The 230,686-nt window shown below is 38.5% G+C and carries 213 protein-coding genes, 1 tRNA gene, 1 other RNA gene, 6 pseudogenes and 1 riboswitch (2 of these 222 cut by a window edge); of the genes and pseudogenes, 173 read left to right on the top strand and 48 right to left on the bottom strand.

Annotated elements, in window-relative coordinates:
* From QFZ28_RS05925 to QFZ28_RS05940, 4 genes are all read right to left on the bottom strand, one after another.
* Nucleotides 1-383, bottom strand: the 5' end (the start) of a protein-coding gene (locus tag QFZ28_RS05925) for an aminotransferase (RefSeq protein ID WP_307196959.1). The gene continues 826 nt to the left of window position 1, outside the view; only the first 383 of its 1,209 coding nucleotides appear in the window; its start codon is at nt 381-383; its stop codon lies off the left edge, out of view.
* A complete protein-coding gene (locus QFZ28_RS05930; protein ID WP_307193791.1) occupies nt 383-886 on the bottom strand; it encodes an Lrp/AsnC family transcriptional regulator in 504 nt (167 codons plus the stop codon). Before QFZ28_RS05930 ends, QFZ28_RS05925 begins: the two co-directional genes overlap by 1 nt.
* A 142-nt stretch (nt 887-1,028) precedes the next feature.
* On the bottom strand, nt 1,029-1,556 hold the full coding sequence (locus QFZ28_RS05935; RefSeq protein WP_307193792.1) for an NUDIX hydrolase: 528 nt from the start codon (nt 1,554-1,556) through the stop codon (nt 1,029-1,031).
* A gap of 85 nt (nt 1,557-1,641) precedes the next feature.
* Complete coding sequence (locus QFZ28_RS05940) at nt 1,642-2,064, bottom strand: VanZ family protein (RefSeq protein ID WP_307193793.1); 423 nt, start codon at nt 2,062-2,064, stop codon at nt 1,642-1,644.
* 122 nt (nt 2,065-2,186) lie between these two features.
* Between QFZ28_RS05940 and QFZ28_RS05945 the strand changes: the two genes are divergently transcribed.
* The 3 genes from QFZ28_RS05945 to QFZ28_RS05955 all read left to right on the top strand — a co-directional run bounded on the left by QFZ28_RS05945 (nt 2,187) and on the right by QFZ28_RS05955 (nt 3,951).
* The gene (locus QFZ28_RS05945) at nt 2,187-2,576 is read left to right on the top strand and encodes a VOC family protein (protein ID WP_307193794.1); all 390 of its coding nucleotides are present in this window, start codon (nt 2,187-2,189) and stop codon (nt 2,574-2,576) included.
* Between the two features lie 41 nt (nt 2,577-2,617).
* Nucleotides 2,618-3,514 carry a GNAT family N-acetyltransferase gene (locus tag QFZ28_RS05950; RefSeq protein WP_307193795.1) on the top strand — a complete coding sequence of 299 codons (897 nt, stop codon included), beginning with the start codon at nt 2,618-2,620 and terminating at the stop codon, nt 3,512-3,514.
* Between the two features lie 143 nt (nt 3,515-3,657).
* Nucleotides 3,658-3,951 (top strand): hypothetical protein, encoded by a 294-nt coding sequence (locus tag QFZ28_RS05955; protein WP_179595127.1) that lies wholly within the window; start codon nt 3,658-3,660, stop codon nt 3,949-3,951.
* A 79-nt stretch (nt 3,952-4,030) separates the two neighbouring features.
* Here QFZ28_RS05955 and QFZ28_RS05960 read toward each other — a convergent pair whose 3' ends face one another.
* A complete protein-coding gene (locus QFZ28_RS05960; protein WP_307193796.1) occupies nt 4,031-4,711 on the bottom strand; it encodes a TetR/AcrR family transcriptional regulator in 681 nt (226 codons plus the stop codon).
* A gap of 179 nt (nt 4,712-4,890) precedes the next feature.
* On the opposite strand from QFZ28_RS05960, the gene QFZ28_RS05965 reads away from it, so the two are divergent.
* The 5 genes and pseudogenes from QFZ28_RS05965 to QFZ28_RS05985 all read left to right on the top strand — a co-directional run.
* A complete protein-coding gene (locus QFZ28_RS05965) occupies nt 4,891-6,429 on the top strand; it encodes a BCCT family transporter (RefSeq protein WP_307193797.1) in 1,539 nt (512 codons plus the stop codon).
* Nucleotides 6,430-6,474: 45 nt separating this feature from the next.
* Nucleotides 6,475-8,523 (top strand): CocE/NonD family hydrolase, encoded by a 2,049-nt coding sequence (locus tag QFZ28_RS05970; RefSeq protein ID WP_307193798.1) that lies wholly within the window; start codon nt 6,475-6,477, stop codon nt 8,521-8,523.
* Nucleotides 8,524-8,624: 101 nt separating this feature from the next.
* Nucleotides 8,625-9,758 (top strand): M24 family metallopeptidase, encoded by a 1,134-nt coding sequence (locus QFZ28_RS05975; protein WP_307193799.1) that lies wholly within the window; start codon nt 8,625-8,627, stop codon nt 9,756-9,758.
* Nucleotides 9,759-9,788: 30 nt separating this feature from the next.
* Nucleotides 9,789-10,058: pseudogene (locus tag QFZ28_RS05980) on the top strand (DUF5698 domain-containing protein); the annotation flags it as partial.
* A 2-nt stretch (nt 10,059-10,060) separates the two neighbouring features.
* Nucleotides 10,061-10,491 (top strand): annotated as a pseudogene (locus QFZ28_RS05985) (proline dehydrogenase family protein); the annotation flags it as partial.
* Nucleotides 10,492-10,674: 183 nt separating this feature from the next.
* Here the strand turns inward: QFZ28_RS05985 and QFZ28_RS05990 are convergent.
* Nucleotides 10,675-10,881: a hypothetical protein gene (locus QFZ28_RS05990; protein WP_307193800.1), complete on the bottom strand. Its 207-nt coding sequence runs from the start codon at nt 10,879-10,881 to the stop codon at nt 10,675-10,677.
* Between the two features lie 206 nt (nt 10,882-11,087).
* On the opposite strand from QFZ28_RS05990, the gene QFZ28_RS29700 reads away from it, so the two are divergent.
* The 20 genes from QFZ28_RS29700 (at nt 11,088) to QFZ28_RS06085 (ending at nt 31,671) form a co-directional block, all read left to right on the top strand.
* On the top strand, nt 11,088-11,384 hold the full coding sequence (locus QFZ28_RS29700) for a DUF5658 family protein (protein ID WP_373428119.1): 297 nt from the start codon (nt 11,088-11,090) through the stop codon (nt 11,382-11,384).
* A gap of 438 nt (nt 11,385-11,822) precedes the next feature.
* On the top strand, nt 11,823-12,344 hold the full coding sequence (locus tag QFZ28_RS05995) for a DUF6241 domain-containing protein (RefSeq protein WP_307193801.1): 522 nt from the start codon (nt 11,823-11,825) through the stop codon (nt 12,342-12,344).
* Between the two features lie 135 nt (nt 12,345-12,479).
* Complete coding sequence (locus tag QFZ28_RS06000; protein ID WP_307193802.1) at nt 12,480-12,950, top strand: hypothetical protein; 471 nt, start codon at nt 12,480-12,482, stop codon at nt 12,948-12,950.
* A gap of 135 nt (nt 12,951-13,085) precedes the next feature.
* Nucleotides 13,086-14,060 carry a ring-cleaving dioxygenase gene (locus QFZ28_RS06005; protein WP_307193803.1) on the top strand — a complete coding sequence of 325 codons (975 nt, stop codon included), beginning with the start codon at nt 13,086-13,088 and terminating at the stop codon, nt 14,058-14,060.
* 534 nt (nt 14,061-14,594) lie between these two features.
* Complete coding sequence (locus QFZ28_RS06010) at nt 14,595-14,813, top strand: hypothetical protein (RefSeq protein ID WP_307193804.1); 219 nt, start codon at nt 14,595-14,597, stop codon at nt 14,811-14,813.
* A gap of 401 nt (nt 14,814-15,214) precedes the next feature.
* Nucleotides 15,215-16,210 (top strand): Gfo/Idh/MocA family protein, encoded by a 996-nt coding sequence (locus QFZ28_RS06015; protein WP_307193805.1) that lies wholly within the window; start codon nt 15,215-15,217, stop codon nt 16,208-16,210.
* A 12-nt stretch (nt 16,211-16,222) separates the two neighbouring features.
* The gene (locus tag QFZ28_RS06020; RefSeq protein WP_307193806.1) at nt 16,223-17,239 is read left to right on the top strand and encodes a Gfo/Idh/MocA family oxidoreductase; all 1,017 of its coding nucleotides are present in this window, start codon (nt 16,223-16,225) and stop codon (nt 17,237-17,239) included.
* Nucleotides 17,240-17,415: 176 nt separating this feature from the next.
* A complete protein-coding gene (locus QFZ28_RS06025; protein ID WP_307193807.1) occupies nt 17,416-18,456 on the top strand; it encodes a sugar ABC transporter ATP-binding protein in 1,041 nt (346 codons plus the stop codon).
* Nucleotides 18,416-18,925: an ATP-binding cassette domain-containing protein gene (locus QFZ28_RS06030; protein ID WP_307193808.1), complete on the top strand. Its 510-nt coding sequence runs from the start codon at nt 18,416-18,418 to the stop codon at nt 18,923-18,925. The genes QFZ28_RS06025 and QFZ28_RS06030 overlap by 41 nt, the downstream gene beginning before the upstream one ends.
* Nucleotides 18,926-18,929: 4 nt before the next feature.
* On the top strand, nt 18,930-19,925 hold the full coding sequence (locus tag QFZ28_RS06035) for an ABC transporter permease (RefSeq protein ID WP_307193809.1): 996 nt from the start codon (nt 18,930-18,932) through the stop codon (nt 19,923-19,925).
* Nucleotides 19,926-20,027: 102 nt separating this feature from the next.
* Entirely contained in the window at nt 20,028-20,987 is a 960-nt protein-coding gene (locus tag QFZ28_RS06040) for a sugar ABC transporter substrate-binding protein (RefSeq protein WP_307193810.1), read from the top strand.
* A gap of 70 nt (nt 20,988-21,057) precedes the next feature.
* Nucleotides 21,058-22,077 (top strand): LacI family DNA-binding transcriptional regulator, encoded by a 1,020-nt coding sequence (locus tag QFZ28_RS06045; RefSeq protein ID WP_307193811.1) that lies wholly within the window; start codon nt 21,058-21,060, stop codon nt 22,075-22,077.
* A gap of 183 nt (nt 22,078-22,260) precedes the next feature.
* The gene (gene iolG / locus QFZ28_RS06050) at nt 22,261-23,280 is read left to right on the top strand and encodes an inositol 2-dehydrogenase (protein ID WP_307193812.1); all 1,020 of its coding nucleotides are present in this window, start codon (nt 22,261-22,263) and stop codon (nt 23,278-23,280) included.
* 36 nt (nt 23,281-23,316) lie between these two features.
* On the top strand, nt 23,317-24,327 hold the full coding sequence (iolC, locus tag QFZ28_RS06055; RefSeq protein ID WP_307193813.1) for a 5-dehydro-2-deoxygluconokinase: 1,011 nt from the start codon (nt 23,317-23,319) through the stop codon (nt 24,325-24,327).
* Between the two features lie 18 nt (nt 24,328-24,345).
* Nucleotides 24,346-25,812, top strand: a complete 1,467-nt coding sequence (locus QFZ28_RS06060; protein WP_307193814.1) for a CoA-acylating methylmalonate-semialdehyde dehydrogenase — start codon at nt 24,346-24,348, stop codon at nt 25,810-25,812.
* A 77-nt stretch (nt 25,813-25,889) separates the two neighbouring features.
* Nucleotides 25,890-27,809 (top strand): 3D-(3,5/4)-trihydroxycyclohexane-1,2-dione acylhydrolase (decyclizing), encoded by a 1,920-nt coding sequence (gene iolD / locus QFZ28_RS06065; protein ID WP_307193815.1) that lies wholly within the window; start codon nt 25,890-25,892, stop codon nt 27,807-27,809.
* Between the two features lie 14 nt (nt 27,810-27,823).
* Nucleotides 27,824-28,720 (top strand): myo-inosose-2 dehydratase, encoded by an 897-nt coding sequence (iolE, locus tag QFZ28_RS06070; RefSeq protein ID WP_307193816.1) that lies wholly within the window; start codon nt 27,824-27,826, stop codon nt 28,718-28,720.
* Between the two features lie 12 nt (nt 28,721-28,732).
* Nucleotides 28,733-29,569: a class II fructose-bisphosphate aldolase gene (locus tag QFZ28_RS06075; protein WP_307193817.1), complete on the top strand. Its 837-nt coding sequence runs from the start codon at nt 28,733-28,735 to the stop codon at nt 29,567-29,569.
* Between the two features lie 14 nt (nt 29,570-29,583).
* On the top strand, nt 29,584-30,372 hold the full coding sequence (locus tag QFZ28_RS06080; RefSeq protein ID WP_307193818.1) for a 5-deoxy-glucuronate isomerase: 789 nt from the start codon (nt 29,584-29,586) through the stop codon (nt 30,370-30,372).
* Nucleotides 30,373-30,456: 84 nt separating this feature from the next.
* Nucleotides 30,457-31,671, top strand: coding sequence for an MFS transporter (locus QFZ28_RS06085; RefSeq protein ID WP_307193819.1), 1,215 nt, complete (start codon nt 30,457-30,459; stop codon nt 31,669-31,671).
* A 67-nt stretch (nt 31,672-31,738) separates the two neighbouring features.
* On the opposite strand, the gene QFZ28_RS06090 is transcribed toward QFZ28_RS06085, so the two are convergent.
* The 3 genes from QFZ28_RS06090 to QFZ28_RS06100 form a co-directional block, all read right to left on the bottom strand.
* Entirely contained in the window at nt 31,739-33,772 is a 2,034-nt protein-coding gene (locus QFZ28_RS06090; protein WP_307193820.1) for a molybdopterin oxidoreductase family protein, read from the bottom strand.
* A 237-nt stretch (nt 33,773-34,009) separates the two neighbouring features.
* The gene (locus QFZ28_RS06095) at nt 34,010-34,276 is read right to left on the bottom strand and encodes a hypothetical protein (RefSeq protein WP_307193821.1); all 267 of its coding nucleotides are present in this window, start codon (nt 34,274-34,276) and stop codon (nt 34,010-34,012) included.
* 30 nt (nt 34,277-34,306) lie between these two features.
* Nucleotides 34,307-34,723: a DUF6376 family protein gene (locus QFZ28_RS06100; protein WP_307193822.1), complete on the bottom strand. Its 417-nt coding sequence runs from the start codon at nt 34,721-34,723 to the stop codon at nt 34,307-34,309.
* A 378-nt stretch (nt 34,724-35,101) separates the two neighbouring features.
* Here QFZ28_RS06100 and QFZ28_RS06105 point away from each other — a divergent pair, with 378 nt between their 5' ends.
* The gene (locus QFZ28_RS06105) at nt 35,102-35,716 is read left to right on the top strand and encodes a transposase (RefSeq protein ID WP_307193823.1); all 615 of its coding nucleotides are present in this window, start codon (nt 35,102-35,104) and stop codon (nt 35,714-35,716) included.
* On the top strand, nt 35,701-37,182 hold the full coding sequence (locus QFZ28_RS06110; RefSeq protein WP_307193824.1) for a YifB family Mg chelatase-like AAA ATPase: 1,482 nt from the start codon (nt 35,701-35,703) through the stop codon (nt 37,180-37,182). Before QFZ28_RS06105 ends, QFZ28_RS06110 begins: the two co-directional genes overlap by 16 nt.
* Nucleotides 37,183-37,310: 128 nt before the next feature.
* Here the strand turns inward: QFZ28_RS06110 and QFZ28_RS06115 are convergent, their stop codons facing one another.
* From QFZ28_RS06115 to QFZ28_RS06140, 6 genes are all read right to left on the bottom strand, one after another.
* Complete coding sequence (locus QFZ28_RS06115; RefSeq protein WP_307193825.1) at nt 37,311-38,912, bottom strand: aminotransferase class V-fold PLP-dependent enzyme; 1,602 nt, start codon at nt 38,910-38,912, stop codon at nt 37,311-37,313.
* Nucleotides 38,905-39,471, bottom strand: coding sequence for a glycerol-3-phosphate acyltransferase (locus tag QFZ28_RS06120; RefSeq protein WP_307193826.1), 567 nt, complete (start codon nt 39,469-39,471; stop codon nt 38,905-38,907). The genes QFZ28_RS06115 and QFZ28_RS06120 overlap by 8 nt, the downstream gene beginning before the upstream one ends.
* Nucleotides 39,472-39,623: 152 nt before the next feature.
* A complete protein-coding gene (locus QFZ28_RS06125; protein WP_307193827.1) occupies nt 39,624-39,845 on the bottom strand; it encodes a hypothetical protein in 222 nt (73 codons plus the stop codon).
* Nucleotides 39,846-40,013: 168 nt separating this feature from the next.
* The gene (locus QFZ28_RS06130; RefSeq protein WP_307193828.1) at nt 40,014-41,390 is read right to left on the bottom strand and encodes a S1C family serine protease; all 1,377 of its coding nucleotides are present in this window, start codon (nt 41,388-41,390) and stop codon (nt 40,014-40,016) included.
* 209 nt (nt 41,391-41,599) lie between these two features.
* The gene (gene zupT / locus QFZ28_RS06135; protein WP_307193829.1) at nt 41,600-42,412 is read right to left on the bottom strand and encodes a zinc transporter ZupT; all 813 of its coding nucleotides are present in this window, start codon (nt 42,410-42,412) and stop codon (nt 41,600-41,602) included.
* 214 nt (nt 42,413-42,626) lie between these two features.
* Entirely contained in the window at nt 42,627-43,064 is a 438-nt protein-coding gene (locus QFZ28_RS06140; RefSeq protein WP_307193830.1) for a hypothetical protein, read from the bottom strand.
* 369 nt (nt 43,065-43,433) lie between these two features.
* On the opposite strand from QFZ28_RS06140, the gene QFZ28_RS06145 reads away from it, so the two are divergent.
* The 3 genes from QFZ28_RS06145 to QFZ28_RS06155 all read left to right on the top strand — a co-directional run bounded on the left by QFZ28_RS06145 (nt 43,434) and on the right by QFZ28_RS06155 (nt 46,495).
* Complete coding sequence (locus QFZ28_RS06145) at nt 43,434-44,090, top strand: 5-bromo-4-chloroindolyl phosphate hydrolysis family protein (protein WP_307193831.1); 657 nt, start codon at nt 43,434-43,436, stop codon at nt 44,088-44,090.
* Nucleotides 44,087-45,271, top strand: a complete 1,185-nt coding sequence (locus QFZ28_RS06150) for a toxic anion resistance protein (RefSeq protein WP_307193832.1) — start codon at nt 44,087-44,089, stop codon at nt 45,269-45,271. The genes QFZ28_RS06145 and QFZ28_RS06150 overlap by 4 nt, the downstream gene beginning before the upstream one ends.
* 269 nt (nt 45,272-45,540) lie before the next feature.
* Nucleotides 45,541-45,627: riboswitch (cyclic di-GMP riboswitch) on the top strand.
* Nucleotides 45,628-46,363: 736 nt separating this feature from the next.
* Nucleotides 46,364-46,495, top strand: coding sequence for a hypothetical protein (locus QFZ28_RS06155; protein WP_307193833.1), 132 nt, complete (start codon nt 46,364-46,366; stop codon nt 46,493-46,495).
* Between the two features lie 138 nt (nt 46,496-46,633).
* Here QFZ28_RS06155 and QFZ28_RS06160 read toward each other — a convergent pair whose 3' ends face one another.
* Nucleotides 46,634-48,367: a hypothetical protein gene (locus tag QFZ28_RS06160; protein WP_307193834.1), complete on the bottom strand. Its 1,734-nt coding sequence runs from the start codon at nt 48,365-48,367 to the stop codon at nt 46,634-46,636.
* Nucleotides 48,368-48,446: 79 nt separating this feature from the next.
* Nucleotides 48,447-48,749 (bottom strand): DUF4359 domain-containing protein, encoded by a 303-nt coding sequence (locus QFZ28_RS06165; RefSeq protein ID WP_307193835.1) that lies wholly within the window; start codon nt 48,747-48,749, stop codon nt 48,447-48,449.
* A gap of 288 nt (nt 48,750-49,037) precedes the next feature.
* On the opposite strand from QFZ28_RS06165, the gene QFZ28_RS06170 reads away from it, so the two are divergent.
* The 3 genes from QFZ28_RS06170 to QFZ28_RS06180 all read left to right on the top strand — a co-directional run bounded on the left by QFZ28_RS06170 (nt 49,038) and on the right by QFZ28_RS06180 (nt 51,806).
* Nucleotides 49,038-49,931: a CPBP family intramembrane glutamic endopeptidase gene (locus QFZ28_RS06170; RefSeq protein WP_307193836.1), complete on the top strand. Its 894-nt coding sequence runs from the start codon at nt 49,038-49,040 to the stop codon at nt 49,929-49,931.
* A 194-nt stretch (nt 49,932-50,125) separates the two neighbouring features.
* On the top strand, nt 50,126-51,280 hold the full coding sequence (gene wecB, locus QFZ28_RS06175) for a non-hydrolyzing UDP-N-acetylglucosamine 2-epimerase (RefSeq protein WP_307193837.1): 1,155 nt from the start codon (nt 50,126-50,128) through the stop codon (nt 51,278-51,280).
* A 148-nt stretch (nt 51,281-51,428) separates the two neighbouring features.
* Complete coding sequence (locus QFZ28_RS06180) at nt 51,429-51,806, top strand: GtrA family protein (protein ID WP_307193838.1); 378 nt, start codon at nt 51,429-51,431, stop codon at nt 51,804-51,806.
* Nucleotides 51,807-51,865: 59 nt separating this feature from the next.
* Here QFZ28_RS06180 and tagU read toward each other — a convergent pair whose 3' ends face one another.
* The gene (gene tagU, locus QFZ28_RS06185) at nt 51,866-52,792 is read right to left on the bottom strand and encodes a polyisoprenyl-teichoic acid--peptidoglycan teichoic acid transferase TagU (protein WP_307196960.1); all 927 of its coding nucleotides are present in this window, start codon (nt 52,790-52,792) and stop codon (nt 51,866-51,868) included.
* Nucleotides 52,793-53,044: 252 nt separating this feature from the next.
* Here tagU and galU point away from each other — a divergent pair, with 252 nt between their 5' ends.
* The 8 genes and pseudogenes from galU (at nt 53,045) to QFZ28_RS06230 (ending at nt 62,018) form a co-directional block, all read left to right on the top strand.
* Nucleotides 53,045-53,917, top strand: a complete 873-nt coding sequence (gene galU, locus QFZ28_RS06190; protein WP_307193839.1) for a UTP--glucose-1-phosphate uridylyltransferase GalU — start codon at nt 53,045-53,047, stop codon at nt 53,915-53,917.
* 449 nt (nt 53,918-54,366) lie between these two features.
* A pseudogene (locus QFZ28_RS06200) lies at nt 54,367-55,085 on the top strand (LCP family protein).
* Nucleotides 55,086-55,373: 288 nt separating this feature from the next.
* Nucleotides 55,374-57,032: a peptide ABC transporter substrate-binding protein gene (locus QFZ28_RS06205; protein ID WP_307193841.1), complete on the top strand. Its 1,659-nt coding sequence runs from the start codon at nt 55,374-55,376 to the stop codon at nt 57,030-57,032.
* 313 nt (nt 57,033-57,345) lie between these two features.
* Nucleotides 57,346-58,608, top strand: a complete 1,263-nt coding sequence (locus tag QFZ28_RS06210) for a hypothetical protein (protein ID WP_307193842.1) — start codon at nt 57,346-57,348, stop codon at nt 58,606-58,608.
* A gap of 228 nt (nt 58,609-58,836) precedes the next feature.
* Nucleotides 58,837-59,457: a glycosyltransferase family 2 protein gene (locus QFZ28_RS06215; protein WP_307193843.1), complete on the top strand. Its 621-nt coding sequence runs from the start codon at nt 58,837-58,839 to the stop codon at nt 59,455-59,457.
* Nucleotides 59,458-59,737: 280 nt separating this feature from the next.
* Entirely contained in the window at nt 59,738-60,394 is a 657-nt protein-coding gene (locus tag QFZ28_RS06220; protein ID WP_307193844.1) for an HAD family hydrolase, read from the top strand.
* Between the two features lie 504 nt (nt 60,395-60,898).
* Nucleotides 60,899-61,225: a hypothetical protein gene (locus QFZ28_RS06225; RefSeq protein ID WP_307193845.1), complete on the top strand. Its 327-nt coding sequence runs from the start codon at nt 60,899-60,901 to the stop codon at nt 61,223-61,225.
* Between the two features lie 46 nt (nt 61,226-61,271).
* Nucleotides 61,272-62,018: a DUF4422 domain-containing protein gene (locus QFZ28_RS06230; RefSeq protein WP_307193846.1), complete on the top strand. Its 747-nt coding sequence runs from the start codon at nt 61,272-61,274 to the stop codon at nt 62,016-62,018.
* A 123-nt stretch (nt 62,019-62,141) separates the two neighbouring features.
* On the opposite strand, the gene QFZ28_RS06235 is transcribed toward QFZ28_RS06230, so the two are convergent.
* The 3 genes from QFZ28_RS06235 to QFZ28_RS06245 form a co-directional block, all read right to left on the bottom strand.
* A complete protein-coding gene (locus QFZ28_RS06235; protein ID WP_307196962.1) occupies nt 62,142-65,273 on the bottom strand; it encodes an Ig-like domain-containing protein in 3,132 nt (1,043 codons plus the stop codon).
* 166 nt (nt 65,274-65,439) lie between these two features.
* On the bottom strand, nt 65,440-66,543 hold the full coding sequence (gene glf, locus QFZ28_RS06240) for a UDP-galactopyranose mutase (RefSeq protein ID WP_307193847.1): 1,104 nt from the start codon (nt 66,541-66,543) through the stop codon (nt 65,440-65,442).
* Between the two features lie 9 nt (nt 66,544-66,552).
* Nucleotides 66,553-67,986 (bottom strand): flippase, encoded by a 1,434-nt coding sequence (locus QFZ28_RS06245; protein ID WP_307193848.1) that lies wholly within the window; start codon nt 67,984-67,986, stop codon nt 66,553-66,555.
* Between the two features lie 370 nt (nt 67,987-68,356).
* Here QFZ28_RS06245 and QFZ28_RS06250 point away from each other — a divergent pair, with 370 nt between their 5' ends.
* The 9 genes from QFZ28_RS06250 (at nt 68,357) to QFZ28_RS06290 (ending at nt 77,172) form a co-directional block, all read left to right on the top strand.
* Complete coding sequence (locus QFZ28_RS06250) at nt 68,357-69,172, top strand: glycosyltransferase (RefSeq protein WP_307193849.1); 816 nt, start codon at nt 68,357-68,359, stop codon at nt 69,170-69,172.
* Between the two features lie 50 nt (nt 69,173-69,222).
* Nucleotides 69,223-70,194 carry a glycosyltransferase family 2 protein gene (locus tag QFZ28_RS06255; RefSeq protein ID WP_307193850.1) on the top strand — a complete coding sequence of 324 codons (972 nt, stop codon included), beginning with the start codon at nt 69,223-69,225 and terminating at the stop codon, nt 70,192-70,194.
* A gap of 38 nt (nt 70,195-70,232) precedes the next feature.
* Nucleotides 70,233-71,072, top strand: a complete 840-nt coding sequence (locus QFZ28_RS06260) for a glycosyltransferase (RefSeq protein WP_307193851.1) — start codon at nt 70,233-70,235, stop codon at nt 71,070-71,072.
* A 119-nt stretch (nt 71,073-71,191) separates the two neighbouring features.
* Nucleotides 71,192-72,067: a glucose-1-phosphate thymidylyltransferase RfbA gene (gene rfbA, locus QFZ28_RS06265; RefSeq protein ID WP_307193852.1), complete on the top strand. Its 876-nt coding sequence runs from the start codon at nt 71,192-71,194 to the stop codon at nt 72,065-72,067.
* A gap of 10 nt (nt 72,068-72,077) precedes the next feature.
* The gene (gene rfbC, locus QFZ28_RS06270) at nt 72,078-72,638 is read left to right on the top strand and encodes a dTDP-4-dehydrorhamnose 3,5-epimerase (protein WP_307193853.1); all 561 of its coding nucleotides are present in this window, start codon (nt 72,078-72,080) and stop codon (nt 72,636-72,638) included.
* Nucleotides 72,639-72,649: 11 nt separating this feature from the next.
* The gene (rfbB, locus tag QFZ28_RS06275) at nt 72,650-73,672 is read left to right on the top strand and encodes a dTDP-glucose 4,6-dehydratase (RefSeq protein WP_307193854.1); all 1,023 of its coding nucleotides are present in this window, start codon (nt 72,650-72,652) and stop codon (nt 73,670-73,672) included.
* Nucleotides 73,672-74,517 carry a dTDP-4-dehydrorhamnose reductase gene (gene rfbD, locus QFZ28_RS06280; RefSeq protein ID WP_307193855.1) on the top strand — a complete coding sequence of 282 codons (846 nt, stop codon included), beginning with the start codon at nt 73,672-73,674 and terminating at the stop codon, nt 74,515-74,517. The genes rfbB and rfbD overlap by 1 nt, the downstream gene beginning before the upstream one ends.
* A gap of 371 nt (nt 74,518-74,888) precedes the next feature.
* Nucleotides 74,889-75,962 (top strand): glycosyltransferase family 4 protein, encoded by a 1,074-nt coding sequence (locus QFZ28_RS06285; protein WP_307193856.1) that lies wholly within the window; start codon nt 74,889-74,891, stop codon nt 75,960-75,962.
* A gap of 145 nt (nt 75,963-76,107) precedes the next feature.
* Nucleotides 76,108-77,172, top strand: coding sequence for a glycosyltransferase family 4 protein (locus QFZ28_RS06290; protein ID WP_307193857.1), 1,065 nt, complete (start codon nt 76,108-76,110; stop codon nt 77,170-77,172).
* A gap of 221 nt (nt 77,173-77,393) precedes the next feature.
* Here QFZ28_RS06290 and QFZ28_RS06295 read toward each other — a convergent pair whose 3' ends face one another.
* A complete protein-coding gene (locus QFZ28_RS06295) occupies nt 77,394-78,029 on the bottom strand; it encodes a YigZ family protein (RefSeq protein ID WP_307193858.1) in 636 nt (211 codons plus the stop codon).
* A gap of 260 nt (nt 78,030-78,289) precedes the next feature.
* Here QFZ28_RS06295 and QFZ28_RS06300 point away from each other — a divergent pair, with 260 nt between their 5' ends.
* The 5 genes from QFZ28_RS06300 (at nt 78,290) to QFZ28_RS06320 (ending at nt 83,456) form a co-directional block, all read left to right on the top strand.
* Complete coding sequence (locus QFZ28_RS06300) at nt 78,290-79,435, top strand: sensor histidine kinase (RefSeq protein ID WP_307193859.1); 1,146 nt, start codon at nt 78,290-78,292, stop codon at nt 79,433-79,435.
* 44 nt (nt 79,436-79,479) lie between these two features.
* Nucleotides 79,480-80,160, top strand: a complete 681-nt coding sequence (locus QFZ28_RS06305; RefSeq protein ID WP_307196963.1) for a response regulator — start codon at nt 79,480-79,482, stop codon at nt 80,158-80,160.
* Between the two features lie 103 nt (nt 80,161-80,263).
* Nucleotides 80,264-81,103 (top strand): DegV family protein, encoded by an 840-nt coding sequence (locus QFZ28_RS06310; protein ID WP_307193860.1) that lies wholly within the window; start codon nt 80,264-80,266, stop codon nt 81,101-81,103.
* Nucleotides 81,104-81,255: 152 nt separating this feature from the next.
* The gene (locus tag QFZ28_RS06315; RefSeq protein WP_307193861.1) at nt 81,256-82,743 is read left to right on the top strand and encodes a DEAD/DEAH box helicase; all 1,488 of its coding nucleotides are present in this window, start codon (nt 81,256-81,258) and stop codon (nt 82,741-82,743) included.
* The gene (locus QFZ28_RS06320) at nt 82,740-83,456 is read left to right on the top strand and encodes a ComF family protein (protein ID WP_307193862.1); all 717 of its coding nucleotides are present in this window, start codon (nt 82,740-82,742) and stop codon (nt 83,454-83,456) included. The genes QFZ28_RS06315 and QFZ28_RS06320 overlap by 4 nt, the downstream gene beginning before the upstream one ends.
* A 6-nt stretch (nt 83,457-83,462) precedes the next feature.
* Here the strand turns inward: QFZ28_RS06320 and QFZ28_RS06325 are convergent, their stop codons facing one another.
* Nucleotides 83,463-83,963, bottom strand: coding sequence for a spore coat protein (locus QFZ28_RS06325; RefSeq protein WP_307193863.1), 501 nt, complete (start codon nt 83,961-83,963; stop codon nt 83,463-83,465).
* A 252-nt stretch (nt 83,964-84,215) separates the two neighbouring features.
* Between QFZ28_RS06325 and hpf the strand changes: the two genes are divergently transcribed.
* From hpf to QFZ28_RS06340, 3 genes are all read left to right on the top strand, one after another.
* Nucleotides 84,216-84,764: a ribosome hibernation-promoting factor, HPF/YfiA family gene (hpf, locus tag QFZ28_RS06330; protein WP_307193864.1), complete on the top strand. Its 549-nt coding sequence runs from the start codon at nt 84,216-84,218 to the stop codon at nt 84,762-84,764.
* 254 nt (nt 84,765-85,018) lie between these two features.
* Nucleotides 85,019-85,411, top strand: a complete 393-nt coding sequence (locus QFZ28_RS06335) for a cytochrome-c oxidase (RefSeq protein WP_307193865.1) — start codon at nt 85,019-85,021, stop codon at nt 85,409-85,411.
* 172 nt (nt 85,412-85,583) lie between these two features.
* Complete coding sequence (locus QFZ28_RS06340) at nt 85,584-87,539, top strand: SEC-C metal-binding domain-containing protein (protein WP_307193866.1); 1,956 nt, start codon at nt 85,584-85,586, stop codon at nt 87,537-87,539.
* A gap of 346 nt (nt 87,540-87,885) precedes the next feature.
* On the opposite strand, the gene secA is transcribed toward QFZ28_RS06340, so the two are convergent.
* Nucleotides 87,886-90,399, bottom strand: a complete 2,514-nt coding sequence (gene secA, locus QFZ28_RS06345) for a preprotein translocase subunit SecA (RefSeq protein ID WP_307193867.1) — start codon at nt 90,397-90,399, stop codon at nt 87,886-87,888.
* 520 nt (nt 90,400-90,919) lie between these two features.
* Here secA and QFZ28_RS06350 point away from each other — a divergent pair.
* The 7 genes from QFZ28_RS06350 to prfB all read left to right on the top strand — a co-directional run bounded on the left by QFZ28_RS06350 (nt 90,920) and on the right by prfB (nt 100,972).
* Nucleotides 90,920-92,302, top strand: a complete 1,383-nt coding sequence (locus QFZ28_RS06350; RefSeq protein ID WP_307193868.1) for a cytochrome c3 family protein — start codon at nt 90,920-90,922, stop codon at nt 92,300-92,302.
* 30 nt (nt 92,303-92,332) lie between these two features.
* Nucleotides 92,333-93,517 (top strand): cytochrome c3 family protein, encoded by a 1,185-nt coding sequence (locus tag QFZ28_RS06355; protein ID WP_307193869.1) that lies wholly within the window; start codon nt 92,333-92,335, stop codon nt 93,515-93,517.
* Nucleotides 93,518-93,538: 21 nt separating this feature from the next.
* A complete protein-coding gene (locus QFZ28_RS06360) occupies nt 93,539-94,243 on the top strand; it encodes a tetratricopeptide repeat protein (RefSeq protein WP_307193870.1) in 705 nt (234 codons plus the stop codon).
* Nucleotides 94,244-94,245: 2 nt separating this feature from the next.
* A complete protein-coding gene (locus QFZ28_RS06365) occupies nt 94,246-95,214 on the top strand; it encodes a 6-bladed beta-propeller (RefSeq protein WP_307193871.1) in 969 nt (322 codons plus the stop codon).
* 11 nt (nt 95,215-95,225) lie between these two features.
* Complete coding sequence (locus tag QFZ28_RS06370) at nt 95,226-97,094, top strand: cytochrome c3 family protein (RefSeq protein ID WP_307193872.1); 1,869 nt, start codon at nt 95,226-95,228, stop codon at nt 97,092-97,094.
* A gap of 368 nt (nt 97,095-97,462) precedes the next feature.
* Entirely contained in the window at nt 97,463-99,514 is a 2,052-nt protein-coding gene (locus QFZ28_RS06375; protein WP_307193873.1) for an Ig-like domain-containing protein, read from the top strand.
* A 356-nt stretch (nt 99,515-99,870) separates the two neighbouring features.
* Nucleotides 99,871-100,972, top strand: a protein-coding gene (prfB, locus tag QFZ28_RS06380) for a peptide chain release factor 2 (RefSeq protein ID WP_307193874.1) whose coding sequence is annotated in 2 segments (ribosomal slippage) — nt 99,871-99,942 and nt 99,944-100,972 — 1,101 coding nt in all. Because the reading frame shifts where the segments join, the coding sequence is not laid out codon by codon here.
* Between the two features lie 127 nt (nt 100,973-101,099).
* Here the strand turns inward: prfB and QFZ28_RS06385 are convergent.
* Nucleotides 101,100-101,453 carry a hypothetical protein gene (locus QFZ28_RS06385; RefSeq protein WP_307193875.1) on the bottom strand — a complete coding sequence of 118 codons (354 nt, stop codon included), beginning with the start codon at nt 101,451-101,453 and terminating at the stop codon, nt 101,100-101,102.
* A 218-nt stretch (nt 101,454-101,671) separates the two neighbouring features.
* On the opposite strand from QFZ28_RS06385, the gene QFZ28_RS06390 reads away from it, so the two are divergent.
* From QFZ28_RS06390 to QFZ28_RS06465, 16 genes are all read left to right on the top strand, one after another.
* Nucleotides 101,672-102,535, top strand: a complete 864-nt coding sequence (locus QFZ28_RS06390) for a YitT family protein (protein WP_307193876.1) — start codon at nt 101,672-101,674, stop codon at nt 102,533-102,535.
* A 49-nt stretch (nt 102,536-102,584) separates the two neighbouring features.
* Nucleotides 102,585-102,908 (top strand): cytochrome c551, encoded by a 324-nt coding sequence (gene cccB, locus QFZ28_RS06395; protein ID WP_307193877.1) that lies wholly within the window; start codon nt 102,585-102,587, stop codon nt 102,906-102,908.
* A 293-nt stretch (nt 102,909-103,201) separates the two neighbouring features.
* On the top strand, nt 103,202-103,888 hold the full coding sequence (gene ftsE, locus QFZ28_RS06400) for a cell division ATP-binding protein FtsE (protein WP_307193878.1): 687 nt from the start codon (nt 103,202-103,204) through the stop codon (nt 103,886-103,888).
* Complete coding sequence (ftsX, locus tag QFZ28_RS06405; RefSeq protein ID WP_307193879.1) at nt 103,878-104,771, top strand: permease-like cell division protein FtsX; 894 nt, start codon at nt 103,878-103,880, stop codon at nt 104,769-104,771. The genes ftsE and ftsX overlap by 11 nt, the downstream gene beginning before the upstream one ends.
* Nucleotides 104,772-104,861: 90 nt before the next feature.
* Nucleotides 104,862-106,157 (top strand): murein hydrolase activator EnvC family protein, encoded by a 1,296-nt coding sequence (locus QFZ28_RS06410; RefSeq protein WP_307193880.1) that lies wholly within the window; start codon nt 104,862-104,864, stop codon nt 106,155-106,157.
* A 170-nt stretch (nt 106,158-106,327) separates the two neighbouring features.
* Nucleotides 106,328-107,788 (top strand): S41 family peptidase, encoded by a 1,461-nt coding sequence (locus QFZ28_RS06415; protein ID WP_307193881.1) that lies wholly within the window; start codon nt 106,328-106,330, stop codon nt 107,786-107,788.
* 277 nt (nt 107,789-108,065) lie between these two features.
* On the top strand, nt 108,066-109,259 hold the full coding sequence (locus tag QFZ28_RS06420; RefSeq protein WP_307193882.1) for a PDZ domain-containing protein: 1,194 nt from the start codon (nt 108,066-108,068) through the stop codon (nt 109,257-109,259).
* 141 nt (nt 109,260-109,400) lie between these two features.
* Entirely contained in the window at nt 109,401-109,982 is a 582-nt protein-coding gene (locus QFZ28_RS06425) for a putative ABC transporter permease (RefSeq protein WP_307193883.1), read from the top strand.
* 409 nt (nt 109,983-110,391) lie between these two features.
* Entirely contained in the window at nt 110,392-110,760 is a 369-nt protein-coding gene (locus tag QFZ28_RS06430) for an ArsR/SmtB family transcription factor (RefSeq protein WP_307193884.1), read from the top strand.
* 71 nt (nt 110,761-110,831) lie between these two features.
* The gene (locus tag QFZ28_RS06435) at nt 110,832-111,755 is read left to right on the top strand and encodes a cation diffusion facilitator family transporter (protein WP_307193885.1); all 924 of its coding nucleotides are present in this window, start codon (nt 110,832-110,834) and stop codon (nt 111,753-111,755) included.
* An 83-nt stretch (nt 111,756-111,838) separates the two neighbouring features.
* Nucleotides 111,839-112,072, top strand: a complete 234-nt coding sequence (locus tag QFZ28_RS06440; protein WP_307193886.1) for a DUF2198 family protein — start codon at nt 111,839-111,841, stop codon at nt 112,070-112,072.
* Nucleotides 112,073-112,363: 291 nt separating this feature from the next.
* On the top strand, nt 112,364-114,343 hold the full coding sequence (gene uvrB, locus QFZ28_RS06445; RefSeq protein WP_307193887.1) for an excinuclease ABC subunit UvrB: 1,980 nt from the start codon (nt 112,364-112,366) through the stop codon (nt 114,341-114,343).
* Nucleotides 114,344-114,350: 7 nt separating this feature from the next.
* Nucleotides 114,351-117,227 carry an excinuclease ABC subunit UvrA gene (uvrA, locus tag QFZ28_RS06450; protein ID WP_307193888.1) on the top strand — a complete coding sequence of 959 codons (2,877 nt, stop codon included), beginning with the start codon at nt 114,351-114,353 and terminating at the stop codon, nt 117,225-117,227.
* Nucleotides 117,228-117,599: 372 nt separating this feature from the next.
* Nucleotides 117,600-117,917 (top strand): DUF4870 domain-containing protein, encoded by a 318-nt coding sequence (locus tag QFZ28_RS06455; RefSeq protein WP_307193889.1) that lies wholly within the window; start codon nt 117,600-117,602, stop codon nt 117,915-117,917.
* A gap of 36 nt (nt 117,918-117,953) precedes the next feature.
* Nucleotides 117,954-119,069 (top strand): DUF4097 family beta strand repeat-containing protein, encoded by a 1,116-nt coding sequence (locus QFZ28_RS06460; protein WP_307193890.1) that lies wholly within the window; start codon nt 117,954-117,956, stop codon nt 119,067-119,069.
* A gap of 15 nt (nt 119,070-119,084) precedes the next feature.
* The gene (locus QFZ28_RS06465; RefSeq protein ID WP_307193891.1) at nt 119,085-119,444 is read left to right on the top strand and encodes a phage holin family protein; all 360 of its coding nucleotides are present in this window, start codon (nt 119,085-119,087) and stop codon (nt 119,442-119,444) included.
* Nucleotides 119,445-119,529: 85 nt separating this feature from the next.
* On the opposite strand, the gene QFZ28_RS06470 is transcribed toward QFZ28_RS06465, so the two are convergent.
* From QFZ28_RS06470 to nagA, 3 genes are read right to left on the bottom strand one after another with little or no spacing between them, the layout of a single operon-like run.
* Nucleotides 119,530-120,252 (bottom strand): GntR family transcriptional regulator, encoded by a 723-nt coding sequence (locus QFZ28_RS06470; protein ID WP_307193892.1) that lies wholly within the window; start codon nt 120,250-120,252, stop codon nt 119,530-119,532.
* Nucleotides 120,253-120,276: 24 nt separating this feature from the next.
* On the bottom strand, nt 120,277-121,002 hold the full coding sequence (gene nagB, locus QFZ28_RS06475; protein ID WP_307193893.1) for a glucosamine-6-phosphate deaminase: 726 nt from the start codon (nt 121,000-121,002) through the stop codon (nt 120,277-120,279).
* 4 nt (nt 121,003-121,006) lie between these two features.
* Nucleotides 121,007-122,188: an N-acetylglucosamine-6-phosphate deacetylase gene (nagA, locus tag QFZ28_RS06480; protein ID WP_307193894.1), complete on the bottom strand. Its 1,182-nt coding sequence runs from the start codon at nt 122,186-122,188 to the stop codon at nt 121,007-121,009.
* 264 nt (nt 122,189-122,452) lie between these two features.
* On the opposite strand from nagA, the gene hprK reads away from it, so the two are divergent.
* From hprK to QFZ28_RS06580, 20 genes and pseudogenes are all read left to right on the top strand, one after another.
* Complete coding sequence (gene hprK, locus QFZ28_RS06485) at nt 122,453-123,385, top strand: HPr(Ser) kinase/phosphatase (RefSeq protein ID WP_307193895.1); 933 nt, start codon at nt 122,453-122,455, stop codon at nt 123,383-123,385.
* A gap of 20 nt (nt 123,386-123,405) precedes the next feature.
* Nucleotides 123,406-124,236: a prolipoprotein diacylglyceryl transferase gene (lgt, locus tag QFZ28_RS06490; RefSeq protein ID WP_307193896.1), complete on the top strand. Its 831-nt coding sequence runs from the start codon at nt 123,406-123,408 to the stop codon at nt 124,234-124,236.
* A gap of 18 nt (nt 124,237-124,254) precedes the next feature.
* The gene (locus QFZ28_RS06495; protein ID WP_307193897.1) at nt 124,255-125,208 is read left to right on the top strand and encodes a nucleoside recognition domain-containing protein; all 954 of its coding nucleotides are present in this window, start codon (nt 124,255-124,257) and stop codon (nt 125,206-125,208) included.
* Nucleotides 125,198-125,845 (top strand): pyrophosphatase PpaX, encoded by a 648-nt coding sequence (gene ppaX / locus QFZ28_RS06500; protein WP_307193898.1) that lies wholly within the window; start codon nt 125,198-125,200, stop codon nt 125,843-125,845. Before QFZ28_RS06495 ends, ppaX begins: the two co-directional genes overlap by 11 nt.
* A 2-nt stretch (nt 125,846-125,847) precedes the next feature.
* Complete coding sequence (locus QFZ28_RS06505; protein WP_307193899.1) at nt 125,848-126,381, top strand: acyltransferase; 534 nt, start codon at nt 125,848-125,850, stop codon at nt 126,379-126,381.
* Nucleotides 126,382-126,637: 256 nt separating this feature from the next.
* Nucleotides 126,638-127,801 (top strand): ATP phosphoribosyltransferase regulatory subunit, encoded by a 1,164-nt coding sequence (locus QFZ28_RS06510; protein WP_307193900.1) that lies wholly within the window; start codon nt 126,638-126,640, stop codon nt 127,799-127,801.
* A 1-nt stretch (nt 127,802) separates the two neighbouring features.
* Nucleotides 127,803-128,441, top strand: coding sequence for an ATP phosphoribosyltransferase (gene hisG, locus QFZ28_RS06515; protein WP_307193901.1), 639 nt, complete (start codon nt 127,803-127,805; stop codon nt 128,439-128,441).
* A 1-nt stretch (nt 128,442) separates the two neighbouring features.
* Entirely contained in the window at nt 128,443-129,714 is a 1,272-nt protein-coding gene (gene hisD / locus QFZ28_RS06520; protein ID WP_307193902.1) for a histidinol dehydrogenase, read from the top strand.
* 22 nt (nt 129,715-129,736) lie between these two features.
* On the top strand, nt 129,737-130,324 hold the full coding sequence (hisB, locus tag QFZ28_RS06525; protein WP_307193903.1) for an imidazoleglycerol-phosphate dehydratase HisB: 588 nt from the start codon (nt 129,737-129,739) through the stop codon (nt 130,322-130,324).
* A pseudogene (gene hisH, locus QFZ28_RS06530) lies at nt 130,325-130,952 on the top strand (imidazole glycerol phosphate synthase subunit HisH).
* The gene (gene hisA / locus QFZ28_RS06535) at nt 130,949-131,671 is read left to right on the top strand and encodes a 1-(5-phosphoribosyl)-5-[(5-phosphoribosylamino)methylideneamino]imidazole-4-carboxamide isomerase (RefSeq protein ID WP_307193904.1); all 723 of its coding nucleotides are present in this window, start codon (nt 130,949-130,951) and stop codon (nt 131,669-131,671) included. The pseudogene hisH and the gene hisA overlap by 4 nt, the downstream one beginning before the upstream one ends.
* On the top strand, nt 131,668-132,429 hold the full coding sequence (hisF, locus tag QFZ28_RS06540) for an imidazole glycerol phosphate synthase subunit HisF (RefSeq protein ID WP_307193905.1): 762 nt from the start codon (nt 131,668-131,670) through the stop codon (nt 132,427-132,429). The genes hisA and hisF overlap by 4 nt, the downstream gene beginning before the upstream one ends.
* Nucleotides 132,426-133,043 (top strand): bifunctional phosphoribosyl-AMP cyclohydrolase/phosphoribosyl-ATP diphosphatase HisIE, encoded by a 618-nt coding sequence (hisIE, locus tag QFZ28_RS06545; RefSeq protein WP_307193906.1) that lies wholly within the window; start codon nt 132,426-132,428, stop codon nt 133,041-133,043. Before hisF ends, hisIE begins: the two co-directional genes overlap by 4 nt.
* A 168-nt stretch (nt 133,044-133,211) precedes the next feature.
* The gene (locus tag QFZ28_RS06550) at nt 133,212-134,705 is read left to right on the top strand and encodes a tetratricopeptide repeat protein (protein ID WP_307193907.1); all 1,494 of its coding nucleotides are present in this window, start codon (nt 133,212-133,214) and stop codon (nt 134,703-134,705) included.
* A 127-nt stretch (nt 134,706-134,832) separates the two neighbouring features.
* Nucleotides 134,833-135,783 carry a thioredoxin-disulfide reductase gene (trxB, locus tag QFZ28_RS06555; protein WP_307193908.1) on the top strand — a complete coding sequence of 317 codons (951 nt, stop codon included), beginning with the start codon at nt 134,833-134,835 and terminating at the stop codon, nt 135,781-135,783.
* A gap of 331 nt (nt 135,784-136,114) precedes the next feature.
* Complete coding sequence (locus tag QFZ28_RS06560; RefSeq protein ID WP_307193909.1) at nt 136,115-136,573, top strand: NUDIX hydrolase; 459 nt, start codon at nt 136,115-136,117, stop codon at nt 136,571-136,573.
* An 18-nt stretch (nt 136,574-136,591) separates the two neighbouring features.
* Complete coding sequence (gene rapZ, locus QFZ28_RS06565) at nt 136,592-137,485, top strand: RNase adapter RapZ (RefSeq protein WP_307193910.1); 894 nt, start codon at nt 136,592-136,594, stop codon at nt 137,483-137,485.
* Complete coding sequence (locus tag QFZ28_RS06570; RefSeq protein ID WP_307193911.1) at nt 137,482-138,465, top strand: gluconeogenesis factor YvcK family protein; 984 nt, start codon at nt 137,482-137,484, stop codon at nt 138,463-138,465. The genes rapZ and QFZ28_RS06570 overlap by 4 nt, the downstream gene beginning before the upstream one ends.
* A gap of 40 nt (nt 138,466-138,505) precedes the next feature.
* On the top strand, nt 138,506-139,456 hold the full coding sequence (whiA, locus tag QFZ28_RS06575; RefSeq protein ID WP_307193912.1) for a DNA-binding protein WhiA: 951 nt from the start codon (nt 138,506-138,508) through the stop codon (nt 139,454-139,456).
* 25 nt (nt 139,457-139,481) lie between these two features.
* The gene (locus tag QFZ28_RS06580; protein ID WP_307193913.1) at nt 139,482-139,739 is read left to right on the top strand and encodes an HPr family phosphocarrier protein; all 258 of its coding nucleotides are present in this window, start codon (nt 139,482-139,484) and stop codon (nt 139,737-139,739) included.
* Nucleotides 139,740-139,785: 46 nt separating this feature from the next.
* On the opposite strand, the gene clpP is transcribed toward QFZ28_RS06580, so the two are convergent.
* Entirely contained in the window at nt 139,786-140,391 is a 606-nt protein-coding gene (clpP, locus tag QFZ28_RS06585; RefSeq protein WP_307193914.1) for an ATP-dependent Clp endopeptidase proteolytic subunit ClpP, read from the bottom strand.
* Between the two features lie 197 nt (nt 140,392-140,588).
* Between clpP and QFZ28_RS06590 the strand changes: the two genes are divergently transcribed.
* The 15 genes and pseudogenes from QFZ28_RS06590 (at nt 140,589) to ssrA (ending at nt 155,535) form a co-directional block, all read left to right on the top strand.
* Nucleotides 140,589-140,660, top strand: a tRNA-Arg gene (locus QFZ28_RS06590).
* 135 nt (nt 140,661-140,795) lie between these two features.
* Entirely contained in the window at nt 140,796-141,194 is a 399-nt protein-coding gene (locus QFZ28_RS06595; protein WP_307193915.1) for a DUF3231 family protein, read from the top strand.
* A gap of 146 nt (nt 141,195-141,340) precedes the next feature.
* On the top strand, nt 141,341-142,666 hold the full coding sequence (gene rpoN / locus QFZ28_RS06600; protein ID WP_307193916.1) for an RNA polymerase factor sigma-54: 1,326 nt from the start codon (nt 141,341-141,343) through the stop codon (nt 142,664-142,666).
* 12 nt (nt 142,667-142,678) lie between these two features.
* Nucleotides 142,679-142,936, top strand: a complete 258-nt coding sequence (locus tag QFZ28_RS06605; RefSeq protein ID WP_307193917.1) for a glutaredoxin family protein — start codon at nt 142,679-142,681, stop codon at nt 142,934-142,936.
* A 133-nt stretch (nt 142,937-143,069) separates the two neighbouring features.
* Nucleotides 143,070-144,093 (top strand): annotated as a pseudogene (locus QFZ28_RS06610) (sugar-binding transcriptional regulator).
* A 49-nt stretch (nt 144,094-144,142) separates the two neighbouring features.
* On the top strand, nt 144,143-145,150 hold the full coding sequence (gene gap / locus QFZ28_RS06615; protein WP_307193918.1) for a type I glyceraldehyde-3-phosphate dehydrogenase: 1,008 nt from the start codon (nt 144,143-144,145) through the stop codon (nt 145,148-145,150).
* A gap of 139 nt (nt 145,151-145,289) precedes the next feature.
* Nucleotides 145,290-146,474 carry a phosphoglycerate kinase gene (locus QFZ28_RS06620; protein WP_307193919.1) on the top strand — a complete coding sequence of 395 codons (1,185 nt, stop codon included), beginning with the start codon at nt 145,290-145,292 and terminating at the stop codon, nt 146,472-146,474.
* A 33-nt stretch (nt 146,475-146,507) separates the two neighbouring features.
* A complete protein-coding gene (gene tpiA, locus QFZ28_RS06625) occupies nt 146,508-147,269 on the top strand; it encodes a triose-phosphate isomerase (RefSeq protein ID WP_307193920.1) in 762 nt (253 codons plus the stop codon).
* Complete coding sequence (gpmI, locus tag QFZ28_RS06630) at nt 147,262-148,794, top strand: 2,3-bisphosphoglycerate-independent phosphoglycerate mutase (RefSeq protein ID WP_307193921.1); 1,533 nt, start codon at nt 147,262-147,264, stop codon at nt 148,792-148,794. Before tpiA ends, gpmI begins: the two co-directional genes overlap by 8 nt.
* A gap of 29 nt (nt 148,795-148,823) precedes the next feature.
* Nucleotides 148,824-150,122 (top strand): phosphopyruvate hydratase, encoded by a 1,299-nt coding sequence (gene eno, locus QFZ28_RS06635; RefSeq protein WP_307193922.1) that lies wholly within the window; start codon nt 148,824-148,826, stop codon nt 150,120-150,122.
* A 339-nt stretch (nt 150,123-150,461) separates the two neighbouring features.
* Complete coding sequence (secG, locus tag QFZ28_RS06640; protein ID WP_179595247.1) at nt 150,462-150,695, top strand: preprotein translocase subunit SecG; 234 nt, start codon at nt 150,462-150,464, stop codon at nt 150,693-150,695.
* A gap of 141 nt (nt 150,696-150,836) precedes the next feature.
* Nucleotides 150,837-151,583, top strand: coding sequence for an alpha/beta hydrolase (locus tag QFZ28_RS06645; RefSeq protein WP_307193923.1), 747 nt, complete (start codon nt 150,837-150,839; stop codon nt 151,581-151,583).
* 20 nt (nt 151,584-151,603) lie between these two features.
* Nucleotides 151,604-153,961, top strand: coding sequence for a ribonuclease R (gene rnr, locus QFZ28_RS06650; protein ID WP_307193924.1), 2,358 nt, complete (start codon nt 151,604-151,606; stop codon nt 153,959-153,961).
* Between the two features lie 599 nt (nt 153,962-154,560).
* A complete protein-coding gene (gene smpB, locus QFZ28_RS06655; RefSeq protein WP_283862093.1) occupies nt 154,561-155,028 on the top strand; it encodes an SsrA-binding protein SmpB in 468 nt (155 codons plus the stop codon).
* Between the two features lie 147 nt (nt 155,029-155,175).
* Nucleotides 155,176-155,535, top strand: a transfer-messenger RNA (tmRNA) gene (gene ssrA / locus QFZ28_RS06660).
* 91 nt (nt 155,536-155,626) lie between these two features.
* Here ssrA and QFZ28_RS06665 read toward each other — a convergent pair.
* Nucleotides 155,627-156,301, bottom strand: coding sequence for a spore coat protein (locus tag QFZ28_RS06665; RefSeq protein ID WP_307196964.1), 675 nt, complete (start codon nt 156,299-156,301; stop codon nt 155,627-155,629).
* Nucleotides 156,302-156,467: 166 nt separating this feature from the next.
* Between QFZ28_RS06665 and QFZ28_RS06670 the strand changes: the two genes are divergently transcribed.
* From QFZ28_RS06670 to QFZ28_RS06680, 3 genes are read left to right on the top strand one after another with little or no spacing between them, the layout of a single operon-like run.
* Nucleotides 156,468-157,037 carry an IMEF encapsulin system ferritin-like cargo protein gene (locus tag QFZ28_RS06670; protein WP_307193925.1) on the top strand — a complete coding sequence of 190 codons (570 nt, stop codon included), beginning with the start codon at nt 156,468-156,470 and terminating at the stop codon, nt 157,035-157,037.
* Nucleotides 157,038-157,057: 20 nt separating this feature from the next.
* Nucleotides 157,058-157,906 (top strand): family 1 encapsulin nanocompartment shell protein, encoded by an 849-nt coding sequence (locus QFZ28_RS06675; RefSeq protein WP_307193926.1) that lies wholly within the window; start codon nt 157,058-157,060, stop codon nt 157,904-157,906.
* Nucleotides 157,906-158,253: a 2Fe-2S iron-sulfur cluster-binding protein gene (locus tag QFZ28_RS06680; RefSeq protein ID WP_307193927.1), complete on the top strand. Its 348-nt coding sequence runs from the start codon at nt 157,906-157,908 to the stop codon at nt 158,251-158,253. Before QFZ28_RS06675 ends, QFZ28_RS06680 begins: the two co-directional genes overlap by 1 nt.
* A 71-nt stretch (nt 158,254-158,324) precedes the next feature.
* Here the strand turns inward: QFZ28_RS06680 and QFZ28_RS06685 are convergent, their stop codons facing one another.
* The 3 genes from QFZ28_RS06685 to QFZ28_RS06695 all read right to left on the bottom strand — a co-directional run bounded on the left by QFZ28_RS06685 (nt 158,325) and on the right by QFZ28_RS06695 (nt 159,846).
* Nucleotides 158,325-158,789 (bottom strand): hypothetical protein, encoded by a 465-nt coding sequence (locus tag QFZ28_RS06685; protein WP_307193928.1) that lies wholly within the window; start codon nt 158,787-158,789, stop codon nt 158,325-158,327.
* A gap of 145 nt (nt 158,790-158,934) precedes the next feature.
* Entirely contained in the window at nt 158,935-159,567 is a 633-nt protein-coding gene (locus QFZ28_RS06690) for a DUF2085 domain-containing protein (protein WP_307193929.1), read from the bottom strand.
* 60 nt (nt 159,568-159,627) lie between these two features.
* Complete coding sequence (locus tag QFZ28_RS06695; RefSeq protein WP_307193930.1) at nt 159,628-159,846, bottom strand: hypothetical protein; 219 nt, start codon at nt 159,844-159,846, stop codon at nt 159,628-159,630.
* A 239-nt stretch (nt 159,847-160,085) separates the two neighbouring features.
* On the opposite strand from QFZ28_RS06695, the gene QFZ28_RS06700 reads away from it, so the two are divergent.
* From QFZ28_RS06700 to QFZ28_RS06710, 3 genes are all read left to right on the top strand, one after another.
* Nucleotides 160,086-161,093 (top strand): AI-2E family transporter, encoded by a 1,008-nt coding sequence (locus tag QFZ28_RS06700; RefSeq protein ID WP_373428120.1) that lies wholly within the window; start codon nt 160,086-160,088, stop codon nt 161,091-161,093.
* An 11-nt stretch (nt 161,094-161,104) separates the two neighbouring features.
* Complete coding sequence (locus QFZ28_RS06705; RefSeq protein WP_307193932.1) at nt 161,105-161,338, top strand: hypothetical protein; 234 nt, start codon at nt 161,105-161,107, stop codon at nt 161,336-161,338.
* A gap of 135 nt (nt 161,339-161,473) precedes the next feature.
* Nucleotides 161,474-162,445, top strand: coding sequence for a cation diffusion facilitator family transporter (locus tag QFZ28_RS06710; RefSeq protein WP_307196965.1), 972 nt, complete (start codon nt 161,474-161,476; stop codon nt 162,443-162,445).
* A 30-nt stretch (nt 162,446-162,475) separates the two neighbouring features.
* Here the strand turns inward: QFZ28_RS06710 and QFZ28_RS06715 are convergent, their stop codons facing one another.
* Nucleotides 162,476-162,988: an acyl-CoA thioesterase gene (locus QFZ28_RS06715; RefSeq protein ID WP_307193933.1), complete on the bottom strand. Its 513-nt coding sequence runs from the start codon at nt 162,986-162,988 to the stop codon at nt 162,476-162,478.
* 151 nt (nt 162,989-163,139) lie between these two features.
* On the opposite strand from QFZ28_RS06715, the gene nadE reads away from it, so the two are divergent.
* From nadE to QFZ28_RS06850, 27 genes and pseudogenes are all read left to right on the top strand, one after another.
* Entirely contained in the window at nt 163,140-163,961 is an 822-nt protein-coding gene (gene nadE / locus QFZ28_RS06720) for an ammonia-dependent NAD(+) synthetase (RefSeq protein WP_307193934.1), read from the top strand.
* Nucleotides 163,962-164,178: 217 nt separating this feature from the next.
* Nucleotides 164,179-165,609 (top strand): amino acid permease, encoded by a 1,431-nt coding sequence (locus QFZ28_RS06725; protein WP_307193935.1) that lies wholly within the window; start codon nt 164,179-164,181, stop codon nt 165,607-165,609.
* 118 nt (nt 165,610-165,727) lie between these two features.
* Nucleotides 165,728-166,561 (top strand): amino acid ABC transporter substrate-binding protein, encoded by an 834-nt coding sequence (locus tag QFZ28_RS06730; RefSeq protein ID WP_307193936.1) that lies wholly within the window; start codon nt 165,728-165,730, stop codon nt 166,559-166,561.
* Nucleotides 166,548-167,243 (top strand): amino acid ABC transporter permease, encoded by a 696-nt coding sequence (locus QFZ28_RS06735; protein ID WP_307196966.1) that lies wholly within the window; start codon nt 166,548-166,550, stop codon nt 167,241-167,243. The genes QFZ28_RS06730 and QFZ28_RS06735 overlap by 14 nt, the downstream gene beginning before the upstream one ends.
* Nucleotides 167,244-167,263: 20 nt before the next feature.
* Nucleotides 167,264-167,998, top strand: coding sequence for an amino acid ABC transporter ATP-binding protein (locus QFZ28_RS06740; RefSeq protein WP_307193937.1), 735 nt, complete (start codon nt 167,264-167,266; stop codon nt 167,996-167,998).
* 1,002 nt (nt 167,999-169,000) lie between these two features.
* The gene (locus QFZ28_RS06745) at nt 169,001-169,762 is read left to right on the top strand and encodes a DeoR/GlpR family DNA-binding transcription regulator (protein ID WP_307193938.1); all 762 of its coding nucleotides are present in this window, start codon (nt 169,001-169,003) and stop codon (nt 169,760-169,762) included.
* A 330-nt stretch (nt 169,763-170,092) separates the two neighbouring features.
* The gene (locus QFZ28_RS06750; RefSeq protein WP_307193939.1) at nt 170,093-171,061 is read left to right on the top strand and encodes an ABC transporter substrate-binding protein; all 969 of its coding nucleotides are present in this window, start codon (nt 170,093-170,095) and stop codon (nt 171,059-171,061) included.
* A 100-nt stretch (nt 171,062-171,161) separates the two neighbouring features.
* On the top strand, nt 171,162-172,721 hold the full coding sequence (locus tag QFZ28_RS06755) for a sugar ABC transporter ATP-binding protein (RefSeq protein WP_307193940.1): 1,560 nt from the start codon (nt 171,162-171,164) through the stop codon (nt 172,719-172,721).
* Between the two features lie 11 nt (nt 172,722-172,732).
* Nucleotides 172,733-173,698, top strand: a complete 966-nt coding sequence (locus QFZ28_RS06760) for an ABC transporter permease (protein ID WP_373428121.1) — start codon at nt 172,733-172,735, stop codon at nt 173,696-173,698.
* A gap of 214 nt (nt 173,699-173,912) precedes the next feature.
* Entirely contained in the window at nt 173,913-174,725 is an 813-nt protein-coding gene (locus QFZ28_RS06765; protein WP_307193942.1) for a Cof-type HAD-IIB family hydrolase, read from the top strand.
* Between the two features lie 132 nt (nt 174,726-174,857).
* A complete protein-coding gene (locus QFZ28_RS06770; protein ID WP_307193943.1) occupies nt 174,858-175,832 on the top strand; it encodes a LacI family DNA-binding transcriptional regulator in 975 nt (324 codons plus the stop codon).
* Between the two features lie 183 nt (nt 175,833-176,015).
* Nucleotides 176,016-176,972 carry an ABC transporter permease gene (locus tag QFZ28_RS06775; protein WP_373428046.1) on the top strand — a complete coding sequence of 319 codons (957 nt, stop codon included), beginning with the start codon at nt 176,016-176,018 and terminating at the stop codon, nt 176,970-176,972.
* A 15-nt stretch (nt 176,973-176,987) separates the two neighbouring features.
* A complete protein-coding gene (locus QFZ28_RS06780; protein WP_179596606.1) occupies nt 176,988-177,902 on the top strand; it encodes a carbohydrate ABC transporter permease in 915 nt (304 codons plus the stop codon).
* Between the two features lie 32 nt (nt 177,903-177,934).
* Nucleotides 177,935-179,572, top strand: a complete 1,638-nt coding sequence (locus QFZ28_RS06785; protein WP_307193944.1) for an ABC transporter substrate-binding protein — start codon at nt 177,935-177,937, stop codon at nt 179,570-179,572.
* 68 nt (nt 179,573-179,640) lie between these two features.
* Nucleotides 179,641-180,627: a PfkB family carbohydrate kinase gene (locus QFZ28_RS06790; RefSeq protein ID WP_307193945.1), complete on the top strand. Its 987-nt coding sequence runs from the start codon at nt 179,641-179,643 to the stop codon at nt 180,625-180,627.
* Nucleotides 180,628-180,648: 21 nt separating this feature from the next.
* Complete coding sequence (locus QFZ28_RS06795; RefSeq protein ID WP_307193946.1) at nt 180,649-182,136, top strand: glycoside hydrolase family 32 protein; 1,488 nt, start codon at nt 180,649-180,651, stop codon at nt 182,134-182,136.
* Between the two features lie 30 nt (nt 182,137-182,166).
* Nucleotides 182,167-182,784 carry a YesL family protein gene (locus tag QFZ28_RS06800; RefSeq protein ID WP_307193947.1) on the top strand — a complete coding sequence of 206 codons (618 nt, stop codon included), beginning with the start codon at nt 182,167-182,169 and terminating at the stop codon, nt 182,782-182,784.
* 60 nt (nt 182,785-182,844) lie between these two features.
* Nucleotides 182,845-188,250: a GH32 C-terminal domain-containing protein gene (locus QFZ28_RS06805; RefSeq protein ID WP_307193948.1), complete on the top strand. Its 5,406-nt coding sequence runs from the start codon at nt 182,845-182,847 to the stop codon at nt 188,248-188,250.
* 251 nt (nt 188,251-188,501) lie between these two features.
* Nucleotides 188,502-189,845: a NosD domain-containing protein gene (locus QFZ28_RS06810; RefSeq protein ID WP_307193949.1), complete on the top strand. Its 1,344-nt coding sequence runs from the start codon at nt 188,502-188,504 to the stop codon at nt 189,843-189,845.
* A 696-nt stretch (nt 189,846-190,541) separates the two neighbouring features.
* A complete protein-coding gene (locus tag QFZ28_RS06815; protein ID WP_307193950.1) occupies nt 190,542-191,885 on the top strand; it encodes an ABC transporter substrate-binding protein in 1,344 nt (447 codons plus the stop codon).
* 100 nt (nt 191,886-191,985) lie between these two features.
* Nucleotides 191,986-192,879 carry a carbohydrate ABC transporter permease gene (locus QFZ28_RS06820; protein ID WP_307193951.1) on the top strand — a complete coding sequence of 298 codons (894 nt, stop codon included), beginning with the start codon at nt 191,986-191,988 and terminating at the stop codon, nt 192,877-192,879.
* A 20-nt stretch (nt 192,880-192,899) separates the two neighbouring features.
* On the top strand, nt 192,900-193,787 hold the full coding sequence (locus QFZ28_RS06825; protein WP_307193952.1) for a carbohydrate ABC transporter permease: 888 nt from the start codon (nt 192,900-192,902) through the stop codon (nt 193,785-193,787).
* Between the two features lie 199 nt (nt 193,788-193,986).
* Nucleotides 193,987-195,735: a cache domain-containing sensor histidine kinase gene (locus tag QFZ28_RS06830; RefSeq protein WP_307193953.1), complete on the top strand. Its 1,749-nt coding sequence runs from the start codon at nt 193,987-193,989 to the stop codon at nt 195,733-195,735.
* Between the two features lie 13 nt (nt 195,736-195,748).
* Nucleotides 195,749-197,293: a response regulator gene (locus tag QFZ28_RS06835; protein WP_307193954.1), complete on the top strand. Its 1,545-nt coding sequence runs from the start codon at nt 195,749-195,751 to the stop codon at nt 197,291-197,293.
* Between the two features lie 28 nt (nt 197,294-197,321).
* Nucleotides 197,322-197,447, top strand: a pseudogene (locus QFZ28_RS06840) (hypothetical protein); the annotation flags it as partial.
* Nucleotides 197,448-197,792: 345 nt separating this feature from the next.
* Entirely contained in the window at nt 197,793-198,503 is a 711-nt protein-coding gene (locus QFZ28_RS06845) for a response regulator transcription factor (RefSeq protein WP_307193955.1), read from the top strand.
* A complete protein-coding gene (locus tag QFZ28_RS06850; RefSeq protein WP_307193956.1) occupies nt 198,481-199,857 on the top strand; it encodes a HAMP domain-containing sensor histidine kinase in 1,377 nt (458 codons plus the stop codon). The genes QFZ28_RS06845 and QFZ28_RS06850 overlap by 23 nt, the downstream gene beginning before the upstream one ends.
* Nucleotides 199,858-199,900: 43 nt before the next feature.
* On the opposite strand, the gene QFZ28_RS06855 is transcribed toward QFZ28_RS06850, so the two are convergent.
* From QFZ28_RS06855 to QFZ28_RS06875, 5 genes are read right to left on the bottom strand one after another with little or no spacing between them, the layout of a single operon-like run.
* Nucleotides 199,901-200,674 (bottom strand): ABC transporter ATP-binding protein, encoded by a 774-nt coding sequence (locus QFZ28_RS06855; protein WP_307193957.1) that lies wholly within the window; start codon nt 200,672-200,674, stop codon nt 199,901-199,903.
* Nucleotides 200,671-201,369: an ABC transporter permease gene (locus QFZ28_RS06860; RefSeq protein WP_307193958.1), complete on the bottom strand. Its 699-nt coding sequence runs from the start codon at nt 201,367-201,369 to the stop codon at nt 200,671-200,673. The genes QFZ28_RS06855 and QFZ28_RS06860 overlap by 4 nt, the downstream gene beginning before the upstream one ends.
* 25 nt (nt 201,370-201,394) lie before the next feature.
* Nucleotides 201,395-201,904: a substrate-binding domain-containing protein gene (locus QFZ28_RS06865; RefSeq protein WP_307193959.1), complete on the bottom strand. Its 510-nt coding sequence runs from the start codon at nt 201,902-201,904 to the stop codon at nt 201,395-201,397.
* A 22-nt stretch (nt 201,905-201,926) separates the two neighbouring features.
* On the bottom strand, nt 201,927-202,250 hold the full coding sequence (locus QFZ28_RS06870; protein WP_307193960.1) for a substrate-binding domain-containing protein: 324 nt from the start codon (nt 202,248-202,250) through the stop codon (nt 201,927-201,929).
* Nucleotides 202,244-203,182 (bottom strand): helix-turn-helix transcriptional regulator, encoded by a 939-nt coding sequence (locus QFZ28_RS06875; RefSeq protein WP_307193961.1) that lies wholly within the window; start codon nt 203,180-203,182, stop codon nt 202,244-202,246. The genes QFZ28_RS06870 and QFZ28_RS06875 overlap by 7 nt, the downstream gene beginning before the upstream one ends.
* A 240-nt stretch (nt 203,183-203,422) precedes the next feature.
* Between QFZ28_RS06875 and QFZ28_RS06880 the strand changes: the two genes are divergently transcribed.
* Both QFZ28_RS06880 and QFZ28_RS06885 read left to right on the top strand, forming a co-directional pair.
* The gene (locus tag QFZ28_RS06880) at nt 203,423-204,085 is read left to right on the top strand and encodes an FMN-dependent NADH-azoreductase (protein WP_307193962.1); all 663 of its coding nucleotides are present in this window, start codon (nt 203,423-203,425) and stop codon (nt 204,083-204,085) included.
* Nucleotides 204,086-204,240: 155 nt separating this feature from the next.
* Nucleotides 204,241-205,032 carry a hypothetical protein gene (locus QFZ28_RS06885; RefSeq protein ID WP_307193963.1) on the top strand — a complete coding sequence of 264 codons (792 nt, stop codon included), beginning with the start codon at nt 204,241-204,243 and terminating at the stop codon, nt 205,030-205,032.
* Nucleotides 205,033-205,109: 77 nt separating this feature from the next.
* Here the strand turns inward: QFZ28_RS06885 and QFZ28_RS06890 are convergent, their stop codons facing one another.
* The 5 genes from QFZ28_RS06890 to QFZ28_RS06910 are packed head-to-tail and all read right to left on the bottom strand — an operon-like array spanning nt 205,110 to nt 209,452.
* Complete coding sequence (locus QFZ28_RS06890) at nt 205,110-205,643, bottom strand: 1,2-dihydroxy-3-keto-5-methylthiopentene dioxygenase (protein ID WP_307193964.1); 534 nt, start codon at nt 205,641-205,643, stop codon at nt 205,110-205,112.
* 23 nt (nt 205,644-205,666) lie between these two features.
* Entirely contained in the window at nt 205,667-206,320 is a 654-nt protein-coding gene (locus QFZ28_RS06895; RefSeq protein ID WP_307193965.1) for a methylthioribulose 1-phosphate dehydratase, read from the bottom strand.
* Nucleotides 206,321-206,344: 24 nt separating this feature from the next.
* A complete protein-coding gene (locus tag QFZ28_RS06900) occupies nt 206,345-206,992 on the bottom strand; it encodes a 2-hydroxy-3-keto-5-methylthiopentenyl-1-phosphate phosphatase (protein WP_307196968.1) in 648 nt (215 codons plus the stop codon).
* Between the two features lie 20 nt (nt 206,993-207,012).
* Complete coding sequence (locus QFZ28_RS06905; protein ID WP_373428047.1) at nt 207,013-208,233, bottom strand: 2,3-diketo-5-methylthiopentyl-1-phosphate enolase; 1,221 nt, start codon at nt 208,231-208,233, stop codon at nt 207,013-207,015.
* A gap of 34 nt (nt 208,234-208,267) precedes the next feature.
* Nucleotides 208,268-209,452, bottom strand: a complete 1,185-nt coding sequence (locus QFZ28_RS06910) for a pyridoxal phosphate-dependent aminotransferase (protein WP_307193966.1) — start codon at nt 209,450-209,452, stop codon at nt 208,268-208,270.
* A 219-nt stretch (nt 209,453-209,671) separates the two neighbouring features.
* On the opposite strand from QFZ28_RS06910, the gene metK reads away from it, so the two are divergent.
* Nucleotides 209,672-210,874, top strand: coding sequence for a methionine adenosyltransferase (metK, locus tag QFZ28_RS06915; RefSeq protein ID WP_307193967.1), 1,203 nt, complete (start codon nt 209,672-209,674; stop codon nt 210,872-210,874).
* A gap of 214 nt (nt 210,875-211,088) precedes the next feature.
* On the opposite strand, the gene QFZ28_RS06920 is transcribed toward metK, so the two are convergent.
* Complete coding sequence (locus tag QFZ28_RS06920; RefSeq protein WP_307193968.1) at nt 211,089-211,604, bottom strand: adenine phosphoribosyltransferase; 516 nt, start codon at nt 211,602-211,604, stop codon at nt 211,089-211,091.
* A 149-nt stretch (nt 211,605-211,753) separates the two neighbouring features.
* The gene (locus QFZ28_RS06925) at nt 211,754-212,536 is read right to left on the bottom strand and encodes an undecaprenyl-diphosphate phosphatase (RefSeq protein WP_307193969.1); all 783 of its coding nucleotides are present in this window, start codon (nt 212,534-212,536) and stop codon (nt 211,754-211,756) included.
* A 357-nt stretch (nt 212,537-212,893) separates the two neighbouring features.
* Between QFZ28_RS06925 and QFZ28_RS06930 the strand changes: the two genes are divergently transcribed.
* Both QFZ28_RS06930 and QFZ28_RS06935 read left to right on the top strand, forming a co-directional pair.
* A complete protein-coding gene (locus tag QFZ28_RS06930; RefSeq protein WP_307193970.1) occupies nt 212,894-213,667 on the top strand; it encodes a DUF4931 domain-containing protein in 774 nt (257 codons plus the stop codon).
* A 129-nt stretch (nt 213,668-213,796) separates the two neighbouring features.
* Nucleotides 213,797-214,966: an FtsW/RodA/SpoVE family cell cycle protein gene (locus QFZ28_RS06935; protein ID WP_307193971.1), complete on the top strand. Its 1,170-nt coding sequence runs from the start codon at nt 213,797-213,799 to the stop codon at nt 214,964-214,966.
* A gap of 68 nt (nt 214,967-215,034) precedes the next feature.
* Here the strand turns inward: QFZ28_RS06935 and QFZ28_RS06940 are convergent, their stop codons facing one another.
* Nucleotides 215,035-216,024 (bottom strand): ABC transporter substrate-binding protein, encoded by a 990-nt coding sequence (locus QFZ28_RS06940; RefSeq protein WP_307193972.1) that lies wholly within the window; start codon nt 216,022-216,024, stop codon nt 215,035-215,037.
* A 258-nt stretch (nt 216,025-216,282) separates the two neighbouring features.
* Here QFZ28_RS06940 and QFZ28_RS06945 point away from each other — a divergent pair, with 258 nt between their 5' ends.
* From QFZ28_RS06945 to glnA, 6 genes are all read left to right on the top strand, one after another.
* Nucleotides 216,283-217,287 carry a FecCD family ABC transporter permease gene (locus tag QFZ28_RS06945; protein ID WP_307193973.1) on the top strand — a complete coding sequence of 335 codons (1,005 nt, stop codon included), beginning with the start codon at nt 216,283-216,285 and terminating at the stop codon, nt 217,285-217,287.
* Nucleotides 217,284-218,339, top strand: coding sequence for a FecCD family ABC transporter permease (locus QFZ28_RS06950; RefSeq protein ID WP_307193974.1), 1,056 nt, complete (start codon nt 217,284-217,286; stop codon nt 218,337-218,339). Before QFZ28_RS06945 ends, QFZ28_RS06950 begins: the two co-directional genes overlap by 4 nt.
* A gap of 231 nt (nt 218,340-218,570) precedes the next feature.
* Complete coding sequence (locus QFZ28_RS06955; protein ID WP_307193975.1) at nt 218,571-219,389, top strand: ABC transporter ATP-binding protein; 819 nt, start codon at nt 218,571-218,573, stop codon at nt 219,387-219,389.
* Nucleotides 219,382-220,161 carry an IucA/IucC family C-terminal-domain containing protein gene (locus tag QFZ28_RS06960; RefSeq protein ID WP_307193976.1) on the top strand — a complete coding sequence of 260 codons (780 nt, stop codon included), beginning with the start codon at nt 219,382-219,384 and terminating at the stop codon, nt 220,159-220,161. Before QFZ28_RS06955 ends, QFZ28_RS06960 begins: the two co-directional genes overlap by 8 nt.
* Nucleotides 220,121-220,375, top strand: a complete 255-nt coding sequence (locus QFZ28_RS06965; RefSeq protein WP_307193977.1) for a DUF2573 family protein — start codon at nt 220,121-220,123, stop codon at nt 220,373-220,375. Before QFZ28_RS06960 ends, QFZ28_RS06965 begins: the two co-directional genes overlap by 41 nt.
* Nucleotides 220,376-220,573: 198 nt before the next feature.
* Nucleotides 220,574-221,938: a type I glutamate--ammonia ligase gene (glnA, locus tag QFZ28_RS06970; RefSeq protein ID WP_307193978.1), complete on the top strand. Its 1,365-nt coding sequence runs from the start codon at nt 220,574-220,576 to the stop codon at nt 221,936-221,938.
* Between the two features lie 44 nt (nt 221,939-221,982).
* On the opposite strand, the gene QFZ28_RS06975 is transcribed toward glnA, so the two are convergent.
* Complete coding sequence (locus QFZ28_RS06975) at nt 221,983-222,114, bottom strand: YuzL family protein (RefSeq protein WP_307193979.1); 132 nt, start codon at nt 222,112-222,114, stop codon at nt 221,983-221,985.
* Nucleotides 222,115-222,332: 218 nt separating this feature from the next.
* Between QFZ28_RS06975 and QFZ28_RS06980 the strand changes: the two genes are divergently transcribed.
* The 10 genes from QFZ28_RS06980 to QFZ28_RS07025 all read left to right on the top strand — a co-directional run.
* Nucleotides 222,333-224,720: a 3-hydroxyacyl-CoA dehydrogenase/enoyl-CoA hydratase family protein gene (locus QFZ28_RS06980; protein ID WP_307193980.1), complete on the top strand. Its 2,388-nt coding sequence runs from the start codon at nt 222,333-222,335 to the stop codon at nt 224,718-224,720.
* Nucleotides 224,721-224,756: 36 nt separating this feature from the next.
* Nucleotides 224,757-225,932 (top strand): acetyl-CoA C-acetyltransferase, encoded by a 1,176-nt coding sequence (locus QFZ28_RS06985; protein ID WP_307193981.1) that lies wholly within the window; start codon nt 224,757-224,759, stop codon nt 225,930-225,932.
* 23 nt (nt 225,933-225,955) lie between these two features.
* Nucleotides 225,956-227,740 (top strand): acyl-CoA dehydrogenase family protein, encoded by a 1,785-nt coding sequence (locus QFZ28_RS06990; RefSeq protein ID WP_307193982.1) that lies wholly within the window; start codon nt 225,956-225,958, stop codon nt 227,738-227,740.
* A 178-nt stretch (nt 227,741-227,918) separates the two neighbouring features.
* Complete coding sequence (locus QFZ28_RS06995; RefSeq protein WP_307196970.1) at nt 227,919-228,275, top strand: arsenate reductase family protein; 357 nt, start codon at nt 227,919-227,921, stop codon at nt 228,273-228,275.
* Between the two features lie 78 nt (nt 228,276-228,353).
* Nucleotides 228,354-228,737 carry a glycine cleavage system protein GcvH gene (gene gcvH / locus QFZ28_RS07000; RefSeq protein ID WP_307193983.1) on the top strand — a complete coding sequence of 128 codons (384 nt, stop codon included), beginning with the start codon at nt 228,354-228,356 and terminating at the stop codon, nt 228,735-228,737.
* Between the two features lie 114 nt (nt 228,738-228,851).
* Entirely contained in the window at nt 228,852-229,091 is a 240-nt protein-coding gene (locus tag QFZ28_RS07005) for a YusG family protein (protein WP_307193984.1), read from the top strand.
* A gap of 131 nt (nt 229,092-229,222) precedes the next feature.
* Nucleotides 229,223-229,579, top strand: a complete 357-nt coding sequence (locus QFZ28_RS07010; protein ID WP_307193985.1) for a toprim domain-containing protein — start codon at nt 229,223-229,225, stop codon at nt 229,577-229,579.
* Nucleotides 229,580-229,582: 3 nt separating this feature from the next.
* Entirely contained in the window at nt 229,583-229,891 is a 309-nt protein-coding gene (locus QFZ28_RS07015; protein ID WP_307193986.1) for a thioredoxin family protein, read from the top strand.
* 128 nt (nt 229,892-230,019) lie between these two features.
* A complete protein-coding gene (locus QFZ28_RS07020) occupies nt 230,020-230,379 on the top strand; it encodes a hypothetical protein (RefSeq protein WP_307193987.1) in 360 nt (119 codons plus the stop codon).
* An 18-nt stretch (nt 230,380-230,397) separates the two neighbouring features.
* Nucleotides 230,398-230,686 carry the 5' portion of an O-acetylhomoserine aminocarboxypropyltransferase/cysteine synthase family protein gene (locus tag QFZ28_RS07025; protein WP_307193988.1) on the top strand. 1,028 nt of this gene lie beyond the right edge of the window, so the window shows 289 of its 1,317 coding nt (coding positions 1-289); its start codon is at nt 230,398-230,400; its stop codon lies off the right edge, out of view.

The raw sequence follows: 230,686 nt of genomic DNA on the forward strand, positions 1-230,686 counted from the left end.
GAAACGAAAGCCGGTTCAATAATCAGTACCTCGTCACCAGAATTTAGGATGGCGCGGAAGGTCAGGTCAATGGCTTGACTGGCACCGGCCGTTACAATCACCTGGTCGACAGGATTATACTCTACCCCAAACCGCTTGTTTAAGTAGGCTGTGATTTCCTGTCTTAATTCAAGTAAGCCTGGATTCGCAGTGTAAGAAGTATAGCCCTCTTCTAAAGATAAAATGGCTGCTTCCCGAATGCTCCACGGCGTGACAAAATCTGGCTCCCCAACACCTAGGGATATGACACCCTTAATAGAGGCAGCAAGATCAAAAAACTTCCTGATTCCAGATGGTTTTAATTCTTTTACCATTTCAGATAAATAGTGTTGATGTTGTTTCATCATGGTGAAACCACCATCCGACGATCTTTTTCATTGTCTTCGCCAAAAATGACGCCATCATGCTTGTATTTTTTTAACATGAAATGAGTGGTTGTAGAAATCACATTATCGATCGTCGACAGCTTTTCCGAAACAAATCTAGCGATCTCACTCATTGTTTTTCCTTCAATTGTAATCGATAAATCATAGGCACCAGACATAAGGTAAAGAGAAGTAACCTCAGGAAAACGGTAAATCCGTTCCGCTACATCATCAAAGCCAACTCCGCGTTTCGGGGTCACCTTTACATCAATCATCGCGACGATGTTCTCCTTGCCCACCACCTTGCTCCAATCAATCAAAGCAGGATAGCTGACAATGATCTTCTCATCCTCCAACTTCTTAATAATACCCGTAACATCCTCCACACTCGAATTCACCATCAACGCAATATCTTCAACAGGAATCCTATGATTCTCCTCCAGAACCGAAAGAACCTCCAACTCCTCACCAGACAACCTCATACTTAATCCCCCTCATAACGTTCAAATTTAATATTACTATAATACATCATAGTTAGAATAAATAAAATATTTTCTATGGTGCCTGTCACCGCCCGTGGACACTGTCCACCTCAGGCGGACAGTATGAGTCAGGTATTTTCATTTAATCATTCTTTATGAGGTAACGAAGGATAGCTGCGAGTCCGGCTCCGTGTTTGAATTCCCCGCTATTTATTAGCTGTTTTAACTCATTCATTTCAATTGTATGTAAGTCTATTTGTTCGGTCGCTTCTAGCTGCTGTTCTTTTTTAGTCAGGCTGGTTGCAGCAAAAAGGAAAATTTGTTCACTCGTAGATCCCGGGGAGGGGTAGACACTGCCTAAATCTATCCAGCTACTTGCCTGACAGCCTGTTTCTTCCTCAAGTTCTCTTTTTGCTGCCCAAAGAGGGTCTTTGTCTTCAGGGTCTATCGCTCCTGCAGGTAACTCCCATTCCCATTCCTTAACTGCATGACGATATTGCCGAATACAAATGACCTTTCCGTCCTCCGTTATCGGCAGTATACAAACACCCTTTGAAAAATTCACATAAGAGAAATGCATCTCTGTTTGGTTTGGAAGGGTTACATCTTCCTGAATAATCTCAAATCGGTCTACTTGGTCTTTTTGAACTTTGTTGATTTTCCACTCCACAAAACCACACCTCATTTTATTATGTCTAATCTACTTATTTTTGCCTATATAGGGAGGGGAATCAAGAAAAAAGGAAGTGGATTCCTTAATTTTTCAAATTGATTTGTTGGGAACGATTAATCTTAAAGAAACCCGCGATTCCTAATGCCATCAAGATACCTATTAAATCAAATCCAAAATCAAAAGCCCTTCCACCCCGGTTGAAATATAATTGGAGAATCTCGGTTAGAGCCGCAAAGGAAGCCGCCATCGCCAGGATCATCAGATGAGATTTAAACTTCATTAACAACAGAATAGTAAGAACTTGAAAAACGAGTATATGTCCAACCTTTTGCAAAAGGAATTCCTTGCTAAGCTCATAGGGGAGTGGTGACAGGAAATCAGAAAATGTTGGCTGACTCTCCAAACGAAACCTCAGCACACCCAATTGGATTAAATCATGAAAACTGGAGGTACAAGTAAAAATCAAAATGGCTACACACCAAACAAAAATAAACAAACTTCGCATATTTGCGTCCCCCTTTTTTCAACCACAGTTTGAACGATTGAAAGAGGTTTCATACATAAATGAATGTATAAATGGTACAATTTGTATAAATGGTGACAGGCACCATAATAAGGAGGATTTTTATGGCTATTAAGAAGTTGGAGCATGTTGGTGTGATGGTGAGTGATTTGGAGGTTTCGATTGATTTTTATGAGAAGGTGTTAGGGTTGGATTTGCTGGATAGGTTTGCAGCGAATGAATCGACTGGGTTGGCTTTTTTAGGAGATCGTGCTAGTGGACAGGTTATTGTTGAACTTATTTGTGGGAAGGTCAATACTTTTCCTGATGAAGGGAAGGTTCATCATATTGCCTTTACGGTGGACCATATTGAGGAAGAAATTGAACGTCTTAGAAGTTTGAAGGTACATTTTACAAATGATGCATTTTCTACTTTGGCAAATGGAAGCAAATATATTTTCTTTAAGGGTCCAGATGGGGAGACTCTGGAGTTATTTCAGCCTGCATCCGAATAGAATAGAATAGAATAGAATGAGTGAATAGGAGGGGGCCAAAGGTGAGAGTAGAAGGCTTAGAAAAAGAGAAAGTCCTCGACTTTGTTGCTTATTGTAAGAAGCATAGAAATGAAATTGATGACTCCTATTTGTATGATTCAGATTTATTGGAGTTTGAGATAAGGGATGAAAATCCTACATATCTTGCAATAAATCAGCAGGATGAAATAATCGGAGTGGCTTCGCTGGTCATGGATGATTATCATAATCGTGGAAAAAGGGCTCGGTTTCGGATTTTTCATTGTAAAACACAAGATATTCAATGCTATCAACAGCTGCTTGAGGCAGTTTTAAAACATACTGCTGGCCTAGATAAAGTTTTTCTGTTTATCCCTGTAGTTAACAGTAAATTAATTGAGATGGTCGAGGGATTAAAGTTTTCTGTGGAAAGATATGCTTTCCTGCTTGTAAGAGAGGATCTAGACGTACCAGAAATCCATTTTCCAGAGGGTTACGAGCTCAGAACTTTCCGTCCACGGCAGGATGAAAATAATTGGTTAACGGTACGAAATATTGCTTTTTCAACACTTAAAGGCAGTGAAACACCTCTTACGACTGAGGGTGTAAAAAAGCTGCTAACCTATGATGATTACCTTGAAGGAGGTATGATGGTTCTTTTCTATCAGGAAAAACCAGTTGGTGTGATTAGAGGAGCGCATGATGAATATGACGGGGCACCTATTATGAACATAGGTCCTGTCGCTATTTTGCCTGAGTATCAAGGCCGCGGATTAGGAAGAAGCCTGCTGAGAGCTTCTTTAAGGTTTGCCAAGGAAAAAGGATATAAACGCACTATCCTTAGTGTAAACGGAGAGAATGATCGGGCACAGGCGCTATATATTCAGGAAGGCTTTAAACAGGTAGAGGCGGTTGTCTGTTATCAATACTTTTTACGATAGGTGACGAAGGTGTTTTCTCATTTGCCAAAGGGAAAATGCCTTTTTTCTATTAAAACGGATTTATTCTTAAAAATATTTATTTATTTTGTACGTTCCACATCCCCAGAAATTCCATATGCTTTAGTAATAAGGGGTGAAATGTAATGAAAAAAGACCAATTTGACGCTGAAACACTTAAGCACATAAGGAGCAGACTGGATACAGTTTATGCCATTGCAAAGAAAAATTACAATGACAACCCTGAATTGATGGACACAATCGAGAGTTTGGCTCAAATCGCCATTATGTTTACGAATATTAAACTACAAGAGGTTAACGATCACGAAGAAACTGCCAGCCCTCAGGGGTACATCCTTTCAAAACTGTCACACTCGTACTCGAGAATGACAGAGTATGAAAAACAAAAGATAAAAGACTTTCCAAAATGGAAACTGTAAAAAGTAAAGAGAGAAGTGCTAAGCACTTCTCTTTTTACTTGAAATAAAATAAATTAGGCCTGTCACCTGACCCATGAGGTCAACCCAAAAACGGTTTTTGAAAGTCAAATAGGTGTTGATTCCGGACGATTTCATTTATATAATTCATGGTTATTTTTTCGGCTGCTTCGATGTCAAGGTGTGTCCGGTTGTTTAGGATATTTGACAGCATTCCTTGCCAGATTAGTATAGTTAGTTCATTGATGGCATTGATATTTTCTTCTTTTATATTGCCTTCGCTTGCTGCTGCCTGTAATAAGGTCAGGCCTCGTTTGTTCATATTTCGCTCAAAGAGAATCGGTTTTAATCCTTCTGGGATGTTAATTAAATCGTTTGGATAAAGCTTATAGTATTCTGTTAATAAATCTTCGGGGTGTTCACCTAAATCCATAATAAAAATTGCATGGAAGATTTGCGGTGATTTAAAGGAATGCTTACAAAAACATTCCCAGGCCAATAGATATTTATCGATTGGACTTTTCCCCTTCTCCATATAGACAGCGACTTCATCTGTATATGTTTTCAAAAACTTCATCGAAGCAAAAAAGATTAAATGGGAAAGTTCGGTGAAATAGTTATAAATCGTGGCGCTATTATAGCCTGCCCGGTCCGCTACTTTCCTAATTGTAATCTTATCAATGCCTTCTTCCTCGATAATTTCAGCGGTTGCATCAACAAAATATTTCCACATCCGGCTCATCTGAATTTCTTTTTTTTTCATACTAATCTCCTCTTCGAAAACTTTTATTATATATTGAATTTTTAAAAAATTCACATTGTCAGAAAATAACTTGCATGGTAAGATAATCATAGTTATAAAATAATCATGATTAGTAAATCAATCATATCATGAAAAGGGGAAAGTTGGAAAATATTTTTATTAAAAAGGGGTTGAGGTAGTTGGATAAGGTAAAAATTGATCCGGTCGTTTTTTGGTCATCTTTGATTGTGATTGTTGTTGCCACTTTGTTGTTGGTTGTTAACCGCGAAACGGCAGAACCAGTGTTAAGCAGCTTAATGTCAGATATCACCTTTAAATTGGATTGGGCTTTTCAATTATTAACCGTAGGTTTATTCATTGTCCTGATTTGGCTGATTTTTGGCCGCTATGGAAAAATTAAACTGGGTGAAGGGAAGCCTGAATTTTCTTCCTTTAGTTGGGGAGCTATGCTGTTTTGTGCTGGGATGGGAACCAGTATCATGTTCTGGTCTATTATGGAACCAATCTACTATTATATCGGACCGCCATTTGGGATTGAAGCGAATTCCAATGAAGCTGCAGAATGGGCAGTTACATATGGTTTGTTCCATTGGGGGATTTCGGCATGGTCGCTATACGCCTTGCCTACTGTTACGATTGCCTATTCCTTTTTTGTAAAAAAGCAACATTCGTTAAAAATCAGTACGGCCTGCCGCGGAGCACTTGGTAAATATGCGGATGGCTGGGTTGGGAAAATCATTGATATCCTGGTGATTTGGAGCCTGGTCGGCGGTCTTGGTACTTCTTTAGGGTTAGGTGTTCCGATGATTTCTGCCGTGATTGGTGAAATTTTTGGAATGGAACAATCGCTAGGTTTAAGTATCATCATCATCTTAATCTGGACAGTGATTTACTGTTCCAGTGCCTATTTGGGACTTTATAAAGGTATTAGAAAATTGAGCGATATCAACGTTTACCTTGCATTAGCACTTGCATTATTCGTTCTGATTGCTGGTCCAACACTCTTCATTTTATCCTATTTTACAAACAGTTTAGGCTTAATGCTTCAAAATATTGTCCAAATGAGCTTCTATACGGATCCGATTAATAAAGGCGGCTTCCCGCAAGCATGGACCGTGTTCTATTGGGCTTGGTTTGCAGCGACAGCTCCATTTATGGGCTTATTCGTTGCCCGAATCTCAAAAGGCAGGACGATTCGAGAATTAATCAGCTCCGTTCTTTTATGGGGTTCATTAGGAAGCTGGCTCTATTTTGCTGTCTTTGGCGGTTATTCTATGCATCTGCAATTAAATGACATTCTCCCAATTACACAAATACTAGACGCCGAGGGTGGACCGGCTGTTGTAGTTGAAGTTTTGAAAACGCTGCCAATTAGTACGGTTGTATTGATATTCTTCGTCATCTTAGGATTTATTTTTCTGGCAACATCCTTGGATTCTGCGACTTACATTCTATCAGCCATTGCGACGAAGGAGTTAAAGGATGGGCAAGAGCCTGCCCGCTGGCACAGACTGTTATGGGGAGCAATTTTAGCTGTAATGGCGATTGCCTTACTCATGATTGGCGGTTTAAATGTCATTCAAACCTCATCGGTTATCGTGTCAGTACCTGTAATTATCATTTATATCTTATTAACAGTGTCACTGTTGAGATGGTTGAAGCAAGATCACAAGCAGGTCTCAGCAACGGATAAGGACTTAGAAGAAAAGGCTGGGTGATAGTGGCTATTTTAGAAGGTGTGACAATAGTTTGGAGGTAATAACATGGTTTTTAATGTACGTGATTCATTCCTGAAGATTAAGACTGAATTTCCACGGAAGGTTCGTGAAATTGAGCATGTTTGGATTCCGATGTCAGATGGGTCTAGGCTTGCAGCGCGAATTTGGCTTCCGGAGGATGCAGAGCAGAATCCAGTGCCCGCAATTCTAGAATATCTTCCTTACCGTAAAAATGACTTTACTGCCTTAAGAGACTCAATCCGTCATCCGTATTTTGCAGGTCATGGATATGCCAGTATTCGTGTGGATATCCGTGGTTCTGGTGATTCAGATGGTATTCTGTACGATGAGTATTTGCCACAGGAGCAGGATGATGCGTTAGACGTGTTAACTTGGATTGAGTCACAGCCGTGGTCCACAGGTACTGTTGGAATGATTGGCAAGTCTTGGGGCGGCTTTAATGGACTGCAGGTGGCTGCCCGCCGTCACCCTGCCTTAAAAGCAATCATCACGCTTTGTTCTACGGATGACCGCTACGCAGATGATGTCCATTACATGGGCGGCTGTCTTCTAGCCTCTGATATGCAGTGGTGGGCATCCACTATGCTTGTCTATAATGGCCGGCCGGCTGACCCGATTGTTGTTGGTGAGCAGTGGCGCTCGACTTGGCTGGAACGGCTTGAGAAAACACCGCCATTTGTGGAGGAATGGGTGAAGCACCAGCGTCGCGATGACTATTGGAAACACGGTTCGGTATGTGAAAACTACTCTGATATCACTATTCCTGTTTTTGCAGTCGGCGGCTGGGCTGATGGCTATACCAATGCGATTCTCAGGCTGCTTGAGGGGCTGCCAGGGCCGCGCAAAGGCTTAATTGGACCATGGGCACACGAGTATCCAGAGGTCGCAGTGCCAGGACCGGCAATTGGCTTCCTTCAGGAATGCCTGCGATGGTGGGATCAGTGGCTAAAAGGGATAGATACTGGAATTATGGAGGAACCGATGCTCCGGGCTTGGATGCAGGATTATGTCCCGCCAAAGGTCGATTACCCAGAACGCCCAGGTCGCTGGGTGGCAGAAAATGAATGGCCGTCACCGAATATTGCTCCGGCAGAATTTTGGTTAAAAGGCCAGCAATTACATGAAACTCCTGCAGGTGAAGAGGAGACAATAGTACCAAGCGTACAGACGCACGGACTTTATGCGGGTGTTTGGTGTCCCTTTGGGCAGCCTGGTGATTTAGCCTCCGATCAGCGCTTGGAAAATGGGCTGTCTGTATGCTTTACATCGGAACCGCTTGAATCACCAATGGAGATTCTCGGCTTTCCGGAGGTAACGGTTGAACTGGCGTCTGACAAGCCGAACGCGCTGCTTGCGGTACGTCTATGCGATGTTGCTCCAGACGGGGCAGCAACCTTGGTAAGCTGGGGGCTGCTCAATCTCACTCATCGTGACAGCCATGAGCACCCAACACCTTTGATACCAGGAAAACGTTACAGTGTTAATGTTCGTCTCAATGCAATTGGTCATGTACTTCCAGCTGGACACCGCTGGCAGATTGCATTGTCGCCAAACTACTGGCCGCATGCGTGGCCATCGCCTGAACCTGTCACGTTAAAGGTATTCAGCAATGAGAAAACCCGCCTCATTCTGCCTGTTCGACCACCGCAGGAAAGGGATTATGAACTTCCGGCATTCGGGGTACCTGAGACTGCTGCGGTTTGTGAACGGGAGATTTTACGCGAGGAAAGCCGTACCCGCAAGGTTCACCACGACCTTATAAAAGGTGTATGGGTGCTTGAAGACTTTTCTGATGAAGGTGCACGTCGTCTCTTGGCCAATGGGGTCGAGTATGGAAGCACCAATCGAAATACGTATTCGATTTCTGAGGGTGATCCTTTATCCGCAGAGGTATGCTGTGAGTGGACGTTGGATGTAGGACGCGGCGACTGGCAGACCCGTCTCGAAAGTGTAAGTACGATGAAGGCGGATAAAGAGAGATTTTTTATAACAAATGAATTTACAGCGTTTGAGGGTCAGAAACAGGTTTTCACGAAAAAGTGGAATTCTGAGATCCCGCGAGACTTTGTTTAATAGAGTAATTGAATGATAGGTTTTAAGATGTCCTCTGTAAAACTCTAGGGTTTTTTTCAGGGGGCTTTTCTCTGCTTTTAAAAAAAAAGGAGGCTTTTCTGTTGAATATTAAAAAACGACTTGAGACATTTCGAGGCTTTATGTCTGAAAATCAAATTGAGTTAAGCTTGATTTGGGAGCCGGACAATCAATATTATCTAAGTGGTTTTCGGGCGATTACTTACTCTCGCCCAATTGTTACACTTATCAGCCACGAGCAAACGGAACTTATTGTTCCTGGACTAGAAGAGGTTCATGCTGCTGAAAAAGCCAATGTAGATAAACTATATGTCTATTATGAGCAAATAGATATGAGACATCGTGAGGTTTCGTATCTTGACCATTTATCAAAAATACTAAAAAAATACCCTTCTGGCACGAGGATTGGGGTTGAAATAGGAGTCCTGCCTTCAAGTGTGTATCTGTACTTGGAGGAATTTGGATTCAAGTTAGAGGATATCGGTCAAAAGGTTGTCAATATGCGGGCGATCAAAGATGAATTTGAAATCGAAAGGCTCAAAGTTGCCGGTAAGCTTTCCGATTATGCCATTGAAGAATCCCTAAAACATGCAAGAGCTGGAATCAGCGAGTTAGAATTTGATTCTTACGGCGATCGTTTATTACTAGAGATTGCATCAAAGGACTATGCAGAGGAGTTAATTGGCTATGAAAACTGGACGTGTTCAGGGATAAGAAGGAGTGAAATGCCGCATTTGTATTCAAGTACGAGAAAATTTGAGGATGGGGATGTGGTCATTCATAGCCGCCAAGTATGGTTCAATGGCTACCGCGCTGAAAATGAACGGACATTTTTTATCGGCCAGCCTTCTGAAAAACAAAAGGATCTTTTAAAGTTAGCCATTGAAGCTCAGAGGGTTGCTATGGACTTGATTCGGCCAGGTATTACAGCAAGGGAAGTGGACTTAGCTTCCTATGAGGTTTTTAAAAAGGCTGGTTACGGTGAATATGTAAACCATCGGGTCGGGCATGGGCTGGGATTATCTGAGCACGAAGAACCGTACTTGCGATTTGATAATGAGTTGGTTTTACAGGAAGGGATGGTCTATACGATTGAACCTGGGGTTTATGTTCCGGGGGTTGGGGGATACCGGCATTCCGATACGGTGATTTTAACCAAAAATGGAAGCTATTCTATTACCCAATACCCTAGAGATATTGACTCTCTCATGTTTTAAACAAGATTGCCATTTTGTGGAGACGAAGTTATGCCATCGATTATTCTCGTTATTATTGGGATGAATATTATCTATGTTTCATTATTTACCTTACGCGTCATTCTGGTCATTAAAGGCTTCAAGGTGCTTGCATCTATCCCATCAATGGGGGAAGTATTTGTTTATTTGATGGGTTTGACAATTGTTCTTGATAATCTTGATAAACCGCTTAATATTGCTGCTTATTGTGTTGGCTGGGGGATCGGGGTTTATATAGGAAGTAAAATTGAATCTTATCTAGCACTTAGGTACACGGTTTTGGGCGAAAGGAATATGTTAATGTTGGCACCGTTATCCAAGCCTATTTATACCGATCTGAGAAAGATATAAAAGACTTGTCAGGAATTTCGCTTCGACTTGTTAAAGGGGCTTATAAGGAGCCTGCGGATGTCGCGTTTCAAGAGAAACATCAAGTAGATGCTAACTATCTGAAGATTATTAAAGCACATTTGCTAAGCGAAAGTTATACGGCGATTGCCAGTCATGACCATACGATCATGGAAAAGTAAAGGAATTTGAATTTCAATTACTGTACGGATTCCGTACCGAACTTCAACTAAGCCTTGTAAAAGAGGGATACAACGTACGCATATATGTGCCATTTGGTAATGACTGGTTCGGTTATTTCATGCGCCGCCTCGCTGAAAGGCCGCAAAATATTGGTTATGCTATTAAAGGTTTTTTCTATAAATAAATGGTTAAGATACAAGCAAGTTAATGAATAGGAAAGGGGCCAACATCTAAATCCGGGTGTTGGCCTTATTGTGCCTGGCATGGTTCATTAATTAGATGTACAAGTCCGCTATCAGAGGACTATACTCCGCACGGTACGTAAGGAGGTTTGAGATGACGGGAGTTAGTCCCCCCTCCTACTCGATTAATATATTGTATGGGCGTTCTTTGTTAACGCACCTAATTCATACAGAATTGCTGCAACACTATTTTCACACCAGAGCTCCTTGACTTTACCTTCTTGAAAAAGAAATATCATGATACCTGTTTCCTTCACCCGCTGATTTTCTGAAGGGATATTGAACCAGCCTCCCTTATATAGATCTATCGTCATTTTAACACGATTAGGCATCAGGTGCTTTCTTTCGATTTTTCTTTTTCAAACTCGACCTATAATGTCAATTTCAAAATATCAAGAGAGTGTTGACTATGGTTGTTACGTTGATATTAAGGAGATTATAGGGGAAATTGTCTAACGATTATTTTTCTATTAAGAAGGATATCCTGCTATCAAAAAGGAAATTCGTTATTAGCAACAGTTCAGGAGGTATGGGTATCATGGTCTTGCTTTTTCATTATTTATCTCTCTTAAACATATTTGACGCTTTCGTTACTTATTTTGGATTGAAAAACTCATTGATACAGGAAATGAACCCGCTCATGAATAAAATCTATGAAGCGGATCCGGCTTTGTTTCTGATTACCAAGATGGCATTTTCGATGTGCCTTTATTTGTTTATTCTTTTTAAAAAAGTACCAACATCCTCCCTTACAAAGGGACTCACGGTCTTTGCCTCAAGCTTTTATACCCTGATATTCTTCCTCCATTGTTACTGGCTCGTTGTCCTCATTTAAAGGTGCCTAACCATTTTTATTATGGAAGGCACCTTATTAGTTAGGCTTAGGAGTTCAGATTACGTCCCATGGCTAAATTTAATTTATCGCGCGCTCCTTTCCGCCAATTTATTCCCGGGTACCTCTACCTTATAGGGAAACGTAATGCGCATCGAATAGCGTTGATTTACGAAACTACGTGGAAATTGTCAGAACAATCACGTTTTCTGCGATTAATTGAATTTAGTTAGCTGAAATTGTATTTTCGCTAATTATCAGTCAATTTGCGATTGTTTTTTTAAAAATAAATACCCCAAGGTTTGAAAGGGACACATTCATTCGTGATATCCATGGTAAACAATAATGTACAAGTATCTGGGATAATTTTGTATAATTAATAGAAATTGGGCTTTTGCCAAAAATGAGTTTTAATAGATTAGAGTTATGGGGGAGAGCACAATGAAGAAATTAAAGGTATGGGGTCTTATCATTGGGATTCTAGCTTGTATCGTGGGAGTTTATTTTTATTTGAGCGAAGATAGTGGGTTGAAATTGAATCTAAAGAAAAATGATCCGGTTGCTGCCAAAGAGGCACAAACAAAAATCGATAAGAGCTTTGAGGCCCCAATTTCAAGCAAGGTAATGGAAGAATATGAAACGATGAGTGATGGGAAACTTATCCAGGAAGTGCACAATATGACCCATCAGAAGGTGGAGGCCGACAAAAAATGGGGATCCTCCGAAATCACCGCCGATAAAGTCCAGAAATTATATGATGTTATAAAAAACAAAAACTTCAAAAACGGCAGCACGAAATCAATGCTCCTAGAAATCCTAGAACCGTGGCTCGGAAAAGACTTCACCAACGCCGTAAGCGCCCACAATCGTATATGGTCCTACCAAAACGGAAACATCGGCAAAGCCACCCGGCTTCTTACTCCTCAGGAAGAACTAGAATACATCGAGGAAGAATTTCGTTAAGTGCCCATGGTGACAGGCACCACTCGTGGACACTTTCCACCTGAGGCGGACACTTTGAAAGTCGAACTTCATTAATATTTGGACGTGGATGGACATAGTCTTTAGTATGGGGAGTCTGTACTAAAGGAGAGGTCCATGTCTAGAAAATCCACTTCGATTAAAGGAATTATATTGGGAATAATGCTGCTGGTCTGTATTGTTACTGTTTTTATGTTAATCAGGGGTGCTTGGTTTTCACCCGATAAAGAGGCAGTGGCTGTAGTGGAAGAGTTTTATTTGTATGAACAGCAGGGGGAATTTGCTTCGTCCTGGGATCTTTTTCATTCCACCATGAAAGAAAAATTCGGTAAAGGGCATTATATTCAAGACCGAGCCCACGTGTTCATGAACCACTTTGGCGTTGAAACATTTGACTTTACAATGAGTGAACCTGAAAAAATGGACCAATGGAAAATGTCCAAAACAGGACCAGCTATGAAAAATGTCTACAAAATCATCGTCATCCAAACCTACAAAGGAATATATGGAAACTTTGACCTAGAGCAAGAGGTATTTGCTGTTCAAGAAAAAGACGAGTGGAAAATCGTTTGGGATTATAACCAATAATCAGGGTACCTGGTACTCCTCCGTGGATAGTAATATTTGTATGACTGATATTTGACGGAGGGGGTTTTTTTGTTTATAATTATCTCGAATTCAAGATAATTAAACATTAATGAAATTCACTTAGGAGGCCTTTAGATGAAGCTGTTAGGTTTACATCATGTTTCAATCTTAACGGGTAAGGCAGAGAGGAACTTTCAATTTTATACAAAGATTTTAGGTTTTAGGCTGGTAAAGAAAACAGTCAATCAAGATAATACGGAATCTTACCATTTATTTTATGGTGACGCGAAGGGAAGTCCGGGGACAGAAATTACCTTCTTTGACATCCCTGGATTAGGGCATACGTATCCCGGCATTGGTAGTATTTCTTCCACATCACTGCGTGTGAAGGACACGAATGCACTCCACTATTGGGAGGAACGTTTTAAGGAGTTTCGGATTCAACATGGGCAGATTGAGAAGAGAAACAATCGTAATACTCTTGCGTTTCAGGATTTTGAGGGAACTAGTTTAGTGTTAGTGGCAGATAACGGTGAAGAAGGAGTTACTGCTGGTGTTCCTTGGGACAAGACCGATGTACCAGTGGAGCATGCCATTATTGGTTTGGGTCCAGTAACCTTAACCGTAGGTGTGCCTGACAAAACGGTTCAAGTTTTAACAGATGTTATGGGCTTTACACAGTCTGGCACATATCCATCGCTCGCAGGGGATTTCCCGGATATTATGGTTTTTTCAACAGGGGAAGGCGGGTCTGGAGCAGAGGTACATATCGAGACTAGACCTGACTTACCAAGGATGCGCCCTGGCCGGGGAAGTGTCCATCATGTTGCCTTTCGCGTTCCGAATGAGGAAGAATACGACTATTGGGCACAGAGAATCGCCGAATCAGGACTGATGAATTCTGGTAAAGTTGAACGGTATTACTTCAAAGCACTTTATTTCCGAGAACCGAATCATATTCTATTCGAATTATCAACCGACACCCCTGGTTTCGACGTAGATGAACCCATTGAAACATTAGGGGAAAAGCTTGCACTTCCGCCGTTTTTGGAACCCCGCCGCACGGAGATTGAAGCGAAGCTAAGACCGTTAGATTTAGATGATAAGTGATCCAAGACAGGGACCATCAACATATGGAACTTGTCTTTTTTTACTTGGCACAAACTTTCTTCTATTTTAATCTATAGAAAAATCCACCTTTTAATCCTCAAAGCAATACAAAGATTTTCAATTGATAAAATAAAAATCAATTAAAGTGAGCGATTGATGTGACTGTGGAAGTGAGTGATTTTTATGAAAGGCCATTTTTCTCCTCGTAAACGGCATTGTTGTTATTGATAAAAATGTTCAAGCGGACCAAGTTCAAGAGATGCAATTAAATTTGATAATAAACGGGATGGTGTATAATCCTGCACATCTCTCTGGTATTACGGGTAAAATGCTTGCAAAGGGGTCAGATCAGTTGAAACCTATCCTGGTGCCTTGCCTAGGTTAGAAAATGGTAAATTAACACTGACGAATTCCTTCCTGCAATCGATTGATGAGTCATTATATTTAGTGAGGAATGGAGTGCTTACTTTTGCGGAGGATCTTAATCTTTAAAAGTTTATGAGAATAAAAGTCAACTGGAAGTAAATGGTATAATTGCAATTTGATCAGCTCACTCTTGATGGAGATGTAAGCGAAGAGGTAATCCGACCGAAGGTAACAACATTGGATATCTTGGGTGAGGTGAAGGTACGTGAAAAGAAAATAAAAGGTGTTCTTCAAAATGTCACACGGGTAAGTACTGGCTCAATTAAAGTAGAAGGGAAAAAGGAAGCTGATACATCTCTTCATAACGTTGGGGAACTCTCTCATTAGAAAAGGAGGTTGGCAAGATGATTGTTAAAAGCTGTCTTTTTCAACGAGAAGAACTAATTGAAAGATTAAATTTTCCCCTGTATTTTAACGACTTTGTTCCAGAAAGGGATCTTTGAATAAACAAAGGAACTCCAACAATTATGGAGTTCCTTTGTTTATTTTTAAAAAGATATAAAAGGAAAGCGCATTCCCAAAACTTTATTCCTCATAATCTTTTTTATCTTAGATCAACCTTAAATGAATCCAATAAATGAAATAGTTAAAAATAATTTATTGAATTTGCTGAAAATTTAGTTGATAAACAAAAACAAGTGGGATAAAATATTAGGGAAAGCGCTTACCTTAAACCCGAGTATATAATAGCTTAGTATTATTAAAAATTAAAAGGGATGGTAGTTACTATGACGAAGATAAGATGGGGGATTCTAAGTGCAGCAAATATTGCATATGACGAATTAGTCCCGGCACTGCGCCGTTCAGCGCGGGCAGAGGTTGCAGCAGTTGCATCTAAAAGCACGGGTAAAGCAGAGCGATTTAATCCACCTGTTATTTACGATAACTATGAAGAGCTTTTGGACGATTCTTCCATTAATGCGGTTTATATTCCGCTTCCTAATTCTCTTCATGCGACATGGGCAGTAGAGGCAATGAAAAAAGGGAAGCATGTTTTACTTGAGAAACCGGCAACGCTAACAGAAGCCGAAATGAACTTTATTAAGGAAACTGCTGAAAACAACAATGTAGTTTTTATGGAAGCATTTATGTACCAATTTCACCGTCAGCATAAACGAGCAAAAGAACTTCTTCAATCTGGTGTGATTGGCGAATACCGTCATGTAAAAGCTCATTTTTCCTGGATGCTGGATGATGGGGGTGATATTCGATTAAATCGTGAGCTTGGCGGAGGTGCCATGCGTGATGTCGGATGTTATGGTTTACATGCAGTTACACAAATTGTTGGTTTTAAACCCATTCAAATCTCGATGACAGGAAGTATTCACCCAGAATATGGTGTGGATACAACTTCAACCTGTGTATTAATGGATAATAAAAATCGGATTGCCGAAGTATCAGCTTCAATAGAGCTTCCATTTATTAATCGCTATGAAATTATTGGGGAGAAGGGTTCTATAACTGTCGATTCTTCTTTCCGACCGGACGTATCTGATGATAAATTCGGAAAAATAACCGTGAAAGATAGCAATAGCAATGTTATCTGCTTTGAAAGAATTAAAGACGATCAATACTTAAATCAGGTTGAACATTTTCATGATTGTATTTTAACAGGAGGTTTGCCTAGCTATAATGCCGGCCACTCTCTTGAGATGGCTCGATATTTAGAAAAGGCATATCAATCACTTCAAAATCAATCTTTTTTAACAGATGTTAATAAATAGGAGGAAAGCAAAATGACAAATAAAATTCGCACAGCCGTATTTGGTCTTGGACGACTAGGGTATTGGCATGCAGTAAACGTATCAAGAATCCGTAATGCTGAGCTAGCTGCTGTATGTGACATGAATCTTGAATCGGCACAAAGAGTGGCAAAAGAATTAGAAGTCTCATTTTATACTGCAAATCCAGATGAAATTTTTCAGGACGATAGTATTCAAGCAGTGATTATTGCCTCCCCAACAAGCACGCATTTTGATTTATTGAAAAAGGCAGCAGAATCGAGAAAAGCGATATTTGTTGAAAAACCGTTAACACTTAATCTCGATGAAGCACTTGAAATTCAAGCTATTATAGAAAAAAACAAGAATATTTGCCAAGTTGGTTTTATGAGACGTTTTGATCCAGCTTACGATGCTGCCCAAAAGAGAATAGCTGCAGGTGATATTGGTAAACCGATTTACTTCCGTGGTATTTCTCGTGACCCACAATCCCCGCACGAAGCATTTATTGCACATAGTGGCGGTATTTTTGTTGATGTTTCCATCCATGACTTTGATATCGCGCGCTATTTGATGAATTCTGAGATAACATCTGTAAATGCGAATGGAAGTGTATTGAAATATCCATTTGTGAAAAAGTATAGCGATGTTGATCAATCACTTACTTATTTTGAATTTGCTTCAGGTGCAGCAGGAGATGCAGAGGCAAGCCGCAATGCTTATTACGGGTACGATATTCGTGCTGAGGTAATTGGAACGGAAGGATCCATTTTTATCGGAAATCTTCGTCATCATGATATCCATATATTGACTAAAGCGGGTGTAACACATGATATTCTTCCGGATTTTCCAGAACGTTTTGTTGATGCCTACAATTTGGAGCTGGTTGACTTCTATCGGGTTGTGAATGAGAATAGCACACCTCGTGTAACAGTAAATGACGGTGTAAAAGCGCTCGAGATTTCGTTAGCCGCTAGGGAATCATACCAAACGGGGCGAAAGGTAGAGCTTTCAAAGTTAGCCTTAAGGTAACAAGGGAATGGTTATTTTTATAATGCAGTTAACTTGCGCTACGGAAATTAAAATTTTCAATATTTTTAATTTTAAATAAAAAAACATTGCTAACGTATTAATTAGTAGATTATAATTATAGTAAGTTGGGAAAGCGCTTTCCCTAACATGAGAACATTACGGAAAGGGGACTGTAAGTGGTTACTTCTGTAGAAAGCCTCCTTGAGATGAAAAATATTAAGAAAAGCTTTAATCAAAATCATGTATTGAAGGGAATTGACTTTGAAGTAAAGCCTGGAGAAGTCCATGTTTTACTAGGTGAAAACGGAGCAGGTAAGTCTACTCTGATAAAAATTTTAACTGGCGCCTATTATAAGGATTTTGGTGAAATTTTTTGGGAAGGCAAGCCGGTTCAAGTTCATAACCCAGTGGATGCCATGAAACTCGGGATCGCAACCATTTACCAAGAGTTGAATGTAATTCCAGAATTAAAAGTTTATGAGAATATCTTTCTTGGCAGGGAAATAAAGCTTGGAGGAAAAATGTCCCTGTTGAATTACAAGAAAATGCGCAAAGAAGCTGAGCGGTGCCTTGAATTGCTTGGTCAGAGTCCGGAATTAGCAGATAAACAATTGGGAGAACTGGGAATAGGTCAGCAACAATTAGTAGAAATTGCAAAAGCGCTTGCCCTGGATGCTAAATTAATTATTATGGATGAGCCGACCTCCAGCCTTAGTTCAACAGAAGTAGAACAATTATACCTATGTGTAGAACAGCTAAAAGCAAAAGGGATTGCCATTGTGTTTATCTCACATCGACTTGAGGAAATTAGAAGAATGGGTGATCGTATTACCATTCTCCGTGATGGATTTAAAATCAGTACGTTACCGGTCAAAACAACCGAAACGGATTATTGGATTGAACTGATGGTTGGGCGGGCGCTTGAGGAAAAATTTCCAAAGCAAAGCTTTACTCTCGGTAAAGAAGGGTTTCGGGTTGAAGATTTACTAGTAGAAGGAACTTCAGAGCCTGTTAATTTTACCATCCGCTATGGAGAAATTGTTGGAATTTCCGGGCTTGTTGGTGCAGGGCGTACAGAATTAGCGAGAGCGATTTTTGGAGCAGATAAATGTCAATTTGGCAAAATCTTTATTGATGGAATTCAAGTGCAAATCAAGTCACCAAGAGATGCAATCAATGCAGGGATTGCCTTTATTACAGAAAGACAGGAAAAGTGAAGGTCTTCTTTTAGATCAGCCTCTCGATTTCAATATTGCGATGGCAAATATGAAAAAATTTAAAAATAAATCCAAGCTGGTTAATTTAAAGGCAATCAGAAATGAAGCTGAGAAATATATAAAGGAATTAAAAGTCCGTCCAGATGACATAGACCTCCATGCCCGAAAACTAAGCGGAGGAAATCAACAAAAAGTGGTTATCGCAAAATGGCTGTGCACAAAAGCTCGTATATTTATTTTTGACGAACCGACTCGAGGTATTGATGTTGGTGCCAAGGTAGAAGTTTATCGTTTAATGAACCAGCTTGTTGAAAGTGGCGCTATTGTGATGATGATATCATCGGACCTTCCAGAAATTCTTGGTATGTGTGACCGGGTTTTAGTTATGAGTGAAGGGAAAATAACAGCGGATCTTACGATTAAAGAAGCTTCTCAAGAACGTATTATGAAAGCGGCTACAGGGGGATGAAATAATGAGTGAAATGGTTGTTGAAAAATCACAAACGAAAGTCGACGAAAAGAAATCGCTAAAAAGTTATGTAAGTAAGTTTGGACCACTCATCGGTCTCGTTATTTTAACCACAGTACTGACTTTTTTATCTGATAAGTTTATGACGATGAACAATGTCATGAATATTGCGAGACAGTCTTCAATTAATGCGCTGCTTGGCATTGGTATGTTGCTGCCGATTTTAACTGCAGGAATTGACCTGTCAGTTGGGTCCATTCTAGCTCTTGCTATTATGGTAATGGGAATTGTAACCGTTAACATGGGCATGAGTCCATTTATAGGAATTCTTGTTTGTCTTGCTGTTGGTGCGGCATTTGGTTTATTAAACGGCTTGATGTTAACAAAGTTGCGCTTACCTCATCCATTTATTTCTACTCTAGGAACCATGAACATTGCACGTGGGATTGCACTGATTGTCACAGCGGCAGCACCAATTGCTGGATTTCCTTACATGATCCAATTTTTAGGCCGTGAATTTGTAGGTCCGATTCCCGTGAGTTTTTTACTAGTAATTACAGTATATGTCATTTTTCACATTTTCTTAACTAGGACACAAACAGGCCGGTACATATATGCAATCGGCGGGAATAAAGAAGCTGCCCGGTTGTCCGGTATTAATGTTGATAGAGTATTAATTATTGTGTATACCATTAGTGGCTTAATGGCTGGTCTTGCTGGTCTTGTTATGGTAGGACGGGTAAACTCTGCATTCCCGCTTGCTGGACTTTCGTTTGAACTTGATGCGATTGCAGCCGTTATTATTGGAGGAGCAAGCTTCTTTGGCGGTGTTGGTACTGTATGGGGTACATTGATTGGGGCCATGATTATCGCTGTGCTTCGAAATGGTTTAAATCTTTTAAATGTTTCTGCCGATTTCCAAATGACCGTTATTGGTCTAGTAATTATCGCAGCTGTTTATGTTGATGTTCTTCGCCAGCGCAAAAGTAAAAAGGGATAAATCATTATTGGTTTCATCAAGCAAATTCATCTTAGTTAATTCATCTTGGTTAAAATCATCTTTGATGATGCGCTTAATCAAAATTAATTGGGGGAATGGAAAGTGAAGAAAAAGTTTAAATTTATGGGGATCGCAGTAGCGTTAACAAGTGTGATATTAGTGGCTGGCTGCAGTGGTAAAGCCAGTAGTGGAAAAAGTGGGGAAGAAAGTGTGGCTGTCGTACTAAAAACTTTGTCAAGTCCATACTGGAAGTATGTTGAAGCAGGTGCTAAAGCTGCTGGTAAAGAGCTGGGTGTTGAGGTAACGGTAGTAGGTCCAGCGGCAGAATCACAAGTAATTGAGCAAGTTAACATGCTTGAGGATCAAATAAGTCAGGCACCAGGTGCAGTTGTTGTTGCTCCATCTCAACCTGAAACGGTAGTACCAGTTTTAGAATCTGCTGTTAAATCTAAATTGCCAGTTCTTCTTATCGATACTGATGCGGATTTTAAGGGTAAAACAACTTTTATCGGTACAGAAAACTTTACAGCAGGTCAGGAAGGCGGCAAATTGCTAGCTTCAATGCTTCAAAAAGGTGATAAAGTAGTTTTAATTGAAGGAGCTCTTGGAAATTCTGCGACTGACGCAAGGATTAAAGGTGCAAAAGAATCACTTGAAGCAGCAGGAATGATTGTTGTCGCCCAGCAGCCGGCAGAGAGCGATAAAACGAAAGCAATGTCTGTTATGGAAAATATTCTTCAGAAAAACGCTGATGTAAAAGGGGTATTCTCTGCAAATGATGATATGGCACTTGGAGTATTACGTGCAGTTGAAGCAAAAGGATTAGATATTAAAGTAATTGGTACAGATGGAACAGAAGAAGCTGTTGAATCCATTTTAGCTGGAAAGCTAGCAGGTACAATCGCACAAAGTCCTTACAATATGGGATTTGAAGGTGTTAAAAAAGCATTGGAAGCAATCAAAGGGGAAAAAATAGAAAGTCGAATTGACAGCGGGGTCGATATTATTACAAGTGAAAATGCTAAGGGAAAATTGGAATTCCTAAAGAGTATTTCAAAATAAAAAATTGTAAAAAACCCCGCTTGTTCTCATGCTACAATTATAAAAAGACATTAATAAGGAGTTCGGGAAAATGAAACCTACTATATATGATGTAGCGGAAAAGGCGGGGGTTTCGATTGCCACAGTTTCAAAAGTGGTTAACAATACTGGCCGTATAAGCGATAAGACAAAACGGAAGGTTACGAAAATAATGCAGGAGCTTGAATACCAGCCAAGCAGTTTAGCGGCTGCATTAACTGGTAAGAAAACATTCACATTAGGTGTTCTTGTTCCTGATATAGCAAACCCGTTTTTTGCTGAGGTTGCGCGGGCATTAGAAAACACATCCCGTGAAGCGGGTTATACGATAATATTGTGCAGTACTGATTATCAGCGTGAAAGAGAACATGACTATTTGGAACTGCTTTTTAAAAAACAGGTAGATGGCATTATTATTGCCACTGATCCAAACGACTTGCAAATGTACAAAACATTACACAAGCGGCATATGCCTTTCCTCTTGTTTACAATTGATCATTTGTCCTCTTCGTATCATGTTGTTACGACGGATGATATCAGAGGTGGATATCTTGCAGGAAGTTATTTGCTGGAAAAAGGACATCGGAAAATGGCAATGATCAATGAAAAAGACCGACCGGGTGGACGCTTACGACTAGAAGGGTTTAGGCAGTCGCTTGCTGATTCAGGTGTTACCTTGGATAATCATTTGGTTGTTAACTCAAGATCTAAGATTGATGAGGCTAAAGAAGCTGCTCAGTATATTTTAAATTTGCAGGAAAAACCAACAGCAGTATTTGCTTCAACTGATTTAATTGCTGCAGTCTTTATTAATGAAGCACGTAAGGCGAATATCTCAATTCCAAATGATATTTCCGTTATTGGGTTTGATAATACCATTCATGCTGAAATAGTTGATCCAGGATTAACGACCATCGCACAACCTATCTCTGAATTGGCGCACTATGCGATCCATCAATTGTTAAAGTCAGTTGAAAATCCTGACATTACTGGAAGCCGCATTATGCTGACACCAAATCTAATTATTCGTGAGTCTGTACGTGATATTAATAATGAAAATAATCATAATTGAGCTTGTTGATATATTTCGACAGCTCTTAACCTTTTAGGGTAAGCGCTTAATCAAAAAGAGATATTTTTGACAGATTTATAGATTAATTTTATTAGAAAAAAAGCACCAAAATTAAGAAATGAATTTAAGAAAATGCTTAACCAACTTGTTGGTCTGAGTTAAATAAAAGGGAGGAATCAACTAATGACTTTTACTGTAGGAATTATCGGAGCAGGCCGAATTGGCAAATTACATGTAGATAATTTGAAAATGTTACCTCAAATTCGAATAAAAAGCGTATCAGATGTTGCAATAAATCATCTTGAATCGTGGGCAAAAGAAAAACAAATTGCTGTTTTGACTGAGGATTACCTTGATTTATTGAATGACCCAGAAATTGACGCAATATTTATTTGTTCTCCGACAAATACACATGCAGACATTATTAAAAAAGCAGCCGAGGCAGGGAAACACATTTTCTGTGAAAAACCAGTTAGTTTCTCCGTTGAACAGACAGAGGAAGCACTTGCTGTTGTTGAAAAAGCCGGAGTAAAGCTTCAGGTTGGTTTTAATCGCCGCTTTGATCCAAACTTCCGTAAGGTTCGCAGCCTTGTTCAAGAAGGTGAAATTGGTACACCGCATATTTTACGAATCACATCACGAGATCCACAGCCACCTGGTGTTGACTATATTAAAGCATCTGGCGGTCTGTTTATGGATATGACGATTCATGATTTTGATATGGCCCGCTACATCATGGGAAGTGAAGTTATTGAGGTTTCTGCATATGGTGCTGTGCTTGTTGATCCGGCTATTGGCGAAGCTGGTGATATTGATACTGCCATCATCAGTTTGAAATTTGCCAATGGCGCCTTAGGAGTTATCGATAACAGCCGCCGTGCAGCATACGGTTACGATCAGCGTCTTGAAATTTTCGGTAACAAGGGGGCCGCACAGGTAGATAACAATCGTGCAACCAATGTTGAAATTTCTACAGCTGCAAATGTATCAAAAGAAAAACCACTTTACTTTTTCTTAGAGCGATATACTCAGGCATATATCGATGAAGTATTAGAATTTGTGGCTGCTTGTATTGAAAACCACGAAGTAACTTGCAGCGGATTTGATGGCTTACAGGCTGAACGTATCGCGAAAGCTGCTAAAAAGTCTCTTGAAACGGGTGCCCCAGTTCGATTAGAGCAAGTAGAAACAGCAACTGTTTAATCAAGTCGAGGAATTTGAAAGGAAAGGAACGATATAATGAATCCTCTTAAGTTTGAAACAACTAGGCCGCTTGATATCATTGCAATCGGCCGACTATGTATAGACTTAAACGCCAATGAGATAAACCGTCCAATGGAAGAAACAAATACTTTTACAAAGTATGTTGGCGGATCTCCAGCAAATATTGCTATTGGTTCCGCACGGCTCGGTCAAAAAACGGGGTTTATTGGAAAAGTAGCAGATGATCAAATGGGCCGGTTTATCACCGGCTACCTAGAAAAAAATTCTATTGACACTAAGGGTATAACGGTTGATCGTACAGGAGCTGTTACTGGCCTTGCGTTTACGGAAATTAAAAGCCCAAGTGAATGCAGTATCTTGATGTACCGTGATAATGTTGCAGATTTGAAGTTGCATCCTAAAGAAGTTGACGAAGAGTATATTAAGCAATCAAAGGTATTATTGGTTTCCGGAACGGCTCTTGCAAAAAGTCCTTCCCGTGAAGCAGTATTTCTAGCGCTTGAATATGCAGTAAAGCATAAAGTTACAGTGATATTTGACTTAGACTATCGTCCATATACATGGGTGGATGAGGCAGAAACTGCGGTTTATTATAACCTGGCTGCAGAAAAATGTGATGTGATAATCGGTACGCGTGAGGAATTCGATATGATGGAAAAATTGTTAAATATCGAAGAATCGGATGATCGTCATACAGCGTCCCGTTGGTTCTCATATCGTGCAGAGCTCGTTGTTATCAAGCATGGGGGTTCAGGATCAATTGCCTATACAAAAGATGGAATGTCACACCGGAGCGGGATTTTTCCAACAAATGTACTAAAAACGTTTGGTGCTGGCGATTCTTATGCATCAGCGTTCATATATGGATTGATGAAAGGAAAAGAAGTGTCTGAAGCGATGAAAATGGGGAGCGCTTCAGCTTCAATTGTTATTTCACGCCACAGTTGCTCTGATGCAATGCCGACTGAAGAAGAATTACTAAATCATATGGAAACGGCCTATTACGAACTAGCTCAACACGGATAAAGAAAGGGAGAGATTAACTTGACTCAAACAACTACAGTAGTACGATTGAAAAACTATATTGGCGGGGAATGGGTTGATTCACTTTCAGAAAAAACTGAAATCGTTGTTAATCCTGCGACCGGTGAAGCACTTGCTGAAGTTCCTATTTCAACAAAAGAAGATGTCGACCGTGCTGTTCAGGCAGCAAACGAAGCATTTAAAGCATGGTCCCAAGTTTCTGTTCCAAAACGGGCACGTATCCTATTTAAATATCAGCAACTTCTCGTAGAAAACTGGGAGGAACTTGCAAAACTCGTGACAAAGGAAAACGGGAAAAGTTTATCGGAAGCACGTGGTGAAGTGCTTCGTGGAATTGAGTGTGTTGAATTTGCAGCAGGAGCACCTACTTTAATGATGGGTAAACAGCTGCCAGATATTGCAACAAATATTGAATCTGGTATGTACCGCTATCCACTTGGGGTTGTTGGCGGAATTACACCCTTCAACTTCCCAATGATGGTTCCTTGCTGGATGTTCCCGCTTGCGATTGCTGTTGGAAATACTTTTGTATTAAAACCATCAGAACGTACGCCAATTCTTGCAGCACGGCTTGCTGAATTATTTGAAGAAGCCGGCCTGCCAAAAGGTGTATTGAATATTGTAAATGGTGCCCATGATGTGGTAAATGGTCTGCTTGAACATAAGCTTGTTAAAGCTATTTCCTTTGTTGGTTCTCAACCAGTTGCTGAATATGTATACAAAACAGGTTCTGCAAACTTGAAACGTGTTCAAGCATTAGCTGGTGCAAAAAATCACTCCATCGTATTAAAGGATGCAAATCTTGACATTGCAGCAAAGGAAATTTCCGGTGCGGCCTTTGGTTCAGCTGGTGAACGTTGTATGGCTGCGGCTGTTGTGACAGTGGAAGAGTCTGTAGCTGACGAATTAATAGCAAGGTTGAAAAAGACTGCCGATGAAATGGTAATCGGAAATGGTCTAGAAGAAAGTGTCTTCCTTGGACCCGTTATTCGTGAGGCTCACAAAAAGCGTACACTAGGATATATTGCAACAGGTGTGGAGCAGGGAGCAACACTCGTACGTGACGGCCGTGAAGATTCAGAGGTAAAGGGCGATGGTTATTTCGTTGGACCAACGATATTCGATCATGTAACACAAGAGATGAAAATCTGGCAGGATGAAATTTTTGCCCCAGTACTTTCCATTGTTCGTGTAAATGGCCTTGCTGAAGCGGTTGAAGTTGCTAATGCTTCTTCCTTCGCAAATGGCGCATGCCTTTATACGGATAGTGCTTCAGCTGTCCGCCAGTTCCGTGAGACCATCGATGCGGGAATGCTCGGAATAAATGTTGGTGTCCCGGCGCCAATGGCATTCTTCCCGTTCTCAGGCTACAAGGATTCCTTCTATGGTGACCTGCATGCCAATGGAACTGACGGAGTTGAATTTTATACTAGAAAGAAAATGGTGACGGCTCGTTACGTGAAGTAACTTAATGGGAGGGGAGAGGAGGGACGGTGAGGTCCGTGCCGCTTCCCTTTCGCTTATTCAGAAAGGAGAATGATTAGGTGAGAACGATTCGTTTAACAACAGCACAGGCACTTGTGAAATTTTTAAATGCGCAGTATGTAGAGTTTGATGGAAAACAAGAACGTTTTGTTAAAGGAATATTTACGATTTTTGGTCATGGAAATGTATTGGGAATTGGGCAGGCTCTTGAGGAAAACCCAGGGGATCTAGAAGTATACCAAGGACGTAATGAACAGGGAATGGCGAATGCTGCAATGGCCTTTGCTAAGCAGAAACATCGGAAACAGATTATAGCATGTACTTCATCAGTCGGACCAGGTGCAGCAAACATGATTACTTCTGCAGCGACAGCGACTGCAAACAATATTCCTGTTTTACTACTTCCAGGTGATGTATTTGCATCTCGCCAGCCTGACCCAGTGCTTCAGCAAATCGAGCAGACACATGATTTATCGATTTCAACGAATGATGCGTTCCGTCCAGTAAGTAAATATTGGGATCGGGTAAGCAGGCCGGAGCAGTTGATGTCAGCTATGCTTAATGCTATGCGTGTTTTGACAAATCCAGCAGATACAGGAGCTGTAACGATTGCCCTTCCTCAGGATGTTCAAGGTGAAGCATGGGATTATCCAGAAAGATTCTTTAAAAAGCGTGTTCACCGGATTGAGCGTCGTTTTCCTTCTGCTGAAAGTGTTTTTGATGCAGTCCAACTGATAAAGTCAAAGAAAAAACCTATGTTAATTATAGGCGGAGGTGTCCGTTATTCGGAAGCAGCCGAAACCTTTGTGAGATTTGCTGAAACATTCAATATTCCATTCGGCGAAACTCAAGCTGGAAAAAGCGGTGTGGAAAGTAATCATCCGCTGAACTTGGGGGGGCTTGGAGTAACAGGTAACTCGGCAGCTAATTCAATTGCCAAAGATGCAGATTTGATTATTGGTGTCGGAACTCGCTTTACAGACTTTACAACCTCTTCAAAACAACTATTTACCAAGGCCGACATTTTAACGATCAATATATCTGAATTCCATGCTTCAAAATTAGAGGCGGTAAAGGTCGTTGCTGATGCAAAAGCAGGTCTCGAAGCGATTGAGGCTTCTCTCGTAGGCTATCAATCTACTTATGAAAAAGAAATTGAAGAAGCAAAACAAGGCTGGCAGGATGAAATGAACCGTCTTTATGCTATCAACTTTGGTGAAGATTTCATACCTGAAATTGCTGGTCATTTAGATGGTAATTTACCTGAATATAAAGAAGTGCTACAAAGTGAACTTACGCAAACCAGTGTCATCGGTAAAGTAAATGAACTGTTGGATGACAGTGCGATTGTCGTTGGAGCAGCCGGCAGTCTTCCGGGTGACCTGCAGCGGATGTGGGTATCAAAAACACGCAACACGTATCATATGGAATACGGATATTCCTGTATGGGCTACGAAATCGCCGGTGCTTTAGGTGCAAAACTAGCTGAACCGGACAAGGAAGTTTATGCGCTGACCGGGGATGGAAGCTACCTGATGCTTCATTCAGAACTGATTACAAGTCTTCAAGAAGGAAAAAAAATTAATGTAATTCTTTTCGATAACTCTGGGTTCGGCTGTATTAACAATTTGCAAATGGAAAATGGGATGGGCAGCTTTGGGGCGGAATTCCGCAAACGAAATCCCGAAACAGGCAAATTAGATGGCCCTGTCATGGTAATTGATTTTGCGAAAGCAGCTGAAGGTTATGGGGTAAAAACCTATTCTGTACGTAATATGGAGGAGCTTGAAGCAGCAATCATTGATTCCAAAAAGCAAACAGTCAGCACACTGATAGACATTAAAGTGCTCCCAAAAACAATGACACACGGATATGATTCTTGGTGGCATGTCGGTGTTGCGGAAGTTTCAGAAAAAGTTGGCATCCAATCAGCATATGAAGGCAAGGTATCAAATTTACAAAAAGCACGTGCATATTAATGGAGGGAACCGTTATGTTTAATAACCATCATGTAAAATTGGCGATTGCGCCAATCGGCTGGACAAATGATGATTTGCCGGAGCTCGGCGGCGAAGTAACATTTGAGCAATGTATTAGTGAAATGGCCCTTGCTGGGTTTTCAGGAAGTGAAGTCGGTAATAAATACCCGCGTAAAACAGAAATTTTAAAAAAAGCACTATCGTTAAGAGGCTTAGAAATTGCAAGTGCATGGTTCAGTACTTTTTTAACCTCAAAACCTTTTGAAGAGACCGCCAAAGCTTTCATCGAACACCGAGACTTTTTACATGAAATGGGAGCAAAAGTGATTGTTGTTTCTGAACAGGGAAACAGTATTCAGGGAAAGATGGAGGTCCCGTTGTTTGAAAATAAACCCGTTTTTACTGAGGAAGAATGGGCTGGTCTTTTGGATGGCTTAGAGAGACTTGGTGATCTTGCTGCAGAAAAAAATATGAGAATTGTGTACCACCACCATATGGGGACGGGGATCCAGACGACAGAGGAAATTGACCGGTTAATGAAAGAAACGGATCCTGAAAAGGTATCGCTTCTTTATGATACAGGCCACCTTGTATTTTCAGGTGAAGATTTTCTTCATGTACTTAACACACATATGAACCGAATTCATCATGTTCATTTAAAAGATGTCAGGATCGATGTTGCTAATAAGGTTCGTGAAGGGAAATTAAGCTTTTTACAAGCGGTTAAAGACGGAGTGTTTACTGTACCTGGAGATGGAGTAATCGACTTCAAGCCGGTTTTTGAAGCACTTGATGCTGCTAGATACGAAGGCTGGTTTGTTGTGGAAGCGGAGCAGGACCCGGCGCTTGCAAACCCATTTGAATATGCTTTGAAGGCACGCCAGTATATCCGTGAGATAAGCGGAGTTTAAAGGAGAACATAGATGACTTTAGTAAAAATGAAGGATATTCTTGATCAAGCTGAAGTAAATCATTATGGTGTTGGTGCGTTTAGTGTCGCTAACATGGAAATGGTGAGGGGGGCAGTATGGGCTGCAGAAGAACTCCGTTCCCCGCTTATTTTGCAAATTGCCGAAGTTCGATTAAACCATTCTCCACTTCATTTAATCGGCCCTGTTATGGTGGAAGCGGCAAAGAGAGCAACTGTGCCAGTAGCAGTCCACTTTGACCATGGTTTGACGGAGGGGAAAATCCGTGAGGCTTTAGAAATTGGCTTTACTTCTATTATGTATGACGGTTCGCACTATCCGCTTGAAAAAAATATTAATGAAACGAAAAAAATGGCGGCAATGGCACGGGAATTTGGTGCGACAGTAGAAGCGGAAATCGGTCAAGTCGGCGGAAGTGAGGACGGCTCGATTGACCTTGAAATTTTAATTACTTCTGTAGCAGAAGCAAAACGGTTCGCAGCTGAAACAGGGATTGATGCCCTGGCAATTGCAATTGGCAATGCTCACGGCATGTATAAAGGGGAGCCAAATTTACGAATCGACCGCTTGGCCGAAATTAATAGTGAGATTGAGATTCCACTTGTGTTACATGGAGGTTCAGGTATTTCGGAATCGGACTTCCACACTTGTATAAGCCATGGTATTCGGAAAATAAATGTCGCGACTGCAACTTTTAATAATGTTGTTAAAGTGATTAATGAAAATACGCATTTTGAAAACTATTTTTCTTATCAACAGCGTATTATGGAAGCAGCTGCTGTAAATGTAAAGCATCATATGGAAATGTTTATGAGCACTGGGCGCGTATAAGGGGGAAAACAGAAATGTATGAAAAGCTTGGAGAACTGAAAGAAGGTTATACAACGATTACCGACATGACTAGCAAGCATCCTGACATGCTTCAGGATATTGGCATTTATAGGTTGACTGCGGGTAAAGTTGAGAAACTTTCAGATAGTGAAAAAGAAATGGCAGTTCTTCTTCTTGAAGGCTCAGTCCTTCTTGAATGGAATGGTGAATCGGTGGAGGTTAGTAGGGAATTCATTTTTGAAGAAAATCCATGGTGCCTACATGTCCCTAAAGGTATAGATGTAAAGGTAACAGCACTTAAAGATAGTGAGGTACTTGTCCAAAAGACGAATAACGAAAACAACTTTGAAGCGAAGTTATATACCCCAGAAGATTGTGGAAGCACGATTGCTGGGGAAGGTGTTTGGAATGGTACTGCGGAGCGGGTAATCCGTACCATTTTTGATTATAATAATGCGCCATATTCAAACCTTGTTATTGGTGAGGTCATTTCCTACCCAGGGCGCTGGTCAAGTTACCCGCCGCATCATCATGATCAGCCGGAAGTGTATTACTATCGCTTTGATAAGCCTCAAGGGTTTGGCTGTGCGATGGTTGGTCCAGAAGCTTATCGCGTAGAGCACAACAGTTACATAACCATCCCGGGAGAACTTGATCATCCTCAAGCAACTGCTCCGGGATATGCGATGTACTTCTGCTGGATGATTCGGCACCTAGATAATAATCCATGGACAGACCGTATTATGGAAGAGGAACATAAATGGCTTCTTGAGTCTGGGGCGAAAATCTGGCCAGAGAAGTAATAAAGCATCTGCCTGCGATTATTTCTAGAAAGTATTCGCAGGTTTTTAATTATGGTTGATGATTATAAGAAGGGGGCTGAAGCCATGGGAGAAAAGTCAGGGGTGGTCAAATGGTTACAGCTACAATATTACCATTTTTGTTTTCTAGGCATAGTTTTTTGCTTTTGGTTTTCAACATTTATTTATATTCCAGCTTTTAGTGTATATTTAAATTTTTTGGATATTGGTTTTTACTCGGCAGGTTTGATTATGGGCAGCTATGGGATTATGCAAATTCTCATTAGATTTCCTCTAGGCTTGCTAGCTGATAAATTTAGGATTGGCGGGAAAGCCTTTGTGGTCATCGGGTTTATAGCATCTATTATTAGTGCAATCCTACTCGCTTTGTGGGACAGCTTTTTGCCGATTTTTTTTGGAAGGTTTTTTGCCGGTATTACCGCTGCCATGTGGGTCGTTTTAACTATATGGTATGGTTCAAATTTTCATAAGAAGCGATCTTTAAAAGCGATGGGCATCCTGCAAACAACAATGGTAAGTTCTCAATTTATTAGTATGGCAATAAGCGGCTATATTGCTGAGTTATTCGGCTTTATTAGTTTATTCTGGATTGGCGGCAGTTTTGCTGTGATTGGGCTTGTTCTTGTTCTCCTGCTGCCAAGCGGGGTCTTAGAAAGTAAGCAAATAAAGAGGGAAGGATCCCTAGTTAGGATGGTCGTAAAAGAGCGAAATTTATGGCTGCTGAGCCTTTTATCACTTTTAGCTCATGCTGTTTTGTTTGCCACAATTTTTGGCTTTTCTTCGGCATACTTTAATCAATTGAATGGGGACACTGCTGCGATTATATTTCTAGTTATTGCATTTATGCTCCCCCACGCACTTGCTCCTCTTGTGTTAACGAGGAAAAAAAGTTCTCTTGGTAACCCCTATTTTGTGCTGGCACTTTGTTTTGGGGTCGGTGCTGGCGCTCTCTTATTAATGGGGATAGCAGGTTATTGGTTGGTTTACTGTTTGCTTCATGCACTATTAGGCATCTCTTTGGGGATTGTTTTTCCAATCCTGCTCAATCAGGTTTATTTAATCAACCAAGGTGGAGCCGCAAAAACCGTCATGGGATTCTACCAATCTATCTATTCCGTGGGTATCGTGCTAGGACCAGTCATAGCTGGCTATTTTTCTAGACAGATAGACATAAAAGCCGTCTTTACCGTTTCATTCATATTGCTGATGACAGCTGCAATCATATCCATAAGAACAGGAACTACGCACCAAACTCAGGAAGCGGTTGATAGGATCCCCTAACTAACACTGCTTCCTTTTTTCGGTGCCTGTCACCATTTATACATCACTGTATAATTTTCTGTTTTTTTTACAGTCTATCCACGCTGACCCGTCCGGAGAAGAAGGTGGCTCCGCCGCCCATGTCGGCGATTCGATCTGGTGTCAGGGTGTTTATGAGTTGTTTGATTCCTTCTGAATCTGCCCATAGTCCTTGGGTGACGACCACTCCTGGGAGGACTGTTTCTCCTACGCTTACTTTTAGCAGGCATTCTCCGCGCTGGTTCCAGACTCGTACTTGTTCGCCATCCTCAATACCCGCCGCCTCGGCATCTTGACGATTCATATGGAGGCGTGGTTCTTTCTCGAGGCTGACGTGTTTTTGGTTATTTGAAAAGGTAGAGTTTAAGAAATTATGATTTGGTGCTGGTATAAATTGAAATGGATGAACCCCGTCCCCGTCTTTTAAAAGTGGTATATAGGTTGGCAGTGGAGGATAGCCATTTGCTTTCATCCGCTTGGAATACAATTCAATTTTTCGGCTTGGTGTTCGCAACTTGCCTGGGAACAATGGCTTTACGTTCGCTTTTACATACTGATTCTCTACTAACTTTTCATAATTGATTGCTTCCAAAAACGGATTGGCTGGTTGATTAAGGGCCTGGGCAATCATTTCTGCTTCTGTGTCATCAAATGCAGATTCTTCGAATCCCATGCCTTTCGCAAGCAGTCGGAAAACATCAACATTAGATTTTGACTCTCCATATGCTTCTAGTACTGGCTGCTGAATCTGAATGTAATGGTGCCAGTAGGATGTGTATATATCTGTATTTTCAAAGGACGATGTTGCAGGCAATACAATGTCAGCGTATTTAGCGGTCTCTGTTAAAAATAAATCGTGAACAACGACGAATAAATCCTCCCGCTCAAGACCTTTTCTGACTTTATTTCCCTCTGGGGCAACTACGGCAGGGTTACTGCTGTATACATACAGTGACTTTACAGGAGGGTCTACGGTTAACAAGGCTTCTCCGAGCTGGTTCATATTAATTACCCTAGTTTGTTTATTCTTCAATAACCTTGGTAGCTGCAGTTTTGTTGTGTTGACCGAAAGATACCCTGAATTTCCTTTTATCGCACCGCCGCCTTTAATTAGCCATTGACCTGTTAAGGCAGGCAGACATGAAACAGTTCGGACAAACATTCCGCCATTGTCATGGTGCTGCGGTCCGTTGCCAATCCGAATAAAAGAAGGAGAGGTATTTCCATACATTCTAGCAAGCTTATAAATATCTTCAACAGGAACCCCTGTAATTTCTGCTACTCTAATAGGGTCGTATTGCACAACGTGTTCACGAAGTTCGTCATGTCCTACTGTATATTGGTGTAAGAAGGAGCTATCTACCATATTTTCAGCAAATAAAATATGCATAATTCCAAGTGCAAGAGCACTATCCGTCCCTGGTAAAATTGGAATAAACCAATCTGCTAATCTGCCAGTTTGATTTTTATGAACATCAATGACAACAATTTTAGCACCGTTGTTTTTGCGGGCTTTCTGAGCAAGCGCCACTTGGTGCATATTGGTACTAGCCGCGTTAATCCCCCAAAAAATAATCAACTTAGAATGAATAGTGTCTTCTGGATCAATTCCATAGCTGCCACCCATCGTGTATCTGTAGCCAACAGAGCCGGCAGAAGAGCAGATACTCCGGTCCAGCTGCGAAGCTCCAATGCGGTGAAAGAAACGGCGATCCATCCCCTCCGCATTCAGCAGTCCCATGTTTCCATAAAAACTATAAGGGAGAATACTTTCTGGTCCCTCTTTTTCGATAAGTGTTTTCCACTTGGAAGTGATTGTAGCTATGGCCTCATCCCAACTAATCCGTTCAAATTTACCTTCACCTTTAGCACCAATTCGCTTCATGGGATATTTTAAGCGGTTTTCATCATAAATCCGTTCCGCCATATTACGAACCTTATTACAAATATTCCCCTTCGTCACCGGATGATCCGGATCACCTTCCACCTTCACAACTCTCCCATCAACCTTATGTAAAAGCAAACCACACTGATCTGGACAATCGAGCGGGCAGACCGATTTAAAAACCCCTTGTTTCTCCATATCGAGCCTCCTTTGGGTGACAGGCACCATTTATACATCATTGTATATTCTTATTCATGATATGACAGCTTGGAAGGTGGAGCAAGTGATATAAAATATTTAATTACTGGAAACTACAGGATTATTGCTCTAGCAAATAAGCAAGATTCATTTAGCAAATAGTAGCAAAAGATTTTTGGAAGTACATTGATAAGAGCAAAAATTATCACTAGTTATAATAATAAAAAAGACTGCCTACTACCCATGGTTTAACATGGGTAGTAGGCAGTCCTGTATTGTTTCGAAGTCTTGGCTATGTGTTCCATCAGGTAATGAGAGCCTGATTAAACCTATTTTCTCATCCTCTACTAAAATGCTGCTGCTTTGAACTTCGTTAACTGTTCCTTTTATACCAGGTTCACCGTTTACTGTAACCGTGCCTTTAATTTCTGTATTATCCTTAACATTACAACCTGCTAAGATGCTGAAATATAGAATAAAGGTAGAGATTAGAAGTTTTTTCATTTTGCTCTACCCCTATGGTTTTGAGACGAATTACTCACCACCGAGCTGTTGAATCTGGTCAATAATGCCGGTGACTTCTTGAACGGTCTGAAACAACTCTGTATTTTCAAGAATAGCAGGATCAAGCAGTCCGTCTTGGAAATTGTTCATGAATGTTTCAATTTCACTTATGATAGCACTGTTTTGTTCGATAATTTGCTGGTGAAGCTCAGCCGCAATATCGGGTGGTTGCAGGTCATTAAATGCTTCCGCAGTTTGTTGCATTTGTTGCAGCATAGTTTGGAGATCCTCAGCTGCTTGCAGGTCAGTGATAGCTTGTTGGGCAAGAGCCGGGGCGTCACTGGCAAAGTCAGTAGCAGCGGCTAAATAGTCTGTTGCTTCATTAACATAAGTAATCGTGTCTTGTGCGTCATTTAGAAATGAACAACCGCCTAGCAGCAATAACATGCAGGTAGATAAAACAATTAATAATTTTTTCAAATTAAAACCTCCATTTTTGTTTTAGAAAATTGTATTAAGGTCTTGGGTGAAGGTAAAGTTGAAGGGGCTATAAAAAGTATGGCTACGTCTATTAGGGTTTAATTAGAGTCCTTTAACAATATCATAAATGCCTCAATCATGCCAGGGTACTTGGTGCCTGTCACCGCTCGTGGACACTTTCCACCTGAGGTGGACAGTGGGTGTGATTTTTTTATTTGGTTTCGAGAGGAATTTTGGGAATGGTGTCGAATGTTATTATTTGAATCTCTGCTATCCTTTTTTCCTCAGTATTATCCTCATCCAATCTACTAATTCTAAAATTTCAATTGAATAGGAGTGACCGCTATGGGTCGAAAACGCCGTGCTTGGTTTCCGGGTGCAAAATATCATATTATGAGTCGAGGTAATCGCAAATCTACCCTTTTTTATGATGATGAGGATCGCTTGAAGTATTTAAGCTTTTTAAAAGAAACCATGGTTCGATTCCCTTTTACGCTCCACACTTTCTGCTTAATGAGTAATCACACTCATCTCCAAATTGAAACTTCAGACACTTCTCCAACTATTATCATGAGTCACTTCAACACCAAATTTGCCAAGTATTTTAATAAGAAATATGATTTCACCGGCCATGTATTTGAAAAACGTTATGGCGCCGAATTACTAGATTCGCTGGATTATGAATTTGATGTCAGCAAGTATATCCACCTAAATCCATTGAAGGCTGGACTTGTCGATGAACTAGAGTACTATCCATGGAGCAGTTACAATGCTTATGTGAATGGTGAAGTAAACGAGTTCGTGGATACCAAACATCTACTTTCTTTTTTCCCTGCTCCTGCTTCCAGGCATTATGAAGAATATATAAAAACACCAAAAGTGGATTTGTATTTACTCGACAATAGTAAAGTTATGATGATACCAAGAAAGACGGAGGAAAATCCATGTGTGCGAAAGTAACGAGTATTGGTTTAAAAGGTATGGAGGGTTATCGTTTAAATGTTGAAGTAAAAACGTTTGTAGGGAACGATTCGATTCGAATTGTAGGGTTACCTGATGCTGCAGTCAAAGAGTCGAAGGAACGGATTAGTGCAGCTTTGAGATCATTAGGATATACGATAAATGGCCAGAAAATCATCATAAACCTTTCACCCTCAGAACAGAAGAAAAGTGGTCCCATGTTTGATTTGCCTATGGCGATTGGTGTGCTAATAAGTCTGGATGAACTGAACATTTCAATTCCAGAGAACTATGGATTTATTGGAGCACTGTCACTGGATGGTGCGATAGTGCCAGTAGAAGGTATGCTGCCAGCGATTTTATCAGCTAAAAGGATCGGCTTAAAAAGGCTTTATATGCCGTATGACGAAAGGCAGCCAGTCCTCAATATTGAAGGGCTTGAAATCATATATACTTCTAGTTTAAGGGAAGTGATTGAAAATTTAGAGGGAAGAGGAAGGCCTCATTTTTCCCCAAAAACAGAAGAAATTAGTTCACCTAAAAGTAGCTATATAGATTTTCAGCAGATCATTGGTCATACTGATACGAAAAGGGCATTGGAAGTGGCCGCTGCCGGGGAACATCATGTCTTGATGACGGGACCGCCTGGCTGTGGAAAAAGTATGCTAGCTGAAAGCTTTCCATCTATTTTACCTCCACTGTCAAAAGAAGCGCGGCTTGAAATCATTGCCCTCCACCAATTAAGTGGGACCAGCTATCTAAACGCAAATATCCCTCCATTCCGAAATCCTCATCATTCTGCTTCTGGAATCTCCATCATTGGCGGCGGGACCTATCCAAAACCGGGAGAGATTTCCTTAGCTCATCGAGGTGTCTTGTTCCTTGATGAAATCGCTGAATTTCCGAAAAAAACCCTTGATATGCTTCGCCAGCCTTTTGAGAGTGGCAAAATTACGATAAGCCGGACACATGCTATTCTTACATACCCTGCAACATTTATCTTACTTGCTGCCATGAATCCATGTCCATGTGGCTATGTGGGTTCAAATACTCATTATTGCACCTGCACGCCAAGGCAGGCTCAAAACTATCGAAATAAAATTTCAGGTCCGCTGCGTGATCGATTTGATATTCGTCTCACGATAAAACCTGTAGCTCTTGATAGAGACACCTTAAAAGGAGAGGAATCTTCAATTATTCAAAGTAGGGTGGAGGCCGCAAGGAGCCGGCAGTATGAGCGTTATGGACAGGAGTTATGTAATAGTAGAGTCAGCTATGACATCCTACAAAAAACAAGCCCATTAACTCAAGAACAACACAAAATAATCCACCATCTTGCGGCGAAAAAAAACTGGAGCAACCGCACACAAATAAAAATTATTCGATTAGCTCGAACCATCTCAGACCTAGAAGGGAAAACCTCCATTACTAACCAAAGTATATGGGAAGCCGTAAATCTTCGTTGAAAATGACACAGGTTGGTGACAATACGATGGTGACAGGCACCATCCGTGGACACTGTCCACCTCAGGCGGACAGTTGGTAAACATAAAAGTCACTGCCAGGCTCTTCTGGCAGTGACTTAAATTCTATCCTATTTACCATTCACTAGCGCTTGTTGGATAGTAGTTTGTTCATAGGTTATTACTCTATTTAAGAGATTGGTCATCCTTTCTAGGTCAGCTTTATCATAATGGTCAATGCAGGCAATTTGAATCCAATTTCTACGCTGTAGATAGTCACTTTCATAATGCAACTGGTAGCCATGATTATAGAGGATATTCCCAATCACAGCGGAAGAGATAACACCAGGGATTTCAATGGTAAGAATCATCGGTGAGCTGTTCTCCTCACTTATGATGGTATGCCCAAATTTTTTAAGCTGATCTTTTAAATAGGTATGTGTTTCTACCACTTTTTCAAACGTTTCTCGATTAATATCCTCTAATGCTGCTAGAAGTGCTTCTAAAAGATTGGAAGAGTGGGAATAAGGAATGCTGTCTTTAGCCATGTATGTTCCTAGGTCAAGATATTTTGGAGATGACGGCTGCACCTCGTGGTGGTGGAATACGAATGAAAGACCAGTTAGAGCACGAATGGCTTTTCCGCTTACACCCGTTGCTAAAAACACACCATCCAAATCTACTTCGATTGCCCCTAAAGAGCTAATGCAATCAAGACAAAGCTTAAGTTGATGATTACTTGCTATTTCCTTTAACAACTCAAGATTATTAAGTATACCAGAAGATGTTTCACTGTGAACAGCCCAAATCCAACCGGTTGTGTTCGAAATCTTAGATACAATTTCATCACGGGAGAATGCCTGTCCCCAGTCTTTTTGAAGTACATCAAATTGGAGACCAAATCGATTAGCTTGTTCAACTAAACGACTGCCAAATTCTCCATTGGCTAAAATGAGCCCTCGGCCAGTTTCTAAAGATAGCTGACCTGCCACCACATCATTTGCAAGTGTTCCAGACCCTAGGAAAATATGAACATATTTGCTGTTCACTAATTTGGCGAGTACATCCTTTACCTTAGCTATTTTTTCTTTATATTGATCTGAGCGGTGAGAAATCGGTATCATTCTTAATGCATTTATGACCTTATCAGAAATTTGAACAGGTCCCGGTAAGAATGGAATCGTCTTCGGCAGGATTCTGCCCGCAATCGATTCGTCAAAGGTCTTCTTTGTCAAATACATTGGTTGAAAGAGTGCTTCATTTGTCCCGGTTAGATGCGCAAAAGGCTGGAAACCTAACTGACCATAGAGCTTTAATTGGCGGACTGTTCCAGAAATGAAAGCAATATCGTACCCTTTTTTTAAGCAGTATTTTATGAGAAACTGTGCGAGACCTAAAAAGACCTGGCCATTCCGATATTCTTTTTTGACGGATAATAGTCTAACTTCACAGGGTGAGTGGACTGGAAATGAGAGTGATTGTTCAACAGGTCCAATTTTTCGATCAAGCGAAAATGGCCGATTATCACGAATGGCTGTCATGCCAATCACTTCATTTTCTTTTATACAAATGATATATGTATTTTCAGCATGGAAAGGATCCACCAATTTTTGTTCCTCATTCTTTTCGTGCTGCGGGATTTCCTCTGAAAAGGTTTGATAGTTTAAGCGATGAATTTGTTCAAATTCATCAGCTGTGGTGGCAATTTTGAAAAAGAACTCGTGCTTACTCATTTGGTTTCAGCCTTTCCTTGAGATTTTCTGCATGCGCTGCGTAAAGCATAGCGATAATACCTAATGCAATAATGCAACTTAGCCAATCATTATTTTTTAATAAGAGTACCACTGGGATAAATAGAAATGCCCCTAACCCAGCTAATGTAAAGCTTTTCATAAAAGGGTAGAGCACCACGAATCCTAGGATAATTACAGGAGCCAGGATTGGTTCAAAGGTGATGATTCCGCCAATGAAGGTTGCAATCCCTTTTCCACCCTTAAATTTCAGGGTAATGGGCTTGATGTGACCCAAAATGGCTAATGCTAATCCTAGTAGTTGAATAGATTCCGAAAATTGCAGGTAGCGTGCCGCTAAAATAACCAAGGCACCTTTCAGTGCATCCCCGAGAAAAATGAGCACAAAGGCTGTTTTGCCATAAAGGCGGCCGGCATTTCTAGCACCGACATTACCGCTTCCTTGATTCCGAATATCATTACGATAAATAATCTTCGTGATAAGAAAGCCAAACATTATACTTCCAATTAAATAGGAAATAATAAAATACAACCATAGCATTCTATAACACAACCTTTGTGGGTTCTTGGCACTCATTTGGAAAAAATGAATTTATTACCATTATAATATGATTTTTTGATTATTCACATATACTTCGTGAATTCAAATTACGTTAATAAATAAACATCCTCGTGATTGAGGATGTTTATTTATTAATCTCCGCCGCCGCCACCACCGGAATCACCGCCACCAGAATCACTATCTGAGCTGTAGGAGTGATCGTTGCTATAATCGTTGTCGTAGCTATGATGACGACCTCTGCTATTACTTCGATTAGGGAAAATCAAAAAAGCTACTATAATGGATAGTACCCCAAAAAATACTTGTTCAGTGAAAATAAGATAAACACCAAAAATAAAAACGAGGAAACCCACCAACCGTAAAATCCCTCTCAGAAGACATTCCCCCTCAAAAATTGACATTTATAAATAGATATTAACTCCTATGACCTTTTATACTTTCTAATTTGAGGGGGTGCCTGTCACCATTTATTCATTTTCTTTCATTTATGCGTCCATTATTGCATATTCTGTAGGTGTCACTTATTCGTCGTCTTTTTTCTGTTGTTTCTTTTGCTGTTCTTGGAGTGCGAGGATGATGTCCTGGACGTCGATTTTGCCATCGCCGTTTAAGTCTGGAATGGTGTTTTCTGGTAGGGTTGGCTGTGCTGGTGGTGCCTGCTGCGGTGCTGCTGCAGGTACAGGTACTGGTCGATTCTTCTTTCTGACAAAGGTGAATATCAAAAGAAGTATGATCAGTAATGCTGCTACTCCATCGACAATGTAGAATATGGTTTTATAGTCGGACCACAATGTTTTACTGTCTCCAGCTCTTTGCTCGGAATTCGTGATAAACTTTTTGATTTCAGAATGGTTTGGATATAGCCTTTGGACTGCTTCAAATTTTTCAAGAGCATTATTGTAATAACCACCCCAATAGAGCTCGAGCCCTTCCTTGTATAGTTTATCTGTGCTGCTGGAAGTATTCTTTGCTCCTGCTTGGTTTGTGAATTCCTTAACGGTATTCACTGGAACTGAGAAGTTAAAACCTTGAACCTCTTGACCATTTACGGTATCGCCTCTAAAGGTAAGCAATCCAATGATTTCACCTTTTTCATTGATTACAGGTCCACCGCTGTTACCATGTGTAGCGGCTGCATTAATCTGGATGACTGGGCTTCCTTGCTCCGTTTTCTTATCTGTAGCAGAAATTTGCCCAGCGTTCATAGAAGATACAAGAGAGGAATCAGGAGAAAGCAAATCAGAATCTGCTGCTGCTGGGTAGCCGCTTACCCAAATATTATCCTGGTTTTGGATGTCATCGGAATTCCCGAGTTTTAATGTAGGAAGGTTTTTCCCTTCAATTTTAAGTACCGCTACATCTTTCCCTTCATTGACAGGTGCTCCATAACTTTTCACTTCCCCGTCAAGGATATCTCCGCCTGGTAAAATCACCTTAATTACTTTTTGAATCCCAGTGTATTGCGTATAAGTCAGCATATATTCGTACGCTGTATCATAATCTACCTGAAAATAATCAGCAATAATTGTAACAAGCTGATCAAATGCAGCATTGGCAATATCCTCGTCTTCCATCTGGGCCGCTTCTACAACATGGGCATTGGTAACAATGTAACCGTCTGAACTAATAATCGCCCCAGATCCAGAGCCACCCACAACAGATTGGTAGTTTAGCTGACTTAGTATGGCATCCACTTCAGGGTCATATGGATTGTTAAACTGCCATCCAACAACAGAGTAGCCAAGAATCCGAACAACCGCTGGCTTCGTGTATTCCGCTAGCTTTTGAGCTTGAGAAATATTCGAAGAGCTTGGTTTAATACCCATTAGAACAAAAGAAGTAACAATCACCCCGATAAGTATCAAACAAAGCGGAATTGTAAATAGGGCCCTCTTCATCAATAAATTCACCCGCTTCCATGAATATTGGAAATTCCATCTAATATATGCCCCCATTCAAATAATGAAACTTTGTACCTCAAAATAATTATGTTTTGGTGCCTGTCACCGCTCGTGGACACTTTCCACCTCAGGTGGACAGTACAAGCTTATAAAAGCAAAAAGCCAGCAGTTCTGCTGGCTCCCGAGTTTATTGTTCGTATTTGTGATTAGATGAATAGTAAAAGGCTAAGTGCCATGACGGCCATACCGGCAATAAGACCGTAGATTGATAGGTGGGTTTCGTCGTATCTTTTTGCTGCAGGTAATAATTCATCCAGAGAGATAAACACCATGATCCCTGCAACTGCCGCAAAGATAATTCCGAACATAATATCATTTAAAAAAGGCATTAAGAATAAATAGGCGACGAGTGCACCAATTGGTTCTGATAATCCTGACAGGAATGATAGCTTAAAAGCCTTTTTCTTATCACCAGTCGCAAAGTAAACTGGAACCGAAACGGCAATTCCTTCTGGAATGTTATGGATCGCTATTGCTACAGCGATGGCAATACCCAGTGCTGGGTCCTGTAAAGCAGAGGTGAAGGTAGCGATTCCTTCCGGGAAGTTATGAATACCAATCGCAAGTGCTGTAAATGTTCCCATTTTTAAAAGGTCCGGCTTCTTCCCGTCAATAATACCTGGCTGATTCATATCTTCTACCGTTTTCAATTCATGCGGGTTTGATTGCTTTGGAATAAATTTGTCGATTGCGGCAATTAGAACCATGCCTCCAAAAAAACCTCCAACCGTTAACCAGTTCCCCTGAACAACTCCCAAGGAATCAACCAGTGCTACCTTTGCTTTTACAAAAATCTCCACCATTGACACATAAATCATCACGCCGGCCGAAAATCCAAGGGTAACTGATAGAAATTTTGTATTCGTATGTGATGTGAAAAATGCGAGCAGACTTCCTATGCCTGTTGCAAGGCCTGCAAATAATGTCAGCCCAAACGCTAATAGCAGATTCTCCGTCATAGTCTCTTCTCCCTTTACTTATTAATGTTTAATTTTATGTTTGAAAGTTTTGAATAATATTATATATGCACGAACACAGAAATGTTTCCTTTGAGAAACATTTTACACCGTCTGAAACAAAAAAACATTAAAAATAATTAAAAAAATATAAAAAAGCATGAGGTCCTTGAAAATTCCTTAGGACCTCATGCTTTATTTCTTTATTATTAAAAGATTAATAACCTGGACCGAATCCACCGCTATAACCACCAAAACCTGGTCCATAACCAGGTCCGTACATACCATAACCAGGTCCATAACCAGAATAACCACTAGGATATCCATATCCAGTTCCATAACCGCCGTAACCATATCCAGGACCATAACCACCACCAATAGTTGAGCCCAAATAACCTAAACCAAGACCGAGTAATCCAGCTCCAACATTCCCTAAATTAAAGCCACCACCATGATGACCACCGCCGTGATGACCGCCGCCATGATGACCGCCGCCATGATGACCGCCGCCATGATGACCACCGCCGTGATGACCGCCGCCATGATGACCGCCGCCATGATGACCACCGCCGTGATGACCACCGCCATGCTGTCCTCCTTGATGTCCAAATCGATAATCAACGGGCATTTCAAATGGTTGATACATTCTTCTCATCGCGCTCCTCATCTATATATTTAAAATATATTAAAGTGATACCCTCATATCCTATGTATAACTGGGTAAACCTCTTGGACTAAAGCCTAGAAAACATCTGAAACAGAAAGAAAGCTGGGGCTTACTGTCCGCCTGAGGTGGAAAGTGTCCACGAGCGGTGCCTGTCACCATATTCATCAACCATCATCAAAAAATACGTCTTAGGTCTTAGTCTTGTTTACGTTTGTGGTCTATGGAAAGCAGGAGTTTTATGGTGTATTGTTGAAGTAGTGAGAGGGGTCTTTCCTTTTTTTGTATTTTTATTTGGTGAAACATTTTTGTTGTTGATTCGTATGAATATAAAGGATTTTTAGTCAGGAGTCGATTATGATGAACCGATTTTTATCATTTCTAATTCAGAGTGTTGTGACTGTTCCTTCTGCTGTCACGGTATGGTTTTTAAGCTATTTTGCTTTTGACCTAACATTTTTGGCTTCATCCGCCATTTCTTTAGCAGGCGGTGCTATTGTTTACAAAATTACATCCGCGGTCATGACATCGCGCTTTTTGAAAAAACATCAGCTTACTAGAAAAGAATATCGTTATATAAAGAAGAATTTAGATGAAGCGAAACAAAAAATTAACAAACTAAACAAATCATTGTTTTCCATTTGCGATCTTCCTACGATAAAGCAAAGACTTGATGTACTTCGGATAACTAGGAAAATTCATAGCATGACCCAAACGGAACCAAGGCGCTTTTATAAAGCTGAGAAATTTTATTTTTCCCATTTGGATTCAGTAGTTGAGTTAACAGAGAAATATCGCTTTTTATCCCAGCAGCCTAAGAAGAGTCATGAGATTGATGTTTCTTTATACGAGACCCGCCAGACCTTAACGGACCTAACGAAGGCTTTGGAAGAGGATCTCTATCATGTCGTGTCGGACGATTTAGATTCCTTGAATTTTGAAATTGACGTAGCTAAACATTCCATTAAAAAACTTAATGATACTAAAACCATAGACGAAAGCAGGAGGCTAAAATGAGCGAAAATAACTCACCGCAGTTAAAGAAAACTGGGAATTTATTAGATGATATTCTAGCCAATCCGTTTGGTGAGAATCAAGAGCTAACACCGCAAGCGGGGCCGGCCCCACAGCTTCAGGAAGCCAAGCCTACAAAGCTGATTGATATCATTCCAGAAGAGAACCGGGCAAAAGCCTATCAGCTTGCTGAACAAATTGACCCAAGAAATCACCAGGCGATGATTACGTACGGTACCCAGGCACAAGGGAAACTCTTAAGTTTTTCGCACACCATGCTTGAACATGTCCAGAAAAAGGATATCGGCGAGGTTGGCGAAATCATTAGTGATTTAATGAAGCGACTTGATGAGGTTAACCCGGATGAACTGAAGGAGGGGAAGCCGTCCTTTTTTGGACGTATGTTTGGAAAAATTACCCACTCGCTTCAAGAAGTGTTGTCCAAATACCAAAAGACAGGTGCACAAATTGACCGGATTAGTGTGAAATTAGACCGCAGCAAGAACGTGCTGTTGTCGGATATAAAATTATTGGAACAGCTTTATGAAACAAATAAAGAATATTTCCATGCTCTAAATGTTTATATTGCGGCAGGAGAAATTAAGCTGGAAGAGCTGCACCAAAAAACAATCCCAGAAATGAAAAGGGCAGCAGAGGCAACAAATGACCAAATGAAGGTCCAAGAAGTGAACGATATGATTCAGTTTGCTGACCGTTTGGACAAACGTTTATATGATTTGAAATTGAGCCGGGAGATCACGATTCAGAGTGCTCCGCAAATCCGTCTGATTCAAAACACAAACCAAGCGCTTGTCGAAAAAATACAATCGTCCATCATGACGGCGATTCCACTGTGGAAAAATCAAGTTGCAATCGCACTGACACTCATTCGTCAACGCCATGCAGTCGAAGCTCAGAAAAAGGTATCACAAACCACAAATGAGCTGTTATTGAAAAATGCAGAAATGCTAAAAACCAATACCATTGAGACAGCTAAAGAAAATGAGCGCGGACTCGTCGATATCGAGACACTTAAGAAGACTCAGGAAAATTTAATTACCACGCTAGAAGAGACTATGCGCATTCAAGAAGAAGGGCGCCACAAACGCCGTTTGGCAGAGCAAGAACTAGCAAATATGGAAAATGACCTAAGGTTAAAACTATTGGAAATCAAAGGTAAATAAGAAAAGCGTCAAGTTCCCATAATGGAGCTTGACGCTTTATTAATTTAACTCACAAAAAGGGAAGAATGCGTTTTCATAATGGACTTTTTAAAATTGAATTAGACTTCAATATAGTACATTATGTTACATTATTCGCTATCCTACTACGATTTTTTTAAAAAAATAGGAAGAGCAGCCTATAGGATATTTTAGGATACCATAGCAAAGTAGGACCTAAGACTCTTTATTAATATGTGGTAGTATCATATAGTTCTATTAAACACATAAATCGTACGAAACGGCAAAACTATTGAAAAATGGTGACGCAAAACTAAAGGGGCTAATGTTTTCTAGAACGATGCCAGCCAGTTACCGAACACGATACTCTGCGATTTATGTAAATAAATTGAGGAGGTTTTTGTGTTGTTAAAAAATATGTTTTTAAAAGGTAAATACTATTATCATTTATTTCAGTACCGTCACATTGAATTGATGCAGTATGATTGCTTATGCGACGAACTAAAGTGCGAACTAAAGGTAAAGTCTTTGTACCATAATAGTAAAGCAATAGAATTAGGTGCTAGAATATAGAAGAAGTCTGGGGATTCCTCAGACTTTTTGTCATTTTAATTGTGGATATCTAAATGAGAAATGTGAGTAAGTAATCAACAGTTGTGAATAAACATGTTGATTAAGTGGATAACTTACGGTGTTTTGTGGATAAAAGAAAACCAGATAGACAAAAGCACCCTTAATTGTGGATAACTATAAGCGATTTTTTATGATTGTTGATAACTTTTTCCAGAGAAAGACACCTTCACATATAAAGCATTGGACATGAATTCCGATGCTTTTTCGACATCCTAGTGATCAGAATCACTCATTATTTTGAATTGTTTGAACACTTTGTGAAATATTGAACAATTAATAATATTTATAAGTTATTTAAGTAAAATAAGTAATTAATAGTAAAAAAACCGTGTTCAATTCGGCACAGCTATAAGAATAGATAACAGCAACCTAAAAATTGTTTCATTAAAAAAAGCAATGGAACTCGTTGATAACTTGAAATAATTGGGCATATTAAAAATAACATAACCAATGGAGGAAACCATGGAAAAAGAAAAAGATCAAACAAGCGAAGGACTCAACCAAATCTTCGAAATCATCAACGCCAAAGGTGATGAAGGTGAAATAAAACAAATCGTTGAAAACAACAAAACAGAAGACAATACTGAAAAGTAACCACGGTGCCTGGTGTATTAGATTCAATTATACTACATAGAACTCATATAAAAATTACCATATCCTTCAAAAGAAAAAACGCTAGTCACTCCAAAAAGAACGACTAGCGATTGAATTTCCACATACCTTTTACGTCTCTTATTGTTTTACAAATTGCTGATTCAAATAGGCATAGGTTTCTGACTGTCCTTGATCCCCCAGCAGCTTCAGTGTATTATCCGCTAATTTTGCAGCAGACATCCCTTTTAATGCCAGAACTGCACGCATACTCACACTTCCATTTTCGGAAATCGGACTGAATACCCATACAAACGATTCAAATGTTTGACTGAGCGCCATCATCACAACTTCTGGATTCCCATTGGAATCGAAATCGTATTCTGTGTGATAGAGGGAAAAACCTTCTTTCAGTACACCCTTTTCATCAAAAGGTAAAGCCTCTGAATCCATCACCAAATCAAAAGGAGTTTCAATATTTTGGCTGTTTATCAATACTAGACTCTTGCCTCCCGTTGGGTTTGCACCCCCAAAGGTTATTTTCAATGGTTCTCCATTTATATTGAAAACAAAGGGCTCTTCACTAATCCATTCTTTAAATGGATCTAAATCTTGGTTTTTAACCGGCTCTGATGCTACAACTTTATTCGGCTTTGAAACAACCGCCTTATCTTTGTTATCAGTAAGGAGATGATAACCAAAATATAGTCCGACACCAACAGTAAGGGTAATGAGCAACACACAGCTTACTTGAATACCATACTTTTTTATAAACTTTACGACTGGACTTGCACTTTCGCTCTCAACTTCTTTTACCAATCTCCGAAAGCTGCTCGTTGAAATCATGCTCAGCTCTTTTCGAGCACTTTTATTCTTCCAAATCGACCTTGGATGTGATTTCAAATAAGCCTTTAGTGCTCGGTTGTAATGGTGGTCAAGCTGAAGATTTTTCGCAGTCCAAATAATAAACGATAACATCAGCTTCTCATCCGCGTTTTTACTCAAATAAGCAAAAAGCTGCGGATAATGGTAACCACCATCCTCATCCTCAAACGCTGCTAGTATGTGATGGAAATAGTCCTCAGAAATGTTACTCCGTAATATATTTTTTAAAACCTCTTGAAGTTCTTCTCTGTTAGCAGGTGATAACTGTTGAAGAGACAGCCCGGCAGAAACGACCGGTGTGTGAAATAGTTCCTGAAGGACCTTCAAAACTTTGTATTTGCTGATACGCCGTTTATCCTTAAGTTCCTTTTCGTTAAGTTTACCTGTTGAAATATGTGTGTATGTTTCTATATCCTTGAGGGTTACTTTCTGTAATTCAAGCTCGTCTAATAATGCCATTTCACAATAAACCATCATTTTGTCTTTTATTTTTGAAAAATCAACTTCAGGGTTTGTCACCTGAAATGCTTTTACAAAACTAGCCGCTACAAATAAGTCATAAGAATTGCTAACGGCATGTGCGGTCTTTTGGATGGCAAGCTTCTGAAAATAACGATTTTTAAGTAAGAAAGGTGAAGTTTCAAGTAGTTTATCAATTTGCGCTAAAATTTCTACGACAGCGCTAAGTTTGAATTTTTCATCCAGATATGTCTTTATAAGATTTGTGTAATCTTGATTCAGATTAATAAACTCTATTACCTGTTTATATGTATGATCGTAATTCTCCATCATCCTCCATAATTCATGAAAGTATGATTGATCCTGATAATATTCCAGGGTGTTCAAAATAAAGGCAAGCTCTTCATCTTTAAGGGCATTCTCGTTAGATTCCAGCACAGCTTTAAAAATATCCATCACATCTTCTTTATGGTTTTTCTCATAGAACTCACTCAATCCACAGTGTTCTAATGTATTATCCTGCTGGCTCAATGTTTTTATCTCCCTTATGAGTTTCTACTATTATATTAGTTATTTTAATATAAAAATAAAAAGACCCGCTCTGGTCTTCTTATTTTTCATTTTTAGAAATAGGAATAAATTTATTAAAAATACCGATGCAGGTGACCTGCCCCAAGCCTATCTCGGAAAAATCAGTTTTGTAGACTGAAAAAATGAAGTAATCTTTTTCCGTTGTTCCCATATCGAAAACCTTTTCACCTGCTAATGAAAGAATCCCTTTTTCTAGAATATTCGAAGATTGATCCATCGCTTCATGCGTCATCCATTCCACGTATTGCGAACGCCCAGGGTTTGTTTCTGATAAGACAAATACAATGACTATCAATAGGATAATAGAAATGACCTTTTTCATTTTCAACCCCTATTCTAATAATTGTTAATTTTCACCTATTTTAAGTATAAAGCGGGAGGGATATGCTTGTAAATACAATTGGAGAGATTATCACTGGTGCTTATTCTCTATTAATATGATAAATTATTACTAATTAACCTTAAAGGAGATAAGCCCTTGTCGAGAAAATGGAAATGGATCATTGCATGCCTAATTTTCTTACTGCTATTAAATGGATTTGGAATTTTAGCTGTACAGCTTTTTGAAAAATAAGAGAGTAACCCATTTTAAGGGCAGGGATGATAAAAGATGACAACTAACTTAACAGCACCAATGTCGAAGCAACTTTTGTTTGGACTTCTCACGATTACGATAGGAGTTGAATTACTCCTCTATTTAAGCGGCTACAGCCAATTAGCGGGTACCATCTATGATGCCATTATGGTGTCTTCCTTTTTTATTGGACTAAAGCTTCATCGAAGACTTAGTAGTGGAACCCGAAAAACAAAGCTGCAGCATATACGACAATTTATAGGCGCCTTTTTGCTGTTTATTCTCGGCAGTACCATTATTAATATCTATTCATCTTACGCCTTTCAAGATTTTAGCAATGATTATGATCAATATGTTGAGACCTATACAGAAGTGGTATCGGATGATAGCGATATAGTAGAGTCAAATGAGCCTAGTGAACCTGTTGATAAAATGTGGGAAGTTATCGATGAAATTGATACTGTAGGATACGATATTTATACGGATATCCTTGCCGGTCTCGAAGAAGTTTGGCGATTGGCGTATATCATACTCATCCTGTTTGTTTTTAAAAATATTTTCCCAAAGCGCTGGGAAAAAGGACGGCGTGATATTTTTGTCCTGATTGCGATCTTTGTTACCTCAGTACTATTTGGTATTGATCATACCCTAAGCACCGTTGATTCCTGGCCATATGAAATTGGAGCGATAGTTACCTTTGCCAATATGGGTTTCTTGTTTGGATTAATCTTATTATGGACAAGAAATCTGTGGGTGACGGTTCTGGTGCATTCCATATATGATATCCTCGCAACGCTATCATGGTATTACTTTGAATTTATCGTTGAAATAACAGCTATGATTCTTTTACCTATATACCTAATTTTAGTTGTAGTAGAAAAGAATCAAAAGACAAGCAACATAGTGGTTTCAGAAGATATAGCCAATTAAATTTGGAGGAGGTTACCTAATCAGGTGACTTCTTTTTTTTGTAGAACTTTATTGATAAAAAATATGTAATCTATCTAGGTATTTTTGTTTATTAAAGAATAAACAATTAGTGCTTTTAGGGTATAATTTTGTTATTATTTAGATAATTCAAAAAATTAGAGAAGGATTAACATAGCAATGAATTGGAGGTATTTATGCAGAGTAAGTTAAAGGTAATGACTGTATTTGGGACTAGACCCGAAGCGATTAAAATGGCTCCACTTGTAAAGGAATTAGCGAAACATAATGATAAAATTCAATCCATTGTAACGGTTACGGCACAACATAGAGAAATGCTTGATCAGGTTTTAAAGATATTTGAAATCCAGCCTGACTACGATTTAAATATCATGAAGGATCGTCAAACCTTAATTGATGTAACGACACGCAGTCTGGAAGGATTAAATAAAGTATTTCAGGAGGTAAAGCCTGATATTGTTTTAGTTCATGGTGATACCACTACTACGTTTGTAGCAAGTTTGGCTGCATTTTATAACTCTATCCCCATTGGGCATGTGGAGGCGGGTCTAAGGACATGGAATAAATATTCACCATATCCCGAAGAGATGAACCGTCAGCTTACTGGAGTATTAGCGGATTTGCATTTTTCCCCGACAAGTCAATCAAAAGAAAATTTATTAGTTGAAAATAAGCCAGCAGAATCCATTTTTGTAACTGGAAACACTGCCATCGATGCCTTAAAAACTACTGTTAGTAAACATTATTCCCATCCTATACTTGATAATATTGGTGATGATCGGTTAGTACTGATGACCGCACACCGCAGGGAAAATACCGGTAAACCAATGGAGAATATGTTTAATGCGATTAAACGGTTAGTGGAAAAGCATGAAGATATACAAGTGGTTTACCCCGTACATATGAATCCAGTTGTTCGGGAAATCGCAAATAGATTCCTAGGGGATAATAATCGTATACACCTAATTGAACCGTTAGATGTAATCGATTTTCATAATTTTGCTTCAAGGGCATATTTAATTTTGACTGATTCTGGTGGTGTCCAAGAGGAAGCACCGTCATTAGGAGTTCCTGTACTCGTTTTAAGAGATACAACTGAGCGTCCTGAAGGGATTAAGGCGGGTACGTTAAAGCTAGCTGGAACGGATGAAGAAATGATATATGAGCTTGCAGATAAACTTCTTTCGAATGTAGAAGCACACAATCTGATGGCGAAAGCAACCAACCCTTATGGGGATGGATTGGCTTCCGAAAGAATTGTAAAAGCAATACTATATCATTTTAATTTATTAAGCGAAAAACCAATTGACTTTAGACAATATTGTTATTAGGCGCTTCTCAAAGAGTACGCCTATTTTTTTGTTTTTTGTGGTATATATAGTTAATCTTCTTGGCTATTATTGGAGAATATAAACGGTAGAACTTCCATTAACCAATGGACTTCGGTATTATATTGTTGATAAGGAAGGAATACATAAAATGTTTTTCTTAACTGCTCAATTTTGGAGATTTGTGATTGTTGGATTTACTAATACAGGTAATTATTATGTACTGTTTTTATTCTTTAATAATATTGTACCTCTTCATTACATGGCTGCACATATTGTTTCCTTTTTAATTAGCATGGTAGGTTCATTTTATTTAAACTCCTATTTTACTTATAAAATAAAGCCAACACTTAAGAAATTTCTTCAATTTCCGCTTACGTATATAGTAAATATTACAGTTTCATCAACTGCCATTTACATTTTTGTTGTTTTATTGAAACTAGATGAAAATATATCCCCGTTATTAGCTTCTGTTTTGGCCATACCATTTACTTTTGTAATTTCAAAATTAATTCTTACCAATGAATAAATGATAGTCTAGGCAATAAAAAAACTGATTGGATAAGTATCCAATCAGTTAGTTCTTTGTTAATTTAACTCTAAGTGTGCCTTTAGTTCATTTTGTACTCTCTGTTTTTCTCCAGGGGAAATAATTAAATAATAGATTCCATTTATTTTTGAACTGCTTCCTTTTATTTCTATTTGCTCAACACTCTCGCTAGCATCTTTATAATTTTCCTGGATATCCACCATTTCATTAAATGTTAAATTCGTTTTTACATTATCGCCCAGTGCATTAAAAATATCTTGGAACTTTGTTAGGGATGAAAGGCTAGCCCCTTTATTAATAATAGCTTGAATAATTAGACGCTGTCTAATTTGTCGACCAAAATCACCTCGAGGGTCTTCATATCTCATTCTAGAAAAGCTTAAAGCTTTTTTACCATCTAGGATTATTTCACCCTTTGGAAAATGATAACCATCTGAAGAAAAATCCAGGTCGTTTTGAACTACTACTCCACCCACTGCATCAACAATATCCTCAAAGCCTTCCATATTAATTTTGACATAATAATCAAGTGGAATATCAAGGAATTTTTCAACTGTATCCATTGCCATTGGAACATCTCCAAAAGCATAGGCGTGATTTATTTTATCTTCTTTACCCTTTCCAACAATCTCAGTTCGAGTGTCACGCGGAATGCTGAGCATTTTTACAGATTTGGTATTGGGGTTTACTGTTAAAACTATCATGGTATCTGATCGACCTTTGTCACCTTGGCGTTCATCTACACCCATCATTAAAACAGAAAATGGCTGTTTTTTATTAAGCGCAATGGGTTCCGGTCGTTTTTTAGATTGCTCTCGGTCAATTGGTTGGTGCATCGTTTCTACAGCGTTTTTAAGTGAATTATAGACAATCAAGCCGTAAGTTCCGCCAGCAATTAAAAGTATAAGGACGATAATACCTGTAACCTTTAGCCAGGCTTTCTTTTTCTTTCTTTGAGTTCTCATTTTATGCCTCCAAGGATTTATACATAAATTTACATTTAATTTCAGAATAACAGAAAAACTGACAAATGAATACAATTTATTATTTACACCGAAGGGAAATTATATGAAAATGTGTTAACAAGCCTGACATTCTTTAGAGAAACTAGAAATCAGGATTTGGGAGAAAAAAATAACATATCTTGTAATTTTGCGAAAGATGCACCATTATCTTATACTTACAATGTATAAGCATGTAGAAAGGAAGAGGTTAATATGCAAAAGGTTAGAAAGGCCATTATCCCAGCAGCTGGACTTGGAACACGTTTTTTACCAGCTACCAAAGCAATGCCAAAAGAAATGTTACCCATTGTAGATAGGCCAACGATACAATATATAGTTGAGGAAGCTATTGAATCCGGAATTGAAGATATTATTATTGTGACAGGAAAAGGGAAGAGGGCTATTGAAGATCATTTTGATTATGCTTATGAACTTGAACAAACTTTGCTTGACAAAGGAAAGTTGGAACTATTAGAAAAAGTCCAAGAACCATCGAGAATGGTTGATATTCACTATATAAGACAAAAGGAACCAAAAGGGCTTGGCCATGCTGTATGGTGTGCTCGCAATTTTATTGGAAATGAACCATTTGCTGTGCTATTGGGAGATGATATAGTACAAGCAGAAACTCCTTGTTTGAAACAACTAATTAACGAGTACGATCGAACGCATTCTTCCGTTATCGGGGTTAAAAAAGTACCAGAAGGTGAGACAAATCGATATGGAATTATTGACCCTATTCATCAAGATGGGCGTTCATTTCAGGTTAAAAATTTTGTAGAAAAGCCGCAATTAGGTACAGCTCCATCAAATTTGGCTATTATTGGAAGGTATATTTTCACCCCTGAAATTTTTATGTTCTTAGAAAAGCAGGAAATCGGGGCCGGTGGAGAGATACAGCTAACAGATGCCATACAAAATTTAAATCATATTCAACGTGTTTTTGCCTACGAGTTTGAAGGTGAAAGATATGATGTTGGAGAAAAGCTGGGTTTTATTGAAACTACAATTGAATTTGCACTCCAAAAGGAAGAATTAAGGGATGATTTATTAAAATTTATGGCAAAAAAGCTTGAAAATATATAAACTAATAAAAACATAACTCTCCAGTACATAAAAATCAGGAGGGTTATGTTTTTTTTGTAAAGATCTTGACTTGCTCAATTCTGTTTATGTTTTCTTAAGATAGATGTACAAATTTCTACAAAAAATGTATAATTGGATTTTGGAATATCTATCTTTCTAAAAGGGTGGAATTAATGAATAGACAACTATACCTTAAAAATAAGAAAAAAAAGTTTAAATATAAAAAATTATCACTTGTATTTTTAGTCCTACTTTTAGGTCTTTCAGGTTATATATACTTTCAATATTCACAAGGTTTACAACAAGCATCAGGTAAATCTACGGTTTCTTCTGATGAAACAGTAAAGACAGAATTTAATGGTGCGAAAAAAGAGAAGATGGATAAGGTTAATATCCTTTTATTGGGGGTAGATTCCAGGGGTGAGGAACAGTCACGAACTGACACTATCATGATTGCCCAATATGACCCGGAAAATCATAAGGCTAAACTAGTTTCTCTTATGAGGGATATCTATGTAGAGATTTTCCAAACAATAAAAATTATAAAATAAATACCGCCTATTTTCTAGGTGGACCTGAATTACTTAGACAAACGATTAAGCAAAATTTCGATATTGATATTCATTATTACGCAGTTATAGACTTTAAGGGGTTTGAAGCGGCTGTAGATACGGTTGCTCCAAATGGAATTGAAATAGATGTTGAGAAAAGAATGTCCGAGAAAATTGGTGTCGTTTTACAACCAGGCATACAAGACTTAAATGGAAAAGAGTTACTAGGCTATGCTCGTTTTAGAAGCGATGCTAGTGGTGATTTTGGTCGAGTAGTACGTCAACAAAAGGTTATGAATGCATTAAAGGATGAGATTATTAGTGTTAATGGTGTTGCCAAAATACCAAAATTAGTAGGGACAATTCAGCCGTACATTGATTCAAATTTAGAAGGAATTGACCTACTTGCAGTTGTTAAGGACATTTTCTTAAATCCTCCAGATGATATTGAAACATTACGGATTCCCGTCGATAAATCATATACAATGGGAAGTTATGAACATGCAGGTTCAGTCCTTGAAATTGATTTTGATGTAAATAAACAAGCAATAAATTCATTTATTAATGATGATAAGTTGATTTCACAAAAAGATACTAGCGAATCGAATGAAGAATAAATAGCTTTAAAGAGGGTGTCCTAAGAGCCTTAAGGGCACCCCCTTTTTATGCATTTATAAGGAGTAAGAGAAATTGCTTAATGTTTAAAAGATGCAATAAAAAGCTTACATAATAACTGTAAATCATTTTTTATAGATACCCTGAGAAGGTGTTTAGTTTATAGTACTTAAAAATTAGGATAAAATATAAAAGACTGATTGTGTTTATAAATTAATTCTTTACAAGTCTTCTATTAATTATTAAATTATTTGCTTGAAGGTGTACTGTTGAAAAGTGGAGGTATAAAAGTGAAAAAAAATTTAATACTCTTTTTTAGTATGTTTCTTATTTTGATAATGTTTATTAGTATGTTTTATGCTGCATTTACTGGCAGAAAAGAAAATACTGTAATTAATAATGAAAATGCTCCTGGGGGGGCAAGCACTGAAGTTTTGGAGCAAAATCTTCGCATTAATATCCGTACAGAGCCGCCGCAGTTACACCCTGGTTTAGTAACAGATTCAATTTCTAAATCAGTCCTCCTTCAAACATTTGAAGGATTAACCAGTTTTAACCCCTGGGGTCAAACTATTAATGCAGGGGCTAAGGTTATAAAAATTTCTGATGATCAAAAAACATATACTTTTACTCTTCGAGATACAAAATGGTCAAATGGTGACCCTGTTACGGCGGTTGATTTCGAATATGCTTGGAAATGGGTGTTAGACCCCGCTAATCAGTCAGCAAATGCCCATCAACTCTTTTACATAAAAGGTGCAAAAGCATTTAATGAAGGAAAGGGTGAAGCAAATCAAGTAGGGGTTAACGCAATTAATGACAACACATTGCAAGTTAAACTCGACAATCCAACTCCATACTTTTTAGAACTACTGGCAACGCCTGCTTTTTTTCCTATTCATAGTAAAGTTGCTAGAGAAAATCCATCTTGGGCAAACGGGTCAAGTAATCAGTACATATCTAACGGGCCCTTTAAATTGTCAGAATGGCATCATGGAGAGAAAATCTTTCTTAAAAAGAACAATAATTATTGGGATTCTAATGTTGTAAAATTAAAAGAAATTACTATGTTAATGATAAATGACCCAATCACAGAATTATCTATGTATAACAATGATGAGCTTGATTGGGCTGGCTCTCCTACGGGTTTTCTGCCTATGGGTGGAGTGATGGAAGTTTATGGTGAAGAAGAATTAAATACGAGGGAAGTTGCTGGAATTTACTCTTATAAATTGAATACAACAGTAGAACCTTTCAATAACGTTAATATACGAAAAGCATTTGCTTTAGCTATTAATCGTCAGGAATTAGTTGATTTTGTTGCACTAAAGGGCAAGGTACCTGCTATGTCAATCGTACCGCCAAATATGTCACTAGGTAGTAATAGCCTTTTTAATGATAGTGATGTGAGTAAAGCAAAACAATACATGCAACAGGGCTTAGAGGAGCTCGGGTACAAGGATGTTTCAGAACTTCCAGCTATTACATTATCTATCGGTGCAACTGAAGAAGATATTGCTATTGCTCAAGCAATCCAAAAAATGTGGAAAAATCATTTAGGTATTGATATAAGAATTAAAAATATGGAATTGAAAGAACATATTCAGAATGTTCAAGCTCTAAAATACCAAGTTGTTCAAGATTTATGGATTGGAGACTTTAAGGATCCGATAAATTTCCTTGACATGTATAGGGAAGCAGAGTATAGAAACAATGGGACAGGCTGGGAAAGCAAAAAATTTCAATCACTTTTAGAACAATCAAAAAAAGAACTAGATGTTACCAAACGTCAAGATCTATTAAAAAATGCAGAGGCAGTTTTGATAGATCAGATGCCGGTTATTCCGCTTTACTTTTATTCATATAACTGGCTCCAAAAAGATAACTTAATTAATCCAGATGTTTCTGGATTAGGCCAAATTAAATATAAGTGGGCGTCTTTCCAATAATTTCAATAATCGCAACCAATTCAAAGGGTATAATCCTAATTAGCTAGGAATAATATCCTTTTTATTTGTTTTCTTCCCTTAAAGGCCTTGATCGATTTCGACTCAACTTTATGAATTTAATTTATTTAATTATGTTTATCATTAATGGTTAAATATGCTACAATACATTTTGGACTGAAATTCGATTAAGAGATTACATATGTTAAGTTATTATTTTAATGAAATAAAATAAATATTACCTATAATGAAATAAAATAAATATTACCTATAATGAAATAATATAATAGATAGGGTTAAGGATTTATGGGTTTGATTGGAACAGGAGGAGTTTGCTATAAAGGATAAGCGTTTTTTTGTATCTGGATTAACTTCATTATCAATTCTTTCATTCTTTTTATGCGTATTAGCTGTAACAAGGCAATTTCCGTTTTATCAGTTGTCAAAATTAATTAGCATTAGTTTGATCTTTGTATTTTTATTTTCAATTCCTTTTCTCATTAAGAATTTTATTAAGTGTAATAAAACTGTTAAATATTTATTTATCCTAAATGCTGTATGTTTAGGTTTAATGCTGATATATTCAATTTTTATTCAACACAATAATCTTTCTTTAGCGATTAGATTTTTTATAATATTATTTTTAATACTAGCAGCATTTTATTTACCTCCGAAAAAAGCCTATATTAACATTTTTCTTTTATTAGCTGTTCTTCAAAGTGTCGTTTTAATTGTTTTTGAAATCTATCTTGTTTTATTTGCAGACCCTGCTATTGCAGCAGCAATTCGGGCGAAGGTAATAAATTTACAATTGGGGGATGTCTATACTTATAATCAATATTTTTATCGAATTCAAGTTAAGGGAAATGCTATTTTACCGATTGCCTTTTTAGTAAGTTTATTTGCTGTTCAATCTAAAAGAATTAAAATTTCAACGGCTTCTCTTTTATTTGTCGGGACAGTAGTCGCAGGAAATTTAGCTTTTATTCTTGCCATCTTATTCTTCATTGGTATGTATTGTCTTATTTTACTTTTTTCTAATAAAACAGCATTGGCTTTCTTTAAAAAGCTTTTTAGTACTAGAAAAAGGATTATAACGGTGTCAGTTTCTTTATTATTGATATTTATGATTGCTATCGCCGCTATATATCCATATTTATATGAAGTGTTCGTAAGAAAAATGATTTATTCTATCCCAACCCGCTTTGATCAGGTATTCCACCTCATTGGGGATTTAACGGAAAATACTAAAACTATATTATTTGGTCAGGGATTAGGTAATGTAATTAATGTCATATCAGATTATCGTGATTATAGAAATAACTACTATTTTGAACTGCAAAGTATATATATACTAAACCAAGTAGGTATCCTATACTTTTTGCTGTTCATAGTAACAAAAATAATCTTTGCAATTAAGTTTTGGGGAAATAAATATATTTATTTACTATATGTTTCATACATAGTATATGCTTTCACTAATCCCTATTTATTTGATACTACAAATGTTCTAGTGTTAATTGTGCTAAGTTCATTAAGAAAACATTATTTAAAAACAGGGGATTTAGTGGATAAATAAAGTTATAATATACACCCGGATAATGGACGTATTCAATATTGTTCAATATTCGGGTTTTATCTTGTTCCTGGATTGAACTAATTAATGTGCTCATTGTATTTGTAGCTAAGTTTAAGTAAATATTATAAGTGTTAGACAATGGTGGAATAACCTATGCTATAATAAGACTTTGTATATTATACAATTATTACTTTTTTCTTATTTTAATGGTTAGTGAGGTAAATAATATTGAAATATAAAAAAATTGCTGGGGTATTAGTATGTTATAACCCTAATATTGAAGAGCTAAAAGAATGTGTTTTATCAATTATTCCACAAATAGATAAGCTTTATATTGTTGATAATACCGAAAAACAGTCATACTTAATAAACACTGGTATAATTCAATTGGATAGCAAAATAGAACTCATAGAATTAAAAGAAAATATTGGAATTGCTGCAGCTCAAAATATTGGAATACAAAAGGCATTTGAAAATAATTTTGAGGCGATTCTATTCTTAGATCAAGACTCCAAACCGCCTAAAAATCTTGTAGTGGAATTGTTAAATGGAATAACACAGTTGGAAAACGAAGGAAGTAAAGTGGCCACCATCGGTCCAATGGTCTATAACAGGGATTCAAACAGTGAATATAAATCTTTAATTAATAAGGGAAAAGACATTTCTGATTTTATTGAGAAAGACGCCATAATTAGTTCAGGATCAATCATTTTAAAAGAGGTTTATGAAGATGTAGGAAGATTAGAAAATGAGTTGTTTATTGACGTTGTAGATTTTGAATGGTGCTGGCGTGCCAGGCAAAAAGGATATAAATCATTTATTTCTAAGAAAGTGCGCAATGGAGCATAGATTTGGGCAGAGGTCAATTTCCATTTTGGGAATCTTTAAATTAATCATCCCAAGCCCTATTAGACACTATTATCAATATCGTAATTTAGTTATCCTTTTTCCAAGAAATTATGTTCCAAAATATTGGAAGGTAAGAAGCTGCACTGAAAAAATGATTGAATTGGTTGTTATACCGATATTTGTAGGCCCTAGATTAAAGAGAGTCAAGTTTATGTTCAAAGGGTTAAAACATGGTTTGGTAGGAATTAAAGGGAAAATTCAATGAATTAGGAGTATAAATATGAAATATATTATCTTTGACATATGCGGTACAATATATGATGCTAACACATCCTTTGCCTTTATAGAAAACGTTCTTATTAAATATAGTCGAACTTATAGAACAATATACAAGATACTAAAATCTATACCAGGGAGGATAATTAACAAAATTCTTTTCAAATTCTTTAATTATGATTTATTTAAACAAGTAACTACTAGATTTCTAAGAAATCATTCAGAGGAATTTATAGCGAATTTGTCTAAGGAATTTGTTCTGAATCATCTTAAGCCTAAAGAAAGAAAAGATGTAATAAATTTACTCAATCAGTATAAAGGTGATAAGTGGAAAGTAGTTTTTATTTCGGGGGCATATGATTTCATTGTAAAAGAAGTTGCAAATTTTTATGGGGTAGATGATTATTATGCTTCAACATTGGAAACAAAAAATGGGATATATACTGGCCGATATAAAGATGATATTCTAGATAAAAAACATGTAATCTTTCAATCCAATTTTAAGGATGTCGAAGAGTTGATTGTTGTATCTGATAATAAAACTGACTATGAGCTATTTAAGTTAGCTAAAAATAAATATGTAATAACAAATAAAAGAGATATGGCATTTTGGTCTAAAAAAGATCTTGGTGATGTCCAGTTTATTAAGGTGGGTAGTTAGGTGAAGTTCTCCATTCCATTTCTGTATTATTTTATTACAAGAATAAATTCAATCCCTAAAAAAGTATCCTGGTCGATTGTAAATGTATTTCCAATTTTATGGATTTGTGCAATGATTTCGGATATAAGTGCATTTTTACTATTAATACTATACTTTTTCGGTTTATGTGCAATGATGTCGATTTATGAAGTTGGTTATTTGGAAAATGATATTATTACTACCAAAAACGAGAAGAATCCAACCAAGCGATTAGACGATTATAGCCATAATTTTCTTGAAAAAAATTATAGTAAAATAATACTATTGAAGTATACTATTACTTTGTTAATTTTTATTCTTTTTATAGTAATTATGGTGAGTGCAAATATACAATTGTACATTTATCAGTTTATTTTTTCTTTATTAATATTGAGGGTCATATACTTAATTCATAATAAAATTAGAAATAAGTTCAATATTCTAACCTTTCTAGGTTTAGTTATCTTCAAACACTATTCAATTATTTTGTTGTTCATACCGTTCAATCAATCATTATCTTTACTACTATTATTATTCATTTTATTTTGTGGACAAAGGTTAATCGAATATGGCAGCAAAAAACGGTTTGGCTTAAATATTCATATCGGGAACCTTGATGTGTTTAGAGTTTATTATTTCTTGGTTTGTTTAGTTGGTTATGTATTATACTTTGTTTTTAAAAAGGGTTCGATACAAATATATGAGTTATTAGTTGATGATTTATTTTTCCCTCTTGCACTATACCTGTTTATATTTCGATTATTACTATTATTAGCAGGAAGAGTATTTGGGGTTGTACAGGCTAATGAATAATCCATGAGCCTGGAGAGATATTAAAAAAGCTATTATATCGATTTAAATGATAGAAAAAAGGAGCTTAAAGATAGTGTTTATTAAAATACTAGTTGCCACACACAAATTATATACTATGCCTAATGAAGATATCTATTTGCCAATTCATGTAGGTAGGGAAGGTAAAGAAAATCTTGGATATCAAGGAGATAATACGGGGCAAAACATTTCAACCAAAAATGATAATTATAGCGAACTTACTGCTCTTTATTGGGCGTGGAAAAATTTAGATGCTGATTACGTGGGATTGTGCCATTATAGAAGATATTTCACCAGCAAAGGAAGAATTAGACAAAAAATTTATAAAAATGAAAAGTTTAAATTAATCTTATCAAAAGATGAAATTGAAAGAGCTTTTAAAGAGTATGAAATTATAGTTCCTAAAGAATATTATCTCGGTGGGGATACAGTATGGGCACACTATAATAAATTTCATAATATTGAAGATCTTGAAAATGTAAAAAAAATAATAAAGAATAAGTATCCCGAGTATATGAGTGAGTTTGAAGAGGTAATGTCAAAAAAGGAAATTTACGCTTACAATATGTTTATAACAGATAAGAAAAGTTTTAATGATTATTGCGAGTGGATGTTTAATATCTTATTTGAACTCGAAGCAAACACAGATATTACTTCCTACGATAGTTACCAAAAAAGAATTTATGGATTTATTAGTGAAAGATTATTTAATGTATGGTTACTTAAACATAAGTTGAAGAAAAAAACAGTGAATGTTATAAACATGGAATTATAATTAAAGCGTAAAAATAGCCCCGCATTTTAAATGAGGGGCTATTTTTACGCGATTAGATAGAAACTTATCATAAAAAACTGCACCCCAACATTACAATGGGAGTGCAGTTTTCTTTTTATTTATCTAATTTATCATTCTGTTAATAAAATCTCCAGACACCCAACCTGTAGTTGTAGAATTTGGAAGATATACATTATACCATCCATTCTGTGTCACAGGTACACCATTGACCATAACAGCCTTTAAATATGTCCCTGCAACAGTACTTGCCAGTACGCTTGAGCTCGTAGTAGCACTGCTGCGAATATTTAATGAACCGATACCATGGTTGACTTGTAGTAAATTTTCAACTGAAAGATATCCACCATACATCCAACCAGTTTGTCCGTTGACATTGACTCTAAACCAATGGAAGGCATAATTTCCTGTACTTCCAGGATTATAAGAAACGTCAGTATTGTATCCTAGGATGTTTACCTTAGTATTTTGAGATACAGAACTAATTAATGAGGATGTAACATAAGGTAAGGACCTCATATTTAGAGATGTAGTGTTAACTATATTTGCAACAATACCACTTGGAAAGTTAATAATTGTATCCTCCGGATAAGGAAGGCCAGCTGGTATATCCCGGACTAAAGGAGGTGGAGCGATTGAAGACATTCCAAGTTCACTTGTATTGGAATAATATGAACTATCATATGATTTCATGCTCCTCATAAGATTAGCAATGCCATTCTTCCAATTTTGATCCGTAGCATAGTGTACATTCATACCAGCTAAATTTGGACCCTCAAACCACTTTCCTGATTCATTTAGATAATCAACCCTAACTTGATATGCCACTCTAAAAATACTATCTGGTACAGACTGGAAATAGTAACCACAAGTAAATGGGCAAGAATCATAGGCTCCATATCCATAAAGGTTATTCTTGTAACCTATTAAATCTGAACCGCCCCAGCCAGTTTCCCAAATTGCATGCGCGACTAAATATTGGGCATTTACCCCATATCTGTTTTGAGCGTCAATAAAACTTTGAGCATAAAGCTTAAGAGGACTGTTGGCATAATTTTTGGAATTAAAGAAATTAATAATATCATTTGCTGTAATATTAGATGGTTTCTTTAAATTCAAGGCTAGATAAGGGTTTCCGTTACTAATTGTAATATTAGCAGAAATACTATTAGTATTACCATTTTTACTAGTTTCTCTTACAGTCAAAGTATGTTGTCCATCAGGGAAACTAAATGTATCTAATGCAAATTGGAACTCAGCATTTGCATTGAAGTATTCCGGATAGGCATTTAGTACGTCTGGACGATAGATACCATAATCTGCAAGCCCGATAATTTTACCATCCATTAATACTTCGATTTTTGCAACTCCACTACCATCCAAATACCAACCTCGGACATTGGTTATCCCATTAACAGTTGTACCAGCCTTTGGAGAATCAAGGAATCTGATTGTTGGCAAGTGTTCTAAGTTTTGAACACTTACTGGTATATTTCTTAAAACGGTTAATTTTCCGTTTTTACCTGTTGCTTGAACTGTAATGACATGATCGCCATTTGAAAGCTTCCTAGTATCAAGGTTAAACTGATATTCAGCGTTTGCGTTTTGATATTCTGGATAAGCTTTTAGTACGTCTGGCCGAGAAAAGCCATATTGCGCCTGTCCAATAATACTTCCATCAACCAAAACCTCAACTTTATCAACGCCACTGCCATCTAAAAACCATCCACGTACAGAGGTAATTCCATTAACGATAGAAGAAGCAGTTGGCGAATCAATATAACCAATCCCAGGCATATTAATTAGATTTTGAATGTTCACATTTACACCTTTAAGTTGTGTTGTAGTGCCATTCGTAGCAGTAGATCTAACTGTGATGTTGTGAATACCATTAGAAAAATTTACAGTATTAAGGGAAAACTCATATCCCCCGTTACTGTTTTGATATTCTTGATAGTATTTAAGCACGTCCGACCGGGAACCGCCATATTGAGCTTGACCCACAACATTCCCATCAACCAAAACCTCAACTTTGGAAACTCCACTACCATCTAGAAACCATCCACGTACAGTAGCAGTTCCATTAACTGTAGACCCAGTTACGGGTTCGTCCAACCAACCAACCGCAGGTAAGTTTTGGACATTTATTGACACGCTTCTTAATACGGTGATTTTTCCATTGTTACCCGTTGCCTGAACAGTTAGTGAGTGATACCCGTTGGTAAGCTTCTTTGTATCAAGGTCATATTGATATTCAGCGTTAGCGTTTTGGTATTCAGGATAGGCCTTTAGTACGTCTGGCCTTGCAATACCATATTGAGCCTGTCCAACAATATTACCGTCAATAAGAACCTCAACTTTGGCAACGCCGCTGCCATCTAAAACCCACCCGCGTACACTCGTGGTCCCTTTAACTGTAGAGCCGGCTACAGGTGAATCAATAAAACCTATTCCCGGCAGATTGATCAAATTTTGAACATTCACTGTAACACCTTGTAGGTGCTTAGTGGTGCCATTCAATGCTGTAGATCTAACCGTGATATAATGTGTCCCATTAGATAAATTCTCAGTATTAAGGGTAAATTCATAGCCACCATTACTGTTTTGATATTCTGGATAGTATGTTAGAACGTCAGGCCGCGAGAGGCCGTATTGAGCTTGACCGACAACATCGCCATCGACTAAAACCTCAACTTTAGCAACGCCACTACCATCTATCAACCATCCGCGTACAGTAGAATTTCCACTTACTGTAGTCCCAGTTGCGGGATCGTCCATCCAACCAACAGCTGGCAAGTTTCCGACATTTATTGATACACTTTTTATCACAGTGACATTTCCATTATTCCCTGTTTCCTGAACAGTTAATGAATGATATCCGTTGGTTAGTTTTCTTGTATCGAGATTATATTGATATTCAGCGTTAGCGTTTTGATATTCCGGATAGGCATTTAAAACATCTGGCCTTGGAAGGCCGTACTGTGCCTGCCCAACAATATTACCGTCCACTAGAACCTCAACCTTGGCAACGCCACTGCCATCTAAAACCCAACCGCGTACATTGGTGATGCCGTTAACCGTAGAACCGGATACTGGTGAATCAAGATAACCTATAGTTGGAAGTTGTTGGCTGTTTGCTAGGACTTTACTATTATCAAAAGCTACTAAAATAGTAAAAAAGCAAACTAACAGAAAATATTTAGTTATTTTGTTGCTAATTTGAAGCTCCCCCCTAATATTAAATTAATCTATCAAAAATATTACAAAATTAATAATAGCAAATTATGTCGAACTAAACAATTGATAGAGTTAAATTCTTTTAGGCAATGTTTGTAATTGGGGTTGATGTTTTTACTTATAAAAAAAAGGAGGTACCCTTAATGTTGGGTTCCTCCATTCTTATTTATTTATCCGCAAATTCTTTTTCAACAGTGGTTAGTGCTGCACCGATTACTTGATGCATATCGTAGTACTTGTATGTGGCAAGTCTTCCGCCGAAAATTACATTTTTTTCCTCGTCGGCTAATTCTTTATATTTATTATATAGTTCATTATTTCTCTGATCATTGATTGGATAGTAAGGTTCGTCTCCTGACTTCCATTCAGTTGGATATTCCTTCGTAATAACTGTTTTTTCTTGTGTTCCAAATTCAAAGTGTTTATGCTCAATAACCCTTGTATAGGGAGTTTCTCGGTCAGTATAATTGACTACAGCATTCCCTTGATAATTTTCAGTATTTACTATTGTAGTTTCAAACTGTAGGCTGCGGTATTCCAAAACTCCATATTTATAATTATAATATTGATCAATCATCCCTGTGAAAAGTGTTTTTTTCGCAAGAGCTTCTAACTCTTCGCGATTTTCAAAGAAATCAATTTCAAGTCGGATATCACTGCCTTCGAGCATCTTTTCAATAATTTTGTTATAGCCGCCTATTGGAATACCTTGGTATCGGTCATTAAAATAATTATTATCATAAGTAAATCTTACCGGAAGCCTTTTAATAATAAATGCTGGTAGATCCTTTGCAGAGCGTCCCCACTGCTTTTCTGTATATCCTTTAACTAACTTTTCGTAAATATCCGTTCCGATTAGTGAAATGGCTTGTTCCTCTAAGTTTTGTGGTTCTGTTATACCAGCTTCTTTTTTTTGTTCTTCAATTTTATCCTTTGCTTCTTGCGGAGTAATTACACCCCACAATTTATTAAATGTATTCATGTTGAACGGCATATTGTAAATTTCACCTTTATAATTAGCAACCGGAGAATTAGTATAACGATTGAACTCCACGAAATTATTTACATAATCCCATATCTTTTTATTATTTGTGTGAAATATATGAGCTCCATATTTATGTACATTAATTCCCTCGGTATTTTCACAATAAATATTTCCGCCTATATGCGAACGTTTATCAATTACTAGACATTTCTTTCCTCTTTTAGTTGCTTCATGAGCAAAAACACTACCAAACAATCCTGCTCCAACAATTAAATAATCATACATAGTATAATCCTACCTTTTTATAAAGATTTTATTTTTTACATCTAAAAGGAATTTATCTTTCATTATTAAAAGTAATAATGAATAGGTGGCTAATCCTATTGCGAGTTGTATTATTGTTTTCAATATAGGTGATACATTTACATATATTCCTAATAATAGTATGACACCCCCCATTACAATACTAGAAAAAAGGTAAGGTGAATTCTCTTTAATAATTTGCTTTAAATGAATGTATTCTTTAACAAAAATAAATTGTACAATGGTTACGGTAATCTCTGCAAGGACGGTAGCAATAGCTGCACCTACACTGTCAAAAAAGGGAATTAACGCAATATTTGTTAATATACTCACAGCTGCACCAATTGTAACTGAAATGGTTAACTTATTTTGTTGGTTTGTAGGTAATAATATTTGCATTCCAAACACAGATGAAAGTCCAATTATGATAACAATGGGACTTAATAAAATTAAAATCAATCCTACTTTTTCGTAACCAGGTCCGAAAAACCACCCAACAAAATTATTAGCAATACATGCTAATCCAATGCACATTGGAATCGTCATAAATAGGATAAATTTTAAAACATAGTCGACGTAATATTTAAACTTGTCCTTATTTCCTTGGTTAAATTCCGAAGAAATTCTTGGTAACATCACTGTTACAACCGAAGTAACTAATGCTAATGACATTTTTACAATTTTTAAACCCTGATCATACATTGCCACTTCTTCCTCATTGGATAGTGTACCTAATATTATTTTGTCTAAAACAACATACAATTGAATGATGATTTGAGGTATAAAAATCACAAAGATAGGTTTTAAATGAAGTAATACATTTTTTTTCCCAAATCTGGGTAAGCCTATGTACTCTTTGGATTGAACCCATAGAATCAATTGCCCTATCAAATTAGTTAGGGCATTAATAGCGATATATGTTATTAAATCATCTTGGTCTTTTACAAAGATAAAAATTAAAGCAACTCCTGCTACCTTTGTAAGGGTGTTTCTTATGACTGTTTTTTTAAGCTCCTCTAACCCGATAAACAGCCAGGAAATATCTACCATAGCAGCAATGATATTAAACCATTGTAAAAAATAGATTAAAGATTGGTCTTTAAAAAATATATGAATCATTAAAAGGAATATCAATGAACAAAGTAATGATGCAATAAGTTGAATTAAATAAATTGACCAAAATTCTACTGAAATTTTTTCTTTCCCTTGAATTTTTGCAATAGCAATTTGTTTACTTCCATAAAGGGGAATTCCTAAAACGGCAAAAAGTACAAAAATTTGGGCTACAGAAAGAGAGTACGCACTTACTCCAAGACCATCAGGGCTTAGAACCCTTGCTACGTATGGCATGGTGATAAATGGGATGATAAGAATCAGTATTTGATAAAAAGAGTTAAAGAGATAATTTGATATTAATTTGCTCATAAACAAGTTCCTTTTCATAAAAACAAAAATTATTTACTTTAGTAAAATTATTGAATTTTTTGCCTCTTTATATTTACTCCTAATTAATAAATGGTTCTTCATCACATTAATTTAACATTTAGTAACTTAAAAAGCTACCTTGATATTCATATCATGGTTCTTTTGAACTTTTTGCACAAATCTAATTTGTTATAACATATTTTTTTTGATGATTTCAACGATAGATTAAACCTCCTTGATATATATTGAAGTGCCGATTATAGTATTAATTGATGAAAATTGATTTATTGATGATTTGATTTTTTCTTTCTTTTAGACCAAGATAGTAGGATAATGAATTTGTTTTTACATAGAGAGTGGAGATGAGACCATGAAATTTTCTGTTCTTATGTCAGTTTATTATAAAGAGAATCCAGATTTTTTTGACAAGGCACTTGAGAGTACCATCAATCAAACCTTAAAACCAAATGAAATCGTAATCGTTTTAGATGGTAAACTAACAACGGAATTATATGATTTATTAGATAAATATAAAACAAAGTTCCCCGGTTTGATTAATACCATCCAGCTTGAACAGAATGTAGGATTAGGGAAGGCTTTAGAGTTTGGTATCAATAATTGTAAATATGATTTAATTGCAAGAATGGATAGCGATGATATCTGTGTTCCCGAGAGGTTTGAAAAACAAATTAATTTTATGGTTAAAAATCCAGATGTTAAAGTACTTGGCTCCTGGATTGGGGAGTTTGAACATGATCCAGAGGTAATAGAATCGGTTAGAAAAGTTCCGGTTGAATATGACGAAATACTTAAATATGCAAAAACCAGATCTCCTTTAAATCATATGACTGTTGTATATTGGAAAAATTGTGTCATTGAGGCGGGGAATTATCAAACTTTATTGATGAATGAAGATTATTACTTGTGGGTTCGTATGTTAAATAAGGGTTTTAAAATGATGAATATACCTGAAATCTTGGTGTTAGCACGTGCTGGTTCAGACATGTTTAAAAGACGCGGAGGATTAAGATATATTCAAAGTGAACGGCAGTTACAGAAAACATTTCTAGAAATGAATTTTATTGATAGGAAAATTTTCCTCTTTAATATTGCTACTAGAGGATTAGTAAGGTTGCTTCCGAATTCAATCAGAGGTTTTATATATAAAACATTGCTAAGAAAATAATAACGCCTTGAAAAACGATAGTTAATTGAAAAGAAAGAGGATTTTTAAATATGAAGGGAAATTTACAATTAAAAATATCTATTGCAATGTGTACGTATAACGGCGAAGAATTTATCAGGGAGCAATTAGATAGTTTTTTAAATCAAACACGATTGCCTGACGAATTGATAATTTGTGATGATCGTTCGAATGATAATACTATTCAAATTATTAAAGAGTTTGAGAAGAGAGCGCCATTTAAGGTCGAATTAATTATCAATGAAAAACAGCTAGGGAGTACGAAAAATTTTGAAAAGGCATTATTACATTGCCGAGGTGATATCATTTTTCTGGCGGATCAGGATGATGTATGGGATAAAAGAAAATTATCTCTAATCGAAGAAAAATTTATTGAAAATGACAGGGTAGGAATGGTTTTTACTGATGCGGCAATGGTTGACCATAATCTTAACTATTTAGGGAATACTTTATGGGAATCTATTTCTTTTACCCCAAAAGCACAAAAGCAATTCCCTACTAATGCCTTTGATGTTTTTATTCGGGAAAATGTTGTTACAGGTGCAACTATGGCATTTAGATCCAAATATACTGATATGATGATGCCTTTTAGTGAAGAGTGGATTCATGATGCATGGATGGCTATTATTCTCGCAGCAAGTAAAGGTATATTAATTGAAATTATTGATAAACCGTTGATTATGTACCGACAGCACTCAAATAATCAGCTTGGAGCAGTTAAGAGGGACTTAAAGAAAAAAATCGCAGATGCGAAAACAAAAAAAGTAATGAAAAATACACAATATAGTGATGTTGAAGAATTTTTAATTCAGAACAAGGTAAATGTTAAGGATAATGTGTTACAAATGCTAAAAGGCAAGCAAAAACACACCGAGCATCGTAATAATCTTCCTGGGAATTTTTTTAAAAGGACTTTAAAAGTTGCTAAAGAAGCTGGGTTACTACATTATTCGAAGTATTCAAATGGTTACAGAAGTATAGTAAAAGATATTTTATATAAATAAAATAAATACTCAATACACGAACCCAAGAGGTAAGTTACATGAAAACAACCATCATTCTCGTTGTCTATAAATCCAAGTTAGAAGATTCAAATACATATACATCGTTGTTATCAGTATTAAATAATAATCAATCTTTAAAAAAAGATTTAAGTATTGTTATTTATGATAACAGTCCAGAAAAACAGGAATTGCCTACAAATAATCAAGCGTTAGAAGTTTCATATGTACACGATCCAAGGAATTTAGGGCTTGCAACAGCATATAACTTTGCCTATCAACTCAGTTTAAAAAATAAAAGCGAATGGTTATTGCTCCTGGATCATGACACAACATTGAATGAGGATTATGTGAAAGCAATATTAAAAGTTGATAAATCCATTCCGGATCAAATTGCAGCTGTAGTCCCAAAAGTAGTAAGCAAAAATATCATGATTTCTCCTGTTACGAGTCTTTCACTCCTTCCGTTGCTAGAAGAAAGACCAACTCCGGGGTTACAAACTTCACCTATAATGGCAATAAATTCTGGAGCACTTATTAAAATTGATTTTCTTAAACAAATAGGTGGATTCACAGAAGAATTTCCTTTAGATTACTTAGATCATTGGTTGTTTTATAAAATTTACAATACTGGACATAAAGTGCTACTACTTGATGGTGTAGAATTACAACACGAATTATCTGTAATGGACTTTGGTAGTATTTCCAGCGCCCGATATCGAAGCATATTAGATTCAGAAATTAAGTATTATAAAAATTATCGCAAGGAATTATTCCCCGCTTATAAGAAGCTTATGGTGAGGCGATTAATTAGACAAATCTTAATAGAAAAAAATAAAAAAATTGCAGCCTACACACTTCGCAGGCTTTTTTCCTTGTAAACGGATGACATAAAAAATTTTGTCTTTTTAAGGTGATATCTATATAATAAGTGAGGTAGTATGGCGAAATTTGTATTTATTTGTAAAATTCATTTTATAATTGAGGAGTTGTCTTGTTAATGAAAGGAATTATTCTAGCTGGTGGAAGTGGGACACGTCTATATCCATTAACAAAAGTTGTGTCAAAACAATTATTACCAGTTTACGACAAGCCTATGATATATTATCCACTTTCTGTTCTTATGTTAGCTGGTATTAAGGATATTTTAATTATTTCCACCCCGGAAGATACTGCAAGGTTTGAACAAATTTTAGGTGATGGGTCAGATTTAGGGATGAATTTTTCGTATAAGATTCAGCCGCACCCAGGCGGGTTGGCACAAGCCTTTTTAATTGGTGAAGAATTCATTGGAGACGACAATGTTGCCCTAGTTCTTGGTGACAATATTTTTTATGGTCACGGCTTAACTGATTTATTAAGAAAAGCTGCTTCACGAGAAACTGGTGCATCCGTATTTGGATATTATGTAAATGACCCAGAGCGGTTTGGTGTTGTTGAATTTAATGAGAAAGGTAAAGCTGTTTCCATTGAAGAAAAGCCAACGGTTCCTAAGTCAAACTATGCTGTCACGGGTTTATATTTCTATGATAATCGTGTAGTTAATATTGCAAAGAATATCCAGCCGTCTCCCCGTGGTGAACTTGAGATTACGGATATTAACAAGGCATACTTAGAGATGGGTGAACTGAATGTGGAGTTGCTCGGCCGTGGTTATGCATGGTTAGACACAGGTACACATGCCTCATTGTTAGAAGCTTCACAATTTATTGAAACGGTTGAAAAAAGGCAATCATTAAAAATTGCTTGTTTAGAAGAAATTGCATATAAAATGGGCTATATTACAAAAGATAAGTTATTAGAGTTAGCGGAGCCATTGATGAAAAATCAATATGGTCAATACTTAGTAAAAGTAGCAACTCAAGGATTGAAATGAGGTATAACGAATGAATATTATTGAAACGAAACTTTCAGGTGTGAAAATTTTAGAACCTAAGGTATTTGGTGACCATCGTGGTTACTTTATGGAAAGCTATAATAAGAATATTTTTGAAGAACTGGGCTTACATTTTGATTTTATCCAAGACAATCAATCCCTTTCGGCTCCAGTAGGTACGTTGCGCGGGTTACATTTTCAATTGAACCCTAAGGCGCAGACGAAGGTTGTCCGTTGTGTTACCGGAGCAATTTATGATGTTGCAGTAGATATTAGAAACGGTTCCCCTACATATGGACAATGGGTGGGTGTGATATTAAGCGAGTATAATAAGCGCCAGCTTTTAGTTCCAAAGGGTTTTGCTCACGGTTTTTGCACGTTAGTACCTGACACTACTGTTGCTTATAAAGTTGATGAATATTATTCCCCAGAGCATGATGGCGGTATTCTCTGGAATGATCCAGAATTAGGTATCGATTGGCCTACAACAAATCCAATTCTTTCTGATAAAGATACAAAGCACCCAACATTGAGTGCTGCATCCCATCTAAATTTTGTGTTCGAGAAATAGGAGGCTTAGATATGAAGTTATTAGTTACAGGCGGAGCGGGTTTTATTGGCAGCAACTTTGTCCGTTATATGGTAAATAAATACCCTGAATATCAAATTGTTAACCTTGACTTGTTAACATATGCAGGAAATCTTGAAAATCTTAAGGATATTGAGAATGCATCTAACTATAAATTCGTTCGAGGAGATATTTCAGACCGTGAATTTATTAATGGTCTTTTTCAAGAGGAAAATTTTAATTATGTATTGAACTTTGCAGCTGAATCCCATGTTGACCGCAGTATCACGGATCCAGGAATCTTCGTACAAACAAATATTCAAGGAACTTTGGCGTTACTTGATGCGGCAAAGACTTTTGGAGTTACAAAATACCTTCAAGTATCAACAGATGAAGTCTATGGTACATTAGGTGAGACAGGTTATTTCACGGAAGAAACTCCTTTAGCAGCAAACAGTCCATATAGTGCTAGTAAGGCTGGTGCAGACCTTCTAGTCCGTGCCTACCATGAGACATTTGGTCTGCCTGTTAATATTACACGCTGTTCAAATAACTATGGACCTTTCCATTTCCCTGAAAAGCTTATTCCATTGATGATTATCAATGCCTTACATGATAAGGAACTTCCTATTTATGGAGATGGATTGAACATTCGTGATTGGCTTCATGTTGAAGACCATTGCCAGGCGATTGATCTTGTGCTTCACAAAGGTCGTAATGGAGAAGTGTACAATGTCGGCGGCAACAATGAACGTACTAACATTGAGATTGTAAAAACGATTCTAAAGCATTTGAATAAGCCAGAGTCCTTAATGAAGTTTGTTACGGACCGTCCTGGTCATGACCGTCGTTATGCGATTGACGCAACGAAGCTTCGTACTGAACTCGGCTGGTCTCCAAAATATAATTTTGATACTGGTATCGAACAAACGATTAACTGGTATTTAAATAACCGTGAGTGGTGGGAAAACATTATCTCTGGGGAATACCAAGATTATGTGAAATCCCAGTATGGCGACAGATTAGAGGTAGAATAATGAAGGTTGTTGTAACAGGTGCAGGAGGTCAATTAGGGCAGGATGTTCTTTTGGAGTTAGAAAGAAAGAATCATCAAGCATTCGGAGCAGACCGACAGCAATTAGATATTACCAAAGAAGAGGACGTTCTTGCTTTTATTAGTGAAGTAAAACCAGATGTGATTCTGCACTGTGCCGCCTACACGAATGTGGACGCTGCAGAAGAGAACGAAGAAGCTGCCTATCAAGTCAATGCTGCAGGTACAGAATATTTAGCAAAAGCGGCCAAGCAGATTGGCGCAAAAATGCTTTATGTAAGCACAGATTATGTTTTTGATGGTAGTGCTTCTGAACCATATGAGGTTGATGAGCCAACAAAACCTCTTGGTGCTTATGGCAGGACAAAATTAGCTGGTGAACAGCTGTTGCAAAAGCAACTGGATGAATTTTTTATTGTACGTACAGCTTGGGTGTTTGGTATTCATGGAAATAACTTTGTTAAAACCATGATTCGTCTAGGTAAAGAACGTGGAGAAGTTGGTGTCGTTCATGACCAGGTTGGTTCACCAACCTATACTGTCGATCTAGCCCGGTTCATGGTTGAGTTAATGGAGACAGATAAATATGGCATTTATCATGCCACGAACAGTGGAATTTGTTCATGGTATGAATTTGCGGTGGAAATATTCAAGCAGGCAAATATGAAAGTAACCGTTAATCCATTAACAACTGACCAATTTCCACGCCCAGCTGCACGTCCGAAATACTCAGTCTTAAGCAAGAAGAGGATTGAAAAGCAGGGACTTAAACCTCTTCGCGATTGGAAAGAGGCACTTGCTGCCTATTTAGCCGAATCAAACGTTTAATGGACTGAGAATTGTTATTCCCCTTTCATAAAGAAAGGGGTTTTTTATCAAAAAGAATTTTGTTAAAGATAGAACGTAAATGTAACCTCCTATAATGGTTAACGTCTATAACAGTGGAAGGTTGATTACAATAAATGTTGTAATTTGTCATACTTGTGAACTTTTTTCTGAGTGATGGTTCCGCTTTCATTCCTATTACATAAGTGTTATCGCAGTTTCGCCTATATTTCAATCCTATTAAAAGTGAAATAATTGTCGGATATCCTAGTTTATTTCTATAATCGACTATGCTATAATCCAAAAGGATATGTTAAAAATAAACAAACTACTAATGTAATAAAAATATAGATACGTAAACCTTGGAGGGGCATATGCTTTATATTACTCTAGCTATCTGTTTTTTTGCGTCAATATTACTTACTCCGTTAGTTAAGAAACTAGCATTTAAGATTGGAGCAACAGATAAACCAAATCAAAGGAAAGTCCATTCACGTATCATGCCTCGTCTAGGAGGATTAGCAATCTTTTTAAGCTTTTTAATTGGGATTCTCATTTTTAATCCTTCTAATGAATTATTAGGAGAATACCATCTGTCCATCGTTATTGGAAGCTTTATCATCATTTTGACAGGAATGTTAGATGATGTTAAGGAGATATCACCAAAGGTTAAACTACTTGGGCAAATTGCAGCGGCAGCTGTGGTAGTTATTTATGGTGGTTTGCAAGTGGAATTTATTAACCTACCATTTGGCGGCATTATTGACTTTGGCTATTTAAGTATACCGTTAACGATGATTTGGATTGTAGGGATTACCAATGCCATAAATCTTATTGATGGTTTAGATGGTTTAGCAGGCGGAGTTTCCTCGATTGCATTAATCTCAATTGCCGGAATGGCGTTGGTTACAGGTAGTCCTTACGTAACAATTATGGCGTTAATTGTAGCTGCGAGTACAATAGGTTTTCTGTTCTTTAATTTTCATCCCGCAAAGATTTTTATGGGGGATACAGGAGCTTTATTCTTAGGTTATATCATTTCTGTATTATCATTATTGGGATACAAAAATATAACATTTGTTTCTTTGATTATTCCTATTATTATTCTGGGTGTTCCGATTTCTGATACATTCTTTGCGATTATTCGCCGACTTGTAAATAAGCAGCCTTTATCAGCACCAGACAAATCGCATCTTCATCACTGCCTGTTAAAATCAGGATTTACCCATAGTCAAACCGTCTTGTTAATTTACCTTATGGCTGCCCTTTTTGGCCTAGCAGCTTTCATTTTCTCACAAGCAACAGTTTGGGGATCTATAATCGTCATTTTAGCGTTGCTAATTACTATAGAGTTAGTTGTTGAGAGTATAGGACTTATTCGTGAGGATTATAAACCTCTCTTGAATTTTCTTAAAGGATTCAAGACAGTTAATGTAAAAAATAGATAGCTCTATCTTTGACAGAGTCTAAAACCTACGTTTTAGGCTTTTTGTTTATTTGAAAAATTCTTTTTTTAAGTTTCCTGTGTTTTACAATTCTAAAGTGTTTTCGAAATTACTTTTATGGACAAGATACTATCGAGGGAGGTTCGCTATGCTGTTTATAACCTTGATAGTATGTTTTACCATCTCAATTTTAATTACTCCAATGGTAAAAAAGTTAGCTTTTCTCATTGGAGCGACGGACAAACCAAATCGCCGAAAAGTTCATCAATCAACAATGCCTCGATTAGGTGGGTTAGCGATTTTTTTTAGTTTTATTATTGGTATGGTAATTTTACAACCTGAAAACCCAGCTTCAAATGCGATTCTATTCGGCTGCGTCATAATTGTTATTACAGGGATTTGTGATGATTTATTTGAGCTTCCTGCTAAGTACAAACTAATTGGACAGTTAGCCGCTGCCTTTACAGTTGTTTTCTTAGGCGATCTTCAAGTGTTTTTTATTAATTTACCTTTTGGAGGACAGCTTGAATTTGGTTATCTAAGCATTCCCTTTACGATTCTTTGGATCGTTGGGATTACGAATGCTATTAATTTAATTGACGGCCTAGACGGACTTGCAGCTGGTGTATCCTCGATTGCCCTGGTCGCTATTTCCGGCATGGCACTTATGCAAGGCAGCTTATATGTAGCAATTGTCGGGGTAATTGTATTAATGAGTACACTTGGATTTTTATTCTACAACTTCCATCCGGCCAGTATCTTTATGGGAGACACTGGAGCACTATTTCTAGGGTTTGTTATTTCTGTTCTTTCATTGCTTGGTTATAAAAACGTAACATTTATTTCCTTCATCATCCCGGTAATTATCCTCGGAGTCCCAATCTCTGATACTTTTTTTGCCATTATGCGAAGGATCATTAATAACCAACCTTTATCTGCTCCTGACAAATCACACCTGCACCACTGCCTGTTAAGGCTTGGTTACACGCACAGGCAAACGGTGCTACTGATTTATGCAATGGCTGCATTCTTTGGTGTAGTGGCTGTTATTTATTCTCAGGCGAGAATTGGCGTCTCCATCTTCTTAATCTGCTTGCTTATTTTATTAATGGAGTTTATTGCTGAAAAAATTGGTTTGATGGGGAACAATTTTCATCCATTACTAAAGGTTTTGCGTATGTTTGGAATTACGACGGCAAAGGATCGATCCTAAAAAAGTGACTGACTCAAAATGGCACATGCTGTGGCATTTGAGTCAGTCACTTTTTTCTAAATGCGCTCCAGGCACTTCGCTTTCCGCAGGCGTTGCGGTGAGCCTCCTCGGCGCTAGCGCCTGTGGGGTCTCACCTGCTCCGTACTCCTGCAGGAGTCTTCGTGCCTTCCGCGCAAATCAACAGGTGCAAATATCAATATTTAGCTTAAACAAAGCCTTTTCTAGAGTAACACTTCCAAGTAATCTGTATCCCCTTTTTTGAGGTCGGCCTGTCCGTTTGTAAGCTCAGTTAGCCAATCTACAAACACACTCACTTGGTCCTCGTTCACATATACTTCTACTTCAACAATATCCAGATAATGAATTTCCTTGATGATATATTCTGACTCCCTGAGTTCTTTTTCAACTTTCCCAAGCCATGTATAATCAATCTTCAAATGAATAACCTGAACAAGTCTTCTTTCAACAATTCCTGCTGTTTCTAAACCTTCTGAAGTCGCTTTCCCATACGCACGAATCAGTCCGCCTGCCCCTAATTTAATTCCTCCAAAGTAGCGGGTAATGACGACCACTGTATCTTTCAGTTTCTTTTTTTTCAACACTTCAAGAATCGGTACACCAGCAGTCCCACTAGGTTCACCGTCATCATTCGCTTTTTGAATCTGGTCATTTTCACCTATCAAATAGGCAGAACAATTATGATTGGCGTCCCAATGTTTTTTCTTCAAAGTTTGGATAAATTCTTGAGCTTCCCCTTCATTTTCTGCTCTCTTAATATGGGCAATAAAACGCGACTTTTGTATGATAATTTCATGTTCAGAAACTTCTTTTCCCACTGTATAATACCGAGATAACATAGTTTCTCCCTCCCAATTTTTGTTGCAAATATATAAAAAAAACATGGGTGTAATATAACTTTAATATAGAAATAATTTTCCCGTGTTATAATAAATAATGTTCAGATAGTGAAAATCCATTTTCTTAAAATAGTAGTTTTGCTACTAAACATTATACTACTTAGGCACTATACAGTTGGGAAATTTTTTGATTTAATTCTTAGAGATAGTAAAATCTTACAATCCGCGATAAACTAGATAAAAGGTCTCTGGAGGAGAGCATGGCCAAAATTCAGAAGATTAATGTAAAATCGATTGATGAAATCCGTGAAGAGATGATTGAAACTGTCACGAGCAGTAAAAGTGATATATTTCAAATAAGTGAACAATGCCGAAAAGACTATGAAGATATGACAACTGAATTACGCACCATCAAGGAAATGATGGTGAAATTGAATGCTGAAGAGGAACGCTTGGAAGAACTGGTACTTAAGGCGAGATTAACCTTATCAGAGCTTAGTATGAATTTTAAAGCATACACCGAAGCTGAGGTTAGAGAAGCTTATGAGAAAGCACATCAGCTGCAAATGGACCTGTCGATTAATTGGCAGTATAAAAAACAGCTATTGGATAAACGAGCGGACCTCGAACGCAGACTGCTGGGGTTGGATGAAACGATTGATCGTGCCGATCAGCTTATTTCGCAGATTTCGGTGGTTATGAATTATCTCATGAGTGACTTGAAACTTATGGGTGAAGAGTTACAGAATGCAAAAGCCAAGCAGGACTTTGGGTTAAAAATTATCGAAGCTCAAGAAGAAGAGAGAAAACGATTATCCAGAGATATTCATGATGGTCCGGCGCAAATGCTTGCTAATGTGATTATGAGGTCTGATTTAGTGGATCGGGTTTATCGGGAGCAAGGACCAGAGGAGGCTTTTAAAGAGATTGGAAGCTTCAAAAAAATGGTTCGTGCTGCACTCTATGAGGTCCGCAGAATTATCTATGACCTTCGCCCGATGGCGCTTGATGATTTAGGCCTAGTTCCTACCCTCAGAAAGTATTTACAAACCATCGAAGAATATCATAATAAGTCTAAAATAGAATTTATTCCCGTTGGCATAGAACGCAGGCTGCCTCCTAAGTATGAAGTTGGGTTATTCCGATTGATTCAAGAATCGGTGCAAAATGCATTAAAGCATGCCAATGCTTGTGAAATAAAAGTCAGATTAGAAATGACCAAAAAAGAATTAACCGTTCTCATTAAGGACAATGGCTCAGGATTTGATACCAATCAAAAAAAGCCCGAGTCATTTGGAATCATTGGAATGAGAGAACGTGTAGAGCTACTTGAAGGAAATATAACGTTTGAATCTAAAATAGGAAAAGGAACAGCCGTTTTTATTGTCGTTCCATTACCGTCTTAAATTAAAAGATATGTTAGCCATTGGAGCAGGAGGGGAAATAAATGATGACGAAGATTGCAATTATCGATGACCATCAGCTATTCAGAGAAGGGGTTAAACGAATTCTAGAATTCGAAAAAGCATTCCAAGTTGTTGCCGAAGGTGATGACGGAAGTGATGCTGTAACGATCGTAAATGCCTATAATCCGGATGTAGTGATTATGGATATAAATATGCCGAACGTGAATGGGATCGAAGCTACTCGTGAGCTGTCTGAGAAATTCCCAGACACGAAAATTATCATCTTATCCATCCATGATGACGAGAACTATGTGACTCATGCACTGCAAACCGGGGCAAGAGGTTACTTACTGAAGGAAATGGACGCCGATGCTTTAATTGAGGCAGTTAAAGTTGTGGCCGAAGGCGGCTGTTATTTACATCCAAAGGTAACTCATAATTTAGTAAACGAATATCGCAAGCTGACAGCAGGACGTACTGGTGGCGGCGCCTTTGTTCAAACTCTTGAATTACGCCGTCCGCTTCACCTGTTAACACGCCGCGAATGCGAAGTACTGCAAATGCTGGCTGATGGTAAGAGTAACCGTGGAATCGGAGAAGCTTTATTTATCAGTGAAAAAACGGTAAAAAACCATGTAAGTAATATTTTACAAAAAATGAACGTCAACGATCGTACGCAAGCTGTTGTAGTAGCCATTAAAAACGGCTGGGTTGAAGTTCGATAAGTTTTATAGGAAGGGCACGCTCTAGAAATGGGCGTGCTCTCTGTTTTTTTCATTGTTTTTTAGATAGAATAGAACAAAACATATATTTAAGGATGGTTCCAATATGAAAACCGCAATTGTTACGGATAGTACCGCATACATACCGAAAGAAATACGAGATAAATGGAAGATTGAAATGATCCCGTTAAATGTGATCTTTGGTAATGAGGCTTACCAGGAAGAAGTAGATATTACAGCAGAAGAATTTTACCAACAGGTGAAAGAGAAAGACCTTCCAACTACCTCACAGCCTCCAATTGGCCAGTTTGTCGAGCTGTTTGAGCGATTGTCTAAAGACTATGATGCTGTCATCAGTATCCACCTCTCCAGCGGGATCAGCGGGACTTTTGCCGGAGCTGTAACGGCTAGCACCATGGTTGAAAATATTAAAGTCTATCCGTTTGATTCTGAAATAAGCTGTATGCCGCAGGGATTATATGCAATCGAAGCTGCAAAAATGGCTTTAAAAGGGGAAGAGGCTGATAAAATTATGTCTCGTCTTGAGGAATTAAAAAAAACGGCACGTGCCTATTTTATGGCGGACGACTTGTCCCATTTACAGCGTGGTGGACGTCTTTCGAGCGCACAGGCGATTATCGGCAGCCTGCTTCAAGTCAAGCCCGTTCTTCACTTTAAGGACAAGGTCATCGTTCCATTTGAAAAAATCCGTACCCGGAAAAAAGCGATGAAACGAATCGTTGGTCTTTTAGGAGAAGACGCAGCAAGCGGCGAGCCCTACCAAGCCGCGGTTATCCATGCTAACCGCGAAGAAGAAGCACACGAATGGAAATCAGAGCTCGAAACCTTGTATCCAAACGTCGAATTCACCATGAGCTACTTTGGTCCTGTCATTGGAACTCACTTAGGAGAAGGCGCCATGGGTCTAGGCTGGATGAAAAAATAACGTGTGTGAAAGCCAGGCAGAAAGTCTGGCTTTTCAACTTTGTTAAGTGTGCCATTTTAAAATAATATTATTCGACATAAAGCAGGTATTTTGACAACTCTTGTTGAACTTACTTAAAAGCAATTAATAACAAAAGGAAGGGTGCTGTTTTTGTGCGTTTTCTTGTAAAAGACAATTGTTTAGTTCCCCTTAGAGATAGTGAGGACTCACTTCCCATCTCACAAATCCCAACCATCCTTCAACCATTATTAAATCCTACTTTTCCCTACAACCCTAATCTCCAGCTCCTTCTTACAGGCAAACAGCTATTGCTGGATGACCTGACATTCCCTCTCGAAGAAATCCAAGAACATTATGAAAATGGCTATATTACCTATCGTAAAGGGATTGAATTTAGAAGAAATAAACCAATTTGTTCACGTTGTGGTAACATGGCAGAGAATCTGTTTGCACGTTTTCCATGTGCCAGGTGTGGAGAAATATGCCTTTATTGCCGTAAATGCCTGATGATGGGAAGAATCAGTGCATGCACCCCTTTACTTGGTTGGAACGGACCAGCACCAGAGCACCATTTGCCTGAAAATATACTCCGATGGAAAGGCCAGTTATCGCTTGGTCAGCAAAACGCATCGAATAGAGTAGTAGAGACAGTGAAGAACATGACCGATCTGCTCGTATGGGCGGTTTGCGGTGCGGGAAAAACCGAGGTTCTTTTTGCTGGAATTGAATCTGCCCTAGCAGCCCAAAAGAGAGTTTGTATTGCTACACCCCGGACAGATGTTGTCCTAGAGCTTACACCCCGGCTGAAATCTGCCTTTCCTGGAATTAGTGTTGCTTCACTATATGGCGGAAGTGAGGACCGCCACCTTTATGCCCCGCTTACAATTGCCACAACACATCAGCTGCTACGGTTTTACCACGCCTTTGATACGATTATTTTGGATGAGGTCGATGCGTTTCCATATACCGCGGAGGAATCTCTTCAGTATGCTGCCGTTCAGGCAAGAAAGCCAGAATCATCCATGATTTACCTAACTGCGACACCAAATGAAAAATGGCAAAGAGAGTGCAGAACAGGAAAAAGGTCCTTCACCACCATCCCAGCCAGATTCCACCGTCATCCCCTTCCCATTCCTCATTTCACATGGTGCGGCAATTGGCAAAAGCAATTGAAAAAAGAGAAGCTGCCAGCCAATATTCTTACCTGGATAAAAAAACGGCTCGAAAATAATAAGCAAGCTTTATTGTTTTTCCCACATATTCGCTTAATGGAAAAAGCCCTCCCCGTCCTCCGAAAGTTAGCTCCCGAGATAGAGGCAGTCCACGCCGAGGACCCAGATCGTAAAGAAAAGGTTCAAAAAATGCGAAAAAAAGTTATCCCTTTATTACTAACTACAACCATTTTAGAACGGGGTGTAACATTTCCCAACATCGATGTTGCTGTTGTTGGTGCAGAAGATGACATATTTACGGAAAGCGCACTTGTTCAAATTGCCGGTAGGGCAGGCAGGAGTAAGGATTTCCCTAATGGAGTAGTAACATTTTTTCATTTTGGTAAAACGGAGGCAATGCTGAAGGCACGAAAACAAATTACTGTAATGAATCATGAAGGAGTGAGAAAGGGGCTAATCGACGAATGATATTATTCTCTCAAGCTCAATGTCTAGTATGCCATGAAATCATCCAGCCTAAAATGGGGTGGAAAGCTATTTTTTCAGAAGAAAAAGAGATGAATCTATGTCCAGCTTGTGAGGGGAAATTTGACTTAATTGAAGGAGAACAATGCAGGGTATGCAACCGCCCTTTTCAATTCTTAGAAGAAAGGTTTCGTCATGGTAATATGTGTCATGACTGCAAACGGTGGGAGGAGGATAAGGATTGGAAGGGCTATCTTGATTCCAATTACTCTATATACCTGTATAATGACTTTTTTAAGGAAGTGATGGCTACCTTTAAATATCGAGGTGATTATGTATTGGCTAAAATTTTTACTCAAAAAATTAAGGACCTCCTTAGAAAAATCCAGCCGGACTTACTTGTACCAATCCCATTGAGTCAGGAGCGTCTTTATGAGCGGGGATTTAATCAAGCAGAAGCGCTGTTGATTGAGTCTGGCTTAACCCCAACAATGCCTCTAAATCGAGTCCATTCAGAAAAACAATCGAAGAAATCACGATCAGAGCGAATTCATATTCCACAGGTTTTTCAAGTCGACCACCAAATTGAAATAAAAGGAAAAAGTATTCTGATAATCGATGACATCTATACGACAGGTTCAACTTTACGGCATGCGGCAAAGCTGTTAAAAGAATCGGGAGCGGAAAGGGTTCAGTCCCTAACGCTCGCCCGATGACCGATATTAATACTTCATCCTTAAGGCTTTTTGGGCATTTTCAATATCATTTCCAAGTAAGCGGCCTAAATCATACGACGGATATAGCCCATTTCTGTACATATAATTAAAAATCCGTTCATGCCCTTTAATTCCGGCGTTTAACTGCTTTGTTAACACATTCCTTAGTGCCGGTGTTGCTGTTTCCGTAATGGCAACAGACAAATTCCGTACTAACGCTTTGGAAAGACTTAGAAGGTCACCGGCATAAAAACCAACATCCTCCCTAAAATCATCGTCGTCATCTCTGCCTTGATAACCTGGGGCAGAAGGATAAAATTTTAATAGCTCATTAAGGTTATGTTCAAGTTCGTGAATGGATTTTCTATAGATTTCCTTTAGCTCTTGATCGGGAACCTTTCTATACGATAACTTTAACTTCATTAAGCCTACAGATTGAAATGCGACCAGTTCATGAAGTTCTAATGTTTCATGCCAAGCGAGTGTTCTTCTATCTTGTTGTTCCATGTATAACTCCTCCAGTCATTTTTCATCTCAGTACTTTATTCATAAGAGATAAAAGTGGTAAATTGTCCCTGATAATAATAGACTAAAGATGTAGGACATTAAAATGTTAACTGAGGTGTCTTAATTTTAGTTGTTACTATTTTCCCTGTGTTTTTGTCAAAATTTCGACAAAACTTCTGTTGTGTTTTGGCAGGATAATCAAAGGGTAAAATAGAAATGTAATACATAGGAATATAAAGGAGGAATCCACAAATGAATTATAACGTTCGTGGTGAAAACATTGAGGTAACTCCAGCAATTAGAGATTACGTTGAAAAGAAAATTTCTAAATTGGAAAGGTATTTCACAGAAGCGCCTGAAGCAAAGGTAAATGTGAATCTAAGATTCAATCAAGATAAAAGTTCAAAAGTAGAGGTTACTATCCCGCTTCCAAATCTGGTTCTTCGAGCAGAAGAAACAAATGTTGATATGTATGCTGGAATTGATTTAATCTCAGATAAGTTAGAGCGTCAAATCCGCAAGCATAAAACAAAAGTTAATCGTAAATTCCGAGAAAAAGGCGATTTCCCGGTTACGTTTGCAACTTCTGAAAATACTGAAGCTGTAGATCATGATGAAGACGACTTAGAACTTGTTCGTACCAAGCGCTTTGATCTGAAGCCAATGGACAGTGAAGAAGCGATTCTTCAAATGAATCTATTAGGACACAGCTTCTATGTATTCAACAATTCTGAGACTAACCGTACAAACGTAGTTTATAAGCGTAAAGATGGCCGTTACGGCTTAATTGAAACACATTAATAAGACACACAACGCAGTTCCGAGTCATTGGAGCTGCATTTTTATGATGTTCTATTATTCTAATATTTTTTTATAATTAGAAAATGATGATAATCAAAATATGAAAAAATCATAATAGTTTTTCCTCCTAGTTCTTTAGGAGGTTTTTTAATGCTAAAAACACTATTCATATAATGGTAATATTGTTAATTAATTGAAATATAGTATAATAGTTGTAAATTGTAATACAAGGAGGTAGGTACAAAGTAGGAAAGGTGTATTTAAAGGTAGCAACTGTTTATTTTACGATTGGGGTTTTGGCCGGGCTGACGATGGGAATTATCCATGATTTCCGTTTTACATCTGTTCACGCGCATGTTAATTTACTTGGCTGGGTAACCATGGCATTATTTGGACTTATTTATCACTTTTATCCCAATGCTGCAAATTCAAAGCTTGCTAAAACTCAGTTCTGGTTACACAATATTGGGGTTCCGGTCATGCTCGGAGGGATTGCACTCCAAGTATTGGGAGTTTCTGCAGCTCTTCCAGCAGCCATCATTGGCTCATTTGCAGTGGTAATTGGTGTTATTTTATTTACTGTTAATGTTTTTAAATATGTGAGGAAAGATTCAAACTACAATTCTGATAAAAACGTATCGCTATAAACCATTTTTGCACACATGATCCCCTTCATGTGTGCTTTTTTATTACAATCATATATTCAAATAAAAAGTCTCAAAAATTAAATAATAAAGTATATTCCATACTAATCTGTCAAAAATGGTACTATTTAATTGTGACTAATATGATACATAGAGGAAGAGAGGGCGAGTGCTGATGACTGAAAACATAGGTCGGAACGAACCTTGTCCATGTGGGAGTGGAAAGAAATATAAAAAGTGCTGTGGGGCAAAGGAAGCTGTGTCGATTACACATGTTATTGAAAATGAGATCGATGATTTGCAAAAGAAACTGATTCACTATGCACTTAATCATTATGAAGATGAAGTTTTTAGTGGTTTTGAGGAATATCAAGATTACTTTGATATTGAGGAGGAGGAACTCCAGTTTTACGAATTTGTATATACAATCTGGTTTTCGCTGTTTCATGTATTGGAAGATGGGGATACGATTCTAGAAGACTTTATTTCTTCAGAGGTAAGGAAACTAAAAAGACCGAAATTGAAGCAGATCCTGCAATCTTGGACAGAAGCAAGGACGATTGCGGGCGAAATTAATCATGTTGGAAATAATGCACTAATCGTGGTTGATGGATTCACCTCTGAAAAATATGAGGTGGTTTTAACAAACAACAAAAGACCATTTGAAGAAGGGTCATTTTTTATTGGGTTTATTCTTCCATTTGACCAAAAACATGTCTTTTTCCCTGCGCCGTTTGATTTGCCGGAATTACCTCTTGAGCAAGCAATTGATTTTATTGAGCAAAAAAGTCGAGATGCCGGTTATGACTCTCCTCAGGAGTTTCTCACTGACTTTTTCATGGAGTTAATGAGAGATCTCACGATGATCGGTGGCCTAGTAGATATTGAAGGTATGGAGTGGGCGGCGCCTGTTTATAAGGAAGTAGCAGAGTTACTTAAGAAAAACTTGGAGTCACTTGGTGAAGCCTCGCCGATTGTTGATTTAGGTATCATTCTTTGGTATCAATTTTGTGAGAAAAAGCAAAAGAAGATAAAAAAGCCAAACTTATATGCCGCTTCACTACATTATTTACTTACAACATTCAATAATATGGTTTCCGGGCTTACTCAAAAGGAAATTGCCAAGTTGTATAATGTACCGGTGGGCTCCCTTTCTTCCACCTATAGAGAAATGGATGACGAATTAGAGGAAGAGATAAATAAAGTTATTGACATTGCCTATGAAGAAGATGAATTAGATAGCCCATTTACTGCGTACCCATTTAATTCGTTGCAGGGACCAATGCCGACAGAGCAGGTCATGCAGGAAGCATTGGCAGACATTCAAAAACAAAATTTTGAAACAGTTGAAGAAATAAATGACTATTTAAAGAAGAAATTAAATAGCCCAACTCCAAAAAAAGTATCAAAAACGAATAAAGAGCGTGCACAGCAACTGGTATATGATGCAATGGAAGTTCAAGGTCCTAAACGCTATAAACTTGCTGAGGAAGCGATCAAGCTAGATCCGAACTGTGTGGATGCTTATGTGATTCTCATTGAAAATTCAACAAGCCTGCAAGAAGCGTTAATGCTATCCGAAAAAGCAATGAAAATCGGCGAGAAGGAACTTGGAAAAGCATTCTTCGTAGAAAATAAAGGTCATTTTTGGGGACTGTTTGAAACGAGGCCCTATATGCGTGCGAAAGCACAATATGCAGGTGCATTATACCAGCTAGGGAAAATTACTGAGGCTATACAGCAATATGAAGAAATCCTTGTATTAAATCCAAATGATAACCTTGGAGCTCGATATAGTTTATTTGCACTTTATTTGGACAAGGGAGAGTTGTCTAAAGCAGAGAAACTTCTGAATCAATATGAAGAGGAATCCGCCCATGGACTTTACAACAAGCTTTTGCTTGAAGTATTAAAAAATGGTTTCACTACAAAAGCAGCCAAAATGCTGAAAGAGGCAAAAAAGCAAAATCCATATGTAATTCCACTCCTAACAGGAAAAAAACGTCTGCCTAAACATATACCAGAATATCACGGCTGGGGCGATGAAAACGAAGCAGTCATCTATGTAGAGGAACATCTGCATTTATGGAAGAAGGTAGAGGGATTGCAGGAATGGCTTAAGAAGTTTTAAAAAATCGAGAGGGACGACCTCTCGATTTTTTTATCTTATAGTGACCGAAAACTGCAAAGGAAAGAGAGTTGGGTACCTTTAGAAGGTTTATAGTGCCAGAAACCAGAAGCAGGTAAGATTTGGGTAACAAAGTCTTTGATTACCACTGAGTAGCATATTCGCCGTTGAAGGGAATCAAAACTCATCTTTGATTACCGCAAAGTAGCATATTTGCTATTATAGGGAGCCAAAGTCCACCTCAAATTACTAGATCCTAGATATTATTACATTTGAAGAACCTTGATTATCAGAAAGTTAGAATTAGATAAATAAATAAGGCTGGCAATTCGCCAGCCCCCTTAACAATTTATTTCCCTGCACCATGGCAGTTTTTATATTTCTTCCCGCTGCCACAATAGCATGGGTCATTACGGCCGATGTCGATTTGGTTTACTTTTGGCTTTTTCTTAACAGCTTCTCCGTCTTCTTTCGGATTAACCGCCTGTCCTTTTGCAACTTCTTGACGCTCAAGGTTGTTTCGGATTTCAGCCTTCATTATATACATAGAAGCTTCTTCTTCAATCGAGAGAACCATTGCCTCAAACATCGCGAAACCTTCATGCTGGTATTCACGAAGAGGATCAATTTGTCCATACGCACGAAGATGGATACCTTGGCGAAGTTGATCCATTTGGTCAATATGGTCAATCCACTTACTGTCTACAGCACGCAGTGTCACTACTTTTTCAAATTCGCGCATTTGCTCTGGAGAAAGAATTTGTTCTTTTTCATCGTAACGCTCTTTCACCTTTGCAAAAATGGCTTCTGTGATTTCCTCTGGATCTTTCCCTTTTAACTGCTCGATCGTAATATCACCTTCATGAAGCAGGTTGGCATTCACGTAATCAATAATACCCTGAAGGTTCCATTCGTCTTCATCCTCATGCTTATTCGCATGTGCTTCCACATTTCTCTGAATGGTTGATAGAATCATTTTTTCTACAATTTCTCGCAGATTTTCTGATTCTAATACTTCATCACGTTGTGTATAGATAATTTCACGCTGCTGACGAAGAACATCATCATATTGTAAAAGCTGTTTACGGGCATCAAAGTTGTTACCCTCTACACGTTTTTGTGCAGATTCAACCGCTCTTGAAACCATTTTACTCTGAATCGGCTGGGAATCATCCATCCCCAGGCGTTCCATCATCGCTTTCATGTTGTCAGAACCAAAGCGGCGCATTAGTTCATCTTCCATTGATAGGTAGAACTGAGTGACCCCTGGGTCTCCTTGACGTCCGGAACGTCCACGAAGCTGGTTATCAATGCGTCGGCTTTCATGACGTTCTGTACCGATAACAGCAAGACCGCCTAATTCAATTACACCTTCACCAAGCTTGATGTCTGTACCACGACCAGCCATGTTGGTTGCGATGGTAACAGAGCCTTTATGACCTGCTTCCGCAATGATTTCTGCTTCGCGCTCATGGTTTTTTGCGTTCAAGACATTATGTTTGATTCCCTTTTTCAATAAATACTTAGAGATTAGTTCTGATGTTTCAATTGCTACCGTACCAACAAGTACAGGCTGACCTTTTTGATTACGCTCGGCAATATCCTCAACGACTGCACGGAATTTACCGTCTATGGAAGCGTAAATTAAATCTGGACGGTCATCACGAGCGATGGGTCTATTTGTTGGAATCACAATTACGTTCATATTATAAATATTACGGAATTCTTCTTCTTCCGTTTTCGCTGTACCGGTCATACCAGCAAGCTTTTCATACATACGGAAGTAGTTTTGGAAGGTGATGGTTGCCATGGTCATGCTTTCGTTTTGAACTTCCAACCCTTCTTTTGCTTCAATTGCTTGGTGCAAGCCTTCACTGTAACGGCGGCCCTTCATTAAACGGCCGGTAAACTGGTCAACAATCACGATTTCACCATCTTGCACGACATAATCAACATCTAAGTGCATGCTGACATTTGCCTTCAAGGCTTGGTTGATATGATGGTTTAAGGTTACGTGCGAAATATCAAAAAGATTTTCTATCCCAAATGCGCGCTCCGCTTTGTTGATACCATCCTCTGTGAGCATAACGCCTTTTGTTTTTTCATCATAGGTGTAGTCTTGATCTCTTGTCAGTGTACGTACGAATGCATTTGCTTGGATATAAAGAACGGCAGACTTTTGAGCAGAACCTGAGATAATCAACGGTGTACGCGCTTCATCGATTAAGATGGAGTCAACCTCGTCAATAACCGCATAGAACAGAGGACGCTGTACTTTTTGTTCCTTATAAAGGACCATGTTATCTCGTAAATAATCAAAGCCAAACTCATTGTTTGTACCGTAAGTAATATCACAGGCATAGGCCTCTTGTTTTTCCTCTTTAGATAGGCTGTTTAAATTTAAACCAACAGTAAGTCCGAGAAATTTATATAATTGTCCCATTTCGTTGGCGTCACGGCTTGCCAAGTATTCGTTGACGGTAACAACGTGGACACCTTTTCCAGAGATCGCATTTAAGTAGACCGGCATGGTAGCAGTTAAGGTTTTACCTTCCCCAGTTTTCATCTCAGAAATATTTCCTTCATGGAGAGAAATCCCCCCCATTAATTGAACATGGTATGGATATAAACCGAGTACTCTGCGTGCTCCTTCACGAACAACTGCAAAGGCCTCAACTAGCAAATCATCAAGTGTTTCACCTTTTTGATAGCGAAGCTTAAACTCATCTGTTTTTTCACGGAGCTGGTCATCGCTTAATTTTTCCGTTTCTTGTGCCAGTGCCTCAATTTGATTTGCCGTTTTGTCCAGTCGTTTCAGCTCGCGTTTATTAAGATCGAACACTTTATTTAAAATCCCCATCATATGATGAAACGCTCCTTTTATGTCTGATTTTCTTACTTAAGAAATTCGCTATATAAACAAAAAAATCCTATCAAAAACATCGATAAATATCCTTTATATCTTACCACTTCGTAAATAGAGTGACAACATTGTTACCGTTTTAGCCACATTTACAAAGGGTGAATCAGTTAAGTCTATCAGAGCTGCTTAATTCTCCTATTTCAAAATTGTCAATTACTTGTATGCAATTGTAATACATGTTTCAAGTTAAATGAGTATTAGTGTTGTATAAACATTCATAGTTACGTATAAAAATTAGACTCATTAGAGGTTTACAACTTGATTATATTGTTAATTGAACCTTTAATTATCAACGTTTTCATGTTGTTTTTAGGAAGAAGGTCTCATGAAAACTTTATGATAAAATATTCACAAATTGTACATTGGAAAATACTTTTGCAATGTTAGATACTACCATTAGAGAGGTTAAACTTAGATAAATATAGAGAGAGAAAAATTTAGAATGGGAAGGGTGAGTCAAGTGGCTTTTTGGGGGAAGAAAGATAAAGAGAAACCCGAATCTAGAGAGAGTAAAAAGAAGCCTGGACTTTTTCGTAGACTCTGGCAGAAATTTAGAAACATAGACTGGAAGGATCCAGTTACTAGATGGAAAGCATTATTTGTCGCCCTAATAGGGTCTATTGTCATTTTCGGAGGAGGATACGGTGTTCTTTCCTTTACAAACTCGCCGACCTTTTGTGCTAATTGTCACGAAATGGCGCCTGAAGTATCAACTTTTACGGCAAGTGCCCACAGCGAAATAACCTGTGTTCAGTGTCATATCAAACCTGGTTTTATGAACATGATTACACACAAAGTAATTTCATTAAAAGAGGTTTACCACCACGTGATGGGAATACCTGAACAAATTGTTCAAACCGAACATGAGGCGGTTTCAGATGAAAACTGTTTACAATGTCACTCGAAGAACCGACTTGTTTCGGCGTCTGGTGACTTAATTGTTAACCATAAAGGACACATAGAAGAAGGTGTCCCTTGTATCAGCTGTCACGCCGGCGTTGCACACGCAAAAATTGCAGCACGCGGAATAAACACCGAAGAAGTTCGCGGTCATTGGACAAAAGAAGTTGCACAACAAATGATGGAAAAGAAATACTTGGCTCCAAACATGGGAACTTGTATTGACTGTCACGATAAAGTAAACAACGGTGAAAAGCCTTGGAAAGATGTAGCATACCTTGTACCGCCTAATCCAGAGCACCTTAAAGAAGAAGCAACTAAGGAAAAATCAAATGCAGTAATACATGAGGCAAATACTGAAGAAGAAGCAAAAGAAGCAGCAGCGCAACATGACGAGAAAACTCAAAAAATTATTCTTGAAGCACTTGGAAAACAGCAGAAGGATGTAAAAATTTCAATGGCATGTGCCACTTGCCACGAGCAAGTAAACATCCCAGAAGACCACAAAGCGGCAGATTGGAATCAAAATCATGGAGGAACGGCCCTTAACCAATTAGATAAATGTGTAGACTGCCATCAAGATTCTAAATGGTTTAGAGATATTCCTAAGGAAGACCTTGTCTCTCTATTAAAAATGGCTGAGGTTGAGGAAGAGCAAAAAGATCATAAATATCAACCAAATATAACGGTTGTTAGAGAGCAATCAAGAATAAATAAGTTCTGTAGTGCCTGTCACTCCGAACGCCCGACGAGTCATGGTGAAAGTGATCAATGGTTAACTTCTCACTCAGGTAAAGCAGGCACACAAGAAGAGAAAGCACAATGTTTGGTTTGCCACGATCGTGAAAAACCAACAGCGGAATCTCCTGATGTAAAAGCACCAACAGATGTTTATTGTCAATATTGCCATAGAACTGGCTTTAAAGATGATGTTAAGAATTAATGATTATTTTTTTAATTGGAGGGAAGTTGAATGGAAGACGAACGAATAGAACATACCAACCCTCCCCGGACCCGCTACAAAGTATATAAATATTTAACTGCAGCAGTGTTTTTTATCGTCGTCTTCTTCTCACTCGGACTAATAGGAGTAGAAACCACTTCAAGCTCAGAGTTCTGCTCCTCCTGCCATGAGATGAAGCCGCAATACTATACATGGAAAGCCTCTAGTCACAGTGAGGTAGATTGTGTTAGCTGCCACATTGAACCGGGAACTGAAAATTATGCGAAGGCAAAGGCGAATGGCATAGCCCAATTGTATAAAACAAAAACGGATAATTATATTGCACCAATAAAAATGCCTACACTTATCCCTGATGAGGCCTGTGAAAGGTGTCACAGTATCACTTCTCGAGAAGTCACTCCTTCTGGAGATATCATCATTCCTCATGATAAACATCAGGAGGAGGGGATTGAGTGTGTTCAGTGTCATAGTGGTACAGCCCATGGAGAAATATCAGACCGAAAAGTGACCTATAAGAGTGATTATGAAAAATGGAATGAGAAGCTTGGGGCATCGCTCATGAGTGATAAGAAGTATATTAGTCCCAAAATGGAAACCTGTATGGACTGTCATAAAGTGCGTAAAGCCCCGATGGAGTGTACTGCCTGTCATGAATCATCAATGATTCCTGATAATCATCAATCCGAAACATTTAAAGTAGGAGATCATGGTAAGATTCAGTCTGCTGATTTAAAAACATGTGATAAGTGTCATTCCTATATGTCTGAACCCAATGATTTATTTAAAGAGGATGCGAATTATACAAAATATTTAAATCAAGATGAATCAAACTCTAATAGTGTCACAGTTTCAGAGTATGCTAAAACGAATACGTTTTGTAAGGACTGTCATGGACAAAAGCCGAAAAGCCATGAGCGGGTATCATTTACCACTGAGCATGGGCGTTACTCTAAGGAAACAGACACCTGTTTTACTTGCCATGATAATCGTATTACCAGTGAGAGTCCTGTTACAAATGTATCCTGTGCTTCCTGCCACCCAAGCTCACACAAAGGTGGCCAGTGGAAAGAAAGACATCCATTTAAATTGGCTGAAAATCAAAAAATTGACCGTTCCTGCCTGCTATGTCATGTCGAAGAGACGTGCAGCAAGTGTCATAGTAATGTTAGCAGTACTCAAAAAGAGCAAGAATAAGGTTACGAGAGGAGTATGAACATGGAAGCAGAAAGAACACCAGAACAGGTGGAGGAAAAATCAGCAAGAAAAACACCTAAGACCTTTACTAAGTTTCAAAGTATCTTGTTGTTATTGCTCACATTAGTAGTGACATCAGGAGCAGGTTATACTCTGGGTCACTTTTACTTTTGGAATGACCTTGATATGAAAAGAGTAAATGAACAGCTTGATTATTATAAGGAAAAAGTAAGACTAGATCCTGCAAATTTAGAAAATAGGATTGTCCTGGGATATACGTATTTTTTAAAGGGTCAGAATGAAAAAGCAATAAGAGAGTTTGATTATGTAATTGAACAAGATGACAATTACTATGATGCCTATTACAACCTTGGTTTAGTTTTCTTAGACGAGAAACGTTACAACGAGGCACTATCCGCCTTTGATAAGACCATACAGATTGCACCAAAGGATTTTAAAGGACATGTACAATTAGGCATTACATATAGACAACTAGATATGTATGAAGAGGCAACAGAAACGTTAAGTAAAGCAAACGAGTTAAACCCAGCAAACTCTGATATCATTTATCAAATTGGTCTGGTAGCGGAAGACCAAGGCGAATATCAAACAGCTATTGATATTTATAAGGAAGCTTTGCAGTATGATCCACTATATGAAGATGCAGTAGTTGCACTTGATCGACTTGAAAAATTTGATACTGTAGCTGAAGGTGAAGGTGAGTAACAATGAAAAGACGTAATGTTTATATCGGAATGGCACTTATATTATTGGTTACTGCAGCAGTGTTTACCTTGCTATTTATGAATGAAAGTAAAGCTGTTCCAACTGGATTACAGAATGTTCTTGACCCTTCAGGAGCACCACAATTCAGCCTTCAGTTGAATGGTGAGTTTGATACCACTTTAAATAAGCCGATGGATGCAGCAGTAACAGATTCGTTTATTTATGTTACAGATACAAACAATAAACGCGTGATGGTTTTTGATCAAGGAGGATCACTGCTTTACCATTTCGGAGAGGCAGGAAAGGAAGAGGGTCAATTCAATTTCCCATATGGAATTGCAGCAGATGCAAAAGATCGAGTTTTTGTTGCTGACTTATATAACGGAAACATCTCAATCTTTGATAAAAAAGGAAAGTTTATTGAGTATTTTGCCCAGAAGTATACGAACGATAAATTAATTACAACACCTGCGGGATTACGGATTATAGATGATAAAGTTTATGTCACTGATATTGAAGCAAGTAGAGCATTTGTCTTTAGTATCGAAGGAGAATTACTTTTAGAAATCGGTAAACCAGGTAGTGAAAACGGCCAATTTATTGCACCCAATGCTATAACTGCTGATAAGGAAGGAAATATTTACGTTGTTGATACTGGTAATCAACGGGTTCAGGTTTTTGATGAAAAAGGTAAATTTATAAAAATTATCAATGGGTCCAATGGGGGAGGCGAATCACCTTTTGTTAATCCTAGAGGAATTGGAATTGATAGCCGTGGGACCCTTTATGTAGTCAGTAATCTAACGCATATCGTATACGGCTTTGATACAGACGGAAAACAGGTCTTCCAATTTGGATCAATGGGCGAAGCAAATGGGCAATTTTACTTACCAAATGGACTATTTATTGACAATAAAGACAATGTTTATATTACCGATACTCTAAATCAAAGGGTTTCGGTCTTTAAGTAAGATAACAAACTATGACGTTCTTTAAAGGGGGTGGTATAGAAAAACTACGAGTTTGGTTCATCCTTACATCTAAAAAAAAGAGAAAAAGAGAGAGAGAAAAAAGAGAGAGTTATAGGGAGGTTTTAAGAGTGAAAAGGTTTAGTTTTAGTTTATTATTTGTCTTTTTACTGTTAGGCATTTTTGCGGCAGGGGCTTCGGCAGAAGAATCCGAACATAACAAGTTACTTAATCCACAAGTTTCAGTTGAACCGGGGAATCCAAACGCTAATGCAACAACAAGTGGCATTGATACGGAAGATGGTTCTACTTTTAATCAAGTTATCAAATCCGATGGCATGCGTGACAATCACGGTGTAGCAGGAGACCAAAAAACTCACGGTTCATACCAAAATAACACAAACTCATGTGCTAGCTGTCACCAGACGCACACTTCAAAAGCTAGACAATTATTGTTTGCTGACAGTACATACAATACTTGTGTAGCTTGTCATGATGGTACATTAGGATTTTATAATGTGTTTGAGAACGGTAAGGAATACTTTAATTCTGAAAATACAGCCGGTACATTCGGCGGTACTCATTCAGGTAATATGAGTGTTCACTTAGCAACGGGTGCGTTAAAAGTGAGTGCTGCACCGGGCGGTAACAAAACTGCTGCAGCTCAAGCTGATACTTCTTCATGGGGCGGTAACTTTACTTGCGCAAGCTGTCACGCACCGCACGGTTCATACAGCAGCCGTTTATTACATTCCAACCCAGCAAACATGGGTAACACCGCTCCGGAATTAGGCGGTAATAAAGCAGTAAAAATCGATGTTGTTAATTTTGCAGAACGTAATTTAAATGTTAATGCAGCTGCTCCTAAATTCAAAGGAGTGCGTGGAACAAAAGTTGAGCATGGTTTGACTGATGCGAAGTATGACAGCATCCCAGCTGATGCGGTAGTTGTTATGGTTTACGAAAAGAATTCAGCAAATACAGCATATGCCAAATCAACAAATCCTTGGTTATATGGTTATAGCTCAACATCAAATGGTCGTAACTATCAATCAAGATTATTTACAGTACCTGCAAATGAAATTTATGTAGAAGATCCGGCTACAGGCAAAGAAACGACAACTAGCGTACTTAAGAAAGATGGAACAATTAATAATTTCCCTACTACTGTTGATGATGCGTATCATTGGTCAAATAAGGTTATTGATCAAAATGACTATCAAAATGGTAAGGCTGGTGCACCAGTTAAATTTAAATATGATAAAGGGTTAGTTTACTCAGCTACTGAAGCAGGTAAGACCTTGTTAAATAGCGCTAAATCTGCTGATATCGGCCGTGCATACACTGTACAATTTGATTTACAAGCAGTTCCAGGTGCTGTTTCTAACGTTGTAACTACACATAATGTAGAATCGTTATGGGGTTCTAACTCAACTGGAGGAGTAGCAACATCTCAGTGGTGTTCAACATGTCATACTGATTACTTATTTGCTTCAAACTGGAATGGAGCTGTAAGTAAAAATGGAAACTATAATAATCAGAAATACTATGGCCACACTACTAATAGTGCGTCCTATACTTGCTTACGCTGTCACTATTCACACGGAACAGATATTGAAATCATGGAAGACGCTGATGGTGCTACGATTCATGACTTACAAAAACCTACAACTGAACTACTAGGTAAAGGCTGGACTGAGCCAGTAGCAAAAGAATATATGATGGACAAGAACCCATCTTCAGCACTTAAGAAATTTACCAACTTGTCAGGATGTTGGGCATGTCACAATAGCTCAAAAGCTGCTTCATTGAAAAACACAAACCGGGATGAGCTTCACCCAGACGGTATGATACCTGATCCATCTACAAAGAGCTATAAATAAAAAGTAGCTAACATTAGCGGGAACTAAATGTTAGCTAAGAAAAAATGTGTAGAGATAGGGTGTTATGCATTTGCATAGCATCCTATTTTAGTTAGAATAATTCTAACTAAAATAAAGAATAAATGTCAATTAACTTGAAAAAGTAACGCTTATATTTTTAGGAAGTGAATATCTTCTATCTTGACAATCTTCCAAATTCAATCAGGTTACTTTTCTGATTTCAATCTCCTATTCTTTCCATATTAAACTTCTATATATGTATATTTGTTGAAAAATACAGGTATTCACTAGTACCCTGACTACAATCGTTTTAGAATAGAATTATAGGTTTTAATATGAAATACAGAAAAGCAGAGGTGAGGGGGACTATGAGAATCCGAGTACTCCTGCATAAATTTCAATTGCTCATACTTATTATGCTTATTTCTTTTATCCAAGCACCGGGTTCTAATACTTTCTTAAGTCTAAAAGCTGTACAGGCTGTAGAATTAGATAATACAGAGCCTAAAGTATCCGTAACATCTCCGGTAACGGGGTCAACATTAAATCAAGAAGCAGTTATTATATCCGGTACTGTGGAGAATTTCGCAACAGGCATTTTAATTGCCTTATACAATGGTTCAGATCTATTAGGAACAATCAGTGAGGTGAATGAAAATGCTTGGAGTATTTCTGTCCAGTTGTCAGATGGTACTTATAATGTTTATGCAAAGGCAGTTGACTCTGAAAGTACGGCAGGCACTTCTAATAATGTCCAATTTACATTGGATACAAATTTACCAACGATTTCATTTACAACTCCAAAGGATGAAGGCTATACGAATTCAGCAAAAATTGAAGGAACAAGTGAATCTAATTTAACCGTCAAACTATGTGTAGATTGTATGAAAAATTCGGAAGGTCAAGTTATGGGAGATTGGATATCTGTCCTAACTGATGAGTATGGAAAATGGTCATATGAGGATACACAAATAGCAGAGGGCATACATACCGTTTATGCAAGTGTGTCCGATAGTGCAGGAAATATTGTTAATAAAAATATTACTTTTACAATTGATAGGACACGGCCCATTGTCTCACCTGAGTTCTTCCCAAAACAAGATGTGACTCAGGTTTCGGTGGATACTACTGTTAAGATTCGGATTTTGGATAGGACACTAATTAATGAACAAGCGCTAAAAAATAGCATTATTTTAACTCAAAATGGAGAGGCAATTCCAGGAGAAGCGGTACATAACTCTAATACAAATGAAGTAATTTTTACTCCTTTAGAACCATTATTGAAGGGTAAAAAGTATCAGGTGTTTATCAGCCCTTTAGGGTTAATTGATTCTGCCGGTAATAGAGCGTTCCCGCGGTTTTGGTCATTTACAACGGAAAGCATGTTTTCCGCCCAACATGAAAACCCTCATGGTGCCTATGCTAGTAATGAGAATACATGTGTGAACTGCCATAGTACTCATATATCAAGTAATCCCAACCTGTTAAAGGTTAATAATACAACGGAAACAGTTGATGGTAAAAATTCAGCCGATGACTATTGTATGGCATGTCATGATGGAACTGTGGTACCTATGCCCGAGAACATGGAGAGTTCTCATGTACATGATGCGGCAGTCAGAATTGACGGAACTCCAAGCGGAAGCGGATGTGCTAGTTGTCACAACCCCCATCTGGATTGGTCAGAGGAAAATCCTAACTTAACACAAGATCATATCGTATATGAACATCAAGTACCAAATGAGGAGATACCAACCAGCAGCAAAGAACAATTGTGCGAGTCATGTCATGATTCAGAACTTTATGAGAAACTGTCAAATCCTGCTGTTGAAAATCGTCTATTCCATTATAATAAGTCATCCAAATCTATTGGAATATACGAAGATTATAATCTCTGCCTTCGTTGTCATAACCAAGAATTTAAAAATAAATATGAAGGTATCCCTGTTATTGCAGGATATTATAATAATTTGACAGAAACGACCCGGAAACAATATGAACAGGAAAATGGTACGTTGTATTCTGAAAGAGATATATCTAAACAAGAGAAAAGCTTCTCAGGTCATATCATTAAGGCGCAGGATGGAAGTCCGTTAGCCGGACATCTCCCATGTGCTGAATGTCATGATACACATGGCTCGAATAATATTAAACAATTAAAAACACAAATTGGGCATGAAAATCCTAAACCTTATAATGCAACAACCGGTGACTGGGATTCCATAAAAGAAAGAGATTTCTGTATTAAATGTCACAATGGTGAAACGGCTGTTTATGGAATTACGGGTGTATTAAATAAAACTGTCAAAGGTCATGAAGATGGAAATAAGAGTGCATGCTCTTCTTGTCATGGTGGAACAGGAACAGTAATAGAACAGGCTAGACGGGCAGCCCATGCGCCTATTAAACCTGTTCAATAAACATTAATAATCCCTTCTGTTAAAATCGGAGGGGATTTTCTTATTTCTGTGGATAAGTAGAATTCAGTAGTGTTTTTTGCGAAATGTTGTAGATAAGTCCTGTGGATTTGTAGATATGTGGATAGAATCTTCTGATAATTCTTTAAAGGATGTAGATAAGTACCAATTATCCACAACGAAACAATTTTGAGAGAAGTAAAACTTGTTGATAAGTCGAGTTATCCACATGGTACGAGTAAGGGATGTTAGACTAATTTTTGAATTTAACCGTCTGTCAGGCTATAATGGATAAGGTACTTACGACAATAAAACACATAAACTACGGTAGAAACCGAATTTTTATAGAGGTGAAGAAAATGGAATTAGCAGAAATTCGAAATGAACTTGAAAAAACAGCTAAGCGTTTAGCGGACTTTAGGGGGTCTCTTTGACCTTGAAAATAAGGAAGCGCGTATAGCGGAGCTGGATGATCAAATGCTTCATCCTGATTTTTGGAATGACCAGCAGGCAGCGCAAACGGTTATTAGTGAAGCGAACGCATTAAAGGATCAGGTAAATGAGTTTACCCAGATGTATGAAACATTTGAGAATCTAGAAGTGAGCTACGAGCTTGTAAAAGAAGAAAGTGATGCGGAATTGCAGGCAGAGCTTGAAGTAGAATTAACGAATCTAACCTCAAGGCTAAATGATTTTGAACTTCAGCTTCTTCTAAGTGAAGAATACGATAAACACAATGCGATTTTAGAACTGCATCCTGGTGCCGGCGGAACCGAGTCACAGGACTGGGGCTCTATGCTGCTGCGCATGTATACGCGCTGGGCTGAGAAAAAGGGCTTTAAGGTAGAAACGCTTGATTACCTGCCTGGTGATGAAGCCGGGATTAAAAGTGTAACCTTGGCAATAAGAGGTCACAACGCCTACGGTTATTTAAAAGCCGAAAAAGGTGTTCATCGTTTGGTTAGGATTTCACCATTTGACGCTTCGGGACGCCGCCATACATCGTTTGTATCATGCGAAGTGATGCCTGAATTTAATGATGAAATCCAAATTGATATCCGTACAGAGGATCTTAAAATAGATACGTATCGTGCGAGCGGTGCCGGTGGACAGCATATCAACACAACCGATTCTGCTGTAAGGATTACCCACACACCAACGGGAGTTGTGGTTACCTGTCAATCAGAACGTTCGCAGATTAAGAACCGTGAAGCAGCCATGAAAATGCTGAAAGCCAAGCTTTATCAACGTGAAATTGAACAGCAGGAAAAAGAACTGTTAGAAATTCGCGGAGAACAAAAGGAAATCGGCTGGGGAAGCCAAATCCGTTCCTATGTTTTCCACCCTTATTCAATGGTGAAGGATCACCGTACAAATACCGAAAGCGGGAACGTTCAAGGAGTTATGGATGGAGACTTAGATCCGTTTATAGACGCTTACCTTCGTTCAAGAATTTCTTAATAAATTTGAAAAGCCTTTGCCCAATGAGCCGGCAAAGGCTTTACTATTGGGATTTTTGTTTACCGCTCGTGGTGGATAAATGAGGATTTTATGGAAAGTTTGTAGCATGTGTGATTCTATAAATAAATCACAACCACCTTTTATTGCTCAATTCTCCGGAGACTAATTCAAACATTTTATCATGGTGGTCGAGTTTTTCTTCAATATGTCTAAAATGACTTCTAAACTCAACAGCGTTGTTTTCAACTATTTCTTGGAGAGACTCCATTCTCGACTCTACCTTATCAAGACGTCTATCTATACCATCAAACCTTCTATCCATGCCATCAAATCTTTTATCCATGCCATCAAATTTTTGGTCGATTACTTCAAATCTTTTATCAATTAAATTGAATCTTTGATCGATGGCTTCAAATTGTTGATTCATTTTATCAAACTGTTTATTTATTTGTTCCATCATTTTCATTAATTGTTGTTCCATTGTTTCACCTCCTCTATACGACAATTATATCATTTTTAAAATAACATCGTATTCTTAGAATCCCTTATGAAAATTATTTTATTGACAAATACTAATAAAAATTTATCCCTTTAATGCGTTATCTGAATGCCATTTACAGCAAATTATTGCCATGCTATACTCACTTCGGTAAAGTAAGAAAATTATAGCGAAATGGTAATATAGAGGGGAATACCACTATGAATAAACGAAGAATTAGTCAGCCTGCACCAAAATTTGCAAGTACATTAGAATACATAAACGTTTTAATCGGATCCGCGATTATCGCGTTCGCCTTTAATGTTTTTCTCCTGCCAAATCAAATTGCGTCAGGAGGAGTAAGTGGTATTAGTACGATTTTATTAAGCGTGTTCGGATGGGAGCCTGCCTATGTACAATGGGCTTTTAACATTCCATTGTTTATAGCTGGAGTTATTTTATTAGGCAAACAATTTGGAGTAAAAACACTTGCAGGAACCATATTCTTACCTTTTGTTGTTTTTTTAACAAAGAATATTGCTCCTTGGACAAATGACGCCCTTCTTGGAGCACTATTTGGCGGAATTGTGGTAGGTCTCGGACTCGGAATTGTTTTCAGAGGGAACGGTTCAACCGGCGGTACCGATTTAGCTGCTCAAATTATTACAAAGTACACAGGGCTTACTCTTGGTACGAGCGTGGTTTTGATTGATGGACTTATCGTCCTTTCGGCAGCTCTTGTCTTCGATATTGAACGAGGGTTATACGCATTGATTGCCTTATATGTAACTAGTAAAACCATAGACCTAGTCCAGGTTGGTTTTGGCAGGTCGAAAACAGCAATGATTATTACAAACAAGCAGGAAGAAGTACGTGAGGGGATATTGAATAAAATTGACCGAGGTGTGACAAAACTATCGGCTTATGGCGGTTTTACCGATAATGAGCGTCCGGTGCTTATGTGTGTGGTCGATCAGCGGGAGTTCACAAAATTGAAACAATTGGTTAAATCCCTTGACCCGTCTGCATTTGTCGTCGTTATGGATGCCTCGGAAGTGTTGGGAGAAGGTTTCAAAAGGGCGTAATACTGCTATAATATCCCCGTATGGAAAATTTTTCTGAGGGGGATTTGCTATGAAGAAAAAGCTGCTTAACATGTTATTGGGAACTGCTCTTGTTATGAGTCTTGCTGCTTGTGGGGGCGGCGATGACGAAGCTGGAGGCGAAACAGCTGCAGCGGGGGATGCTGAAAAAATTTATTCGCAAAAATGTTCAAGCTGTCATGGCGGTGACTTAAAGGGTGGTATGGGACCTGACCTAACAGCAGTTGGAGCTAGTAAATCAAAAGATGAAATTGCCGGCATTATTAAGGATGGTACTGATGGCGGAATGCCAGCAGGCCTAATTGAAGGCGATGAACTAGACAAGGTTGCTGACTGGTTGGCAGCGAAAAAGTAAATGATGTAAGCGTTCTGTGAAAGTAGCAGAACGTTTTTTATTTTTGTGAATCTATGTTACTTTATTAAGATATTGTTAATTTTTGTCGAAAAATATTGGGTGTAAATAACAATTTATGTAGGTTTTGAAAAGAAACTGTAATATTTTTACCGCTTTTATTACGGGTATAGAGTGTTATAATTAATTGTGCGAAATCCTGCAGTATTTTGTCTAGGATTTTGTTTTTGTGCAAGAAAATAAGAGGTTGTTGTCGAATAATATTGTTTCGAAACTAACTTATAAAGGTGATCTAAATGATAGAAATGCAGGATGTATTTAAAAAATACCCAAATGGGGTTACAGCGATAAATGGAATAGATGTAAGGATTAATCAAGGTGAGTTTGTTTACGTGGTTGGTCCAAGTGGTGCAGGGAAATCTACGTTCATTAAAATGATGTATCGTGAGGAGATTCCAACCTCAGGAACGATTACGATGAATGGGGTTAACGTTGCAAAAATAAAGAATAAAAAAGTACCTATTTTCCGACGCAACCTTGGTGTTGTCTTTCAAGATTTTAAACTATTGCCAACGAAAACGGTTTATGAGAATGTGGCCTTTGCGCTTGAGGTTATTGAAGCTCAGCCTAAGTTTATTAAGAAGCGCGTAATGGAAGTCCTTGATCTCGTTAACCTTAAGCATAAAGCTAGAATGCTTCCGACAGAGTTATCCGGAGGGGAGCAGCAACGTGTTTCGATTGCACGTTCCATTGTTAACTCGCCTAAGATTGTCATAGCGGACGAACCTACAGGTAACCTTGACCCGGAGACATCATGGGAAATCATGAATATCTTTGAAGAAATTAATAACAGGGGTACCACAATCGTCATGGCAACACATAACAGAGAAATTGTTAACACAATCAAACATCGTGTTATTGCGATAGAAGCAGGAAAAATTGCACGTGATGAACAAAGAGGTGAATACGGTTATGAAAATTAGAACTCTTGGCCGTCATGCGCGTGAAAGCTTTAAGAGTATTGGCAGGAATGGCTGGATGACCTTCGCCTCAGTGAGTGCCGTAACGGTAACGCTCATTTTAGTTGGTGTCTTTTTCGTTATTATGATGAATCTCAATAAAGTGGCCCAAACCATTGAAGAGGATGTACAAATTCGCGTTCACATCGACGTTGCTGCGAATGAAGCAGACCAGCAAAAGTTAAAAGGTGAGATTGAAAGTATTCGAGAAGTTCAGAGTGTTAAGTTTTCATCCAAGGAGCAGGAACTTCAGGAACTCATTAAGAGTATGGGTGAGGATGGACAAGCATTTAAACTATTTGAACAAGACAATCCACTTAACGATGTATTTATCGTAAAAACGAAAAATCCACAGGATACAATGAAGGCAGCGAAGGAAATTGGAAAACTTGAGTATGTCACAAAAGCTGTTTACGGTAAGGGAACAGTTGAAAAACTATTTAACTTTATTAAAGCAAGCCGAAATGTCGGCATTGTATTAATCGCAGGGTTATTCTTTACCGCAGTCTTTTTAATTTCGAATACAATAAAAATTACCATTATTGCTAGACGTAGAGAAATTAAGATTATGAGACTGGTAGGAGCAACGAATAATTTTATTAGGTGGCCATTCTTCTTAGAAGGACTATGGCTTGGTATTCTTGGTGCTATCTTGCCAATTGTTTTAATTTCGATTGCATACTATAACGCTTATGAATATCTAGCACCAAAATTAGTGGGGAACTTTATTCAAATTCTTCCATTTAATCCGTTTGTGTACCAGGTATCCGGAGTTCTTATTTTAATGGGCGCTCTGATCGGAGTTTGGGGAAGTGTTATGTCAGTAAGAAAGTTCTTAAAGGTTTAAATTAAATTTATTCAGGAAGGGCAGTGAAAACAATGTCCTTCCTGATTACTCTTATGGATTTACACGTACATAGGGAGGGGAAATCGGACTTTGAAAAAATCAATACTAACTTTTACGGTTACAGGAACGATTCTGTTGAGCAGTGTTTTTGGAGGATTTGCTGAAGCTTCTATATCAAGTTTAAAGGACCAGCAAAATCAAATTGAAAAAGAAAAATCTGAATTATCATCTACTATAAATAATGCCGATCAACAGATTAATAGTTTAAATGAACAGCAGTCACATGTGAAAGAAGAAATGACACGCCTGGATTTTGCCATCGGTGATACGCATAAAAAAATTAGCGAGAAAACGGCTGAATTGGATAAAACTAAGGCAGAAATAACTAGACTTCAAGACGAAATAAAAGTTACCAAAGAGCGTATTGAAAAGCGAAATGATCTTTTGAAGCATCGCGCCCGAAACTATCAAGAAACAGGCGGAATGGTTAGTTACCTGGATGTATTAATGGGTTCACAGAACTTTAGTGATTTTATTGACCGTGCTAGTGCGGTGGCAACGATTATGCAGGCAGACCAGGATATTTTAAGACAGCATGAAGCGGATAAAAAGAGTCTAGAAGAAAATCAAGCTAAGTTAGAAAAAGAGCTTGCTAGCGTCCAAACGATTTTGGCTGAATTAGAAAAAATGAACATACAATTGAATGCGCAAAGAGCTGAAAAGGACCAGTTATTGGCTAATCTTGAACACCAAGAGGAAGAAATTCATGAGCACAAAATGGAACTTCAGGAAGAGGCACAATTACTTGCAGCTCAATCCGCAGCCATCGAAAAGGCCATTGCACTTGAGCAAAAACGCCAAGAGGAAGCAGCCGCCGCAGCAGCAGCCGCAGCAGCTGCTGCAAATAATAACTCCGGATCAGGTAGTGAAGGAGGGAATAGTACAGCAGCACCAGCACCAGCACCAGCACCAGCTGTATCAAGCGGGGCATTTACAATGCCAGCGAATGGAACCTTTACATCAGGTTTTGGAGCTCGATGGGGTACAATGCATTACGGTATTGATATAGCGAATAGTGCTGCAGGTGTTCCGATTTTTGCTGCTGCTGATGGCGTTGTGATTCAATCCTATTATTCTAGCAGTTATGGTAACGTCGTATTTATTGCCCATTCTGTAAATGGACAGACTTATACCACGGTTTCTGCTCATATGGAAACACGTTTTGTCAGCTCCGGAGCGGTTGTGAGTAAGGGGCAGCAAATTGGAATTATGGGTAACACTGGTGAGTCTACTGGTAAACATTTGCATTTTGAACTTCATAGAGGTCAATGGAATGCAAGCAAGAGTAACGCAATCAATCCAGTCGGAATTGTACCGATGCCATAATAAACTCAAGGGAGAAGCCACGCTTCTTCCTTTTTTTGTGCCCAAAACTGGACCTCAACTTTAAGGCATAACTCGTCCATCCCTTACATAATAGTTAATAAACGGGCAGGAATAGAGTCACTTTTTTCAATAATGATAGTCAATAGATGCTGCACATGAGGGGGAACAGGATGAATCGTAAATGGATTGCCCTAATGATGGTTGGATCGCTGCTTACGGGAGCAGGGGGCACATATGCAGGAATGCAGTGGTTTGATCAAACAGATAGTAACACAGCCCTTGAACAAACGTTACCAAAAACGGAAAAAGAAACACCTGCAACAAGTCAGGCTGATATGGAGGACCTTGCAAAGGTCAATCAGGCGTACGAGTTAATCTTAAGCCGTTATGTTGAAAAGGTAGATAGTGACACCCTGGTGGAGGGAGCCATTCAAGGAATGCTCACCGTCTTAGATGATCCCTATTCTGTTTATATGAATAAGGAAACAGCTCAGCAATTCAATCAAGCTTTAGAATCTTCTTTTGAAGGTATCGGAGCAGAAGTGGGGATGGTGGACGGAAAAATTGTCATTATTTCACCATTTAAAAATTCCCCAGCAGAAAAAGCAGGACTGAAGCCGAATGATGAGATATTGAAGGTAGACGGCAAAAGTGTTGAAGGTCTTGACCTCAATAAAGCGACGTTAAAAATACGCGGAAAAAAAGGAACAAAAGTAACGCTGGAAATCGAACGGAAGGGATTGAAGGAACCTCTTACCATTAAAGTGACTCGTGATGAAATTCCACTTGAGACCATTCATGCCTCTGTTAAAAAACAAGATGGGAAAAATATCGGATACATTGAAATTACTTCTTTCTCTCAAGATACTTCGGCCAATTTTAAAGAGGAGCTATCTTCCTTAGAGAAGAAAGATATTGAGGGATTAATCATAGATGTCCGTGGAAACCCTGGTGGTTTGCTTGTAAGCGTTGAGGATATCCTAAAAGAATTTGTTACAAAAGATAAGCCAATTATTCAAATTGAACAAAGAAATGGAGATAAGGAACGTCATTTCTCTACTCTTACGGAGAAAAAAGAATATCCAGTAGCCGTCCTCATTAACAAAGGCAGTGCGTCAGCCTCGGAAATATTAGCAGGAGCCTTAAAAGAAGCCGGTGGTTACCAATTGGTCGGAGAAACCACTTTCGGTAAAGGAACGGTACAGCAGGCTGTTCCGATGGGAGATGGCAGCAATATTAAGCTAACTCTATATAAATGGCTGACACCGGATGGAAACTGGATTCACAAAAAAGGGATTAAACCGGACATTGAAGTTAAACAACCAGCCATCTTTAATACACATCCTCTTCAAATTGAAGAACCGCTTAAAGAGGATATGAACAATGAGCAGGTAAAAAATGCGCAAGAGATATTAGAAGGTTTAGGGTTTGCTCCTGGACGTACTGATGGTTATTTTAGTGCTGAAACAAGCACAGCAGTAAAAGCCTTCCAGCAGAATCACGATTTGCAGCCAACCGGAAAAATTGACGCAAAAACGGCTGCTAAGCTTGAAGAAGAGGCAATAAAAGAAATGAAAAAAGAGAAAAACGACATTCAGCTGCAAACGGCATTGAGACTAATCTCAAAATAAACTAGCGAACAGGGACAATATGTCTCTGTTTTTCTTTGCGACAAAAAACTAAGAAACTAGTTGAATATGTCGAGAATTTCCGTGGAAATATTGTTGAATACCAAAGAATGAACAGATAACCAGGATAAACTAAACATAAATATATCCTATTTCTCCTGATATTTCGACATTTTTTTATTTTTTCAAGAAACTAGCAATAGGTTTTATTCCTGTATTTTGGTAAAATAATCATTAGAGCTAGATTCGTAGAATTTATGATAGAGGCAGGTGGCAGAGATTGGTGCAATTATGGCTTTTTGAGCTGTTAAAAGGGACGGGAAGACTCTTTCTTCATCCTGTATTTTACTATCTCATTTTCCTTTCCGGAATTCTGGGAGTTTCAAGGGTAAAAAGGGAGCGGAAAAATTTCCATACAAGGACCTTTGATGCTTATTTTGAACTTCGGCAGCTGTTCCCATTAGGTTTAATTTTGGGTCTTGTGCTCTCCATAGTCACAGTTACCGCTGGTCTTAGCGTTCCATTTGCAGCCATCCTTCTAATCGTTGTCTTTACGCTATTATGGAGTTTAACAACTAATACCCGGTTAATGTCGCCAGTCTACACGGTGGGTGCAGCATTTTTCGGAATTATTTTAATCGCTGAATATGACTGGAATGTTCCATTTTTTAAAGAGGCATTTCAAGGTATAGATGAAAAGGTCTATCCTTCTGTGGTGATCCTGTTGGCACTTCTATTAATTTCTGAAGGAATACTTATTAGTAGAAATGCAAGTATTGGATCCTCTCCCAAACTGGTAAAGAGCAAGCGAGGGCAGAGTGTCGGTGCTCATGAAGTGAAACGACTCTGGCTGGTGCCTGTGTTTCTGCTTATCCCCGGGGATGTTCTGACACTGCCATTTTCGTTCTGGCCGGTCTTCCATATTGGAGCGGAGTCCTACTCACTGATCCTTGTTCCGTTTGCTGTCGGTTTTAACCAGCAAATTCAAGGCATGCTGCCAAAACAGTCTATTCAACATCATGGACGTAAAGTAATAACATTGGGAATTTTAACATTGATACTATCTGTTATCGGTTATTGGTACCCGCTAATCTCTATTGTAGTGGCAGCTATTGCGATTATCGGTCGTGAACTCATTTCATTAATGCAGCGATTGAAGGATGATAATTTACCGTTTTACTTTTCTAAGAAAAACAACGGCTTAATGATTATTGGGATTATTCCTGAATCACCTGCTGATAAAATGGGACTTCAGGTAGGAGAGTTAATTTCAAAAGTTAATGGTGTTGCTATTCGTGATGAACAAGTTTTTTATGAAGCATTACAAAAAAATCGAGCCCATTGTAAGCTTGAGGTGTTAGATATAAATGGCGAGGTCCGTTTTGTTCAACGTGCATTGTATGAAGGTGACCATTACGAGTTAGGTATACTGTTTGTACAAGATCAAAAGAAATATGATGAAAAAATAGGGTAAAGAATGAAGTCAAAGGATGATAGTTCTTTGGCTTTTTTTCTCGAAATAGGATTCTAAACCAGCATGTTTACGGTATATTTGGAGACCGGAGAGCTAAACCTAAAATGGGAAATTCATATCCAAGAAAGGTGGTTTAGCCATATGATTAGTTTTTTAGACTTTTACACTCCAGTGAATATTAACTTTGAAGGAGTTTCAGCAATTGTTTTTTATTTTACGGTCTATTCCTTGATGGGGTGGCTATTAGAAAATAGCTATAGTTATGTTACTAAGCGTCAATTTTTCAAGCCGAATTTTTTTCATGGACCTTTTAAGCCGATGTATGGTTTTGCCCCTGTTATCTTGGTTTATCTAATTGGTCCTGAAACAAACTGGGGTTTTGTCCTTTTGCTGTGTTTTTTTATTCCTACATTGATCGAGTATATAAGTGGTGCATTACTTCAGAAGTTTTTTCAACGTCAGTGGTGGGACTATTCGGATATGCCGATGCAAATACACGGACATATTTGTCTGCCATTTTCTCTTTGCTGGATCCTGCTATCCTTCGCCTGTTTAAAGTGGGTTCACCCTGCTATTGTTTCTTTTTATGGAGCAGCTGAAATATTGTGGACTTGGATATGGCCAGCGATTATCTTATATTTCATAGCTGAACTGGCTTTGTCCATTCGCAGACACGCTATCCAAGCCCTAGATAAAGCAGAGTCACCTAATCCAATACAATAATCAATTCACTCCTTCTACTCAATAAAGAAGGAGTGTTTTTTTGAAAGGCTCTTTTAAAACTGAATGTTGATTTCACTGCGTTTAGAAAATAAGCGGAGAATTTCCGTTTAAATTGGGAAATACCCATATTTCCTTAAAAATAAGCGGAGTTTTTCCGCTTATTGTATCTAAATCCTTGGATTTTGTCTTATTTAAAGCAGTTAACCGGAATATCTCCGCTTATATCTGCTTCTTAAGCTTCCTCTATATACAATAGCCGGAAATTCTCCGCCTATGAATTCTCAACCCTATACGAAAATCAACAATGAATAATAACAGAGCCTTTTGAAAAAATAATTTTGTTTGACATTCAAACATCGATTTGAATATCATATAATCAAATAAAGATTTGAATGTATGAGGTGATAGAATGAAGGACCGCGATATTTGCGAGGTAACTTGCGTTGATGACCATAAAACTACAAGACTGCAGCCCTTAGTTGAAAAAAGCAATATTTCTGAGGTAACCAAGATATTTAAAGCTTTGTCCGATGAAACACGCATGAAAATAGCCTATGCGCTTACACTTGAAGATGAGCTCTGTGTATGTGATGTCGCCACTATTGTGGGTGCTACAACGGCCACAGCTTCCCATCATTTACGTCACTTAAAAAGTATGGGACTTGCAAAATATCGTAAGGAAGGAAAGTTAGTCTATTATTCTCTTGATGATGATCATGTAAAGCAACTCATTCACATTGCCTTTGAACATCAACAGGAGGTTGCAGGTCGAGAGTAAATGAAAATAAACGTATCACTAAATAGAGATAAGAAAAAACTAAGAGACAACGCTAGTTGGGAGAGATATTTATGGGACACCATCACCACCATGGACATTCTCATGGACACGGGCATTCACATACAAGTAATAAAAAGGCACTGTTAAGTTCATTTATTTTGATTGCCGCTTTTATGGTAGTCGAAGTCATTGGGGGGATTTTAACCAATAGCTTAGCCTTATTATCTGATGCGGGACATATGCTGAGTGATGCAGCCGCACTTGGACTTAGCTTTTTTGCGATTAAGCTTGGGGAAAAACAGGTTTCACAGGAAAAAACGTACGGATACAAGCGCTTCGAAATCATTGCTGCTGCATTAAACGGGATAACCCTAATCGTTATTTCCTTATATATATTTTATGAAGCATTTCAGCGTTTCTTTGCTCCTCCTGAAGTGCAAAGTACGGGAATGTTAATGATTTCTATTACAGGATTAGTGGTAAATATCATCGCTGCGTGGATTTTAATGAGTGGTGACAAGGATGATAACCTGAATGTCCGAAGTGCCTTTTTACATGTGCTTGGTGATATGCTCGGATCTGTCGGAGCGATTGTAGCCGCCTTGCTGATCATGTTTTTCGGCTGGAGTATTGCTGACCCAATTGCCAGTGTGATTGTCGCTGTTTTAATCATTATTAGTGGTTTCCGTGTTACAAGAGATTCTTTCCATATCCTAATGGAAGGTGCACCGACACAAATTGATACCCGGCAGGTTAAAGAGGCATTGAGTACAATCCCATTCGTGAAAGAAGTCCATGATTTACACATTTGGACGATAACTTCAGGCTATCCAGTATTGAGCTGCCATATTACCATTTTAGATGAAGCAGTCCATGATGAAATACTCGCTCGTTCTCAAAAAATTCTTCATGATGAATTTCATATCGAACATAGTACAATACAAGTCGAAAAAGCAGAAGTTGGTTGCCCTAGTCCGCATGGAACATGTAACTGATAAAATTCAACATGTTTTTGTTGCAATTTTGTGAATTAATTTCTAAAATATATACACAGTAATGTATGAATGAGGTGGACCCCTTGGCTATTGAATATGTATCGGCACTTATATTGCCTGGCTTACTCGTATTGCTATTTACCCGGGTCACATACAATCGGCTCATTGGCTTAGCCTTAACCGTTGGACTCATTGCTGCTTCTGTTTATAAAGGCTATACGAACACATTCCTGCTCATCGTAGTCGATGCTTTTTCGCTTACAGCTGGATTCTGGCTAGCTGAAAAAATGAAACCACGAGTTTTCAAAAAAACGTAAACACACATCTTAGATGTTAAGTCTGTCAACTATATGACAGGCTTTTTTGCTTATTAGATAAAATGGGCTCGCGAGTCAATTAAACTTGGCGATTTCGCGAATAATTGCATTTTTTCAATTAAATACCAAATTACACAAAAAAATCGAATGTTCGTTCGCATATTAGTGGTTTGTTTTGGAGGAATTGTGTTAGAATGATACTATTAGAATTTCAGGACACCTTTTCTAGCGCCATCCCGGTCCACTTGCACGTTTTTTGCTAGAAATGATTATTTTTCGGGAGGAAAATCAGTGAAGGATCAATTTGAATTAGTTTCGAAATACTCACCTCAGGGAGATCAGCCTGAAGCGATTCGACAGTTAGTTCAAGGAATAAAGGATAACAAACGTTATCAAACATTACTTGGCGCCACTGGAACAGGTAAGACATTTACGGTTTCAAACGTGATAAAAGAGGTAAATAAGCCGACACTCGTTATTGCTCATAACAAAACGTTAGCAGGTCAGCTATACAGCGAGTTTAAGGAGTTTTTTCCAAATAATGCTGTTGAGTATTTTGTTAGTTACTATGATTACTTTCAGCCGGAAGCCTATGTGCCTTCGACAGATACATTTATTGAAAAAGATGCCAGTATTAATGATGAAATAGATAAACTTCGGCACTCGGCAACATCCGCCTTATTTGAGCGGAAAGATGTTATTATTATCGCCAGTGTATCGTGTATATATGGTCTCGGTTCACCTGAAGAATACCGGGAAATGGTGCTGTCACTAAGGACAGGTATGGAGATTGAACGCAACCATCTTCTGCACCGTTTGGTTGATATTCAATATGAAAGAAATGATATTGATTTTAAACGTGGTACGTTCCGAGTTCGCGGGGATGTGGTGGAAATATTCCCTGTGTCACGTGATGAGCATTGTGTTCGCGTCGAATTTTTTGGCGATGAAGTAGATCGCATTCGTGAGGTAGACGCCTTAACGGGGGAAATTATCGGCGAACGTGACCATATTGCGATTTTTCCTGCCTCCCACTTCGTAACGAGAGAAGAAAAAATGAGAATCGCCATTGAGAACATTGAAAAAGAACTCGAAGAACGGCTAGAAGAGCTCCGTGCAGATAATAAATTGCTCGAAGCACAGCGTATCGAACAGAGGACGCGTTATGATCTTGAAATGATGCGTGAGATGGGCTTTTGCTCAGGGATTGAAAACTACTCACGTCATCTGACATTGAGACCTGCAGGTTCCACACCTTATACCCTGCTCGATTATTTTCCAGAAGATTTTCTCTTGGTCGTCGATGAGTCACATGTTACTCTGCCGCAAGTAAGAGGAATGTTCAATGGTGACCGAGCACGGAAACAGGTGCTTGTTGACCACGGCTTCCGTCTGCCATCTGCGCTTGATAACCGGCCGTTGACCTTTGATGAATTTGAAAAACATATTCACAATGCCATCTTTGTCTCAGCAACACCAGGTCCATTTGAGCTAGAGCATACTCCGGAAATGGTTCAGCAAATCATTCGGCCAACTGGATTGTTGGATCCAACGATTGAGGTGCGTCCGATTGAGGGGCAAATCGACGACATCATTGGTGAAATCCAGGAGCGAATCAAGAAGAATGAACGGGTGCTTATAACGACGCTCACAAAGAAAATGTCAGAGGACTTAACGGACTATTTAAAAGAAATTGGAATTAAAGTCCAATATTTGCATTCAGAAGTGAAAACACTTGAACGCATTGAGATTATTCGCGAACTGCGGCTCGGTAAGTATGATGTTCTCGTCGGGATTAACCTGCTTAGAGAAGGACTTGATATCCCTGAGGTTTCACTTATAACGATACTCGATGCCGATAAGGAAGGCTTCCTCCGTTCAGAACGTTCCTTAATCCAAACCATCGGACGTGCTGCCCGTAATGCCAATGGGCATGTCATCTTGTATGCGGACAAAATAACCAATTCGATGGAAATCGCAATAAATGTAACAAGAGAGCGCCGCAAAATTCAAGAGGAATTCAATAAAAAGCACGGTATTACGCCTATGACAATCCAAAAGGGAATTCGTGAGGCAATTCGTGCCACGCATGCTGCTGAAGAGCAGGAAGAATACAAACCATCAGCAGCTTTTGGTAAGATGTCGAAGAAGGAAAGAGATAAGTTAATTGCAACCATGGAAAAAGAAATGAGAGAAGAAGCGAAAGCGCTTAATTTTGAACGTGCTGCTGAGCTTCGTGATTTATTACTAGAGTTAAAAGCGGAAGGATGACGTAACCATGGCGATGGATAAATTGATTGTTAAAGGCGCCAGAGCCCATAACTTGAAAAATGTAGATGTCACCATTCCGAGAGATAAGCTTGTTGTTTTAACGGGACTTTCTGGTTCTGGAAAGTCCTCACTTGCTTTTGATACGATTTACGCAGAAGGGCAGCGCCGCTATGTGGAATCACTATCTGCATACGCGCGACAATTCTTAGGGCAGATGGATAAACCTGATGTGGATTCCATTGAAGGGTTATCTCCTGCGATTTCAATTGATCAAAAAACAACAAGTAAAAACCCACGTTCCACTGTGGGGACGGTGACGGAGATTTATGATTATTTGCGATTACTTTTTGCCCGTGTTGGCAGGCCAACTTGTCCAATCCATAATATTGAAATTTCCTCCCAAACGATTGAACAAATGGTTGACCGAATCATGGAATACCCAGAGCGAACCAAAATGCAAATCCTTGCTCCGGTCATTTCCGGACGAAAAGGGATGCATGTTAAGGTTTTCGAGGATATTAAAAAGCAGGGGTTTGTTCGTGTTCGTGTCAACGGGGAAATGCTAGACCTCGGTGAAGAAATTGTTTTAGATAAGAATAAAAAACATTCGATTGAGGTTGTTATTGACCGGATTGTTGTAAAGGAAGGAATTACAGCAAGAATTGCTGATTCTCTCGAAACGGCCCTACGGCTTGGAGAAGGAAAGGTGATTGTCGATGTAATTGGCGAAGAGGAACTTCTTTTCAGTGAAAACCATGCCTGTCCACATTGTGGTTTTTCAATCGGAGAGTTAGAACCGCGAATGTTTTCGTTCAATAGCCCTTTTGGTGCATGTCCTGAGTGTGATGGTCTAGGGTCGAAGCTTGAGGTAGATGTTGATCTTGTCATTCCGAATAAGGAATTAACATTGAAACAACATGCCATTGCTCCGTGGGAGCCAACTAGTTCGCAATATTATCCGCAGCTGCTTGAAGCAGTTTGCAACCATTATGGTGTCGATATGGACATGCCGTTCAAGGATATTCCTCAACACCTGATCGATAAAGTTCTTTATGGCTCCAAAGGTGACAAAATCTATTTCCGCTATGAAAATGATTTTGGACAGATCCGAGAGGGGAATATAGAATTTGAGGGTGTCATACGGAATGTAGAACGCCGTTACAAAGAGACTAGTTCTGATTGGATCCGGGAGCAAATGGAGAAATACATGGGTGAGCAGCCATGCCATGTCTGTAAAGGTCATCGTTTGAAGAAAGAAACGTTAGCTGTGTTAATTTCAGGACGGCATATTTCCCACGTAACAGGGTTTTCCATTGAAGAAGCTCACCACTTTTTTAATGAACTAACCTTAACCGAGAAAGAACATCAGATTGCCAAATTAATTTTAAATGAAATTAACGAGCGTCTCGGGTTCTTAATGAATGTAGGACTTGATTATTTGAGCTTAGGGCGAGCTTCTGGGACCCTTTCCGGTGGAGAAGCACAACGGATTCGTTTGGCAACTCAAATCGGTTCTAAGTTAACGGGAGTTCTTTATATTTTAGACGAACCGTCGATTGGGCTTCATCAGCGTGATAATGACCGCTTAATCGGGACACTTCAAAACATGCGGGATATTGGAAACACGTTGATTGTGGTTGAACATGATGAAGACACCATGCTTGCGGCCGATTACTTAATCGATATTGGACCAGGCGCTGGGGTTCATGGCGGGCAAATCATTTCAGCTGGTTCACCTCAAGAAGTAATGGCTGACCCTAATTCATTAACAGGCCAGTATCTAGCTGGTAAAAAGTTTATTCCCCTGCCAATCGAACGTCGTAAGCCTGATGGAAGGTATATCGAGATTAAGGGTGCTGCTGAGAACAATTTGCGAAATGTGAATGTAAAGATTCCTTTAGGGATATTTATCGCTGTGACGGGCGTTTCGGGATCAGGGAAAAGTACTTTAATCAATGAAATTCTCCTTAAAACACTATCTCAAAAGCTTAACCGTGCGAAAACAAAGCCTGGTGAACATAAGGATATCTTAGGTATTGAGCATTTAGATAAGGTAATTGACATTGACCAATCTCCAATTGGCCGAACACCTCGTTCTAACCCGGCGACTTACACGGGGGTATTTGATGATATCCGTGATTTGTTTTCGACAACGAACGAAGCGAAGGTACGCGGTTATAAAAAAGGACGTTTTAGCTTTAATGTGAAGGGCGGCCGCTGTGAGGCTTGCCGTGGCGATGGAATTATTAAAATCGAAATGCATTTCCTGCCTGACGTTTATGTACCATGTGAGGTCTGCCAAGGCAAACGCTATAATCGTGAAACGCTGGAAGTGAAGTATAAAGGAAAGAATATCTCTGAAATTCTTGATATGACCGTTGAAGCGGCAGTAGAATTTTTTGAGAATGTTCCTAAAATTAGTCGAAAGCTGCAAACCATTAAAGATGTTGGTTTAGGTTATATTACACTTGGTCAGCCTGCTACCACCTTATCAGGAGGGGAAGCCCAGCGTGTGAAACTGGCTTCTGAGCTTCATAAACGTTCAAATGGCAAATCTTTCTACATTTTAGATGAACCGACAACTGGACTTCATGTCGACGATATTTCTAGATTGTTAGTTGTACTTCAGCGACTCGTTGAAAATGGTGACACCGTCCTAGTGATTGAACATAATTTAGATGTGATTAAAGCAACGGACTATATCATTGATCTCGGCCCAGAGGGTGGAGACAAAGGTGGAACGATTGTGGCTACAGGTAAACCGGAAAAGGTGGCAGAAGTGCCAGAATCATATACAGGCAGATATTTAAAACCAATCTTAGAGCGTGATCGGTTACGAATGAAAGAACAAATACATGAAAAAGAAACCATCGGAAAAAGCTAAAACCTTGAGTTTTAGCTTTTTTATTTGTAGGTTCTGTTATGATTCATTGTTGATTTTCGTGTAAGGTATGAGAATTCATAGGCGGAGAATTTCCGGTTAATGTATATAGAGGAAGCTTAAGAAGCAGATTTAAGCGGAGATATTCCGGTTAACTGCTCTAAATAAGACAAAAACTAAAGATTTGGATCATATAAACGGAAAAACTCCGCTTGTTTTTAAGGAAATATGGGTATTTTCAATTTAGCCGGAATTTTTCCGTTTATTTTTCAAACACAGTAAATCAACATCAGGCTTTGACAAAGCTTATTTGTAAAAAAATTGAATCTTTCTCCATTTCTATACGTAAATAACGATTAAGGGGAGTGATGAAGGATGGATACTAGAAAAGTTCTTTCAGGATTATGTTACTTTAGTATTTTCTTTGCAGGAATTCTTTTTCCACTTGTTGTCATGTTTGCTTCTGGGGATGATGTAACAAAAAGTCATGCGAAAAAAGCATTTTTATCTCATTTAATACCACTGATTCCAGTACCGCTTCTACTATTCGCTATATTTAGTGATATAAATACCGTTAACAATGACGGAATTCCTGTTTTTGCACTTGTTACGGCAGGGATTATGATCTTAGTTAGTCTTATTGTCACCATCTGGAATGTGATAAAAGGCGTAAAAGCCTTGATGATGGAATAGGATTTTTAAAGAATACATTTATTGGGGTGGATAAAGATGAAGGAAGAACGCAAAAGAATTTTAAAGATGGTGGAAGAAGGAAAGTTGAACGTTGACGAAGCGTTAACACTATTAGAGGAGCTTGAAAAGGCTGGCCAAAGTATGGAACAAAAACAAGAACAAATAGCTCAAGAGATTACAACAGCCTTTAAATTTGAAGAGGCAAAAAAAGAAGAAGCGTCGCAAAGCAAAGTTCACTCAACAAAGGAAAAGATTTTTGATTTTGTCGACACAGCGTTGAAAAAAATTAAGGACCTTGATTTTGATTTGAATTTTGGTCAGTCTGTGGAAATTTCACACATTTTTCATCAGGGCGATGTATACTTACGCGATATGGATATTGACCTCGCCAACGGATCACTTAAACTGGTTCCATGGGACCAAAACGATGTTCGAATTGAGTGCCAAGCAAAAGTGTACCGTGTAGAAAACGCTGACAAAGCACGGGAAAACTTTTTAAAGGATGTAATGTTTGCGATAGATGGTCAAAAGCTGCGGTTCATGACACAGCAAAAATGGATGAAAGTCGACGCAGTGGTTTATGTTCCACAGGCAGAATATGAGCGTGTTCGTATTCGAATGTTTAATGGTCCAATTTCAGGAGAAGAATTAACGATTAGTGATTTGCGCATGAAAACGGCTAATGGAAAAATTGAGCTATCACGCTTAAATGGAAAAAAGGCCGAAGTCGAAACAGCTAATGGCCATATTACAGTGCAAACCAGCACGATCGATAATCTTGAGGTAGAAACGATTAACGGCGCGATTAAGCTTGATGGCGACTTTAGAAAGGTAGAAACACAGACCTTAAATGGAAATACTGCTTATAACTTAACCGGAAATCGGTGTGAATTCATTGCGGCTAAAGCGACTACGGGCGGGGTTGATTTGTTTATTCCCGATGGAGTGGCGGCGAGCGGTGAGTTAAAGACAAATCTTGGCGGCTTCAATATTAAGCTCGATGGAATTCAGGTTCTTGAGGAAAAAAGTGAAATGATTCAAAAACTGCTTCGCTTTCAGTCGGTTGATCATCCAGATCACATGTTAAAGATATTTGTCGATACCAAAACTGGATCCATTACACTTCATAAATCCAATGAGGTTAACAATTAATAGGAGACATGATAAATGAAATGGTTCATTGGAATCTTAATAAATGCGGTATTGTTCATGGCAATAGCGGGCTATTTTTCTGAGAGTTTTGTATTAGAAGGCTTTGGGGCTGCAGTTGGCGCAAGCTTCCTACTTTCAATCATAAATATCATTGTCCGCCCGATTCTAGTTATATTAACCTTACCTGCAACTGTTTTAACATTAGGGTTTTTCCTGTTTGTCATCAATGCGATAACCCTAGAAATAACTGATTACTTAATGGGTGATTCGTTTGAAATCGCAGGTTTTGGAATGGCACTCCTAGCAGCAGTCATCATGTCGATTGTCACGCTGGTTCTGAACAAAACGATACTTAAATCCTCCAAAGAAAAATAAAGAAGCAAATGGTTATGCCATTTGCTTTTTAACACTTTATAGGACTGTGGTAAGACTTGAGGCAAATGGCGGGCCATTTGCTTTTTTAACGTTTCATCGTATGAACAAATCGATACCGGTCTGCTCGAAAAGTAGATTTAACCAACTCGAAAGGAACTTCATTTTGTAAATAAGATATTCGCTCAATCAAGAGGATGGGATCCCCGATTGTAATTCCAAGTGTTTCTGCGTCATGACTATTAGCAATTGAAGCTTCGATTTCCTGAGTTGCTTCACTTATGGAGAGAGATAAATGTTCTTCAATGTATTGATAGAGAGAGAGATTACTGTTTTCTGCTGTCAGTCCGGGAACAAGCTCAACTGGAATATAGGCCGTTTCCAGTGCCATTGGAGCACCATCAGCTAAACGAATCCGCTTGATTTTATATACAGAGTCATTTTCTTCAATTCTAAGGTCACCAGCTGTTTTTTTGTCAGCAGGGATGATTTGAAAAGACAAAAGAGTGCTGCTCGGATTCATACCTCTTGAAAGCATATCCTCTGTAAAACTTGTCATTCCCTGAAGTTCTTGTTCCACCTTTTTCTTATTTACAAATGTTCCTTTGCCTTTTTGTCTTTTTAGATAACCTTCCGAGACCAAATTGTTGATTGCTTGTCTGACCGTCATGCGGCTAATTTGGAATCTTTCTGCAAATTCCCTTTCCGAAGGAATGACAGTCTCTTCCTGTAAAATACCACTCTCGATTTGTTGTTTAATGTGTTCTTCAAGTTGATGATAGATGGGGACCGGTGAATTTTTATTGATCATCCAAAACACTCCTTGCGAAAAGGACTAGATATATTTTAACGCTTCTCTATCTGCAATTACTGTGACATTTTGATGGTGCTTTAATGCAGAAGCAGGGAATTCCTCGCTTACTTCTCCGTTTATGAATTTGAGTAGTGCTTCTGCTTTTCTTTCTCCGGATACTAGCAGCAGAATTTCCTTGCTTTCAAGTATGGAAGCAATGCCCATTGTTATGGCATGTGTAGGCACTTCTTCAAGAGAGTTGAAAAATCTTGAATTTGCCTCTCTAGTATTTTCAGCTAGCGTGACGATATGTGTCCGGCTGCTAAATGATGTACCTGGTTCATTAAAACCAATATGTCCATTTTGCCCAATCCCCAAAATTTGAAGGTCAACCCCTCCAAGCTCTTTTATTAGCTGTTCATAGCGAAGACATTCCAGTTCCAAATCATTGGCCACTCCATTCGGAATATGTGTATGATTTCCACTGAAATCCAAATGATTAAACAAATTTTGTCTCATGAAATAATGGTAACTGTTAGAATCCTGTGCTTTCAGGCCAATATATTCATCTAAGTTGACAGATTTCACCTGTTGATAACTAGTCCCGTTCGCCTTATGATCTTGAATTAAATAATTATATACACCTTTTGGAGTGCTCCCGGTTGCCAATCCCAGCGTTAGGCTTGGGTTAGAGCGGACTTTATCAACAATGATTTTTCCAGCCTCTATGCTCATTTCTTCATAATTTTCTGTACGAATTAATTTCACGTCATTACCCCTTTTTATATGCGATTTCCCCACGACAGAAGGTCATTTCAACTTGATATTCATTGGAAAGAATCGTTATATCTGCATCTTTACCTGCCGAAATACTGCCTTTTCGGTCATAGACGTTTAATTGTTTGGCAGGATTCACACTGGCCATTTGAACAGCTTGTGATAACGTAATCTCTGCTGCTTCCAGGATGTTTTTGATAGATTCGTTCATTTTTAAAATACTGCCAGCCAGTGTTCCGTCTTCAAGAAGTGCTTTTCCATCTGCAACAGATACATCTTGTCCACCAAGATCATAGATCCCGTTTTTAAGGCACTTTGCCCTCATAGCGTCTGTTATCAAAATCATACCCTCAGTTCCTTTAGCATTGATAACTAGCCTCATAACCTCAGGACGTACATGAATCCCGTCTGCAATTAGCTCAACCATTAGTTCTTTAAAAATAAGAGCAGATCCGGCGACACCTGGTTCGCGGTGATGTATCCCGCGCATGCCATTAAATAAATGTGTCACCTGTTTTGCACCAGCTTGAACGGCTTTTTCCATTTCCTCGTGGATTGCATCACTGTGACCGATAGAAGCAATAACACCCGTTTCATGTAAATAACGAACAAAATTTGTCCCATTCTCTAGTTCAGGAGCGACGGTTACCAGTTTAATGCTGCCATCAGCTAGGTCTTGCCAGTGTTTAAATAATTCAATATCAGGATCAATGATATATTCCTTCGGCTGTGCGCCGGCACGTTTTTTATTAATAAAGGGTCCCTCTAAATGAATACCGAGTACATCTGCTTTACCAGGACCATTATCACCTTTAAGATAATGTGCCGCATTTTTTAAGGCGTTTTCAATATTGTCGTGTTTTTGGGTAATCGTCGTCGCTAAAAAACTCGTTGTTCCTTCAGCGGGGAGTGCTTTAGCCATAGTTGTTAAGGACTCAATTGTCGCATCCATCGTATCCGCACCTGCAGCTCCATGAATGTGTACGTCTATGAAGCCTGGAACGACAGTTTGATTCTCAGCAATTTCTATTTTTTTTACCTTGTTTAAATGGGAAGGAAGGGCATTAATCGAACCAATCTCTTGAATTTTGCCATTTTCTAAAAAAACATAGATTGATTCTGCCACTTCATTTTCTAGTACTGCTTTGCCATGAACCAGTAAAAGTAGGCTCAACATCTTTCATCTCCATTTCAAAAGAATTACCTCTATGAGATTATTATAGTTCCTAGTGGAATAGTTGTCTATACCAGTTATACGCTGTACTCTATTTTATTTTTCCGAAAAATAAAGAATATATGAAAAAAGAATAACCTTCCATATGGTTATGAAAATAAATTAAATAGTGCTAAAATAGGAAGAAATTAAATTAAACTTTAGCATGATAACTGTCAAGCTGTTGCACGATGAGTGCTAGAAGCTTTTCGATAAGGAGGAAAACTTTTGCCAAAGGTACGTACGAAGGATATTTTTGAAAGATTCCAACTGGAATTGATTAGCGGTGAAGAAGGAATTAATCGTCCGATTACGATGAGTGATATTTCGAGGCCTGGAATTGAAATAGCTGGATACTTCGAATATTATCCCGCAGAACGAATTCAACTATTAGGAAAAACGGAACTTTCCTTCTTTGCAGAATTACCAGAAAATGAACGTATCTCAAGGATGGAGCGTTTATGTACAGACATTACACCTGCGATCATCGTTACTAGAGGGTTGGATATACCGCCAGAACTGATTGAAGCCTCAGAGCGTGAATCTGTACCGGTACTTCGTTCAAACATGAAAACAACTCGTTTTTCCAGCCGTCTAACGAATTTTTTAGAAAGTAAGCTGGCACCAACAACAGCGGTTCATGGAGTTTTAGTTGATATCTATGGAATTGGCGTTTTAATTACTGGAAAAAGCGGCGTTGGTAAAAGTGAAACAGCATTGGAACTCGTTAAACGCGGTCACCGCCTTGTGGCTGACGACTGTGTCGAAATTCGTCAGGAAGACCAAGATACGCTCGTTGGAACCTCACCAGATTTAATAGAGCATTTATTAGAAATTCGCGGACTCGGCATTATTAATGTCATGACTCTTTTTGGCGCTGGTGCTGTCCGCAGTAATAAACGCATAACTCTAGTTATTAACCTTGAAATTTGGGATTCCAGTAAGCAATACGACCGCCTTGGTTTAGATGAAGAAAAAATGAAAATCATTGATACGGAAGTTACAAAGATCACCGTTCCAGTTCGTCCTGGGCGAAATCTGTCTGTTATCATTGAAGTAGCTGCAATGAATTATCGTTTAAAAAGAATGGGCGTGAATGCGGCCCAGCAATTTACAGAGCGTTTATCTGATGTTATTGAAGATGGAGACCACGATGACTAATTTTATAAAGGAGAAAAGGAATGAATTCAACTATACAGCCGCTTGATCCAATTGCATTTAGCTTAGGACCGATTCAAGTGCACTGGTATGGCCTTATTATTGGCTGCGGTTTAGCATTGGCACTGTTTCTAGCTATTCGGGAAGGTGATAGAAGAGGGCTCCCAAAGGATACATTTGCAGATTTAATGCTTTGGGCGATCCCGATTGCCATCCTTTCAGCGCGTTTATATTACGTTATTTTTGAATGGGGCTATTATTCCGAGCACCCAGGGCAAATCATTCAGATATGGAATGGCGGCATTGCCATCCATGGAGCTTTAATTGGTTCAGTCGCAACAGCATATGTTTTCGCTAAAAAGCGCGGGATTTCTTTCTGGAAAATTGCCGATATTGCAGCGCCTAGTATTATTTTAGGTCAAGCCATCGGCCGCTGGGGGAACTTCGTGAATCAGGAAGCACACGGAGGCGAAGTGTCTAGAACTTTCCTCGAAAATCTGCAGCTGCCTGAATTTATTATTAATCAAATGTATATAAATGGCGCTTACTATCATCCAACGTTTTTATATGAATCTGTATGGAATATCCTAGGATTTATTCTATTAATAGTCCTTAGACGTGTGAATCTGCGTCGCGGAGAACTTTTCCTTTCTTATGTGATTTGGTATTCTATTGGCCGTTTCTTCATAGAAGGATTAAGAACAGATAGTTTAATGCTGGGCGGACTTCGAATGGCACAAACCATTTCCATCGCGTTGATTATCGGTGCAGTGATCATCCTGATATACCGCCGCAAAAAGAATCTAGCAGAAGACAGATACTTAGACAAAAACAATCAAGCTTTTACGCACTAAAGAGGAGATTTTGGAGAAATGATTAACTCGATTAAAAAGGGTTTTCAGGTGGGGATTAAGACAACATGGACCTTGGGGAAAATTATTTTTCCAGTAACCCTTATTGTAGCAGTGCTGCAGTATACGCCTATCCTGCCGTGGGTTATTAAATTAATAGCGCCGCTGATGAGGCTGTTTGGATTGTCAGGAGATGCCGCAATACCACTGGTCTTGGGGAATTTCTTAAACCTATATGCCTCCATTGGAGCGATTTTAACACTTGATTTAACGGTGAAGGAAGTTTTTATATTAGCTGTAATGCTCTCATTTTCTCATAATCTAATTGTTGAATCTGGCGTTGCTCTGAAGGTTGGTATTAAGCTTTGGCTTGTATTGGTTACAAGGCTGGGGCTTGCGTTTGTTTCTGCAATTGTGATTAACCTAGTTTGGCAGGGAGGCAGTGAAACTGCTAAGTATGGGATGATCCAAGCGCAAAGTGATGAGCAAGTTTCAGGAATTGGTTCCATTTTACTCGCAGCGATTGAAAAAGCGGGACTTGGGATTCTGCAGTTAGCGCTGATTGTCATTCCGTTAATGATTGTTATTCAAATTTTAAAAGACCTGCAATGGCTCAAGAAGTTCTCAAAGGGGATGTCGCCCATCACTAGGAGTCTAGGGATGAATGAAAATACTTCTACCACAATGGCAGCTGGATTGTTATTTGGGCTTGCCTACGGTGCAGGTGTTGTCATTCAGGCAGTAGAGGAAGATGGAGTGAGTAAAAAGGATTTAACACTTGCTTTTATTTTTCTAATGGCCTGCCATGCTGTAGTCGAGGATACGCTTATCTTTATCCCGCTGGGTATTCCGGTCTGGCCGCTCTTTTTAATACGGCTGGGTGTAGCCATTGCCTTAACATTGATCGTCGGGTTCATCTGGAAACGGTCAGGCATCATGAGTAGAAAAGGAGCAGAACCAACATATGAAAAGTAATATTAACACAATACTATTTGATTTAGATGGAACGTTAATTGATACCAATGAACTTATCATTTCCACTTATTTACACACACTTGAAAAATACTTTCCAGGTAAATATACAAGGGAAGATGTCCTGCCATTTTTAGGCCCAACCCTTCATGAAGTTTTTGGAGCGATGGATCCAGAGCGAGTGGAGGAAATGGTGATAGAATATCGCACCTACAATTTAGCCAATCACGATGCATTGGTGAAAGAATTTGTGGGAGTTATGGAAACCATTGAGACATTAAAGAAAAAGGGTTACAAACTGGGAATTGTAACAACGAAACGTGAGGATGTAGCTTTTAAAGGACTTCGCTTGATGAAACTAGATCCCTTTTTTGATGTCATGATTGCTTACGATCATGTGAAAAAAGTTAAACCAGACCCTGAACCGATTTTCTTGGCTCTTGAAAAGTTAGATTCAAAGCCAGAGGAAGCTTTAATGGTAGGCGATAATTTTCATGATGTACTAGCTGGGAAAAATGCAGGGACGAAAACAGCTGGTGTCTCTTGGTCGATAAAAGGAAGAGAGTATCTGGCTAAATATGAACCTGATTACATGTTAGAGAATATGAGGGATTTATTAACAATTCTCGGAGAGGGATAAGAATGAGGAAGACCACCCGCTACCCTGTTGAAGGGGCTAACTCCTTGTGGCATGTCTATAAAACGGTTCCTTTCTTGAAGGTTGTAAAGAATTTTATTGTCATTCAACTTGCCCGTTACACTCCATTTCTAGGGATGAAAAATTGGCTTTATCGCACGTTTTTAGGACTGAAGGTCGGCGAGCAAACATCCTTTGCCTTAATGGTCATGCTCGATGTGATGTTTCCTGAGAAAATCAGTGTCGGACGCAACACAGTAATTGGGTACAACACAACGATATTGGCTCATGAATATTTAATAAAAGAGTATCGCCTTGGTCCTGTTGATATTGGCAGTGAAGTGATGATTGGTGCGAATTCAACCATCCTCCCTGGGGTAACGATTGGTGACGGTGCCATCGTTTCTGCTGGTACACTCGTCCATAAAGATGTCCCTGCTGGTGCATTCGTCGGCGGCAACCCTATGCGGGTCATCTACTCAAAAGAAGAAATGGAAAAAAGATGGGCAGAAGACCCGATTTATGGGAAAAATAAATAATGAAACGTGAGGCTGGGTTTTTGAACCTGGCTTTTTTTTACATAATGATGGATTCTGCGGGTATACGTGGATTGAATCCAAAAATCGCAGGATTATGCCCAATTCTCGCGGGAATTTCATTCATGAAACTGCGGGAATAATCACATAAACCCGCGAATTATCAGTTTTCAGTTGACGGATATTATCCAAAAAGGTAAACTTTAATTTATTAGCATATTAGCGAACTAAAGGATTCTGAAAATAAAGGATGATTGAAATGAGCCGTTTATTTATGTTTGAAAAGCCTTTAGGCATGAGAGATACGCTTCCGGAACTATATGAAAAAAAGCACCGTGTACGTACTTTGATGGAAGACGCGATTAAACAATGGGGATATCAATTTATCGAAACACCTACCCTAGAATATTATGAAACCGTTGGAACAGCCTCCGCGATCCTTGACTCGGAGCTTTTCAAATTACTTGATAAAGATGGGCATACCCTCGTACTTCGCCCTGATATGACGTCACCGATTGCCAGGGTAGCAGCTTCACGTCTGTTAGAAAATGATCTTCCGCTTCGCTTGGCCTATGCCGGAAATGTATACCGCGCGCAGCAGCGAGAAGGCGGCAGACCTGCAGAGTTTGAGCAGATTGGTGTGGAATATATTAATGACGATACGGTTTCAAGCGACGGCGAAGCAATCGCTTTGCTCGTATCCTCGTTAAAGCAGGCCGGATTGAGTCAATTTCAAGTTTCTGTAGGACATATCGGCTTTGCACAAGAATTATTTAAGCAAATTTTAGGAACCAATGGACGTGCTAACGCACTCAGAAGGTTTTTATATGAAAAGAACTTTGTTGGTTATCGTGAGCAAGTAAACTCTTATTCACTATCTTCAATTGATAAAAAAAGACTGTTACAATTGCTCGAATTAAGAGGCGACGCTGAGGTAATTGGAAAAGCTCTTGATATCGTTGAAGATGGCTATGGAAAAGAATCACTTATACAACTGAAGGAATTATGGGATGTAATCACGGATTATGGTCTCGAAGATTACGTGAAATTTGATTTTACGATTGTCAGCCATATGAGTTATTACTCCGGAATTTTATTTGAGGCATATGCAGGGAATGTCGGTTTTCCGATTGGAAATGGCGGACGTTACGGATTAATAGAGAAGTTTGGAAAAAAAGCCAGTGCAACTGGTTTTGCAGTTAGACTCGATAAACTTTTGGAGGCTATGGGCCCACAAGAGGTCAGCAATTCTGTAGAGTGTATCTTTTTCAGCCAGGAACGACGAAAGGAAGCCTTTCAATTGGCTGAAACTATGAAGGCAGAGGGAAAGAAAACCGTTCTGCAAGACATTAATGGTGTGAAGAATCTCGATGCTTTTACAAAGAAGTTTGCCAATACCACCTTTTTAATCGGGGGGGCTTAAGATGAATACAAAATTAACGATTGCGATGCCAAAAGGAAGAATTTTTGAAGAAGCTTTAGATTTGCTCCGAAAAGCAGGCTACAATCTGCCTCCTGAATTCGATGATTCACGAAAATTAATCCTTGATGTTGAAGCGGAAGACATGCGTTTCATATTAGCAAAGCCTATGGATGTGGCTACATACGTTGAGCATGGGGTTGCAGATGTAGGTATTGCAGGTAAGGACGTATTACTTGAAGAAGAACGAGATGTTTATGAATTGCTGGATTTGAAAATCAGTGCCTGCTATCTGGCAGTTGCCGGCCTCCCTGGGACACAGATGAACGATGTGGCACCGAAAGTGGCAACGAAATATCCGAATGTGGCGGCTGCTTATTTCCGCGAGCAAGGTGAACAAGTCGAAATCATTAAATTAAATGGTTCGATTGAGCTTGCACCGTTAATTGGATTAGCGGACCGAATCGTTGACATCGTTTCGACTGGGAGAACGCTGGTTGAAAACGGGCTTGTTGAATATGAAAGAATTAAAGATGTTACATCAAGGCTTATCGTTAATCCTGTTAGTTACCGGATTAAAGATGAACGCATTAACGAATTGGTTACAAGATTAAGCACCGTTGTCTCCTTGGAGGTAAAATAGTATGAAAATCGTAAAAGTGAACGAACATATCTCTATAAAGCGTTCGATTGAATCTGGTACCACTGAACAGTTAGCCGTGGTTAAAAATATTATTTCGGACATTCGCTCCTCAGGTGACAACGCCTTACGTGATTACACTGAAAAATTTGACCGTGTAAAGTTAGATTCGTTTTTGGTTACCGAAAATGAAATAAATGAAGCTTATGGGAAAGTTGACTCTGAGTTTATCTCTATTGTTCGAGAAGCAGCTGACAATATTAGGAGCTTCCATGAAAAACAATTGCGGCCTTCATGGATGACGACCGAGGAAAATGGCACTATTCTCGGTCAAAAAATAACACCGCTTGATTCCGTAGGTGTATATGTCCCCGGAGGAACAGCGGCCTATCCCTCCTCGGTACTTATGAATGTTATTCCTGCAAAAGTGGCGGGCGTTGAACGAATTGTGATGGTATCACCACCAGACAGCGAGGGAATACTTCCTGCTGCTGTACTTGTTGCAGCGAAAGAAGCGGGAGTGGAAGAAATCTATAAGGTTGGCGGGGCTCAGGCCATTGGTGCTTTAGCATACGGAACAGAATCGATTTGCTCTGTTGATAAAATTACGGGCCCCGGAAATATTTATGTAGCCTTAGCAAAGCGAGAGGTTTTCGGTGATGTGGATATCGATATGATTGCCGGTCCAAGTGAAATAGCAATCATTGCCGATGATTCTGCTCGTGCCGATGAGGTCGCTGCTGACTTGTTATCACAAGCAGAACACGACGCGCGTGCTTGCAGTGTGCTCGTTACCCCTTCAATGAAATTAGCAGAAGAGGTAGCTGTCGAAGTCGAAAAGCAACTGGCTCTATTGCCGCGAAAGGATATTGCCTCTCGGTCGATTGAGGATTTCGGCGTTATCTACGTGACTTCTTCTCTAGAAGAAGCGGTAGAAACGGTTAATCAGCTGGCACCAGAGCACCTTGAAATCCTGACTGAGAATGGTATCGAACTGCTCGGGAAAATCCGGCATGCCGGTGCTATTTTTATCGGACGTTATAGTTCTGAGCCAGTTGGCGATTATTTTGCTGGACCGAATCATGTCTTACCAACCAATGGGACAGCTCGATTTTCGAGTCCGTTGAATGTAGATGATTTTCAAAAGAAATCAAGTGTAATTATATATAGCGAGAAAGCTTTAAAAGAGAATGGAGAAAAAATCGCAAAGTTCGCCCGCATGGAAGGTCTTGAAGCCCATGCGCGTGCGGTAGAGTTAAGGCTTGAAAATCAATAATTTATTGCTAGGGGGCCATTCCATGGAAAGATACGCAAGTATTGAACGAAAAACAAATGAAACTCAAATCAGTTTATCATTAGATATAGATGGCGAAGGAAAGTCTGAACTTGAAACAGGGGTTCCATTCATGAGCCATATGCTCGATTTATTCACGAAACATGGACAATTTAACCTTACCGTGGATGCAAAAGGGGATATTGAGGTAGACGATCATCATACTACGGAGGATATCGGCATTGTTTTAGGACAGGCATTGCGAGAAGCCCTTGGTGATAAAAGAGGGATTAAACGTTATGGAAATGCCTTTGTACCGATGGATGAAGCTTTAGCGCAGGTAGTGGTCGACTTAAGTAATCGCCCGCACCTTGAGATGAGGGCAGATTTCCCGAGCGCTAAGGTGGGCACGTTTGATACGGAGCTCGTTCATGAATTTTTATGGAAGCTTGCTCTCGAGGCGCGCATGAACCTTCATGTTATTGTTCATTACGGACAAAATACGCACCATATGATTGAAGCTGTTTTTAAAGCACTTGGCCGGGCGCTTGACGAAGCGACAACCATTGACCCTCGCATTAAAGGAGTTCCATCAACGAAAGGGATGTTATAGATGATCGGTATTGTTGATTATGGTATGGGCAATCTGTTTAGCGTAAGTAAAGCCCTCGAACGGTTGAATGCAGATTATTTTATATCAGGTGACAAAGAGGAGCTCCTAAGTGCAGACGCCCTTACTGCTTCCGGGTGTAGGCTCTTTTCGGGACGCGATGGAAGTGTTGCAGGTTGATACGATTAAAGAGTTTGCAGCAAGTGGAAAACCACTTCTTGGGATCTGCCTTGGTATGCAGCTATTGTTTGAAGATAGCGATGAAAATGGGTTTACGAAAGGTCTCGGGTTATTACCTGGTCATGTACGACGGTTTTCTGGTACTAATACTGCAGGTGAAACATACAAGGTACCACATATGGGCTGGAATAAACTTGAATTTGTAAATTCTTCTCCATTGTTAAAAGGGCTAGAAGAAGATTATGTTTATTTTGTTCACTCTTATTATGTCAGTGCAGAAAACTCGGAGGTATTACTGGCAAAGGCCAATTATCATGAAGAAGTTTCTGCTGTTGTTGGCAAAGATAATATATTTGGAATGCAATTTCATCCTGAAAAAAGCAGCAAGCTTGGAATGGCATTGCTGAGTAATTTTTTGAAATTAGTTGATGAAAGGAAGGCGTTACGATGACACTGACAATATATCCGGCGATTGATATGCGCGGCGGGAATTGCGTACGCCTCCTGCAAGGTGATTATGATAAGGAAACCATTTATGGCGATTCACCTTTTGACATGGCTCGAGTGTTTGCAGCGGATGGGGCAGAATGGATACATATGGTCGACCTTGACGGTGCAAAGGATGGGCATCGGGTTAATGACCGTTTTGTTATTGAAGCAGCAAAGCAGCTTAAGGTGAAGGTCCAAATTGGCGGGGGCATTCGTTCTGAGGCCGACATCCTGCATTATTTAGAAAATGGAATTACTCGCGTTATTATTGGAAGTATCGCAGTTTCCAATCCAGAGTTTGCGATTGAAATGATTCAGAAATATGGGAAGCGAATTGTTGTCGGAATTGACGCGAAAAATGGCTATGTGGCTACTCATGGCTGGCTAAATACTTCGGAAGTTAAGGCCGTTGAACTAAGCAAACGCTTTGCTGATGCAGGTGCTGAGACGTTTATTTTTACTGATATTGCTACAGATGGTACCCTATCAGGGCCTAATATTGCTGCTGTATGTGAAATGGCTGAGGTGACTGGGAAAACTGTCATCGCCTCTGGCGGTGTAAGCAGTTTAGCAGATTTGCGTGCTTTGAATGCAGAAGGAGTCCAAGGAGCGATTGTCGGAAAGGCTCTTTATGAGAACCGTTTTACATTGAAGGAAGCGCTGGATGAGGTGAGAAAATGACACTGACAAAACGAATCATCCCTTGCCTTGATGTAAAAGAAGGAAGAGTTGTGAAAGGTATTCAGTTTGTTCAGCTTCGGGATGCTGGAGACCCTGTTGAATTGGCACGGTTTTATGATGAGCAAGGAGCGGATGAGCTCGTTTTCCTTGATATCTCTGCCTCTGTTGAAGGACGAAAAACCATGGTTGAAGTGGTTAAGTCAGTTGCTTCAGAACTTGCCATTCCTTTTACTGTGGGCGGCGGGATAAACTCCTTGGAGGATATGAAACGAATTCTCCGTGCTGGTGCTGACAAAGTGTCGTTGAATACAGCAGCGGTAATGAATCCTGAACTCATTTCTGAGGGAGCAGGCTATTTTGGTACCCAATGCATTGTCGTTGCAATTGACGCGAAGTATGATGAAGAGCTTGGAACTTGGCGTGTTTATACTCATGGCGGCAGGACACCGACCGAACGTAAGGTGATTGAGTGGGCAAAGGAAGCAGCACGACTAGGTGCTGGTGAAATACTGCTGACAAGTATGGATAGCGACGGCGAGAAAAATGGCTTTGACCTCAATCTTACTGCAGCCGTAAGTGAAGCCGTGACGATTCCAGTGATTGCTTCAGGCGGAGCTGGAAACGCTGGTCATTTTGAGGAAGCATTTGTAAGTGGAAAAGCCGACGCGGCGCTCGCAGCTTCTATCTTTCACTATAAAGAAACTTCAGTCCATGAAGTAAAAAGTTATTTGCTAGAGAGAGGAGTGACGGTGCGATGAACATTCGTTTTAATGAAAAAGGGCTTGTACCTGCAATCGTCCAGGATGTAGAAACAAAAGAGGTATTAACATTAGCGTATATGAATCAGGAATCTCTGACAAAGACGCTGGAAACCGGTGAAACATGGTTTTACAGCCGCTCTCGTCAGGAACTTTGGCATAAAGGCGCGACTAGCGGAAACACTCAGTCTGTAGTCAGCGTTAAATATGACTGTGACCAGGATGCAGTCCTTGTACTAGTTGAGCCGAAGGGGCCTGCATGCCATACAGGAGCAGTTAGCTGCTTCACAGAGGGCGTTGTAACTGAGAGGACTGCCACAAGCCTTGCAGACTATCAGATCCTGCAATCATTAGAGAAGTTGATTATCGAACGGGAAAAAGAACGCCCAGAAGGAGCCTATACTACCTATCTATTTGAAAAAGGCGTCGATAAAATCTTGAAAAAAGTCGGAGAAGAGGCCTCAGAAGTCATCATCGCTGCCAAAAACCGCGACAAAGAAGAACTCAAATGGGAAGCCGCCGACCTCCTCTACCACCTGCAAGTATTATTAGTCGAACAAGGACTTCCATTTAAAGAAGTATTGAAAACGTTGGAAGAAAGACATAAAAGATAATTTGGTGCGGTGACAGGCACCAAATATGCAAAAACACGCTGTTATGCAGCGTGTTTTTGCATATTTGGAATTTCCCAATTTTAGCAAAGCTCTTCTATCCCTTCTCGTCTGGGCTTTGGTTGTGGTATACTACATAAGTTAGTTTATTGTGTATAGATGGAGGTCTCCATGGTTAAAGACTCGAAAGCAAGAATTCAAAAGGGAAAGATTCTGTCATTTGTTCCGACTGGGGAATATTATTTCACGAAGGGTATTAAGGCATACCATCGCCGTGATTTTAAAAAAGCTAAAAAATATCTTCAACGGGCGATGCAGCTGGAGCCGGGTGAACCGATGATAACCTGTCAGCTTGCCATAGTTTCAACAGAGCTGGGTGAGTTCGAAAATTCTAATCGACTCTTGCATTTAATCCTTGAAGATCTTGATGAAGATATGGCAGAATGTCACTATTTTTTAGCAAATAATTACGCCCATATGGGTTTCTTTAAAGATGCGTATCATCATGCAAATATGTATTTGGAATTGGACCCGAACGGGGATTTTAATGAAGATACACACGACCTCCTAGAGCTTCTTTCGTTTGAGGCGGAGGGCTTAGAAGATGAGCTTTATGAACAGGACGATCTTATCATAAAGCAGGAACAGGCTCGTGACTTATTGGAATCAGGGTATTTTCCGAAAGCCATTGAACTGTTGAATGACGTTGTGGAGGCATATCCGGAGTACTGGTCTGCCTATAATAACTTAGCGCTCGCTTATTTTTATTTAGGTAAAACAAAAAAAGCAGAATCGATTCTTGATGATGTGTTAGAAAGAAATCCTGGAAATCTGCACGCATTGTGTAATCGACTTGTGTTCGCCCATTACCAAGGTAAGACAAAAGCCGTGGGACGTTTACTTGATTCGTTAAAGAAGATTCAGCCTATGCTCATTGATCATCAATTTAAGCTAGGCGCAACCTTTGCGTTAATTGGTGAATATGAGTCTGCATACTTTTGGCTGAAAAAGCTGTATAAAAACGGTTTTCAGGGCGATGGTCCTTTTTATTATTGGCTGTCGTATTCCGCTTATCATACAGGCCATGAGAATTTTGCGAAGAGCATTTGGAAAATTGTCCTTGAGCATACCCCGGATAAAGACGGGTTTGAACCATGGAATGTGGAAAAGCCGATTGTAAATGGGTTTGAAGAACACTCGGGTTCTATTTTTCAAAAACTAGAAAGTGAGTACTTGGAGGAGCGGTTATTTGCTTTATTCCTAGCTACTGTCTCAGGAAAAATAGATGAAATCTCTACTTCCAAACGTTTTTATCAAAATCAAAAGCTTACTGTTTTAGAAAAAAATTATGTTTCTTTAATAAAGTCGGGAACTCCTTCAGCGATTGTTGACGCACAGGAAATTGCCGAGGTCCTTTATGAAAAACATCAGCCCATCGGAACGGTTGAATCAGGTTTATATTTAATGTGGTTTTCCGTGTTTGTTGAATTGTCTAAGTCTGAGATTAACTTGAATAATAAACGGGCTTGGGCAGGTGCAATGGAATATGTCTGGTATAAGGCAAGCAATGAAAAGGTATCGCAGCAAGAAATTGCCAAACGCTACGATATCTCGCCGGCAACCATTGGCAAATATGTAAAGTTAGTGACTCAACACCTAAATTAATGTCTAGCTGCGGCGCCTCCGCTTTTTATTGAGCAGATTTTTGGACTATATAGCAATTGTTTAATACGATTAAGTAGGTAATACTAAACTTAATCGTATTTTTTTTTATATAAGGAGTGAACCCCAAATGTCTGAGGAAAAAATTTATGATGTGATTATCGCTGGTGCTGGTCCTGCTGGGATGACAGCTGCTGTTTATACATCTCGTGCAAACCTTTCTACATTGATGATTGAACGTGGTATGCCGGGTGGTCAAATGGCAAACACGGAGGATGTTGAAAACTATCCTGGCTTTGAAAGTATTCTTGGCCCAGATTTATCCACAAAAATGTTTGAACACGCGAAAAAATTTGGTGCTGAATATGCTTATGGCGATATTAAAGAGATTATCGATAATGGTGACATTAAAACAGTTGTCGCAGGTTCAAAGCAGTATAAAGCTTATTCTGTCATTATTTCTGCAGGTGCGGAATATAAAAAAGTAGGCGTTCCAGGTGAGAAGGAACTTAGCGGCCGCGGTGTTTCCTACTGTGCTGTTTGTGATGGAGCATTTTTTAAGCAAAAAGAATTGTTTGTCATCGGCGGCGGGGACTCAGCTGTTGAAGAAGGAGTATATTTAACTCGTTTCGCTTCTAAGGTAACGATTGTACATCGCCGTGATGAGCTTCGTGCGCAGAAAATCCTTCAAGACCGTGCATTTGCCAATGAAAAAGTTGATTTCATTTGGAATCACACGATTAAATCGATTAATGATAAAGAAGGAAAAGTGGGAAGCGTTACACTTGTTTCTACCCAGACTGGAGAGGAACAGGAGCTGCCTGCAGACGGAGTGTTCATTTATATCGGTATGATTCCACTGTCTAAACCATTTACAAATCTGGGAATTACTAATGAAAATGGCTATATTGAAACAAACGAGCGAATGGAAACAAAAGTACCAGGAATTTTTGCAGCAGGAGACATTCGCGAGAAAACATTAAGACAAATTGTTACGGCAACTGGTGACGGCAGTATCGCTGCACAAAGTGCCCAGCACTATGTAGAGGAACTGAAAGAAGAATTGAAAATTAAGAAGTAAATTTACAATTTCTTCATAAACGTAATCCGGTTTTAATTCTCTTGTAACAGTGGTGAAATATTAATAAGGTATTATGATAATAAGAATTGACCCCCTTTAAAATATTCACTTGGTGCACAGGCTGAAAATGCCTGTGCTATTTTTTTACATATTTTTAACAGAATAAAGAAAACCGATTTCATTGTGACCGCTTACCAAAAGGAGTATAATAAAAAGAATAAATATACTACTGTGAGCTTGTTATATAGATGAGAAAAAAATATTTAAACTTTGAGAATTGTCTAGCTCTAGCCACTAGGGGCTTTCGCTTTTCTTGTTAGAGGTGTTTGTAGTGCAGCGAGTCACCAATTGCGTATTAATTAGAGATAATCAAGTATTAATGTTAAAAAAACCGCGCCGCGGCTGGTGGGTAGCACCGGGAGGAAAAATGGAGCCCGGTGAGTCAGTAAGAGATTCCTGTATCCGTGAGTACCGGGAGGAAACCGGAATCTACTTGAAAAACCCGCAGTTGAAGGGTATTTTTACGTTTATTATGAAAGAAAATGATCAAGTATTATCGGAATGGATGATGTTTTCCTTTTTTGCAACTGATTCTGATGGACTGGGTTTCGATGAATCAGATGAAGGTAAGCTTGAGTGGCAGGGCCTTGATCAACTAAAAAACCTGCCAATGGCGGCGGGAGACTATCATATTATCGATTACATGATTCATGGAAATGGGATTATTTACGGTACTTTTACTTACACCAAGGATTTCCAGCTAATCAGTTATCGATTAGATCCAAGTTAATTTGAGGGGGAAAAATAGATGAGTACCGGATCAACAAATGAAACACAAATGGTCATCATTACGGGGATGTCTGGAGCTGGAAAAACGGTTGCGATCCAAAGTTTAGAGGACTTAGGTTTTTTCTGTGTGGATAATCTGCCGCCCACTCTGCTGCCAAAATTTCTTGAACTTATGAAGGAATCTGGGAATAAAATGAATAAAGTGGCATTGGTTATGGACCTTAGGGGAAGAGAGTTCTTTGATCATTTGTTTAAAGCGCTTGATGACCTTGCAGAAACCTCATGGGTAAGCCCGCAAATTTTATTCTTAGACGCGGACGATGCTACTTTAGTGCGAAGATATAAAGAAACAAGAAGATTTCACCCACTGGCACAATCAGGTTTGCCATTAGAAGGAATCAAATTAGAGCGAGAGCTTCTTGATGAATTAAAGGGCAGAGCCCAGCTTATTTACAACACTTCACAAATGAAGCCGCGCGAATTACGCGAAAAGATTATAACCGAATTCACTACGAATAAAAAATCAATTTTTACCGTCAATGTCATGTCATTTGGATTTAAGTATGGAATTCCAATCGATGCTGACCTCGTGTTTGACGTACGTTTCCTGCCAAATCCTCATTATATTGATCACATGAGGCCTAAGACAGGACTAGATGAAGAGGTTTCAAGCTATGTTTTAAAATGGAATGAAACGCATAAATTCATAGAGAAGGTTACAGATTTGCTAAGCTTTATGCTTCCACATTATAAGCGGGAAGGAAAAGCACAGCTCGTAATTGCAATAGGATGTACTGGAGGGCAGCACCGCTCCGTAACTCTCGCAGAATATCTTGCTAAATACTTTGAAAATGATTACAAGACATTTGTTTCACACCGTGACATTGAGAGGAGAAAGGATCAGACAACATGAGGGAGTTAGGACAGCCAAGAATCGTCATCATTGGCGGAGGAACAGGATTGCCAGTTTTATTGCGAGGATTAAAACAGTATCCAGTTGATATTACCGCCATTGTGACGGTTGCTGATGATGGCGGCAGTTCAGGAAGGCTCCGTGACGACCTGCAAATTCCACCGCCCGGGGATATCCGAAATGTGTTAGCTGCATTATCGGATGTTGAACCACTGGTGGAAGAGATGTTTCAACATCGTTTTAAGACCTCCAATGAACTATCGGGTCATTCGCTCGGTAATTTAATTTTGGCGGCGATGACATCGATTACCGGGAACTTTGTTCACGCGATTCAAGAAATGAGTAAGGTATTAAATGTTCGCGGTAAAGTTCTGCCTGCAGCCAACCAAAGTGTTGTGCTTCATGCGGAAATGGAGGATGGGACTGTAGTCTCCGGTGAATCAAAAATTCCTTACTCAGGTAAAAAAATAAAAAAAGTTTTCCTAACACCAGAAATTATCACTCCTTTGCCAGAATCGATACAAGCCATTAGACAAGCGGATTTAATTATTATAGGACCTGGAAGTTTATATACGAGTATCCTTCCTAATCTGCTTGTACCTCGATTAGGTGAAGAAGTTTGCCGCTCCCGCGCAAAAAAGGTATATATATGCAATTTAATGACACAAGCGGGTGAAACGCACGGATACACGGCAAGTGACCATGTAAAAGCTATATATGATCATATGTCCTGTGCATTTATGGATACGATTCTAGTGAACGATAAAGAAATTCCTGAAGACATCCAGCTCCGCTACAATGAAGAGCTTGCTGACCCTGTCGATTATGATTTAGAGCGCATATTTGAACTTGGACTTGAAGTGGTGCATGCGGACATTGCCATCCAGGAAAACGGAGCACTACGGCATGACCCAAAGAAAGTGGCAAAAATTTTATATAATTTACTTTTAAGTGAAACCAAACAGCGTTATGAAGCGTAAATACTAATGCCCGTGCAAAAGGGGCAAAGGGGGTGAAGGGATGTCTTTCGCTTCGGAAACGAAAAAAGAATTAACGAATTTAGAAATAAAGCCATGTTGCACGCAAGCGGAACTTTCTGCTCTCATCCGAATGAATGGTTCTATGTCTTTTTCCAACCGTAAGTTAATTGTTGATATTCAGACTGAAAATGCAGCCATTGCAAGAAGAATTTATACGTTAATCAAAAAGAGCTATGATGTTCCAGTAGAGCTGCTTGTTCGGAAAAAAATGAGATTAAAAAAGAACAATGTTTACATTGTCCGTTTGTCGCAACGAGCTAAGGAAATACTAGAGGATATGAAAATCCTTGGTGAAGGATTTACCTTCATCCATGACATAGCCAGTGATCTTGTGAAAAAGAAATGTTGTAAACGTTCTTATCTACGTGGGGCGTTTCTAGCTGGAGGATCCGTAAATAATCCGGAAACTTCATCGTATCATTTGGAAATTGCTTCACTCTACAAGGAACATAACGATTCCTTGTGTGAATTAATGAATAAATTTGGCCTTAATAGCAAGACACTCGAGCGAAAAAAAGGCTATATTACTTACTTAAAGGAAGCAGAAAAAATTACCGAGTATTTGAATATTATTGGTGCAGTCAATGCTCTTCTCCGCTTTGAAGATGTGCGGATTGTTAGAGATATGCGCAATTCGGTTAATCGTCTGGTAAATTGTGAAACAGCGAACTTAAATAAGACAATTGGCGCTTCTATCCGACAGGTCGAAAATATTCGCTATATTAACGAAACGGTTGGATTGCATATTTTGCCGGAAAAGTTAAGAGAAATTGCGGAACTCCGACTCCACTATACGGATGTAACCCTAAAAGAACTAGGGGAGATGGTTTCCGGAGGTACAATTAGTAAGTCGGGAATTAATCATCGGTTAAGAAAAATAGATGAAATCGCAGAAAAATTACGTATTGGTGACTTAGCTCCAAGAAAATAGAGGAAAACATAAGGAGGATTTTGTAATGGTAGAGAAACAAGTGGAAGTTAAATTGAAAACGGGTCTTCAAGCACGGCCGGCAGCATTATTTGTTCAGGAAGCGAACCGTTTTTCAGCGGATATCTTTTTAGAGAAAGATGGTAAAAAAGTAAATGCAAAGAGCATTATGGGGCTTATGAGCTTAGCTGTTGGTTCAGGCGTTTTAGTTAATATTGTTGCTGACGGCGATGATGAAGAAAAAGCAATTGACGCACTATCTAATTTTGTTCAAAACGAACATTAAAATAAAAAGAGTTTGACCTTATAATGGGTCAAACTCTTTTTGTATATTACTTCTCTTTCTTATCTTCTTTAAGGCTTCTAGTGATAATATGGTCTACGAGACCGTATTCTTTTGCTCTTTCCGCTGTCATGAAGTTATCGCGGTCAGTGTCCTTTTGGATGACTTCCAGTGGCTGGCCAGTGCGCTCTGCTAAGATTCCATTCAATTTTTCACGTAGGAATAAAATACGCTTAGCTGCAATCTCAATCTCAGTAGCCTGACCTTGTGCACCGCCGAGTGGCTGATGGATCATTACTTCTGCATTTGGTAACGCGTAACGCTTGCCTTTTGTTCCTGCTGCAAGTAAGAAAGCACCCATTGAAGCGGCCATACCGATACAAATTGTTTGAACATCCGGCTTAATGAACTGCATGGTGTCATAAATCGCCATACCAGCTGTAATACTGCCGCCAGGGCTGTTAATATAAATGGATATATCCTTTTCAGGGTTTTCTGCTTCTAGAAATAGTAATTGAGCTACAATGCTATTAGCTACATGATCGTCAATACCACTGCCAAGCATGATAATACGGTCTTTTAGAAGACGAGAATAGATGTCGTATGCTCTTTCTCCGCGGTTTGTTTGTTCAATTACTGTAGGAATCAAATTCATTTTTCTTCCTCCTTTAAGTATGAAAGATTTTAATATGTATAGTTAATGATACACTGATGGTCAATTAAGGTCAAACAATTCGCTTAATATTTGTTCGACAACTTTCCCTATACAAGCATACCCGCTGAGAAGTTTTTTAAACCTATCTAACTTGCAAAGTTTCACAAAATAGCATATAATATTAAAGTCGCATATATGCGCTCGTGGTGCAACGGATAGCACGTAAGATTCCGGTTCTTAAAATGGGGGTTCGATTCCCTCCGAGCGCGTCATAATTAAAAGCAGCCCCTACGCTTTAAAAGCGTGGGGGTTCTTTTATTGTTGAGGCATTTGCCTTGAACCATGAATAAAACACCTGCCCTCAGGGAATCTTTCGTATAGGACTGGTAAAGGAGGCTTTTATAATGGTTAAGCATAGCATAAGGTTATCTAGTGCGGAGATTGGCGGCTTATGGGCAAACTATATCCTAGAGAGTATGACTATTTGTTTGTTAAAATACTTTCTTTATCACAATCAGGATGAAGAAATAAAACCTCTTCTGGAAAAAGCGCTTAAGAATGCTGAAGGCCATATTCAAAAAATATCCGCTATTTCATTTACCTCCTTGAATGCCATCGATATAACGTTGATTGGGCATGCGATGTCCGTGTCAATGCGATCAGACTTGGTGGCCCATTATCAAAAATACATATCAGAAATTATGGTATATGCAGGAAAAGGGTTTAATTTATTGGTTGATCGTGGCTGGAGCCAGCAGCCTCCAATGGCACCCAATCGAAAAGAACTTGAGAATATGAAATAAGAATCAAAAAGGCTTGTCAACGTGACAGCCTTTTTCGATTTTAGTCACTTAATTATTGTAATATTCCTCTAAAGTCAATTTACCTAGATTTTTTCCATTCACCAAAACTCTTTTATCCTGTAAAATAGGGAAAGGGGGGTTAGGAAATGGACTTAAAAGCAGGTTTATGGCAACAACAATCATTGAAACTGGCAATGACGCAGGAATTGACCCAAGCCATTGCGCTTTTACAATATTCAGCACAAGAGCTTTCCGCTTTCTTAGAAAACAAAGCAATTGAAAATCCCCTGCTCCAGGTTGAGAATAACAATATTCAGCCTATTAATCCATTAATAGACCGCAATCGGCGGAAACATGCGAAAAATACGGAAAATGATTGGATTGAGCAAATTGCAGCAAAGTCATCTTCTATTGAAGACCAGCTGCTAAATCAACTTAATCTTCGTAAATTTTCTAGTATACAATTGAAAATAATTAAGCACTTAATTCAAAACCTTGATGTAAACGGATACTTAACCTCTACTCAAGAGGAAATCTCAGATCAATTAGGTGTCCACGTAGAACTGGTAGAAGAGAGTATTATTGTGATTCAAACCTTGGAACCCGCTGGGATTGGGGCTAGGAATCTTCAAGAATGTTTATTAATTCAGCTTGAACGGGAGAACCTAAAGGATGATTTGGCGCTAACCATTCTTACTCACTACTTCATTCCATTTGCCGAGAAGAAATGGAAACAGATTGCAAAGGAACTACAGATACCATTACAGAAAATCCAAGAAATATTTGATAGTGTACAGCAGCTAAATCCACGACCAGGCACACTGTTAGAACAGGAAAATGCCTGCTACATTATCCCTGATGCCATTGTAGAACGCTTGGGGGATGGATTTTCCGTCAGGCTTTGTGATGACATTCTTCCCAAAATTAGTTTTAACGATCATTATTATCAAAAACTGACTAACACGAAGGATTTGCAAGTAAGCCGCTTTTTGCAGGAAAAAGTGCAGGATTATCAATGGATCATGAAAAGTATTGAACAGAGGAAGGAAACGTTAACGAGGGTTGTTGGTAAAATCGTAGAAAAGCAAACTCGTTTCTTCGAAAATGGGAAGGAATATTTAGTTCCGATGACCATGAAGGAGGTAGCGGGCGAACTTGAAATCCATGAATCAACGGTTAGCCGTGCAGTGAAAGAAAAATTTGTGCAGACACCGATTGGTACTTTCCCGTTGAAATCATTCTTTACGAGTACCATTCAAACAGTGTCAAATGAAAGCACTTCTTCGAGTCAGGTGAAAAATGCAATCACTTCGATGATCGACAGTGAAGATAAACAATGTCCATTATCAGACCAGGATATTGTTGAGAAACTGAAGACAGATCAGGGAATCGTTGTTTCAAGAAGAACAGTTGCAAAATATCGGGACCAATTGGGGATAGCTTCCTCATCTAAAAGAAAAAGGTTTGATTGAAAGGATACAAACATGGCGAAAACAATAATCACCTTATATACAAGACAACGCTGTTCACTATGTGAAAAAGCAAAACAGGCCATCCTTGAACTTAAGGAAGACTGGATTTTTACATTAGAAGAAATAGATATTGATAAAAGTGATGAATTAACAGAACTTTACGGAATTATGATTCCGGTTGTCCAAATAGAAGGGGAAGAAGTTGCTTTTGGTATTATTAACAAAAACGACATAAGTAAACGTTTGCAAGAAAAATCGGAAAACTTTTAAGTTGAAATAGCTTTTCACTCCTGTTAGAATGTAAATTGTTAGCAGGGGTGATTTTTTTTCGATGGAGTGGGACATAATTTGTCTACGGTGGACATTTTATGGCCAGCTACATATAATAAAGGAGCAGGACATTATGCAATCACTCATCGATATTCAAAAAAGATTATTACCTGATCTCCTTCAAGTACTACATAAACGATATTCTATCCTTAGACATATCGGTTTTATGCAGCCAGTGGGAAGAAGGAGTCTTGCTTCCAACCTTGGGTACACAGAAAGAGTTCTTCGAAGTGAGGTTGATTTCCTTAAGGAACAAAATCTTGTTTCAATCAACAATATTGGAATGAGTTTAACTTCTGAAGGGAAAAATTTGCTAGAGGATTTAGAAGGACTAATCCGAGAATTAATCGGTATTGACGTAATGGAATTGGAACTGAAACACCGCTTTAAGATTCAAAAGGTTATTATTGTTCCTGGAAACAGTGATGAATCCCAGATGGTAAAGAGAGGATTTAGGCAAGGCTTGTGCCTTTTGCATGAAAAAATATCTAACTGGGAAAAATATTATCGCTGTAACGGGCGGATCAACGATGGCTGCTGTCGCAAACGTGCTTACACCTGAGATTGGGAAAAAGGAATTGCTGTTTGTACCGGCACGCGGCGGGATTGGTGAGGATGTCCAGAACCAGGCAAATACAATAAGCTCGATTATGTCGAAAAATACACAGTCTAAGCACCGTGTATTCTATGTACCCGATCAGGTTAGTAACGAAATTTATCAATCCCTGATAAAAGAACCTGAAATCCATGAAGTTTTGAATTTAATTAAATCTGCAAGCATGGTTCTTCATGGAATTGGGGATGCTATTACAATGGCTGAACGACGAAAATCGAGACCCGAGGTTATCCAGAAGCTAGAAGCGAATGCCGCTGTAGGGGAAGCTTTCGGCTATTATTTTAATGAAAAAGGTGAAATCGTCCACAAGGTTTTAACGATTGGACTTCAGCTAGAAGACCTTGCACAGATTCCCAATGTAATTGCTGTTGCAGGCGGAGCCTCTAAGGCGAAAGCTATTAAGGCCTATATGAAACAAGCACCTGCCTCGACGATTTTAATTACCGATGAGGGTGCAGCAAGAAAGTTATTAAAAGGTTAATTCCTTTTTAAAATAAAAAACCTTTTTTCAATACAAGGAGGAAATCAAAATGACAGTAAAAGTTGGTATTAATGGATTTGGTCGTATCGGCCGTAACGTATTCCGTGCGGCATTAAATAATGCAGAAATGGAAATCGTAGCAATTAACGATTTAACAGATGCAAAAATGCTTGCGCACCTTTTAAAATACGATACTGTTCATGGAACTCTTCAACAAGAAGTTACTGTTGACGGCGAATATTTAGTTGTTGGTAACCAAAAGGTAAAAGTAATTGCTGAACGCGATCCAGCTCAATTAGGTTGGGGAGAACTTGGTGTTGAAGTAGTTGTTGAATCTACTGGACGTTTCACAAAGCGTGAAGACGCGGCAAAACACCTTGAAGCAGGTGCGAAGAAAGTTATCATTTCTGCTCCAGCTGATAACGAAGATATCACTATCGTAATGGGTGTTAACCAAGATCAATACGATCCGGCAAACCACCATGTATTATCGAACGCTTCATGTACAACAAACTGTCTAGCTCCTTTTGCGAAGGTTTTAAATGATGAGTTCGGAATTAAGCGTGGAATGATGACTACAATCCACTCTTATACTAATGACCAACAAATCCTTGATTTACCACACAAGGACTACCGTCGTGCTCGTGCAGCTGCTGAGAACATGATTCCTACATCAACTGGTGCAGCGAAAGCAGTTTCTCTAGTACTTCCAGAACTTAAAGGTAAATTAAATGGTATGGCTGTTCGTGTACCAACTCCAAACGTATCAATCGTGGATTTAGTTGCTGAATTAGACAAAGAAGTAACAGCTGATGAAGTAAATGCAGCATTAAAAGCAGCTGCTGAAGGTCCATTAAAAGGAATTTTACACTACAGCGAACTTCCATTAGTATCTACAGATTACAATGGCAGCCCAGCTTCATCTTCAATTGATTCTTTATCAACTATGGTTCTTGAAGGTAATATGGTTAAAGTATTATCTTGGTATGATAACGAAGTTGGTTATTCTAGCCGTGTAGTTGACCTTATTGGTTATATCGCTCAAAAAGGACTTTAATCTTTAGTTAGCTGAGGTTGGAAAATTCTTCATCAAAAAGCTATAATGATTTAGGGTATTCAAAAGGGGAGCGGGGAACATTCCCCCCTTCCCTTTTTTTGTGGAATATGCTGTCAATACATAAGGAGGAGCTTTTCACATGAACAAAAAAACATTAAAAGATGTAGATGTAAAAGGAAAACGCGTTTTCTGCCGTGTTGATTTTAACGTTCCTATGCAGGATGGAAAAATCACGGATGAAACAAGAATCCGCGCTGCATTACCTACTATTCAATATCTAATCGATCAAGGTGCTAAAGTCATCTTAGCGAGCCATTTTGGACGACCAAAAGGTAAAGTAGTAGAGGAAATGCGTTTAACTCCAGTGGGTGTGAGACTATCTGAACTTCTTGGCAAGAACGTGCAAAAAGCGGATGAAGCATACGGTGATTCTGTTAAATCTATCATTGAATCTATGAATGAAGGCGATGTTCTTCTTCTTGAAAATGTTCGTTTTTACCCAGGTGAAGAGAAGAATGATCCTGAACTTGCAAAATCTTTCGCAGAACTTGCTGACGTCTATGTAAATGATGCATTTGGTGCAGCACACAGAGCACATGCTTCCACAGAAGGTATTGCTCACCATCTTCCTGCAGTATCTGGTCTTTTAATGGAAAAAGAGCTTGATGTACTCGGAAAAGCTCTATCTAATCCTGAACGTCCATTTACCGCGATTATTGGCGGTGCAAAGGTGAAGGACAAGATTGGTGTTATTGAAAACCTATTAGAAAAGGTTGATAACCTAATCATTGGCGGCGGTCTTGCTTATACTTTTATTAAGGCACAGGGTCATGAAATTGGTAAATCTCTTCTTGAGGCAGATAAAATCGACTTAGCGAATTCTTTTATCGAAAAAGCTAAAGAAAAAGGTGTCAATTTCTATATGCCGGTTGACGCGATCGTTGCCGATGATTTCTCTGCGGATGCAAATTCTAAAGAGGTAGCAATCGAAGAAATACCAGCAGATTGGGAAGCACTTGATATCGGACCTAAAACAAGAGAAATTTATCGTGAGGTAATCCAAAAGTCAAAATTAGTGATTTGGAACGGACCAATGGGTGTGTTTGAAATCGATAAATTTGCTGGTGGTACAAAGGCTGTTGCTGAAGCACTTGCAGAAGCAGAAGGTACATATTCAGTCATTGGCGGCGGAGACTCTGCTGCAGCAGTAGAGAAATTTAATTTAGCAGAAAAAATGAGTCATATTTCAACAGGCGGCGGTGCTTCACTTGAATTTATGGAAGGTAAAGAACTTCCAGGCGTAGTTGCTTTAAATGATAAATAATAAGAACTTTCTATCTTGAAAGGTTGTGTAACAATGCGTAAACCGATTATTGCAGGTAACTGGAAAATGAATAAGACATTAGCTGAGGCGAAAAGCTTTACTGAGGAAGTAAAAGGTCTTGTTCCCCATCATGAAAAAATGGATTCTGTTATTTGTGCACCCGCTTTATTTTTACAAAGTCTTGTGGAACTAACAGAAGGCAGCGATGTCAAAATTGGTGCCCAAAACATGCATTTCGAAGAAAGCGGAGCTTTTACTGGGGAAATCAGCCCAAAACCTCTTGCTGAAATCGGGGTTCAATATGTGATACTTGGGCATTCTGAACGTCGTGAAATGTTTAATGAAACCGATGAAAGTGTTAATAAAAAGACACTTGCAGCTTTTAAATATAACTTAACGCCAATCGTTTGCTGCGGTGAAACATTAGAGCAGCGTGAAAACGGTGAAACAAATGAACTTGTTGGTTCACAAATTCAAAAAGCTTTAGCTGGTTTAACAGATGAGCAAGTAAAGCAAACCGTTATTGCTTACGAACCAATTTGGGCGATTGGAACAGGCAAATCTTCAACCGCACAAGATGCAAATGAAGTATGTGCTCATATTCGTCAAGTGGTATCTCAGCAATTCAGCGAAGAAGTTGCAAATGCTGTTAGAATTCAGTATGGCGGCAGCGTGAAACCTGAAAATATTAAGGAATACATGGCACAGCCTGATATTGATGGTGCTCTAGTTGGTGGAGCAAGCCTTGAGCCAAATTCATTCCTGCAGTTATTGGAGGCAGGAAGTTATGAGTAAGTCTCCCGTTGCCCTCATCATTCTCGATGGATTTGGATGCAGGGATGAACAAAAAGGGAATGCAGTCTTTCATGCAAAAAAGCCAAATTTTGATCGTTATTGGAGTACGTTTCCACACTCACATTTAACGGCTTCCGGTGAGGCAGTTGGTCTTCCAGAGGGTCAAATGGGTAACTCGGAAGTTGGCCACTTAAATATCGGTGCTGGCCGGATTGTCTACCAAAGCTTAACACGTGTGAATATTGCGATCCGTGAAGGTGAATTTGTAAAAAATGAAACCATCTGCAGCGCAATGGATCATGTGAAGAAAAATGGAACAAACCTTCATTTATTTGGTTTATTATCAGATGGCGGCGTACACAGCCACATTAACCATATGTTTGCTCTTTTGAAGATGGCAAAAGAAGAAGGCGTAGAAAAGGTTTATATTCATGGTTTCCTTGATGGACGTGATGTTGGTCCGAAAACAGCGGCTAAATATATTCAGCAGACTTTGGATAAAATTAATGAGTATGGCATTGGTGAGTTTGCTACGATTTCTGGACGTTATTATTCAATGGATCGTGACAAGCGCTGGGAGCGTGTTGAAAAGGCATACTGCTCCATGGTTTATGGCGATGGCCCAACCTATACCAACCCGTTAGACGTAGTAGAAGATTCCTATCAACATGGAATTTTTGACGAATTCGTGATTCCATCCGTAATTACTAAGGAAGATGGACAACCTGTTGCGACAATTAAAGACAATGACGCAGTCATTTTCTATAATTTCCGTCCAGACCGGGCAATCCAAATTTCTAACGTATTTACAAATGAAGATTTCCGCCCGTTTGACCGTGGTGAGAAACACCCGAGGGATCTATTCTTTGTATGTTTAACACACTTCAGTGAATCGGTAAATGGATATGTTGCGTTTAAGCCTTCTAACTTAGATAACACCTTAGGAGAAGTATTATCGCAAAATGGATTAAAGCAATTAAGAATTGCTGAAACCGAAAAATACCCACATGTTACGTTCTTTATGAGCGGTGGTCGTGAGGACAAGTTCCCTGGAGAAGAGCGAATTCTCATTAACTCACCTAAAGTTGCAACCTATGACCTGCAGCCTGAAATGAGTGCTTATGAAGTTACAGATGCTCTACTGAAAGAAATTCAAGATGATAAATTTGACGCTATTATCCTAAACTTTGCTAACCCTGATATGGTTGGGCATTCAGGAATGCTTGAACCAACTGTGAAGGCAATCGAAACAGTGGATGAATGCTTAGGTAAAATCGTTGATTTAATTCTCGAAAAAGGTGGTACGGCTATTATTACAGCTGACCACGGTAATGCAGATGAAGTTATGACTCTTGAAGGCGAGCCAATGACAGCCCATACCACCAATCCAGTTCCCGTTATTATCACAAAAAATGATGTGGAGTTACGAGAAGGTGGAATCCTAGGAGATCTAGCTCCGACGATGTTAAAGCTGCTTGGTGTACAACAGCCAGAAGAAATGACAGGAAATTCATTAATTAAATAAAATTTTTTTATTAAAAGGAGAGAAATTAAATGCCATTTATTGCAGATGTATACGCACGTGAAGTATTAGATTCCCGCGGTAACCCAACAGTTGAAGTAGAAGTTTTTACTGAATCCGGTGCTTTTGGCCGTGCTTTAGTTCCAAGTGGTGCTTCTACTGGTGAATACGAAGCAGTAGAACTTCGTGATGGTGACAAAGAGCGTTACCTTGGTAAAGGTGTATTAAAAGCTGTAGATAACGTGAACGAAATTATTGCTCCACATCTTGTTGGAGAAGAGTTCAGCGTTTTAGATCAAGTTGCTGTTGACCAAGCTTTAATCGAGCTTGATGGAACTGAAAACAAAGGTAAATTAGGTGCAAATGCGATTCTAGGTGTTTCTATGGCTGTAGCTCATGCTGCTGCAAACTACTTGGATATTCCTTTATATCAATACCTTGGCGGATTCAACTCTAAGCAGCTTCCAGTTCCAATGATGAACATCGTTAACGGCGGAGAGCACGCTGATAATAACGTTGATATTCAAGAGTTCATGGTTATGCCTGTAGGTGCTCCTAATTTCAGAGAAGCACTTCGCATGGGTACAGAAATTTTCCACAGCTTAAAGTCTGTTCTTAAAGAAAAAGGACTTAACACAGCTGTTGGAGATGAAGGTGGATTTGCTCCAAACCTAGGATCTAACGAAGAAGCACTTCAAACGATTGTACAAGCAATCGAAAAAGCTGGCTACAAGCCTGGTGAAGAAGTATTCTTAGCAATGGACGCTGCGTCTTCTGAGTTCTACAACAAAGAAGATGGGAAATACCATCTTAAAGGTGAAGGCGTTGTTAAGACTTCTGCTGAAATGGTTGATTGGTACGAAGAGCTTTCAAATAAATACCCAATCATCTCTATTGAAGATGGTTTAGATGAAAACGATTGGGAAGGCCACAAACTTCTAACTGAACGTCTTGGTAAGAGAGTTCAATTAGTTGGTGATGACCTATTCGTTACAAATACGAAGAAGCTTTCTGAAGGTATTGAAAAAGGAATCGGCAACTCAATCCTTATCAAAGTTAACCAAATCGGTACATTAACTGAAACTTTTGACGCAATTGAAATGGCGAAGCGTGCTGGTTACACTGCAGTTATTTCTCACCGTTCTGGTGAAACTGAAGATAACACAATCGCTGACATCGCTGTTGCAACAAATGCAGGTCAAATTAAAACAGGTGCACCTTCACGTACAGACCGTGTAGCGAAGTACAACCAATTGCTTCGTATCGAAGACCAATTAGGTGAAACAGCACAATACAACGGCTTAAAATCTTTCTATAACCTTAAAAAATAATAATGACTAAAGAACAGGCACTCATTGACGAATGGGTGCCTTTCTTTTTCTGGAGTGCCCAATATTAGTTGGATACGGTCTTGGGTCAACGCAGAGGTGCTGGAGTGACCCAAAGTTAGTTGGAAAAAGAATTAGGGTGCAATGCAGAGGTGCTGAAACGACCCAATGCTAGCTAGAAAAGGTATTAGGGTCCGATGGGGCACTGGTACCGTTCTGGAAGGCATATAATCTAAATGGTAATCTCCAAAAAGCTGACACAAACACTAGTATTGTTAAAAGACCAATTTTATGATACATTAAAAATACTGTGAAATGTACGTACTACTGGAGGTGTCTTTCATGCATGCATTGGTTGTAACATTATTAGTAATTGTTAGTATTGGACTTATTCTAGTTGTCTTATTGCAATCAGGTAAAAGTGCTGGATTATCTGGTGCCATTTCAGGTGGTGCTGAACAATTATTCGGTAAGCAAAAAGCACGAGGACTTGATTTAATTTTACATCGTATTACTGTTGTATTAGCGGTTCTTTTCATTATTCTTGCAGTGTTAGTTGCATACTTCGAAGTTTAATAAAGAATGCTCAAAAACCTGGCTTATGTCAGGTTTTTTTTATGCATAAAAAAACAAACGAAGGCTTTTTTCTGGAATGTTACCCAATTGTTTGCTTAAACTAAGGTAATGGATTTGATTAGAGTTGAAGGAGTTTTTATGATGAAGATTGCAGCACCTCAGCCCTTTACCTTTAAAGGAGGTAAACGAGCTGTTCTATTGCTTCACGGTTTTACCGGTAATTCTGCTGATGTTCGGATGTTGGGGCGCTTTTTAGAAAAAAGGGGATATACCTGTCATGCTCCCCATTATAAAGGACACGGAGTCCCGCCAGAGGAGCTTGTACATACGGGACCAGAAGATTGGTGGCAGGACGTTATAAAGGGTTATAATTTTTTGAAAAATTTAGGCTATGAGGAAATTGCAGTTGGAGGACTTTCACTAGGCGGCGTATTTTCGTTGAAATTGGGTTACACTGTACCTATAAAGGGTATTATACCGATGTGTGCACCTATGTATATAAAAAGTGAAGAAGTGATGTATCAAGGAATTCTCGACTATGCCCGCGAATATAAAGTACGGGAAGGGAAAACGGATGATCAAATTGAATTAGAAATGAATGAGTTTGCAAAAACGCCAATGAAAACCTTAAAGGCTTTGCAATCTTTAATTTCTGACGTCCGCAACCATGTGGATATGATTTATGCTCCAACCTTTGTCGTCCAAGCACGCCACGATAATATGATTAACACAGATAGTGCAAACATCATTTACAATGAAGTTGAGTCCGTAAACAAACAAATTAAATGGTATGAGGAATCGGGACACGTGATTACGTTAGATAAAGAACGTGATCAGCTTCATGAAGATATTTACGCCTTTTTAGAAAAATTGGATTGGCAGAATTAATCCTTTGAGGAGGGATCTTATTGGAAGATAATATTCAACAGCACGTTGATAAGCTTTTACAATATATGAGGGACGAGGCTTACAAACCCTTGACAGTTCAGGAACTGGAAGAAGCATTTGGAATTTCCGACTCGAGCGAGTTTAAGGAATTTGTAAAAGCACTAGTTCAAATGGAGGAAAAAGGACTTGTTGTCCGTACGCGCAGCAACCGTTATGGGCTTCCGCAAAAAATGAACCTTATTCGCGGTAAGCTTACGGGTCATGCAAAAGGTTTTGCGTTTGTGATACCGGATGAACCGGGTATGGATGATATTTTCATACCGCCGAATGAACTGAACAATGCCATGCATGGTGATACGGTTCTTGCCAGAATAGCCTCCGAAACTTCCGGACAGCGAAGAGAAGGAAGTATTATTCGCATTTTGGAAAGAGGCGTGCAGCAAATCGTTGGTACCTATGTGGAAAGCAAAAGCTTTGGCTTTGTAATCCCGGATGATAAGAAATTCGCAAGTGATATCTTTATTCCAAAGTCAGCATCTAAAGGTGCGGTAGAAGGCCATAAGGTGGTGGTTAAGCTTACTACCTATCCGGAAGGCCGTAAAAGTGCTGAAGGAGAAGTTATCACTGTATTGGGCCATAAAAATGACCCGGGTGTGGATATTCTTTCTGTTATTCATAAGCATGGGCTGCCTATGGCTTTCCCTGATGAAGTATTAAAGCAGGCAAATGAGACACCTGATACGATTGATGAAAGCGAATTGGCGAACCGCCGTGATTTACGGAATCAAACGATTGTTACGATAGACGGGGCTGACGCGAAAGATCTTGATGATGCGGTTACTGTAACGAAGCTTGAAAATGGCAACTATAAGCTTGGCGTACATATTGCAGATGTCAGCTATTATGTAAAAGAAGGAACGCCAATCGACCTTGAGGCAGAAGAACGCGCCACAAGTGTTTATTTAGTGGATAGAGTAATTCCAATGATTCCACACAGGTTATCAAATGGAATTTGTTCACTAAATCCACGAGTTGACCGGCTGGTGTTATCATGTGATATGGAAATTAATCCAGAAGGTCAAGTTGTTAATCATGAGATTTTTCAGAGTGTCATCAAGACTACTGAGAGAATGACTTATTTTGATGTAAATAAGATTTTAGTTGATAAAGATGAGGAAACACGTTCCCGCTATGAATCACTTGTTCCGATGTTTGAACAAATGGAGGAACTCGCCCAAATCTTGCGCGAGAAGAGAATGAAGCGCGGTGCGATTGATTTCGACTTTAAAGAATCTAAGGTTTTGGTCGATGAAGATAGTAAACCGGTAGATGTTGTTCTTCGTGAACGTTCAGTGGCAGAAAGATTAATCGAAGAATTTATGCTTGCGGCCAATGAAACAGTTGCAGAGCATTTTCATTGGATGGAAGTACCGTTTATTTATCGAATCCATGAAGATCCAAAAGAAGATAAGCTTAGAAGATTCTTCGAGTTTATCACCAACTTTGGCTACATTGTAAAAGGAACAGCGAATGATGTCCATCCAAGAGCGTTGCAGGAAATTATTGAAGAGGTCCAAGGGAAACCAGAAGAGATGGTTATTTCGACTGTTATGCTTAGGTCCATGCAGCAGGCAAAATACGATCCTGAAAGCCTAGGTCACTTTGGATTATCAACAGAGTTTTATACTCATTTCACATCGCCAATTCGACGGTATCCGGATACCATCGTCCATCGTTTAATCCGGACGTATTTAATTGAAGGCAAGATAGATGAGGCGACGAGGGAAAAATGGAATGCCAGATTGCCTGAAATTGCTCAGCATTCATCGAAAATGGAGCGCCGGGCTGTTGATGCAGAACGTGAAACGGATGAGCTTAAGAAAGCCGAATATATGGAAGATAAGATTGGTGAAGAGTATGATGGTATCATTAGCTCGGTAACCAATTTTGGGATGTTTGTTGAGCTTCCAAATACCATTGAAGGTCTCGTTCATGTCAGCTATTTGACAGATGATTACTATCGATTCGACGAGCGCCATTTTGCCATGATTGGTGAGCGGACAGGGAATGTGTTCCGAATTGGCGATGAAATAACTGTACGCGTGGTAAAAGTCAATAAAGACGAGCGTTCCATCGACTTTGAGGTCGTTGGTATGAAAGGTACACGCCGAGAGCGTTCAGAGACCCCGAGAGTATTTAAAACAGGCAGCGATACGAAGAAGCCGCGCCGTAATAAACAAGAAGGTCGAGGCGATGGGCAAAAGTCTGAAGCACGTGGAGGCGGAACAGGTCAAGGATCTGGCACACGAAAGAAAAAGAAATTTTACGATAATGTACCTAAGAATAAAAGCACTAAACGTAAAAATAAGAAAAGATAATTTAGGAGAGGGCCTTATACTCGCCCTCTCAGTGTAGATTTTTGTGTTGGTATGAGAATTCATAGGCGGAGAAATTCCTGCTAATCTATATAGGGGAAGCTTAAGAAACAGATATAAGCGGAGATATTCCGGTTAACTGCTTTAAAAAAGACAAAATCCAAAGATTTGGATAATATAAGCGGAAAAACTCCCCTTATTTTTAAGGAAATATGGGTATTTCCCAATTTAGCCGGAATTTTTCCGTTTATTTTTCATATTCAGTAAAATCAACATTCAGTTATAACAGAGCCTAACCCTAAAAAAAACAACAGCTTATATCTATTTGCAAGTAAAAATGTTTTGAATTTTGCTGCGCTAACTGGCTATTTTACCCCCACATTTTAATATACAATTGCACTACAAATTCTCCCAAAATAATTATCGAAATCCCTTTATATCAACAAAATAGACCTCCAAATTACCATACAATTTGATGGCCGTTTTGCATTACATTTTTAATTGCGGTAGTTAACGGAACCTGTTAGCCTTATACGAGGTCCTCTTTCAATTGTTATGAATACAGTTTTCTGCTAAAATGAACCCATAACGAGGTGAGAGACATGCCAAAAGGTGAAGGAAAAGTTGTTGCGCAAAATAAGAAGGCATACCATGATTACTTTATTGAAGAAACATATGAGGCTGGTATTGTTCTTCAAGGTACAGAAATCAAATCAATACGCGCTGGCAAAGTGAATTTAAAGGATTCCTATGCAAGAATCCACAATGGTGAAATGCATTTATTAAATATGCATGTAAGCCCATATGAACAAGGGAATCGCTATAATCATGACCCATTAAGGCAGCGAAAGCTTTTGCTCCATAAGCGGGAAATTAATAAGCTTTTTGGAGAAACAAGAGAAGCTGGTTATGCACTGATCCCATTAAAGATTTATTTGAAAAATGGGTTTGCGAAGGTTTTATTAGGGTTAGCAAAGGGTAAAAAGAATTATGATAAACGTGAGGTTCTTAAGCAAAAAGAGGCAAAGCGTGATATCGAGCGTGCCTTCCGCGACCGTCAGAAAATATAATTACAAATACTTACAATTGAAAAATTCGCTCAGTGTGTTATAATAAGTTTGTCGCTAAGGAGCGATGATAACTTTTGCTCAAACTATTGTTGAGCATCCTAACGTCTGCAGCTTTAATCTTTAAGTAGATTTCAGCTCATTTTATATGGGGGCGCTACGGATTCGACAGGGGTAGTTCGAGCTTGGGTTGCGAGTCGAGGGGATCGGCCTCGTTAAAACGTCAACGCCTATAACTGGCAAAACTAACAACAACCTAGCTTTCGCAGCTTAATAACTGCATAGCTGTTCGCCCCTCCATCGCCTATGTGGTAGGGTAGCGGACTCACTCTTAGTAGGCTACGCCGGAGTCCACCGTCTGAGGGCGAAGGAAGAGAACAACCAGACTAGCTGACCGGACGCCTGTCGATAGGCAAAAGGATCAGCGAAGTGCCAATATGTCGACTACACTCGTAGAAGCTTAAGTGCCGATATCTTTGGACGCGGGTTCGATTCCCGCCGTCTCCACCATACATAAGGTGGATAACAAGATCAGCTGACGCTGGTCTTTTTTATTTGTAAAAGAGCTATCCTTTCATGAAGAAGGGATAGCTTTTTCGTTTTAATGTGGCATATTATTGTTCATATTCATATTATTATTTGGCATTTGCCCCATTGGCTGTCCCATTGCTTGCCCTTGTGCAGGTGCGAATGCATTCCGGTAGGTATTCATATCCTGCTCTGCAAGCTGAGGTACTTGATAGTAATGGTGTTTATTTTGATAAATAGAGAGTTCATAGCCCATTTCTATGCAATTTGGTATAGAATCAGCCAGCACACGGCGAACAACAGGATTCGTTGTTTCTAGTGCTGCCATCGTTTTCATCGAAGCTCCAGATTTACAAGATGTAAGCATACAGCTTGAAATGTATTCATCATTAATCTCTGACACAGATTGGAAAGGCTTCTTCGGCTGAGAAAGCTTCATTCCATAAATAAAGTCATTTCCTTGATTCATCATATATTTGGAAGTTGGATGAGATGGGTTTTGACCTGTCTTAAAGCACTCTAACGTGATGTTATATTCATCCTGCATAAATTTATATTGGCGGTCAAGAATGTCCAATAGTTCAGGGTCTTTTACATATTGGCGTAGTAACATGTAGGAATTCATGGTTCCAATAGCTGCTCCTAGAACTTCATTTAAGTCGATTACCTCATGACCTCCATGATTAAGTTGTGGAGGTACATTCCCTGTATGCATGTTTTGGTGCATTTGTCCCTGCTGGTTTTGCATCATAATTTTCTCCTCCTAATTGATTATAATAGCCATTGTTATTATGTATCAATTGACCAGAGTTATTCACTTGAACAATTTTTTCAAAAGATTGTAACCTAAAGGTTTTAGAAAAAAAAAAATCGTCAATAATGACAGGTAGTGAGTATTAGGAGGTGCGTGAAAAGTGCAAGAAGAACTAAGGATTTTTTATCAGATATTTACCACAACCAAAGACGCAATTGAAAAATTTATGAATATGCTTGATCCAGTTATTCAAAATGCGGCTGATGAACATGAAAGACTGTACTATCACCATATTTATGAAGAAGAGGAACAGCGTCTATCTCGATTAGTCGTACTGATCCCACATATTCAGAAGTTTCAAGAAGTCAAAGATGAGAAAGAGTTTTCTCCAACCAACAACGAATTCAATCGACTTTTACAAGAGCTTAATCTTGAAAAATTCGGTTTACATAATTTTGTCGAACATCTTGATTTGGCGCTATTTCGTTTCACCGATCAAGAGCGGAGCAGCCTACTAAATGGTTTAAGGGAAGTATCGTATAAGGATTACCAGCAAGTAAAACAAATGCTATTCGATATTAACAGTCGATTTGACACCAACTATGTGGATCCACATGCCCACCATGATGAGCACCATGATCATTTAGACCGGTCAGCTGCTGTAACAGTAATTGCCCATACTCCTCAGACTAAACAGAGAAGAGGATTTTCGGTGGGAAGCTTAATATAAGGAAAAGAGAGGACAGACTAATGAATAAATTACAATTATACCCAGATTCACCGTTATCAAGTCAAGAGTTTACGCAATTGGATCAAACAGTGATTGAAGCAGCTCGAAGACAGCTTGTAGGCCGCCGCTTTATTGAATTATATGGCCCATTAGGTCGTGGTGTACAAAGCATTTTTAATGACATTTTCTCAGAAAACTTAGAAGCAAAAATGGATTTTCAGGGTTCCTTCGATACCGATATTGAGAATAGTAAAAGGGTGAACTACACCATTCCATTGCTTTATAAAGATTTCGTATTATATTGGCGTGATATAGACCAGGCAAAGGTATTAGATATCCCGATTGATTTTTCCGCGGCAGCCAATGCAGCCCGAGATGTAGCGATTCTAGAGGATCAAATGATTTTCCACGGCACGAAGGAATTTGATATTCCAGGTTTAATGAATGTACCTGGGCGCTTAACACATTTAATCGGTGAATGGTATGAATCTGGAAATGCCTTTCAGGATGTGGTTGATGCAAGGAATAAATTGCTTGAGATGAACCACAATGGACCATTTGCCCTTGTGCTGTCGCCGCAGTTGTATTCTCTAGTTCATCGTGTTCATCGTGATACGAATGTCCTAGAAATTGAACATATACGGGAATTGGTTACGGATGGAGTGTTCCAATCACCTGTTTTAAAAGGAAGATCTGGAGTGTTGCTAAATACAGGAAGAAACAATCTCGATTTGGCTATTTCAGAGGACTTTGATACAGCTTACTTGGGTGTAGAAGGGATGAACCATCCATTCCGTGTTTACGAAACCGTTGTTTTACGAATAAAGCGGCCTTCTGCCATTTGCACATTGGAATCTATGGGGGATTAATGAAGAACCGAGTATTAACAGTCGGATCCCTTATTCCAGGAAGGCTGATTGTAAAACCACCAGCACCATTGCAAACCGAGAGTAAAAAAGTCAAAACAGAAGGCGTTATTGTAGAGCAAAACGGAAAAAGGATGGAAATTCAGCCAGTAAAAGGAAAGTTGTTGGATGCTGCCTTGAATCAAGGTAAGCCAATTCAATATAAATGCCGCAAAGGAACGTGCGGTCAGTGTACGGTCAAAGTGTTAAAAGGTCCCGGAATATCTGCTCCAAATGAACAGGAGAAGAAGAAGCTAAAGAATGAGATAACCAACGGTTACCGCTTGGCTTGTCAGGCTGAAATACTATAAAAAATTCCGATTAAAAGCAGGATTAATCACTTTCAAAAAAACGAGGTCCATTTAACAGGACCTCGTTTTTTTTATGCTAATTTTATTATTTTATCTTCAACTGGGAATGGAAGTGAGATATTGTGTTTGTTTAATTCATTTACACTAATATCCTGAACAAGTCTCAATGCTTCTTTTTTAAACGTCTTTGTGACAAATCCAGCGTTAACTTCGCATAGCTTCTGCAGGTATTGTAAAGTATCACGGACGAGCATTTGTTTGATATAAGTGTTATTCAGCTGGCAGATTAATTTATGCTCTAGTCCTTTAATAACTGCAATTTGGTCCACATGGGCAATGATGTTTTGTCCCTCTCCATCAATAAAACCAACAGATATATACTGTCCTTTAGAGAAATCAACATTCGTAAACACTGGGTTTAGATAGGTTTCACCGGAAGAAAGACGAATAGAGTCTGCTTCTGCAGCACCACCAATTTTCCGTTGATTCGCAATTACCGTATGAATATCCTTTAACCCAAATAGCATGTTAAACATAATGATGATCCCTCATTTCCAAAGTTGTTTATACTCATAATTTTATAGATAATGAGAATCATTGTCAATGGAATTTCTGGTCAATTTTTAACGAAAAAGGATACTCCAATTAATGGGAATTCCCCAAAATTATAGTTTAAAGGAGTTATGAAGGTATCAGTATATTTGCGAATGAGAGAATGCTGAGGAATGATAAACTAACAAGTACTGAAAAAGTAAGCCTTAACCAAACTCTATGAATGAACGAAACTAGAAAGGTAGCCATTATACAAAACCAACTTATGACTGAAAAAATAATAAAGCAATCAAGTACGATATGAGAAGGTTGTCCCCAGTAAAATAGTCCACCTAAAAAAATACTCAGCACAAGTGGAATAAATAAATCCTTAATCTTGCCTAGAACAGGTACACTTCCATGTTCAAGGGATCTCTTTGATAGCAGCGGATAAATAAAATAAGGTAATACGAGCCCAAAGGCAATCCCAGTCAATAATCTCCGAGGATTATTGGATTCAAATAGGTGTGTATACGACCCTAGACCGTCTATTATTAATGGAACGAGAAATAACAGAAGCAAAAAGCTTATATTAATAGAAGGAATCGTAATACTTTGTTTTCGCTTTGAAAAATGCAAATAAATAAGCGTAGAAAATATACCTATATAAATCCCAGTATCTCTCGCGCAAACTGCTAGGGCCTCACCGGATACTTGGAGCGATCGTTCTTCTAACTGATGACATATCGCCCTACCGAAAAAATGCAAAAATTCATGAAGCAATCCAACCACTCCTACAATTAAGAACCCAATTCATTCGTATAAACTGGGTTCTCTCTCAATTTAGTATGTCATAAAGGCAGGGATTACGGATAGGGCTGAAGCGGCAAACCAGCAAATACAACTAAGGACAATGGAAACAATACCAACGATTAAACAGGTCTTTCCGATGGCTTTCTTGTCTAAATCTTGATCATTCATCCAAACGATCCCAAGGATTATTCCCACAACTGGTATGATAAAGGACAAAATGTATAAAAGTGCTCTTTGACCTCTCGACAAATAAATCCCCTCCGTATAAAAAATTCCACCAATTATTTAATTTCACGCTCTTTGGATATGTATGTGAAGGGGAAGGATAATTTGCCTGTCTGCTTTTATAAATTTCTATCGATTCCTGGGTCTATAGAATCAATCCAATTTTATAAAAAGATTCATTCTTAAAAGTAACAATCATGTACTTATTTGTTATAATAAAGTTATTACATAGTTCATTAGGACATAAAAATGGGGTTTGGTAAATTAATATGATAAATAATCTAATTAAAAGCAGCGGTTTTAAAAGAATTTCGATTTTTGTCTTACTTGCTTTAGTTCTTTACGGACTAAAAGATATGATCAATTTGATCTTATTTACCTTTATCTTTACTTTTTTAATGGACCGGTTAGTGATCTTCTTGAGTAGAAAAATACCACTCAACCGAAAAATACTTGTTATCGCATCCTATTCCACCATTGTAGGCCTTCTCACTTACGGTATTGTGAAATACTTACCAATGATAATAGGAGAAATAACAGCATTAATAAAACAGATTACAGCATTTTATACGAAAGAGCACGATAACATTATATTAAATTATTTGGTAAGCCGTCTTGAGGAAATTCAGATATCAAATTATTTGGAGAGAGGCTTTACCTTTTTAATTACCTATTTTACAGATATTAGTACCTTTGGTTTGCAAATCCTAATTGCTCTGTTAATGAGCTTATTTTACCTATTAGAAAAACCTCGTTTAATTGAATTTACGAAAAAATTTAAAACGAGTAAAGTGGCATCTATTTATGCAGAGATAGAATTCTTTTCACTAAAATTCGTCGGTACCTTCGGGAAGGTAATCGAAGCGCAATTAATCATTGCCGTCGTTAACTGTATTCTGACAACCATTGCATTATGGATTTTTGGCTTCCCGCAATTGGGTGGACTGTCCATCATGATTCTATTCCTGGGATTGATTCCGGTTGCCGGGGTAATCATTTCTTTGATTCCACTGGTTATCATAGGGTATAGTATTGGCGGCATTATGACCGTACTATATGTTTTTATTGCGATTATGATTATCCATGCAATCGAAGCCTATATTTTGAATCCGAATTTAATGTCGTCCAAAACAAACTTACCGGTTTTCTATACTTTCCTAGTATTAATCTTTTCTGAACATTTCTTCGGAGTTTGGGGTTTAATCATCGGTATTCCGGTCTTTGTTTTCATATTGGATGTTTTAGAAGTTACAGATCATAAGAAAGTTTAGAGGGTGTTGTAATGAGCGAATGCAAACTTAATCATTCACAAGAAGATGTAAGAAGTAAGTTTGAATCTCAAGAAGCGTTTCTTCCGGAAGACATGAAGCCATTGTTTGAACAGTTCCTAACTAAAGAACATACACAAGATCTATTAAATGAAGTGTTTCATTTATTAAAAAAATATGATTTAGCTTCAGAAGAAGAAAAGAATCAGAGAAATAACCGATTGTTTTTGGTATTGAAAAATGTATAACATCTTAACCTCCTGCGATGGGGGTTTTTATTTTTGGAGAAATCTCCCTCATTAGGAAAGCGGCTCTGTTCATGAAATCTTTCTTTTTTGAAAATAGTAAAGATAACTAAACATGCAGGAGAAAGCAGGGATATAGTGGGAGAATTATTTAGTTTATTAAGAAAAGGTAACAAGTCCGCTTTGATTGCAGCTATCGTTAACACGATTATTTCCATCGCTAAAGGCGTTGCCTATATGTTTACTGGAAATGTTGCGATGTTTGCAGAAACGATGCATAGTTTGGGTGATGCGGCAAACCAGGTTTTCGTATTCATTGGTTCTGCCTTAAGCAAGAAGTCGCCAACCAATCGCTTTCCGAACGGATTTGGCCGCTTGGTAAACTTAGTCTTATTGGGTGCGGTCTTAATCGTTGGTATCATGGCTTTTGAAACCATCCAAGAAGGTTATCATCATATTCTTCACCCTGCTGAATCAGAAGGGTTCTTCATTAATGTAGGTGTACTCGCATTTGCCGTAATACTTGAAATCTATGTTCTTTATAAGGCAATGAAGGAAGTTTTGCATGAGGTTGGTGAACCAGCAAGTGGTCCAAGTGTCTTTTTTAAAAGTTTTGCCCATCTTGGCAGGGCGAAGCCAGCAACAAAGCTTGTATTCATGGAAGATTTAGTCGCGACAAGCGGGGGCTTACTCGCTATTATTGCAGTTGTGATTTCACATTTTACGGATATCCATTGGGTTGAAGGAGCTGCTTCGATACTTATTGGTCTAATGATGTTCTTCGTTGTCGGTCGAGTATTTTTGGATAATGCTGCAGGTGTTCTTGGCAGGGCAGATGAGGAAATGGAAGAGAAGATTGGTCAATTAGTGATGTCTGACCCTGATGTTACAGATATCCAAGACCTTGCAGTAATTAAAGAAGGGGAAGATTTGCATGTGGAATTGGAAATTGAGATTGACCCGAGTCTAACGATAGCGGCTGCAGATGATATTAAAGACCGTTTACAGGAGAAATTAATGGCAGAAAAAGGCGTAGTTGATGTCACAATTGAGTTTGATGAAGAAGATGGAGTAAGGACGTGGAACAATGAATCCATGGTGAAAAAATAAAGATAGGCTAGCTAAAATAGCAGCCTATCTTCATTCCCATGGTTTTTCGGTTGTAAAATAACTTGCTAGTTCCTTACTGCTTTTACGGTGTTCTTTACGTTTTTCAGCTCGATCCTTTCCTGTTTCAAACAGCTTTTTTTCTTCTTCCGTTTCAGGAATAATCCCAGGAACCTTTGTTGGTTTTCCATCTTCATCCAACGCCACAAAGGTTAAAAAAGCGGTAGCTGCAATTTTTCGAATACCCGTTATTAGGTTTTCTGCAATCACTTTGACGAAAACCTCCATTGAACTCGTTCCGGTATAGGTAACGAAAGATTCAATACATACAGAGTCCTGTTGAGTGATCGGACTTAAAAAATCAACAGAGTCTGTTGAGGCAGTAACAACTTCTTTTCGAGCATGTCGTACAGCTGAAATGGAGGCAACCATGTCCATGTCACTCATTAACTTGCCCCCAAATAAGGTATTATGATTATTTACATCATTCGGGAAAATTCTGCCCGTCCGAACCACTCGTGATTCATTACATGTTTTTGCGTCCATTCTCTTCCTCCATTACCTAGGATAAATATATTTTAAACTAGAATTATATTATATAATCATTTAAATGGAAAAGAATAGAGGCTAGAAATAAGCGGACAATAAGCAATTATGATAAATTACATATATGAATACATAGGATGGGGGTTAAGTAATGACGATGCAAAAAGAAATTATCCAGACATTAAATGTAAAACCTGAGATTAATCCAAAAGAGGAGATTCGGAATCGAATCCAATTTTTGAAAAGCTATTTGTTAAAGACAAAGGCAAAAGGGTATGTGCTGGGAATTAGCGGAGGACAGGATTCAACGCTTGCTGGGCGGTTATGCCAATTGGCAGTTGAAGAACTTCGTCAGGAAGGAAATGATGCGTTATTTATTGCTATTCGTTTACCTTATGGGGTTCAGCAGGATGAAGCAGACGCTGTCCGTGCTATGAAATTCATACGTGCTGACCGTGAGTATACATTTAACATACAAGGTGCGGTCGACGGTGTTCAAGCAGAATATAATTCCGTTACGAATGGCGGGCCATTAAGTGATTACCATAAAGGAAACGTGAAGGCAAGAATGAGAATGATTGCGCAATATGCCTTCGGAGGTATGGAAGGACTTCTTGTCATCGGTACAGACCATGCAGCTGAAGCCGTTACAGGATTTTTTACAAAGTATGGTGACGGGGGAGCAGATGTCCTGCCGTTAAGCGGACTATCAAAACGCCAAGGCAGAGAATTACTAAAAGAGCTAGGGGCAGAGGAAGAGCTTTATTTAAAAGTACCCACGGCTGATTTGCTCGATAAAAAGCCAGGTCAAGCAGATGAGACAGAATTGGGAATTACGTATGATGACCTTGATGATTACTTGGAAGGAAAACCTGTTTCTAAAAACATAGCTGAAAAAATTGAACAGCGTTATCTCGCTACAGAACATAAACGTCAGTTGCCAGCAACTATGTTTGACCACTGGTGGAAGTAAAAAGAAGGGACCACCCTTCTTTTTTTGCGATGTTAATGCCAATTTATTTCAAAATAGTAATGTAATCAACACGAAGGATTACTTTGCTATTTTTTTATGTTTAAATACTATTGTGTGGATATATTTTTCCATTGACTGTTATAGCAGTAGTTCGTATTATTACATTGCTATAATAATTATTGGTACTAATCCGTATTACTTAATAGGAGGTTACATCTTGGGGATTTCAAATAAATTAGGCTTTTGGGTATTAACGGCATTAGTCGTCGGAAATATGGTCGGCTCAGGTATTTTTATGCTTCCACGCTCTTTATCTGAAGCAGCAAGCCCTGGGGGAGTTATGTTAGCTTGGCTTCTTACTGGAATTGGTGTACTAATGATTGCACTTGTTTTCGGTAACTTGGCTATTCGGAAACCAGATTTAACGGGCGGTCCGCAAATTTATGCGAAGGAGCTTTTTAAACCAGAATCGGGTGCATCAATCCTTTCAGGTTTTATGGCATCATGGGGTTACTGGATTGGGAACGTAGCTGGTAATGTCGCGATTATTACAACGTTTGCCGGATATTTATCAACCTTTTTTCCGATCCTAACTAGTCAGGCTGATTGGTTTACAATTGGCGGTTATACGCTAAAAGTTGGCAATGGGTTAACATTTATTGTTTGTACCGTTCTATTATGGGGTACACATTTTATTATTTTACGCGGATTAGAAAGTGCTGGGAAATTAAATTTCGCAGCAACAGCTGCAAAAGTCACAGGGTTTCTACTGTTTATCATTGTTGGACTCTTTGCCTTTGATAAAACAAATATCTTGCCTATGGTAGACACGAGAATAAGTGACTCAGGTCAAACATTTGGTTTAATGTCACAGGTTAACAATGCGGCATTGGTGACACTATGGGCATTCTGTGGATTAGAATCTGCTGTTGTGTTTGCGTCCCGTGCGAAGAGGAAAATCGATGTTAAACGGGCAACGATTGTTGGGCTTTTTATCGCGTTAGGCATTTATATTGGGATTAGCACACTCGTGATGGGGATGTTGGACCAAAATACACTTATCCATTCCGAAAAACCATTAATTGATGCGATTCAAACAGTAATGGGACCAATCGGTGGGAAAGTATTAGCAGCAATTGGTTTAGTCAGCTTATTTGGTTCCACGATTGGCTGGGTAATGTTAAGTGCTGAAGTACCCTATCAAGCGGCAAAGCAAGGATTATTTCTTCCTGCTTTCATAAAAGAAAACAAAAAAGGACTGCCAATCTTTTCGCTAGTTTTAACAAATGGAATCGCACAGATCTTTATCTTTTCAACTGTATCAAAGTCGATTTCAGGAGCCTTTGATTTTATTATTGTCATTGCAACGCTAGCCTATTTAGTACCTTATTTTATTGCTTCTGTTTATCAGTTGAAATTAGTTATTACAGGTGAATCCTACAACAACAATTTAAAATCAAGAATGATAGATGGAGTCATTGCAACTGTTGCTACCATCTATTCAGTTTGGGTGATTATTTCAGGAACTTCTGACCTAAAGACCTTTATATTAGGAATAGTACTTTTATCAAGCGGAATTTTCTTCTATGGTCCCCTCAAGAAAAAGCGTACTGCAGGTCAAGAACAAAAAAAATTATTGTCAGCTTAATAAAAAGTGTGAGAACACCTGTCTATATGGCAGGTGTTTTACATTTTTATGATTTTTATGGGAACGATAACATTATATTGTATTGGTTTTGCCCAGAACTTATATAGGAGGTACTAATATGAAGAAACCAATGATTATACTCGCACTTTTACTCAGCACTCTTTTGATTCTTTCCGCATGCGGTAAAGATGAAAAAGCGAAGGAAGATAAAAAAGAAGACACGAAGACCGCAGAAAAAGCCGAGGACCAAGATTTATTAGCTAAAGTTAAGGATGAGGGAAAGCTGCTAATTGGAACAGAAGGTACATATGCACCCTTCACTTTTCATGATGAGAGTGGTAATCTTACCGGATTTGATGTTGAGATTGCAACAGAAGTTGCAAAACGATTAGGGGTAAAACCTGAGTTCAAAGAGACGCAGTGGGATGCCATCTTTGCAGGACTCGATGCCAAGCGATTTGACATGATTGCGAACCAGGTTGGAATTCGTCCTGACCGTCAGGAAAAATACGATTTCTCTGATCCCTATATTACATCTGCGGCTGTTCTCATTGTTCACAAGGATAATAATGAGGTAAAGACTTTTGAGGATATTAAAGGCTTAAACGCTGCTCAATCGCTGACTAGTAACTATGGAGACATGGCAAAAAAATATGGTGCCAATTTAGTTGGTGTCGAAGGCTTTACTCAGTCTGTTGAACTACTTGCTTCTAAGCGTGTTGACGTGACAATTAACGATCGAATTTCGTATTTAGATTATACAAAGCAAAGACCAGAGGCGCCAATAAAAATCGCCGCGACAAGTGAAGATGCGTCTGCCAGCGGGCTTATGTTTAGAAAAGGCAGTGATAAGCTTGTTGCCGAAGTAAATAAGGCTTTAACAGAAATGGTTGAAGACGGCACATACAAAAAAATCTCTGAGAAATGGTTTGGTGAAGATGTACTTAAATAGTATTTTTACTGACCCAGAGCGAACGGCACGATTAATCGAAATTGCTCAAAGTTCCTTTCTGCCCCTTTTGAAAGGGGCTATTTTTTATACAATCCCGTTAACCATCATAACTTTTATTGTGGGTTTGGTTTTAGCGATTTTAACTGCCTTGGCTCGAATCTCTCATGTGAAGGTTTTTCAAATCATTGCAAGAGTCTATGTTTCAGCCATTCGTGGAACACCGTTATTAGTACAGCTTTTTATTATTTTTTATGGTCTTCCGAATATTGGAATCATTATTGATTCCTACATAGCAGCAGTTATTGGTTTTTCATTAAGTGTTGGAGCGTACACGTCTGAAATTATTCGTGCTGCGATTCTTTCAACTCCGAAAGGGCAGTGGGAAGCAGGCTATTCCATTGGAATGAGTTACTCTCAAGTGCTAAGAAGAATTATTCTGCCACAGGCAGCTAGAGTATCGATTCCTCCACTTTCCAATTCGTTTATTAGTCTCGTAAAGGACACTTCCCTTGCTTCCCTAGTGCTTGTATCTGAGATGTTTCGCAAAGCCCAGGAAATAGCTGCAAGCAATTATGAATTTTTATTAGTCTATTCTGAAGCGGCACTGATCTATTGGGTAATTTGCTTTATCCTTTCCATTATCCAACAATACTTTGAAAAGAAACTCGATCGGTACGTGTAATAGGAGGGAGGCTAGACTACATGATTTCCATTCAAGGATTATATAAGCAATTCGGTAAATTAGAGGTTCTAAAAGGGATAGACTTAGAGGTAGCTAAAGGGAATGTAGTAGTAATTATAGGACCTTCTGGCTCAGGGAAAACCACCATGCTTCGCTGCTTAAATGTATTAGAAACACCAACTAAAGGAGTTATTTCAATTGAGGGGAACACCCTTGACTTTTCAAGGACTGTACCGAAAAAAAACATTGCATCCTTTCGCAGATTAACAGGGATGGTTTTTCAAAGCTACAACTTATTCCCTCATAAAACCGCCATTGAAAATGTGATGGAGGGACCGATAATTGTAAAAAGAGAGAATAAGGATTTCGCTCGAAAAAAGGCTCAAACACTTTTAGAAAAGGTAGGGCTGGGGGATAAAATCGATTTTTACCCTGCACAGCTCTCAGGAGGGCAGCAGCAAAGGGTTGGAATTGCCAGGGCATTAGCAATGGAGCCAAAGGTAATGCTGTTTGATGAACCGACCTCTGCCTTAGACCCTGAACTGGTAGGGGAAGTTTTAAAAGTCATGAAGGATCTCGCAAACGAAGGCATGACGATGATTGTCGTTACACACGAAATGCGCTTCGCTAGAGAGGCGGCAGATGAGGTTATATTTATGGATCAAGGTGTGGTGGTTGAGAGAAACAAACCAGAAGAAATCTTCACCAATCCAAAAGAAGAGCGGACAAAGAAATTTTTAAATATGATTCAGTAAGTGCTATGGCAAAAGTCAGAGCACTTTTTTTATTATTTAGGTAAAATTTAGTTGCAAATAATTCGATAACCATATATGGATTGGGTTAAAAGATAAAACAAACAGTATTATTTATCACCTACCTACACAGTTTTTGGATTATTCAAATATTTTGTTTTTTTTATTGCAATTCTTATGTAACTATCTTTTAAAAATTTTTATCTTCACATTGAGATTCACAAAAATAATTTTTTTATAAAATGTTTTTTGAAATCGACAGAATTAAAGTTTAATAAGTTTAAAAACGCAAAGGGAGTTAAAAAAAGTAATTAGTTGTAAATAGGGAGAAAAGTTAACCTTTAACATTATTAATATAATTTACTCAATTCCTCAAATATATTGACAGTTATCGAGATGGGGTACGACAACGATTCGTTCTTTTTTAGGCCACTCACAAAAAGCTAGGGTACATTCATTGTTTAATTTACCTTTAAGAGCTGCTGCGATTGGTACCACTACCGTTCAAGCTGCCATTAAGTATTGAAATGTATCAAGCTTTATTAAGGCGGTTGGCCAAAAATCATTTGGTTTCATATGATGTCGAAAATGATTACAATCATCGAATGACTGTGCTCCTATACGAGGAGTCCATTTTCATTATCCTCTCCTTACTCGGGGGAGGATTTTTCATTTGCTTTTATACATGATTCTATAATCTTTGACACAAAATCTATGTGGTAATACAAATTTAATAGATATTTGATACAACGTTTAGTTGGGGCTCTCCAGCTTCGGAATTAATAAAGCTATATCTATGATGTATTTCAATTATCCTGTTACAAAATCTAATGTCATTAAAAATTGTGAAAATACATTTTGGATTTTTGTGAATCTTCCAAATTTATATTGTGTTTTGGGAAAAATACACATATAATCAAAAGTGAGCATAATTAAGCAAATTCATTCAAATAAATCATCTGAAATAATCATTACATTCTAAAAAAATAAGAGGGAATTGATTTTGTGTACGGTATAGAAAGAAAATCTGCCATTTTAGATTTACTTAACAAAAATTCTAGGGTGGATGTGCAAGAATTAAGCCAATACTTCAATTTGTCTGAATCAACAATACGCAGGGACCTAAAGGAACTAGAGGAAGCCCAATTGTTAAAAAGAACACATGGTGGTGCTGTCCTATTCCAAAGTGTGACGTTTGAACCGACTTACAATGAGAAAGAAGTGACTTTTCAGGAAGAGAAAAAGGCTATAGCAAAGGAAGCTGCTAAGTTTATTGAAAACGGAGAAAGCATTTTACTTGATTCGGGTACTACTACTTATTATCTTTCTCAAGAACTACGAAACTTTTCAAGCCTACGGGTTGTAACGAATTCAATCCTCTGTGCCAACGAGTTAAAGGATGTACCAGGAATAGAAGTGGTTTTATGTGGAGGAAGTCTACGCGCTGAAACTCTAGCGTTAGTCGGTCCTTTAGCTGAGATTTGTTTTGACCAAATCCGTGTAGACAAAACCTTTATTGCAACGAATGGTGTTGATGTTGAAAATGGTTTAACCACCCCAAATTTAACAGAGGCAGCAATAAAAAAGAAGATGATCGCTTGCGGGAAAAAGGTAATTCTCATCACAGATCATACCAAAATAGGTCAGGTAAGTTTTTCAAAGTTTGCGGATATTCATGACATAAATTTTTTAATAACTGATAGTGCAGCACCTAAGACGGTAGTTAATCGCATTAATGAAGCGGGTATTACGGTTCATATTGTCTAATCTTGGTGGCCTAATAAACTAACAAGATAAATGAAAGCGCTTGAAGATGAAAGCGGTTTAAAGGGGTTTGATTGAAGTTTAGGAGGTGAGGCCTATAAAGAGGAACAGCTCTTTCATAAGGTATGAAAATGAGAAAAATTCACAAAAAAAGATGCGATTCAGGCTCCCACGACCAAATGGAATTTAGCCCTAAATCACACCTTTGCTTGAGTTTAACTAAAATCAATAAAATTTTAGCACTCATTTTCATAGTAGAGCATAACTGATTTTTTTACAAGGATTGACTTATTTAAAAATCTTTTACTAACTATTATTCGGGGGTTGCACACTATGAAAAATATGAAAATTTTTAGCATTGTACTAGTAATTGTCACTTTATTCTTATTAAGTGCATGTGGCAATAATGAAAACGTTTCTAGTTCTGATAATAAAGATAAAAATAATGATACTGATAAAAAACTTAAAATTGGTTTAACTGTTCCAACATTAGGTAATCCGTTCTTCGTAGCAATGTCCAAAGGTGCTAAAGAAGTGGCTTCTAAGTATGATGCGGAAGTGATCACGGTAAGTGCGGATCATGACCTCGCGAAACAAACAGCACAAATCGAAGATTTCATTACAAAGAAAGTTGATTTAATCTTGTTGAGCCCATTTGATTCTGCTGGTATTGCAGGTGCGGTTGCTCAAGCAAAATCAGCAGGCATTCCGGTTGTGGCTCTTGATGGATTTGCAGAGGGTGGCATTGACACAGTCGTTATGTCTGATAACGTTCAAGCAGGCAGATTAGCGGCAGAGTACCTTGTGAAGCAACTTGATGGAAAGGGTAACATTGTAATTATTGATGGTCCTCCCGTTTCTGCAGTAACAGACCGAATAAAAGGTTTTAACGAAGTGATTAGCAAATATCCAGACATTAAGGTTGTTGCAAAACAAAACGGTGAAGGAAACCGTGAAAAGGCACTAACGGTAATGGAAAGTATCCTTACTGCAAATAAAGAAATCAATGCCGTTTTTACCATCAATGATGAAGAAGCTACCGGAGTACAAATTGCTCAAGAACAAGCAAGCAGACAAGATGAATTCTTCGTGGTAAGTGTGGACGGCGCACCTGCAGCGGTGGATGCTTTGAAAAAAGGTGGAAGCTTTGCGGGTACTTCCGCACAATTCCCTAACCAGATGGTGATCGATGGTGTCGCTTTGGCATTAAAAATCATTGATGGAGAGAAAGTTGAGTCAGAGGTTCTTATTCCAACTGAATTTATCACTCAGGAAAATGTTGATTCCTATAAGGGATGGTAATCCATACCCCTTAGTGGTGTATTAATATATAGTGCTCTTTCTAGAGCACTATATTTACATCCTGGAAAAAACATAAAAAGTGACCTAGGGAGTGGAATAAATGGCAGTATCTCAAATGCAGGAACATACCAATCGTCAATCACAAACACGATCACCTATCATGAGTATGAAGGCAGTAAACAAACAATTTTCCGGTGTTAAGGTGTTACAAAACGTTAATATAGAACTTTATAAAGGGGAAGTTCATGCACTAATGGGAGAGAATGGTGCAGGGAAATCTACCTTAATGAAGATCATGGCAGGTGTGTATCAGCCTGATGCTGGAATTATTGTATATAAAGGTCAAGAAGTGCATTGGAATAATCCAATGGAGGCTAGAAATAAGGGAATTAGTGTTATTCACCAAGAGATAAGCCTATCACCCAATTTGTCCATTGGCGAGAATATTATGATGGGTACAACCTTCAAGAAAAATAGGTTTGGTCTAATCAAGTGGAATGAAATCTATGAAAATGCGGGGCAGGTTTTAAAATCAATCGGATCAACTTTAGATCCTCGAGCGGATGTATCTACCCTAAGTGTAGCACAACAACAAATGGTTGAAATCGCCCGTGCCTTATCCCTTAACTCTGAGATTTTAATTATGGATGAACCTACAGCCTCCCTGACGGATAAAGAAATAGAAAAGCTATTTGGTATTATTGAAGAATTAAGGCGAAAAGGCGTAGCGATCGTATATATTTCACATCGGATGGATGAAATATTTAAAATATCAAATCGCTTTACTGTCCTTAGAGACGGGCAGTGGGTTACTAGTGGTCCGATATCGGAAACAAATCCCAAGAACCTAGTAAGGCTTATGGTAGGAAGAGAGTTAAATGAGCTGTTTGTAAGAGAAAAAAACAATAGTATGGTTAGGTCTGAGGAACGGAAACCAGTGCTTGAGTTGAAAGGTGTCTCTGACAAAAAGTTTGTGAAAGATATATCATTGAAACTATACCCTGGTGAAATTGTAGGTTTAGCAGGTCTTGTCGGTGCCGGAAGAACGGAGCTTATAAGAACCATCTTTGGCTTATCGGAATTGTCAAATGGTCAAATCATCATAAATGGCCAGCAGGTCCATATAAAAAGTCCCATTGAAGCCATGAAACTTGGCATTGCCCATGTTCCTGAGAGTAGGAAGGAGCAGGGGTTATTACCGAATTTATCTGTAAAAGAAAATATTCTGATGGCACAATTACCAACGTATCGGAAATTTAAATTGTTGCAGTATAAGAAAATGAATCAGGATGCGGATCGATATATTAAAGAATTAGGTGTAAGAACGGCCTCAAAGGAACAAAACATAATGGGCCTTAGCGGTGGAAATCAACAAAAGGTTGTCATTGCTAAATGGCTGTCTATCGGTCCTAGAGTACTGCTCCTCGACGAGCCGACACGTGGTGTAGACATAGGAGCGAAGACAGAAATTCATAAAATTATCAGTAAACTAGCCGATCAAGGGCTTGCGGTATTAATGATTTCGTCTGAATTACCCGAAGTTCTAGGAGTAAGTGATCGGATTTTAGTCATGCATGAGGGGAAACTTAGAGCTGAATTGTCTCGTGATGAAGCGACACAAGAAAAAATTATGTACTATGCTACAGGAGAGGTTAAATGATGAATACAAACATGCAAACGTCTAGTCCAATTGTAGTTTCGTTCAAGGATCGTTCAAAAAAGATTTTTAATCAGCTGGGCATGTTAATCATTCTTGCTTTATTGATAATCATTATGATGGTTATTGCACCAAATTTTACGGATTCAAGTAATATCTTGAACGTATTGAAGCAAAGCTCGATTACTGCCATCCTAGCAGCTGGGATGACCCTCGTTATATTAACAGGCGGCATTGATTTGTCGGTAGGCTCAACCTTAGCGTTGACAGGTGTCATCTCTGTATTACTTTCAAACGCTGGAATTCCTCCAGTTGTGGCTATGTTAGCAGGTGCAGCAGTTGGATATGTAGCAGGGGCCATAAATGGTTTTTTAACGGCTGTCCCCAAATTGCCTTCTTTTATCGTGACACTTGGTAGTATGACCTACCTGAGAGGTTTGGCCTATGTTATAACGGGGGGATATCCTGTCGTTTTGGCATCAGAGCAATTCAAGTTCATCGGAGCAGGTAAAATGCTTGGGATACCTACCCCTATTTATGTCATGTTAATTGTTTATATCATAATGTTCATCGTTTTGAAATACACAATGTTCGGACGACATGTTTATGCGATTGGTGGTAATGAGGAAGCAGCGCTTCTTACAGGAATTAAGGTTAATCGCACATTGATCCATGTTTATTCCATAAGTGGCTTACTTGCGGGTATAAGTGGTGTTGTTATGGCAGGACGTTTGTTTTCAGGGCAGCCCATGGTAGGCATAGCATTTGAGCTGGACGCGATAGCAGCTGTTGTTCTGGGGGGCACTAGTTTTGTAGGTGGCCGTGGCCGTATACAAGGTACGATTATTGGGGTTTTAATTGTAGCTGTATTAACAAATGGAATGACCTTGCTTAACGTTGATTTTTACTGGCAACAAGTTGTAAAAGGCATAGTTATCGTAATTGCCGTATTACTTGATAGATTACGCAGCAGAACATAACTTAGATTAACTTCAAACACACAAAGCCAGAAGAGCCTGCTTCTGGCTTAAAATTTCAACTAAACCGAGAGGGATTCACATGTAAGAGGCGTTTTTATGATATGAGAAAAAGAGTTGAAAAATTACCCGAGAATTGATTAATGATAAAGTATTAGTAAACATGGGAATTAATTTCCGATTAAACGTATTCTGTTAGTAACAAGGAGGTTTTCTTTTGAAAACGTTCAAAATGGTGTGTTTAGATATTGATGGAACTTTATTGAATTCGAGGCATGAGATTACGGAACACACAAAACAAGTCATTCGTAAAGTCGTAAATGAAAAACAAATTCCGATTATCTTAGTTTCTGCAAGAATGCCTAAAGGAATTCTGTTTTTACAGAAAGAGCTAAATATTGTACAGCCGATTATTTGTTATAGTGGTGCTCTTATTTGGAATCATGGTGACCAACCGTTGAACATTACAATACCTGTTTCAAAGGTAAAGATGTTATATACCATAGTTAAAAGATTGGGCATCCATATTAGTTTATACAAGGATGATGAGTGGTTTATAGAAGAATTTGATGAATGGGTCAAACAAGAGAGTGAAATAACAAAAATTACTCCGAATATCACTGATTTTAGAAATTTATTTTCAATATGGGAGCAAAATAATACGGGAGCAAATAAAATTTTATGTATGGCTGATTTTGAAAGAATACAAAAGTTGGAGGAAAAACTGAAAGAATACCTTTCTAGTCATTTAAATATTTATCCCTCAAAATCTACATATTTAGAAATAATGCCCAATCACGCAACCAAGACCTCTGGCATCGATTTTTTGTGCAAAGAATTTGGTATCCAAAGAAGCGAGATTATTGCTATAGGCGACAACTATAATGATATAAATATGATTGAATTCGCTGGACTAGGCATTGCTATGGGAAATGCACCAATACAAGTTAAAGAAATTGCGGATGATATCACACTTTCTAATGATCAGGACGGTGTTGCAGAGGCTTTAAAAAAATACATCCTATCATAAAATGGAATTTATTTTATTTTTCTGAAAAAACCGTTGAAACGTTTCCAATATGGTGATATTATAGGTTTATGGAAATGGTGAAACGTTTCCAAAATAAGAATAATAAATCACTTTATTACTGGAGGTAAGGTAGTGCCAAGTATTAAAGATGTTGCGGAACTAGCGGGAGTTGGAGTTGGCACTGTTTCACGAGTCATTAACAATCATCCAGCCGTAAAGTCCGAAACACGTGAGAAAGTAAATGTAGCAATCAAACAATTAAATTATATTCCAAACGAAGTAGCAAGAAACTTTAAAATGCAAAAATCAACAATGGTTGCATTATTGCTTCCGAGTATATGGCATCCATTTTTCTCGGAACTTGCCTATTATATTGAAGATGAGCTGGATCGGGAAGGCTATAAATTGATGCTTTGCAATAGTGGTGGCAGGCCTGATAAGGAGCTTTATTATTTAGATATGCTCAATCAGAATAAAGTAGCCGGTATTATAGGGATTACCTATAATGATATAGAAGATAGTGTCAGTACAGATATTCCGATTATTAGCTTGGACCGGCATTTGGGAAAAAAAATCACTTGCGTCACTTCTGATAACTATACAGGCGGTCGAATTGCTTTACAGGAGCTAGTGAAGGCCGGGGCTACAAAAGTGGCTTACTTAGGAGTAACCAGTTCAGCTTATAGTGAAGTTTTACTAAGGAAGTCAGGTTTTATTGATGAGGCAAAGATACAAGGGATCGAATTTAGTACCTATGAGGAACATGATGAAGTATATGAAGACGATTCATTCTTTGAAAATTTCTTTAATCTGCCTCACCACCAGAACGTAAATGGAATATTTGCTAATACTGATATACTTGCTGCTAAATATATTGATAAAGCTAAGCTATATGGATTACGAACTCCAGAGGATGTTAAAGTAATCGGATATGATGGTATTCAAGATAATAAACTGTTTCGTCCTATTTTATCAACGATTCGACAGCCAGTCGAAGAAATGGCAAGGATTTCTGTAAAACTACTCTTAAGAAAGATTGAGGGTGAATTGTTAGAGCAAGAGATTTATCGAATTCCTGTCATGTATAGAAGAGGAGAAACGACGTAGGGTTTTATATTTTGGTCTTTAATGGAAACGCTTCAATTTGTAAGGATTGTAGTTTGAGCGAGTACCTTTTATAAATTGTGAGAATAACATTACAGACCAAAAATTTTTAAATGATTATGGAAACGTTTCATTTATGGTAAAATATGTAAAAGGACAAATTAAACATGAAAGTGAGGCAAAGATATGGAAATGGCTAGGAAGGCAAGTTCTGTTATTGATACACCTGCCCAAGTAAAAAAAGGATTAAAGATTAAAAAGATCCTTAGTAATTATCAGCTCTACTTATTTCTATTACCCGCATTAATTTATTTTATTGTTTTTCATTACCTCCCAATGTATGGCATTCTAATTGCATTTAAAGATTTTGTGGCCACAAAAGGGATTATGGGAAGTCCGTGGGTAGGCTTTAAACATTTTGAAAGGTTTTTTGATAGCTTTCAATTTTGGACGCTGATTAAAAATACACTCGGACTCAGTGTAGTTCAATTAATCGTTGGTTTTCCTCTTCCGATATTCCTAGCACTTATGTTAAATCAAATTAGAAGTGAGAAATACAAACGTTTTGTTCAAACGGTCGTATATGCGCCTCATTTTATCTCGGTAGTAGTGTTAGCAGGAATGATCTTTGTTTTCTTTTCGAATAACGGTTTGATTAACAATATTATTCTGTTATTTGGCGGAGATCCGATATCGTTTATGGCAAAACCAGAATGGTTTAAACCATTATACATAGCTTCCGGAGTCTGGCAGGAAACAGGATGGGCCGCAATTATTTACCTAGCTGCACTGGCAGGAGTAAGTCCTGAACTGCATGAAGCAGCAGTGATGGATGGAGCAAATAAATGGCAGCGAATATTCCATGTCGATATACCAGCAATCATGCCAACGGCCGTTATTTTATTAATCCTATCCGTAGGCGGCATTATGAATATCGGCTTTGAGAAGGCTTACCTTTTACAAACGCCTATGAATCAGCCGTCTGCAGAAATTATCCCAACTTATGTATACAAAATGGGGTTACAACAAGCACAATATAGCTTCGCTGCTGCAGTAGGATTATTTAATGCAGTGATAAACTTAATTTTATTAATAGCGGTAAATAAGTTCGCGAAAAAATTATCAGGGACAGGATTATGGTAAGGGGGTGCAACGATTATGAGTTTACTAGCTTTGAAGAATAAGAAGATTACTAGAAGATCGAAGGAAGACAGGGTCTTTGATATCATCAATGTTTTCTTAACCGCGATGATCTTAATATTGGTAGTGTATCCTTTGTATTTTATCGTCATTGCCTCCTTTAGTGATCCAAATATGATTTACGAAGGGAAGGTATGGTTGCTGCCGAAGGAAATCACTTTCGAAGGATACGAACGGATATTCAGAGACAGTAAGATTTGGCTTGGTTACAAGAACTCAATTATCTATACGGTTGTTGGTACGTTCGTAAATGTAGCATTCACTTTAATGGCTGCTTACGCCTTATCTCGAAAAGATTTATATGGAAGAAACGTGTTCATGTTCTTATTTCTGATGACGATGTTTTTCTCAGGAGGATTAATTCCTACTTATTTAGTAGTAAAAAATTTAGGCTTGCTGAATACCATGTGGGCGCTGATCTTACCAAAGGCAGTAGCCGTTTGGAATGTGATTGTAGCCAAAACCTATTTTGAGACAAGCATTCCAAATGAACTATTAGAGGCAGCAAAAATGGACGGATGCTCCGATGCGAAATTTTTCGCGAAGATTGTCCTGCCACTATCCAAACCGATTGTTGCCGTAATGGTGTTATTCTATGCAGTTGGCCACTGGAATTCCTATTTTGATGCACTAATCTACTTGAATAATGAAAACTTATATCCGCTGCAGTTAATATTACGAAATATCTTAATTCAAAATCAGGCATCAACCATGATGATTAGTGATCTAGATTCGTTAGCAGCGAAACAAAGAGTTTCTGAATTGATTAAATATGGTGTAATTATTGTTGCTTCTGTTCCGCTCTTAATCGTATACCCTTTTGTCCAAAAGTATTTTGTTAAAGGTGTTATGATTGGCGGAATTAAAGGTTAATAAAAAACTTATAAAATTGAGGGGGAAACAAAATGCTTAAATCGATGAAGAAGAGAATGGTGAAGAACAAGAAGAAAATATCAATGGCTTTGGTTCTGGGCTTAACTGCTTCGCTCGCTTTAACAGGATGTACTAACAATGAGTCAGCTGGCTCAAAAAAAGCAGAAAAGGTTGCCTTTAATAAAACAGGTTTACCGATTGTTGACAAGCAAGTTACGTTAAACATTGTTTCACCAAAGGCAGCCTTAGCACCTGATTATTCAGAAATGGTCATTTTTGATCAACTTCAAGAAGCAACGAACGTTAAGATTAAATGGAATAATATCCCTGGAGATGGATATCAAGAAAAGAAAAATTTAATGCTGGCAAGTGGCGACCTGCCAGATGCGTTCTATGCGTCAGGATTTAGTGATCATGACCTCATACAATATGGTCAGAATGGCACTATTATACCACTAGAAGATTTAATCGACAAATATGCACCTAATTTAAAGAAACTATTTGAGCAAAGACCGGATTTGAGAAAAGTTGTAACCGCACCAGATGGACATATTTATTCCTTACCACGTGCGGAAGAAATGGATTTAGTTGGAATGCCTAACATTATGTTTATTAATAAAGTTTGGTTAGATAAACTTGGTCTTGCAATGCCAACAACATTGGAAGAATACCATGATGTGTTAAAAGCATTTAAAGAAAAGGATCCGAACGGCAACGGAAAGCAAGACGAAATTGGTTTAACTTTCTGGTATAACGGCTGGTGCGGTAACGAGGGAGACCTAATTGGATTATTTGGCTTGCCAGATTCATCTTTTGAAGCAGATCATCGCGTCGTGAGAGATGGAAAAGTAATCTATGCAGCAGTACAGCCCGAATTTAAAGAAGCGATCAATTATTATAATGGCTGGGTGAAAGAAGGTTTAATTGACCCTGAAGTAGCAACGCAAAAAACAGAACAAATTTTTGCAAAAGGGAAGACAGAAGATCCAACGTTAGGCTCTTTCATCTGGTGGGAAAATACTGAAGTAGTGGGAACAGATCGAGTGAAAGATTACGTTGTTTTACCACCTTTAAAGGGTAAAGACGGCAAGATTGTCATCGGTCGTTCAAATTATTCTGAGTATGGTAGAGATGCCTTCGTTATTACGTCAGCGAACAAAAACCCTGAGCTAACTATGCGTTGGGTAGATGAATTGTATGAACCAAAAATGTCTGCTCAAATTAACTGGGGTCCAATCGGTGAAATTTATGAGGAAGATGCAAATGGTATGTTAGTAAATAAAGAGCTCCCTGCCGGCGTTGCAATGGGTGAATTGCGTCAAAAGGTTGCCCCAGGTGGTCCATTTGTTGTCTTGAAAGATCACTTTGGCAGTGTGGTAGACATGGAGCCAAGAGCAAAAGAAAGATTAGCCATTCTAGATGAGTATTACAGACCACATATGGTCCAAGAAAACTATCCATCTATCTTCTTTACCCCTGAGGAACTTGAAATTATTAACACGATTGAGCCAGAAATCAAAACATTTGTGAAGCAAAAAGAAGCTCAATGGTTGATAGAGGGTGGAATTGAGAAAGAATGGGATGCGTATGTTAAGCAATTAAACGATATGGGACTTGAAAAATTAATGGATGTTTACCAAAAAGGCTTGGATCGTTATAACAAACAATAATTCTTATAAAGCCAGACTTCCTACCCGTCTGGCTTTTCTTTTCAATAAGCAGAAAAAGGATGATAGATATGTATGATGTTACGGCTTTAGGAGAATTATTAATTGATTTCACACCTACAGGCCATTCTGATCAGGGAAATATCTTATTTGAAACAAATCCTGGAGGAGCACCAGCCAATGTATTGGTTGTACTCTCCCGATTAAATATGAAAACGGCGTTTATCGGGAAAGTGGGCAATGACCAATTTGGTCACATTTTGAAGGCTGTTCTGCAGGACCAAAACATTGATACTAGTAATCTGTTATTCTCTGAAACGGTAAATACAACCTTAGCCTTTGTTCATTTAGACGAGAAAGGTGACAGATCTTTTAGTTTTTACCGAAATCCTGGAGCGGATATTTTGCTAGATAAAAATGAAATCAATGAGGAGACGATAAAACAATCTCGGATTTTTCATTTTGGATCATTATCATTAACAAATGAGCCGTCAGCGACAGCAACTATTACTGCGGTAGAATTTGCAAAAAAACATAAAGTATTGATTTCGTATGACCCTAATTTGCGTATACCGTTATGGAAATCTCTTGATGAGGCAAAGCAGCAAATAAAAAAGGGATTTGAGTATGCAGACATCGTGAAACTGTCTGAGGAAGAACTCGAATTTTTGACAGGTTATCGTGATGTGCTAAAAGGGACAGACATTTTACAGGAACAATATGGTACATCTCTGATCTTTGTAACATTAGGAGCTAATGGCTGCTTTTATAGAAATAAGCATGTTTATGGCAATAAAGAGGGATTTAAAGCAAATGTAGTGGATACAACGGGAGCAGGAGATGCCTTCGTTGGAGGTGCCTTATATAAACTACTTACTATGAATAAATCTTTAGATTTATTAAATCATGCTGATTTTGAAGAAATGGTTACGTTTGCAAATGCAATAGGAGCACTTACAACAGAAGGGAAAGGTGGAATCCCGAGTATCCCATCAAGGGAACAACTGGTTGATTTTTTGAAAAAGAATAATAGTTATTCATTTTTGAATGACTATTAATGAAAGGAAGAACGAAATTATATGAATAATGTCATAGAAAAACAGAATTATCTCGAAAAATACCGTCCACAATATCACTTCTCACCAGCGAGTAATTGGATGAATGATCCAAATGGGATGGTGTTCTATATCGGAGAATATCATCTATTTTATCAATATCATCCAAATGGAACTACATGGGGTCCAATGCATTGGGGACATGCTGTAAGTAAAGATCTTGTTCATTGGGAACACCTTCCAATCGGTCTGGCACCAGATGAGAATGGAATGATTTTTTCAGGTAGTGCCGTCGTGGATTGGAACGACTCTAGTGGCTTTTTTGATGGGAAATCAGGATTAGTAGCCATTTTCACACATGCAGATACTTATCCAGATTCTAATCATCCAAGACAACGTCAGAGTATTGCATTTAGCAAAGATAATGGACGTACATGGACGAAATATGTCGGAAACCCTGTTCTTCAAGAGGAAAGTATAATAGACTTTCGTGATCCAAAGGTGTTCTGGCACCGTGACACCAATCGTTGGGTAATGGTATTAGCAGCTGGCCAAACCATTAGAATTTATACTTCAAAAAATTTAACTTCATGGGAGTTTGCCAGTGAGTTTGGTGAAGGACATGGATCACATGATGGTGTATGGGAGTGTCCCGACCTATTTCAACTACCTGTTGATGGTGATGATAATCAGAAAAAGTGGGTGCTATTTGTCAGTATAGGTGATGATCCTAGCTTACAGGAAGGCTCTAGAACGCAATATTTTATTGGTAATTTTGATGGTAATTCGTTTGTAAATGATTCCTCTCAGGAAACGATTTTATGGATTGACCATGGGCGTGATAATTATGCGGGAGTTAGTTGGTCTGATGTTCCAGCCGAAGACGGGAGAAGGATTTATATTGGCTGGATGAGTAACTGGCGTTATGCAAATGTAACCCCCACAAAAGAATGGCGAAGTGCAATGACTATTCCTAGAGTTATTGCATTAAAGACAACCGAAGAAGGTGTTCGTCTTGTACAAAACCCGATTCGTGAATTACAAGGTCTTCGTGTTGAAAATATTTCAATCCGAAACGAAGTAGTCGTACCCGGAGTAAATCTTTTATCCAATGTAAATAGTAATACATTCGAAATCATTGCTGAGTTTGAAATGAGCTCTGCTACGGAATTTGGGTTCAAGGTTTGTAAGGGAAGAAAAGAAGAAACGATTATTGGTTATGATGTCAAAAACAAAAATTTCTTTGTTGATCGAACAAATTCGGGAGAGGCATCTTTCCACGATTCCTTCGCAGGAAAACATGATAGCAATCTTATATCTCAAAAAATGATAAAATTTCATATTTTTGTTGATCGGTCTTCGATAGAATTATTTGGAAACGACGGAGAGTCTGTAATCACCGACCTAATCTTTCCAAACGAAGAAAATAAACAAATGGAACTCTTTGTGAAAAATGGTGAAGTTAAGTTACATTCGTTAGAGTTATATATTTTAAAATCAATTTGGCGGTAATTATGAGAATGGTAATTGGGGGATACTAGAATGAAAATTTTTAATAGCAGATTATTTCAGACATTGAATACAGTTGTAGACTTATTTCTATTAAATTTCTTATGGTTCATTACTTCGCTTCCCTTAATTACCTTTTTCCCAGCTACTGCAGCATTGTTTGGTGTTGTTCGAAAACGAATTATACAAAACGAGACGGACGGTATGTTTAAAAATTTCTTTGCAATGTTGAAGGAAAATTTTAAACAAAGTTCAATCCTTTCGGTCCTTTGGACTGTGATCGGCATTTTCTTGTTATTTGATTATCGTCTCATTCAGCCAGAATCCTCGATTATTCAACTTATTCTTTATATCATCTTAGTTATTGGCATTTTGTTGTTCTGTTCGTTATCCATTTATCTTTTTCCGATTATGGTCCATTTTGAACTAAACTGGAAACTCATTATTCGGAATGCTTTTTTCTTCTCACTTATGAATCCAGTCTTAACGATTCTTTTATTGGTCATTGTGGGAGTGTGTTTCACGCTAATCTATTTTTATCCAGTTACCATTTTATTCATCGGTAGTTTCACAGCCTACGCGATTTATTACCTATGCCAAATATGGTTTAATCAGATCCTTGACCTGAAGAAATCTAACCGCGATTTGTGATATTTAGCACAGCAGGAAAGAGCAAAACGTAATGAAAAATTTCCTAAAAAAGGTGATGGCATGTATCAAATCATAAAGGGGAACAAAATTCTCCATGTGTTTATTATTGTTATATTGACGATTCAATCGTTTATACCGTATTTTACAAGTGTTAAAGCTGCTACACTTCCGGTGGAAAATAACGAAAACTATCGGCCAGGATATCATTTTTCACCAATAAAAAACTGGATGAATGATCCAAATGGAATGGTATATTATAACGGAGAATATCATTTATTTTATCAGCATAATCCCACTGATAAAGTGTGGGGACCGATGTATTGGGGGCATGCCATTAGTAAAGATTTAGTAAACTGGGAGCATTACCCAATTGCGATTTACCCAGATGAAAATGGTTTTGCTTGGTCAGGTAGTGCTGTAGTGGATTATCAAAATACATCTGGTTTGGGGACAAAAGAAAATCCACCAATGGTAGCACTTTATACAAGTGAACTTGGCGGTGATAACCAACATGTAAGCGCTACCTATAGTGTGGACAATGGCAGAACTTGGACAACACTTTCTCAAAATCCAGTTCTAACAATGCCTAATGATCTTAAGGCAAGCAGTGGGGGCTCAGGTGTTTTTCGTGATCCAAAGGTTTTTTGGCATGAGCAAAGCAACCAATGGATCTTTGCCATAACGAGTGGGAAACGAATTGATTTCTATTCATCTAGTAATCTATTAGATTGGAAAAAAGTAAGTGAATTTTCCGATCCAAAAGCAGCGGAACAAGGTCTTTGGGAATGTCCGGATTTATTCGAGCTGCCAGTATATGACGCTAACGGAAACCAAACCGGCTCGAAATGGGTTTTAACGGTAAGTATCAATCCAACACCAACTGGTGGAACCGGTATGCACTACTATGTTGGAGATTTCAATGGAACTACATTTACTCCTGGTGAAACCACGGAAGAATTAAAGTGGGCAGACTTCGGAGCTGATTTTTACGCGGCTGTAACATGGAGCAATACCGTTAACCAACCAGAAGATGGTCGCCGGATATGGCTTGGGTGGATGAATAATCCTGCTCAATATGCTGGACAAATTCCAACTTCAACCTGGCGTGGTTCTGCCACCATTCCTCGTGAGCTATCGTTAGTCCAGAAAGAGGAAGGGATCTTTTTAAAACAACAGCCAATCGAAGAATTAACGAGTTTACGAGATACAGCGAATGAAGTAAAAATTGTGAACAAGAAAATTACTACTGAAAATCTATTAAAAGATATTCATGCTGATATGTTTGAGATTGAGGCAGAATTCAATCTTAATGAAACGACAGCAAACGAATTGGGATTTCATGTGCGTAAAGGTGAAACAGAGGCTACGACGATTTCCTATAATATCGCAGAAGGCAAATTATCTGTAGACCGAACACAGTCAGGTAAGACAGATTTTCATCCAGGCTTCCCTTCTATCCAGCAGACGAACTTGTCCGTAAAAGACGGGATCTTGAATATGAAACTTCTCGTTGACCGCTCATCTGTCGAGGTATTTGCTGAAGAAGGTACAACCGTATTTACCAATCAAATCTTCCCAAGCGAATCCAGTAAAAATATAGAGTTATATGCAAAAGACGGAGAAGTAACGATAAATTCGCTCTCCTATTATCCGTTGAAAGATGCAAATTTTACTAGGTATGTAGATGAGGTAGATGTTGATAACCTTCCGAATACAATTGAAAATCCTGATTTCGAAACGGGGGATTTATCCGGATGGACCGTTACGGGCTCTGCGTTTAGAGCACCAGTCTCTAATATTACTGATTTTTGGGGTGGTCCATTTGAGCACCAAGGTACCTATCATGCGTGGGGGTTCCGAGGAGCGACAATTGATGACAAGTCTGATTTACGAACAGGAATTATGAAGTCATCTACTTTTGTCCTTGAGGGGAATGGAGTTATTGACTTCTTAGTTGGTGGAGGACAGGATCTTAATACATTATATGTTTCACTTGTCAATGCAGCCACCGGCGAAGAACTAATGAAGGCAACGGGGGCAAATACCGAAAAATATCGCAGAATAACATGGGATGCCTCAGAGTATATTGGTGAAGCTCTTTATATCAAAGTTGTCGACTATCACTCCGGAGGATTTGGCCATATTAATGTCGATGATTTTCATGTCTACAATGTAGATGAGAGAATTCCAGATGACCTAATAAACCCAGGATTTGAAACTGGAGATCTAACAGGATGGTCAGCGGAAGGAAATGCATTTGATGGAACTGTCACTGATCAATCAACCTATTGGGACACTCAAATTCCGTTTGGACATAAAGGAAATTATCATTTATGGGGCTTTCATGGTGCCGTCCCTGAAGAAACAGATAGAAGAACGGGAAGTCTAACATCAAATACCTTTACTTTATCGGGTAATGGAGAAATCTCGTTCCTTTTAGGAGGAGGAGATGAAATGGATGGCGGAACAAAATACGACTTATATGTTGCGCTCGTCCGTGCTTCGGATGGTAAGGAGTTATTTAAGGCGACAGGACCGGAATCTGAGGCTTACAATCGTGTTACTTGGAATGCGGCAGACTATTTAGGGGAACAGGTCTTTATTAAAGTAGTTGACCAACATCCTGGAGGATTTGGCCATTTAAACCTCGATGATTTTCAAGTGAAAAGCCGTGGAATTCTAAGTCATTTGAAATTTGACGAAAAAGAAGGGAATACCGCTCTTGATACAGTCAAAAATGAGAATTTAAAGGTTGAATATGTCTTTAATGATGCAGAGTATAAGCCTTCTACCGATCCTCTTTGGAGGAAAGGGGTGGTCAATAATGCGCTTTTATTTGATGGGTATTCTACCTATATGAAGCAGGCTGTAAAAAAATCTGCCCAGCCTAGTGATGCCATTACAATCGAAGCTTGGGTAGCACCGCGTTCCTATGAATGGGGAGATTTAGGTCAGCTTTCTGCTATCGTTAATCAGCATAACAAAGCACGCGGGGAAGGCTTTATTCTAGGAATGGGCCGACATGGTAAATGGTCCTTTCAGGCAGGTCTAAACGGAGAATGGAAAGAAGTGTGGGCAAAAGAAGATAAAGTGCTTGAAAAAGATCAATGGTCTTATATTGTTGCCACTTTTGATCAAGACACGAAAAAGATGAAGTTGTTTTTAAATGGTGAACTAGCAGGAGAAGTGGATACTCCGCGAAATGCAACGATCACCGCTTCTGATAACGATCTTTTTATAGGAAAACACAATACAGCTGCCGTAATAAGCGCGTTCACAGCTAATATGTTTAACGGCATGATCGATGAATTAAAAATCTATAATAAAGCATTATCTGATGAAGAAATTAAAACGAATTATTCTCAAGTAATTGACAGCTTTGAAAATAGTCAATTGCGTAGTCCAGATTTATCGTTTGATCGAAGTGTGTATGATGGAGATCGTTATCGACCACAGTATCATTTTCTTTCACCAGGTCATTGGATGAATGAGCCACATGCTCCATTTTATTTCAATGGAAAATATCATATTTTTTATCAGCATAATCCACAGGGGCCATATTGGCACCAAATCCATTGGGGTCACGCCGTAAGTAATGACATGGTTCATTGGGAAGATGCACCTGTTGCTTTAGCACCTTCAGGAGTTTCACCAGACGGTGTATGGTCAGGTTCGGCAACTTTTGATAAAAATGGCGACCCAGCATTATTTTTTACCGCAGGAGATGATAGCAAGACTCCGAATCAAATGACAGGCTTAGCAAAGCCTGTGGATGTGACAGATCCAATGCTCAAGAAATGGGAAATGCTCGAAAAACCTGTCACAATCCAACAGCCTGATTTACCAGCAGAGGAAGGAAAAGTGATGTATGGTCAATTCCGTGATCCATTCGTTTGGCAGGACGGAGATACTTGGTATCAAATTGTTGGTTCCGGTATTGAGAATGTTGGTGGGTCAGCATTACTTTACAAATCAAAGGATTTGGAAAATTGGGAGTACGTTGGTCCATTCTTTACTGGAGATTCCAAGGCTTATCCGAAAACAGGTGATGTATGGGAATTGCCGGTCTTCCTTCCAATTGGAAAAGATGAAAATGGTGAACAAAAGTATGCCTTCTTTATCAATCCTTGGTTCAAAAGCTATAGTGAACATAACGTAAAATATGTATTCCATTGGGTTGGTTCATGGGACAAAGTAAACAATAAATTTATCCCGGATCACGAAGAGCCCAAATTATTTGATTACGGTGAACATTTTACAGGACCCAGCGGGATGATTGATGAACAAGGACGTTCTATTCTCTATAGCATTGCGCAAGACCGAAGAACGGATGCGCAGCATTATGATGCTGGATGGGCCCATAACGCGGGTTTACCGTTAGAATTGTCTTTATTAGATAATGGTGAGCTTGGAGTGGAACCGATTAAGGAACTAGAGACACTTCGTGGTAAAAAACTTATAAATATTAGAAACTCAACGATTTCAAAAGCGAATAAGCGTTTAGCGAAAATCAAAGGTGATATGTTAGAAATCACACTTGAGATTAAAGCGAATTCGGATGAAAAGTATGGTATTAAAGTACGTCAATCTTCTGATTCATCGGAAGAAGTAAACTTATATTTTGATGAATCATCCGAACAATTTGGTGTAGATGCTTCTAAAATGAGTTTAGATCCTGACATCTCTAAAACAAGCAGCGCCGGAACCCTTTCTTTAGACGGGGAAAATATAAAGCTTCATATCTTCCTAGACAGATCCATGATTGAAGCCTATGCTAATGGCGAAAAAAGCATCACCACAAGAGCATATCCAACGAGAGCGGACGCTTTAGGAATCGAGCTGTGGAGTCAAAATGGAACAGCTAAAATTGTATCGATGAAAGTAAATGAGATGGGCTCAGCTTATAGTGACAACGTCGTCCCGGCGTATTATGGGGATGAATCCGAACATGAAGAAATTCCACATGGTGAATTAACAAATCATGATTTTCAAACTGGTGATTTGTCAGGCTGGACCATTGTGGAAGGAAATACGTTCACTGATAACCATGTTACAAATAAAATCGATTGGGGCTGGGGTGGTCCATTCGGGCAGGCAACAACATCGGTAGACCCAAATAGGTACCATCTATGGGGCTTTAACCCTGATCATGGTGGAGATTCTGCTACAGGTGTATTGAAATCTGAAAACTTTACTCTTGGGGGGGATGGTCAAATTGATTTCTTAACCTCCGGAGGGGCAGATGAGCAGCTTCTCTATGTTGCACTTGTAAATGCAGAAACAAATGAAATTTTAATGAAAGCCACTGGTCATAATGGTGAATCCTATCGGCGTGTCATTTGGGATGCATCAGAATATAAAGGTAAAAACCTATATATTCAAGTAGTCGATAAGCATACTGGTGGTTGGGGCCACATTAATTTAGATGATGTAAATGTTCCAGTTCAAATTGAAGAAAAGCCTTAAGTAGGAATCTTCAAAACGTAAGCTGTATTAACAATATTTTCTGACTTTCTTCCTGCAAAAAATAGAATTTGGTAAACGAAAGTAAAGAGCTGATATTTTTATAGCCTCCAAATAATAATATTTGGAGGCTTTTCTATTCCAAGTTGCCGACAAATTCTAATAAAAGGCTATGATAATTGCTTTACTTCCAGCTATATCAAGGAAAAAGTAGTTTATGAACAAACACACTAAATTGATAGGAGAATTTATTTATGGCTAGTAAAAATTATTACGACGTAACAGAGTGGCCTGTCGGTGATCCGTATGAGGATATTGGTGAGGTAATCAATAGCATTATAGCAGATATTAAAAGTAGGCAAACGGACACTGATGTGAATAAAGGCGGAAAGCCGGGTGCGGTTATCTATATTCCACCGGGAGATTATCATCTTGGCAGTCAAGTAGTTATAGACATCAGTTATCTTAAAATTATGGGTTCTGGACACGGGTTTACATCTTCGAGTATTCGTTTTAATACTTCTGAGAATGAATGGGCGGATTTGCATGAATTGTGGCCGGGAGGAAGTCGCATACTCGTAGATATTCCCCTAGAAGTAAATGACGAGGAATATAAAGGAGCTGCATTTTATGTTGAACGAAGTGGAAATCCCCGAATAAGTTCGGTAGAGTTTTCTGACTTTTGTATTGATGGTTTGCATTTTATTGAAGATGGTTCAGGAGTAACAAATCCGGAAAACACATACATTAACGGGAAAACAGGTATTTATGTTGCAAGTGCTTGTGACTCATTTCGGATTACAGGCATGGGGTTTGTGTATTTAGAGCATGGAATTACTATTTATCATGCAGATGCACTGACTATACATGATAATTTCATAGCTGAATGTGGTAACTGTATAGAACTACGAGGTTGGGGACAGGCTTCAAAAATAACCGATAACTTGATAGGAGCCGGTTTTAAAGGATATTCTATTTACGCTCAAAATTTTGGTGGACTTTTGATTACAGCGAATAATGTTTTTCCACGAGGTGCGAGCAGTATCTATTTTGATGGTGTGACACGTTCCAGTATCACAAATAATAGACTTCATTCATTTTATCCAGGAATGGTGGTATTCAGGGAAAATTGTTCGGAAAACTTGGTCTCTTCAAATCACTTTTTACGTGACCATGAACCTTGGACTCCTTTTGTGGGAATAGACAATGGTTTAGATGATTTGTATGGTCTCCTCTATATCAGTGGCAATAATAATTCTGTAATTGCTAATCACTTTTCTGAAGTAATTAATACTCAGAACATCAAGCCGGTAGGTACAACACCTGTAATCATACGTATTGTTTCGGGTAATGGAAATTATATTTCTAATAATCATGTTGTTGCCATGGAGGTTCATGCCAAGATAAGTGATTCTTGTTTCTCTGCGCAAGTAGACGCTTTGTTGACTACCGAAGCATCAGAGCCGCTTACCGTAACAACAGTATTGGTAGAAAAAGAATCGCTTCAAAATACGATTCTTGATTCGGGAAGTGATGCACAGGTTGTTATGGACAAGACTGTAAATGCATTCAGAGCCACTCCAACGCCAGGAGCATAACTAATATATTCAACTATGTTTTTGTGGTAGTTTTTGTTCCAAAGTTTCAATTGCAAGTCAGACACTTGAATTTCGTTTGTCATTTAATTTTTGGGGTGCTTCCTAGCGATGGAAGTGCCTCTTTTTATAGTGTTTCCCATATTTGGATAAATGCCAATAAAGTAGACAGAAAAAAGGAATGTTTCTTTAGGAAGACTGCCAGAAAATGTCTTCTTTTAAGTTTGGAGAAAGCATGACAATGGCAGAATGAGGTCTTCTAGGATTATAAAACCCTTCAATTTTTAGAAGATGATATGGGAACCTGGGGCTCTTGAAAAAGTTCTAAATATATATAACCTTTTCTAAAAAAGTTAGAATACTTTAAAAATAGATTTGGAATTACAATAAAAGTGTAAAGAAGATTTACAAAAACGTAAGAGGGGGCAATAAGAAATAAAAGTTTAAGCGTGTTTACTTCAAAATGTAACCGTTAACATTTTTTTAAAAAATAGAAAAAATGAAGGAGAATGATCAATGAATGTTTGGCACCCAAATAGCCCATTAGGGGGATTACCATTTATTAAGAATACAAGTTAAAAACGTGCTTGAGCCTCATAAACCACTGCCAGAGCTTCCTCCAGTAAAAGATCGTCTTCTAGGAAGATGGCCTGAACATGGTTTGTGGGATAGATAATTTTTATTCAAGAATCAAGGAGGATGGTTAAGGTGAAGAAAAAAGGAATCCTATCGATTGTTTCATTATTTATAGTATTATCTTCCTTATTATCTGCTTGTTCGGAAGAAAAAACAGGAAGTTCAGAAACAAAAGGTGGTGATAAAACCATTACGGTTCTTGTTGAAGGGGGAAGCCCTGCCTTTAAGGTTGCAAAGGAAACAGCAGCGGAATTTAAACAGGAAACAGGATACGAAGTTAAAATTGAATCAGTTCCATATACCGGAGTCTATGACAAACTTAAAGCTGAGGTAGCTTCACAGGCAGGAGCATTTGATGTTGCAACCATCGATATCCTTTGGTCTCCTGCGCTTGCTGGCGGACTTTTACCGTTAGAGGATCTCATGACAGATGACCTTAAAAATGATTTATTCCCAGGATTAGTTGAAGGCGGAAGTTATAAGAATCAGGTTTATGGAATGCCTGTATGGACGAATGCAAAAAATTTAATTTACCGTAAAGATCTTTTCGAAGATGAAAAAAATAAAGCCGATTTCAAAGCAAAGTATGGATATGACTTACATCCTCCAACAACATGGGATGAATATAGTGATGTTGCCAAGTTCTTTACTAAAGATAATGATAATGATGGAAAAGTGGATATTTACGGAACCACGGTATTTGGTGCCAACAATGGGGATGCGGTAGCTAGCTGGCTTGATCATGCAGCCCAAGCAGGTGCGAAACCATTGGTAGTTGGTGACAATGGCAAAATCCTTGTAAATACGAAACCGTATGTTGATTCTTTACAATTTTTAGTTGACCTTTTGAAGAAAGATCAATCAGTTCCATCAGGTGCACTTGAAATGGCATCTGCTGAAACTTCTGAGCTATTTTGGAATGGAAAATCTGCTATGATGCTCGCTTGGGGTCACTTCTATGTCCCTTCGAATGATCCTAAACAATCAAAGGTAGCAGGAAAAGTAGGTAGTGCACCAATGATCGGCGGCGAAGCAGGAATAGGTGCTGTACCAGGGCCATGGTATCAGGTTATCCCTAGTTCTTCCAAAAAGCAGGAAATTGCCAAAGAGTACCTCAACTTCATTTATGCAAAGAATGAACTATTTATGAAGTCCTTGGGTGTAGCAGCAAGAAAATCTGTTTTTGAAAGCTATAGCACGCAGCAAGGCTATGAACATTTGAAACCACTGATGACGACATTAAGTGGACCTCAAACACAAAATCGTCCTGCAATTAATGAATGGCAGGAAATTGAAAGTGAAGCACTTATTCCAGCCGTGCAATATGCACTTTCAGGAGAAAAAACACCTCAAGAGGCACTTGATTGGGCAGCGGATGTAATCAAAGATTTATTGCCGCCACAATAATCTTAAACATTTTTAATAGAACCTCTTTATGCTACTTGTTATCCATGAAGAGGTTCTAATAAATATAAGATTGCCATTTTGATAGAAAGGAGATGTTTTCATGAAACTGAAAAATGGGGCATTAACGACAATCTTTTTCTTTCCTGCGGCGATTTTTATGCTCGTATTTCTGGTCTTCCCAATCTTGCTTTTAATCAGAGACAGTTTTTATAAGATTGATATAATTAATCCTTCTTTACGAGAATTTGTTGGTTTTGCAAACTATACAAACTCATTAACTTCCGAACGTTTTTTAAAAGCGCTTTGGAACACAGTTGTTTATATAGGAGTAGCGGTGGGTTTAGAGTTTTTTATTGGGCTTATACTTGCTTTACTTCTAAGTAATGCGTTTAAAGGAAGTCAATTTATTCGGACCCTATTGTTAAGTCCACTAATGCTGGCACCTTTAGTAACAGGTATTATATGGAAATTTATGCTTAATGATCAATTCGGCATTTTCAACTGGGGACTTTATAAACTAGGCATACTTTCTGACCCGCATCAAATACTCTGGTTATCAGACTCCCGTTTTGCACTCTATTCGACGATTATCGCAGACATCTGGTTAACAACGCCTTTCATTATGCTCGTTCTATTAGCAGGTATAAAAGGAATCCCCATTAGTTTATATGAATCTGCTGAAATGGATGGGGCCAATAAATGGCATAAGTTCCGATATATTACTTTTCCTTCTCTTATCCCAGTAGCAACAGTAGCCTTATTAATTCGCATTATTGATGCTGCTAGAACATTCGATATTGTTTGGGTGCTTACACAAGGGGGGCCAGGCTTTTCTTCCGAATTGTTAAGTACCTATATGTATAAAACATTGACCCGATATGGAGAAGTTGGAGAGTCAAGTGCCATGGCAGTCATCTTTATCATCATATTATTAGTCTTAAGTTCTTTCTTCATTACAAAGATGTGGTCACCTAGGAGGAGACATTCATCATGATAGGAGAGGTGAAATAGATAATGACCAACATGCCAATAAAAGAAACGATACTTGAAAAACCAGTAAAGTTTGCAAATTTTCATGTTAAACATAAAATATGGACGCTGATTGTATTGGTAGTCACATGCTTGCTGGCTTTATTATTCTTAGGCCCATATATCTATCTACTATTAACATCATTGAAACCATCTGCTGAGGCAGTTACGGTACCACCGACTTTATGGCCCTCGAAATTTTCAATGGAAAATTATGTTAAAATGTTCGATTATTTGCCTATAGGAAAATATTTCTTTAATAGCTTAATAACCGCCGGTGCCAGCACCATTTTAAGTGTATTCTTTGGTGCCATGGCTGCATATGGGATTTCTAGGTTTTCTTCCATAACAGGAAGTTACTTTTTGTTATTTACGTTAGTGATCAGAATGGTACCAATGATTAGTATTGCGATTCCGATGTATATGATTGTAAAAAGTATGGGATTGATTGATACCCATTTTGCCTTAATCTTGGTGTATACCAGCTTAAATGTCCCATTTGCCATTTGGTTAATGATAGGTTTTTTTGACTCGGTTCCAAAGGAATTTGATGAAGCGGCAAGGGTGGATGGATGCAGCTGGATCGGGGCCTTTATCAGAATTATTCTTCCAGTGTCACTTCCTGGACTGGCAACGACTGCTATCTTTACTTTTATGTTAGCTTGGAACGATTTCTTGTTCTCGTTACTCATGACCAGTACCAATGCCAAAACGGCGACAGTAGGAATTTCAGAATTTTTAACTGCTTATAATCTTGATTTAGGGCCAATGACTGCCGCGGCCATCTCATTTAGTCTGCCTGTTATGATATTTTCCTTTTTCGTACAGCGTTATATTGTAAGCGGCATGACTTTAGGAGCAGTGAAAGAATAACGACTAAATGATTGTGGAATTTTAGTTTGAAAAAGCAAAGGGAATTTGGCATAAATGTTGAAATCAGCTAAAAAAGAAACGGTGATAGGATATAATGGTGAAAAAGAGGAATTGCAGATTGATAGAAGAAACTCGGGTGCAACCACTTTTCCAGAGTAAGCACGACCATGGACAAAATTCTTAAAACTGGAGAAACATAATGGCTAAAATAATGAGACTTATCGACTCTCCAATCAAGCGTAAAATTATCTTATTAGCATTGTTTTCAGCACTAATTCCTTTACTTGTTATTGGTCCTTTTACTTTCATTTATTTTAGTAAAGTAATAGAAAATAAAGTTTCTACCACGATTGATAACTTTTTAACTATTGTCGATTGGAATATTAATGCTTTTGCAAGCAATGTTGAGAATTTATCGAATAACATCTTTCTTTCAAATGAAATACAGTCTTATTTAACCTATAAAAAAACAGATGCAAAGTTATACAGATTAGAAACGTCATCTCTAGAAAACTTGAATAATATTACAGTGGTAAATAGCCCCTATATCAATGCCATCTACGTTGGGAATGAAAATCACGGCTTTTTGAAAGTAAACCGCGGAGAACGAAATTTGAAAAGTGACATCTATCAAGCGGTAAAAAAGTCAAATATTTATCCGCGTTTACTCCATAGCCAGTGGCAGGGTGAATGGTTAAATGGCAGTAATTTAGAACTTGTGAAAGATAGTAACCAATCCTTACTTTATGGAAGAAATATTCGAGATCTTGGAACGAAGGAACAAAATGGGTTTGTCCTGATCGATCTTGACCGATCTTATTTTGAAAATATGTTTAAAAATAGTAACCCTCCAGGCGATATTTTAATATTGGATGTGGATAAAATCCTGTTTTCTAGCAGCAATCGTTTCTCTTCCTCTCAGGTAGCTAAAATCATTCAAGGTCGTGAGAAAAGCGGAACGTTTAAAAAAGTAATGAATGGAACGCAATATATTATTAATTATCATACAAATAAGACAACAAATTGGGATGTCGTCAGTATTATCCCCTATGAAAATATTGTTCGTGAGGTCAATCAACTTCGATTGGTAACGATTTCTTTATTAGTGATCGCGTTAATCATCTCCTTAATTATTGCCTTATTTATAACAAGGAGAATTACAAACCAGTTAAGTTTGCTGAGAATGGTTACGGAAAAAATGGAAAAAAGAGAGACTGTGCTCGGTATTCATTTTAATAATGAGGATGAACTTGGAGTGATTGGGAACCGGATTGTTCATCTTTATAATTGGAATAATGATTTAACAAAAAGGTTATATAAATCACAGATCAAGGAAAAGGAAGCAGAGCTTTTAGCCTTGCAAAGCCACATTAATCCGCATTTTTTATATAATACGTTGAACACTATTTTTTGGATGGCAGAGAAAGTAAAGGAGAAACAAATAGCAAAAATTGCGATTAACTTGTCAAAAATCTTTAAGCTTACCCTAAATGATGGCAATCATATTACCTCCGTAAAGAATGAAATGGATCAAGTAAAAAGTTATCTGGATATTCAAAATATTCGTTTTGACCATAAAATCCACTACACAATTACGATTGAACCTGAAATCATGGAAGAAAATATCATTAAATTGCTGTTACAGCCTATTGTAGAAAACTCTGTTTACCATGGGTTAGAACATCAGGAAAACGGAACCATCATGATTGAAGGCACAAAGGTCGAGGAAGGTTTACTTTTCATTATTCATGATACCGGAAAAGGATTTGACATGAATGTCGTAGATATTAACAAAAAGGGTTATGCTTTAAAAAATATTAATGAACGATTGAAGCTTTATTATGGAAAAGAATATGGATTAAAGATTGAGAGTGAATTAGGAAAGGGAACTACGGTTTATCTCAAGGTTGGCCTAAAGAATGACGAAATCATCCATGACAATCTTTAAGGAGTTTTCTATTATGTATAAGCTTTTAATTGTTGATGATGAAAAAATTGTAATTGAAGGCTTAAAATCAGCAGCTAACTGGCAGGAGCATCAGATAGAAATTGTAGGATCTGCTTCAGACGGAGAAGAAGCACTTACAGAAATTATGAATAAGAAGCCTGATATTGTGTTAGTAGATATAAGAATGCCTAAATTAAATGGATTGGATTTAATTCAAGAAACAAAGGCTCTTAATCTAGATACTGTTTTTATCATTATAAGTGGGTATACAAAGTTTGATTACGCCAAAAGGGCTATTCAACTCGAGGCAATCGACTACCTAGTTAAACCTATTGAAGTAGAAGAAATTATTCATTCTATTAAAAATGCCATTTTAAAAATAGAAAAGTTTAAAAATGCAAAACAAGCAACTGAGCGGATTAATGAATATCATATGGCTTTTGAAGAAAAGCGTGTTCTTGATTACATTTTAGGCCAAAGATTTGATGCGCCGGAAAAGGACCAAAAGCTACATAGTTTTTCTTTTTTAAACATCGGATTGAAGGGGTTTGCCTGGGAAGATTCAAATGCCACTGAAAAAATTCATGCTTCCTTAGAGGGTGTAAAAAGCCTATTGGAAAACAGGAAGATAGATAGCTTTATCTATACGATTGATAGTGAAATCGTCATCATGTTTTCAAACGCTGGTTCAGAGATTGAGAAGGACTTGGTTCAGAATCTTGTGTCAATGATCCTTCATGATATAAAAATAAGTCCGATGGTTGGAATAAGCAATATCTATGAAACTATTTCGGACATAAAGAAAGCCTATAGTGAAGCAAAAGAAGCGTTGAAAAGTGGTATTTTTTCAAACCATTTAATAACCTATTATAAAGAATTAGAAACGTTCAATCATTCCTTTGGAAATCGTATTATTGAGAAAATTGATACATTTTTTAATGAAAATGCCCCGGACCTTCTTAGCGGAATGAATCTTTTCATGGACAAAGTTTTTCGCGATTGCCAAAAGAGCAGCCTGCCTCCAGAAAAATCAAAATACGTCTGTTTTAAAATCGTTAATCATTTCTTAGAATATATTGAAAGTGAATATGAAGTAAATAAAAGCGGCGGCGAACAATATTTAATTTACCAAGAATTAAATCAACTACAGTCTTTGGAAGAAATCAGAGGTTGGCTTGAACAATTTATTGAGCAATCAACTGCTTTTTTAAATGAAAACCACGTGTCTTATAATGAAAAATTAATCATCGATTTAAAAAGTTTCATTCATGCTAATTATAAAGAACCAATCGTTTTAGATGATTTAGGCAAGCTGTTCCATAAGAACCCTGCCTACCTTTGCAGCTTGTTTTCTAAGGCAGTTGGTAACACCATCTTTGAATATATTACAAAGGTCAGATTAAATAATGCAAAAAAACTGTTAAGAACCACAAATTTAAAGGTATCCGAGATTTGCAAACAGGTAGGCTACGAAAATCAAAAATACTTTAATCAAGTATTCAAGAAAAATATCGGAACAACCCCAGGTCTCTATCGTTCACAGCACATACTAAAGTAAGTGTTGGACGAGTGTATTTTTGGGGAGCCAAAAGCAAATTGAACTTGAAGAAAAAGAAATTCTGCGCCGTGAACGTCAATATGATTCAGAAGTAAAGAAAAAAGCGGACGCGGACAGATACTCCGTTGAGCAGGAGGCAGCAGCAAACAAAGCAGGAAAAGGAAATGTAAAACGAAGCATTGAAGCACCAACAGATACCATTAAAAAGACTGACAACTAAACAAAGAAGGTCCTTGTCAATTTATGATAAGGATCTTTTTGTGCAAAAAAATAAGGATTCCCCAACGGAGGGAACCCATATGTAAAAAAAGAGAGATTAAATTGGGAGAGCAAGAGGTTAATATCAAATAACCTAAGAGAGTTTAATTCCTCTCTCATTGCTACAGGTACATCTTATCGAGAAATATTGTAGATGTTATGAAGAACTTGTGATGAATTTGTGAAGATGAAAAAAGCGATTCCCCAACATGATATATTATAGTTAAGGGGAGTGAAAACGATGAAAATACTGCTCGTTGATGATGAAAAAAGAATAATAGAAGTCCTCGAAGCCTATCTCGAGAGAGAAGGTTATGAAATTCATTGTGCAGATAACGGAATTGATGCCTTGAAAAAAGCGAAAACGATCAATCCAGATTTGATTATATTAGATTTAATGCTTCCGGATATTTCTGGCGAAGAGGTATGCCGGTTAGTAAGAAAGGAATCGGATGTTCCAATTCTTATGTTGACAGCAAAATCTGCGGAAGATGACCGTATTAACGGGATTGTCATGGGTGCAGATGATTATTTAACCAAGCCATTTAGTCCGCGGGAAGTGGTTGTACGGGTACAAGCTATTTTAAGAAGAGTGAAGAAAACAGAGAAAGTGGAACGAATTGAATTCAATAACAAACAACTAGCAATTGACCTTAGTAAAAAAGAAGTAACAGTTAAAGGGCAGGATGTTATTCTTACACCAATTGAATATAAGCTGCTTACGAATATGGCATTAAATCCGGGGAGAGTGTACAGCCGGATGGATTTACTAGAAAAAATTCAGGATGAAGGCATGTATTACGAAGGCTACGAGCGCAGTGTCGATACGCATATCAAAAATCTCCGTAAGAAAATTGAATTAGATTCTAGACAGCCAACGTTTATCCTGACAGTGTTTGGGATGGGGTATAAATTTGGAGGGTTACTAGATGTCTCAAACACTGCGGTCTAGGATTCTCTTTTATTTATTACTCAGCTCCATGATTGGGATCCTCTTTGTCAGTTTTTTTATGCAGTGGGGATTTGAAGAAAGCTTTAAGAATTATCTTGATCGTAACCGAGAAAAGAAGATTGATAGAATCATAACAGAAATTGAAAAGGGTTATCAGAAAAATGGACATTTTACCAGGGATCCGGTTTTTGGTTTCCTCCATGAGCATGCGATGACCGATCAGCTTTATTTCGATTTGTATGATAACCGCGGTCAATTGCAAATGGGGACCTCTAATATTGTGGGATATTTGAACAGCTTGGGATTAACTGAACCCGAACCTAATGATGAGGAGTGGCATTCTACTTCCTATACGCTGAGAGCAGACAATAAAGTGATCGGTAAACTTGTTGCCATATACCCAATTGGCTTAATCGATGACGAGTATAATTTTTTACAAACGATTCAGTTATACATTTATGCAGCCGTTTGTTTAACAATACTGTTATCAATTCTATTTAGTATGTTATTCTCTAAAAAAATAACCTCAGGATTAAATAAAGTTTCCTTTGCAGCAAATGAGCTCCAGCAGCATAATCTTTCTATCCGAATTCCGCTGACTGGATTACCTACGGAGGTTAAGCAGCTCGCGATATCCTTTAATAACCTAGCAGAATCATTGGAAAAGGGAGAAATGTTAAGGAAACAATTTACGGGAGATTTAGCCCATGAACTCCGCACACCACTTGCTACGTTACGAAGTCAAATTGAAGCATATCAGGATGGAATATGGGAGCCAACACCAGCGCGATTACAATCCAGTCATGAGGAGCTGATGCGGTTAGTAAGGCTAGTGAATGAGCTTGAAAAGCTGCTTGCTGCCGAAAATCCACAAATAAAATTGGAAAAAGTAGAGATAGAGGCAGGCAGTGTTTTAGCTGCATTATGGGAGATGTTTGTACCATTGTTTAAGCAAAAAGGTGTATTCCTTCATATTGAAGAGCCTGATCAGGAACTCATTTTTCCAGCCGACAAGGACCGCTTAATGCAAATTCTCTCGAATGTTCTAAACAATGCCCTAAAGTATACGCCAGAAGGAAAGAATGTAACCATATCAATATTAACTGAAAAAGAAGGATATGTTGGTTTTAAAATAGAGGATGAAGGTTCCGGTATGGCAGAGGATGATATACCACATATATTCGAACGCTTTTACCGTGGTGATAAATCACGCGATCGAAAAACAGGCGGAGCGGGAATTGGATTATCGATTGTGAAAGCCTTAATGGAGGCTCATAAAGGAATGATTAAGGTAAAAAGCCGAATCAATAAGGGTACAAGCATAATTTTATGGTTTCCTGAAGAAGACGATTAAGAAAAGCTTCAGCCCCGGGCGCAAAAGCTAGACAAAACGGCCGCTATCTCGTTAGGGATAGCGGCTTTTCATGTCTGAAGCTCATTGGGTAAAATTTCTTCCATTCATTAAGAAAGGGGGAAGTGGCCAAATTGGGATGTTCTAAGACCCTTTGAGTAGGTCCATATTGCTTCACTTCACCATTCACGATAATAGCAAGGGTATTCGTTAGATAATTGATTTCCATCAAGTCATGACTGACGAAAACGGTTGTGGTTGCCGAGTCTTTAATAATTCCTTTAAAGTCATCCATTAACTTAATTTTTGTTGGAAAATCCAATGCGGAAAAGGGTTCATCTAGAAAAAGAATTTCTGGTTCGACAATCATGGCTCTTGCAAGGTTTACACGCTGTGCCTCGCCACCTGACAGGAAATGGGCATTTTTTTTCGCTAGATGGCTGATTTGGAACTGCTCCATCCATAAATTAACCTTCTCTTTAATTACTGATTTGGGTACTTTTCTTAGCTTTAAGCCAATCGCAATATTTTGATAAACCGTGCCTTCTAAAAGTAGTGATTGCTGCAGGGCCACTGAAAATTTTCTTCGCAGGTCAAGGGAGGGAGTTCCATTTGGTACGGCTTGCCCACGATAGAGAATTTCACCACTAGCAGGGCTGTCAAGCAAAGCCATTACTTTTAGCAATGTACTTTTCCCAGCACCATTTGGCCCCATGATTCCTAGTAATTCACCCTCTGGAATCTGGAAATGGGGGATGGAGAGAATGTTTTTATCATGGGCTCGATAAGTAATGTTTTTAAGCTCAATCAATGGTTTCATGATACTCGCTTCCTTTGCTGCAGGAGTGTTAAGGCTGCCGTTATCAATAATGCAACAGTCAATAAAATAAAGGAAATCGCAAGGGCTACATCGAAATCACCTTTTGAAACTTCCATGACAATCGAAGTGGTTAAAATCCGCGTATCTCCCTGAATATTTCCGCCAACCATCATCGCAGCACCAACCTCTGCGATTACACGGCCAAAGCCTGCCATAATCGCAGCGACAATGGCGATTTTGGTTTGTTTTAAAAGAATCATGATGGTTTGTATCTTTGTTGCACCCAACGCTTTTATTTGTAAAAGCATTTTTTCATTGATTTGTTGAAAGGCGGAGCTCGTTAAACCTGTGACGATTGGTAATGAGACTAGCACTTGTGCCATAACGATGGCTGTTGGGGAATACAGCAAGTGTAAATGACCAAGAGGACCAGAGCGCCATAAAAGCATGGAAATCCATAACCCGGCAACTACAGGGGGTAAACCCATCCCGATATTGATAATTGTAAGGATTATTTTTCTGCCTTTAAATCTGGTTAAACCAAGTAACATCCCAAGAGGCAAACCAATAAGGGAACTAATGAGGATGGACATAAAACAGACTTTTAGAGTCAGCCAAGTGATTTCGAGAATTTCTCGATCGCCTGTAAGAATCATCTCTATCGCTTTCCTGAAGCCATCAAAAATTAGATCCATACCGCCTGCACCCTTCCCATTTTTCCTATTCTCTGTATTTAAAGAATAATGATTGTCCGTAATCTTCTTTACCAAAACTTTCGATTACATCTTGTGTCTCACTGCTGACCATAAACTCTACAAACTTTTCTGCATCCAAGCTGTTTACCATGTCATGCTTCTCTGGATTAACCTGCATGACATGGTAGATATTCTTTAAATCTTTACCGCCTTCAACAACGATTTCGAGGTTAGTTAAGTTTTTCTCTTGCGCTAACCAAGTAGCACGGTCCGTTAATATATACCCATTTTTTTCATTGGCGATTTGTAAAGAAGCACCCATTCCTTGACCAGTTGAAATATAGGTATCTCCTGTCGGCTGAATACCGGCAGCCGCCCAAATTCCCAGTTCTTTTTTATGTGTACCAGAGTCATCGCCACGGGTAACAAAATTAGCTTTTACTTCAGAAATCGTTTTGAAAGCTGCGTTAATATCGTCCCCGCTTACACTTGCTGGATTATCTTGTGGTCCGACTAAAATAAAATCATTGTACATTACGCGTTTGCGATTAACCGCATCACCGCTTGTGACCGAGCTCCTCCTCTGATTTAGGAGCATGAGCTAAAAGGACATCTGCTTCACCTTTAACGCCCATTTCTAATGCTTGTCCTGTACCAACTGCAATGGTTTTTACTTTTACATTGTTTTCTTCTTCAAAGATTGGCAGTAATACATCTAATAAGCCGCTGTCCTGTGTACTAGTAGTAGTGGCTAAGATTAATTCAGCAGGTTCTGCCTTTTTCTCTGTTGCGTCGGCTTGGTCAGTGTTGGTATTACCACAAGCTGCTAGAAAAAGGAGGGTAAAAACAAATAGTGTAGCAAGATAACGATATTTTAACATCTTGTTTCCTCCTGTTTACTAGTTTGATAGATTACAGTACCTAAATCTCGAATATCATATCCTTCTAAATCGGTTAAGCTACTTTTAAATCCAGGCGACTGAAGATAATGGATTAAATCAGTAAGTTTCTGCTTGTTTTCATTTGTAAAACGAAACACAAGGTCGAACTGTTCTTTCGCCACCGGTATGAAATCAAGTCCTAAATGGCTTGCAGCAGATTGAATTCCAAAGGCCACATCTGCTATTCCCCTGCTTATATAAGAAGCTGTCGACAAATGGTTCCATTCTTCAGTTGAATAACCATTTACATCTGCTGGGTCAATCCCGTTCTTTGACAGCATGGAATCAAAAAGAAATCGAGTCCCAGCTCCTTTTTGACGATTAACAAACTGAACATTTTTACCTGCCAGGTCGTTAAAGCTATTGATTCCTTTTGGATTTCCCTTTGCTACTATAAAGCCTTGCTCTCTTGATACAAATCGAACAACAGAAATAGACTCGTATACAAAGAGCTGATGAATAAAAGGTAAATTGTATTCTTGTGATGCGGGGTCTAAGAGGTGAATTGCAGCGATGTCCGATTGACCACGGTAAAGCATCATCAATCCTTCAAGGCTTCCTATGTAAGTTGGCTGGATTTGCAGCTGTAAATCTTTTGAAGTTTGTTTAACAAAATGCTCTACTAGAAAGTCATGACTTCCGGATAGTCGAATTGGTAATGAAGTATTTGTATCGAACTGCTCAACCTGTGCTTTTTTCGCAGGGGCTTTTGTACTATCTTTATATCTCTCAATCTCTGTATGTTCAATTCTCATTTTATTGCCAACCTTAAATGCCTGTAGCTCCCCACGTTTAATCAATTCATAAACTGTATGTTTAGAGATTTGGAATAGTTGAGCCACCTCATCAGGTGTGTAAGCCTTTCCATCCATCCGTATGCCACCTCTCTATCCGAAAATTAATTTAATATAAATATACTATGATTCACGTGACTTTTGTTAAGTTTCGTTTAGTTTTGTTGAGTTTTATTTAGCTTTGACACGTTTTGTTCACTTGGAATTGAATATGTTCACACTTTTTTCATAAACTTCACTGATTGTTCATCGGTGAACAAAGAAGTTTATTGTACTATATGGATAGATGAAATTTTATTTAAAAGGGATGGGGATCAGATGGCAAAACTTCTATATATTACTGTTAACCCAAAAAATGATATAAAGCTTTCTAAAGGTATGCAGCTAGGTGAGGCTTTTTTAGAAGAGTTTAAACAACAAAGGCCTGAAGTAGAAATTGAACATATGCATTTATACGATATGGATATCCCACAAATTGATATGGATTTGTTATATGCACGTGCTAAATTATCCTTTATGGGCAAGACTTTGGAAGAGCTGACAGAGGGCGAGCAAAAACAAATCACTGCAATGCATGCACTTGCTGACCGTTTTATTACAGCAGACTATTATGTGTTTGTTACACCTATTTGGAATTTTGGATCTCCAGCTATTTTAAAAGCTTTCCTTGATAATTTATTTATCGTGAACAAAACATTTGTTAATACGCATGAAGGAGCAAAAGGGCTGCTTACGAACCGTAAAGCACTTCATATCCAAACGCGAGGCGGTATTTACTCAACTGGACCAATGACTGAATTTGAATTTGGCGATCGTTTCTTAACAAAAGTACTCGGATTCTTAGGAATGGAAGTAATGCCAACTGTTTTCGCTGAAGGTATGGATCATTTTCCAAAGCAAGTACCAGAAATTATGGCAAAGGCAAAAGAACAAGTCATCGAAGCTGCAAGAGAAATGGCAAAAGATAAAGTAACTGTTTAATATAATAAAAAATGCGACTCTGACATCGAGTTGCATTTTTTTATGTCGATTTCCTATTTGATAAAATTAAGATATGAGCACAAGCCTTATAGAATTCCTGAACATATAGTGTTTAACAAAAGTGAACAAGCATTGGGAATTGGAGGATTTGTATTTTGAAATTAATAAATGAGATGGGCTGCCCCTGGGGAGGTAGGAAACAAAATAGCAAGGACATCACACCTTTAGAATTTACTGAAATTCAAGAAAGGTCCTTGTATATTGGAATTAACATTGGACCTAGTTATCACAATGAAACAGATTGTGCTGTACTCTTGTATAAGGATAAAAAAAATTGGAAATTGAAAACGAATGAAAATGAAGATGCTTTTGATTTTTTGTACAATAATATTTATTTTTTCTCGAAAAATAGATATAAAAATGCAGATAGTACTTTTTTAAAAGAGTATCTCATATTTACAATAGGCGCTTGTTTAAGTTCTCCAATAAAACCAGAGTATTCTATTCGTGATGTCGATGTTGAAAGAAATAATATGAAAAATATAAATCAAAGATGGGAGTCGGAAACTTATCATAAGATGAGTGATTGGCTAAATCATTTTCCGATTTCGGGAGCATCTAAGAGAGTGTATTTAGAAACATGCCCTCAAAGTAATTTTCCTTTTGTCCTACAGGAAACGAAAGTAACAGAAAAGGAAAAGTCATTCTTAATTGAGGCATTAACAAAAATCAATGAAGTTCCTGGTTCTATCCAAAATATACAAGGGTGGAATGAGGAGTATTTTAAGGATGAATATTTTCGAAAGGCCTTTGCTTCGATGTTAGTGTCAATGGCTTATGCGAGATGGAAGTCAAAAGAGAAATCAGGAAAGCATGACTTTTTAAAAATAATTGCCGATCATGATGGTCTAATCTGGCTGCTTGATCATGAATCCCTTAATCATTGAGACTCTCAATTTGGAAAAGCCCCTTTCAGATGAAAGGGGCTAAATGTTGTTCTTAATATTTATACCGTTTTTCTCAATTATCGTTTGAATTCAGGATCTTCATAAGGGTGAGCAACCCAGCCTGATGAATCGATAAACAGGCGAACGGCCACAACTTGGCGGTTTTCCATTAAAGTAAAGAAATGTGGAGTGTTAACGGGAACAGAAATCACATCTCCCGGGGACAATTCTACATCAAAATATCCGGCTTCACCCTTGATCGTGAAAATCCCATTTCCTGCTGTAATAGCACGTACTTCATCCTCTGTATGCACATGCACCTGTTCAAACTTTTTTAACAACTCGTCTAAATTTGGAGTAGCATCTGATAATGCCACAATGTCCCATTCAGCATAGCCGCGCCGGGTTGCAAGGGATCTAATTTCGTTATCAAAGGTTTTAAGGATTTCTTCTTTCTCCTCATTTGAAAGTAAAAATTGATCACGAAGCTTACTAGACAGCTTGTCCATGTCCCAATGCTCATAAAGGACACCATGTTTATCTAAGAAACTCGTAACCTCATGTTCATTTGTTAATCTTTCATTCGTATTACGAATGCGAATATTCGCCATAGTAAACTCTCCTTGTTAATGATTTATTTGAACTTTTTTAGGAAATACATATTCATTTGGTATTCAAAAAGAAATTCAAATGCTTCCAAATGACGTTTAGCTGTAAAATCACTATCGCCCCAAACATATATGCCATGGTTACGGATTAATACGCCTGGAACCTCTGGTTGAATAACCTTGCTTATTTCTTCTGCTAATTTTGGAATGGAAAAATAATTTTCTACTATTGGAATAGTAATGGATGCATTGTCTTTCCAAATATCAAATGCTTTAATAATTTCATGATTTATGAAGGTAACTTTTCCTTGATCAGCATAAAGCTCAGAAATAAGGTTATTAGGAATCGTATGGATATGAAAAACGGCTTGACAATTAGGAATTCGTTGATAGATAGAGGTGTGAATCAAAGTTTCAGCAGAAGGTTTTAAGTTGCTGGGAAGTACAAGGCTTCCATCCATTTTAACTAAAATATAATCCTCTGGAGTACGAATCGATTTGTCTTTTCCACTAGAGGTTATGGCGATAATTGACTGATTTTTCTCTAATGGGGTACCTTTGACTCGAATGGATAAGTTACCGCTCGTTGCGGGAAACCAGCCTTTTTTTGAAAATGTGTCTTTGACATTTTGTAGCGTATCGAAGGCTATTTGAATGGCTTCAAGATTTATTTTTTCCATTTTTTTTTATAGATTTCACCTCCTTTAATGATTAAAGTGCTTTAAAATTTCGATTACATCGTAAAATGAAACGAATTCTTTATAAGGAAGAGAATGCTCTTGGCATTTCTGTAATAGAAAATCTCTGGCAATCACATGATCAGCCATTTTGGCTGCGGCCAAATCTGTAATGCTATCTCCAATAACAACTTTTATATTATCTAAACTCGATTGGGAACGAAGAATACTTGGTTTACACATTCCACAATCATTGCTGCAAAGTGCGTCACATGAATAAGGCCAAAGAATTTGAATTTGTTTACCGCTAAAATTACTCGAATTACAATATATATTTTCTTTTGGTATAGAATAGCGTGACAAAATTGGGAAAACGAAAAAATCTATTCCTCCACTAGTAATCAGAAGACGAATATTATGCTCCTGACAATATTGAATAAACTGATCAAAACCAGGCCGAATAGCTGCGTACTTAATAGCGTAATTTGTGATTTCTTCTCGGTAAGATGCAGGTAATAGCCCAAACAAGCTTCCTACACCTTTTCGAATACTAATTCTCCCAGCTAAAATATCATCCTTGATGGTTTCCCAACCAGGTGGATTATAATACTTCATAATATTTATGATGTTGTCATTTTCAGTGATTGTTCCGTCAAAATCGCAAAATATAATCATTTTTTTGAGGGCGCCCACTCTTATAAAGCACCCCATTTGTCGATCGCAGAACGAAGTTCAGCAGAGTTATCTGCTGCTTGAGCAAGCGTTTGACCTGAAATTGTTGCTTGAATCACATCCATAAATGCTTTTCCTCCAGCTGTCGTGCCTTGGGGGTGTCCATGAATTCCTCCACCTGCATTAATAATGATGTTATCACCAAAATCTCGAATTATTGTTGGAACAAGACCTGGATGGATTCCCGCAGAAGGTGTTGGAAAAGCTGAACGATGAATACTGTTTGGTGATTGTAGTAGATTAGCTATATTTAGAGCTTCTTCTTTTGGCATCGCAACAGAACCATAAGGAGAAGGAAAAAGAACAATGTCAGCCCCAGAAAGCCGCATTAGTTTACCTATTAGCAAAGGAGCGGACAGTCCATAGTAAGGTGATGGATAAAATGAACCAGTAAACGCAGGATGGGCAATAATCGGAACATTTACATCTGGATCGGCGGCAATTCGATGGAGGACATCAAATCCATAGGGAACTACATTGAGTAACAAACAAGATGCTCCGGCTTTAGAAAATTGTTTTGCTTTTTCAACTAGTTGAGTAACGGGTCCAGTTAGGTTTACCCCATATAGGACTCGTTTTCCGGTATTTTCCTGTTGCTGTTGATTATATTTTTCAAATGCAGCTATACGCTTTAGAGCGGGTGCATAATCATCACGAAAGAAAATCTCATCATCTTTCACAAGGTCAACTTGTCCATCAACTTGATTATGATACTCTTTTTCTAGCTCGTGAAGAGGAAGACCGATACATTGTTTAAAGATGCTCATCAATAGGGGACGGTTATGGACTCCTATCATCCTTCTAATTCCATCTATTCCAAAGCGGGGTCCTGGGAATTCTGTTAAAAGGGAGTCTGGCAGTTGTAAATCCATTAATTTAATCTGGCCGTCCATTGATAGTTTTCCAAAAACGGTTGTAAGGATAGAGGGAATATCTGGATTCATATTAACGATGGGGTATCCGATCTTTAATAATGCCTTTGGAATTTCATCGGACTTGTTATTGAGTGATTTTACTTCTATTACTTTACCTAAATGCGGTATCATCTGTTCTTTTCTTACCTGTGGGAGATCAGTCCACGTTCCAACAGTAAGTCCAACGGCAATTTCTTGTGCCTTTTTGTAAAAATTATAATGCCCATGAACTAAATAGGTAGCAACCACATAATCTTTCTCGGTATTCACAAACATTTCACCTCCTAAATTTAATAGAGAAACATTAAAAGATTAATAGCTTAGAAATCCGCTGTACCGCTTCTCGAATCCGTTCCACTTCGGCAAGCAATCCTAATCGAACATACCCCTCACCATGCTTTCCAAATCCAATTCCTGGTGCGACAACAACCTTTGATTTCTCTAATAAGGTATCGGCAAATTCGCTTGATGTGTATCCTTTTGGAATTGGCAGCCAGGCAAAGAATGATCCTTTAGGAAGTGGAGCACTCCAACCAAGCTTTTGGAGTTCCTCAAATAAGGCATTTCGTCGTAATTCATAGGTATTAACTAGGTTACTAACACATTCTTGTGATGAGGTTAATGCTGTAATGGCTGCAGCTTGAATGCCGCCAAACAAGCTCACAAAATAGTGGTCTTGAAATTGATTGATTAATTGAATCAGCTCATGGTTACCAAGAGCGAACCCAACGCGCCAACCTGCCATATTATAGGTTTTCGACAGTGTATAAAATTCGATGCCAACATCCTTGGCACCCGGACGGGATAAAAAGCTAATTGGTCTGTGCCCATCAAAGCCGATTGCTCCATAAGCAAAATCGTGAGCAATCACAATATTATTTTTCTCTGCAAAGCCAATAGCTTCATCAAAGAAGGAACTAGTAGCACAAGCTCCCGTCGGATTTGATGGATAATTAAGGAACATTAATTTGGCATGTTCACACTGGCTAGGTGTTATTTTGGAAAAATCAGGGAAAAACCCATTGGAATAATTTAATGGCATCGGAACCATTTCGGCTCCTGCAATAGCAATTCCAGACCAATAATCAGGATATCCAGGGTCAGGAACAAGTGCAATATCACCTGGATTCAGTACAATTTGTGAGATTTCAACGAGTCCGGTTTTTGTACCAAATAATATAGCAACTTCCTTTTCTGGATCTAATGTAACTCCGTATTCTGTCCGATACCAAGTACAGATCGCTTCCTTCAATTCAGTCTTTCCTGTAAACGGTGGATATTTATGGTTAATAGGGTCTAGTGCAGCATTTTGTAATGATTGAACAATATGAGATGGGGTAGGCAGGTCTGGGTTGCCTTGTCCAAGATTAATAACGTCATACCCCGAAGCTATAAAACCATTCACTTTTTCAACTAATGTAGAGAAAAACTGAGTAGGCAGACGCTCCATTTGGTTTGATGCTTTGATGATAAAATTGTTATTTTTCAATAATTAATCACCCCCCTTTAGACAATAACATATGATGAAATAAACTTTTTAGTGAGTAAACGGAAAAAAACAAATGTTTGTCCACTATTAAACCCTCAATGTTATTACCCAACACTAGATCAACAGGTACGGCTTCAATATTGAGATTATGTACTATATTTTGTGGGAAAAATTTGGACAATCATTGAAAGGAAAATGTAAATTTGGGAGTGAGATAATATGGATAAAAAACAAGGTCACCTTTTTACATCAGAGTCGGTTACTGAAGGTCATCCAGATAAAATGTGTGATCAAATTTCTGATGCTATATTAGATGCCATTTTTGAAAAAGACCCAAATGCGCGTGTTGCATGTGAAACTTCGGTTAGCTCAGATTTAATTGTTTTATCTGGAGAAATTACCACGAACGCCTCTGTTGATTTCTTAAAAATTGTAAGAGACACGATTCGAAATATCGGGTATACAAGCCCAGAGTTTGGACTTGATGCTGATACTTGTAAGATTTTAATAGCACTGAACAAGCAATCCTCTGATATAGCAATGGGAGTTAATCAAGCACTAGAAGCCCGTGAAGGTTTAATGACGGAGGATGAAATAGACCAAATTGGTGCAGGTGACCAAGGGCTTATGTTTGGGTTTGCTTGCAATGAAACGGATGAATTAATGCCATTGCCAATTTACCTGTCCCATAAGCTAGCCAGGCGTTTAGCAGAAGTTCGAAAGTATGGCTTGGTTGAGTATTTACGTCCGGATGGAAAAGTACAGGTAACTGTGGAATACGAAAATGCAAAGCCCGTTCGAATTGACACAATTATTATTTCTGCACAACATAAACCTGAAGTTGAGTTAGAACAAATAAAAAAGGATTTGCAAAGGTATGTCATTTCTTACGTGGTGCCACCAGAATTGATTGATGAAAGCACAAAATATTATATAAATCCAACTGGCCGATTCGTGATTGGTGGACCAAAGGGTGATGCAGGATTAACGGGGCGTAAAATTATCGTTGATACGTATGGCGGATTTTCCCGCCACGGGGGTGGTGCTTTTTCGGGAAAAGACCCAACTAAGGTTGACCGTTCTGCAGCTTATGCTGCACGTTATGTAGCTAAAAATATTGTTGCAGCAGGCATTGCAGATAAATGTGAAATTCAATTGGCTTACTCAATAGGAGTAGCTGCGCCTGTTTCAATAGCTGTTGAAACGTTTGGAACTGGGAAAATAGAAGAGTCAAAGATTGTACAGCTTATAAGAAAATATTTTGACCTTCGGCCTGCAGGAATCATTCGAATGTTAAATCTTAGGCAGCCTATTTATTTACAAACTGCTTGCTATGGACACTTTGGGAGAACGGATATCCAATTGCCTTGGGAAAACACTGATAAAGCAGGAATGTTAAAAAAGGAAGCAGAGAAAATCTAAAAAGGCATGATTAGGGTATGTATTCACAAAATATGTAATGAAATTTTATACTAATGGGCTCCCAAAATGCGGAGTCCTGTTTTGTATGGAAGCATTATTCTTTTTTCGAGTATGCTTTCAATGAAAGTGGCCGGCATCGCAGTGACCGAAAAAAGTATTGACTCTTTTATAAAAAGAAAAAAGAGCACCCCAAAATGTAAGTGCCCTTCCGTTTTTATTCATATTGCATCAATGTTAAAACATCATAGCCGTTTAATTTTTTTTTGCCCTCTAGGTAGGACAGTTCGATTAGAAAAGCAATTCCTGCGACAATTCCGCCTAACTTTTCGACTAGTTTAATCGTAGCTTCGATTGTCCCACCGGTAGCAAGTAAGTCATCTGTAATAAGGACACGCTGTCCCGGCTTGATCGCATCCTTATGGATCGTTAGGACATCCTTACCATATTCCAATCCATAGTGTATTTTAATTGTTTCACGAGGAAGTTTCCCTTCTTTTCGGACAGGTGCAAAACCAACACCTAACGAATAAGAAACAGGGCAGCCGATAATAAAGCCACGTGCTTCTGGCCCTACAATCAGTTCAATTTGCTTTTCTTTGGCAAAGTTTACGATTTGGTCTGTCGCATACTTATATGCTTCACCATTTACCATTAACGTAGTAATATCTAAAAATTTAATGCCAGGTTTTGGCCAGTCGGGAACCGTTGTAATATATTTCATTAAGTCCATTCTTTTACTTCCTCCTTATCCTCCTTCACCCTAAATAATTTATGATTTGTTTCATAAAATAGCTTGTTCTATTGTCCTTGTTTTTCGAAAATGGACGAGTTTAACGATTTAGTACCACAGATAGTCCCTGTCACTATGGGGATACCAACCTAAAATTTTCCTGTAAACTGGAAAAATAATACCGCAAAACCTAGAATCCAGACATAAATGGCGAACGGTTTTAAGGAGTGTTTCTTTAAAAATCCAATCATCCACTTCACGGCAACATATCCGAATAGGGCAGAGGAGGCGATACCGACAATCAATGCAGATAGAGAGATTTCCTCTCCTGCACCTCCAAATAGGTCCATTGACTGCAGCACAACAGCCCCAGCGATAGCAGGTGTAGATAAGAGAAAAGAAAAGTAGGCTGCGGTTTCGCGGTCTAGCTTTCTCCATAGTGCAGCGACAATCGTGAACCCTGAACGAGAAATGGCAGGGAATATGGCAGCCGCCTGAAAGGAGCCAATAATGAAAGCATCTGTATAACTAATATCATCCATCTTTTTATAGCCATTTTTTGCGGAATCAGCAATCCATAGAAATAAACCAGTAACTAAAAACTCCCATCCAATCGTAACTCCTGTTTTCGATATCTCCTCAAAGTAATCTTTAAAAAGCAGACCGATTACGACAGCTGGAATGGTTCCGACGATTAACAAGAAGGTGAGCTTGCTAAAGGGATTTTTAATCATCTTAACAAACTCGTCTTTATAGAAGACAAAAACGGCTAGCAGGGTACCGACATGAAGCATGGTATCAAGTAATAAACCTGCTTCTTGTAAACCGAATAAATTCCTTCCTAAATATAAATGTCCTGTAGAGCTAATGGGTAAAAATTCAGTTAATCCTTGGATAATTCCTAATATGAGTGCTTCTAATTTGCTTAACATAATCAACCTCTCTTTCTGCACTATAAGGGCCTGTACATAGTAAAGATATGCACGTCCCTTAACAAATAAGCAATAAATTTTTGCCGTTTTAAACTTGTCTGTTGATTTCCGCTCCAGGCACTTCGCTTTCCGCGGGCGGGCCGGGGAGCCTCCTCGACGCTTAAGCGTCTGTGGGGTCTCCCCAGCCCCGTCCTCCCGCAGGAGTCTTCGTGCCTTACGCTCCAATCAACAGAGTGCATATATTAGGAATTAGCTTATATTTAGCCAATTTTTTATGTATTACTAAGGCAAAAATAGTGCAAAAGGGGTCAATTCTCCCATAAAATAGAAGTAAGTATTTGGAGAGGAGCTGCACATTTGAAAAATCACCATCTACATTTCAATACATCCATCGGAGTGAAGAAACCAGAAAGTATCAGAAATAAACAGCAGGCATGCCCTTTTTGTGCACGAGACGAGTTGATTGACCTAATTGAAGTGGATGGACCAATCATACTTTTAAAAAATAAATATCCTGTACTAGAGAATGCCTACCAAACTGTATTGATAGAAACAGATGATTGTCATGGTGAATTATCCACCTATGAGCTGCCCCATCTACATAGACTCTTACAGTTTGGAATAAGGAATTGGCTTGATCTTGATAAAGCAGGTAAATATGAATCGGTCATTTTTTTCAAAAATCATGGTCCGTTGTCTGGAGGGACCATTGCGCATCCTCATATGCAAATCATCGGCTTACATGATATTAACTATAAGGAAAACATATCCGAAGAAGTGTTTAAGGGTATTACTATAGAAGATAAAGACGGGGTTACATTTACTTTGTCGACAAAGCCTAAGGTAGGCTTTTATGAATTTAATATCGCTATGGATGATTCACGTTATAATGAAACCTTTGGAGTTCATCTTCAAAAAGCAGTACATTACATTCTTAATAACTTTCCATTTAAAGCCAGCAGCTACAATCTTTTCTTTCATCACTATAATAGGAGAATATATGTAAAAATTGTTCCCAGATTCGTAACCACTCCACTTTATATCGGCTATGGGATTCCTCAGGTGCCAAATAATTTACATTGGATGGCTGACGATATTAAAAGTAAATATTTTACCAGTGGAAGCGCCTGACAAAAGGAGTTTCCGTATATGTAAATTCACCCATTCTCACTTTATAAGTTGTGCTTTATTCATATTAAAAATATAATGAAATAATGTACAAGTTCCTTTTTGAGACTTTGACATTAAGGAGTGTGAATGATGACATCATCTAAAAATATAACTTCAAAACTTGATTATAGCCTTGTTTTTATCTTACTTTTATTGTTTTTGGCCAGCTGTTTATCGATTTATAGTGCGCAGGCAAGCGGTCAATATGACAGTAACTTCCTTATAAAGCAAATTATCTTTTATGGAATTGGCTGTGGAATTATTGCTACCGTTATTAGGCTCGACTCTGACCAGTTAAAAAAATTGACATGGTATGCATACGGAGTAGGAATATTTCTCCTTATTTTGTTAATTATCGCCCCAGAAAGCATTGCTCCTGTAATCAATGGAGCAAAAAACTGGTTTAAGGTTCCTGGGATTGGTTCACTCCAGCCGTCTGAGTTTGTCAAAATCTTTATTATTTTAGCGTTAGCAAAAGCAATTGAGGATCATCACCAAAAGAATCCAGTTAAAACCATTTCTTCTGATTTTTGGCTATTAATAAAACTAGGGGTCATTACGATGGTACCCTTAATCCTAATAATTAAGCAGGACTTAGGGACTTCGCTTGTATTTATAGCCATCCTTTTAGGGATGATTTTTATTTCCGGAATAACGTGGAAATTACTTGTGCCAATATTTTCAACTGGAACGGCACTGATTTCGGTGATTTTTTATTTTGTATTGTTGAAGCCAGAGGTTCTGGAAAAATATTTAGGTGTCAAACAGTATCAATTTAGCCGTATCTACTCTTGGCTCGATCCCTATAACTTCCAAAGCTCAGCTGGATACCAACTGACACGTTCCCTCTTAGCGATTGGCTCTGGACAAACGGGTGGTAAGGGATACGGAAATAGAGAAGTATATTTGCCGGAAAGCCATACCGATTTTATCTTTAGTGTCGTCGGAGAAGAGTATGGTTTTATTGGTGCAAGTGTACTCGTTAGTTTATTTTTCTTGTTGATTTATCATATTACCAAGGTTGGTATGGAAACCAGGAACAATTTTTATACGTATATTTGTGTCGGGGTCATTAGCATGATTACTTTCCATGTATTTCAAAATATCGGGATGACGATTGGAGTGCTACCAATTACGGGTATTCCATTACCGTTTATCAGTTATGGAGGAAGTTCGTTAATGGGGAATATGCTGGCTCTTGGGTTAATTTTCTCCATTCGGTACCACTATAAAAAGTACATGTTCTCTACTACCGCATAAGGATATAAAAAAGAACGAGGTCATGGCAGCCTCGTTCTTTTCTTTGAAATTATATAGTAGGGAAGGTTTTACTTTTTAAGCATGATCTTTTCAAGGTCATCGAGCATGATATTAGCCGATAAAACGCCGCCGGCTGTGTTCCAAGTTGCGTCACTTACCTCATGAACATTTCCATTTTTCACTGCATTCAAATTTTGCCACAGCGGATTATTTGTATATTCCTTTGCTGTATCAAGGGCAACTGTGTCCCCTTTAGGAGCATAAGTAAAGTAGAAAATAATGTCCCCGTCCATTTTTGGAATGGCTTCTGTTCCAACATCTTTCGCAAGATTACCTAGTTTGGCATCAGGGAAAAACTCAGCCTGATGTGCAGCACGTTTGAATCCTAGTTGATTAAAGATGATTCCGGAGAATGAGTCTGTGTAATAGATACGAGACTTACCTGCCATAAAACGGACAACCGAAACTTCTTGATTTACTTTATCACCAAGTTTGCCTTTTAAGTCCTCTACATGTGCATCAAAATCAGCCAGTACTTCATTACCCTTGTCTTCCATGTTTAGCGCTTTAGCGTATAGTGCAAAGTTTTCTTTCCAATCTCCTCTAAGAGTTTCGGAAAAAATAGTTGGCGCAATCGCGCTTAATTGACTGTACACTACTTCTTGACGGAGCTTGTTTCCGATAATTAAGTCAGGCTTTAGTGTGGCGATTTTTTCTAAGTTAACTTCACTTTCAACGCCAACAACTTCAACACCATCCATGTCCTCTTTAATATGATCATACCAAGGATCACCAAGCCAAGATTGAACTGCACCAACTGGTTTTACTCCTAGAGCAAGTAAAGCCTCGGTACCTTCGTTTGTTAAAATAACGATTTTCTCTGGAGTTTTTTCTAAAGTAGTCGACCCCATCGCATGTTCTACGGTGTAGCTGGTATCTTCTGTCTTCTTGGCTGTATCTTTTTCCTCAGTTGTTTTCTCTTCCGTGTTTCCGCAAGCAGCAAGCAGGAAGAGTGCAATGATTGAAATAATTGCGAATAAATTTTTAAACCCTTTCATCCTATGTACCTCCAATAGTGTTGTTAATGATAATCATTTTCATTTACAAACCTATCATAAAACGATTTCATTTAGGTGTCAATCACCAAATTGAAAATGATTCTCAAAATCAGTGACAAATTTATGACCTTTAGTCTTAACAAATGAAAATCGTTCTCAACTCATTGACAGTTTTCCACGATTCAAATAGACTGATACATGAAAAAGCGGATACATACATATATCACCTAAATAAATAGGTTAGAGGAGAACGAAGTTATGCTGCTAAAACACACAGGTCAAAAGTGGGCAGGACTTGTTATTGCGATATTTTTATTACTTTTTTTAATGGCCGTAAGTATTGTCTATGGGTATACGGATACCACCTGGAAAATGGCGATTGATTCCATTACCCATTTCAATGGAACAAATGAACATATTGTGATCCAACATGTAAGAATTCCACGAGCTTTTATTGCTGCAGCAGTTGGTGCCAGCTTAGCAATCTCGGGTGTCCTCATGCAGACTGTTACCAAAAACCCGCTTGCATCACCGGACATATTTGGGATCAATGCCGGGGCAGGGGTGGCAGTTGTAGTGGCTGTAACAATATTTAGTGTAGCGAGTCTTCAGCTATTTACCTGGATCTCATTTGCTGGGGCCGCTATAGCTGCAATTAGTGTCTATGCGATTGGCGGAGTTGGCAGAGAAGGGCTGACTCCGATGAAGCTCACTCTTGCAGGGGCAGCCATGACGGCATTTTTTGCTTCTTTTACACAGGGGATTCTCGTATTAAATGAAGCTGCCTTAGAGCAGGTATTATTTTGGCTCGCTGGTTCTGTAGCGGGAAGAAGTCTTGAAAATTTACTGGTAGTTCTTCCATATTTAGTTGGCGGCTGGATTGTTTCGTTGATTATTGCTTCAAAAATGAATGTTCTATCAATGGGTGAGGATGTTGCCAAAGGGCTGGGAGTTAACACGGCTATTTTAAAAATAATAATTGGTCTCGTCGTCATCCTTCTTTCAGGCGGTGCAGTTGCTGTTGCAGGACCAATAGGCTTTATTGGAATTGTAATTCCCCATCTGACCCGTTCTATTGTGGGAATTGACCACCGCTGGGTCATCCCTTTTTCTGGGCTGCTTGGCGGAATGCTATTGCTGGCTGCAGATACGTTATCTAGATATATTTTAATGCCGCAGGAAATACCTGTCGGAGTGATGACGGCCATTATTGGAACCCCGTTTTTTATTTACATAGCTAGAAGGGGGTTCAATGGGCGATGAGTAAATATAAAATATTTAGAATCAACAAAGGGAATATATCTTATTTAATTGATAAAAAGGCCTTTTATGTTATTATCACTCTTCTCCTATGTACGGCTGGAATTTTTGTAGTAAGTACTGGATTAGGGGAAATGAAAATCTCCCCATTAAATGTTTTAAAGGTTTTATTTGGGGGCGGAACGGAAATGGAAAAGCTAGTCATCGAGTCGTTCCGATTGCCCAGAATCATCATTGGATTACTGGCAGGAATCGCACTGGCAGTAGCTGGGGGGATCCTGCAGGGAATGATCCGAAATCCCTTGGCCTCCCCTGATATCTTAGGGATTACAGGTGGAGCATCAGTTGCCGTTGTGGGTTTCATGGCCATCTTCAGTGATAAAAATCATGTATTAACGGTTAGTGTTCATTGGATGCCGTTAGCTGCCTTTATCGGTGCTGCTGTGGTGGCTTTTCTGGTGTATGTATTGGCATGGAAAAATGGGGTTTCGCCGATTAGACTCATTCTGATTGGAATAGGTTTGATGAGTTTAACCAAAGCTCTTACCACCTTTATGATGGTGTTAGGACCTATTTATCAAGCAAGCCAGGCCAATATTTGGATTACGGGTACTGTCTACGGCTCGACGTGGAGAAATGTGGGGGCACTCTTACCTTGGATCATCATCCTGGTTATCATCGCCTTTGTTTACGCACGAAATGTAAACATTCAAGAGCTTGGTGATGAGGTTGCAACAGGACTTGGCGGACGTGTGCAAAAACAGCGTTTTGTCTTACTGATGCTTAGTACCGGGTTGGTCGGGGGTGCGGTTGCTTTTGCCGGGGGGATTGGTTTTGTCGGTTTAATGGCTCCGCACATGGCGAGAAGATTAGTGGGTTCCGCATTTGGAGCGTTACTTCCTGTTTCGGCACTCCTCGGAGGAATGTTAGTCATGCTGGCCGATTTGGTGGGGAGAACATTATTTTCACCATTAGAAATTCCAGCTGGTGTCTTTACAGCAAGCATCGGGGCACCATATTTTATTTATTTATTATTTAAAACAAGAAACCAATAAATAAACAACAAAGCCATTTCTGAGTAGAGGAAATGGTTTTGTTTATGAATGAATAAAAGTATAAATGAAAACGATTTTCATACTCATTGACAATCATTATCAATTAATTATAAACTTAGAACTGTAGAGAATATTAATACTATATAAGACATACATACAGCCTCCAAAGGGTTCTAAATCATATACTATAAACAAGCCTAATTAACATGATTACAAAAGGAGTGGCAGATGATGAATGCGATTGAAACGAAAAATTTATCACTTTCATATGGGGATTCCATCATCATTGATGACTTAAATTTAAAGATTCCTAAAGGTGAAATTTCCGTTTTTATTGGAGCGAATGGCTGCGGAAAATCAACTCTCCTTCGTTCAATCGCTCGTCTTCTTAAGCCGAAATCCGGTGTCGTTATTTTGGATGGCGAAGCCATTGCTAAGCTCTCTACAAAAGAAGTAGCGAGAAAAATGGCGATACTCCCTCAATCTCCAGCAGCACCTGAAGGACTGACTGTGCTTCAACTTGTAAAACAAGGTCGTTATCCTCATCAAACATGGTTAAAACAATGGTCGGAGGAAGATGAGAAAAAGGTTAATGATGCACTAAAAGCTACCCGGTTAGAAGATTTGAAAGAGCGAACGGTAGATTCTCTTTCTGGTGGTCAAAGGCAGCGTGCTTGGATTGCTATGACCTTAGCACAGGATACGGACGTTATTCTCTTAGATGAGCCAACAACTTATTTAGATATGGCACATCAAATTGAAATTCTTGACCTTCTATTCGAACTCAATGAAAAAAGAAAGAGAACGGTTGTCATGGTTCTTCATGATCTCAATCTTGCTTGCCGCTATGCACATAATATCGTTGCCTTAAAGGATCAAAAGGTGTTTGACCAAGGAAAGCCAGAATTTGTAATCAACCGCAATCTTGTCAAACATGTATTTGGCATGGAGTGTGAGGTAACAATGGATCCTATTTTCGGAACACCGCTTTGCATTCCTTATGGAAAAGGAAGACGTATTCACCAAAAGGCGGCTGTGTCCAATGGGTAATATACTGAAAGAAAATGATCTAAGTGTTTTACAAAAATATAGGCTCACATCAGAAACTGGCCGCTCTTTTAACGTTGCAAACCTAATGGATAAATCTTTTGCATTAGAATTCATGAGGAATTTAGCGTATTCAATTGATTCGCCTTCTGAAAAAGCAGCAGCCTCCATATTTATTAAAAGATATGCATTTATTGCGGTCATTTCCCTTTTTGCCATGACGACTGCTAACAAGAAGTTGGATATTTCTTTGTGCAATATTGAAATGGAAGAGGCTGAACGTGGGAAAGACTGGCTGCCCATGATTTCTTTAAAGAATCCATCCATCGAGCAATGGAATGGTGAAGACCGTGAGGAATGGCGAAAAAGTGTTTACTGCGATCTTTTTGCTAATAATATCTACCCGCTTGTTGAGCATTTTGAAAAGATTTTTAAAGTATCAAAACTAATCCTCTGGGAAAATATCGCCGTTTACCTTTTTTGGCTTTATGAGACAGAGTTAAAAGAAAACAAAAATCCAAACGTTTTAAATGATTTCCGCTTCTTAACCACGGAAGCAGAGGGTAATCTATTTGGTAATTACCATCTTAATCCAATCCAAAAGTATTATTCTGAGAAGAATTCTCCAGATGAGATTAGACTAAGAAAAACATGTTGTTTTACCTATCAGCTTGGGTCGAAACGCTGTAAAACATGTCCATGTACTCATATTACTAACGATGGAGTGTGCTTTGATGGAGAAAGTATTTGCGGAGCAGTTCAAAGCTTTACTTGAAAAATATAGTGACTTACTTGTTGGCGAATCAGGCGAGGAGACAACGGAAAAGGTAAAGGCATGGGCCCTGTATACTCATATTGCGAAGTCAATGCCAGCCTTGGCAAAGCACTGGAATGAACTCTATCCGGAAGCAAAGGAAGAAATGAAAACAATCATAAATGAAATCAAGCTGCTGAATGAACAGCATAGACAATCCAAAAATATACAATGAATTGAATGATTATGAGATATTTGGTCGCCTACACTGATGAGGCGGCCTTTTTCTATTGTATCTAAAGAAAGCGCTTTCTAAAAAAATATGCATAAATTATTCAAAAAATTGATAAAAAGGAGTTGTCAAAATTAAAAATTCACAATATAATAAATTCAATGTTAGGTAAAGTGACATGGACATGGGAGGAGAAATAACATGACAAAAGCTATTCTTTCAAATGTAAATGACCAATCTGCAATGATCGAACAAATTAAAGAAGTAATAAATGAAAAGAATGTTGAACTTCTTCACTTACAGTTTGTAGATATAGAAGGAATCTTGAAACACATAACCGTTACTAGTGCTCAATTGGAAGATGTAGTAGAAGGAAAAATGATGTTTGATGGCTCTTCTATTAAAGGATTTTCACCGATAAATAAATCTGACTTATACTTACAGCCGGATTTAGCAACTTTCTCCGTTTTACCATGGACAATTGAAGACGGATATTCTGAAGCGCGTTTTCTATGTTCTGTTAAAAATCCTGATGGAACATGGTTTGAAGGTGACACAAGAAATGTATTAAAGAAAACAGTGGAACGTGCTGGAGATAAAGGATACACCATTTCTGTAGGTCCTGAGCTTGAATTTTTCCTGTTTAAAACGGACGAAAACGGTTATCCAACACAGGAACTTAGTGATAAAGCAGGATATTTTGAACCGTCGCCTAAAGATCTAGGAGAGCGTGTTCGCTTAGAAATTTACCGTGCGTTAAAGGCAATGGGTTTCACTATCGAAGCATCTCACCATGAAGTTGCTGAAGGACAGCACGAAATTAACTTTAAGTATGCTGACGCTCTGGGCGCAGCAGATCTATCCACTACATATAAGTGGGTTGTAAAAACAATTGCAAAGAAATATGGACTGCATGCTACATTTATGCCTAAACCAGTTTTTGGAATAAACGGATCTGGAATGCATGTAAACATGTCATTCTTTGAAGGAAATGAAAATGCCTTTTTTGATCCGGCTGATGAATTACAACTTTCCGAAAAAGCATATCAATTTATTGCTGGTTTAATTGAAAACGTAAAGAGTTTTACAGCTATAACCAATCCACTTGTAAACTCTTATAAACGTTTAGTACCTGGATATGAGGCACCATGTTATATTGCTTGGAGTGCTTCAAATCGTTCTGCATTAATTCGTATTCCTGCTAAAAAAGGGATGGCCACTCGTGTTGAGTTAAGATGTCCGGATCCGTCAGCAAATCCATACTTAACCTTTGCGGTTATTGCCTCTGCTGGTTTGGATGGTATTGAACAAGGGTTAGCAGTGCCATTACCAATTAATGAAGATATTTTCCATATGACTGAAGATCGCCGCGGTGAACTTGGTATTGAAAGTCTTCCTGGAAGTTTAGCGGCTGCTTTAACAGCATTAGAGGATGGAGAGATCGGACGTAACACATTGGGTAACCATGTTTATGATGAGTTTGTTTCTTTGAAAAAGGCTGAATGGGATAGCTATCGTACAGCTGTTCACACTTGGGAAATCGAAAATTATCAAGCTAAGTTTTAGAGTCAAAGTTAAGCAGGCTGAACTTTTTCAGCCTGCTTTTTTAATTATCTTTTGAACTGGTTATTTTGACTGTTCACTTTGTCTTTTTGTGACTGCTCCCCGCCAGGACCGGCGTTTCCTTGAACGCTAGCGGCGCTTACGCCTCTTTTAGTTGGGTTTTTCTTCATTTTACCCATGCATCATCACCTCGTTAATTAGGATGCCCAATTCTTTTTTTTTATGTAAAGGTGTATGGAAAATCCATTTGTAAAAAAATTTAGTATTTTCCGCTTTTATTTATTGCGCAAATTTTTAAAATATTCTATAGTAATAGTTAGCAGAACTCATTCGTTTGTGAATTTTTTTTGGCAAAAAAATGAATGAGTATTCATTCAAATGTGTGAAGGGGGAGACAATGTTGAACCAACTTATTAAAAAAGCGGCTGTTCTAGGATCAGGAGTCATGGGATCGGGGATTGCTGCCCATCTAGCAAACATCGGAATACCAACCTTATTATTGGATATTGTGCCTCGGGAGTTAACCGACGACGAACAGGCAAAAGGACTGACGCTAGAAGATAAGCAGGTCCGTAATCGCATTAGCAGCCAATCCATTCAAAAATTAGTAAAGCAAAAACCAGCTCCATTGGCGGTCAAGAAGAATTTAGCGCTAATTGAAGCAGGAAATTTAGAAGATGACCTAGTTAAATTAAAAGATGTGGATTGGGTAATAGAGGTTGTCGTTGAGAATCTCAATGTTAAGAAACAAGTATTTGAAAAAGTGGACCAATACAGAAAACCTGGAAGCATTATCAGCTCCAATACATCAGGTATATCTGTTGAAGCGATGGCAGAAGGAAGGTCAGAGGATTTTAAAAAGCATTTCCTTGGTACCCACTTCTTTAACCCGCCAAGATACTTAAAATTACTTGAAGTCATTCCTACACAATATACGAGCCAAGAAGTGATTTCATTCATGAAAACGTTTGGTGAAGATGTTTTAGGAAAAGGTGTTGTTCTTGCAAAGGATACACCGAACTTTATTGCCAACCGGATTGGAACCTATGGTCTCCTCATTACTGTCCAAGAAATGCTAAAGGGTGGTTATAGTGTTGGAGAAGTTGATTCTGTTACTGGTCCATTAGTCGGCCGCCCTTCAAGCGCAACCTTCCGTACGTTAGATGTAGTTGGGTTGGATACATTCGCACATGTAGCAGGCAATGTTCATGAAAAAGTAACCGGTAAAGAAAAGGAAGTATTCGAAGTCCCTGCATTTATGAGAACAATGCTCGAAAAAGGCTGGCTGGGAAGTAAATCGGGTCAAGGCTTCTTCTTGAAAAAAGGGAAGGAAATCCTTGAACTTGATCCTGCTACTTTAGAATATATACCACGTAAAAAGCTCTCAACTGCAGCAACTGAATTGAGTAAGCAGGAAAAAGGCACTGCGAATAAATTGAAAGCGCTTGTATATGCAAATGATCGAGCAGGTGAGTTGCTGTGGAACATATTTAGTCCCGTCCTAGTATACTCTGCACAGCTTTTAGGTGAAATTGCAGACACGATAGTCGACATTGACCGTGCCATGAAATGGGGCTTTGGCTGGGAAATGGGTCCTTTTGAAACGTGGGACGCGATTGGGCTAGAAAAGTCAGTCGAGAAGATGAAGGAAAATGGATTGGAAATTCCCGCTTGGGTAGCAGAGATGCTTGCGAAGGGGCATACGTCTTTCTATATAGAGGAAAATGGGGAACAATTTTTCTTCAATAATGGCGAATACCGTCTAGTGGAAAATAATCCAAAAGTGATTGACCTGAAAAAATTAAAGAAACAAAAAGGTGTTATTAAAAAGAATAGCGGTGCAAGCTTAATTGATTTAGGTGACGGGGTTGCTCTCTTGGAATTCCATTCTCCGAATAATGCCATTGGTTTAGATATTATTCAGATGATTAACTTTGCGATAGATGAAGTTGAGAAGAACTACAAAGGACTTGTCATTGGTAATCAGGGTAAGAACTTCTGTGTCGGCGCAAACCTCGCGATGATGTTAATGGAAACTCAGGATGACAATATCTATGAGCTTGAAATGGTAGTGCGTCAGTTTCAAAATTCGATGATGAAAGTAAAATATAGCGCAAAACCAGTGGTTGCAGCACCATTTTCAATGACACTTGGCGGTGGTGCCGAGGTTTGTTTACCTGCAGCGCACATTCAAGCGTCTGCTGAAACCTATATGGGACTTGTCGAAGTGGGTGTCGGACTGCTTCCAGGCGGCGGCGGAAACAAAGAACTGTATATTAAACATTTAGAAGGTTTGCCGAATGGTGTTCCATTTGACTTTCAAGCTGTTGCTAATAAAGTCTTTGAAACGATTGCTATGGCAAAAGTATCAACCTCTGGTGCGGAAGCACGTGAGAATAATTTCTTAGGATTGGCTGATGGAATTAGTATTAACGGAGACCACCAATTATACGATGCAAAGCAGGCTGTTCTAGCATTACATGAGAAGGGTTATGTGCAAAAAGCCCGCAAAAAGGTGCCGGTAGTGGGTGAAACAGGTTACGCTACACTTTTACTGGGGGCGCAATCCATGTTCTTATCTGGATATATTTCAGAGCATGATTTGAAAATCGCCAAAAAAGTAGCTTACGTCATTGCTGGTGGAAAAGTGCCATTTGGTACGGAAGTAGATGAGCAATACTTATTGGATTTAGAAAGAGAAGCATTCTTAAGCTTAATAAGAGAAGGCAAAACACAACAGCGTATGCAGCACATGCTTGTCAAAGGTAAGCCACTTAGAAATTAATAGATTGTTATTATATGAGGAAAGTGAGGGAACGAAATGAGAGAAGCGGTAATCGTGGCCGGAGCTCGGACCCCGGTAGGTAAAGCGAAGAAAGGAACGCTTGCACATGTTCGCCCTGATGATTTGGGAGCATTGGTTGTTAAAGAAACATTAAAGCGTGCCGGTAACTATGAAGGAAATATAGATGATTTAATCATGGGCTGTGCAATGCCGGAAGCGGAGCAAGGTAATAACATGGCTCGTAATATTGGTGCATTAGCAGGACTGCCGCACACTGTACCAGCAATTACGATTAATCGTTTTTGTTCATCGGGACTCCAAGCGATTGCCTATGCAGCACAAGGGATAATGTTAGGACACACTGATACTGCAATTGCAGGTGGAGCCGAATCTATGAGTTTGATTCCGATGGCAGGGCATGTGATAAGACCGAATGTAAAATTAGCTGAAACAGCTCCAGAATATTATATGGGAATGGGTCATACCGCAGAAGAAGTAGCTAAGAAATATGGTATCTCTCGTGAGGATCAGGATTCATTTGCCGTTCGCAGTCATCAGAAAGCGGCAAAAGCCATTCAAGACGGAAAATTCGTAGACGAAATCGTTCCAGTTGATGTTACAATCCGCTCTGTTGGTAAGGACAATAAGTTGGTGGAGAGAAACGTTCAGTTTTCTCAAGATGAAGGGGTCCGTCCTGATACAAACGTACAATCACTGGCAAAACTTCGTCCGGCTTTCTCCGTGACAGGTTCTGTTACGGCGGGTAATGCGTCGCAAACAAGTGATGGCGCGGCAGCCTTAATGATTATGGACCGTGAAAAAGCAGAGTCACTCGGACTAAAGCCATTAGCTAAATTCAGATCATTTGCCGTTGGAGGCGTACCACCGGAAATTATGGGAGTTGGTCCCGTAGTAGCTGTTCCGAAAGCAGTTAGGCTGGCAGGCTTAGAGTTATCCGATATCAATCTATTTGAATTAAACGAAGCATTTGCCTCGCAATCTCTTCAAGTTATTCGCGAGCTCAATCTAGATGAAGAAAAAGTAAATGTAAATGGCGGTGCCATCGCACTGGGTCATCCACTTGGATGTACAGGTGCAAAACTCACCTTAACCCTCATTCATGAATTAAAGCGCCGTCAACAGCAATTCGGCGTAGTAACCATGTGTATTGGCGGCGGAATGGGCGCTGCCGGGGTATTTGAGCTACTTTAATAAACAATTAGGGGGATATTTAAATGACACAACAAGCTGAAAAAATTATTAAAGGCGGAAGCTTTTTAATCGATGATATTTCCTATGACCGAATTTTAACACCTGAGGATTTTACCGAAGAGCAACTAATGATTGCAAAAACAGCAGAGGACTTCATTGAAAAAGAAGTACTTCCACAATTGGAACATCTGGAGAACCACGAATTTGACCGTACAGTGAAGTTACTAAAACAAGCAGGTGATCTTGGCCTTTTAGCAGCCGATGTCCCTGAAGAGTACGAAGGTTTAGGATTAGATAAAGTAACTTCCTCGCTTGTAACTGAAAAAATGTCAAAGGCAGGCGGTTTTTCATTATCATATGGAGCGCATGTTGGTATCGGCTCACTGCCAATCGTTTTATTCGGAAACGAACAGCAAAAGAAAAAATATTTACCGGCACTTGCTTCGGGTGAAAAAATCGCTGCTTATGCTTTAACAGAGCCAGGTTCAGGATCTGACGCACTTGGTGCAAGAACAACAGCAAAATTAAATGCAGAAGGTACACATTATATTTTAAACGGTGAAAAACAATGGATTACAAATGCTGGTTTTGCGGATGTTTTTGTTGTCTATACAAAAATTGATGGTGAACACTTTACTGCCTTCATTGTTGAAAAAGATTTCCCTGGTGTTTCTACAGGTGCTGAGGAAAAGAAAATGGGAATTAAGAGCTCCTCAACTCGTACTCTTATTCTAGAAGATGTACCTGTCCCTGTTGAAAACCTATTAGGGGAATATGGAAAAGGGCACGTCATTGCGTTTAATATCTTAAACATCGGACGCTATAAGTTAGCTGTTGGCGGTGTGGGCGGTTCTAAAAATGCCTTTGAGTTAGCTGTTAAATATGCAAATGGCCGTAAGCAATTTAATACACTAATTTCTCAGTTCAATTTAACAAAAGAAAAGTTCGGTACAATGGCCTCTAAAATCTATGCTGCAGAGAGCTCTGTCTACCGTACGATTGGGTTGTACGAAGATAATCAAGGCAAACTTACAACAGAAGAGCAGAAGGACATTAAATTAGTAGCAAATTCTATTGCTGAGTATGCAATTGAATGCTCTGTTAATAAATTCTTCTGTAGCGAAGTGTTGGATTATGTGGTAGATGAAGGTGTTCAAATTCATGGTGGATACGGCTTCATGCAAGAGTATGCCATCGAAAGAGCGTACCGTGATTCACGAATTAATCGTATTTTTGAAGGTACAAATGAGATTAACCGTCTGTTAGTACCAGGAACCTATATTAAAAAGGCATTCAAAGGAGAGCTTCCATTATTCCAAAAGGCAATGGCGCTCCAAGAAGAAATCATGATGTTAATGCCTGAGGAGCCTGGTGATGAGCCGCTTGCGCAGGAAAAACATTTAGTAAACAATGCGAAGAAAATAGGGTTGCTTGCTGCCGGTTTAGCAGCACAAAAATTTGGTAAGGCACTTGAAAAAGAGCAAGAAATCTTATCTAATATTGCGGATATTGTTTCTAATGCTTATGCAATGGAATCTGCACTGTTACGTACCGAAAAAGCAATTGCCAAGACTGGTCTAGAGAAAAATAAACAAAAGCTTCTTTATACGCAAATCTTCTGTCAAGAAGCTTTTAACGAAATTGAGCAGCATGCCAAAGAAACATTGGTTGCAACTGAACAAGGTGATACCCTCCGAATTCTCGTATCAGCGCTTCGTAAATTAACTCGCCACACGCCAATCAATGTGATTGGTAAAAAGCGAGAAGCGGCGGACGTTCTCATCAAGGCTGAACGCTATATCGTTTAATTTGAAACTTTAGGCTCCTATAAATTTTTTAGGAGTCTAAAGTTTTTCTGTATGTTTTAGCAGGATTTTTGCAGAATTCGTCGAAAATTTTAACAGAAGGGTTTTTACTTTTTTTTCTGTTATGTTACTATTCAAAGTGACGAGAATTGTCATGAATGTTGTAGAGGAGGGTGGACAGATGGCGCTTACTTTTTACTGGTATCCCAAATGCGGGACATGCCGAAATGCAAAGAAATGGTTAGATGAACATCATCTTTCCTACGAAGCAATACATATTGTTGAAACTCCACCATCTCGCGCTGAACTTCAGGATATCTACGAAAAGAGCAACCTTGAGTTAAAGAAGTTCTTTAATACAAGTGGGCAAAAATATCGTGAACTGGGTATAAAGGATAAAGTATCCTCTGCTTCTGAAGATGAGCTGCTAGATCTGTTAGCCTCAGATGGGATGTTAATCAAAAGACCATTATTAACAGATGGAGAAAAGGTGACAGTTGGTTTTAAAGAAGAAGAGTATGAGAAGATGTGGCTGTAAGCATATTCATACTTTTCAATAGCTAATTCAGGTAGAATCGATTTATGTCGATAATAAAAAATTGGAGGGATTTAGAGAATGACTACACCAAAGGAATTGCGTTATTCTGAAGAACATGAGTGGGTAAAGCTAGAAGGAGCAACAGTCCGTGTAGGAATCACTCACTTTGCACAATCTGAGCTGGGAGATATCGTATTCGTTGAACTTCCAGAGGTTGGCGATGAAGTAACTGCTGACGAGCCATTTGGCAGTGTTGAATCTGTTAAAACTGTCTCTGAACTATATGCACCTATAAGCGGTAAGGTAGTAGAAGTAAACGAGGATTTAAGCGACAGCCCTGAATTCGTAAATGAATCTCCATATGAAAAAGCATGGATGATCGTAATTGAGCCTTCTGATAGCAGCGAAGTAGACAAGCTAATGACGGCAGAACAATATGAAGAAATGATTAAAGAAGATTAATTTTTACAAGCACCTTGTTTTTCAAGGTGTTTTTTTTATGGGAAAAATTCGCACCTTGTATATTCTAAATCTGGGTGATACTATAATAAACTTTAATTAAAAGGAGCTCATGGAATGACATTAAAGCAGCAAAAGGTTGACGTGACAGATCGAGTTGTTGGAAAAATGAAAAATGGTGAAATGGAATTATTTCTAGATAACACATCCATTGGTAAAATACAGTTACCAGGGGACATGACCTTTCAGTTAGATCAACAATTTGAAGTAGCGCAACGGAAGATTTATCAGAACGTAACAGTTACAGAACAGCCGGACGCAAAATATACAGATTGTGATGATGGTGGATGGTGTTAGTACATAGCTTATGAGCAAACACCTATTATCAAAAAGACAATCGTGGTATAGTTAACATATAGACACGTTATTAAATATATTGAATATGTTAACATCAAACAAATAACTTTCTTTCGTATAGGTGATGAATGATGAATGACACGTATGGTGATAAAGTTCTGATTGTCGAAGGAAAATCAGATAAGAAAAAGGTTAAAAGTATCCTGAAGGAACCAATGGAGATTGTCTGTACAAATGGTACAATCAGTATGTCTAAATTGGATGAATTAATTGATACCCTCGAAGATAAAGAGGTCTATATCCTTGTTGATGCAGATGCTGCAGGTGAGAAACTTCGCAAACAGCTGAAAAAGGAATTCCCTCGAGCAGAACATATTTATATAGATAGGATGTACCGTGAAGTTGCCACTGCACCCGTGTACCATCTTGCTACAGTCCTTTTAGGTGCAAATATCGATGTTCATACTCAATTTTTAGAAATGGGTTAACAAATGAACGATTGGAACCTAGATGAGGTATCATCATTCTTTAATAGTCATTCATCCGGACTCATTTACTTCTATACACCTTTATGCGGTACTTGTCAGGTAGCATCGAGAATGCTCCAAGTCATTGAAAATATGGTTGATGTAAAAATAGGGAAAATGAATCTAAATTTTTATCCTGAGCTGGCGGGAAAGTTTCAAATTGAAAGTGTTCCTTGCCTCCTGTTTATTAGGGATGGAGAAATTGTTGAGACGATTTATGCATTCAACTCTGTTCCTTTCTTATATGAAAAAATTAAACAATTGTTACGTTAAAACAGATGCTGATACGTCTGTTTTTTTGTGTAATCAGATAGAAGAAATTTGTCGATGAAATGATAAAGGAATTCTAATAAGCTGCCTTGAATATATAACAGATTGGAGTGGAATTGGAGTGATCGAAGATGGAAGAAATGATAAGGATTTTCCTTTCTGCAATCAGGAAACGCAGTCACGTTCTCAAGTTGATTGAAACATCGGAGTATCTAAAAATAAAGCTAGAATGTGAAGATCAAGAGGGCTTCCTCGTTTTTCATCGTGGCGAGGTTTTCTCACTCGTTGACAATAACGACAGTACTGTCACTTGCGAAATTAATGGTCAGCGGGATTCCGTTAACAGTCTGCTTGAAGGGAACGGAAAATTAAGAATTCTCATCAACCAAGGACAGCTAAAGGTCAAGGCTCCATTCCGTACTATTTTACTTATCGAATCAATCTTTTATTTAACCAAGCCAGAGGATACCTATAAAAAATTTATATCATAAAGTGAAGGAGTGTTTAGTATGGGGGAAAATCAAAAGAATTATCGATTTGAAACCTTAAGTGTTCATGGAGGGTTAGCACCGGATCCTGTTACAGGAGCACGTGCAGTTCCAATTTACCAAAATAATGCCTATCAGTTTAAAAATACCGAACATGCTGCAAATCTTTTTGCTTTGAAAGAGACCGGATACATATATACTCGAATCCACAACCCGACAACAACCGTTTTTGAAGAAAGAGTTGCCCTGCTAGAAGGTGGAGTAGCTGCCTTGGCAGTAGCGAGCGGAATGGCTGCGATTACCCTAGCAA

This window comes from Neobacillus niacini, assembly GCF_030817695.1.
Classification (GTDB): Bacteria; Bacillota; Bacilli; order Bacillales; family Cytobacillaceae; genus Neobacillus; species Neobacillus niacini_F.

Coding starts and splice junctions, on each gene's coding strand:
- QFZ28_RS05995 (WP_307193801.1), top strand. CDS start 11,823: ATGAAGAAATTAAAGGTATGGGGTCTTATCATTGGGATTCTAGCTTGT.
- QFZ28_RS06000 (WP_307193802.1), top strand. CDS start 12,480: ATGTCTAGAAAATCCACTTCGATTAAAGGAATTATATTGGGAATAATG.
- QFZ28_RS06990 (WP_307193982.1), top strand. CDS start 225,956: ATGACACAACAAGCTGAAAAAATTATTAAAGGCGGAAGCTTTTTAATC.
- QFZ28_RS06435 (WP_307193885.1), top strand. CDS start 110,832: ATGGGACACCATCACCACCATGGACATTCTCATGGACACGGGCATTCA.
- QFZ28_RS06870 (WP_307193960.1), bottom strand. CDS start 202,250: ATGTTAAAATATCGTTATCTTGCTACACTATTTGTTTTTACCCTCCTT.
- QFZ28_RS06495 (WP_307193897.1), top strand. CDS start 124,255: ATGATTAACTCGATTAAAAAGGGTTTTCAGGTGGGGATTAAGACAACA.
- QFZ28_RS06285 (WP_307193856.1), top strand. CDS start 74,889: ATGCTTTATATTACTCTAGCTATCTGTTTTTTTGCGTCAATATTACTT.
- QFZ28_RS06230 (WP_307193846.1), top strand. CDS start 61,272: ATGATAGAAAAAAGGAGCTTAAAGATAGTGTTTATTAAAATACTAGTT.
- QFZ28_RS06355 (WP_307193869.1), top strand. CDS start 92,333: ATGGAAGACGAACGAATAGAACATACCAACCCTCCCCGGACCCGCTAC.
- eno (WP_307193922.1), top strand. CDS start 148,824: ATGCCATTTATTGCAGATGTATACGCACGTGAAGTATTAGATTCCCGC.
- QFZ28_RS06465 (WP_307193891.1), top strand. CDS start 119,085: ATGAAATGGTTCATTGGAATCTTAATAAATGCGGTATTGTTCATGGCA.
- whiA (WP_307193912.1), top strand. CDS start 138,506: ATGTCTTTCGCTTCGGAAACGAAAAAAGAATTAACGAATTTAGAAATA.
- QFZ28_RS06750 (WP_307193939.1), top strand. CDS start 170,093: ATGAAAAATATGAAAATTTTTAGCATTGTACTAGTAATTGTCACTTTA.
- QFZ28_RS06925 (WP_307193969.1), bottom strand. CDS start 212,536: ATGTTAAGCAAATTAGAAGCACTCATATTAGGAATTATCCAAGGATTA.
- QFZ28_RS05970 (WP_307193798.1), top strand. CDS start 6,475: ATGGTTTTTAATGTACGTGATTCATTCCTGAAGATTAAGACTGAATTT.
- QFZ28_RS06005 (WP_307193803.1), top strand. CDS start 13,086: ATGAAGCTGTTAGGTTTACATCATGTTTCAATCTTAACGGGTAAGGCA.
- uvrA (WP_307193888.1), top strand. CDS start 114,351: ATGGCGATGGATAAATTGATTGTTAAAGGCGCCAGAGCCCATAACTTG.
- QFZ28_RS06685 (WP_307193928.1), bottom strand. CDS start 158,789: ATGTTTAACATGCTATTTGGGTTAAAGGATATTCATACGGTAATTGCG.
- QFZ28_RS05955 (WP_179595127.1), top strand. CDS start 3,658: ATGAAAAAAGACCAATTTGACGCTGAAACACTTAAGCACATAAGGAGC.
- QFZ28_RS06090 (WP_307193820.1), bottom strand. CDS start 33,772: ATGGAGAAACAAGGGGTTTTTAAATCGGTCTGCCCGCTCGATTGTCCA.
- QFZ28_RS06295 (WP_307193858.1), bottom strand. CDS start 78,029: ATGTTATCTCGGTATTATACAGTGGGAAAAGAAGTTTCTGAACATGAA.
- QFZ28_RS06875 (WP_307193961.1), bottom strand. CDS start 203,182: ATGGATGGAAAGGCTTACACACCTGATGAGGTGGCTCAACTATTCCAA.
- QFZ28_RS06085 (WP_307193819.1), top strand. CDS start 30,457: ATGGGAGAAAAGTCAGGGGTGGTCAAATGGTTACAGCTACAATATTAC.
- QFZ28_RS06965 (WP_307193977.1), top strand. CDS start 220,121: ATGGAGAAAGTATTTGCGGAGCAGTTCAAAGCTTTACTTGAAAAATAT.
- QFZ28_RS06100 (WP_307193822.1), bottom strand. CDS start 34,723: ATGTTATTGCTGCTAGGCGGTTGTTCATTTCTAAATGACGCACAAGAC.
- QFZ28_RS06255 (WP_307193850.1), top strand. CDS start 69,223: ATGAAGGGAAATTTACAATTAAAAATATCTATTGCAATGTGTACGTAT.
- QFZ28_RS05930 (WP_307193791.1), bottom strand. CDS start 886: ATGAGGTTGTCTGGTGAGGAGTTGGAGGTTCTTTCGGTTCTGGAGGAG.
- iolG (WP_307193812.1), top strand. CDS start 22,261: ATGACTTTTACTGTAGGAATTATCGGAGCAGGCCGAATTGGCAAATTA.
- QFZ28_RS06150 (WP_307193832.1), top strand. CDS start 44,087: ATGAGCGAAAATAACTCACCGCAGTTAAAGAAAACTGGGAATTTATTA.
- QFZ28_RS06385 (WP_307193875.1), bottom strand. CDS start 101,453: ATGGAACAACAATTAATGAAAATGATGGAACAAATAAATAAACAGTTT.
- QFZ28_RS06960 (WP_307193976.1), top strand. CDS start 219,382: ATGGGTAATATACTGAAAGAAAATGATCTAAGTGTTTTACAAAAATAT.
- QFZ28_RS06120 (WP_307193826.1), bottom strand. CDS start 39,471: ATGCTATGGTTGTATTTTATTATTTCCTATTTAATTGGAAGTATAATG.
- QFZ28_RS06950 (WP_307193974.1), top strand. CDS start 217,284: ATGAGTAAATATAAAATATTTAGAATCAACAAAGGGAATATATCTTAT.
- QFZ28_RS06830 (WP_307193953.1), top strand. CDS start 193,987: ATGGCTAAAATAATGAGACTTATCGACTCTCCAATCAAGCGTAAAATT.
- QFZ28_RS06755 (WP_307193940.1), top strand. CDS start 171,162: ATGGCAGTATCTCAAATGCAGGAACATACCAATCGTCAATCACAAACA.
- QFZ28_RS06795 (WP_307193946.1), top strand. CDS start 180,649: ATGAATAATGTCATAGAAAAACAGAATTATCTCGAAAAATACCGTCCA.
- QFZ28_RS06165 (WP_307193835.1), bottom strand. CDS start 48,749: ATGAAAAAGGTCATTTCTATTATCCTATTGATAGTCATTGTATTTGTC.
- QFZ28_RS06945 (WP_307193973.1), top strand. CDS start 216,283: ATGCTGCTAAAACACACAGGTCAAAAGTGGGCAGGACTTGTTATTGCG.
- secA (WP_307193867.1), bottom strand. CDS start 90,399: ATGATGGGGATTTTAAATAAAGTGTTCGATCTTAATAAACGCGAGCTG.
- QFZ28_RS06250 (WP_307193849.1), top strand. CDS start 68,357: ATGAAATTTTCTGTTCTTATGTCAGTTTATTATAAAGAGAATCCAGAT.
- QFZ28_RS06920 (WP_307193968.1), bottom strand. CDS start 211,604: ATGGACTTAATGAAATATATTACAACGGTTCCCGACTGGCCAAAACCT.
- rfbB (WP_307193854.1), top strand. CDS start 72,650: ATGAAGTTATTAGTTACAGGCGGAGCGGGTTTTATTGGCAGCAACTTT.
- QFZ28_RS06130 (WP_307193828.1), bottom strand. CDS start 41,390: ATGAAGAGGGCCCTATTTACAATTCCGCTTTGTTTGATACTTATCGGG.
- nagA (WP_307193894.1), bottom strand. CDS start 122,188: ATGTTGAGCCTACTTTTACTGGTTCATGGCAAAGCAGTACTAGAAAAT.
- QFZ28_RS06180 (WP_307193838.1), top strand. CDS start 51,429: ATGTTTTTCTTAACTGCTCAATTTTGGAGATTTGTGATTGTTGGATTT.
- cccB (WP_307193877.1), top strand. CDS start 102,585: ATGAAGAAAAAGCTGCTTAACATGTTATTGGGAACTGCTCTTGTTATG.
- QFZ28_RS06760 (WP_373428121.1), top strand. CDS start 172,733: ATGCAAACGTCTAGTCCAATTGTAGTTTCGTTCAAGGATCGTTCAAAA.
- QFZ28_RS06080 (WP_307193818.1), top strand. CDS start 29,584: ATGTATGAAAAGCTTGGAGAACTGAAAGAAGGTTATACAACGATTACC.
- QFZ28_RS05960 (WP_307193796.1), bottom strand. CDS start 4,711: ATGAAAAAAAAAGAAATTCAGATGAGCCGGATGTGGAAATATTTTGTT.
- QFZ28_RS06835 (WP_307193954.1), top strand. CDS start 195,749: ATGTATAAGCTTTTAATTGTTGATGATGAAAAAATTGTAATTGAAGGC.
- QFZ28_RS06790 (WP_307193945.1), top strand. CDS start 179,641: ATGTATGATGTTACGGCTTTAGGAGAATTATTAATTGATTTCACACCT.
- QFZ28_RS07020 (WP_307193987.1), top strand. CDS start 230,020: ATGGAAGAAATGATAAGGATTTTCCTTTCTGCAATCAGGAAACGCAGT.
- QFZ28_RS06370 (WP_307193872.1), top strand. CDS start 95,226: ATGACGTTCTTTAAAGGGGGTGGTATAGAAAAACTACGAGTTTGGTTC.
- wecB (WP_307193837.1), top strand. CDS start 50,126: ATGCAGAGTAAGTTAAAGGTAATGACTGTATTTGGGACTAGACCCGAA.
- rfbC (WP_307193853.1), top strand. CDS start 72,078: ATGAATATTATTGAAACGAAACTTTCAGGTGTGAAAATTTTAGAACCT.
- QFZ28_RS06075 (WP_307193817.1), top strand. CDS start 28,733: ATGACTTTAGTAAAAATGAAGGATATTCTTGATCAAGCTGAAGTAAAT.
- QFZ28_RS06645 (WP_307193923.1), top strand. CDS start 150,837: ATGAAGATTGCAGCACCTCAGCCCTTTACCTTTAAAGGAGGTAAACGA.
- QFZ28_RS06260 (WP_307193851.1), top strand. CDS start 70,233: ATGAAAACAACCATCATTCTCGTTGTCTATAAATCCAAGTTAGAAGAT.
- QFZ28_RS06220 (WP_307193844.1), top strand. CDS start 59,738: ATGAAATATATTATCTTTGACATATGCGGTACAATATATGATGCTAAC.
- QFZ28_RS06805 (WP_307193948.1), top strand. CDS start 182,845: ATGTATCAAATCATAAAGGGGAACAAAATTCTCCATGTGTTTATTATT.
- QFZ28_RS06985 (WP_307193981.1), top strand. CDS start 224,757: ATGAGAGAAGCGGTAATCGTGGCCGGAGCTCGGACCCCGGTAGGTAAA.
- QFZ28_RS06800 (WP_307193947.1), top strand. CDS start 182,167: ATGAAAATTTTTAATAGCAGATTATTTCAGACATTGAATACAGTTGTA.
- QFZ28_RS06665 (WP_307196964.1), bottom strand. CDS start 156,301: ATGCAAAACCAGCAGGGACAAATGCACCAAAACATGCATACAGGGAAT.
- ftsX (WP_307193879.1), top strand. CDS start 103,878: ATGAAAATTAGAACTCTTGGCCGTCATGCGCGTGAAAGCTTTAAGAGT.
- QFZ28_RS06675 (WP_307193926.1), top strand. CDS start 157,058: ATGAATAAATTACAATTATACCCAGATTCACCGTTATCAAGTCAAGAG.
- ppaX (WP_307193898.1), top strand. CDS start 125,198: ATGAAAAGTAATATTAACACAATACTATTTGATTTAGATGGAACGTTA.
- QFZ28_RS06430 (WP_307193884.1), top strand. CDS start 110,392: ATGAAGGACCGCGATATTTGCGAGGTAACTTGCGTTGATGACCATAAA.
- rfbD (WP_307193855.1), top strand. CDS start 73,672: ATGAAGGTTGTTGTAACAGGTGCAGGAGGTCAATTAGGGCAGGATGTT.
- hisA (WP_307193904.1), top strand. CDS start 130,949: ATGACACTGACAATATATCCGGCGATTGATATGCGCGGCGGGAATTGC.
- QFZ28_RS06865 (WP_307193959.1), bottom strand. CDS start 201,904: ATGTACAATGATTTTATTTTAGTCGGACCACAAGATAATCCAGCAAGT.
- QFZ28_RS06810 (WP_307193949.1), top strand. CDS start 188,502: ATGGCTAGTAAAAATTATTACGACGTAACAGAGTGGCCTGTCGGTGAT.
- hpf (WP_307193864.1), top strand. CDS start 84,216: ATGAATTATAACGTTCGTGGTGAAAACATTGAGGTAACTCCAGCAATT.
- zupT (WP_307193829.1), bottom strand. CDS start 42,412: ATGACGGAGAATCTGCTATTAGCGTTTGGGCTGACATTATTTGCAGGC.
- QFZ28_RS06815 (WP_307193950.1), top strand. CDS start 190,542: ATGGTTAAGGTGAAGAAAAAAGGAATCCTATCGATTGTTTCATTATTT.
- hisG (WP_307193901.1), top strand. CDS start 127,803: ATGAATACAAAATTAACGATTGCGATGCCAAAAGGAAGAATTTTTGAA.
- QFZ28_RS06300 (WP_307193859.1), top strand. CDS start 78,290: ATGGCCAAAATTCAGAAGATTAATGTAAAATCGATTGATGAAATCCGT.
- QFZ28_RS06900 (WP_307196968.1), bottom strand. CDS start 206,992: ATGATTATATTTTGCGATTTTGACGGAACAATCACTGAAAATGACAAC.
- QFZ28_RS06245 (WP_307193848.1), bottom strand. CDS start 67,986: ATGAGCAAATTAATATCAAATTATCTCTTTAACTCTTTTTATCAAATA.
- QFZ28_RS06340 (WP_307193866.1), top strand. CDS start 85,584: ATGACTGAAAACATAGGTCGGAACGAACCTTGTCCATGTGGGAGTGGA.
- QFZ28_RS06325 (WP_307193863.1), bottom strand. CDS start 83,963: ATGGAACAACAAGATAGAAGAACACTCGCTTGGCATGAAACATTAGAA.
- QFZ28_RS06505 (WP_307193899.1), top strand. CDS start 125,848: ATGAGGAAGACCACCCGCTACCCTGTTGAAGGGGCTAACTCCTTGTGG.
- rfbA (WP_307193852.1), top strand. CDS start 71,192: ATGAAAGGAATTATTCTAGCTGGTGGAAGTGGGACACGTCTATATCCA.
- QFZ28_RS06105 (WP_307193823.1), top strand. CDS start 35,102: ATGGGTCGAAAACGCCGTGCTTGGTTTCCGGGTGCAAAATATCATATT.
- QFZ28_RS06290 (WP_307193857.1), top strand. CDS start 76,108: ATGCTGTTTATAACCTTGATAGTATGTTTTACCATCTCAATTTTAATT.
- secG (WP_179595247.1), top strand. CDS start 150,462: ATGCATGCATTGGTTGTAACATTATTAGTAATTGTTAGTATTGGACTT.
- hisB (WP_307193903.1), top strand. CDS start 129,737: ATGGAAAGATACGCAAGTATTGAACGAAAAACAAATGAAACTCAAATC.
- nadE (WP_307193934.1), top strand. CDS start 163,140: ATGACGATGCAAAAAGAAATTATCCAGACATTAAATGTAAAACCTGAG.
- QFZ28_RS06580 (WP_307193913.1), top strand. CDS start 139,482: ATGGTAGAGAAACAAGTGGAAGTTAAATTGAAAACGGGTCTTCAAGCA.
- QFZ28_RS06375 (WP_307193873.1), top strand. CDS start 97,463: ATGAGAATCCGAGTACTCCTGCATAAATTTCAATTGCTCATACTTATT.
- QFZ28_RS06880 (WP_307193962.1), top strand. CDS start 203,423: ATGGCAAAACTTCTATATATTACTGTTAACCCAAAAAATGATATAAAG.
- gpmI (WP_307193921.1), top strand. CDS start 147,262: ATGAGTAAGTCTCCCGTTGCCCTCATCATTCTCGATGGATTTGGATGC.
- gcvH (WP_307193983.1), top strand. CDS start 228,354: ATGACTACACCAAAGGAATTGCGTTATTCTGAAGAACATGAGTGGGTA.
- QFZ28_RS06550 (WP_307193907.1), top strand. CDS start 133,212: ATGGTTAAAGACTCGAAAGCAAGAATTCAAAAGGGAAAGATTCTGTCA.
- smpB (WP_283862093.1), top strand. CDS start 154,561: ATGCCAAAAGGTGAAGGAAAAGTTGTTGCGCAAAATAAGAAGGCATAC.
- QFZ28_RS06775 (WP_373428046.1), top strand. CDS start 176,016: ATGGAAATGGCTAGGAAGGCAAGTTCTGTTATTGATACACCTGCCCAA.
- QFZ28_RS06595 (WP_307193915.1), top strand. CDS start 140,796: ATGGTTAAGCATAGCATAAGGTTATCTAGTGCGGAGATTGGCGGCTTA.
- QFZ28_RS06390 (WP_307193876.1), top strand. CDS start 101,672: ATGAATAAACGAAGAATTAGTCAGCCTGCACCAAAATTTGCAAGTACA.
- iolC (WP_307193813.1), top strand. CDS start 23,317: ATGAATCCTCTTAAGTTTGAAACAACTAGGCCGCTTGATATCATTGCA.
- QFZ28_RS07015 (WP_307193986.1), top strand. CDS start 229,583: ATGAACGATTGGAACCTAGATGAGGTATCATCATTCTTTAATAGTCAT.
- QFZ28_RS06360 (WP_307193870.1), top strand. CDS start 93,539: ATGGAAGCAGAAAGAACACCAGAACAGGTGGAGGAAAAATCAGCAAGA.
- QFZ28_RS06705 (WP_307193932.1), top strand. CDS start 161,105: ATGAGCGAATGCAAACTTAATCATTCACAAGAAGATGTAAGAAGTAAG.
- QFZ28_RS06605 (WP_307193917.1), top strand. CDS start 142,679: ATGGCGAAAACAATAATCACCTTATATACAAGACAACGCTGTTCACTA.
- QFZ28_RS07005 (WP_307193984.1), top strand. CDS start 228,852: ATGACATTAAAGCAGCAAAAGGTTGACGTGACAGATCGAGTTGTTGGA.
- QFZ28_RS06170 (WP_307193836.1), top strand. CDS start 49,038: ATGACAACTAACTTAACAGCACCAATGTCGAAGCAACTTTTGTTTGGA.
- QFZ28_RS06045 (WP_307193811.1), top strand. CDS start 21,058: ATGAAACCTACTATATATGATGTAGCGGAAAAGGCGGGGGTTTCGATT.
- QFZ28_RS06035 (WP_307193809.1), top strand. CDS start 18,930: ATGAGTGAAATGGTTGTTGAAAAATCACAAACGAAAGTCGACGAAAAG.
- QFZ28_RS06735 (WP_307196966.1), top strand. CDS start 166,548: ATGTACTTAAATAGTATTTTTACTGACCCAGAGCGAACGGCACGATTA.
- tpiA (WP_307193920.1), top strand. CDS start 146,508: ATGCGTAAACCGATTATTGCAGGTAACTGGAAAATGAATAAGACATTA.
- QFZ28_RS06145 (WP_307193831.1), top strand. CDS start 43,434: ATGAACCGATTTTTATCATTTCTAATTCAGAGTGTTGTGACTGTTCCT.
- hisF (WP_307193905.1), top strand. CDS start 131,668: ATGACACTGACAAAACGAATCATCCCTTGCCTTGATGTAAAAGAAGGA.
- QFZ28_RS06850 (WP_307193956.1), top strand. CDS start 198,481: ATGTCTCAAACACTGCGGTCTAGGATTCTCTTTTATTTATTACTCAGC.
- QFZ28_RS05945 (WP_307193794.1), top strand. CDS start 2,187: ATGGCTATTAAGAAGTTGGAGCATGTTGGTGTGATGGTGAGTGATTTG.
- QFZ28_RS06140 (WP_307193830.1), bottom strand. CDS start 43,064: ATGAGAAGAATGTATCAACCATTTGAAATGCCCGTTGATTATCGATTT.
- QFZ28_RS06785 (WP_307193944.1), top strand. CDS start 177,935: ATGCTTAAATCGATGAAGAAGAGAATGGTGAAGAACAAGAAGAAAATA.
- QFZ28_RS06980 (WP_307193980.1), top strand. CDS start 222,333: ATGTTGAACCAACTTATTAAAAAAGCGGCTGTTCTAGGATCAGGAGTC.
- QFZ28_RS06935 (WP_307193971.1), top strand. CDS start 213,797: ATGACATCATCTAAAAATATAACTTCAAAACTTGATTATAGCCTTGTT.
- QFZ28_RS06780 (WP_179596606.1), top strand. CDS start 176,988: ATGAGTTTACTAGCTTTGAAGAATAAGAAGATTACTAGAAGATCGAAG.
- QFZ28_RS06680 (WP_307193927.1), top strand. CDS start 157,906: ATGAAGAACCGAGTATTAACAGTCGGATCCCTTATTCCAGGAAGGCTG.
- QFZ28_RS06310 (WP_307193860.1), top strand. CDS start 80,264: ATGAAAACCGCAATTGTTACGGATAGTACCGCATACATACCGAAAGAA.
- QFZ28_RS07010 (WP_307193985.1), top strand. CDS start 229,223: ATGAATGACACGTATGGTGATAAAGTTCTGATTGTCGAAGGAAAATCA.
- gap (WP_307193918.1), top strand. CDS start 144,143: ATGACAGTAAAAGTTGGTATTAATGGATTTGGTCGTATCGGCCGTAAC.
- QFZ28_RS06570 (WP_307193911.1), top strand. CDS start 137,482: ATGAGGGAGTTAGGACAGCCAAGAATCGTCATCATTGGCGGAGGAACA.
- QFZ28_RS06320 (WP_307193862.1), top strand. CDS start 82,740: ATGATATTATTCTCTCAAGCTCAATGTCTAGTATGCCATGAAATCATC.
- QFZ28_RS06995 (WP_307196970.1), top strand. CDS start 227,919: ATGGCGCTTACTTTTTACTGGTATCCCAAATGCGGGACATGCCGAAAT.
- QFZ28_RS06110 (WP_307193824.1), top strand. CDS start 35,701: ATGTGTGCGAAAGTAACGAGTATTGGTTTAAAAGGTATGGAGGGTTAT.
- QFZ28_RS06855 (WP_307193957.1), bottom strand. CDS start 200,674: ATGAAACCATTGATTGAGCTTAAAAACATTACTTATCGAGCCCATGAT.
- QFZ28_RS06095 (WP_307193821.1), bottom strand. CDS start 34,276: ATGAAAAAACTTCTAATCTCTACCTTTATTCTATATTTCAGCATCTTA.
- metK (WP_307193967.1), top strand. CDS start 209,672: ATGGATAAAAAACAAGGTCACCTTTTTACATCAGAGTCGGTTACTGAA.
- galU (WP_307193839.1), top strand. CDS start 53,045: ATGCAAAAGGTTAGAAAGGCCATTATCCCAGCAGCTGGACTTGGAACA.
- hisIE (WP_307193906.1), top strand. CDS start 132,426: ATGAACATTCGTTTTAATGAAAAAGGGCTTGTACCTGCAATCGTCCAG.
- QFZ28_RS06730 (WP_307193936.1), top strand. CDS start 165,728: ATGAAGAAACCAATGATTATACTCGCACTTTTACTCAGCACTCTTTTG.
- QFZ28_RS06740 (WP_307193937.1), top strand. CDS start 167,264: ATGATTTCCATTCAAGGATTATATAAGCAATTCGGTAAATTAGAGGTT.
- QFZ28_RS06860 (WP_307193958.1), bottom strand. CDS start 201,369: ATGGATCTAATTTTTGATGGCTTCAGGAAAGCGATAGAGATGATTCTT.
- QFZ28_RS06015 (WP_307193805.1), top strand. CDS start 15,215: ATGACGAAGATAAGATGGGGGATTCTAAGTGCAGCAAATATTGCATAT.
- hisD (WP_307193902.1), top strand. CDS start 128,443: ATGAAAATCGTAAAAGTGAACGAACATATCTCTATAAAGCGTTCGATT.
- QFZ28_RS06715 (WP_307193933.1), bottom strand. CDS start 162,988: ATGGACGCAAAAACATGTAATGAATCACGAGTGGTTCGGACGGGCAGA.
- QFZ28_RS06825 (WP_307193952.1), top strand. CDS start 192,900: ATGACCAACATGCCAATAAAAGAAACGATACTTGAAAAACCAGTAAAG.
- QFZ28_RS06305 (WP_307196963.1), top strand. CDS start 79,480: ATGACGAAGATTGCAATTATCGATGACCATCAGCTATTCAGAGAAGGG.
- lgt (WP_307193896.1), top strand. CDS start 123,406: ATGAATTCAACTATACAGCCGCTTGATCCAATTGCATTTAGCTTAGGA.
- QFZ28_RS06510 (WP_307193900.1), top strand. CDS start 126,638: ATGAGCCGTTTATTTATGTTTGAAAAGCCTTTAGGCATGAGAGATACG.
- QFZ28_RS06365 (WP_307193871.1), top strand. CDS start 94,246: ATGAAAAGACGTAATGTTTATATCGGAATGGCACTTATATTATTGGTT.
- clpP (WP_307193914.1), bottom strand. CDS start 140,391: ATGAATTTGATTCCTACAGTAATTGAACAAACAAACCGCGGAGAAAGA.
- QFZ28_RS06890 (WP_307193964.1), bottom strand. CDS start 205,643: ATGGCGAATATTCGCATTCGTAATACGAATGAAAGATTAACAAATGAA.
- QFZ28_RS05940 (WP_307193793.1), bottom strand. CDS start 2,064: ATGCGAAGTTTGTTTATTTTTGTTTGGTGTGTAGCCATTTTGATTTTT.
- QFZ28_RS06460 (WP_307193890.1), top strand. CDS start 117,954: ATGAAGGAAGAACGCAAAAGAATTTTAAAGATGGTGGAAGAAGGAAAG.
- glf (WP_307193847.1), bottom strand. CDS start 66,543: ATGTATGATTATTTAATTGTTGGAGCAGGATTGTTTGGTAGTGTTTTT.
- QFZ28_RS06455 (WP_307193889.1), top strand. CDS start 117,600: ATGGATACTAGAAAAGTTCTTTCAGGATTATGTTACTTTAGTATTTTC.
- iolE (WP_307193816.1), top strand. CDS start 27,824: ATGTTTAATAACCATCATGTAAAATTGGCGATTGCGCCAATCGGCTGG.
- QFZ28_RS06940 (WP_307193972.1), bottom strand. CDS start 216,024: ATGAAAGGGTTTAAAAATTTATTCGCAATTATTTCAATCATTGCACTC.
- QFZ28_RS06820 (WP_307193951.1), top strand. CDS start 191,986: ATGAAACTGAAAAATGGGGCATTAACGACAATCTTTTTCTTTCCTGCG.
- trxB (WP_307193908.1), top strand. CDS start 134,833: ATGTCTGAGGAAAAAATTTATGATGTGATTATCGCTGGTGCTGGTCCT.
- QFZ28_RS06020 (WP_307193806.1), top strand. CDS start 16,223: ATGACAAATAAAATTCGCACAGCCGTATTTGGTCTTGGACGACTAGGG.
- QFZ28_RS06155 (WP_307193833.1), top strand. CDS start 46,364: ATGGAAAAAGAAAAAGATCAAACAAGCGAAGGACTCAACCAAATCTTC.
- QFZ28_RS06845 (WP_307193955.1), top strand. CDS start 197,793: ATGAAAATACTGCTCGTTGATGATGAAAAAAGAATAATAGAAGTCCTC.
- QFZ28_RS06425 (WP_307193883.1), top strand. CDS start 109,401: ATGATTAGTTTTTTAGACTTTTACACTCCAGTGAATATTAACTTTGAA.
- tagU (WP_307196960.1), bottom strand. CDS start 52,792: ATGAGAACTCAAAGAAAGAAAAAGAAAGCCTGGCTAAAGGTTACAGGT.
- rapZ (WP_307193910.1), top strand. CDS start 136,592: ATGAGTACCGGATCAACAAATGAAACACAAATGGTCATCATTACGGGG.
- QFZ28_RS06975 (WP_307193979.1), bottom strand. CDS start 222,114: ATGGGTAAAATGAAGAAAAACCCAACTAAAAGAGGCGTAAGCGCCGCT.
- QFZ28_RS06470 (WP_307193892.1), bottom strand. CDS start 120,252: ATGATCAATAAAAATTCACCGGTCCCCATCTATCATCAACTTGAAGAA.
- QFZ28_RS29700 (WP_373428119.1), top strand. CDS start 11,088: ATGGTCTTGCTTTTTCATTATTTATCTCTCTTAAACATATTTGACGCT.
- QFZ28_RS05990 (WP_307193800.1), bottom strand. CDS start 10,881: ATGCCTAATCGTGTTAAAATGACGATAGATCTATATAAGGGAGGCTGG.
- QFZ28_RS06415 (WP_307193881.1), top strand. CDS start 106,328: ATGAATCGTAAATGGATTGCCCTAATGATGGTTGGATCGCTGCTTACG.
- glnA (WP_307193978.1), top strand. CDS start 220,574: ATGACAAAAGCTATTCTTTCAAATGTAAATGACCAATCTGCAATGATC.
- QFZ28_RS06895 (WP_307193965.1), bottom strand. CDS start 206,320: ATGGAAAAAATAAATCTTGAAGCCATTCAAATAGCCTTCGATACGCTA.
- ftsE (WP_307193878.1), top strand. CDS start 103,202: ATGATAGAAATGCAGGATGTATTTAAAAAATACCCAAATGGGGTTACA.
- QFZ28_RS06955 (WP_307193975.1), top strand. CDS start 218,571: ATGAATGCGATTGAAACGAAAAATTTATCACTTTCATATGGGGATTCC.
- QFZ28_RS06620 (WP_307193919.1), top strand. CDS start 145,290: ATGAACAAAAAAACATTAAAAGATGTAGATGTAAAAGGAAAACGCGTT.
- QFZ28_RS06115 (WP_307193825.1), bottom strand. CDS start 38,912: ATGAGTAAGCACGAGTTCTTTTTCAAAATTGCCACCACAGCTGATGAA.
- QFZ28_RS06030 (WP_307193808.1), top strand. CDS start 18,416: ATGCAGGGATTGCCTTTATTACAGAAAGACAGGAAAAGTGAAGGTCTT.
- rpoN (WP_307193916.1), top strand. CDS start 141,341: ATGGACTTAAAAGCAGGTTTATGGCAACAACAATCATTGAAACTGGCA.